Below are 217,386 nucleotides of genomic sequence, written 5' to 3' on the forward strand. Positions count from 1 at the left end.
ACCTCTTCCTTTCCTCGGGTGTTGTGGCTCAGCGTCATCGCACCGGTGCCCAGCTCCTGCTCCTCAAGCCCGATCTCAGCAGCCAGCGCCGCCAGCGGATACAGCCCCAGCGTCTGCGAAATCAGGTCAAAAGCAATAACCCCGTCCGGGCTCTCCGCCCGCTTCCATCCCAACGCCTCATAAAAGGCCGCGGCCCGATCCATATCCGGCACCCCAAGCGTGATCAGGCTTACTCTCTGCTCCATTCCCGAAATTCCTCATTCAAACATCCATATGCTTCCAGCCGGCCGCATGGCCCCGGCTATCCCCGGGCACATCCGGCGGCCGCATATTTCTACCGGCCCGGCCAATTCGGAACAATACGTGAACAGGAATAAAAGCCAACGCCCGGCGGCCTGCGGGCATTTCGTCACTGCCCGCCCACCCTCAGGCGCCGCCCAGCACCTCCAGCACCGCGTCTTCGATCATCTTCAGGCAGGCCTCGTCCGAGAACCGGTGGTCGGCATCCTTCACCAGCGTGAGCCGCATGTCCGGGCAAGTCGCATGATCCATCAGCCGCAGCGCAGTTTCCGTCGAAACCGCGGTATCCGCAGTCCCCTGCAGGCAGCGCGTCTTGAACGGCATGAACAGCGGCGAACGCAGCAGCAGATGCTTGCGCCCGTCCTCGATCATCCGCTTGGAGATATGATAGGGCTCCATGTAGTCGCTCGGCAGCTCCACATAGCCCTGCGAGTCCAGCTGCGCCTTCTGCGCATCCGAGAAATTGGCCCAATAGCCATCCTCAGTGAAATCCGGCGCCGCCGCGATGGTCACCATGCCCTTGATCCGCTCCGGCATCTCCCGCGCCAGCAACAGCGCCTGCCAGCCGCCCATGGAGGAGCCAACCGGCACGATCTCGCCGTCGGTCAAATGCGCCACCGCCTCCAGCGTGTCCTCATGCCAGTCGCCGATGCAGCCCTCCTCGAAGGTGCCGGAGCTTTCGCCGTGGCCGGAATAGTCGAACCGCAGGAACGCCAGCCCGCGCGCCTTGGCCCAGGCCTCCAGATGCACGGCCTTGGTGCCTTCCATATCGGACTTCAGCCCGCCCAGAAACACCACGCACGGCCCCTGCCCCTCGCTCTTGTGATAGGCAATCCGGCGGCCCTGGGCAGTGTCGAGGTAAGATGCGGCTGGCATGTTGTTGGTCTCCTGTCCTTTTACCAAGATGTGGCATGGCTTCGCCCGCCCCGCAAGCGGCAGCACTCCTGGCTTGCAACTCCCCCGCCGGCTTCCTTATGGTCCGCGAAAATTTTCTGAAGGACCGCGGGGCATGTTCAAACTCATCAAGGGCATTATTACCGGCGCTGCCATTTTCGCGGTGGCACTGGCGACGCTCTGGGCCGTGCTGGCGCTTTGGTACCGCCTGCCGTTCGAGACGCTGGGGCGCGGCGCGCTGGCCGGCGGCTTTGCCCTCCTTGGACTGGCAGTCACCGCCGGCCTGTTCCGCCGCCGGGCCCTGCGCGCGCTCACCACCTTCACCCTGGCGCTCGCCGCAGTGACCTTGTGGTGGTCCACCCTTACCCCGCCGGCGGACGGGAACTGGTCGCCGGAAGTGGCCCGCCAGGTCACCGGCAAGATCGAGGGCGACATCCTCACTCTGACGGATGTGCGCAATTTCGCCTGGGAAACGCCGGAAGACTTTACTGAGAACTGGGAGACCCGCAGCTACGACCTGAGCAAGCTCGAAACCACCGACCTGTTCATGTCCTACTGGGCCGGGCCGCAGATGGCGCATATGATCGTCAGCTTCGGCTTTGAAGGCGGCGAGCACATCGCCTGGTCTGTCGAGGTGCGGCGCCAGGCCGGCGGCGGCTTTTCCCCCATTGCCGATCTGTTCAAGTCCAACACCCTGGTGCTGATCGCCGCCGACGAGCGCGATCTGGTGGGCACCCGCACCAATGCCCGCGGCGAGGACGTGCAGCTGTTCCGCATCGGCGTCAGCCCGGACACCGGCCGGGCGCTGCTGCTGAAATATGTCGACACCGCCAACAGCCTTGCCGCCCGGCCCGAGTGGTACAACTCGCTGACCACCAACTGCACCACCGTGGTGATGACTCTGGTCCGCGCAATCGCGGATCAGGTGCCGCTCGACTGGCGGGTATTGGCCAACGGCTACCTGCCGGAATACGCCTGGGAACAGGGCGTGCTGGACCAGAACCGCAGCGTCGAGGATCTGCGCGCGCTTGGCAGCATCACCCCGATCGCACAGGCGCATGGCGTCAGCCCAGACTACTCCGCAATGATCCGCGAAGGCGTGCCGTCACCAGCCCGGTAGTCCGGGACCCTTTTCATCTGGCCGGAACTATCCCGGGGAGCGCGAGGGGCCGGCCCCTCGCGCTGTTGCAGCAGGATCAGGACAGGCCCGCCACCGGACCGCCGCCGGCCTTTTGCACCTGCAAGCGGCCCAGAAGGTTCTTGATCTTGCCCAGGACCTCCCCGGTCTGTACCGCCTTCTCCGCGCTCGCTCCGCCTTCGATATGCGCGCAATGCTCATAGGACAGACGGCGCTGCGACAGGATCTCCTGGGACTGGCACAGCGCTGTTTCAATCAGATCCACATCTTCAACCGTCAGGTCAAAGTTCGGGTTCGGGCGGGTCATCGGAACACTCCTGGTATGTCCTTGGGTTACTGATTTCGGCCACCCTGCCCCGGCCCGCCGCACATGGCAAGATATTTTTTTGTTATTTTTCAAATACTTACCGGTATACACATATGTGCAATCGCATGCGCAGGCACACAACCGGATTTTCCGGCGCAATTACAACCACATGCAAAGCCGCCTTGACTTGTCCCCGCATTGGCCGCAAAACGCGCGGACCAAACACATACCCGCAACCGGGCGTTCTGTGGGCGCCAAACCGACGAGGAGCAGCCAGCCAATGGCCCAAATCTCTCTCACCTTCCCCGATGGCAATGCACGATCCTACGACGCAGGCGTGACCCCTGCGCAGGTGGCATCCAGCATTTCCACCTCGCTGGCCAAAAAGGCCATCTCCGCCACCGTCAACGATCAGCACTGGGACCTGCAGTGGCCGATCGAAGGCGACGCCACCATCGCCATCCACACCATGAAGGATGAGGTCCAGGCCAACGAGCTGATCCGCCACGACCTGGCCCACGTCATGGCGCGCGCGGTGCAGGAAATCTGGCCCGACACCAAGGTCACCATCGGCCCGGTCATTGAAAACGGCTGGTACTACGACTTCGACCGCGCGGAACCCTTCACCCCGGAGGATCTCGGCGCCATCGAGAAAAAGATGAAGGAAATCATCAACAAGCGTGATGAGGTCCGGACCGAGGTGTGGGAACGCGACCGCGCGATCCAGCATTACACCGACAACAACGAGCCTTATAAAGTCGAGCTGATCGAGAGCATCCCGGGCGATGAGCCGCTCAGGATGTACTGGCACGGCGACTGGCAGGACCTCTGCCGCGGCCCGCACCTGCAGCACACCGGCCAGCTGCCGGGCGATGCGTTCAAGCTGATGAGCATCGCAGGCGCCTACTGGCGCGGCGACAGCTCACGCGCGATGCTGCAGCGGATCTACGGCGTTGCCTTCACCGGCAAGGAAAAGCTCAAGGCGCATCTCACCATGCTGGAAGAGGCCGCCAAGCGCGACCACCGCAAGCTGGGCCGCGAAATGGACCTGTTCCACATGCAGGAAGAGGCACCGGGCCAGATCTTCTGGCACCCGAACGGCTGGACCGTCTACACGCAGCTGCAGGACTACATGCGCCGCCAGCAGCGTCGCGGCGGCTATGTCGAGGTGAACACCCCGCAAGTGGTGGACCGCAAGCTGTGGGAACGCTCGGGCCACTGGGACAAATACCAGGAGAACATGTTCATCGTCGAAGTCGACGAGGAGCACGCCCGCGAAAAGGCGGTGAACGCACTGAAGCCGATGAACTGCCCCTGCCACGTGGAGATCTTCAAGCAGGGCCTGAAGTCCTACCGCGACCTGCCGCTGCGCATGGCCGAATTCGGCTCCTGCAACCGCTACGAGCCCTCGGGCGCGCTGCACGGCATCATGCGGGTGCGCGGCTTCACCCAGGACGACGCGCATATCTTCTGCTCGGAAGATCAGATCGAATCCGAGACCGCCACCTTCATCGACTTCCTGTCGACCATCTACAAGGACCTGGGCTTCGAGAAGTTCTCCGTCAAATTCTCCGACCGCCCGGACACCCGCGCCGGCTCGGATGAGGTCTGGGACAAGGCAGAGGCCGCGCTGCTTTCCGCCACCCGCGCTGCTGGCATCGAGCCGGAACTGAACCCGGGCGAAGGCGCCTTCTACGGACCCAAGCTGGAGTTCGTGCTGACCGACGCCATCGGCCGCGACTGGCAGTGCGGCACCCATCAGGTGGACTTCGTTCTGCCGGAACGCCTGGACGCCACCTACATCGGCGCTGACGGCGCCAAGCACCGCCCGGTCATGCTGCACCGCGCCACCCTCGGCAGCTTCGAGCGTTTCATCGGCATCCTGATCGAGGAACACGCGGGCAAGCTGCCGTTCTGGCTGGCGCCGCGCCAGGTGGTGGTCGCCTCGATCACCTCGGAGGCCGACGACTATGTGCAGGAGGTCGTCGCCGAGCTGAAAAAGGCCGGCGTGCGCGCCGAGGCCGACATCCGCAACGAGAAGATCAACTACAAGGTCCGCGAGCATTCGGTGGGCAAGGTGCCGGTCATTCTTGCTGTCGGCCACCGCGAGGTGGAGGAGCGCACCGTTTCCGTCCGCCGCCTAGGCGAGAAGCAGACCAAGGTGGAAAGCCTCGAAAATGTTACAAAGGCGCTGGCGGCGGAAGCCACCCCGCCGGACCTTCTGTAACATTTCCCCTGCAATACAGCATCAGCGGCCCCCAAACGGGGGCCGTTTTGTTTCAATAGTTGGTAAAACGGCTGCATTTCAGCCATTTGCGCGGTGTTCCGCTCTCACACAGCCTGACGCAGACGTGAGACACGGCCTCGTGACTTAATTTCCGGAAAACCTCAGGTTAGTGTTTTCCTGTCAACACGACACCGCATGTTAACCCGAAAGGAATTCACGAGATGTCGACCACCGCAAAATCCCTGGCCGTTGCCAGCGCTGTTGCCGCCGCTCTGACCGCAGCATCGACCATCCCCGCCGCTGCCGCCACCAAGGAAAAATGCTACGGCGTGTCGCTGGCCGGCCAGAACGATTGCGCCGCCGGCCCCGGCACCACCTGCGCAGGCACCTCGACCGTCGATTATCAGGGCAATGCCTGGACCCTGGTGGATGCAGGCACCTGCGAAGGCATGGACCTGCCCGCAATGGCCGACGGCACTGAGCGCAAGGGCTCGCTGGAGCCGCTGGAACGCGACCTGCCGGCATAAGCACGGCTAAATTCCGGGGCGGGAGCGTCAATTCCCGCCCTTTTTGCACCCGGACTTCAGGACCCGCCATGCTTGACACTGCTGCACATGACAGACTGCCCGCCGCCCCCGGCGTCGGTTACAAGCCGCAGCATTTCGCCCAGATCACTGCGGACCCGGGTTCTGTCAAATGGCTGGAAATCCACGCCGAGAACTACATGGGCGACGGCGGCCGACCGATCGCGCAACTGCGCCACCTGTCCGAACGCTTTGCCATGTCAGTGCATGGCGTCGGCCTCTCGATCGGGGGCGAAGGGCCGCTGGACGCAGACCACCTGGCCCGGCTCAAGCATCTGGTGGGCTGGCTGAACCCGGCAAGTTTCTCCGAACATCTGGCCTGGTCCACCCACGACAGCCACTTCTACAACGACCTGCTGCCGCTGCCCTACACGGACGCCAGCCTGCAGCGGATCTGCAGCCACATCAACCAATTGCAGGACACCATCGGGCGCCGGATGCTGCTGGAAAACCCCTCCAGCTACCTCGCCTTTGCCGAGAGCACCTGGTCCGAGCCCGAGTTCCTTTCCGAAATCTCCCGCCGCACCGGCTGCGGGCTGCTTCTGGACGTGAACAACGTCTTTGTCTCCGCCACCAACCTCGACTTCTCGCCGCAGGGCTATATCGACGCCTTCCCGCTGGACAAGGTCGGTGAAATCCACCTCGGCGGCCATGACGAGGATGAGGACGACCACGGCCGCCCGCTGCTGATCGACAGCCACGGGCGCGAGGTGGTGGACCCGGTCTGGGCGCTGCTGGATTATACGCTTGCCAAATCCGGCCCCAAGCCGGTGCTGATAGAATGGGACAACGACGTGCCGGACTGGCCTGTGCTGGAAGCCGAGGCCGCCCGCGCCGCAACCGCGCTGGAGCGCGTCCCGGCATGAGCGTGACCCAGGCAGAATTCACCCGCGCCATGTTGGATGCGGGCCAGCAGGTGCCGGAGGGCCTGGTGGATCACCAGGCCCAGCCTGCCGGGCGCCGTTTCAGCGTCTACCGCAACAATGTCGCCGTGTCCCTGACCGAGGCGATGCACAGCGCCTTTCCGGTGATTGCCAAGCTCTTGGGCAAGCAGAACATGGACGGGCTAGCAGGCATTTACCTGCGCCGGCACCCGCCGTCGTCACCCCTGATGATGTTCTACGGCGCGCACTTCCCGGCCTTCCTGGAGGGCATGGAGCAGCTCAGGCATCTGGGCTACCTCGGCGATGTCGCCCGGCTGGAGCTGGCGCTGCGCCGCGCCTACCACGCTGCGGATGCTGAAGCCATCGCGCCCGAGACGCTTGCCGCGCTGACGCCGGGCCAGCTGATGAACACCCGCCTGGCGCTGGCGCCCGCGGTGCAGGTGCTGCGCTCGTCCTGGCCCATTCACGCCATCTGGCGCTACAACACCGAAGACGGCGCGCCCAAGCCAGAAGCGCAGGCCCAGGACGTGCTGATCACCCGCCCCGATTTCGACCCCATTCCCCAGGTCCTGCCCCCCGCGGGCGCAATCTGGATCCGCGCTCTGATGGGGGGCGCCTCCATTGGCGAGGCCTTGGAACAGGCCGCCGCCGAAAACTCAGCCTTTGACCTGGGTGCCACGCTGGCCCTGCTCCTGCAGGGCGGCGCAATAACCGGATTGGAAAGCAAAGGGTAAACCCATGCACACACTTGTCTCCATTCACGACGTCGTTTTCCGCCAGGTGGAAAGGGCCGGCAACTGGCTGCTGCCGCTGGCGGCACGCTTTATCTTCGCCTCGACGCTGCTGCTCTATTTCTGGAACTCCGGCCTGACCAAGCTGGGCGACGGCATCCTCGGCCTTTTCAGCCCCTCGATCGGCGCCTACAGCCAGATCTTCCCGAAACAGCTGGAGGCCGCAGGCTATGACGTGTCCCAGTTCGGCCTGTTCCAGAAACTGGTGGTGCTGGCCGGGACCTACGCCGAATTCATCCTGCCGCTGATGATCGTGGTCGGGCTTCTGACCCGCCTCGCCTCGCTCGGCATGATCGGCTTTGTCATCGTGCAGTCGCTGACCGACATCTACGGCCACGGCGCCACCGATGATAAAACCCTCGGCGCGCTGTTCGACCGCTTCCCCGACGCCGTGATCCTGGACCAGCGGCTGTTCTGGATCTTCCTGCTGGCGGTTCTGGTGATCAAGGGCGCGGGCGCCCTGTCGGTGGACGCTCTGCTGCGCAACCGGATGGAGCCCGCCCTGGCCTGACGCTGCCGGCTCCCACAAAAAGAAAAGGCGCCCTGCCCCGGCAGCGGCGCCTTTTTCATGCGGGTCGGTTCGGATCAGAAATGCGCCTTCGGCTCATCCGGCTGACCCGCGGCCAGCGCCATCAGTCCGCCCACCGCGGCAAAGCTCAAGGGGAAAATGGTAAAGACGTTGAGGCCAAAGCCCGCGTACATGCCAGCCGCCGAGCCCAGCAGCAGAATGCCGCCCCACAAGGCCCTGGCCCGCGCCATGGCGCCGCCGGCTATTGCCAGAAGCGGCGACAGAACCGCCAGCAGCCGCAGCTGGTCGACATTGTCGACCTGTTCGGCCAGCCCCTCGACTTCGCCGAAATACTCCACCGCGGCGGTATAGCCATAGCCGAAGAAGCCCACCACCATGCCGAAAATGCCGGCGATGATCCCCAGAACAAGGGCTGCATTGCGCATTAACTTTCTCCCAAAATCCAGGGTACTGACATAAGCCGCGGCTTAAGCCCCGCCAAGGGCCTCCTTCGTGTTCTGATCCCAACCCAGGAATAATTCCCCGTCTCGCTCGATCAGCGGCCGCTTCATCAGCGCCGGATGCGCCCGCAGCAGTTCAAGCGGCTCGCCCCCGCGCTCCTCCTCGCTCAGACCCCGCCAGGTGGTAGAGCGGGTATTGACCAGCTTGGCGCCGAATTTTGCATGGGCCGCCTCCAGCAGCCCCTCTGGCATGCCATCCGCGCGGATATCGACCAGAACGGAATCCTGTATCTGTTTCAATGCCTTACGGCAGGTGTCGCAATTTTTTAGCCCGTAGATTTTCATCTGCCTTCTTACTCCCCGCGAAGAATTCGCACAATTTATGGTGGAATTCCCCGGTTTCTCTTGATTTTCAGTCAGCCCGTGCAAAACTCAAGGTTGTCCGGCCCTGCCTTGCGCATAACCGCCAGGGAACGGCCGGATGCCCCGGGACGCCCCGGGGCGACGTGCAAAGTAGAAGGAGACACGGGAAATGCCAAGCGGCACCGTGAAGTGGTTCAACACCACCAAAGGGTACGGGTTTATTGAACCCGATGAAGGCGGCAAGGATGTGTTTGTGCACATTTCAGCGGTTGAGCGGTCGGGCATGACCGGTCTCGCCGACAATATGAAAATCGGCTACGAGCTGACCGAAGGCCGCGACGGCCGGAAAATGGCAGCTGATCTCAAGGCGATCTGATTTTACACTTCTGCACTGCGCCCGGGCTTTGGCTGGGCGCAGGCAAACGCGCAGGGCCTTCAGCCCCGGCGCAGATACTCCACCATCACGCAGGCCGGCTCGCTGCTGCGCAGCTCGGTTTCCCCTGCCTTGATCCATTCGTCCGCCTGGAATTCAGGGAAATAGGCATCTGCATCCTCGATGGTCAGGTCCACCTCTGTCACCAGCAGCCGGTCCGCCATGCCCAGCATGCCGCGGTAGATCCCCTCGCCGCCGATGCCGTAGACGCGGCGGTATCCCTGCGCATAGGCCGCCTCAACCGCCGCTTCGATTGACGGCAGCACGGTCTCCGCGGCCTGCGGGTTGGAGGATACCACCAGGTTCAGCCGGTTCTTCAACGGCTTCACCGGCAGGCTGTCCCAGGTTTTGCGGCCCATGATGATGGCGCCGCCCAGGGTCTCGCGCTGGAAAGCCTTCAGATCTTCCGGCGCAAACCAGGGGATTTCATTGTCCTTGCCAATGGCGCCGTTGCGCGCCCGCGCAGCGATCAGGGTAATCATGCCTGCTGTCCTTGTGTCTTAAACCGCAACCGGCGCCTTGATCACCGGGTCGGGGTCATAGTTGAGGATCTCGAAATCCTCGAACTTGAAGTCAAATATCGAATTCACCTGCCGCTTGATCCGCAGCTGCGGCAGCGGCTTGGGGGTGCGCGACAGCTGCAGCTGCACCTGCTCCACATGGTTCGAATAGATATGCGCGTCGCCCATCGTGTGCACGAAATCGCCCGCCTCGTAGCCGGTCACATGCGCCAGCATCGCCAAGAGCAGCGAGTAGGATGCGATATTGAACGGCACGCCCAGGAACATGTCGGCCGAGCGCTGGTAGAGCTGCAGGTGCATCTTGCCGCCTGCCACCCGCACCTGCCACAGGGTATGGCACGGCGGCAGTGCCATGTCCGGCACATCGCCCGGGTTCCAAGCGGAAACGATCAAGCGGCGACTGTCGGGGCTCTTGCGGATCATCTCCACCAGACCGGCGATCTGATCGACGCTGCCCGCTCGGTACAGCGGCTCATCCCCCACAGTGCCCTCGGCCAGCTCCAGCTTGGGGAACCGGCGCCACTGGTGGCCGTAGACGGGACCCAGGTCACCGTTCTCATCGGCCCATTCGTCCCAGATCGAAACGCCGTTTTCCTTCAGGTAGCGGATGTTGGTGTCGCCGGACAGGAACCACAGAAGCTCATGAATGATTGAACGCAGATGCAGCTTCTTGGTGGTCACCAGCGGAAAGCCGTCCTTCAGCGGATACCGCGCCTGCATGCCGAAACACGACAGCGTGCCGGTGCCGGTCCGGTCGCCCGACTGCTCCCCGTGGTCCAGAATATACTGTAGCTGATCGTGATACTGCTGCACCGCCGCCCCCTGCCGCTGACTTGATTGCCCTGCCCGGAATACCGTCTGGCACACCGCGCGCCAAGGGCGAAAATTCCACGCCTTCCACCATGCGGTCATACCATATCTGCCCATCCAGTGAATACAGGAAACTACATGCTGGTAGCGCATCCGCCACGGTTGCGCCGAAAACCGCACTGTTCAATTGACAACTGCGCTGCCGCGGCCGAAGGTGGCGCAAAACGAAAAAACATATTGAGGTAATGGCAGATGAGGCGCTTTTGGCTAGGGCTCGCGGTGGCGTCCGCGCTGTCCGCATGCGGCGGGGGCAACCCGTTCAATACTGATAACGATGACGACACGGACACCGGTTCGGATACCAGCACGGATACCGACACCGGCAGCACTGTGCCTGCCTCGGTTGCAGGTGATGTCATCAGCGTGAATTACGTCTCCAGCGACGACACGATTTTCATCACCGGCATTGCCAACGACGACGTGCCTTATACCCGCAACGCGGCCCTGGACCGCACAGGCAGCGACGGGTCCGTCTATCAGGCCTATACCTATCAGGAACACTCCCAGGCCCCCCACTCCACCGCATATTTCCGCGAGATGGAAGGCGGCTACGCGATGGTCGTCGCAACCGGCAACGGCCCCTCGGGTTATTACATGAGCGGCACCCACTTCGGGTCTGACGGCAGTTTCACCGCCCCGACCGATGGCGATGGCGACCCGCTGGGCGCCGTCTCCTATGCCGGCACCTATATCGGCCTGCTGAATGTGGCAGGCAGCGGCGAAGACCTGCTGCCCACCGATGCAGGAACCGACCCCAGCCTGATTCCCTCTCAGGTTGCCGAAGTGACCGGCGACGTGTTCATCCTCGCCGATTTCGGAACCGATGGGGCGATCGACGGCCGGATCTACAACAGAACAGTTGTCGACGACCCGGGAACCTCGGTGGCTGATCTCGAGCTGGTTCCGACCAGCATCGGCAGCGACGGCACGTTCGAAGGCACGGTCGAAGTGGGCACTGAAAGTGTGGGCAGCTACGCAGGCGTCTTCACGGGCGACGGCGCCACTGCTGTTGCCGGAACGGTCTACGCCACCGATCACATCAGCGACTACGGCAGCGATGTCATCGAATACGGCGCGTTCGTCATCGGCCAGTGCGCCACCACCAGCAGCCATTCCGACTGCCCCTCCGACGAATAAGACCCATGCGGCGCATTCTGGCTTCAGTGTTCCTGGCCTCGGGCCTGGCCCTGTCCCCGTGCCATGCACAGGAGGCCGGAATGCGCCTGTCCCTGCATCAGGGGCGGGCGATGGCCATGCACTCGCTGCAAACCGGCAAGCCGCAACTGGCGCTTGCCCTCTCTGACGCGCTGCTGAAAGCCAATAGCAAGGATCATGTCGCCTGGTATCTGCGCGCGGCGGCCTATTCCAGGCTCAGGGACCCTGAGGCCGCGCGCAAGTCGGCCGGCCGCGCTTACCGGTTCGCCAAGGATCCTGGCGAAAAGTACCAGACGGCGCAAATGGCATCGCGGCTGGCTTTTGCCGAAGGCCGCCCGGGTCTGTCCCAGTTCTGGCTGCGCCGCACCGCCATTCACGCACCGGACGCCCAGGCGCAGGCGCTGATTGCCGAAGACTACAAGACACTGCGCCGCATCAATCCCTGGGCGATCAAGCTGCGCACCGAAGTGAAGCCTAGCTCAAACGTGAACAACGGATCGGACTCGGCGATCGAGATCATTGACGGCGTGCCCACGGCAGGCAGTGTCCTGGGCCCCCGGTCGGTTGCGCTTTCGGGGCTGATCGGCATCGCAGATGCCACCGTTTCCCGCCGCCTGCGCCAAAGCAGCCGCAGCCGCACCGCCCTGTCCGGGCGCCTCTACCTGCAGCGCGTGGCCCTGTCGGAAAGCGCCAAGAAAAAGGCACGCGAAATCGTTGACTCGCGCCCCGGCTTCACAATGCCGCGGAATTCCGAGTTTGCCTCATCTTATGGGGAAATCACACTCAGCCATGCATTCGCGGTGGGACCGGAAGCCGGAAAGGGTTCGGCGCAGGCCGCCCTCTCCGCGGCGACCTCCTGGTACGGCGGCGAAAAGAACTACGATCTGCTGCGACTGTCAGGCGGCCGCAGCTGGAAAGTCTCGCCTGCCGCCTCGATCAGGCTGAACGGCTCGGCTGAACAGCGGTTCAATCCCAGAAGCCTGTTCTACGATGCAAGCACCCTTGGCCTTGGCGCCTCGCTGAGCAGATCCCTGGAGAACGGCGGCAGGTTCGATGTGGCCCTGGGCCTGCGCGGAACTGATTCCGCCCATCCCAACACGACTTACAACACCGCCACGGTCCGTTTCGGCTATACATTCGGCGAAAAAATCGGCCCGGCCAAGCTGAGCGGCGGCCTGATCCTGGGCTACTCCGACTATCAGGATTTCTTCCGCACGGCGGACGGCTTTGCCTTGTCCGACGGCCGTCAGGATCATTCCCTCTATGCGGATGTGGGCATGTTCTTCGAAGACTACGACTACGCGGGCTTTGCCCCGATGCTGCGACTGCGGGCGGGCAAGCGCAGGTCGAATTACGCCCGGTACGAAGGCTCCGAGTTTTCTATTTCTCTGGGCATTGAATCGAAGTTCTGAACCCGTATCTGTTCAGAACGGACCCTGCGCAGCGGCCGCGCCAGGGCCGGCAAACAAGACAGGAGACCGCCATGCCCCTCAAATACCTGCACACCATGGTCCGGGTGAAGGACCTCGAGAAATCGATAGCCTTCTACCAGCTTCTCGGCCTTCAGGAGACCCGCCGCTGGGACAACGAGCAGGGCCGCTTCACCCTGGTGTTCATGGCCCCGCCCGGCCAGGAGGAGGCACCGGTCGAGCTTACCTACAACTGGGACGGCGATGACGCACTGCCCAGCGACAGCCGCCATTTCGGCCATCTCGCCTATGGCGTGGACGACATCTATGCGGTCTGCCAGCACCTGATGGACAACGGCGTCACCATCAACCGGCCGCCGCGCGACGGCCACATGGCCTTTGTGCGCTCGCCAGACAACATTTCCGTCGAACTGCTGCAGAACGGCGACTCCCTGCCGCCGGCGGAACCCTGGGCCAGTATGGGAAACACCGGCCACTGGTAACGCAGCAGCCTGCACACCCTGCCCTGCGGCGGTTTACTGCGGCTGCGGTTTGCGGTGCCAGGCTGCATCCACGCGGAAAACCGGCGCAGCCCCGTGCGGGGCTGTCCGTGCCGGAAGCTGATCTTTTGCTATCAGGAAAACCGGTAAAAGGGCGGCCGCTTCTGCAGCCATCTGCCGTGACCCCGGCCCGGAGCCCGGCGCGTTACCCTTTGATACGGTCAGAGCATGGTTTCCCCTCATGCCCCGTCTGCGGCCGGCCGGTGTTTCCCCGGCCTGTCCGGCCATCGCCTTCTGGAACGGCTTGCCCCAGCCGGCGCGTCAGTAAATGTAGCGGATCTGGTCCGACCAGTAGCGTTCCATCCGCTTCAGCGAGGCGGTGATGTCCTCGATCCCTTCTGAGGTGATCACGTTCTTGCCTTCCAGCCCTTCGGCATGGCGGGAGAACAGCGCAGCCACGATATCGCGGATTTCCCGGCCGCGCGGGGTCAGCCGCACCCGCACCGAACGGCGGTCGATCTCGCACCGCTGATGGTGCATATATCCCATCTCAACCAGCTTCTTCAGATTGTAGCTGACATTGCTGCCCTGGTAATAGCCGCGGGTCTTCAGTTCCCCGGCCGTCACCTCATTGTCGCCGATGTTGAACAGCAAGAGCGCCTGGACCGCATTGATCTCCAGCACGCCGACGCGTTCAAATTCATCCTTGATGACGTCCAGCAGCAGGCGGTGGAGGCGCTCAAGCAGCCCCAGCGCCTCCAGGTAGCCAGTCATAAAACCTTTGCGGTCCGTCTGGCCTATTGGCATTTCCATACTCATTCGCATCTCCGACTCGAATTTGCTCCTGAGACAAGATGCCAACAATTCCCGAAAAATCGGTTAAGCTGGAATTTTATTATTTTTGGTGGGTTTGTGCGATTTCCGCAACCAGGGCGCGGAACCGCTCTTGCGGTTCCGCCTGGCCGGTCACCCACTGGTACAGATCCTGGTCGTTCTCGTGCAGCAGCTGGTCATACAGGTCCAGCTGCGCATCGTTCATCTGTTCCAGGCTGGCAGCTGCATAGGCCGACAGCAGGATATCCATTTCCTTGATACCCCGGCGCATCGAGCGCATCTGCAGCCGCTTCAGGCGGGTGGCACGGTCTTCTTGCATGCGTCTGACTCAGACGGTTTCTGCGGCCGGGGCTTCGTTGACCTGCAGCAGCGCCCGCAGTTTCTTCTCCAGCCGCGCAGCGCGCTCGGCGTTCTGGCGCATTTCGCTGCGCAGCGAACGCAGCTCGTTCAGCACGCTGGTGAAATCGCCGGCTTCCAGCTCCAGCGGCGCCGGCTCAGACATGCCTTCGCCCTCGCCGGTCAGCAGCCAGGACATCGACACGTTCAGAAGGCCTGCCAGCATGGTCAGCTTGTTGGCGCGCGGCTCCGAAAGGTCCCGCTCCCAGGCGCTCAGGGTCGATTTCTTGACGCCGATCCGGCGCGCCAGCTGGCCCTGGGTCATCCCGGCGGCTTCGCGCGCGGCCGCAACGCGGTCGCCGAAGGTAGCCGCATCGGGGCCGTACCAGTCTGTGGTCTGCTCAGTCATCGTTGGTTCTCCTACTCAAAACGCCAATGCAGCTTGATCGCTGTTTGGCCGCACCCTATGACAGTTCCGCACAACATACAAACCGGGGCACAGCCAATGTCTTTCCTGTCCGAGACCTTATCGCGCGTCAAACCGTCACCGACCATAGCGATGACCGCAAAAGCCGCAGAGCTGAAGGCCGCGGGACGCGACGTCATAGGCCTCAGCGCAGGCGAGCCGGACTTCGACACCCCGCAGAACATCAAGGACGCCGCTGTCGCAGCCATTGCCGCGGGCAAGACCAAGTACACCGCCCCCGACGGCATCCCGGAGCTGAAACAGGCAGTCTGCGACAAGATGAAGCGCGACCACGGGCTGAACTACACCCCTGCGCAGGTTTCTGTCGGCACCGGCGGCAAACAGACGCTCTACAACGCGCTGATGGCCACCCTGAATCCGGGCGACGAGGTGGTGATTCCCGCCCCTTACTGGGTCAGCTATCCGGACATGGTGCTGCTGGCCGGCGGCACGCCGGTGATTGCACAGACCTCGCTGCAGACCAATTTCAAGCTGACTGCCGATCAGCTGGAGGCGGCGATCACCCCCAAGACCAAATGGTTCATCTTCAACTCGCCGTCGAACCCAACCGGCGCGGGCTACAGCAAGGCGGAGCTGAAGGCGCTGACAGACGTGCTGATGCGCCATCCGCATGTCTGGGTGATGACCGACGACATGTACGAGCACCTCGCCTATGACGGGTTTGAATTCTGCACCCCGGCGCAGGTGGAGCCTGCGCTCTATGAGCGCACCCTGACCTGCAACGGTGTCTCCAAGGCCTACGCGATGACCGGCTGGCGCATCGGCTACGCCGCGGGCCCGGAGAAGCTGATTGCCGCCATGCGCAAGGTGCAGTCGCAGTCCACCTCCAACCCCTGTTCGGTCAGCCAATGGGCCGCGGTGGAGGCGCTCAATGGCACCCAGGCCTTCCTCGCGCCCAACAACGTGACCTTCAAGCGCCGCCGCGATCTGGTGGTCTCCATGCTGTCGGAGATCGAGGGCATCTCCTGCCCCGTGCCCGAAGGCGCCTTCTACGTCTACCCGTCCATCGCCGGGCTGATCGGCAAGACCACGCCCGCCGGCAAGCTGATCGAAACGGACGAGGATTTCGCCACTGCCCTCTTGGAGGAAGCAGACGTTGCCGTCGTCTTCGGCGCCGCCTTCGGCCTGTCGCCCAACTTCCGCGTCAGCTACGCAACCTCCGACGCAGCGCTGGAGGAGGCCTGCCGCCGCATCCAGTCCTTCTGCGCATCGCTGACCTAACAGGAGAGCCCCGTATGAGCGCCGATCTGCCGGAATACTACTTCCGCGTCCGTGAGAACGGCGCTTTTGTCTTCCGCGTCGACACCGAGAACCGCAACCGGCGGATCGAGATGGACCAGATCGCCGTTGTGAACATCCGCAACGGCGAGATCAAACCGCACGGCCAGCGACAGCTGACCGGTCAGGACATCGCCGAGATCAAGTCCTGGATGGAGGCCCGCGCCGCCACCCTCGCCGCCCGCGACATCGACGACATCCACCGCACCGTCGACCACCTGAACCTCACCGCCCACTGGGTCAACAGCCGCGCAACCGACGCGCAGCTGGAGGACGTGACCGACGCGCTGCTGCTGGCGATGCACGACCTGCGCAGCGTTCTGGTGCGCAAAAAGGCCGACCGGCTGATGAAGGAGCGCAGCGGGGAATAACCGACAGCCCCGGTTTCAGCCGCAGTAAAGCGACCGTACGGAATAGCCGCGGAACCGCCTGTCCGGCTGCCGCACGGGCGGGGCGTGCTGCACTGCCGGGCGGCGGCGCAGGTTCGGATTGCCGAGCACGAACTGGCTGCGCAGCCACAGCATGTCCGGCGTCCCCGCCTCGGGCCTGGCCAGCCCCAGCCGCCACCGCAGATGCAGGCTCCACCTTGCATCCGCCGTGCCGCCCAGCTGCATCCGGCGGCCCGGCGGCACAGCCGGCTCAGGGCTGTCCAGCCCGGCAATCTGGCAAATGAACTGATCCCTGACAGCGGCCTCCCAGGCGCCTTCCGGCTGATCCCTCGTCAGGGTGATGATATGTCCGGACTTGAGCCCCGGCCCGCGCAGCGCGAACTCCAGCAGCTGCGGCAGCTCGAAATGGCGCGTCGCCGCCCCGAACAGCCGGGTTTCTCCCTGCCAGCCCCGGCCGCTGGCAAAATGCAGGCGGTAGCGGCCCGGCGGCACCAGCACCCGGAAGAACGCGCCGCCCCGGATATAGGCCGCCAGCGCCTCCTCCGCGCTGTCCTCACCGGTCAGCACCAGATAATGATCCGCGCCTTCCGGCGTTTTCACCTGCAGCGGAAAGACCGCAGGCAGGCCGGTGCGGTTCCACATAAGCCCCGGGCGCGGCGCTTCCGTGCCGCCCGCAGGCTCAGCCGCCAGCCGGACAGAAGCCAGGCACAGAAACAGCAGCATCGCCAACCCGCGGCTCACTGACCTGGCGACCCATTGACCCAATTCAGTGTCCTCCATTTGCTGATGGCAGTCCGGAACCCGCAAACCTTATCACAACCCTGCGCCCGCCCGAACACCGGCATTGCGCACGCAGGGCAGCGGCCTGCGTTTCCCAGACACGATGTTGGCGGCCTGCCCCGGAAACGGCGGCACGCCAGGCAGGCGTGGCACGAATGCTACGGACCTGAACCAGACAGTGCGGCCGGCCTTGGAAACCGCTGGCGCCCAGCGAGAACAATCGTAAAAAATACAATTTAAAGAAGATTAAGAAGGGCCGGGCACATTTCAACCGGCGCAGAAAATGCTTGAAGCACAAAGACTTTGGCCCTACCGGCCGCGGCTGTTCGCCACGGCGTTCAGATATCAGTACGTGATATCCCCCACCCATGAGGAGATCCACTCCTTCTCCCATCACACCTGCGGCCAATGGAACATTTATGCCGGCAGGGGCCTCCCTGCCAGTTCGCTGCAGGATGCACAGGGCCGGCCGGTTGGCGTGCTGCTCGGCATCGCGGTCGGGCCTGCGGGCCTGTTGACCGGGCCGCAGCAGCACTTGCCGCTGGACAGCTCTGCCGCGGATTTCTGGGACCGCCTGGAAGCCTTCATCGTTGAAACCGCCGGCCGCTTCGCATTCATTGTGGAGAGCGGCGGGCAAACGCGGCTTTACACCGACCCGGTCGGCATGATCGGGGCCGTCTATGACCCCGTGTCGCGGCGAATTGCGGCCTCACCCCTCATGGCGCTGGACCGGCCGCTGGTCCCGAACCCCAAGTTCAGCCTGGATGTCATTCAGAACCACGGCGGCAAGATTTCCCTGTTCCACACCGCCGACAAGGACGTGCGCCGCCTCAACCCGAACCATTACCTGGACCTGCGCACGTTCGGCGAGCACCGCTTTTGGCCCCGCGGCGGCGACAGCTTCGCGGCGCCGCAGGATCCGCTTGAAATATATGATCGGATCTATGCCCAGGCCAGCGCCAGCATCGGCGCCATTGCCGCAGCCTATCCGACGGCCCTGCCGGTCACCGGCGGCCAGGACAGCAGGCTGCTTCTCACCTTTGCCAAGCCCTACACGGACCGCATCAGGCACTATTATTCCCACATCAACAACTATGCCACCCGCCGCGATGCCGCCATCGGCAGCCTGCTCTGCCAGCGCCTCGGCCTGCAGCACGAAGCCTTCGACAAACGCCACCATTCGCTGGCCGAAAACGAAATCCGGAAGCGGCACAACATTTACCACCTGACCACGGGCACCCCGGCGCAGCCCCCGCAGGAGCACCTGAACGGCACCGCAGACGCGCTGCCCGAGGGCACGGTCATTTTACGCGGGCATCTGACCGACCTGCTGCGCGCCGTGTTTGTCACGCGGCCTCAGGCTTCGTGGGATACAGCGTACTGGCAGATCAAGAAGCTGCTCATCGTTCCCAAGAGCATGTTCGGCCCCCAAACTGCAGCCCGGTTCCACGATGACTTCACTGCCTGGCAGCAGACACTGAACGCGCCCGCCCGCAGCAAGGCGGTCGATTTCATGTTCATGGAAATCTACTACAGCGCCACCGTTGGCGCGGTGTTCCCCGCTCTCTGGCAGCATTTTTACGTGTCCCCTTTCAACAGCCGCAAATTGATTACCCTGTCTCTGAGCTTTGCGGAAAAGCACCGTGTGACCTCCGAACCCGTCTTCGACATCATAGAGCGATTTGCGCCGCAGCTGTCTGATGTCCCGTTTGATTTCGAAACACCCCCGAGTCTGGATTCGCTTTACGGCAGCAACGGGGGCTTCAGCACGCTGACCTGCAACCGCCGCCAGGCTGCCATGGCCCGCCTGGCACAACCGCTGCCGGCCATCCCAGGCAGCGAACTGTCGGCGGAAGACCTGTCAGCCGCAACCGCAGCGCTGGCCGCGAAATAGGGTCCGGAACGATCGCTTTGCCCTGCACGTTGTTTCTCTGCCCGGTTTCTCTGCCCGCGCAAACAACAGGAGCACCGCCATGCAAAAGGACCAAACCGGCACCGGCGGCAAACTCGTCCCCGCCAATGACGTGACCGGTACCGCGGTCAATGACGAGACCGGTGTACTGGCCCGGGCGGGCTGACCGCAGCCCCGCGCCGCGGCGGAACGCAAAAGGCCCCGCAATGCTGCGGGGCCTTCCCGGACACGCTGCCGTCACGCCGCGGAGTTGGAAGGGAGTAGTGCCGCCCCGAAGGACAGGGGGCGTTAGCATGACGGCAGAACGGCGCCTTGGCGCCGGATCAGCCCGCCTCGGCCAGCACGCCGGCCTCAATTGCCGCGCTCACCTCAGCCGCGTCGGCCTCGCCGTCCGCATTGGCATCCACGGTGGCAAAGGTTTCCGCGGTCAGATCCGGAAACGCCAGCTGAAGCTCTTCCAGCGAGTAAGTCCCGTTGCCGTCTGCATCCAGCTCTGCCGCGACGTCCTTTGCAGCCAGCGGGGACGCCATCAGGGCAGCAACAGCGGTCGCGGTCATGGCAAACTTTTTCATTTGAGACACTCCAGTTTCTTGGTTTCTATCCGGCCCGCAGGGTGTCCCGCGAACCGTGGCAAACAGCTAGGGTGTGGCCCGGCCCTGCACCATACCGGACCCGCACTTCGCCGGTGCCCCGGCGCAATGGCGCCGGATTTTCCCTTTTATGTAAGCAAGTTGCCGCCATGCTTGGCAGACCGGCCTTTGTCCGCGCAAGCCCGCCCCCCTGCCGCGCAGTTTTCCGCCCGGCCGCCGGAAGATGCGTGCGCACCGGGAACCATCCCGCGCGCCGCGGTTCGCGATGTTCGCTATGCAACCGCGGTTAAGGCCCCGCTCCGGCAGACGTGCTAGACTTAGTCCTCTGCGGCACTGCGCCCGACAACCGCCGGAGCATCACAGCCATGAAACCGAAGATCGAGAAACTGAACGCACTGGGGGCCCGCTATGCGGAGGCCATGGTGATGTGCGGCCTGGCCGATGACCTGCAGAACCCGGATCTGCTGGACGCCCGCCCCTTCCGCTTTGCCGAAGGCGAGTATCTCTGCTCCCGCGGCGACCCGGCCACCTGCCTCTGGATCGTGGTGGAGGGCTCCGTTGCGATCAAGGAAGACGGCCACACGCTGTTTGTCCGCCGCCGCAACGAGGTGATCGGGGAACAGCATCTTGCCGGCAACGGCTACCAGCGGATCTATGACCTGGTGGCGAATGAGACCAGCGTCGAGGTGCTGGTTGTCGACAAGGAGAAGATCGAACAGCATCCCGAGGCCGGAAAGATCTGGCGCAACATCGCCAAGATCATCTCGATCAAGCTGCGCGGCGCCAGCCGCCGCACCTCCTCGCTCAGCCAGCAGCTGGCGGATGACACCCGCATCCTGCATGCCTACACCAATGAATACGCGCTCAGCCGCCGGATGCAGGGCGGTGCCGGGCATCAGACCGGCTATGCGGTGGACCGGGCGGTGATCTGGTTCTCGGATGTGGTCAACTTCAGCGGCTACACCACCCGGACCCCGCCGGAGCGGATCGCCGACATCGTGCAGCGGTTCTTCAATGCCCAGACCCAGCCGATCCAGCAGCACGGCGGCCATATCGACAAGTTCATCGGCGACGGGCTGATGGCCTTCTGGGTGCTTGGCCCCGCCGCCGAAACGGCCCGCAGCACCTGCGCCGCCGCGGTGCGCGCCGCCGAAGAAGCCGTGGCCGCCGTGTCTGGCATCACCATCGGCGATCAGGCGCTTGGCCTGCGCGTCGGCCTGCACGCAGGCTATGTCCTCAGCGGCGATTTCGGTTCCGCCACCCGCCATCAGTTCACCCTGATCGGCCCCGAGGTGAATAAGGCCGCCCGGCTGGAACAGGCGCACCAGGATGATGTGACAGCGGGCAGCGGCAGGATCGGACCGATCCGCATCAGCCCGGAATTGCGCGATGAGCTTGGAGAGATCGACCAGAAGCGCTTTGCCAGCAAATTCGCGGTTCGCGCCAAGAACATCGGCACGCTGGAATTCTTCACCAGCTGACAGGCGGGTTCGCTGTTACTCGGCGATATCCTCGGACCACAGCTCCGGCTTTTCGCGGATGAACCGCTCCATCAGCGCGATGCAGTCCGGGTCTTCGGCGATCACCACCTCGACGCCCTTGGAGCGCAGGAATGCCTCGTTGCCGCCAAAGTTCTGCGTGTCGCCGATCACCACCCGCGGGATCCCGAACTGCACGATGGTGCCGCTGCACATCATGCAGGGCGACAGCGAGGTAAAAAGCACCGTGTCCCGGTAGGTCTTCTGCCGCCCGGCCTTGCGCAGCGCATCCATTTCGCCATGGGCAATCGGATCGCCCTTCTGCACCCGCTGATTGCGCCCCTGCGCCACCACCTGGCCGCCGCGCGCCAGCACTGAGCCGATCGGGCAGCCGCCCTCGTCAAATCCCGCCTTGGCTTCCTCATAGGCAATACGCAGCAGGCGCTTGTCGTCGTCGGTCATCATTCTGAAACTGCCTCTTTGTGAATGAATACATTGCACTGGAGGAACCCTGCCCGCAGGGTTCAGGGCGGTCAAGCCCGCGCCGCCGACCGCCCCCGGAGGCTGGAGCGGAACGCTCCCGCGTGGCAAACTCACTGAGGCCGGGCGCCGCCTGCGCCCAAGCCTTGGGAGGCCCTCCATGTATGTCGCCGGATTTGTGATCCCTGTCCCTGAAAAGAACTTCGAAGCCTACAAGGCCTGGGCCAAGGCCAGTGCCGCGCTGTTCCGCGAATACGGCTGCCTGGAAATCGTCGACGCCTGGGAGGACAACGTGCCCGGCGGGCAGCAGACCGACTTCCGCCGCGCCGTTGCCGCCAAACCCGGCGAGAAGATCGTGTTCAGCTGGCAGGTCTGGCCCGGCAAGGCGGAAATGGAGGCCGCCGAAGCGCAGATCGCCAAGGATCCCCGCTTTGACATCCCGGCTGACCTTCCCTTTGACCACAGGCGCCTGATCCTCGGTGCTTTCACCCCAATCCAAGTGATGGGACGGCAGACCGGGACGGGCTGACACCCGCCCGCATGTCTCAGGCCGCCGCGCCAACCGCCTTGATCGAACGGCGCCAGAACCGCAGCATCAGGAACAGCCCGGCACAGGTCAGCCCCGCCACCAGCCCGGCCCAGACGCCAACGCCGCCCCAGTCCAGCACAAAGCCAAAGAGGTATGAGGCGGGAATTCCCACCACCCAGTAGCTGAGGACGGCAATCACCATCGGCATGCCGGTGTCCTGCACTCCGCGCAACAGCCCCAGCGCGATCGCCTGCATCCCGTCCATCATCTGAAACAGCGCCGCTGCCGCCAGCAGAACGCCGCCGATCAGCAGGATCTGCTCCTTCTGCGGATCGGCACTGTCCAGAAACAGCGACATCAGCGGATCCGGGATGGTCAGGAACAGGGTGATCCCCACCGCCGACACCGCCAGCGACATCGCGGTCACCACCTTGCCGCCGCGCGCCATGTGGTCCCGGTCGCCGCGGCCAAAGGCATTGCCCGCCCGGATGGTGGCCGCATTGGACAGCCCCAGGTGCACCATGAAGGTGAGCCCCGCCAGCGATATCGCAATGCCATGCGCCGCCAGCGGCACCGTACCCAGCCAGCCCATCATCATCGCCGAAGCCGCAAACAGGCTGCTCTCGGCCAGGGTCGTCAGGCCGATCGGGGTGCCCATGCGGAACACCCGGCCCAGCATCTCCCAGTCCGGCCGCTGGAAGTTCTTCAGCAGCTCATGCTCCGGCAGCACCTTCAGCGCATAGGCCAGCACCAGCGCAAAGGACACGCCATTGGTCACCAGCGAGGCAATCGCCGCCCCGGTGATCCCCAGCTCCGGCGCGCCCCAGTTGCCGAAGATCAGCGAATAGTTCACCAGCGCATTGACCACCGCGGCAAAGACCGACAGCCACAGCACGATCTGGGTGCGCTCCAGCGCCGCCAGATAGGATTTCGCCACCATGTACAGAAGTGCCGGAAACAGCGACCAGCCGGCAATGCGCAGATATTCCGCCGCGTCATGCGCCACCTTCGCCTCCTGCCCCAGCGCCAGCAGGATCGGCTCCGACCACCAGAGCAGCGGCATCGCCGCCACACCATACCCAAGCGACAGCCACAGCCCCATGCGGGTGGAGCGGCGGATCTGCCGCTCCTCTCCCGCGCCGGCCGCAGCCGCCACCATCGGCATCACCGCAAAGGCAAAGCCGGAGCCCAGCAGGAAGATCGAGAAGAAATAGGACGAGCCCAGCGTCACCGCCGCCAGCTCCGCCACACCGTACCAGCCCAGCATGACGGTATCGGTCAGGCCGATGGCAAACTGCGCCACATGGCCGCCGATCAGCGGCAGGCCAAGAACGGCTATCGCCCGGGCGTGGCCGCGCAGGGGCATCTCGGAATGTCTGTTCGCTGACGTGCTCATCCTGCCAGCCTTAGGCACGTGCGCACGCCCCGGCAAGGGAAGAGTTTCCTTGCCTGCGCACAGGCCCATGGTGGTATTCTGCACAGGCAACCCCTTGCAGGAGCCCATTGAATGACCGATGCCTTTGCCCAGCTGATCCCCGACGCCCGCTCCTTTCTTGCGGCGCTTGCGCAGAACAACAGCCGGGACTGGTTCACCGCACACAAGGACCGGTATGAGGCACAGCTGAAATCCCCTGCGCTCCTGTTGATGGACGAGGTGGCGCAGGCGATCACCCGCCGCAGCGGCGCGCAGGTCACAGCTAAGCTATTCCGCCCGCAGCGCGACGTGCGGTTTTCCAAGGACAAGACGCCCTACAATACTCATCTGCACATGATGTGGACCCTGAACAGCGCAGGCTGCGCGCTGTTCTTCGGCATCGCGCCGGATTACTGCACCGCAGGCGGCGGCATCATGGGCTTCAGCAAAGCCCAGCTGCCGCGCTGGCGGCAGGCCGCCGACGGCGCCTTCGGCGATGAAACCGCGGCGCTGGTCGACATCCTCGCGCTCAAGGGGTTTGCCATCAAAGACCCAGAGCTGAAACGCGTCCCTGCCCCTTATGGCAAGGCCCACCCTCACGGGGCGCTGCTGCAGCGCAAGTCGCTGACCTTCTGGCACGAGATGACCGCGCGCGAACAGGCCGCGCCGATGGGCGCGCTGATGTCGGCCTACCTGACGCTGGAGCCGATGTTTGCCCTTCTGGACAGCGCCCTGGCAGAATGAGGCCTACAGCGCCCGCAGCATGATCTGGCTGGCCAGCACCGCCACCACGGCACCGGCAAGGATCTCCAGCACCGCAGCCGCCCGCAGCGCACCAGTTCCCTGCATCTGCGCCAGCGCCCCCTTGCGCATCGTCACCGCCGCAACAGCCACTGCAACCGTTACCGTGGCGGTGCCTGCGCCCATGGCAAAGGCACCGGCAATCCCGGCCCACAGCACCCCCATCCGCCAGGTCAAGAGCAGCAGGAACACCGCCCCGGTGCAGGGACGCAGCGCCACCGCGCCGATGATTGCCAGCGCAACGCGCAGCGAATGGACATTGGCGGCTTCCTCCGCCGTCGGCCCGTGCCGGTGGCCGCAGGAGGCGCAGACCTCCCCATGTGCATGGTCGTGGTGATCGCGGGACCCCTGCGCGGCAGTCTGGCTGCCCATCAGCCGCCGCACGCCCCGTGCCAGCAGCCATACTCCTACCAGCGCAATCAGCCCGTAAGACAGCGGCGCAAGCACATCCTCCGCCGCGCTGGTCAGCTGCTCGCGGCCCCAGTCCAGCAGCATCAGCCCGCCCGCCACCAGCAAGACCGCGGTGGCCGCCTGCGCCATCGAGGACGCCAGCGCCAGACCCGCCAGCCGCACCAGCGGCACCGGTTTGCCCATGCCATAGCCGCCGATGACCAGCTTGCCATGCCCCGGCCCGGCGGCGTGGAAAAACCCGTAGGCAAAGCACAAGGACAAAAGCCCCATCAGCGCCCCCGGCTCGCCCGCTCGCAAGGCGCGCAAGCCCCGCGCCATCGCATTCTGCGCCTCGCGCTGGCCTTCCGCCGCCCAGGCAGACACCGTTCCGGCGCCGCCAAAGCCCCAAAGCCATAGTGCCAGAGCCGCCACGCCCAGCGCTGCTATTGCCAGGAAAAACCGCACCTTACGCGCCGCAGTTCAACCGGACGGTATCGGCAAAGGCCTCCCCCACTTCCGGGTAGGCTTCCTCTGCCTGGTCCGCCGGCATCGCATAAAGCAGCTCCTCCACCTTGGTGTAGGCCGCATCCAGGTTGGGCGGTGTCACGCTGCCCTGGCAGCCGCCGGTGACGTCCAGCCCGCCGCTCAGCGTATAGGCAGTGTAATAGGTCGGATCATAGGCTTTGATCACCACCCCGTCCGCCGCCTGCGGCTCTGCCAGAACCCGCCGGTGCCGCGTGGTGATCCGCCCGTCCGACACCTCGGTGGACAGATGCTCCGGCGCGCCCAGCGCCAGCGCCTCGCCCCCGCGGGTCAGATAGGTGTCGCCGTGAAACCCCTCGCTCCAGGCCAGATCAAAACCCTGCAGTTTCGCCAGCTCCTCTGCCGTCAGGGTGCCGTCGAAATCGCTGTCCAGCCCTTTATCCTCGAAGATCAGCAGCGAATAGAACTCGTCATAGGCCCAGGTGATCTCCACCGCCTGCAGCTGCCCGTCTTCCGAGACAAGGACCTTCATGCCGGTATCGACAAAGATGTGCGGATGCGATCCGGCGCCATGCGGCACCAGCAGCGCAAGCACGAGCAAGGGAACAAAACGTTTCATGCCCAAAGATCTAAGCCCTGCCGCACGGCCCCGCAAGCGCAAGGCCGCACCGCAGGCAAGGATCAGCGCGCCCTGTTCTCAGGATGCAGGGCCTTGCCCAGGATGTGATCGGACTGATGGATCACATGATGCGCCTGGCCGACGATCAGCGGATCCGGCTCCTGTGCGATCTCCGGATCCTTTCCCGGATAGTCCAGCGACGCCAGGAAATGCCGCATGCAGTTGATCCGCGCCCGCTTCTTGCAGTTCGACTTGATCACCGTCCAGGGCGCATCGGCGGTGTCGGTGTAAAAGAACATCGCCTCCTTGGCCTCGGTGTAATCGTCCCATTTGCCCAAGGACGCCTTGTCGATCGGCGACAGCTTCCACTGCTTCAGCGGATCGGTCTCGCGCGAGACGAACCGCCGCTTCTGTTCCTCCTGGGTGACCGAGAACCAGTATTTGTAAAGCCGGATGCCGGAGCGCACCAGCATCCGCTCGAACTCCGGCGCCTGGCGCATGAACTCCAGGTACTCATTGGGCTCGCAGAAACTCATCACCCGTTCAACACCCGCCCGGTTGTACCAGGACCGGTCATAGAAAACGATCTCGCCGCTGGTCGGCAGGTGCTGCACGTAGCGCTGGAAATACCACTGCCCGCGCTCCTCGTCCGAGGGCTTGTTCAGCGCCACCACCCGGGCAGAGCGCGGGTTCAGGTGCTCGGTGAACCGCTTGATGGTGCCGCCCTTCCCGGCCGCATCGCGGCCCTCGAACAGCATCACGAACTTCTCGCCGGTCTCCTGCGCCCACAGCTGCACCTTCAGAAGCTCCGCCTGCAGCCGCGCCTTCTCCGCCTCATACGCCTTGCGCGCCAGCTTCTTCGGGTACGGGTACCTGCCGCTCTCAAACGCACGGCGGATATCCTCGGCACTGGGCGCGCGTGCCTCGGCGGCGGCTTTTACCGGCATGTCTCCCGAGGCGTTGTGCACAATCTTTTCTGCTGCGGCGTCCATCAAAAACTCCTTCCTTCAATCTGCGCCGCAACCTTACATTCCCCGCCGCCGCCCCGCGCTGACCTGCATCAAAAGATACGCCCCCTGCACAACAAAAAGCGGCCCCGACAGGCCGCTTGATCCCTTTCATCTGGCTGAAAATATCCTGGGGTGAGGGCCCGCCGGGGCCGAGGGGCAAAGCCCCTACTTATGCCCCCAATCGCCCGGATCATCCGAGTTGTTCGGACTCAATCCCAGCACATCGCCCTTGGTGGAGCACCCCAGCCCCAGCACCGTCCGGTTGGCATAGGCAAAATAGGCCGTGACTTGGTTGATCTCCAGGATCCCGCCGTCGTCAAACCCGGCCTCCCGCAGCGCCGCGATATCCGCCTCGGTGACACTGGAAGGCTCCTCTGTCAGCATCCGCGCATAGCCCATCGCCAGCACCTGCGCGGGCTCCAGGGGCGCGGCTTCCGGTTCGCGCGCCTCGATCGCCGCCCGGATCGCCAGCCCGCGCGCCTCATCCCCCAGCAGCCGCTGCAGGCCCGCAAAGTGGTGCTCGACGCAATAGGCGCAATCGTTCAGCGAAGAGACCCAGACCCCGAGCACCTCCAGGAACCATTTCGGGATCTTGTTGCCGGTGTGATGCAGCACGTTCTTGTACAGCGCCATATGGCCTTCCATCGAATGCGGCCGCAGGGAATGCACCATCATGATATTGTCGACGTTGTTGCCTGGCCCGGTCACCCGCTCATAGAGCTTCTTCAGCTTGCCGGTTGCCTCTTCAAACGGAACGGTCCTGATCCAGGCCATGTCTCTCTCCCTGACTGTCTGGTCCGGAGAGTAGCGAGTTCAGATCATACGGAAAGACGGAACCGAACGTCACAGATGTTCTGCCTGGCGGCACCGCCGCCCCGCGCCTGCTTTCCCCCGGCAGGCGCGTTCAACAGCTCAGATTGGTGCGATGATTGTTTCTTTACCCCGCCGGGTGCCAAGCAGCCCCGTCACGCCTGCGCCCGCCCAGGCAGGCGCGGGGCTCCCCGCTTTACTTCGCCGCCTCCCGCGCCACCGCGGCAATGGCCGCCTGCACATCCGCCTCGCGGCTGCGGTGGTTGGTGATGGCGGCGCGCAGCATCACGCGGCCGCTTGCGCGGGTTGTCGAGAACACCGCCTCGCCGCTTTCCTGCAGGGTCTGGGCAATATGCGCGTTCAGCGCCGACTGCGCCTCCGGCGCCAGATCGCTGCGCGCGGTGAACACGCAGACGTTCGACACCACCGGCGCCCCCAGCGCCATGCGCGGCTGCGCCTGCACCTCAGCGGCCATGAAGGCCGCCAGATCGCAATTGCCGGTGATCGCCCCTGAGAACGCCGCCTCGCCATAGGTTTCCAGCGCCGTCCACACCTTCAGGGCCCGGTTGCCGCGGCTCAGGTCAATGCCGTAATCGCAGAACCACGGCTCGCCGCCCGCCAGCCCGCGCTCGGCGCCCTCCAGATACGCGGGCCGCGCCGCAAAGGCCGCCCGGTGCTCGTCCTCATTGCGCAGCAGCGCCATGCCGCAGTCGTAGCCCACATACATCCACTTGTGGAAATCCAGCGCGATGCTGTCGGCCCGCCCGATCCCGTCGCTGAGCGACCTGTAAGGCTCATCCGCAATCCGCGTCCAGGCACCAAAGGCCCCGTCCACATGCAGCCACAGCCCCAGCGCCGCCGCCGCATCCGCCAATGCGTTCAGATCGTCAAACAGCCCCAGGTCCACGGTGCCCGCATTGCCGACCACCAGAAAGGGCACCGCGCCAGCGGCCTTGTCGCTTTCAACCATCTCAGCCAAGGCCGCGCAGTCCAGCTTGCCCTCCGCCAGCGGCACCTTGCGCAGGTTGTCCGAGCCGATGCCCAAAAGCTCCACCGCCTTCAGCGTCGCGTTATGCACGCCTTCACCCGCATAGGCGGTCAGCCGCACCGCGCCCTGCCCGGTCTTGCGCAGGTCCTTCAGCACCCGCAGCCGCGCCGCCTGAAAGGCGATCACCGTCGCCTGCGAGGTGCCGGTGACCAGCAGCCCGCTGGCCCCCTCCGGCATGCCCATCTTGCGGCGGGTCCAATCGACCACCGCGCGCTCCATGTAATTCGCGCCATGGTCGCGCCCGCCCATATTGGCATTGACCGCCGCCGCCGCCAAAGAGCTGATCAGGTCCGAGGCCAGCCCCGACCCCTGCACCCAGCCCCAGAACCGCGGGTGGGTATTGCCGCCGTGATAGGGCAGCACGTCGCGGATGATCCGGTCCACGGTTTCCTGCGGCCCGCGCGCTTCCGCGGTCACCGCATAGCGTGCATCGATGTCCTCCGGCACCGGCTGCCAGGGACGCTCCGCGGCCTGCTGCATCTGGTCCAGCGCCGCCTCCAGCATCCTCTGTGCTTCCGCCCGGAACGCGGCCCAGTCCTGCGTCTTGATCCCCTTCTCAGCCACCTGCGCGCCCTCCTCCTGCCGTTCGCTGGCTGAGGTCTACCCCGCAGCCCCCTGCGCCGCACGGAAAATATCGACGCACCCGGATTACTGGAACTTAGCTTCGATGGTTTGATAACTCGCTCGCGGCGGCAACCGACCAAGACGAACGTAGACGCGTTGCGGCATGTTCGGCCCGGCGGCACGCCGGAAAGCCCCTGACGCCCCCATTGGCGGGGGCTGCCCTCACCGTATTAGATTCAAGACGATAGACAGCCCTGTCCGCCTTATCCACAGCCCCTTGCGTGCCTCTTCCACCCGGCCCCAACACCTGCCATAATGGCCGCCAATCAACACCAAGGAAGAGCAGTTCCCGCACATGGCCGACGATCTCCTCAGCACGCCTGCATCCGATACCTATGACGCCTCCTCGATCGAGGTTCTGGAAGGCCTCGAACCGGTCCGCCAGCGCCCCGGCATGTATATCGGCGGCACCGATGAGCGCGCGCTGCACCACATGGTGGCAGAGATCCTCGACAACTCGATGGACGAGGCTGTCGCCGGCCACGCCAACCGGATCGAGGTGACCCTGCATTCCGATTACGCCGTCACAATCTCCGACAACGGCCGCGGCATCCCCATCGACCCGCACCCCAAGTTCCCGGACAAATCCGCGCTGGAGGTGATCCTCTGCACCCTGCACGCAGGCGGCAAGTTCTCCGGCAAGGCCTACCAGACCTCCGGCGGCCTGCACGGCGTCGGCTCCTCGGTGGTGAACGCGCTGTCGGATTCCATGGTCGTGCAAGTGGCCAAGAACAAGGAACTGTTCGAGCAGCGCTTCTCCCGCGGCCTGCCCCTGGGCCCGGTCGAGAAGATCGGCGCCGCCCCCAACAAGCGCGGCACCTTCGTGACCTTCCATGCCGATGAGCAGATCTTCGGCCACCACCGCTTCAAGCCCAAGCGCCTGTTCACCCTGGTGCGCTCCAAGGCCTACCTGTTTTCCGGCGTCGAAATCCGCTGGAAATCGGAAATCGACGATGGCGAAACCCCGACCGAAGCCACCTTCCATTTCCCCGGCGGTCTCAAGGACTACCTGACAGAGGTGCTTGGCAAATCCTCCGTCTATGCAGACCAGCCCTTCGCGGGCAAGGTCGAGTTCCGCGAGAAATTCGGCGAGCCGGGTTACGTCGAATGGGCGATCAACTGGACGCCGTCGCGCGACGGCTTCACCCAGTCCTATTGTAACACCGTCCCGACACCGGAGGGCGGCACCCATGTCACTGGCTTCTGGGCAGCGATCCTCAAGGGCATCAAGGCCTATGGCGAGCTGGTCAGCAACAAGAAAGCCGCCCAGATCACCCGCGACGACCTGATGGCGGGCGGCTGCGCTCTGGTCTCCTGCTTCATCGCCGACCCGGCCTTTGTCGGCCAGACCAAGGACCGCCTGTCGACCGAGGCCGCCAACAAGATGGTGGAAAACTCGGTCCGCGACCATTTCGACAACTGGCTGGCCGCCGACACCAAATCCGCCGGCGCCATCCTCGACTTCCTGATCCTGCGCGCCGAGGAACGCCTGCGCCGCAAGCAGGAGAAGGAGACCCAGCGCAAGTCCGCCACCAAGAAGCTGCGCCTGCCCGGCAAGCTCACCGACTGCACCTCCAAGGACCGCTCCGGCACCGAGCTGTTCATCGTCGAGGGCGACTCCGCCGGCGGCTCCGGCAAGGGCGCGCGCAACCGCGTGAACCAGGCGCTGCTGCCCTTGAAGGGCAAGATCCTGAACGTGTTGGGCGCCGCTTCCAACAAGCTCGGCTCCAACGCCGAGATCAACGACCTCTGCGAGGCGCTTGGCGTCGGCCTCGGCACCAAGTTCAACCTTGACGACCTGCGCTATGACAAGATCATCATCATGACCGACGCGGACGTCGACGGCGCCCATATCGCGTCGCTGCTGATGACCTTCTTCTTCACCCAGATGCGCCCGCTGATCGACGGCGGCCACCTCTACCTCGCCTGCCCGCCGCTGTTCCGCCTGACCCAGGGCGCCAAACGCGTCTACTGCCTAGACGAGGCCGAGCGCGACAAATGGCTGGAGAAGGGCCTGGGCGGCAAGGGCAAGATTGATGTGAGCCGCTTCAAGGGTCTTGGCGAAATGGACGCCAAGGACCTGAAGGAGACCACGATGGACCCGGCCACCCGCAAGCTGATCCGCGTCACCATCGACGAGGACGAGCCCGGCGAGACCGGCGACCTGGTCGAGCGCCTGATGGGCAAGAAACCCGAGCTTCGCTTCCAGTATATCCAGGAAAACGCGAAGTTCGTGGAGGAGCTGGATGTTTGAGGCTTTACAAATTTTATGGTGCAGAAAGCGCACTACGAAATATTCGGGATAGAAGGTTAAAGATTTCCACAATCCACGACCTCAATGACCCATTTGAATTCAACGCTATCAAGCTTCCCAACAAGGCAAGCAGAACGCTCTGGTCAACTCAAGTAAACCGAATTTTCCGCGAAATTGGGATTGTTTGCTTCTGCCGGAGTTGGGACAATCCAGTCATTTGGAGCCACTACGCAGATAGTCACAGGGGATTGGCTTTAGGATTCGACGTGCTTTCAGAAGGCGAGCTTTTGCCGGTCGAATACACAAAGAGCCGAATTGACTTTGCTCAAGAATCTGAGCGCAGCTTCAACGGTGATACTTTTGGCTTTATCAAAAAGAGCATCGCTACAAAATTCATCCACTGGGAATATGAGAATGAAGTGAGGCTGGTTGTGGACTTGGGCAAGCCGGATCAGGAGAATGGCCTATTCTTCAAAAAGTTCGATGACGAATTGATCTTGCGAGAAGTGATCATCGGAGCAAAATCAGAAGTATCATCTCTCGATATAAGAAACGCATTTGGCGCAAACACCCCATTGGAGACAACGACTGCTCGCCTTGCTTTTCAGGATTTTCGAGTTGTTCGACAACACGCCAAAAGGCTCCAAAAATAACCTCACTTTCCAGCCGCCCTTCCATAACACAAGGCCCGCGCCTGACCTTGGGGAGGCGTGAAGCGCCTTCCCGGGGGGAAGGTCAGGCCGTCTCGGAAACGCTCCGGGGGAGCGTTTCAGGCCTGAACGGGCGGAGCCCAAGGCGCGCTTTCCTGCTTCCCTCCTGCAACACAAGGCCCGTGCCTGACCTTGGGGAGGCGTGAAGCGCCTTCCCGGGGGGAAGGTCAGGCGCGGGCCGTGCCGCTGCGCGCCACGTCCCAAAGGACACCCTGCCAGCGCCGCTCCTTGATTTGCACCTTTGGCTGCGAAGGGATCCGCCCGTCCGAACCTCGCTCGCTCCCCCGGAGATTTTCCTTACCGGAGCCCGCGCAGATTGCCGCAGACCGGCAGATTTGCGGCAGGACCGGATCCTCAACCATTGCATGCAACCATTAACAGACGTTAACCGTTAACGATAAGGATTCCCTCAGGAGTATTTCCGATGGCAGATTTCACAACGTATAATGCGCTTGGAACAGGTGTGACCATCCGGTCCGGCGACTTCACCTCCCTGCCCAGCAGCGGCCTGACCCTGACCTACTCCTACAGCGAATGGTACGACTACGACACGCTGTTTGTCTTCGAAGAGTACGACTACGGCTACCTGTATTTCGGCGCCTTTGCGGACCACCAGTACGGCACCATCTACACGCTCACGGATGCGATCTTCATGGACTACTGGGAGAATGCGCTGGTCTCCGTGACCGGCATGGATCTGACCTTCGACATCATGGATGACTTCTCGGATGGCGTGCAGTTCAGCAACATGTGGAATACCGATGATACCTTCTGGCTGAACGACTATCAGGACTACGTGCAGGCCGGCCAGGGCGACGACATCGTCTGGTCCGAGGGCGGCGCCGACCGGATTTACGGCCAGGGCGGTTCTGACAGCATCTATGGCGGCGCAGGCAATGACAAACTGTTCGGCAACGCCGGCGCGGATGAACTGGCGGGCATGAGCGGCCGCGACTTGCTCAAGGGAGGCGGCGGCTCCGACTTCCTGTGGGGCGGTGCCGGCAAGGACCGGCTGAACGGCGGCGGCGGCACCGATGCGCTCATTGGCGGAAAGGGGAACGACCGCCTGACCGGCGGCAAAGGCTATGATGCCTTTGTGTTCAACTCCGGCGACGGCCACGACACGATCACCGATTTCAACAGTGCCTTTGACCTGATCGTGTTCGAAAGCGGTGCCGCCAGCCTGCAGGACCTGAATTTCAGCTCAGCCGGCGCCGACACAATCATCACCTACGGCAATTCGACGATCACGGTTCAGGACATTTCTGCCGCGGAGCTGGCTGACGCCAACAACTTCCTGTTCTGAGCATTTCTGCGGCCCCAAATGGGCACTCCGCCGGAAGGGTGAGGCACAAACCGGGCCGTAGGGTGGGCAATCTGCCCGCCGTTCCCCGGCATCTGCAAACCTGACCCCCGGCGCGGCGGGCCGAATCGCCCTCCCTAGCACCGTTGCACCGAACCCCAATCCACCGCACGCCCCGCTTGCCCGCCTTTAACCCCGCCCTGCCATACTCCAATCCGTCGCGACACCGGTGCGGACTGATACCCCGCTACCGACCAGGAGATACGGGAGCCCCCAAGACCACCTCTTCATCGGGTGCAGGGGTTCTCCGCACAACGGAAGCTTTCGAGCGGACATGGGGGCTTGCGATCCCCTGCCCGGCCCTCCGCCTCCGGCCCCTTCGGGCCCTTGGCGGCGCCGCCACCTCTACCCCGGCCAGCACGACACGGCCACAATACATAACGGCCCACCCGGCCCATCACAGCCACCGGACGGAGCCCCCCTCCCGCCCGGCCGTTCCCGCGCGCCGGTGACAGCTTCGTGAGGGCTGTTGCCTGAAACCCCTGTCCCTTCCTATGGTTAGGCCATCACCCCCAGCCAGGAGACCGGGCATGGCCTTCATCGCGGACAACCAGCTGCCCCTGCTCCTGATGTTCTTCTTTGCAGGACTGATCGGCACCGCCTTCCTGTTCCGCAAACCGGCGGGCCACCGCGCCTGGAAACTGGCGGACCTCGTCTGGGTGGTCCTCGGCGGCTTCGGCGCGCTGGTCGCGGTCATTTCCGGCATCTACGCCGCCGACTCCTCCAAGCTCGAACGCCAGATCGACATCGCCTATGCCGCCACCGCCGCCTTTGACCGCGACGCCGCCCGCTTCCGCCTGCGTTTCTGCGATCCCGCCTATGACGCCGACATCGCGGTCCTGTGCGAAAAGGTCGAATTCCTCTCCGCCTCCACCGCCGGCAACGCCGAACTTCCGCTGTTCATCGCGGTGACGGATGAGGTCGCGCCGCTGCAAGGCCTCAGCTTCCTGTTCGGCGGCACCCGCGCAAAAACGGACGACATGAAGGACATGGAAGCCCAGGCCAGCGCCTTCGACCCGGAGGCGTTTCTTGTGTTCACCGCGCTCGACGCCCCGACGCAGGCCGCCGTGGACACCATGCGCCGCAAGGTGCCCGCCATCGCCGGCGATTTCCTGATCATCGCCCGCGCCTATGACGACCTCATCGCCCATGTGTCCAAGCTCAAGGAGGAATGGGAGTACCTGCAGGACAACGCCCATATCCTGGTCTTGCAAATCATCGCCCTCTGCCTCGTCAGCTTCGCCGCCCCCTTCCGCCTCGGCAAATCCATTGTCGAGCTGCGCGCGCGCCGCTAACCTGAGGAGACGCCAACAGGACCCGCCATGCGCAGCTTCGACGAGATCTATGCCATTTCCGCAGACCGCCACGGCGGGCCGGAGGCGCTGGAGGAAAACCTCACCAGACCCGACCCGAAGGTGACCGAGCTGCCCGAGGACCGCTGGCTCGCCACCATGACCAAATGCATCTTCCAGGCGGGCTTCAACTGGAAAGTGATCGAGGCGAAATGGCAGGGTTTCGAGGAAGTCTTTCACGGCTTCGCCCCCGGCCCATGCGCCTTCATGCCGGAGGACGAATTCGACCGCATCCTCAGCGACACCCGCGTGGTCCGGAACGGGGCCAAGCTCGCCACCGTGCGCGCCAACGCCGCCTTCCTGATGGAGCTGCGCGACCAGGGCGGTGCGGGCAAGGTGCTGGGCGGCTGGCCCTCCACCGATTACATCGGGCTCTTGGAGATGCTCAAGAAACGCGGCAGCCGCCTCGGCGGCATGACCGGCCAATACGCCATGCGCTTTGCCGGCCGCGACAGTTTCATCCTGTCACAAGACGTCACCGCGCGCCTGATCGCCGAAGGGGTGATCGACAAACCCGCCACTTCAAAATCCGCGCTGAAAGCGGTGCAAGGCGCCTTCAACACCTGGATGGAGCAATCAGGCCGCTCGCTCACCGAAATCAGCCGCGTGCTGGCGATGAGCTGCTGAGGCGGGGCCGCGCATGATCCGCTGCCTGCTCCTCGCCCTGCTGTTTCTCGCCGCCTGCGGCCGCCCGCTGACGGAAACGGAGCGCGCCTATCTCTCCACCCTGCACGGAACCAGCCTCAATGCGGACAAGGTGCGCATCGTGAACGGCGCCCCCCTGGGGCCCGTCACCTTCCGCCGCAGCCCGCGCCCGCGCGTCACCTGCCGCGAGCGCATCCTGCCGCCGGTCACGGATGAGATCGTCACCTCCAAACCCGCCGCGGTGGCGCTGTTCAACCGGATCCTCTTTACCCGCGACTGGTATCTGGACAATTACCTGCCGGAATACCCGGACCGGCTGCACCTGGTGGAGGCGATGCTGCTGGCGCATGAGGCCACCCACGTCTGGCAATGGCAGAACCGCAAGCGCACCGGCTATTCGCCGCTGCGGGCGGCGGCGGAGCACGGCCCGGACCGCGACCCCTACCTGTTCGACCTGGAGGGCGAGCCGGACTTCGGCACCTACGGCTTTGAACAGCAGGGCGCCATCATCGAGGAATACGTCTGCTGCCGCGCGCTCGCCCCGCAGGCCGCGCGCACCAAGCGCCTGCACCGCATGCTGGCAGCCGCCATGCCGGTCCGCCCGCTGCCGCAATCGAGGGAAAGGGCCGTCTACCTGCCCTGGAAGGACGCGGAACTGAACGGCATCTGCGACTGACCTGCCGCCGATCCCGGCCCGGGAACCGGCAATGGAAAACCGGTTTTTCATGGCCGGTATCCGCGCCGGATTCCGGTCCTGCGCCGCAACGTACCCCTTGTCTTGCCGCAGATTTTCCGGCCACAACTCTCCCAAGCAATTTTCAGGAGCCGCACCATGACCCAATACGCCCTCATCATGCTGGCCGCGGGCCTTGGCATTCCGGTGCTGGCCGCGCTGAACGCTGCGCTCGGCAAGCTGATCGGCTCCCCCGCCTCTGCCGCCGTGGTGCTGTTCCTGATCGCGCTGGTGGCCACCATCCTCTATGCGCTGATCGCCGGTCCCCAGGCCCTGGCCAAGATCCCCTCCGCGCCCAAGCACCTGTTCCTGGCGGGCGTCCTGGTGGCCTTCTACGTCTTGTCGATCACCTATGTGGCGCCGCATTTCGGCGTCGGCAACGCGGTGTTCTTCGTGCTGATCGGCCAGCTGATCTCCGCCGCCGCCATCGACCATTTCGGGTTGTTCGGCGCCCAGGTCAGCCCGCTGACCCTGACCCGCGCGGCCGGCATTTCGGTGATGGCGCTGGGGGTCTGGATCACCCAGATGGCCTGAGGAGCAGGCTGCGCCTTACCCGGAGACCTTCTTCACGAACTGCGACTTGAGGCCAATCGGACCAACCCCCGGCACCTTGCAGTCGATGTCGTGATCGCCCTCCACCAGCCGGATGCCGCGGACCTTGGTGCCGACCTTGATGACCGAGGACGTGCCCTTCAGCTTCAGGTCCTTGATCACCGTCACCGTATCGCCGTCCTGCAGGACGTTGCCGACGCTGTCGCGCACTTCCTTGGCCTCGCCCCCGGCATCTCCCGCCGCCCATTCATGGGCGCATTCGGGGCAGATCAGCAGGGCATCCACCTGATAGGTAAAGGCAGAGGAACATTCGGGGCACGGCGGCAATGTGTCAGTCATGCCCCGCCAATAGCCGGCATACCGCACCAAGGCCAGCGCCGGATGCTCCCGCTGCGCCCAGCCTGTGCTATACTCCCGGGCGGGGTCAGCGAAAGGCCAGCATCATGACGGGCGATATCCCCGAGCACTACAGCGGCGGCGGCAATCTGGCGGACCGGATTGCGCGGGACCTGCGCGCCAGGGGACTGGAGCCCTCGGACCTCACGCCCGCCGAGTTCGAACCCCTGGATGAATTCCACTTCCGCGGCCGCGCCGCAACGCTGGAGCTGGCCGCGCAAATGCGGCTGACCCCGCAGTCCAATGTGCTCGACATCGGCTCCGGCCTCGGCGGCGTGGCGCGGACCATTGCGGACACTGCGGGCTGCCATGTCACCGGCATCGACCTGACGGCGGAATTGTGCGCGGCTGCAGCGGAAATCTCGCGCTGGCTGGGCCTCGCGGACAAAACCGAATTCCAGCAGGGAGACGCCACCAGTTTGCCCTTTTCCGACGATGCCTTTGATGCCGCCATCACCGTGCATGTGGCCATGAATATCCCCGCCAAACACCGGATGTATTCTGAAGCGCGCCGGGTGCTGCGGCCCGGCGCGCTGTTTGCGGTCTATGACATCCTGCAGGGTGAAGGCGGCGAAATGATCTTTCCGGCGCCCTGGGCGGCGGAGCCATCGATCAGCCATCTCGCCACGCCGCAAGAGATGGAAACCCTGCTGCGCGAGGCTGGTTTCAAACTGCTGGACAGCATCGACTCCACCGCCGAAAGCCTGCGCTGGCTGGAGGAGCGCACCGCCGGCACAGGCCCGCCGCCACCGGTGCCCATCACCACCCGCCTGCTGTTCGGAGAGGGCTACAAGCAGATGGTGCAAAACCAGCTGCGCGCCCTGCGCGAGCGCCGGATGCTGACCTGGAGCTTCCTCTGCGAGGCCTGAGGCCCGCGCCTACGCCCCGTTCGGCTTGCCGCTGACCTTGATATTGCCCTGCAGCTGGGCGCCGTTCTCCGTCGACATGGTCTGCGCCGACACATCCGCCTGCACCTGCGAGCTGGCCGCCAGCCGCAGGTCCTCGCACTGGATCTTGCCGCTGTAGGCGCCTTCCACCGTGACCGATTTCGCGCTCAGCGCGCCGTCCACGGTGCCGCCTTCCAGCACTGTCACCGCCTGCGCCGACACGTCGCCAATGACCCGGCCGCGGACCTCGACGCTGCCCTTGCTGGAGGTGATATTGCCTTCAACCGTCACATCTTTCTCGATTACCGAATTCACCACGTCTCAGCCCTTTCTGCGCATCCCCGGACAGCCTAACCCGCCCAGGCCAATTTGAATAGCTGATAGCAAACAGCCGCCCAAGGGCCAAAGCCGCGCCTGATCCGCCGGCAAGGTTCCGCCGCCCGGCTGCGCTTGCCGCCTACTCCACCTGCGGAAAAGGTGCCGGCAGCGGGGCGGCGCTGTATTGGAACAGCGAGCCCCAGAAACCGCCGGGGCTTGGCTGCCAGGGGGCCGTGTTCATGTCCAGCGGCGCGCAGGCAGAGGACCGCGTGGCCGGGTTCACCTTGGCGCGCTCGCAGCGCTCCGGCGTGGTGTGGCAGGCCGTCAGGTATTGCTGCGGCCCCTTCTGGCCGCTGTCCTCCTGGTAGCAGTAGCGGACCGCCTCCTCCTGCAGCTGGGCGCGGGCCTGTTCCACCAGCTGCTGGTTTCCGGCCACCGTTTTGCTCGCTGCCTCCAGCGCTGCCGCTGCGTCCTGCTGCACCAGTTCCGCATCGCGCTGCAACTCCCCGGTCCCGCCCTCCGCCGCCTGCAGCGCCTGGGTCAGCCGGGCGTTCACCTTCTGCGCTTCCGCCAGCGCGGTCTGCAGCTCTGCCACGGTGGCATCGTATTCCACCAGCTTGGACTTCCACTTGAAGCCGGCAAAGCTGCCCTCCTCGAACCCGGCGCTGACCAGAATGGCGTTCAGTTTCTGCGGAAACAGCAGGAACACCGCAAACAGCGCAATCACCGACATGTCGCGCAACAGGACCACCAGATCCTTCAGGACCGAAACCGTCTTCTGCATCTGAACCCGCCGTCACTGGAACCACACAGGGGTTAGAGTGGACCGGGAGGTTCGCACAGGTCAAATGGCCGGGTTTCCGCATGCCCGGAACAAGGCGCGCAGCGCCGCCGGGCAGAGCCCGTCCGCCCCCTCGGGCGGGCTCTTTGGCCACGGTGCGGATCTATCAGAACTTCTACGGAACAGGCGGGATAAACTGCCATACAACCCAGTCAGCGCCGCCCACCCGCGGACGGGCCCTGCCCGGCCCTTTCAAAAGCCGCCTAAACCGGCACCAGCAGCCCGTTCTCCAGCTTCACCTGCCGGTCCATCCGCGCCGCCAGATCCAGGTTGTGGGTGGCAATCAGCGCCGACAGGCCGGTGCCGCGCACCAGCTCCATCAGCGCTGCAAACACCTGGTCGGAGGTTGCGGGGTCGAGGTTCCCGGTCGGCTCATCCGCCAGCAGCACCCGCGGGCTGTTGGCCAGCGCCCGGCAGAAGGCGACCCGCTGCTGCTCGCCGCCCGACAGCGCCGCCGGGCGGTGATCGGCGCGGCCGGCCAGTCCCACGGTGCCCAAGAGTTGCGCCGCCCGCGCCACCGCCGCCTTTTGCCCCGCACCATTGGCCAGTTGCGGCAGCACGATGTTCTCCAGCGCGGTGAATTCCGGCAGCAGGTGGTGGAACTGGTAGACAAACCCAACCTCCTGACGGCGCACCCGGGTGCGGCGGCGGTCGCCCTTGCGGGTCACATCCTCACCGGCCACCCGTACCTCACCCGCGTCCGGCGTGTCCAAGAGCCCCGCAATGTGCAGCAGCGTCGACTTTCCCGCGCCCGAGGGTGCCACCAACGCCACCACTTCGCCCGCCTGCAGAGTCAGGTCGGCGCCACGCAGCACATCCACCTGCCCCGGCGTGCCGGTGAGGTAGGATTTGGTGATCCCCTTCAGCTCCAGCGTAATCTCACTCATAGCGCAGCGCCTCCACCGGGTTGAGGCGCGCCGCGCGGCGGGCCGGGAAAATGGTCACGAAGAACGACAGCCCCAGCGACAGCGCCGTGGCCGAGACCACATCCGCCAGCCGCAGCTCAGCGGGCAGCGCATAGATGCCGCGGATCGACGGGTCCCAGACGCCGCCGCCCATGACGTAGTTCACGAAGGAGAAGATCGGATCGATATAAAGCGCAAACAGGCAGCCCAGCACCACGCCGCAGATTGTGCCGATCACGCCGGTGAAGGCGCCGCAGATGAAGAACACCCGCATGACGGATCCTTCGCTGAGGCCGATGGTGCGCAGGATGCCGATGTCGCGGCCCTTGTTCTTGACCAGCATGATCAGGCCCGAGACGATGTTCATCGCCGCGATCAGCACCAGGATCGACAGGATGATGAACATCACGTTGTCCTCGACCTCCAAAGCGCGCAGGAACCCGCCAGAGGCATCGCGCCAGGTCCAGACGCCCGCAACGCCACCCGCCGCGGTAAGGATCGGCAGCGCAATTTCCTCCACGTTTTCCGGGTCTTCCACCATCACCTCAATCTCATCCGCGACACCCTCGCGGTTGAAGAAGCTCTGCGCCTCGGCAAAGGGCAGATAGACACGGGTGCGGTCGATGTCATAGCGGCCCGCAGTGAAGACATAGACCACCTCATAGGCATTCACCCGCGGGCTGGTGCCAAAGGCGGTTTTCACGCCGTTGGGAGAGATCAGCTTGATCTTGTCGCCGACGCTCACCCCCAGCTCCCGCGCCACGCCGGAGCCGATGGCGATCCCCTCCCCGAACCGCGCCAGGTCGCCCACGGCGTCCTCGCTCTGCGCCACGCCGGGGATGCCCCGGATATCCTTGGCAGAGATCCCGAACACCTCGACGCCTGCATTGCGCTGGCGCAGGTTTGCCATCACCTGCCCCTTGACCAGCGGCGCGGCGCGGGTGACGCCCGGCACCGCGGCAACGGTCTCTGCCAGCGCCTCGTAGTCCTTGAGGCTGCGGTCCAGCACCCCGGCCTCATTCACCTCGCCATAGGAATAGACGGTGACATGGGCATTGGCGCCCAGAATGGTGCCGACAAATTCGGAGCGGAATCCGGAGCGCACTGCCAGCGTGGCAATCAGCGCAAACACCGCCAGAGTGATACCGATGAGGCTGATCCAGGTCATCACGCTGACCCCGCCCTCGGCCTTGCGGGCGCGTAAGTAGCGCCAGGCGATGATCCATTCGAAACGGGAAAACGGCGGTGGTGTCGTGGCCATATGGGGTCCTGCCCGGAAATTTTGCCTGCAAACTGTGCTGCCGGGCGCCCGGGGTCAAGGTGCGGTTGCATATCTGCCCGATAATCCGCCTGCCGGGGCCGGAACCGGCTGCCGCACCGAACTCAAATCTTTTCGTCAAAAGATTTGCCAGGAGTTTTCTGAAAACTCTTGGACGAGGCCCCGCCCGGCGTCACCGCAATGTGATCTGCCGCATATGCCCGTTGCCTTGCATCTGCCCGCCGGCAAGGCTTTATCAGGCCGGTTCCGGCTTCAAACTCGGGTAAGGACGACATGGACAGGTATTTCAAACGCGCGCTGCCGCATCCGTCTTTGCGCACGGTGATCACCGCGGGCCTCGGCGCTTTTCTGGCAATTGCGGCGCTGTCGCTGCTCACAACCCACGCCAATCTCCTGCTGCTGATCGCCCCCTTCGGCGCCAGCTGCGTGCTGTTGTTCTCGGTGCCCGCCAGCCCGCTGTCGCAGCCCGCAAATGTGGTCGGCGGCCATGTTCTGGCCACCGCCGTGGCATTGGTCCTGAACGCGCTGCTGCCGGACACCTGGTGGGCGCTGGCGCTGGCGGTGGGCCTGTCGATTGCCCTGATGGCGGCGCTGCGGCTGACCCACCCGCCCGCAGGCGCCGATCCGCTGGTGGTCTTTGCCACCGATCCAGGGCTGTCCTTCCTGCTGTTCCCGGTACTGACCGGCGCCGTCGCGCTGGTGGCGATTGCCGCGCTGTTCCACCGTGTCTCCGGCCATGAATACCCGCTGAAACACGGCTGAGCGGGGGCTGGCCTCAGAGCGCCAGCATCGCCGCCACCGGTGCCCGCAGCGCCGCGCCCAGGGCCCGCGAATCCGCACCCTCCAGGTGGTAGCCGTCGGCGTCGGAAGCCCGCGCCACCTGTGCTGCGTCAAAGAAGCCGCAGCCCAGCCGGTCCGCCAGCGGCTCGATCACCTGAGCCAGCGCCTCGGACTGCGCCACCACCTGGGGCGTGATATCGGGATCCTCGCACAGGCTCATCGGCGGCGGCGAGACCAGCAGCACCTGCGGCTCCGCCGCCTCCGGCAGCCGCCAGGGGTGATGGCGGACGATCTCCACCAGCCGTTCCAGCCCGTCGCGGATCAGATAGCTGGGGTGGCCCTCGTAGATGTCATTGGTGCCCAGCATGATCACGGCCAGGTCCAGCGGCGCGTGGCTGTGCAGCAGCATCGGCAGCACCGCATCGCCGCGCATCTCGACACAGGCAGAGCGGCGCGCGTGCACCGTGGTGCGGCCGCGCAGGCCTTCGGCAAAAACAACGGCCTGCGCCAGGCCCTCGCCCAGCGCCACCGGCCAGCGGTCGCCATAGGGGTGCCGCCCGCTGGTGTGCGGGTCGCTGCCCCAGGTCAGGCTGTCGCCAAAAGCCAGAATCTGTTTCATGCCGTATCCTCCCGTTTCCGGCACCCTGCGGCGGACGGGTTGTGCGGGCAAGAAAAAAGGGAGCCGCCCGGCCCCCTTTCCATGTTCTTCAAACTGTTGCGCGGCGAAGCTCAGAAGCCGCGCCCTGTGGGATGCGCCTTGTAGACCTCGACCACCTTCTTCACCGCCTCTTCCGGGGACAGCTCCTCGCTTTCGCCGGTGCGGCGGGAGGTCAGTTCCACCACACCGTTCTTCAGGCCGCGCGGGCCGACGGTGATGCGCCAGGGCAGACCGATCAGGTCCATGGTGGCAAACTTGCCGCCCGCGCGCTCATTGCGGTCATCATAAAGCGGGTCCAGACCGGCGGCGGTCAGCGCTGCGTAGAGCTGGTTGCAGGCCGCATCGGCCTCATCGTCGCCCTGCTTGAGGTTGACGATGCCGCAGTGGAACGGGGTCACGCCCTCGGGCCAGATGATGCCCTTGTCGTCGTGGCTGGCCTCAATGATCGCACCCAGCAGGCGGCTGACGCCGATGCCGTGGGAACCCATGTGGACCGGCACGTTCTTGCCGTCGGGGCCTTGCACGGTGGCGCCCATGGCGTCCGAATACTTGGTGCCGAAATAGAAGATCTGGCCAACCTCGATGCCGCGCGCCACCCGGCGGCGCTCCTCGGGGATCTGGTTGAACAGGGCTTCGTCGTGGGTCTCGTCGGTGCGGGCGTATTTGGAGGTGAACTCCTCCAGCACCGCTTGGCACTGCTCGACGCTGTCATAGTCGATCTCGCGGTCGCCGAAGGTCAGATCGGTGACGGCGCTGTCATAGAACACCTCGGACTCGCCGGTCTCCGCCAGTACCAGGAATTCATGGGTGTCGTCGCCGCCGATCGGGCCAGAGTCGGCGCGCATCGGGATCGCCTGAAGCCCCATGCGCTCATAGGTGCGCAGGTAGCTGACCAGGTGGCGGTTGTAGGCGTGCAGCGCGTCTTCCTTGGTCAGGTCGAAGTTGTAGCCGTCCTTCATGTAGAATTCGCGGCCCCGCATCACGCCGAAACGCGGGCGGATCTCGTCGCGGAACTTCCACTGGATCTGGTACATGGTCAGCGGCAGGTCCTTGTAGCTGCTGACATGGGCGCGGAAGATGTCGGTGATCAGCTCTTCGGCGGTGGGGGTGAACAGCATGTCGCGGCCGTGCCGGTCCTGCACCCGCAGCATCTCCTGGCCATAGGCCTCATAGCGGCCCGACTCGCGCCACAGGTCGGCGGACTGCATGGTCGGCATCTGCATCGGGATGTGGCCCGCGCGGATCTGCTCGTCATGCACGATGCTTTCGATCTTCTTCAGAACCTTGAAGCCAAGCGGCAGCCAGGAATAGATCCCGGCGGCGGATTGCTTGATCATCCCGGCGCGCAGCATCAGCCGGTGGCTGACGATCTGGGCTTCCGAGGGGTTCTCTTTCAGAACCGGCAGAAAATAGCGGGACAGGCGCATCTTGGCTCCATCGGTGGTGTGGGTTCGAGTTCCCGCCCGGTTTAGTGGCTGATGGGGGTGCGGGCAAGGGGATGATCCAATTGCAGTGTCCTGGATGGCAACGGTGCCAGACTGTGCCCCTTGGGATGTGGCGCGCAGCGGCACGGCCCGCGCCTGACCTTCCCCCGGGAAGGCGCATTCGCACCTTCCCAAGGTCAGTCCCGGGCCTCGTGGTGCAGAAGGTGCGCCCCTAGACCTCCACCCCCAGCTCCTCTGCCAGCATCCGGATCTCCGCCCAGGTCGCTTCCGGCAGCAGGATCGGCTTCTCCGCATTCTCCGCCCGCGCATCCGCCTCGCGCTCGCCGGGGATCTCGACCCGGTCGAACCCGGGCGCCGGCGGGCAGTTGCGGAATTCATCCAGAATGCCCTCGGCGATCTCCTGCAGGCGGCTGGGCTCCTGGTACAAGCTGCAGTCCAGCGCCAGCATCAGCCAGTTGCATTCGGTGGTGACCGGGCCCAGCATCGCCTCGGCGATCATCTCGGCGGCAACCGACAGCGCATAGCCCTTGGCGCCGCCCGCGGTCAGGATGGCGCCGCCCTCGAAATAGGCCTCCGGGTCGGTGCTGGGGTTGCCGTCGCGGTCGATCAGCACGCCCTCAGGCAGCTTGGCGCCAGCGATCCGCGCGCCGTAAACCCAGCCCGCAGCCGCCGCCGAGGTGGCGAAATCAACGATCACCGGCCCGCGTTTGCCGCCGGGAATGCCGATGGCATAGGGGTTGGTGGACATCAGTGCCTTGCGTCCGCCGTAAGGCGCCACCAGCCGCCAGGCCTCGCGCCCGCCGCCGCCGATGATGATCGCCAGGCAGCCCTGTTCGGCGGCATATTCGGCAAAGGCCCCCAGCCGCCCGGTATGGCCGGCCTCAGTCACTGCAATCGCCGCGATGCCGGTCTCCTGCGCCCGCGCGACCACATCGCGGATTGCAATCGACATCGCCGGAATGCCGATGCCGCCGTTGCCGGTGACGCTCCAGGCGCCGCGGGCGTTCTGCTGCAGCTCCGGGCGCACCCCGGCGGCCAGGTAGCCGCTGTCGTAATACCCGGCATAAGGCAGAATCCGCCACACGCCGTGGGATTCCACCCCCGACAGATCCGAATCGACCAGATGCGCCGCCACCTCTGACGCGATATCCACGGGGCAGCCCTTGGCAATCAGGATGGCCTCGGCAATGCGGAAGGCCTCAAGCTGCGGCACCGCCGCCCGCGGCGTGTCCTTGCTGTACTTGCTGCGTGCCATGCCGAATCATCCTCTCTGGCTTGTCCTGCCGGGCCAGAGTACGCCGCGCCCCCGGCCCGCCGCACCTGTTTGCGGCATGGCCTCCGGTTTCCTCCCTCTTCCCCTTCTCATGCCGCTTTCCAGCCATCGTGGCGCAAAAGAACTTGAACCGCCGTTCAAGATTCGAAACTGTTACCGGAAACACCGCTCTCACACAGGGACAAGGGAGACGAGAGACGTGGCCAAGACCATTACTGAGCCGGCACGGGAAATCCCGGTCATTCATGAAACCGAGGTGCTGGTCGTGGGTTCCGGCCCCGGCGGGCTGGCGGCGGCGCTGGCAGCAGCGCGGGCGGGCGTGGAGGTCACGCTCATGGACCGCTTCGGCTGCTTTGGCGGCAATATCACCACCGTGGGGGTCGAGGGCTTTGCCTGGTACCGGCACGAAGAAACGGTGGAGGCCGGCGGCATCGGCTGGGAATTCGAGGAACGCGCCAAGGCGATGGGCGCGGCGGTGCCCGAAAGCCAGTCGCTCAGCTATGAGCTGGACAGCGAGGGCTTCAAGCTGGTGGCCGACAAGCTGGTCGAGGAAGCCGGCATCCACCCGATGCTGCACCGGGTGTTCGTTGCGCCAATCCGCGAGGGCAGCCGGATCACCGGCGTGATAGTAGAGAGCAAGGCGGGCCGCGAGGCCATCCTGGCAAAACGGGTGATCGACGCCACCGGCGACGCCGACATCGCGCATATGATGGGCGCGCCCACCCTCAAGACCCCGGTGGAGCAGATGCAGGCGGCCAGCGTGATGTTCCACATCGCGGGCGTCGACAAGCAGAAGTTCATGGAGGGCGTCAAGGCCGATCCGCAGACCTATGCCAACTGGTCGACCGGCGAATGGCAGGTGGAGACCTCAGGGAAAGAGGACGACATGTTCTCCCCCTTCCTGGCCAAGCCGTTCCGCCAGGCCATTCGCGACGGGGTGATCCCGGCGCATCTGAACACCATCGGCGGCACCTGGGGCGCTGTACATGACTCGGGCGAGATGACCTATATGAACCTGGTGCATCTGGCAGGCATCGACGGCACCGACCCCGACAGCATGACCAGGGGCGAGATCGAGGGGCGCAAACAGGCGATGCACGCGATTGAGGCCCTGCGCGCCTATACGCCGGGCTGCGAAGGCGCGCGCCTGCGGAACTTCGGCATGACCATCGGCATCCGCGACACCCGCAAGATCGACGCTTTTCACAACATCACCGAGGAGGAAACCCGCAATCAGGGCCGGTTCGAGGACACCATCGGGATTTACCCCGAGTTCATCGACGGCTACGGGGTGCTGATCCTGCCCACCACCGGGCGCTACATGCAGATCCCCTACCGGTCAATGCTGCCCAAGGGGGTTCAGGGCCTCTTGGTCACCGGGCGCGCCATCGGCGGCGACAAGATTGCCCATGCCGCCACCCGCAACATGGCCTGCTGTGCCGTTGCGGGACAGGGCGCGGGTATCGCCGCGGCGCTGTCGGTCAAATCGGGTTGCGAGTTCGACGCGGTGGATATCTCCGCCGTGCAGGCTGAGCTGAAGCGCCAGGGGGTGCGGATCCATTGACGCAAGCCATCCCGACCATCGACATCACGCCGCTGCGGGAGGCCGGCCATCCCAGGCGACAGGAAACCGTCGCCGCCATCCTGGCGGCGGCTGAGGACATCGGCTTTCTGTCCATCACCGGCACCGGCGTTCAGCCGGAAACAGTGGAGAGGGTGCGCAGCGTGGTGCGGGCGATCTTTGCCGTGCCCGAGAAATCCAAGTGGGATCAGGCGATTACGCGGGAGAATTACCGCGGCTATATCCCGATGGGTTTCTTCACGCCGAACGACGGCTCGGGGACGGCGGACAAATACGAGGGCTACAAGCTGCACCATGAGGTAGCGGCGGATGACCCCATCCGCGCCGCCTGCCCGCTTTACGGCCCCAACCGCTGGCCTGTTGAGGTGCCTGAGGCGCGCGAGGTGATCCTGGGCTACTGGGCAGAACTGGACGGCGTGTTTCACCTGCTCTTGGATGCGCTGGCAGAGGGGCTGGGGCTGGACCCGGCCGCGTTTCAGGCGCCGTTCGAGAAACCGCTCACCAACATGAGCCTGCTGCACTACCCGCCGCAGGCGCCGGAGGAGGACGGCTTTGGCATCCACCCGCACAAGGACACCGACGCGCTGACCATCATCGCGCCGGACCCGGTCGGGGGCCTGGAGGTGCAGACGCGGGACAGCGGCTGGATCACCCCGGACTGCCCGCCCGGCGGCTTTGTGGTCAACATCGGCGACATGCTGGAGCTGTGGTCGGGCGGGCGGCTGGTCTCCACCCCGCACCGGGTGGTGAACAAGACCGGGCAGGAGCGCTATTCCTTCCCCTATTTCGCCGTGCCGCGCCATGACGTGGTGGTGGCGCCGCTGCTGCCGCCGGTCGAAGGCTTTGACCGGCCTTCGGTGCATTGCGGCCACTGGTCCGCGGAGATCTGGCGCACCAACTGGCCGGATGAAGACGCCGGCGCGGACACGCCGGAGCTGGGGACCCTTCATAACTAGGTTCCGCACGGCCGAAAGGCCGGGCAGCGCCCGACCCTCCCCCACGGGGAGGGCGCTTTCAGCACCCGCCCCGAGGATCAGGCGCTGCCCTCGGTACTTCGCTTTCCCTTCGGTTCCTGATCTGAACCAAAAAACCAAAGCGCGCGCTTACGGGTTGGTGCAGTTCCTATCCCCCACTTGCCCCCGGCCTTTTCCGCCTTATCCCCGCCTTGCCCACAGGGGAATCGCGCGCGCCCCTTGCAAGCCACTGCCCCATCAGGGAAGACTGGCGCCAAGATCCTGATGCAAACGGACCAAGGGCGGCACGCGGACCATGGCGCTACCAGCAAAACAGCAGCTGAAATACTGGGGCCTCGCAGCCATTGTCTTTGCGGTGGTGATGTGGGCGCTTGGCAATGTGCTGACGCCCTTCGTGCTGGGCGCCGCCATCGCCTATCTGATCGACCCGGTGGCCGACCGGCTGGAAGCCTGGGGCATGAGCCGCACCGGCGCCACCGCCACCATCACCGTGGGGGCGCTCTTGATCTTCCTGCTGCTGCTTGTTGTGGTGGTGCCGACGCTGATTTCGCAGATGATCGACCTGGCCCAGGTGCTGCCGCAGCTGGTGCGCGATGCCCGCACCTTTGCGACCGAGCATTTCCCCTCTGTCTTCGAGGAAAACAGCCGCATTCACCAGGCGGTCACCTCCTTTATGCAGACGCTGCAGTCGCGTGCGATGGAGGTGCTGCAATCGGTGCTGGGCGGCGCGGCGTCTTTCCTGAACATCGTCATCCTGCTGGTCATCGTGCCGGTGGTGGCAGTCTACCTGCTGCTCGACTGGGACCGCATGGTCGCCCGCATTGATGAGCTGCTGCCGCGTGATCACCAGCCGGTGATCCGCCGCCTGGCCGGTGAAATCGACGCTGTGCTTGCTTCCTTCATCCGCGGCATGGGCACCGTCTGCCTGATCCTCGGCACCTATTACGCGGTGGCGCTGATGCTGGTGGGGCTCAACTTCGGCCTGGCGGTCGGCTTCATCGCAGGCCTCGTCACCTTCATTCCCTACCTCGGCGCCCTGATCGGCGGCGCGCTGGCCATCGGCCTGGCGCTGTTCCAGTTCTGGGGCGACTGGGTGTCGATCGGGCTGGTGGCGGTAATTTTTGCCATTGGCCAGATGGTCGAAGGCAACCTCCTGACGCCCAAGCTGGTTGGCGACTCGGTTGGCTTGCACCCGGTCTGGCTGCTGCTGGCGCTGTCGGTGTTCGGCGCGCTGTTCGGCTTTGTCGGCATGCTGGTCGCGGTGCCCGTTGCCGCGGCGCTCGGGGTGATCGCGCGCTTCGTCACCGAGCAGTACCTGGACAGCCGCCTGTATCAGGGCCAAAGCCATCCCAGTGCTGAAAAGCGGGACGCGGGGGCGGAGTAATCCCATGGCACAGCAGCTGAGCTTTGATCTCCCGGCGAAACCGGCGCTGGGGCGGGAGGATTTCTTTGTCGCGCCCTCCAACGCGATGGCGGTGGCGCTCTTGGACCCGCAGTTCGCCTGGCCCAGCGGCAAGCTGGTGCTGACCGGCCCCAAGGGCGCGGGCAAGACCCATCTGGCGCATGTCTGGGCCAGCCAGACCGGCGCCCGGATCATCGCCGCGGCCAAACTGACGGAACAGGCCGTGCCGGAGCTGGCGCAGGGCCCGGTAGCGGTTGAGGACGTGCCGCAGATCGCCGGCGACAGCGCGCGGCAGAACGCTCTCTTTCACCTGCACAACCTGGTGCTGGCAAACGGCCATCCGCTGGTGATGACCGGCCAGGGCGCGCCGAACCTCTGGGCGCTGTCGCTGCCCGACCTGCAAAGCCGGGTGCAGGCCGCGACCCATGCGGAGCTGCAGCCGCCCGACGACCAGCTCTTGGCGGTGGTGCTGGCCAAGCTGTTCAACGACCGCCAGATCACCCCCAAGCCGGATGTGATTCCCTATCTGGTGGCGCATATGGACCGCTCCTTTGCCGCCGCGGCGCAGATGGTGCGGCGGCTGGACCGCCTGTCACTGGCGGAAAAACGCAGCCTGACCCGGCCTCTGGCGGTGCGGGCACTGTCGGAAGTGCGCGAAGAGGCTGCGGAAAATGACGCATCCGCAAGCGGTTGACCCATGCCCGCCCATGCCCCATCCTGACCGCGGATCGCAAGACGGAGCCCTCATGAACCTGTCCCAGGACCCCGCCGCCGCTGCCACCGCCGCCGCAACTGATTGGGGCCCCTTCGGGCGTCCGATCTTTGATGACCCCAAGGCCCGGGCGCTGTCGCGGGTGGGGGTGGTCGATGTCGGCTCCAACTCGGTCCGGCTGGTGGTGTTCGACGGCGCCGCCCGCAGCCCGGCCTATTTCTACAACGAAAAGATCATGTGCGCGCTTGGCGCGGGCCTGTCGGAATCGGGACGGCTGAACCCCGAGGGCCGCGCCCGCGCGCTGTCGGCGCTGCGCCGGTTCCAGCATCTGGCCAAGGGCATGGGGCTGCCGCCCCTGTCCGCGGTGGCCACCGCGGCGGTGCGCGATGCCGAGGACGGGCCGGAGTTCTGCGAGGAAGTTCTGCGCGAAACCGGCCTCAGGATCCACGTCATCGACGGCCGCGAGGAGGCGCGGCTTTCGGCGCAGGGGGTGCTTTTGGGCTGGCCCGGCGCCTACGGGCTGGTCTGCGACATCGGCGGCTCTTCGATGGAGCTGGCAGAGATCCAGGAAAATTCCGTCGGCCGCCGGGTGACCTCGCCGCTGGGGCCGCTGAAGCTGCGCGACATCAAGGGCGGGCGCAAGGGCCGCAAGGATTACATCCGCACGGTGATGGAGCAGCTGAAATCCGAGATGGGCACCCAGCGCGACCGGCTGTTCCTGGTCGGCGGCAGCTGGCGCGCGATTGCCCGCATCGACATGCACCGGCGCGGCTATCCGCTGAAAGTGCTGCATGAATACCGGATGAGCGCAAGCGACGTGCGCGAAACCGCCCGCTACATCGAGAAGCGCGACCTGAACAAGCTGCGCGACGCCTGCGGCATCTCCTCCACCCGGATGGCGCTGGTGCCCTATGCCATCGATGTGCTGACGCGGCTTATTCACACCTTCAAGCCCAAGGACATCGCGGTTTCCAGCTACGGCATCCGCGAGGGCCTCCTGTATGAGCAGATGCCGCAGCGGCTGCGCGCCCGCGATCCGCTGGTCGAGGCCTCCCGCTTTGCCGAGATGAAGGACGCCCGCGTGCCCGGCTTCGGCAAGACGCTTTATGACTTCGTGCATCCGCTGTTCGCCAATGCCCGGCACAGCAAGCGGCGGCTGGTGAAGGCGGCCTGCCTGCTGCATGACGTCAGCTGGCGGGCGCATCCGGACTACCGTGCCGAGGTCTGTTTCGACAACGCAACCCGCGCCAATCTGGGCGGGCTCAAGCATTCTGAACGGGTGTTCCTGGGCCTCGCGCTCCTGCACCGCTACAGCAACAAGCGGCGCGGCAGCTCCTTCGAATACCTCTATGACCTCTTGGACGAAAAGGGCCAGCACGAGGCCGAGGTGCTGGGCAAGGCGATGCGCTTCGGCGCGATGCTGATGGTCACCAGCAACGGCGAGATCGGCTCCTTGCGCTGGCAGCCGCGCAAGCGGGTGCTGCATGTGGACCTGCCCGACGCGGCCCGGCCGCTTTATGGCGAGGTCGCGGAATCCCGGCTGAATTCTCTGGCCAAGGCGCTGGATGCGGAGATTGACCTGCGCTTCGTCAAACCCGCGCCGGAGGCAGAAGCCGAGGCAGGCTGAGCCAGACCGGCCGGCCCGGGCCGGCGGACACCGCCGGGCGGCGTCAGATTTCGGTGACGCCTTCCTCCTCACCCTTGTCTTTCTCTTCCGGCGCGTTGTCCTTGGGCTTCTTGCGGATGATGATGTCGCCGTTGGGCAGCACCTCGGGCAGCTCATAGGCGCTCCAGTCCTTCACCTCGCGGGCGATTTCGGCCAGCGCCGGGCCCATCTCAGCCAAGAAGGCGGCCATCGAAGGGCCGATTTCCTCCATCATGCCCTGCAGGTCTTCGAGCGCCGGCGCCATTTCCTGGCGCAGGCCCTCCCAGAACAGCTCCGCCCCGCGCTCCATCAGCGAGGGGCCGCTGTCCTCCTCCCCCGCTTCCTGGGCAGAAAGCGGCGCGGAAATCAGGGCAATGAGGGCGGCGGGCAGAAGGATCTGTTTCATGAGGGATAATATAGGGGCGGTTTGATTGGGGTAACAGGGGGGCTGCGAAACCTTGCCCAGCCGGCGGCACTGCGGCAAGCAGGGCTGCCCCCGCAGATGCGACATCGCTGCAGGGTTGTGGTATCCTTGCCCCTGGAGGGCAGGCATGACCGCATCTGCACGCATTCTTCTCGGCACGACAAAAGGCGCCTTTGTCCTGACCCCGGACGGCAAGGGCTGGTCCGTATCCGGCCCCCACTGCGACGGCTGGTGCATCAATCATGTGATAGGCGACCCGGACAGCGGCACGCTTTGGGCCGGCGGCGGCGGCGATTGGCCCGGTGCAGGGGTCTGGCGCTGCGAGGATGGAAAGACCTGGGAGCTGTCGAAGCTGTCAAACGGCCAGATCGACGATTGGGCCGCCGCCGACCCGGAAACGGCAGCATTTTTCAAATGGGAGCCGGCCGAGGTTCCCTTCGACGATCTCAAGGCGGTGTGGTCGCTGCACCGCGCGCATGGGGTTTTGTATGCGGGCACCAATCCGGCCGCATTGCTGTCCAGCAAAGACGGCGGCAGGACCTGGGAGAGGAATAGCGCGCTCGACAACCATCCGTCCCGCGAAAGCTGGAACCCCGGCGCCGCCGGGCTGGTTCTTCACACCATGCTGAGCGATCCGACAGACGCCGGCAAGTTCTGGCTCGGCATCTCCGCGGCGGGGGTTTTTGCAACGGAGGACGGCGGCAACAGCTGGGAGCGCCGCAACCGCCTGTCCAATGACACGGTCTGCACGGAACACCGCCACCCTGCGGCCCCGCGGGACGGTGAAACCGGCCACTGCGTCCACAATATGCAGCGCGGCCCCGGCGATCTGCTGTATCAGCAAAATCACCATGGCACCTACCGCAGCACCGATGGCGGGCGCACCTGGAGCGATATCACGGCCGGGCTGCCGTCGACCTTTGGCTTCCCGGTTGCAATACACCCCCGCAACCCGGATGTGATCTGGGTGCTGCCGCTGAACGGCGACGCGGCCGGCCGGTTTCCGCCCGACGCCTCGGCCGCCGTCTGGAAGTCCACCGATGGCGGGGAAACCTGGGCGGCCAGACGCGATGGGCTGCCGCAGGGCGCCTGTTTCTTCACCGTGCTGCGCCAGTCCATGGCCACGGACGCAGCGGCGGGCGTCTATTTCGGAACCAATTCGGGTTCGGTCTTTGCCAGTGCCGACGAAGGCGAAAGCTGGACCGAAATCGCCCGCCACCTGCCAACAATCCTGTCCGTGGAAACCCTGGCCCTTTGACACCGGCTTGGGCCGTCTGAGCAGCAAGCAAAGGCGCGGTGTTCAGGGGCAAGCGCGGTGCACTGCCCTCCCGCTCACTCCACCTCGATATCCACCGTCACCGGAAAATGGTCCGAGGCATCCAGCAGCGCCTGCCGCATGTCCTCGTCCGCGAAGCATTCGCCGTCCTCGAACGGATGCCAGATGCGCCATGCGGGGCGCATCGCCATCAGGCTTTGCGAGATCATCACATAGTCCAACAGCGCCCGGATAAACCGTTTGTCCTCGGCGTTGTAGAACCGCGAGGTGCTGGGCGGAATGTCCGGGCGCGGCTGCTGCAGGCCTTGCGCGTGAGGGTCGTTCAGCAGATCCCCCATCACGATCTCGACCGAGGACTGGCCGAACAAACGCTCATACTGGTCAAGGCCGGGGCCGTCGTTGAGGTCGCCCAGAACCATCACGTGCTCGCCTGCGGCCGCATGCTCCGCCACCCGGCGGTGCAGCCAGATCGCCTGCGCCATCTGCTTGCGGCGGTTGGCGATGGCCATGGCGGTTATCTCTGCGGCGGTTCTGGCCCCGTGCGGTGCCTTGGATTTCAGATGCGCGCCGATCATCCGCAGCGCGGTGCCGCCCCTGGTGGTCACCGCCAGCTCCAGCGGCGGCTTGGAGAATTCCACCTGGTCCAGCTGCTCATCCACGTCGAGGTCGATCTCGAACACCCCGTCGAACCGCGGCGCGGCGCCGCTGGAACGGGCATCGTGGCGGGCGTTCAGCACATCCGGGTCGTAAAGCAGCGCGATTTCCTGATGGGTGTCGTTGGGATAGCCGCTGACCGCCTCGCGGGCGCGCAGGCCTGCCTCTGCCGCAAAGGCCTCCAGCGCGCGGGTGGTGCGCTGGGTGCGGCCGGTGTTGGGCGCCTCGATCACCATCACCGCATCGGCATCGATGCGGCGCAGCACATGGGCGATAGCGCGCCCCTGGGTATAGCGGTCAACACCGTGCACCCCGGACGGCTTGCCGTCCAGCATCAGCCTGTCGTTCTTGTCGAACAGATAGGCGAACCATTCGATATTATAGGTTGCGAACCGCATTTCCGCCGCATCCGCTGATCTCGTCCCAGGCGCGGTTGATGTCGATCATCCGCTTCTCCGCCAGCCGCACCGCCTCTTCCGGCACCCCGCGGGCGATCATCGCATCCGGGTGGGTGTCGCGCACCAGCTTGCGCCAGTGCTTGCGGATCTCCTCCCGCGGCATGTCCGGGGAGACCCCGAGCACCGTATAGGGATCCTTGGGCGCATCCGGCACGAAGCGGGCGCGCAGGGCCTGGAACTGCTGCGGGGTCTGGCCGAAGATGCGGCTCACCTCCTCCAGGAACTCGTTTTCGCCGGGGTGGTAGAAACCGTCCGCCATGGCGATATGAAACAGCCCCTCCATCAGGTCGCACAGCGTGGTGGGGTCGTTGGCAAACATCCGCTGGATGCGGCGGGCGTATTCCTGGTAGCCCGCGACATCGGTGCGCGCCATGTTGAAGACGCGGGCGGCGCCGGCCTCGTCATCCTGGGCGATCTGGAACACCTCGCGGAAGGCGGTGACCTCATCGCGGGTGACCTGGCCGTCTGCCTTGGCCATCTTGGCGCCAAGGGCAATCACCGCGATGGCAAAGGCCACGGTGCGTTCGGGCGGCGCGCGCAGGCGGTCGAAAACCTCCGTCAGGCTTTCGCCTGCGGCAAGCGCGGCCAGCGCGTCGGATATGCGGGTCCAGAGAGACATGGGATCAGCCTATCCGGGATTGCCGGCACTGTCAGGGGCGGGAATACCGGGCGTCAGAATTTTCTGCATGAAAACAGTGTCGAGCCAGAGGCCGTTCTTGCAGCCAAGCTCCGGCATCCGGGCGGTTTCCACGTAGCCCAAGGCGGCGTGAAAGGCGATGGCCGCGGGATTGGCGCTGCTGACGCTGGCGATCAGGACGTGGATCTGCGCTTCCTTGGCCTTATCCTCCAATGCCTGCATCAGCCGGCGGCCTGCGCCCTGCCCTTGCGCCGCGGGCAGCAGGTGGATGGTGTGTTCTGCCGTAAAGCGGTAGCCGGGGCCGGAGCGGAACGGGAAGAAATGCGCATGGCCGAGAATCTCCCCGTCCTGATCTGCCACCAGGTACCGGCCCTTGCTGGCGGCGATCTGCCGGCGCACCTCATCCGGCGTTTTTTCAATGGTGTTGAAGGTGGCCAGCGTGTCGCGGATCACCCAGTTGGCGATGGCGCAGACGGCCTCAGAGTCGGCTTCGGTTGCCGGGCGGATGATCATCTGAGCACCCTCACCCCGTGCGGCGTGCCGAATTCCGCCATCATCGCGGGCGCGCCCTGCTCCACCTGGATGCGCGGGTCGCTGATGATCCGGTCCAGCGCGGCTTGCAGTTCCGCCGCCTCCGGGTGGCTAAGGATCAGGCGGGTCAGGCGGCAGTGTGATTGCGGCAGCCTGGCGGCAGGCGGCTCCGCCTGCCACTGCAGGACCGAGGGAAACAGGTTGTCATAGGGCAAGAGCCCGTCCGCAGGCACCGTCATCAGCCAGCGGAGATCCCCGCGCTGCATCTGCACGTGGCTCTGCGCGTGGGGTGGAAGCAGGGGTTTCTCCGCCGCGAGATCCTGGCTGCGAAGGATCCAGTTGCTGAGCCGCGCCGGGCCGGTGAAGCAGTCGAGGTTGAACCAGCGCGGCTGCTCTTCCGGCTGGGCGTCCGGGTCGACGGCAATGGCTTCCAGATAGAGCCCGTCCTCCAGCCCGATCAGCCGGTTATGGGTGCCATAGCGGGCATGGGAACCACCGGGGCCGAGGGTGATGCCAAGAGCGTCTTCGGTGTGGGCAATGGCCTCTTCCAGCGTTGCGCCAGCCACCGCGAGGTGATCAAGTATCATTTCCGCCCTCCCCTTTTGGCGCAGAGACTAGCCGGACAGCGGCGGGGCGCAAGACGGGATTTCAGGCGCGTGCAGTTGTTCACCTAGGCCCAGGCCGCCAGCGCCCAGATCCCGGAAATCACCGTCGGGTAAAACGTCCCGGCAAAACCCAGCCCCCGCAAGGGCGGCGACAGGTGGTAGCCGCCCCAGAACACCAGCCGCATCAGCGCGAAGGAAAGGCCGAGGGCGATGGCCACGGCGCCGCCCAGGGTGACGGCGGCAAACGGCCAGATGGCCAGCGCCAGCACCAGCTGCTCCACCGTGTTGGTAAGCACCCGCTGATCGGTTTCTGCCGCGGAGCCGGGCGCAAAAGGCTCTCCGTCGATGATGGCATCATCGAAGAACCGCCGCTGGGCCAGACGGCCGATCATCAGCGCCAGCACCAGCCCCGGCGTGAGGAAGGCGCCGGGCAAGGCAATGGGCGCCGGGATATAGGGCAGGCCCAGCCATTGCGGCAGGCCGATGATCAGCACGCCCCAAAGGGCGCCGAGGGCCATGCCGGTCAATATCTGGGGGCGTTTGGATCGCAGCATGGCGCCACTCAACCACCGCGCCACCGGTTTGCCAAGCCGAGCCGCGGCGGCCCCGGCGGAAAGCTGCGGCTGGCGGCATCACATTTTTGAAAAACAGGCGCTCCCGCCCGGCGCTGCCTGTGCCTGCAGCACATCCTTGCCGGTTGGGCGCGGCATCGCGCCTCCGCGCGATGCAGGCAGCCCGCCCCATCGGGGCGGGCTGCCGGACCCAAAGCCGCCAAGGGGGCGGCCCGGAGGGCGGGCACCTGCGGGTGCGGGAGAGCCTCCCCTGCCCCGCAGATGCTGTGCTTGCTTAGGTGCGGGCTTCGCGGATCAGGCGCAGGATGTCCTGGGCCGCTTCCGGGATGTTGGTGCCGGGGCCGAAGATCGCCTTGACGCCCTTGGAGTACAGGAACTCGTAGTCCTGCTGCGGGATCACCCCGCCGCAGATCACGATGATGTCGCCTGCGCCTTCCGCTTTCAGCGCCTCGACCAGCTGCGGCGCCAGCGTCTTGTGGCCCGCGGCCTGGCTGGAGATGCCGATCACGTGGACGTCGTTGTCGATGGCGTCCTGGGCGGCCTCCTCCGGGGTCTGGAACAAGGGGCCGACGTCAACGTCGAAACCGATGTCGGCAAAGGCGGTTGCGATCACCTTGGCGCCGCGGTCGTGGCCGTCCTGGCCCATCTTGACCACCAGCAAACGCGGGCGGCGGCCTTCTTCCTCGGCGAATTCCTCGATCGATTTCTGGATCGCGGCAAAGCCCTCGTCGCCCTCATAGGCGGCGCCGTAAACGCCGGCCAGGGTTTTCACCTCGGCGCGGTGGCGGCCGAATTCCTTTTCCATCGCCATGGAGATCTCTCCGACTGAGGCCCGCGCGCGGGCGGCTTCGACAGCTGCTTCCAGCAGGTTGCCGCTGCCGTCCTTGGCGCGGCGGGTCAGTTCATCGAGCGCCGCCTGGCAGGCGGCCTCGTCGCGGGTCTCGCGCATCTTCTGCAGGCGGGCGATCTGGGCGTCGCGCACCGCGTGGTTGTCGACGTCGAGGATGTCGATCGGGTCTTCCTTGTCCTTGCGGTACTTGTTGACGCCGACGACCACCTCTTCGCCGCGGTCGATCATCGCCTGGCGGCGGGCAGCCGATTCCTCGATGCGCAGCTTGGGCATGCCGCTCTCGACGGCTTTGGTCATGCCGCCCATTTCCTCGACCTCTTCCATCAGCGCCCAGGCCTTCTCCACCAGCTCAGCCGTCAGGCTTTCGATGTAGTAGGAGCCGGCCAGCGGGTCGACCACATTGGTGACGCCGGTTTCCTCCTGCAGCACCAGCTGGGTGTTGCGGGCAATGCGGGCGGAGAAGTCGGTGGGCAGCGCGATGGCCTCGTCCAGCGCGTTGGTGTGCAACGACTGGGTGCCGCCAAGCACCGCCGACATCGCCTCATAGGCGGTGCGGATCACGTTGTTGTAGGGATCCTGCTCCTGCAGCGAAACGCCAGAGGTCTGGCAGTGGGTGCGCAGCATCTTGGAGCGTTCGGACTTGGCGCCGAATTCGGTCATCACCCGGTGCCACAGGGTGCGGGCGGCGCGCAGCTTGGCGATTTCCATGAAGAAGTTCATGCCGATCGCAAAGAAGAAGCTCAGACGCCCTGCGAATTTGTCCACGTCCATGCCGGCGTCCAAAGCGGCACGCACGTATTCGCGCCCGTCCGCGATGGTATAGGCCAGCTCCTGCACCAGGTTCGCGCCGGCCTCCTGCATGTGATAGCCGGAGATCGAGATGGAGTTGAACTTGGGCATCTCGTTCGAGGTGTACTCAATAATGTCCGAGATGATCCGCATCGAGGGTTTCGGCGGATAGATGTAGGTGTTGCGGACCATGAACTCCTTGAGGATGTCGTTCTGGATGGTGCCCGCAAGGACCGACCGGTCGTGGCCCTGCTCCTCGCCCGCGACGATGAAGGAGGCCAGCACCGGGATCACCGCGCCGTTCATGGTCATCGAGACCGAGACCTTGTCGAGCGGGATGCCGTCGAACAGGATCTTCATGTCCTCGACGCTGTCGATGGCAACGCCGGCCTTGCCGACATCGCCGACCACGCGCGGGTGGTCGCTGTCATAGCCGCGGTGGGTGGCGAGGTCGAAGGCGACCGAGACGCCCTGCTGGCCCGCGGCCAGGTTGCGGCGGTAGAAGGCGTTGGATTCCTCCGCCGTGGAGAAGCCCGCATACTGGCGGATGGTCCAGGGGCGGCCTGCGTACATGGTGGCCTTCACCCCGCGGGTGAAGGGGCCGAAACCGGGCAGCGTGCCCATGTGGGGCAGATCCCGGGTGTCGTCTTCGGTATAGAGCGGCTTGACCTCGATGCCTTCCAGCGTCTGCCAGTTGAGGTCGTCGACCGCCCGTCCGCGCAGCTCTTTCTCAGCCAGAGCCCGCCATTCGTCTTTGTTTGTCATCAGGTCTTCCTCTTGTCAGTCCGATATCGGGCGGGTTCGTGTCCGCCGCCTGTTTATCCGGGTCATGCACCAGCGTTGCGAGGCCGTCCGCCCCGGCCGCCAGCCACATGATGTCGTCGGCATACGCCTCGCGCAGGGAGGCTGTTTGCGCGTCGTCGAAGGGGCGCCAGCGGCCGCTGCCCTGCGGCAGGTCTGCCGCCACAGCGGACGGCACGCTGGCGCGCAGGTCCTGCAGGCAGAGCGAGGCGTTTAGGCGCACCCGGGCATGGGTGCGCGGCGCCTCGATGCCGGTCACGGCGGCCAGCGCCGCCTCGGGCCGGGAGCCGAAGGTTTCGAACGGCAGCACGTGCAAGCGCACGCCGGGCATCGCGCAGGCGATGTCGGTGATCACGTCGCGCCAGCTGCGCGGCGCCTGCGCCAGCCGTTCGAGGCCACCCGCGGACGGCAGCTTGTGGCCGCGCGCCACCGCATAGGCCAGCGCCGAGGTCCAGTAGCTGTCGAGGCTGCGGATCGAGAGCGCCGCATCCGTGACCGCGCCGCCGAAGGCCTGGAACATCCGCGCCATCCGCTCTCCCGCGCCGCTGTAGAGATCGCCGATGCGCAGGTTGGCGCGAACCGAGCCGAGCATGTTCTCCTCGCTGACCAGCAGCTGCTGGACGCCCCGTTCGCGGCAGGATGCCATCTGGATCTGCAGCCGCCCCTGGGCGCGCTGCACCAGATCGCGGCCGTTGGCCGGCGCCGGGCCCGGCTGGATGCCGTGGAACAGCCCGCCGCGGGTGCGGTGCGGCCCCCAGAAGCCGATGCCCTGGCGGGCCAGCGGCTGCGCGTTCTGGCGCATGTATTCCTGAAACGAAGTGGTGGCGCAGCGGTGCGCGCCGGTGTGAAGGATCACTTTCATCGTGCTTCGGGACCTCTGCTGGAGGGCCGCAGGCCGCAGCCCGGTCAAGGGGAATGGCACGATCATGGCCGGTAACCCCTCATTATCCCGTTAACGATAATGTTTTTTCGCCAAGCTGCGGATTTCACAGTCGCATTTGCCGCCTGCGCACATATATTCAACACAACAGGAGAGATCATGAGAGCAATCCTAAGCGTTGTTTTGGCAGGTTTCCTGCCGCTGGCGGCTGCTGCGGCGGATGGCAGTGCCCCTGAACTGATACAGCCCGGGTATGATGTGGAGCTGGACGAATTCCAGTGGACCCACCGCCCGGTGGTGGTGTTTGCCGACAGCCCCGAGGACCCGCGGTTCCATGAGCAGATGGAGCGGCTGATGGAGGGCATCGAGGCGCTGAAGGAGCGCGATGTGGTGGTGCTGACCGATACCGATCCGGGTGCCAAATCCGCCCTGCGCAAGAAGCTGCGGCCGCGCGGGTTCATGCTGGTGCTGGTCGGCAAGGACGGCGGCGTCAAGCTGCGCAAGCCGCACCCCTGGACGGTGCGCGAGCTGTCCCGCACCATCGACAAGTTCCCGGAACGGCTGCGCGAAGTGGAAGAGCGGCGCGGCGGCTGAGCCCGCCCGGCAGCTCCGGTCAGCCGTTGCCGCGGACGTAGATCAGCGCCATCGCCTGTTTGTCCAACACCACCATCGCGCCGGTTTCCGGCACGAAGACCAGGCTGGAGGCGGGATTGCGGATCGCCTGGTAGTAGACGGATTTGACCAGATCGGTCATGCAGCTGACGCCCGCCAGCCCCGAATTCAGAACCCCCAGCCCCTGCGGCAGATCGCGGGACATGATGTCCTCTGTCACCGCATTGGGGGACTTGCCGGAGACCGCGAACATCACCGGCTGGCCGGCCTCCAGCATCTTCATGCCGGTGTTGAGCGAGCGGGCGCGGTCCACCAGCGAAGTGATGCGCGGGTTTTCCGCGGTGTGGAACACCGCTGCGGTGCAGCTCATCGAGCTTTGGAAGAAGAACGTCTCCCCCAGTTCCACCCAGGCGGAAAGCTGGGCGCGCAGGGCCTCTTCCTTGTCCAGCGCGCAGGCGGACAAAAGTGCCAGAGCGGACAAGAGACAGGCGAGAAGACGGGTCATGCGGCACCTTGGGGTCGTCAAACGGCGCCAGTGTCGCAGAAAAAACTGAAGATTTGGTGCACGGCACCATGCGGTGCGGGGCAGGCACGGCTGCGGGGGCGGGAAAACCCGCCTGCCCGCGTGCATATGCGCCTGCCCCAAGCTGCATTATTCGAATTCCATGATCACTTCATCAACCGCCAGGCTGTCGCCGGCGCTTGCGTTGATCTTGGACACCACGCCCTTCTTCTCGGCGCGCAGGATGTTTTCCATCTTCATCGCCTCGACGGTGCAGAGCGCCTGGCCCTCCTGGACCTCCTGCCCCACTTCGACATCGACCTTCACAATGAGGCCGGGCATCGGGCAGAGCAGCATCTTGGACGTGTCGGGCGCAACCTTTTCCGGCATCAGCGCGGCCAGTTCGGCCTGGCGCGGGGTGCGCACCTTGACCTGCAGGTCGGCGCCGCGGGAGCGGATGCGGAAGCCCTGGGTCACCTTGCCGGTCTTCAGCACCAGGGTCTCGCCGTTCACGTTCACGGTCGCCAGCTGGTCGCCCGGGGTCCAGTCGGAGGTGACGCGGTAGCTGCCGCCGCCCTCGAAGTTGACGGTTGCGCCTTCGCGGTCGGCGTCGATCACCACGGCGAAGGACTGGCCCTGCAGGGTGACAACCCAGTCGGTGCCGACCTTGCGCTCGTGGTTGTCCATCCGGCCCGACACGCGGGTGCGGCGGATTTCGGCAACCCGGTGCATCGCGGCGCAGGCGGCAGCGATCTTGCGCAGGTCGTCGCTGTGCAGCTCGACGCCTTCGAAGCCGTCCGGGTACTCCTCAGCGATGAAGGCAGTGGTCATGTCGCCGGAGATGAACTTCGGGTGGTCCATCACCGCCGACAGGAACGGCAGGTTGTGGCCGATGCCCTCCACCTCGAAGCTGTCGAGGGCGGTCCGCATGGCGTCGATCGCATCCTCGCGGGTCGGCGCCCAGGTGCACAGCTTGGCGATCATCGGGTCGTAGTACATCGAGATCTCGCCGCCCTCATAGACGCCGGTATCGTTGCGCACCGCGGTCTCGCCTGCGGGGGCGTCGCCCTGCCATTTGCCGTTCACCAGCATCGGGCCTGCGGCGGTTTCCGCCGGCGGGCGGTAGCGCGACAGGCGGCCGATCGAGGGCAGGAAGCCGCGGTAGGGATCTTCGGCATAGAGGCGGTTCTCGATGGCCCAGCCGGTGAGCTTCACGTCCTCCTGGCGCAGCGGCAGCTCTGCCCCGTCGGCGACGCGGATCATCTGCTCCACCAGGTCGACGCCGGTGATCAGCTCGGTGACCGGGTGCTCCACCTGCAGGCGGGTGTTCATTTCCAGGAAATAGAAGTTCTTGTCGCCGTCGACGATGAATTCCACGGTGCCGGCAGAGGAATAGCCCACCGCCTTGGCCAGCGCGACGGCCTGCTCGCCCATCGCCTTGCGGGTCTCCTCGTCGAGGAACGGCGACGGCGCCTCTTCGACAACTTTCTGGTTGCGGCGCTGGATCGAGCATTCGCGCTCGCCCAGGTAGATGCCGTTGCCGTGCTTGTCGCAGAGCACCTGGATTTCGATGTGGCGCGGCTGGGTGACGAATTTCTCGATGAAGATCCGGTCGTCGCCGAAGGAATTCGCAGCCTCGTTCTTGGAGGACTGGAAGCCTTCGCGGGCTTCTTCATCGTTCCAGGCTATCCGCATGCCCTTGCCGCCGCCGCCGGCGGAGGCCTTGATCATCACCGGGTAGCCGATCTCATTCGAGATCTTCACCGCCTCGTCCGCGTCGGCAATCAGGCCCATGTAGCCGGGCACGGTGGAGACGCCTGCCTCCTGGGCGATTTTCTTGGAGGTGATCTTGTCGCCCATCGCCTCGATCGCGCCTTTCGGGGGGCCGACGAAGGCAACGCCTTCGGCCTCCAGCGCCTCGGCGAATTTCGAGTTTTCGGACAGGAAGCCGTAACCCGGGTGCACCGCCTGCGCGCCGGTCTGGCGGATTGCCTCCATCACCTTGTCGATGACGATATAGGACTGGTTGGCGGGCGGCGGCCCGATGTGGACTGCTTCGTCAGCCATCTGCACATGCAGAGCCTGCTTGTCGGCGTCGGAGTAGATGGCAACGGTCTTGACACCCATTTTCCGCGCGGTTTTGATCACGCGGCAGGCGATCTCGCCCCGGTTGGCGATCAGGATCTTATCAAACATAGGCAGTCCCTTGTTCCTTGGTATTCCGGAATGCAAAACGCCGCACCCGGGGGAAACCCGGGCACGGCGTTTGCGCGATATGATGTGCGGCCCCTGCGGACCGGAGGGTCAGAGCTGCGGCCGGGGCCTCAGCACTTGCGGGGATTTTGCTGGCAGTAGACCAGGTTTGCGGCCACGCCGACGGCTGCGCCGGTGACCAGGTTGGCATCAAGCACAGCGGCGCCAAGAGCGCCTGCGCCTGCGCCGTAAACGACGCGCTCGCCGGTGGTGTCACCGCAAGCCGCCGCGAAGCCGCAGAGCGAGAGCGCCGCGATGAGAGTTTTTGCCCGCATGTCCAGTATCCTTCTTCCGGGGACGCTTTTGTCCGGGCCGGAATTGCAGGCTTGCAAGCCCCGCGCAACGCTGCATGGAAACCGGCTGCCGGTTCGGCGGACGCTTGCCGCATCAGGGGGGGCATACGGCAAGCTTCCGCCGGTGCCTGAAAGGGGTAAAAGACGGGCAGGCCGCGGATGGGGTCGCGGACCTGCCCGTTCAGGCGAAGGGGCCGGAACAGATGCTCGGCACAGCAGCGTGGCTGCGCTGCTTGACCCACGATGCACTCTGCGGATGCCCCTGTAAGCCCGTGAAATCCAAGGCCGCGGATTTGGGCAGATTCCTGCTGAACCGGAAAGGCCATGTGCAAGTTCACGCCGAAATTGCGGGCGGCCGCCAGCCGGGCCGCACAGCGGCGCCCCGGACGCCGGGCAAGGCCGCGCGCGGAGACCCGCGCCGCCTGGACCCTGATATGCGTCCGGGGCCGCGCCATCAGTCAAACGCTTCCGGGAAAGAGGCGCGGGCAACCGCCTCGTCAATGACCAGCAGCGCCTCGTAGCTTTCGGGATCAAACGGATCCTCGGCCGGGATCACCTCGCGGCCGAACAGCCAGCTAAGGCGGCCTGCATCCAGGTTGCCGCGCTCAAACGGCTGGTCGCCGAAATGCTCCCACAGGGACTGCATGAACATCTGGTCGACACGCTTGTCGACGTTCTTGCGGTCGCGGAAGCGCTCGCGCCGGATCAGCGGCGTCACCCCTTTAGGGTTGGGGCGGCGGATGGTGAATTGAAAATCAGTGCCGGGCATACGGCCCGGGAACCCGCGGTGTTTCAGCATTTGGGTGCCTCCGGTCCGGCACCCCACGGGGCGGCGGGGGCCGGCCGCAGGGCCGGACCCCTGAAGTGATTAGTTGTACTTGCCGGTGAATACCGGCTCTTCGGAGACCGGCTCGACAACGACGAATTCTTCTTCCTGCTGGGCGCAGGCGGTGACGGCGGCCAGCAGGCCGGCCAGGGCGAGAAGCTTGATGCTCTTGGACATTTCTGTCTCCTGATAAAATGTGTGAAACCTGCGGCGGCTGCGCCGTCCGCGTGCCTCAACCTCAATGCGAAGGCAGCCTTGTGACTGCCCGCGCCAAGGATAGCCGGGTTTGCCGCCAAGTCACATGCAAATCGCTGCAATCGGCGGCGCTGTGGCTGCAATGCCGCAAGAATCCGCCGGTCCTGCTCATGGTCCGCAAGATATTGTGGATGCATCAGAAAGCCTCCCACATGCAGGCCGCGCCCTCGGGGCGGTAGGCTTCGAAATACTGCGTCGCAGCGGGGTCCTGGGCGCCAAAGGGCACCATCCGGTCGGAGAGCGAGATCACCACCCGCGCAGGCGCCAGCCCGTGCTCGGCCAGATAAGGCAGCGCGATGGAGCCGCAGAGGTGGTCCATGTCGGGGGCCGCAGCCTCATAGCTGACAGTGCCGGTTCCGCGGGCGATCTGCGGCGCCAGGAAGCGGAACCGCGCCCAGGTTTCCCCAAGCTGGCCGGGGGCGTCGTCCAAGAGCACCTCTGCCAGCGTCACGGTCTGGCCCGAGGGCACGGCAATCGCATCCGCCGCTGCGGCGGCCAGGGCACAGAAGGCACAGGGGATGGCGGCCAGATATCCGCAGCCCCGGCCCCTGGCGAACCAGGCTCCTCCGGCCGGAGCTGCAGGCGCTGCGCAAGTGGCGCGCGCTGTCTGATATCGGCTGGCGCGGATCATGACGCTGATTCGGCCTCCATGTCAATTTTTGCCGCGAATCTATGCGAATCCTTCGCATCTGCACGGGAATCGCGCAGCGCGCGCGCCTGCCCCCGCGCGGCATGGCGGATCCAGCGGGCGCGGCAGGCGGGATTTTCCAGAACTTCAGTAATTTGTGCGGCCGCATTGGCAGGCACCCGGCCCGTCACCTGGCCGCCCGCGCGCACCCGCAGCCCCTGCGCTTCGGCGGTGATTTCCACCACCGGGGCGAAGCCGCGCAAGCGCTGCAGCTGCCGCCAGAGGTCCTGGCGGATCTGATGCGCCAGCCGCAGGGGATCAGCGGCGGGCAGCACCGTTTCCGCCGCCACGTCGAAACGCGCAGGCAGGCGGCGCGACAGCGTAAAGGCGCTGTCCGTGCGGGTGATATGCCAGGAGGTGCAGGTCATTCAGACACTTCGATCCGGATCAGATCGCCGATTTGCCAGTTTTCGTTTTCGAGACCGAACACCACCCGCCGGGTTGGCGGAATGGTCCGGTAGTCTGCCTCAGACCCATCTGCGAGCTCCACGAAATAATCGTCAGGCAGGCCAGCGTCAGTCGTAACGGCAAGCTGCGCCATGAGAGAGACGGTTTGACGTATCGACTCCGCTTCCTGCGGAAATGGCTCACGAGCATTCAAAATGCTGCCAAGATCAGAGCGGAACACGGCAAGCATAACTTCGCGTGCATCGGACCCGCTGGAAATCTCAAAGAAATCAAGATATTCCAGCGGCGCACGATCTGCACCGAAAGTCACAGCCTCAATTTCGCTCTGATCACTCATTTACCCACTCACAGCGGAATGTTGTCGTGCTTTTTCCACGGGTTTTTCAACTGCTTGCCCCGCAGAGAGGCAAAGGCGCGGCTGACCCGTTTGCGGGTGGACTGGGGCATGATCACCTCGTCGATGAAGCCGCGTTCGGCCGCCACGAAGGGGTTGGCGAAACGATCCTCGTAGTCCGCCGTGTGGGCCGCGATCTTGTCCGCATCGCCAAGGTCGGCGCGGTGGATGATCTCGGTGGCGCCCTTGGCGCCCATCACCGCGATCTCCGCGGTCGGCCAGGCATAGTTGAAATCGCCGCGCAGGTGTTTGGAGGCCATCACGTCATAGGCGCCGCCATAGGCCTTGCGGGTGATCACGGTGACCTTCGGCACGGTGGCTTCGCCGTAGGCGAACAGCAGCTTGGCGCCGTGCTTGATGACGCCGCCGTATTCCTGGGAGGTGCCCGGCAGGAAGCCCGGCACGTCGACGAAGGTCAGGATCGGGATTTCGAAACAGTCGCAGAAACGCACGAAACGGGCGGCCTTGCGGCTGGAGTCGATGTCGAGGCAGCCAGCCAGCACCATCGGCTGGTTGGCGACGACGCCGACGGTCTGGCCCTCAAGCCGGATGAAGCCGGTGATGATGTTCTTGGCGAAATCTTCCTGGATTTCGTAGAAGTCGCCCTCGTCCGCAACCTTGGTGATCAGCTCCTTCATGTCGTAGGGGCTGTTGGGGTTTTCCGGGATCAGGGTGTCCAGGCTTTCCTCGATCCGGCCCGGCTGGTCGAAGAACGGGCGCACCGGCGGTTTTTCGCGGTTGTTCAAGGGCAGGAAGTCGACCAGGCGGCGGACCTCGGCCAGCGCCTCGACGTCATTTTCAAAGGCGCCGTCGGCGACGGAGGATTTGCGGGTGTGGGTGGAGGCGCCGCCCAGTTCCTCAGCCGTGACCACTTCGTTGGTCACGGTTTTCACAACGTCGGGGCCGGTCACGAACATGTAGGACGTGTCCTTGACCATGAAGATGAAGTCGGTCATCGCGGGCGAATAGACCGCGCCGCCGGCGCACGGCCCCATGATGACGGAGATCTGCGGGATCACGCCGGAGGCCATGATGTTGCGCTGGAAAATCTCGGCGTAACCGGCCAGCGCATCGACGCCTTCCTGGATACGGGCACCGCCCGAGTCGTTGATGCCGATCACCGGCGCGCCGTTCTGCACCGCCATATCCATGATCTTGCAGATCTTCTGGGCGTGGGTGGCGGAAACCGAACCGCCCAGCACGGTGAAGTCCTGGGAGAACACATAGACCTGGCGGCCGTTGATGGTGCCCCAGCCTGTGACCACGCCGTCACCGGCCGGGCGGTTGTTTTCCATGCCGAAATCGGTGCAGCGGTGGGAGATGAACATGTCAAACTCTTCGAAGCTGCCCTCGTCCAGCAGCAGCTCGATCCGTTCGCGGGCTGTCAGCTTGCCGCGCCCATGCTGTGCGTCGATGCGGCGCTGGCCGCCGCCCAGCCGCGCGTCCTCGCGGCGGTCTTCCAGCTCGGAAAGAATGTCTTTCATGGCTCATGTCCCCTGTAGATTTCACCGGGACCATATATTGCGCGGGCGCCGAGCCAAAGGTAATTTTCGCAAATTTGCAAACCGTTTGCATATGAGGTTGGCAAAGTTGTAAATCAGCAAATTTCAGGCATGGCGTCCGGCCCCTTTTTGCGGGGCCGGAGAGACCGCGTCAGGCAGCCTTGGCGATCTCGGCCATCTGCCGCAGGGCGCTGGTCAGCGGCGCCTTCACCGGGGCGGAGATACCAAAGGGGTTGTCCTCCACCAGGGCGATCACCGGGTCGTCCTTGAGGAACTTGAGATACGCGGCAATTTGCGCCAGCAGCGCCTGGGCTGCTGCTTTGCGGGCCTCGCCGGTGGCGGATTTCATCTCAAACAGGGCCTTCATCAGCGCGGTCTGGTTGCCGTCAGTGGCGCCGGCCAGCCCGGCATCGGCGATCTGCGCCAGCACCGGGTGGTTCTGCGACCGCAGCGCCGCCTGCAATTCAGAGATGCCGCCGTCCACCTGCTCCTTGGCGGCCTGCCAGATTTCCATCACGTCCGCCTGCGGCGTCTCCGTCTCCGTCCCTGCCGGGGCGTCGAGCGCCCTGATCAGCGCCTTCAGGCCCTCTGCGGCCTGCGGCAGCGCGCCGGACTTGAGGCTGGCCGCAACGGCGCGGGCCTGCTCGGCCAGCGGCGCCGCCTGTTCCGGCGGCAGCGCCTTGATCCTTGCCGCCTGCGCCGCCAGCAGCTTGGAGAGCTTGGCGGCCTGCTCCGCATCGGCCGGGGCGGGTTTGGGCTGGCTTTGCAGCTTGGCCAGCGCTGCCTCCAGCCGGGCGATGCGCGCGGCGCAGCCGTCGTGGTCGCCCTGCCCCAGCAGCTTGGCGCTAGCCTTGATTTCCGGCGCCAGCTTGCCCGCAAGCTCCGGGTTGCCCAGCGCCTTCACAGCCTCCGCAGCGGCAGCGATGCGCTGCTTCAGAGCGGCGGCGGCGCCATCCTCCGCCTGCGCGGGCGCGCTCGTTTCAAGCTCTTCCGCGTCGTCATCCGGCAGGCTGTCCTCGTCGATGATGCTGCCGTCGGGGCCGACCAGCACCGGCTTGAACTTGACCATGCCTTCCGCCTTGAACCGCTTCTTCAGCTGCTTGACGATACCCTTCACCGGTTTCTCCGTCTGCAGAAAGACCTCGTTCTCCTCCACCCGCAAGGTGCCGAAACAGGTTTTCTTGATGCCCGGCATCTTCTTCAGATCGCCGCGCAGTACCTTGCCGGGCTTGCGCAGGTCGATCATCAGGCCGCAGTTTTCCGGCTTGCCTGCAAGCCCGAAGGCAAAGGGCAGCTCGTTGCCGGACGCCTTGGACTTCTTCAGCAGTTTCAGGACGGCGTCGGCGTCAAAAGCCTGGTCAGGCATGGCATCCTCCTAGCTGGCGCCGGTGGCGGCGGCCCATTCCTCTGCGCTCATCTCGGCAAACTCCAGATCGGCCTCCTCCCCCGGTTCGGAGAGCGGCTGATCCGGCCAGATCATGCCGTAGGCGCGGCGGAACAGCGCCGCCAGTTCCGCGTCGTCGAACGGGTACTGCTGGCCTGCAAACTGGCTGATGCGGCCGCCCGGGCTGGCGATCAGCGAATCCAGCGCCAGGCGCAGCCAGTCCAGGTTGCCCTCCTTGTGGGCGCGTCTGTGCATGGCGCGGATGTCGGCGTCGAATTGCGCCAGATCCGCCATCGGGTCGGGCGCGTTGACCGCCCGGCCCATGGTCAGGAGCCGTGTGTAGCCTTCGATCAGTTCCTTGCGTATCTTCATGGGATCATATTGTCCGGATTGCCACTGGTGTAGGTCTTGGTTTCATTGTCCCAGCCGTCGGCGACCGGGTATTGCTGCATCATCACCCAGCGCCCCGGGATCTTGGCCGGGGCGGCGCCGTGCCGGGTTTTGTATTTCTCGACGTAATCGGCGTTGTCCTGGGCTTTTTCCTCGGCATGGTGCGTGCCGGGGTTGGGATGGTCCGTCGTCTCATCCGGCAGCTTCTCCGGCTCCCAGATGAAGTTCACATAGGCGCGGGTCAGGCCCTCGACCTCTTCGAAGGTTTCATAGGTCTTGTCCGGGACCGGCTCCTCATCCATGCGGACGTGTTTCTTGTGGCCGATATAGGCCTTGTCGATCGGGCGGCCGTGCTCGACGGTGAAATCGGCGTTTTCCTCCGGCCAGGTCAGCGGATCTCCGGAAACATCCATCTCCTTTTCGCCGATGTCGATGCCCTTGGCCAGCGCCGCCTGCGCCGCCAGTTCGCGGCCCGCCAGCCAGTCCTGCGGGCTGTGGAACTTGGATGAAGCACCGGTATAGGAGCGCTCATCATCGGAGTGGGCATTGGGCGGCTTGCCGGTCTTGAGCCGGATGATCAAGTCCTCGTCGCTGACACCGGGGCCGTGGCGGTCGAGCGAGTGGCCTGCGTTGCTGTCAACTCCGTCCACCATTTCATAGGCTTCCGCCGCCTCGGCGCTGAGCTTTTCCAGCTCCTTGCGGACCTGGTCAAAGGCGGCTTTGGCCTTGGCAAAATCCGGTATCTTTGCCTCGGCCTCTGCCGCTGAAACCTTGACTTCAAAGGCGTCTAGATCATCCTGGGACGCGCCGGCCCGTTTCAGCGCCTTGAGGATGCCCTGCACCTGATAGCGGGCCGTCGCCATCGGCTTGGCCTCCGCCAGCAGCTTCTGATGCGCGTCCAGCATCAGGAAGGCGTCGCCGTATTCCCTGTCGTTGTCCGCCCGGTCCATGGCGGTTTTCAGCGAGGCATCCAGCGCGGCCTCGGCTTCCGGCAGCTTGAGGTATGCCTTGGTGCGGGCGTGCTCCTTTTCGACCCTGGCGAGCTTGGCGCGGTAGTCGGCCATCGCCAGCACCAGGTCCAGGTAATCGGTGCCGTCCAGCACCGCCTGCAGATCCGCCGCTGCCTTGGCCGGATCGCCGCCGCGCGCGGTAGCCTCCGCCGCCTTGATTGCCGCGTCCAGCGGGCCGGTCAGCCCGCCCGCACCGCCGGGCAGCGCCGCCAGCAGGTCCTGTGCAGCCTGCCGGGTGTCCAGATAGGCGGGCATCGCGCGCAGCAGCGCCAGAGCGCCCGGCACCGCGGCCACCGCCTCCGGGTATTTCTGCGCAGTCAGGGCATCCGCGACCGGGTTCTGGAAACCGTAGGCCGCGGCGGCCGGATAGCGCTGCAGGATCAGCGCCATCTCGCGGCGCTCGTCCACCACCTTCTCCAGCTTGAACAGCTGGTCGAGCTTGGCGTGGTACTGCGGCGCGCCGGCGTCCTTGTCGAAGTTGTCCGCATCCGCCAGCGCCTTGTGCCTGTCCCAGGTGTCTTTCAGGTCGCTCAGCTCCGGGTCTGCCAGCACCTTGCTCAGCGCTTCGTACTTCTTCGCAAGCGCCTTGACGATCTGCTTGGACAGGCTCTTGCGCATCAGCGCCTTGTTGGCCTTTTCCCAGGCCTTGAGATCCGCCATCGCGCCTGAGGGGTTGTTGGCGCCCTTGAACTCCTGCTTGGTATCCGCCGCCGCCAGCGCATCGCGGAACCCCTTGTCGGCCCGCAGCGAGCCGTCGAAGCTGCGCATGTAGCGGGCCAGCGCGCCGCGGTCCTTGGAGCTGTAATTCATCAGCTCCTGAACCAGCGCCTCGGCCTCGGTGAACTTCTGCTCCTTGTAGGCCTTCTTCTTGGCGTTTTTCAGATGGTTGCGGTAGCTGCCGGCATCCGGCACCGCGCTGGCGAGGATGAATTCGCAGCGGTCATGGGCGGTTGCCATGTATTCCGCCAGTTTGGCGTCGAAGCTGAGCGCCTTGTCAAGGTCGCCCCCGTCGCCGAGGTTGGCCTTCCAGCCCTCCAGCGCCGCCTTTGCCGCGCCGAAGTCCCCCGCCTTGGAATGGCCTGCGGCGGTTTTCATCCGGGCGCTGCGGTCGGCCTCGGCGGCGTCCTTGGCGCCGCCGTTCATCGCTGCAATCAGCGCCAGGGTGCCGCGGGTCCAGCTGTCGAAAAACCGGCCGTAGGTATTGGCGTCCTCCGCCTTGGCGGCGGCATCCTTGGCCGCAGCTTCCACCGCCTCGAAGTCGCTGGCGGAGACCGCCGCTGCCATCGCCTTCTGCGCCGCCTTGATCAGCCCCTCCAGATGGGTGAAGGCGCCCTGATCGAGGCTGTCGCGCACCGCCTTGAACCTGTCCTCTGCCGCGGCAAGGGCTGCCTGCGCCTTGGCCCGGGCGGCGGCGACGCCCAGCTGCGCGGCGATCCGGGTTTCCAGCTCCTTGATATCATTGTCGATCTTGTCAAAGGCTTCTGCCGCGCCGGCGCTGAGGATTTCCTTCTTCAGCGCCTTGCGCCCGCCTGCCAGGCTGCGCCGCGCGCCGGAGCTGAGCGCGGCGGGGATGGCGATCTTGCCGAGCGCCGCAAGCGCGGCCGCGCGCCGCTGCTCCGCGGCCTCATCGCCACCGCCGGGCAAGTCCGGCATGGCCCAGGCCTTGACCGCATAGAAGCGTTCGGCCCATTGCCGGACGGCCGGGTTGTTGGCAAGCGGGTCTGGGGTATTGGCCATTTGTCACCTCATCCGGGCTTGGGGCGGCCTTGAAAACGCACAATAATCTATTGCCTGACCAACCATAGGAGACGCCTTGTTTTTCACGCAAGGAACTTTTGACGCGGCGTCCCCCCTGTGCGCCGCCGCACAGAGGACTGATGGACAACGCGGGCCGACTGCTCTAACCGGATGGTATGTCCACATATGATACCCGGGCCGCCGGCCAGCGGACGCCTCCGCGCATTTTCACCCTGATCCTGCTGGCAGGCCTGTCGGCGCTTGGCATGAACCTGCACCTGCCGTCGCTGGCGGGGATGGCAGAGTACTATGCGGTCGACTACCGGGTGATGCAGCTGTCGGTGGCGCTGTATCTGGCCGGCAATGCGGTGGTGCAGATTTTTGTCGGGCCGATTTCCGACCAGATGGGGCGGCGGCCGGTGATCCTGGGCAGCATCGTGCTGTTCCTGCTGGCCACATTGGGCTGCATCTATGCGCCGACAGCGGAGCTGTTCCTGATGTTCCGGGTGGCGCAGACAGCGGTGGCCGCGACCATGGTGCTGAGCCGCGCCGCGGTGCGCGACATGTATGACACCAACGAGGCCGCCAGCATGATCGGCTATGTCACCATGGGCATGGCGGTGGTGCCGATGATCGGCCCGGCAATCGGCGGCTTCCTGGACCAGTGGATGGGCTGGACCGCCAACTTCTGGCTGCTGTTCCTGGTTGGCGCGGCGACGCTGCTGATCACCTTCACCGATTTCGGCGAGACCGCGCACAAGAGCGGCAAGACGCTGGTGGCGCAGTTCCGCGAGTACCCGGAGCTGCTGCGCTCTCCGCGGTTCTGGGGCTACTCGCTGTCCTCCGGCCTCTCATCAGGGGCGTTTTTTGCCTACCTGGGCGGCGCGCCTTTTGTCGGCACCGAGGTCTACGGCCTCAGCACCGCGGAGCTGGGCGTCTGGTTCTCGGCGCCTGCGGTGGGGTATTTCGCCGGCAATTTCGTGTCGGGGCGGTATTCCACCCGGCTGGGGGTCAACCGCATGGTGCTGTGGGGCTGCGTGATCAATGGCGGCGGCGTGCTGCTGTCGCTGCTGATCGCGGTGGCAGGCGCAGACAGCGTGTTCACCTTCTTCGGCCTCATGTGCTTTGTCGGCCTGGGCAACGGCATGGCGATCCCCAATGCCACCGCCGGCGCGATTTCGGTGCGGCCGCATCTGGCGGGCACTGCCTCGGGCCTCAGCGGCGCGATCATGATCGGCGCGGGTGCCGCGCTCAGCGCCTTTGCGGGGATGCTGCTGGTGCCGGGGTCAACCGCGGTGCCGCTGTTGGCGATCATGTTCGGAACCGCCCTGTGCGGGCTGATTGCGATCCTGCTGGTGGTGCTGCGGGAGCGTCAGATCGGCGCATAACCCCGGCCACAGGCTTGCGGGCGCGGATTTGCAATTATACCATTCGCAGAAAATGGATTTGCAAAGGCGCCCCCATGGCCACCCAGAAACTTTACGCCGGCGCCAAGCTGCGCGAGATGCGGCAGCGGCTGGACCTGACGCAGAAGGATTTCGCCGCCAAGCTGGGCGTCTCCCTGCCCTATCTGAACCAGATGGAGAACAACAACCGCCCGGTGTCGACCACGGTGGTGCTGGCGCTGGCGCAGGAATTCGGCATGGATGTGACCGAGCTGAGCGCGGGCGACAGCGAACGGCTGGTCAGCGACATGCGCGAGGCTATGGCCGATCCGGTATTTGCCGACGATGCGCCGCCGCTGGCGGATCTGCGGCTGACCGCCTCAAACGCCCCGGCGCTGGCGCGGGCCTTTCTGGCGCTGCACCGGGCCTATAGGCAGACCCATGAGCGCCTGGCCTCCTTGGATGAGGCGCTGGGGCGGGAGGATGCCCGCATTCAGGCGTCGCCTTGGGAGGAAGTGCGCGATTTCTTCCATTACTGCGACAACTACATCGACGCGGTGGACCACGCGGCGGAACGCTTTGCCGCCACCAGCGACATCCGCGCCGCCGCGATTGCCGAGCTGGAGCGCGGCGGCATCAAGGTGCGCCAGACCGAGATGGAGGGGTTGCGCCATTACGACGCCGAGGCGCAGGTGCTGCATCTGTCGAACCGCTCCGCGCCGCAGACGCAGCTGTTCCAGATGCTGCTGCAGGTGGCGCTTTTGCGGCAGAACACCCTGCTGGAGGCGACGCTGGACTTTGCAAAGTTCCAGAGCGAGGAGGCCCGCGCCATCGCCAAGATCGGCCTCGCCAACTATTTTGCGGGCGCGGCGCTGATGCCCTACGGGCGGTTCCTGGAGGCGGCGCAGGCCTGCCGCCATGACCTGGAGCTGCTGGCGATCCGCTTTGGCGCCTCGATCGAGCAGATCGCGCACCGGCTCTCGACCCTGCAGCGGCCCGGCGCCAAGGGGGTGCCGTTCTTTTTCGTGCGGGTGGATCAGGCGGGCACCATCACCAAGCGGCACTCGGCCACACGGCTGCAGTTTGCCCGGTTCGGCGGCGCCTGCCCCCTGTGGAACGTGCACCGGGCGTTCGAGACCCCGGGCCGGTTCCTGCGCCAGCTGGCGGAGACGCCGGACGGGGTGCGCTATATCTCGCTGGCCCGCGATGTGTCGAAACCGGGCGGCTCCTTCGGCGCGCCGGTGCGCCGCTATGCCATTGCGCTGGGGTGCGAGGTGCGCCATGCCGATGCGCTGGTCTATGCCGACGGGCTGGATGTGAACCAGGACAGCGCCTATGAACCGATCGGCATCTCCTGCAGGATCTGCGAGAGGAAGGACTGCCACCAGCGCTCGGTGCCGCCGCTGGAGCGGCGACTGACCATCAACACCGACCAGCGCGGCGTGTTGCCCTATGAGGTGAACTGATGCACTGCACGACTGATTGCAGGAACGAGGTCTGAGCAATGCCGCCGCGCAGCAGGAAACGTTTGATCATCCACGCCGGGATGCACAAGACCGGCAGCACCTCCATTCAAGCCGCGCTCGCCGCCGGACAGTCTGAAGGTGCCCATGCCATGCGGCTTGGCCGTCCGAACCATTCGGCACCTTGCAGAATGCTGTTTGACGATCAACCGGAGCAGTACATTGCCTTCAAACAGCAGGGACTGAGCGCAGCTGACCTGGCGGAAAAACGCAAGAAACTGGAAATGCGGGTCAGGCGCCAGCTGCGCAACCGGCCGGAGGATACCTTCATTCTGTCTGCGGAGTGGTTTTCCATAGCAGGCGAAGCGGCACTGACACGGGTGCGCGACCGGTTCAGCCCGCATTTCAAGGAGACCGCTGTCTATGCCTATGTGCGCCCGCCTGCAGACTACCTCCGGAGCTCTCTGCAGCAAGACATCAAGACAGGCGCAGTGAAATTCGCCCCCCGGTGGCCTGAATACCGGAACCGCTTTGAGACAATTGACCGCGTCTTCGGACCGGAAAACGTCCGGCTGCGCGTCTATGCGCCCAGCGGTTTCACCGGGGGAGACGTTGTTCAGGATTTCACGGACTGGGCCGGCCTAGCGCCGGTCACGGGTGCCCATGAAACCCGAAACATCAGCATGACGGCCACGGCCCTGGCTCTCATTTCCTGCTACCGCCGGAACAGCGATATCCGGCTTGGCACGCCCGCCCTTGTCCGAAGAGACCGCAGGATCGTCAATGCGCTGATGGAGCTGCCCGGCCCGCGGTTTGAATTATGCCCGGATCTGGCCGCCGGCATCATCTCTGCAAACGCTGATGATCTCGCCTGGATTGAAGCGCGGATTGGCCAGAAGCTGGATTCTCCGCCACAGCAGCCCGCAGGCGACACTTGGCGGATCGGCAGCGATGCGGATCTGAAACTAGCCGCAGCAGCCTTTGCCCCCGTGCTGGAAGGCGGAAAGCCCGAGCACCGGGCAGGTGATCCCGAGCAAGCAGACATTGCTGCATGGAAGAAACTCTCGGAATTCATTGCGAGAATTCCGGAAACCGGCGGCAGCTAGGCCAGACGAAAAGCAGGCAGAAAGTTCAACCGCGCAGACGGTCCAGCAGGCGGGCCATCAGGGCGCGTTCAGCCTTGACCGCCGCTTCCGGCGGCTGTTTGGGGTGCTCTGCCGGGGCAGGCTGCCACTGCCGCACCCGGACAGGCGCGGGTACTTCCGCCTCTGTTCGGACCGCGGTATCCGCCCTGACCACGTTCCGGATCGCCGCAAGCATTTCCGCGTCAGAAGTTTCGTCGGGCACGCCCTCGATCTCCTGCCAGCGCCCCGGCTGATAGATCTGTCCCATTTGGTTGCTCCTTCGCAAAACACTCCGCTGCGGCGGCGTAAAAGCCGGACTCCGGCTGCAGGCTACAAATAGCGCCCTTGGTCACAATTTTGACGAATTTGCCTTAAATTAACCAAAATCCCCTCATTTCCCGGATGGTTTTCTGGACATTAAAGGGGCCGCGCGGCCTTTGTTGCCGCATCGGGATCAATCCAGCCGCGAGTCGCAGTGACGTCCCGGCACAGGCAGGACCATCCGCCCGGAAGCAAATAGGGGGCGACCTTGGCGCCCCTCTCCTAAACGGGTTCCTGTCGGCCTCCCCCCTCCGACAGCCCCCGCACCCCGTCCTTCAGCGCGGCCCGCTGTTTGCCCATACCGGTCACGGCTTGGCCGCTGGAAGGCACGACGTTGTTGTTGGCCACAGCGGGCGGGACGCACCATGGCGGTAACGAACTGGAAAAACTGCTAAATGCACCTCGCGAAGTGCCATGCGCCAGGCAGCGGGGTTTCCTCCTTGACTTGACGGCCAAGCACGAACAAAACAAGAACATGTTTAATTGACACGCTGCAAAAGGATACCTCCATGGAAGAGAAGGACAGCATATCCCGGGATTTCGATTTTGAGTTCGGCCGCTGGAACGTGCGTCATCGCAGGCTGAAAGAGCGGCTGGCAGGCTGCGATGATTGGGAAGAGTTCGAAGGCACCTCGGAAACCCGGGCGGTTCTTGGCGGCAATGGAAACGTAGAAGACAACTTTCTCAATTTCCCCGACGGAGTGTACCGCGCCATTGCGCTGCGGTCTTTTGATCCTGTCAGCGGGACCTGGGCGATATGGTGGCTGTCGGCAAACGCCCCGCACCAATTGGACGTCCCTGTGGTTGGCCGGTTCGAGGACGGCACCGGATCTTTCTTTGCGGAGGACACGCTGCGCGGTGAACCCGTAACTGTCAGGTTCCTCTGGCTGAACACCGGAACTGAGACGCCCCGTTGGGAGCAAGCGATGTCCCGGGACGGCGGCAAGACCTGGGAGACAAATTGGACCATGGATTTCACGCGCGCTTAACGTGCGCGAGCGCCCCGCTGCTTGGAATGCCAGTGGGGGGGTATTAAGAAAAGAGGGGCACCATCGGTGCCCCCTGCATTTTCCTTCGGCCTGAAAAATTCACGCCTTCGACAGGATCCCCCAGATCTCGTCTTTCAGCGCGGCGCGCTGTTTGCGCATTTCGGTTTCGGCCTGGGCGCTGACGGGTTCCACGTTGGTTTCCGCCCGGTGCACGGCGCGGTTCACCGCGTGGTATTCATCCGACAGTTTGGCGAAATGCGCGTCGGACTGTTTCAGCTGGCTCATCAGCGCCGCTTTTTCCGGGAATTCCTCGGCCAGTTCATGGGGAGTGTTGGACACCTGCTCGCTCCTTCTTCCTAGGGTCGGTTGCAGGTTATTGCCTGCCCTGCCCGGCGACTTTGACGCGGATCAAAAGATGCGGGAAAGGCGCTGGTTTCCAGGCAAAAAGTAAGCCGCCCGCACAAAGGGGAGGTGGCGGGCGGCTTGCTGGCAACGCAACAGGATCAGCGTTGCGCTTCGCGCCAGTTCGGGTTGAACCACGGCTCTGCGTTGGAGGACGGCAGGCGGCGGCCCAGGATGTGGTCGGAGGCCTTCTCGCCGGTCATGATCGAGGGGCCGTTGAGGTTGCCGTTGGTGATCCGCGGGAAGATCGAGCTGTCGGCAACGCGCAGGCCGTCAACGCCGATCACCCGGCATTCCGGGTCGACAACGGCCATTGGATCCTCCGCCGCGCCCATCTTGCAGGTGCCGCAGGGGTGATAGGCGCTTTCCACGTGCTCGCGCAGGAAGCCGTCGATTTCGTCGTCGGTCTGCAGGTGGTCGCCGGGCTGGATCTCGTGCTTGAGGAAAGGCTTCATTGCGTCCTGGGCAAAGATCTCCCGCGTCAGGCGCACGCATTTGCGGAAGTCGATCCAGTCCTGCTCGGTCGACATGTAGTTGAACAGGATGTTCGGCGCGTCCTTGGGATCGCTCGACGCCAGGGTGACCTCGCCGCGCGAGGGGGAGCGCATCGGGCCGACGTGGGCCTGGAAGCCGTGCCCCTCTGCCGCCGCCTGGCCGTCGTAGCGGACCGCAATCGGCAGGAAGTGGTACTGGATGTCCGGGTAATCCACGCCCTTGTCGGAGCGGATGAAGGCGGCGCTTTCGAACTGGTTCGAGGCGCCCAGGCCGGTCTTGGTGAACATCCACTGGGCCCCGACCAGGCCTTTGCCCAGCAGGTTCCAGTATTTGAACAGGGTGATCGGCTGTTTACAGGCGAACTGGAAGTAGAATTCCAGGTGGTCCTGCAGGTTCTGGCCGACGCCGGGGCGGTCGGCGACCACGTCGATGCCGTGCTCGGCCAGGTGCTTGGCCGGGCCGATGCCGGACAGCATCAGCATCTTGGGGGAGTTCAGCGAGGAGGCCGCCAGGATCACCTCGGCATTTGCGCGGATCACCTCGACCTTGCCGCCGCGTTCGATCTCGACGCCCACGGCGCGGCCGTCCTCGATCACCACCTTGCGGGCGAAGGCGCGGATCAGGTCGCAGTTTTCACGTTTCAGGGCAGGCTTCAGATAGGCGTTGGCGGCGGACCAGCGGCGGCCCTTGTAGACCGTCATCTCCATCGGGCCGAAGCCTTCCTGCTGCTCGCCGTTGTAGTCGGAGGTGACCGGGTAGCCCGCCTGCTCGCCCGCCTTTACGAAGGCGTCATGCAGCGGGTTGTCGCGAGGACCGCGGGTCACGTGCAGCGGGCCGTCCTTGCCGCGCCAGTCCGGGTCGCCGCCGTGGCCGCGGTCGTTCCAGGTTTCCATGCGTTTGAAGTACGGGAGCACATCAGCATAGGACCAGCCGGCGGCGCCCGACTCGGCCCAGTGGTTGTAGTCGCCCGCGTGGCCGCGCACATAGACCATGCCGTTGATCGAGGAAGAGCCGCCGATCACCTTGCCGCGCGGGCAGACCAGTTCGCGGCCGCCCAGATGCGGCTCGGGCTGGGATTTGTAGCCCCAGTCGTAAAGCGGCATGTTCATCGGGTAGCTGAGCGCGCCCGGCATCTGGATAAACGGCCCGGCATCGGTGCCGCCGTGTTCGATCACCAGGACCTTCTTGCCGGCCTCGCTGAGCCGGTAGGCCATGGCACAGCCGGCAGAGCCGGCCCCGACAATCACATAATCCGCGTTCATTTCCATTCTCCATCCGGCAGCCGGAAGATCTGGACTGCTGCCGTTTTCTTCAGATTGGGCGGGCGCGCGGGGCGCCCTGCCCGGCCGTTGCTTTCAGGCAGCGCCGATCAGAACGCCGCTTCGACGTCGCCCATGCGGACGTAGACCGACTTCACCTGGCTGAAGTGCTTGATCGCCTCTTTCGAGTTCTCGCGGCCGACACCAGACGCCTTCACGCCGCCGAACGGCGCCTCGACCGGCGCGTCGTTGTAGGAGTTGATGAAGCAGCTGCCTGCCTCGAGCTGGCCGATCACCCGATGGGCGCGGCTGAAGTCGTTGGTGAAGACGCCGGCGCTGAGGCCGAATTCGGTGTCATTGGCGCGCGCGATCACCTCTTCCTCGGTGTCGAAGTCCAGAACAGACATCACCGGGCCGAAGATCTCCTCGCGGGCGATGGTCATGCCGTCGGTCACATCGGCAAAGACGGTCGGCTCAACGAAGAAGCCCGGCATGTCGGCGCGGTTGCCGCCGCAGACCAGGCGGGCGCCTTCCTCTTTGCCCTTTTCGATGTAGCCCAGCACAATGTTCATCTGGTTCTCGGAGACCATCGGGCCGAAGCTGGTGGCCTCGTCCTGCGGGTCGCCCAGCACGGCGGCGCCGGTGCGTTCTGCCAGACGGGCCAGGAATTTTTCCTTGATACCTTTCTGCACGAACACGCGGGTGCCGTTGGAGCAGACCTGGCCGGAAGAATAGAAGTTGCCGTTGATGGCACCGCCGACGGCGTTTTCCACATCGGCGTCATCAAAGATGATCAGCGGCGACTTGCCGCCCAGCTCCATGGTGACATGCTTCATGCCTTCGGCGGCGGCGGCATAAACCTTCTTGCCGGTCGGCACCGAGCCGGTGAGCGAGACCTTGTCGACGCGCGGATCGGTGACCAGCGCGCCGCCGACCTCGCCCATGCCCTGAATGACGTTGTAGATACCGGCCGGGGCGCCCGCCTCATGCAGGATCTCGGCCACTTTCAGGGCGCAGAGCGGCGTGGTCTCAGACGGTTTGAACACCATCGAGTTGCCGCAGGCCAGCGCGGGCGCGCCTTTCCAGCAGGCGATCTGGGTCGGGTAGTTCCAGGCGCCGATGCCCACACACAGGCCCAGCGCCTCGCGCACGGTGTAGACCCAGTCCTCGCCCATCGGGATGTGCTCGCCGGTCAGGGAGCCTGCCAGGCCGCCGAAATATTCCAGCGCGTCGGCGCCGGAGGTGGCGTCGGCCACCAGGGTTTCCTGCAGCGGCTTGCCGGTGTCGTAGGTTTCCAGAACGCTGAGTTCATGGTTGCGCTCGCGCATGATGTCGGCGGCGCGGCGCAGGATGCGGCCGCGCTCGGTGCCGGTCATCTTGGCCCAGGCCTTTTGCGCTTCCTTGGCGGTGGACAGCGCCTGCTCGACGATTGCCGGGGTGGCGGCGTAGACGGTGGCAATCTGCTCACCAGTGGCGGCATAGATCACAGGAATCGGCGTGCCGGACGTGTCTTCGACGTATTCGCCGTTGATGAAATGGCTGGCCTTGGGCTGTGCGGGATGTGTCATGTTGTGTGTCTCCAGCGGGGGTCTTCAGCAGGGGGAGATGCTGAACGGTTGCTATGGTTATTCGCCGCGCGGAAAGCGTTTGCTTTCCTCGAGGTTGTCGAGATTCATGTGGTTGCGCATGTAGCGCTCGGAGGCCTTTTGCAGCGGCTGGTAATCCCAGGGGTAGTAGCCGCCCTGGCGCAGCGCCTCATAGACGACCCAGCGGCGGGCCTGGCTGGCGCGCACATCTGCATCGAAGGCCTCCAGATCCCAGCGCGCCTCCGACTTGGCGCGCAAGGATTCCAGCGTGCCTGCATGGGCCGGGTCCTCTGCCAGGTTGTTGAGCTCGTGCGGGTCGGCCTCCAGGTCGAACAGCTGATCGGGGTCCAGGGCGCAACGGTTGTACTTCCACTTGCCGTAGCGCATGGAGACCAGCGGCGCGTAGGACGCCTCTGCCGCGTATTCCATCAGCACCGGCGCGCTGCGTTCTGTTCCGGTGGCCAGCGGCACCAGGTTCTGGCCGTCGGTCCAGGGCTCGATCTCACCCATGTCGACACCGGCCAGCGCCCCCAGCGTCGGGGTCACGTCGATGGTGGAAACCGGTGTGTCGATGCGGCCCGCAGGCAGGTCCGGGGCGGAGATCATCAGCGGCACCCGGGCGGAGCCCTCGTAGAAGTTCATCTTGAACCACAGGCCGCGCTCGCCCAGCATGTCGCCGTGGTCGGAGACAAACAGGATGATCGCCTCCTGCCGGGTGGTCTCCAGCACGTTCAGGATCTCGCCGATCTTGTCATCCAGATAGGAAATATTGGCGAAATAGGCGCGGCGGGAGCGTTTGATGTCTTCTTCGGTGATGTCGAAGCTGCGCCAGTCGTTGGCGTCAAAGATCCGCTGCGCGTGCGGGTCGTGGTCCTCATACGCCTTGGCCGGGACTTCGGGCAGCAGGTGCTCGCAGTCCTCATAGAGATCCCAGTATTTGCGGCGCGCCACATAGGGGTCGTGCGGATGGGTGAAGGAGACGGTGACGCACCAGGGGCGGTCATCCAGCCCGCGCGACAGCTCATAGAGCTTGGCGGTGGCGTTGTAGGCGACCTCGTCGTCGTATTCCATCTGGTTGGAAGTTTCCGCCACCCCTGCCCCGGTAACGCTCCCCATGTTGTGGTACCACCAGTCGATGCGTTCGCCCGGCTTGCGGTAGTCCGGGGTCCAGCCGAAATCGGCCGGGTAAATGTCGGTGGTCAGCCGGTCTTCGAACCCGTGCAGCTGGTCGGGGCCAACAAAGTGCATCTTGCCCGAGAGGCAGGTGTAGTAGCCCGCGCGGCGCAGGTGGTGGGCATATGTCGGGATGTCGCTGCGGAATTCGGCGGCGTTGTCATAGACGCCGGTGCGCGAGGGCAACTGGCCGGACATGAAGGAGGCGCGGCCCGGGGCGCAGAGCGGCGACGCGGTATAGGCGTTCTTGAAGCGGGTCGAGCGTTCCGCCAGCTTTTTCAGGTTCGGAGCATGCAGCCACTCGGCCGGGCCGTCCGGGAAAAGCGTCCCATTCAACTGGTCAACCATCAGGATCAGGATATTCGGGGCACTCATCGCGGACCTCCCAGTATAAGGCGATGCTTTGCAAAGGCGCCTGGCAGGCCCGAAAGCGCTGCCAGGCAGTTAAAGGCTGGTCCCTTCATTCGGGGAAACTTGGGGGCCAGCCGGGAGACCGCCCTTAATGGGCTGTCTTGATCTTTTCGAAGTCGAGCGTGTTTTCCTCGGGCGAGGCGTCGATGCTCATGACTTCGCTGCGCTTGAAGGCCACGATGTAGGCCAGGCAGGCCACGTAGATGGCGATCACGATGGTGCCGATCCACTGGATCTGCAGCCACTGGCTCTGGAAGGCCAGGGTCAGGCCGAAGAGCACAACCGCGTTGCCGAGCACGTAGGGAATGGTGCCGAAACGCTTGGCCGTCAGGTTCAGGTTGTCGGTGTAGAGGCGGATCAGCGAGTCAAAGGAGTTGACCACGAAGATGATGCCCACCGCGACCATGGAGACGTTGATCAGCAGCGTCGTTTCGATGCTGTTCAGGTGGTAGTAGTACAGGACCGAGAACCACACACCCAGCGGGATCGACGGGAAGATCAGCAGCGCTGCCAGTACCTGCCAGGTGCGCAGGCCGCCGACAAAGCGGGAAGTGAACTGGCCGATCATGATCGACCATGCGAACCACCAGAACAGGTAGAACTCATGATAGTCGGTCAGCGGCAGGATGAACTTGTGGATGTTGGCGAAATAGCCGCCGATGTTGCCTGCGGTGTCGGCAAAGGCGCCCAGGCCCATGCCTGCATAGGCCCACATGCCCAGGATCAGCGCCAGGAACAGCACGGTGGAGCCGACCGACAGGATACGCACGTATTTGATGTCGGTGGAGGAGAAGGCGGCAAACAGGATCACCAGGAAGGTGATGACATAGAAGGCCGGGATCACCGTTTCGCCGTCGCCCATGAAGGTGGCGTAATACGGCAGGTAGATCAGGAACAGCGCGCCGGTGAAGGCGCAGGTGCCGATGATCACGATGTTGTTGATCCACTTCACCAGCGGGATTTCGAAGAACTTCACCCGCGGCTCAACCACGCAGAAATAGAAGGTCGTCAGGAAGTAGAAGCCCCAGATCAGGAAGCCCCAGAAGCCGAACTCCAGCGCCAGCGGGTTGGTGAAGGCATAGGCCGGTTCCGCCGCGGTGTCCGCATAAAGCGGGAAGTCCCAGGCCAGCGGGAACATGATCAGGCCCACGTCCAGACCGGAGGTGAACAGGATTGCGATGAAGGTGAAAAGGTGAACGGGGGTCACGCCGACGTTGCGGACGTTCCACCACTTGATCACGCAGAACGCCACCAGCGCAAAGGCCAGCAGAATCCCGAACGAGATGATTGAAGTCATATGTCCCTCCCATTTCCGGGCGGTGTCCGCCCTAAGACATGGGAGGAGTACATACCACAGCAGGCTGATGCGCCAAACAGTTTTTTAAACGGTCATTCAAGATTCGGAATCGCGCGAACAACAGTTGAAACGCCGGCCCAATTGCCGCACAACTTATTCATGAGCAGGAAACGCATCCGGGACATCCGCAACGAAGAGCTGATCGAAGCCACCATCGTTGCCGTGCACAAGCGCGGCTACGGCGTTGTAACCATGGCGGAAATCGCGCGGGAGGCCGGCGCCTCGGCAGCCTCGATCAACTATTATTTCGGCTCCAAGGAAGGGCTGATGGAAGCCACCATGCTGCATCTTCTGGGCAAGCTGCGCGCCGCGATGAGCGACGGCTACGCCACCGCGCGCACCCCGCGCGAGCGGCTTTATGCCGTGATGGATGCGAATTTTGCCGACGATCTGTTCACCGTTCCCCAGTGCAGCATCTGGATGCAGTTCTGGGCCAATGCCCCCTATTCGCCGCGTCTCAGCCGCCTGCACCGAATCAACCGGGCCCGGGTGCGCAGCCATTTCCTGGCCGAGCTGCGGGCGCTTTTGCCTGCCGAGCGGGTGGAAACCGCCCGCCAGGCGCTGCAGTGCTATATGGACGGGGTCTGGCTGCAGGCGGCGCAGTCGGAAGAAGCGCTGGACCCGGAGGACGCCCGCGCCGCAGCGCACCGGGTGGTGGACCTGGTGATCCCCTGACTTTTGCCGGCCCGCAGCTGCCCAGCTACGGCACCCTGCGGTAATCCAGCCGGGTGCCGCGCGGCAGGTAGACCAGTGTCATCCGCTCAGCGCCGAGGGACTGGATCAGGTAGCACATGCTGGTGCCGCGCTGGCTGTCCCAGGCCATCAGGTAGTCGCCAGCGCCCTGAAGATCGCGGCAGCTTTCCTGGATCGTGATAAATTCCGGCGTCATCTCGACGCCGCCGTAGCGGACCCGGCGCACCGCGCCGGAAATGGAAAACCTGTCCTTCGGATTGCGTTCCGACAGCCATTCCCCCTGCATCTGCTGCAGCATCTTGTCGAACCGGTTCGGCACCCGCGGCGTGACGCTGTGCAGCTCCAGCTCCCCGAAGGAGCCGAAGCGGGTGATCATCTCCCCGTCAATGGCCAGCGGGGCGCCGCGCAGCAGCCCCAGCAGATAGGTGAAGACCGGATCGGAGATCTGCACCCTGCCCTCGGCGCCGATTTCCATGCCGTTGCCGACAAACTTGCAGGTAACCGTTTCCGTTTCCCCCTGCTGCGTGCAGCCCTGAAAGACCACATCCACCGCATAGTTCGAGCGGTCGGCATGCTGTGCCCCACCGGCCGAGGCGTAGTGGATTTCCTGCAGCGGCGCAGCCGCTGCGCCGCCGCTTGCTGGATGCGAACGGCTGCTGAGCTGAACCGTCCGCTCCCGTGCTCCGGTGAGCGCCTTGGCAAAGCCCTGCCGGGATTGGTTCGGAACCTCGCAAGCACCGTCGTCCGCGATCCGGAACCGGCCCGGGGCGGTGCAGAACCGGACGCTGTCGTCGCGGAAACGGTAGCCGGCGCCTTCGGCGCGGAAATAGAAAAACTTGCTGTGATAGCCTTCCGGCACCGGTTCCGCGCAGTCGCCCGGCCGCAGCGGCTGCCACCCCTGCGCCACCCAGCGGCCGCCAGTGTGCAGCGTCACGGCCAGCTGATGCAGAGCTTCCGTATCATTGCAGATACGGGTCCCGGCCTGCGCCGCCGTCGTTTCAAGGAGCGCTGCCAGAAGCAGGACAGGCAGCCAAAGGCATTTCTTCATTCACGGCCCCCGCGAGTTTCCATGAAGGCGGGAGTTTAACCCGGGCGTGTAACATCCATAAGACGATCAAACGCCAGTCGCATTACCGGAAGATGAAAGACTTCTCCTTTTTATCCTGGCTTCACGCCAGGAAATGAAGCTGACCGCCGCCAGAATCAGGCCGCCGCCGGAGATCACCCAGATATCGGCAGGCTCGCCAAAGGCCAGCGCCCCAAGAAGGGTGGCCCAGACCAGCTGCAGAAAGGTGACCGGCTGGGTTACCGCCACGGGCGCCGCGGCAAACGCCAGGGTCATGGTGTAATGGCCCGCGGTGGCAAAGCAGGCAACGCCGAACAGGATCGCGGTTTCTGCCAGCGTCGGCGTGACCCAGGCCGCCAGGGCAAAGGGGGCCAGGCCGATGGTGACAAAGATCGACAGCATCCCCACAACAACCGCCGGGCTGTTGCTGCCGACGGTGAATTTGGCAATCAGGTAGGAGGCGCCGAAGGACACCGCGGTGAACAGCATGGCGACATGGCCGGGCGAAACCTCGCGGAAGCCGGGGCGCAGGATGATCAGCGCGCCGATCAGGGCAACGGCAATGGCGGTGATGCGGCGGAAGGCCAGCTTCTCCCCCAGGAACAGCGCCGCGCCCAGGGTGACATAGACCGGCGACAGGTAGTTCATCGCTGTGACCTCGGCCAGCGGGATCTGGGTCATGGCGTAAAACCAGAGGATCACACCCGCCGTATGCACAACGCCGCGGCCTGCAAACAGCGCCCAGAGCCGCGGGGTGAGATGCGCCCTGCGCAGCGCACCTGCCATCGGGATCAGAAACACCAGCCCCAGAAGATACCGCAAGAAGGCGCTTTCGGCGGGCGGGATGCGGGTGCCGAGCGATTTGACCAGCGCAGTCACCGCAACGAAGCAGAGACCGGTCACAACCATCCAGAACACCCCCTTCAAAGGGTTCTGCGCATGCTGGACAGGGGCGGCGGATTGGCTCATGGGCAGACAGAACACCCGTTCGGGCGGCGGCGCAAGACTTCACATGTGAATTATTTCCGCCGTTCGGGCAGCGGGATGAATTCCTGGTCATCGCCGGGCGGCAGCTGGAAGCGGCCATGCTGCCAGTCCCCCGCCGCCCAGGATGCCTTGGCGGCCTCGATCCGGTCGCGGGAGGAGGCGACGAAGTTCCACCAGATGTAGCGCGGCCCGTTCAGCGTTTCGCCGCCCAGCGCCATCAGCCGGGCGCCCTCAGCACCCGCGGTCACGGTGATCTCGTCGCCGGGGCGGAACACCATCATGCGGCCCGCCTCAAAGGTCTCACCCGCGATCTCCACCGAGCCTTGCGTGACATAAAGCCCGCGGTCCTCGTGGTCGGAAGGCAGCGGCAGCTTGGCGCCCGGGTGCAGCACCACATCGGCATAAAAGGTTTCGGAATAAAGGGTTGCGGGGGCTTTCTCACCCCAGGCGTTGCCAAGGATCAGGCGCACGGTCTTGCCCTCGCCCTCCAGCACCGGCAGCGCCTCCTTGCCGTGGTGCTCAAAGGCGGCGGGCACATCTTCATGGCTGTCGGGCAGCGCGATCCAGGTCTGGATGCCGAACAGGCTGCTTGTGCCCTGACGGGTGGCGGCAGAGGTGCGCTCAGAGTGGGTGACGCCCTGGCCTGCCACCATCCAGTTCACCTCGCCCGGGTAGATCATCTGGTGGGTACCGAGCGAGTCCCGGTGCTCGAACTCGCCCTGATAGAGATAGGTGACTGTGCCGAGGCCGATATGGGGATGCGGGCGCACGTCGATGCCCTGGCCGGTCAGGAATTCGGCCGGCCCGGCCTGATCGAAGAAGATGAACGGCCCGACCATCTGGCGGCGCGGCGCGGGCAGCGCGCGGCGGACCTCAAAGCCGCCGATGTCGCGGGCGCGCGGAATGATCACCGTCTCGATGGCGTCGAGGCTGCCCGCATCGGGGCATTGCGGTTCCAGTGCCGGATTCCAGCTCATCCTTCCCTCCTGTCTGCTGTCATGGGGGAAAGGTAGGGCATTTCTGCGCAGGCGTTAGCCCTGCCCCCGCACAGGCGCTGTTCGTCACATCAAGAGGAGCTTGGCGGCAATCGCCCACATGGTGAGTCCGACAAGGGCGTCCAGCACCTGCCAGGCGCGCGGGCGGGCAAAGACCGGAGCCAGCAGGCTGGCGCCGTAGCCCAGCGAGAAGAAGAAGGTGAAGCTGGCAATCGCGGCCCCGGCGGCAAAGACCAGCGGCTGCGGGTACTGGGCGGAGATCGACCCCAAGAGCACCACCGTGTCCAGATAGACATGCGGGTTCAGCCAGGTGAGCGCCAGCACCGTGGCCAGCACCGGCATCAGCGCCCTGCCTGCTCCCTCCTGCGCGGCTTCCAGCGTTTCACCGCCCTGCCAGGCAGCACGCAGGGCGCGGGCGCCGTACCAGACCAGGAAGGCCGCGCCGCCCCAGCGCATCATCTGCTCGAACCAGGGCAGCGCTACCGCCAGGGAGCCAAAGCCAAAGACGCCCGCGGTGATCAGCAGCGCATCGGAGCCGGCGCAGGTGAGGCAGATCCAGAACACATGCTGGCGCCGCAGCCCCTGGCGCAGGACAAAGGCGTTCTGGGCGCCAATGGCCATGATCAGGCTGAGGCCCAGGGCAAATCCGGCAATCAGGCTGGGGGGCATGTGTGTCTCCTCGTGTGCGTCTGAGGTTTGACTACCGCCCGCCCCCGCATTAATCCAGTTAAAGAGTTTTAGGTCAGATTAGAGTTGCTAATGCAGATGGATCCCAGCCAGCTGGCAGCGCTGAGCGCGGTGCTGCGCCTCGGCACGTTCGAGGCGGCGGCGCATTCCTTGCGTGTAACGCCCTCGGCCATATCCCAGCGGATCAAGGCGCTGGAGGACCGGACCGGCACTGCGCTTGTGCTGCGCGGGTCGCCCTGCACAGGCACTGCGGCTGGCCTAAGGATTGCCAAACACGCTGAAGATATTGGCCTGCTGGAGGCACAGCTGGCGCGTGAACTGGCGCTGGAGGCGGATCACGGCCCGGTGCGGCTGCGGATTGCGGTCAATGCCGACAGCCTGGCGAGCTGGTTCATCGATGCGATGGCAGCCGTGGACGGCGTGCTGTTCGACCTGCTGGTCGATGACCAGGACCACAGCGCCGAGTGGCTGAAGCGCGGCGAGGTCTCAGCTGCGGTCACCGCCAGCTCCAAGCCGGTGACCGGGTTTGACGCCCACCCGCTGGGCACGCTGGATTATGCGGCAACCGCCAGCCCGGATTTCATGGCGCGCTGGTTTCCTGACGGGGTGACGCCCAAGGCCGCCGCCCGCGCACCCTGCCTGATCTTCAACGCCAAGGACAACCTGCAGCGGCTGTGGCTGGAGCGCAATGTGGCCTCCGGGCTGGCGCCGCCGGCGCATTACCTGCCCTCGACCCAGGCGTTCATAGATGCCGCCGCTGCGGGACTGGGCTGGGGCATGAACCCATTGGCGATGGTGGAGGCGGACATCCGCACGGGCCGCCTGGTGCCGCTGATCCCGGACACCACGCTGCCGGTGCCGCTCACCTGGCAGGTGGCGCGGGTGATGGCCCCGGCCCTTGCCGAGGTGACCCGCGCCGTGCAGAAATCGGCAAGACAGTATCTGACGCAGCCCTGACCCGCCCCGCCAGAAAGGCCCGCACCGATGTCTGACTGCACTCCGCCGCCTGCCCCGCTGCCCCTGCCCCGCAGCCTGGCGCTGCAGGTGGTGCTGCCGCGGGCGGCTGTGCTGCTGGGATGGCTGGCGCTGAACCACTGGATCCGGCTGCCGGTGCCGCTGGCCTTTGTTCTGATGGCTGCGGACGGGCTGTTCCTGTTGTGGCAGGCGCGGACCTTTCTGCGCAGCGCGGACGCCCATGTGCAGAGCACCGGCGCGATGGCGCCGGTCTGGGGCGGCTACCTGCTGCTGCTGTTTGCGGGCTTTGCCGCGCTGACGCAGTGGTGGGATGCGCTGCTGATTGCCCGGGCGGTGGAGGAGTCCGCCTATGCCGAACAGCGGCGGAAGGAGCGCGAGGCACTTTACAGCCTGTCGGTGTCCGCCGACGGCCGGGCGCTGATCTTTGACGGCGAAATCACCTTTGGCCTGACCAAGCGGATGCGGAAGCTGGCAGAGGAGAACCCCGGCGTGGATCAGGTTGCGCTGGCCGGACCCGGCGGGCTGATCGCCGAGGCGCGCGGTGCCGCGCGGCTGATCCGGCAGAACGGCTGGGACACCCGCGCCGCCGGTTTGTGCGCCTCGGCCTGCACGCTGATGTTTGCCGCCGGCGCGGAACGCAGCCTTGGGCCGGACGGGCAGCTGGGCTTTCACAGCTATGCGCTGCAGTTCGAGAGCGGCCTGCCGCAGATCGACCTGCAGCGGGAACAGGAAAAGGACCGCGCCTTCCTGCTGCAGCAAGGGGTGAGTGCCGAATTTACCGACAGGATTTTTGCGGTGCCAAGCGCGGAGCTGTGGCTGCCGGGCAGCCGCGAATTGCACGCTGCCGGGCTGATCGGGCCGGAGCCGCGCTGAACGCCGGCGCTGCGACGAAACAGGTCAGCCGGCCAAAGTCTTTGTCATCCGGTAGTTGTGCAGCGCGACCCCGCGGCGTTCGATTTCGCGCCGGGCCTCGACGGTGAATCCCTGGCGCAGGAAGAACCGCCGGGCGGCCTCGCTGGCCTCCACATAAAGCGACCTGAGGCCGAGGCTGCGGGCTTCGGCCTCAAGCCGTTCATAAAGCGCGGCACCCGTGCCGGTGCCCGCAACCTGCGGCTGGCAGTAGAAACAGTCGATATGGCCGTCCGTTTCCAGCTCAATGAAGGCCTGCGGCTGATTGCCGGCATCCGCGGCAACAAAGACACGGCGGCCGACGGCGGCGCGGCCGGCCCAGACCTCTGCCGGGGCGGGTTCCGGGCTCCAGGCCTTGAGCTGTTCGGGACTGTAGTCCCGGGCGCCGATGCCATGAACCGCGGCATGGAATATCTGCGCCAGCGCTGCGGCATCCTCCGGGCGGAACTCTCTGATCTGCATCGGCGGCCCTTGTCAGGTAATTTCCGAGAGTTTGAAAGCAAAAGGCCCGCCGGGCTGGCGGGCCTTGAAAATCGCGTCAAGCGGCAGATCAGAGCTGCGCCATGACCTCGTCGCTGGCCTCGAAGTTGGTGGTGACGCGCTGCACGTCGTCGTCGTCTTCCAGCGCATCGACCAGCTTCATCAGCTTTTGCATGCCTTCTAGGTCCAGCTCGGTGGTGGTGCTGGGTTTCCAGACCAGTTTGGTCGACTCGGATTCGCCCAGTTCGGCCTCCAGCGCATTCGACACATCGTTTAGGTCGGTATCGGCGCAATAAATGATGTGGCCGTCCTCGGAGCTTTCGACATCCTCGGCGCCGGCTTCGATCGCTGCCATCATCACGGTGTCGGCATCGCCCACGGAGGCCGGATAGGTCACCTCGCCCTTGCGGTCGAACATGAATCCGACCGAACCGGTCTCGCCCAGGTTGCCGCCGTTCTTGGAGAAAGTGGAGCGCACGTTGGAGGCGGTGCGGTTCTTGTTGTCGGTCATCGCCTCGACGATCACCGCAACACCGTTGGGGCCATAGCCCTCGTAGCGGATTTCGTCATAGTTTTCGGCGTCGCCGCCGATGGCCTTCTTGATCGCGCGTTCGATCACGTCCTTGGGGACGGACTGCGACTTGGCCTCCTTGACGGCCAGGCGCAGGCGCGGGTTTTTGTCGGGATCGGGGTCGCCCATCTTGGCGGCCACGGTGATCTCCTTGGCCAGCTTGGAAAACAGTTTCGACCGCGCCGCGTCCTGACGGCCCTTGCGGTGCTGAATGTTAGCCCATTTTGAATGGCCTGCCATGGTGCATCCTTGCTGCTGTAACTTTGAATTGGCGCCCATATAGCCCCGCAAGGCGGGGGCTTTCAAGCGCCCTGCCCCGCTTTGCCCTTGTTCCGCGGGGTTTCGGGGATAAGCTGGCGCCATGACATATGATCAAGCCGTTTTGTTTGGGTTATTTGCTGCCGTCTTTGGCCTGCTGCTGTGGGGCCGTTTCCGCTATGACCTGGTGGCCTTTGCCGCGCTGATGGCGGGCGTGGTGCTGGGGGTGGTGCCTGCAGGCGATGCCTTTGCCGGGTTCGGCCACCCGGCAACGCTGGTGGTGGCGCTGGTGCTGGTTGTCTCGGCCGGGCTGGTGCGGTCCGGTGCGGTGTTCCTGATCACCCGGACGCTGGTGGACAGCACCCGGGGCTTGGGTGGCCATATCGCGTTGATGGGCGGCGTTGGCGCGGTGCTGTCGGCCTTCATGAACAATGTGGCGGCACTGGCATTGCTGATGCCGGTGGACATTCAGACCGCACGCAAGGCCGGCCGGGCGCCGGGCCTCAGCCTGATGCCCCTGTCCTTTGCCACCATCCTGGGCGGCATGGCGACGCTGATCGGCACGCCCCCCAACATCATCATTGCTGCAATCCGCGGCGAAACTCTGGGTGAACCCTTCCGGATGTTCGATTTTGCGCCGGTTGGCGGGGTTGCCGCGCTGGCGGGGCTCACCTTTGTGGCGCTCATTGGCTGGCGGCTGATCCCGGCGCGCGAGAATGCGGCCGGCGCGTCCGAGGCGCAGCTGGCGCCTTATATTGCCGAGCTGACAGTGGGTGAAGGCTCCGAGCTGACCGGCAGGCGCCTGGGGGAACTGGATGAAGAGGCCGAGAAGGCCGATGTGGCGATCCTGGGCCTGATCCGGGACGGCAAGCGGCGTTACGGGCGGGCCACGGCGGCGCTGCTGCGCGAGGGCGACACGCTGGTGATCGAGGCCGAACCTGAAGCGCTGGACGAATTCCGCAGCGCGCTGAAGCTGGAGTTCGCCGATGCCGCCCGGGCGGAGAAGCTGACGGCGGCGGGCGAAGGGCTGGAACTGACGGAGCTGGTTGTGCCGGAGACCGCCCGCATCCGCGGCCGGACCGCGCAATCCATCGGCCTGTCCTCGCGCCAAAGTGCGGTGCTGCTGGGCATTTCCCGCCAGGGCACGCGGATCACCCGCCACATCCGGCAGACCGAGGTGCAGGCCGGCGATATCCTGCTGCTGCTGTCCCCGCGCGGGCGCAGCGCCGATGTGGCGGACTGGCTGGGCTGCCTGCCGCTGGCCGCGCGCGGGCTGGCTGTGACGGCAAATGACAAGACCTGGGCCGCCATCGGCCTGTTTGCCGCCGCGGTTCTGGCGGCGTCGCTGGGGCTGATCTACCTGCCGGTGGCGCTGGGGCTGGTGGCCATCGGCTATGTCCTGCTGAAGATCCTGCCGGTGGCAGAAATCTATGACCATGTGGAATGGCCGGTGGTGGTTCTTCTGGGGTCGATGATCCCGCTGGGGGCGGCGCTGGACAGCTCCGGCGGCACGGCCTTGATCGCCAACGCGCTGACCGGCCTGACTGCAGGGCTGCCGGCCTGGGCGGTGCTGACGGTGCTGATGGTGGTCACGATGACCCTGTCGGATGTGCTCAACAACACCGCCACGGCAATTGTTGCAGCCCCAGTCGGCATTCAGATGGCAGAGACGCTGGAGGTATCGCCCGATCCGTTCCTGATGGCGGTGGCGGTTGCCGCTTCAGCCGCGTTCCTGACCCCGATCGGGCACAAGAACAACACCCTGGTGCTGGGGCCCGGCGGCTACCATTTCGGGGATTACTGGCGGATGGGGCTGCCGCTGGAGGCGCTGATCATCGCGGTGTCGATCCCGGCAATCCTGGTATTCTGGCCCTTGTAACTGCCGCCGCCAAAAACCGCGCGGCGGCAGCGGCAGGCTGCCTGCCTATTGCGCCTGCTGTTCCTCAACCGGGAGCGCGCGCGCGGCGCCGCTGGTCTGCACTTGCGACACAAGCGCAATCGCTGTCGAGCCGGCAAGGACAACACACAAAAACACTTTCCTGAAACTCATGGCCTTTGACCTTATGAAGAACCTGCTGCTCTACATATGGGCAAGACTTTAACAGTTTCATGTAACCGGGATCACAGAAGGCAGCTTTTCGCCGCCTTTTCCCGGCCCGGGCGGGCTCAGAGCGGCCAGATGAAGGGGATGATCGCCGATGCGACCATGCCGACGGTCAGGTTCAGCGGAATGCCGACGCGCAGGAAGTCGGTGAATTTATAGCCGCCGGGGCCGTAAACCAGCGTGTTGGTCTGATAGCCGATCGGGGTGGCAAAGGACGCCGAGGCCGCCACCATCACCGCCACCACCAGGGGACGCGGATCGACGCCCATCGCCTGGGCCAGGCCGATGGCAATCGGAGTCACCACCACCGCCACCGCGTTGTTGGACACCAGTTCCGTCAGCACCGAGGTCAGCAGATAGACTGCCCAGACCAGCAGGAACGGCGGCAGCATCGACAGGGCCGGCGCAATGGCGTTGACGATCAGGGCCACCGCGCCTGAGCTTTCCAGCGCCGCGCCGATGGCCAGCATCGAAAAGATCAGGGCCAGCAGGCGCCCGTCGACAAAGGAGAACGCCTCATCCGCGTCGATGCAGCGGGTGACAAAGACCAGCGACACCATCAGCACCGACAGCATCAGGATCGGCGCCACGCCGAAGGCGGCCAGCAGAACGATGCCCAGAAGCGCGGCAACCGCGATCGGCGCGTGGCTGCGGCGGTAGGCGCGCTGGGTCGGCTGCGAGACGTCGGCCAGGTCCATGTCAGCGGCCAGCCGCTGGATGTCGGCGGGCGCGCCCTCCAGCAGCAGGGTATCGCCGATGCGCACCACCAGATCATCCAGCTGAACGCCGATGTTCTGGTTCCGCCGGTGCACCGCCAGGGTATAGACCCCGTAGCGGCGGCGCAGGCGCATGGCGCCAAGGCTGCGCCCCACCATCCGGCAGCCGGGGGTGATCAGCACTTCGACGGTCTGGGTTTCCACCGCCGACACCTGGTCCACCCGCTTCAGCTCCTTGTTGGTTTGCAGGCTCAGCAGCTCTGTCATCCGGGTCCGCAGCACCACGCGGTCGCCGACCTGCAGCTCCACCCCCTCGAGGTTGCGGCGCAGCGAGGCATCGCCGCGGATCACGTCGATGAGCCGCACGCCGGGACGCTTGAACAGCTGCACCCCGGTCACTTCGCGGCCAATGAGGTTGCTTTCCGGCGGGATCACCGCCTCGGTAAAGAATTTCATCTTTGACCGGTCGCTCAGCATTTCGGCCATGCTGTCGCGGGCGGGCAGAAGCCGCGGTGCGATGAAGCGCAGGTAGACCATGCCGTAGGCAACCAGGATCAGGCCCAGCGGCGTGACCTCGAAGATGGTGAAGGGTTTCAATCCTTGCGCCCGGGCGACACCGTCCACCAAGAGGTTGGTCGAGGTGCCGATCAGCGTCAGGGTGCCGCCCAGGATCGCCGCATAGCTGAGCGGGATCAGCATCTTGGAAGCGGAGACTTTCATGGTGCGGGCGATCTGGATGAAGACCGGGATCATCACCACCACCACCGGCGTATTGGAGACCACGGCAGAGGCGGTGACGACAAAAGCCATCAGCAGGGCCACCGCCAGCTTGGGGTTCACCTCGGCCTGTTTCTTGGCGATCTGGGTAAAGGCGTCCAGCGCACCGGTGCGCACCAGCGCCCCCATGATGATGAACATCGCCGCAATGGTCCAAGGCGCCGGGTTGGCCAGCACCGGCAGCGCCTCGCCATAGGGCAGCACGCCGGTGGCAAGCATCGCCGCGACGCCGGTCAGCGCCACCACTTCGGTCGGATAGGTTTCCCGCAGGAACGCCACGAACATGGCCAGGACAATTGCAAGCGCCAGAAACGCGCTGCCGGTGTCACCAAATTGGAAGTACTGCATAAACCGTGACTTTGCCCATGTTGTTCAAGGCGGGGTCAGCGCGCAAGGCGCTCCGCCATCGCGCAGTTTCCCCGAAACCACATGGTTGAGCAAGGACTTCCGGAACCGCAGCCGGTCTGAGGTGCGGAAAGGGCGTTTTGCCCGGAGAACCGGGGGTTCACCGGACAATCCTCCTGCCCGGCCGCCGCCCGCAAGGACGGCAGGCCCGGTTCAGACGCCGGATTCCTGCAACAGCCCGCCATTGCGCACCATGCGAATCTGCTTGGCCGCCCCGGTGCGGTCATCGGTTTCGACGAAGACGCCCGACAGGGTGGCTTCGCCGTTTGCCGGAGTGAAGCGGGTTTTGGGCATGCCGGTCAGGAACCGGCGCATCGGTTCGGCCTTATCCATGCCGATCACCGAATTGTAGTCGCCGCACATGCCGGCGTCGGTCAGATAGCCAGTGCCTTCCGAAAGGATCTGGGCATCCGCTGTCGGCACATGGGTATGGGTGCCCACCACCAAAGAGGCGCGGCCGTTGCAGAAGTGGCCCATCGCCATCTTCTCGGAGGTGGCCTCGCAGTGCATATCGACGATGACCGCCTGCGCCAGCCCGCCGCGCGGGTGCGACTTCAGCACCGCCTCCACCGCGCCAAAGGGGTCGTCGAAGGCGCGCTTCATGAACACCTGCCCGAGCGCCTGCACCACGAGCACCTTGCGCCCGCCCGGCGCATTGAACAGCCGGAAACCGCGGCCCGGCGCGCCCTTGGCAAAGTTCAGAGGCCGGATGATGCGCTGTTCCTTCTCGATGAACTGCAGCATGTCCTTCTGATCGAAGGCATGATCGCCCAGCGTCAGGCAGTCGACGCCCGCATCCAGCAGCAGCTTGGCGTGCTCGCCGCTCAGCCCCATGCCGTTGGAGGCGTTTTCGCCGTTCACCACCACAAAATCGAGCCGCCACTCCTGCCGCAGCCGCGGCAGGGTTTCGGTGATGGCGCGGCGCCCGGCGCGGCCCATCACATCGCCAAGGAAAAGAATACGCATGCCCGGCTGGTAGGCAACGCGGCGCCAAAGAGCAAGGCCCCGCGGTGCGTTTTCGCAGCGGTGTGGCGCCGGGCTCAGCTGTAGGCGCCCGCCGAATACGTCAGCTCGTAACCGTGCGAATAGATCTCGAACACGTTGCCGAACGGGTCTTCGACATAGACCATGCGATAGGGTTTCTCGCCCGGAAAATACTCTCGCACCGGCATCCGCTGCTTGCCCCCGGCCGCGACGATCTTTTGCGCCAGCCCCTCGACGTCGGGGTCCTGCACACAGAAATGGAAAACGCCGTGGCGGCGGTAGTCCAGATTGTCGGACGGGGCGTAATTTCCATCGAATTCGAACAGTTCGATGCCGACCCGGTCGGCGGTGGACAGGTGGGCGATGCGCAGCCGCGACCAGCCGGCCCCAAACACATCCGTGCACATACGGCCGATGTCACTGTCGTCCTCGACCACTTCGGTTGACTCCATGATGACGTAGAAACCCATGACTTCTGAGTAGAATTTCACCGCGGCATCCAGATCCGGAACCGACAGGCCAATGTGGGAAAAACTGCGCGGAGCGGTCAGCATCATAGTCTCCTTGGATGGTTTTTTGCTTGTTTCCACCCGGAGATAAGGTTGCAGGAGAAGAAAGAAAAATTATCATTCATTATGCGATCCATAAGGAAATGAGCCACAGATGCTGAATGCCACCTGGCTGGAAACCTTCACTGTGCTGAGCGGGCTGGGCAGTTTCACACGCACCGCAGCGCGGCTGAACATGACCCAGCCCGGGGTCACCCAGCACGTCAAGAAGCTGGAGCAGCAGGTGGGCAGGCCGCTGCTGGTCCGCCACGGCAAAAGCTTCAGCCTGACGGATGCAGGCATTGCGCTGGCCGCCCTCGGCCGCAGGCGTCAGACTGAAGAAGAAGCGCTGCGCCAGGACCTGGGACAGGATGATCCCGGCCGCGGCCATGTGCGCATCGCCTGCCCCGGCGGGCTGGCGGTTCTGATCTACGCCGAGGTGGAGGCGCATCTGGCGCGCTGGCCGGAACTGACGCTGTCGCTGCAGGCGGCACCGCAAGCCTCCATCGAAGCGCAGCTGCTGTCCGGGGAGCTGGATCTGGGCATCCTGCACCGCAAGCTGGACGCGCCGCGGCTGATGGCGGAGCGGCTGAGGCGCGACCCGCTGAAACTGATCCTGCCGTCAGGTGCGGCAGACAGGCCGGAGTTTGAAACGCTGCAGAAACTGGGGCTGGTGGACCATCCTGACGCCGCCGCCCTGGCAGACCGGCTGCTGGCGGCAAACTATCCTGGCTATCGCGGCTCCGCCGGGTTGCGCAGGCGCGCCTTCCTCAACCAGATCGGCCAAATCCTGAGCCCGGTGTCTGCCGGGGCCGGGTACACCATCCTGCCGCAAAGCGCTGTTCTGGCGCAGCAGGGCCAGGGGAACTTCCGCACCGCGGCGCTGAAGGCGCCGCTGGAGGATGACCTGTGGCTGGTCCGGCAGCGGCAGGAGGCGCCGCCGGCCCGGTTCGCGTTCTTCGAGGCTGCGATCCGGGACGTCTGCGCCCGGCTGGCGGATTAGAACTGCAGAATGCGGCTTTCGGTGACGATCATGTCGAGCGGCTGGTCGGTGGACTCCAGCGGCAGGTCCTCGGCCTCCTGCGCGTCGAAGGCAAAGCCGATGGCCAAAGTGCCCCGCTTGCCGCGCAACAGCTCCAGCGTGCGGTCGTAGAAACCGCCGCCATAGCCCAGCCGCCCGCCCTTGGTGTCGAAGGCGACCAGCGGAACCACCAGGATTTCCGGCTCAAAGAATTCATCCACCTCAGGCACCATGGCGCCGAAAGGGCCTTCGCGCAGCGCGCCTTCGGGCTGCCAGCGGCTGAATTTCAGCGGCTGCCCCGCCCCCATGATCACCGGCACGCCGACGGGGCCGTGCGCCGCGGCCTCGGCCATCGCGGGCAGCGGGTCGATTTCGGTGCGGATCGGCATGTAGCCCGACAGCGGCACGCCGCGATAGCCGGCCAGCACCTCCGACAGGTGGCCTGCAGCGCCGGGGATGTTGCGGGCATGCGCCTCCTTGCGGCGGGCAAAGGCGGCCTTGCGGGCGGCGGCCTTGATTTCGGTCAGATCCGTCATGGCGGTCTCCTAGAGCAAAAGAACGGCCGCAAGGCCCAGGAAGGCGAAAAAGCCCACCACATCGGTCACCGTGGTCACAAAGGCGCCGGAGGCCAGCGCCGGGTCAATTCCGGTTTTCTCCAATAGAACCGGGATCACCGTTCCCGCCAGCCCCGCCACGACCAGATTGACCACCATAGCGACGGCAATCACCACACCCAGCATCGGCGAGCCGAACCAGGCCAGGCCCACCAGCCCCATGACGATGGCAAAGATCACCCCGTTGACCAGCCCCACCAGAACTTCGCGGCGGATCACCCGCCAGACGTTGGAGCCGGTGAGATCGCGGGTGGCAATGGCGCGCACCGCAACCGTCAGCGACTGGGTGCCCGCGTTGCCGCCCATGGAGGCGACAATCGGCATCAGCACCGCCAGCGCCACGAACCGGGCGATGGTGTCCTCGAACTGGGCAATCACCAGCGAGGCCAGCACCGCCGTCACCAGGTTCACCGCCAGCCAGGGAAAGCGGCGCTTGGTGGTCTCGATCACCCGGTCGGCAAGCGAGCTTTCCTCGCCGACACCGGCGAGGCGGAGGATGTCCTCCTCGTGCTCCTCGTCCAGCACGATCATCGCGTCGTCGATGGTGATGACGCCGACCAGCCGCCCCTCGTCATCGACAACCGGGGCCGAAATCAGGTGGTACTGGTTGAAGGCATAGGCCACGTCTTCCTCGTCCTGATCGGCGGGAATGACCTGGAACGTGTCCTCGACCAGGCTGGTCAGCGGCACATGGCGCTTGGCGCCCATGATCCGGCCCAGGGTGACGTTGCCGATCGGATGCAGGCGCGGGTCGACCAGCACCACATGGTAGAACTGGTCCGGCAGATCGTCGGAATTGCGCATGAAATCAATGGCCTGCCCGACGTTCCAGTGCTCTGGCGCCATCACCACCTCGCGCTGCATCAGGCGGCCGGCGGAGTTCTCCGGGTAGCTGAGCGACTGTTCGACCGCGACCCGGTCAGCGTCTTCCAGCGCGTCCAGGATGGCTTCCTGCTGCGGCACCTCCAGATCTTCCAGAAGGTCGACAACGTCATCGCTCTCCAGTTCACGCACCGCGTCGGCCAGAACCAGCGGGTTCAGGATCGAGATCACCTCTTCGCGGATGCTCTCGTCCAGTTCCGACAGGATCTCGCCGTCGAATTCCCGGTCATAAAGCCGGATCAGGCTGGTCCGGTCATCGGAATCGATCTGTTCCAGAAGGTCGGCGATGTCGGCCGCGTGAAGGTCTTCCAGCAGCTCCGTCAGGGTCTGCTGATCGCCCTGCTCCACCGCCTCCAGAACCTGCGCGACCAGCTTGCGGTCGAGGTCGTAGGCGTCTTCCTGAGGCTGGTCGCCGGTGATGTTGTCGCCGCTGCTCATCTGATGCCCCCCGGATTTTCTTGGTCTTTGCGTGCAAAATAGATGACGCCGCCACCGGAAAACAATGCCAATGCCGCAATTTACCCGCGCCCTTTCGGCGGGTATCCTGCGCCGAGCAATTTTGCAAGGAAAGGGTTGGACGCATGGGCACCGGTTACATCCTGAACGGGCAGGTTCTTGCCTTCTCCGCCTCTCCCTTTGCCTCGGAGCGACCGGAAGACGCGGCCCGGCTGCAGGAGGCGGTGGCGGTGCAGGACGGGCGGATTGCCGGCGTCGGCACGCTGGCGGAAATGCAGGCGATGCTGCCGGATGCGGTGACCGTGGATCACTCCGGCAAGCTGATCCTGGCGGGGTTTGTCGATGCCCATGTGCATTACCCGCAGACCGCCATCATTGCCAGCTGGGGCAAACGGCTGATCGACTGGCTGAACAGCTACACCTTCCCGGAGGAAATGCGGTTCGGCGACCGCGGGTATGCCGATGAAATCGCAAACCGCTACTTGGACCTGACCGCGGCCCATGGCACCACCACGGTCTGCAGCTATTGCACCATCCACCCCGAAAGCGCGGATGCGTTCTTTGCCGCGGCGCAGGCGCGCGGGCAGCGGGTGGCGGCGGGCAAGACCTGCATGGACCGCAACGCACCAGACGGGCTGCGCGACACCCCGCAGTCGGCCTATGACGACAGCGAGGCGCTGATTGCGCGTTGGCACGGGGTGGACCGGCTGGAATATGCGATTACCCCGCGGTTCTCCCCCACCTCAACCCCGGAACAGCTGGAGGCAATGGGCGCGCTTTGGGCCAAGCACCCGGAATGCCTGATGCAAACGCATCTGAGCGAACAGACGGATGAGATCGAGTGGGTGAAATCGCTGTTCCCGCAGGCCCGCGATTACCTGGACACCTATGAAGAGTTTGGCCTTTTAGGGGCCAAGGGGCTTTACGGCCACGCCATCTACCTGGAGGAGCGCGAGCGGCACCGGCTGCGGGAATTCGGCGCGGCGCTGATCCATTGCCCGACGTCGAACACCTTCATCGGCTCCGGCCTTTTTGACATGGCCGGGCTGATGGCCGAAGGCCAGCGGATCGGCCTTGCCACCGACACCGGCGGCGGCTCCAGCTTTTCGATGCTGCGCACGATGGCGGCGGCCTATGAAATCGGCCAGCTGCGCGGCACCCCGCTGCACGCGGCGCAGCTGTTGTGGCTGGCGACCCAGGGCTCTGCCACGGCGCTGCGGATGGAAGGCAAGATCGGCAACATCGCGGCAGGCATGGAAGCGGATCTGGTGGTGCTGGACCTGGCCTCCACCCCGGCTATCGCCCAGCGGTCCGAGCGGGCCGGAGATGTGTGGGAGGCAGTGTTCCCGACCATCATGATGGGTGATGACCGGGCCATTGCCGAGGTCTGGATCGGCGGCCAGCCGGTCAAGCGCAGCTAGCAGCGCCGGATCAGCAGCCCGGGCGGGCTAGCACCATCACCCAGATATTGCCCGCGCCGCGGGCGACGGCGAATTCGGTCACTTCGCGGCTGAGCATGTTTCTGCGGTGGCCGCGGGAGGCCTGCCAGCTGGCCATCGCCTCGGCCAGCCCGGGCTGGCCTTTGGCAATGTTCTCGGCCGCCGCGCACCAGCCGTAGCCAGCACGCTTCAGGCGGGTGCCAAGTGTGCTGCCGCCGCTGCCGGTGTGGGAAAAGAACCCTTTGCGCGCCATGTCCCCGGCATGGGCCTGCGCAGCCTGTTCCAGCCCGGCGGAATAAGCCAGCGGCGGCAGGCCGGAGCCTGCACGCAAGCCGTTGATGCCGGCCACGGCGGCGGAGCGGTCCACATCTTCCGCCAGTGCCTCAACGGCCCACAGGAGGAGGAAGGCTGCGGCAAGCCGCCGTTTCTTCATGGCGTCACCCCTGCATCAGCTTGTGCGCCAGGCCGCGGTGGCGCTCCAGCAGCCGCGGCAGGTCCAAAGTTGCCAGCTCGCCGCCGCGGATGATCTGCCTGCCTTCGACAAACAGGTGTTTGACCTGGGTCGGGCCGGCCAGCAGCAGAGCGGCAGCGTCCCAGCTGCCGCTGGAGGCGATGCCGCTTGTGCCCCAGACTGCGATGTCGGCGCGCTTGCCCGGCTCCAGCCGCCCGCAGTCGGGGCGGCCCAGCACATCGGCGCCGCCGCGGGTGGCGATCTCCAGCGCTTCATAGGCGCTCATCGCGTCAGCCCCGTTTGCCACCCGCTGCAGCAGCATGGCCTGACGCGCCTCAGAGCTGAGGCTGGCCATGTCGTTGCTGGCGGATCCATCGACGCCCAGCCCCACTGGCACACCTGCGTCGCGCATTGCGCGCACCGGTGCAATGCCGCTGCCCAGACGGCAGTTGGAGCAGGGGCAATGGGCAACCCCGGTGCGGGTTCTGGCAAAGAGATCAATCTCTTGCCCGTCGAGTTTAACGCAGTGCGCATGCCAGACATCATCGCCGGTCCAGCCTAGTTCCTCGGCGTATTGGCCGGGGCGGCAGCCAAAATTTGCCTCAGAATAAGCGATGTCCTCGTCGTTCTCGGCCAGGTGAGTGTGCAGCATCACCCCCTTGTCGCGGGCCAGCAGCGCAGCATCGCGCATCAGCTCGCGGCTGACGGAGAACGGCGAGCACGGTGCCAGGCCTACACGGCACATGGAGCCTTCTTCAGGGTCGTGGAAAGCGTCCACCACCCGGATCATGTCGTCGAGGATTGCGCTCTCATCCTCGACCAGGCTGTCCGGCGGCAGGCCGCCGTCGCTTTCACCGATGCTCATGGCGCCGCGGGTCGGATGAAAGCGCAGCCCAGCTTCGCGGGCGGCATGGATGGTGTCCTCCAGCCGGGCGCCGTTGGGATAAAGGTACAGGTGGTCGGAGCTGAGCGTGCAGCCTGACAGCGCCAGTTCGGCAAGGCCCAGCTGGGCGGAAACAAACATCTCATCCGGGGTGAAGCGGGCCCAGATGGGGTAAAGCCGCTGCAGCCAGCCGAACAGCAGCGCATCCTGCGCGCCTGGAACCGCGCGGGTCAGGTTCTGGTACAGATGGTGATGGGTGTTGACCAGCCCGGGGGTGACCACGCAGCCGCGGCCGGAGACCACGTCGCCGCTGGTCTGCAGCCCCTGCCCCACTGCGGCAATCACGCCGCCGCGGATCAGCACATCTGCGCCGTGCAGCACACGGCGGGAATCGTCCATCGTCAGGACGGTATCGGCGTTTTGAATCAGGATCTCTGTCATATCCACACACTCCTAGAGACAGCCCGCTTCATGGGAATGTGTGATCGGCCGATGGAAAACGGGCGAAGAACCGGCCTGCGGCAAAGCTATAGGCCAAGGCTGCCGGTTTCAACCCGTCTATGGCTGGCGCAGCAGCTCCAGCGCTGCCGCGTGGATCTCTGCATTGGCCGCCGCCAGGGCACGGCCGCCGTTGTGGGCCGGGTTGCCCTGCCAGTCGGTGACGATGCCGCCTGCCGCCTGGATCACCGCAATCGGCGCCTGGATGTCATAGGCGTTGAGGCCCGCCTCGATCACCAGATCCGCCTGCCCGGCCGCAACCAGGGCATAGGCGTAGCAGTCCATGCCGTAGCGGGTCAGCTTGGCCCGGGCGGAGACCCGTTCGAAGCCCGCGCGTTCTTCGGCGGTCCCGACCTCGGGGAAGGTGGTGAACAGGATGGCGTCGGCCAGCGCTGCGGTGCCAAGCGTCTGCAGGGGCCTTTCACCCAGCGGACCGGTCATCGTGGCGGTCTCCGGCCCGCCGCAGAAGCGCTCGCCGGTATAGGGCTGGTCGATCACGCCAAGGAAAGGGCCGTTTTCATCCGCCAGCGCAATCAGCACCCCCCAGGTCGGCGTGCCGCTGATGAAGCCGCGGGTGCCGTCGATCGGGTCCAGCACCCAGGTGCGGCCGGAGCTGCCGGCCTCAGCGCCGAACTCCTCGCCCAGGATACCGTCCTGCGGGCGCAGCTCGGCCAGCACCGCCCGCATCGCCTGCTCGGCGGCGCGGTCGGCCACGGTCACCGGGTCGAACCCGCCGGCCAGCTTGTTTTCGGTGTTCAGCGAGGACGTGCGGAAATGCGGAAGGATGGCGGCGCGGGCTGCGTCTGCCATCCTGTGTGCTACGTCGAGATCGGAAAGAGCGGCCTGTGTCATACCCGAACGGGTGCCACCAGGCCGCCTTCATTGCAAGCGCAAACCCGCCCTTCGCGGTATTTTGCGCCGCAAAGCCGTGTCCGCGGCCGCCTTGTCTTCAGGCGACGTCGCTCAGCACCCGGGCCAGTTCGAACAGGCGGCGGCGCTGGTTTTCCGGAATTGCATAGTAGGAGCGCACCAGGTCCAGTGCTTCCTTGTCGCCCATCAGATCCTCCGGCACGGAGGCTTTCTCGGCGGGGGACTTGCCCTCTTCCTGCAGGCCCTCGAAGAAGAAGCTTACGGGCACTTCCAGCGCGTCGGAAATATCCCACAGGCGGGAGGCGCTGACCCGGTTGGCACCGGTTTCATACTTCTGGATCTGCTGGAATTTGATGCCGACCTGCTCAGCGAGCTGCTGCTGCGTCATGCCAATCAGCCACCGGCGATGGCGGATCCGCTTTCCCACGTGCACGTCTACGGGATGAGCCATGCGATTCTCCTAAATCTGTACATCCGGCTGCAACCCGGACCGCTGTTCCAATAACATGTTGCGGCGATTTCCAATGCTTGCCGGAAACACGTTTCCCCATCAGAGCGATCTGACCTCAACCTCTGAGCAAAAGTGTACAACCCTTGCGGTTGATTGCAAGACTGCCGTCGCGCGTTACGAGGGGTTGAAAGTCAAGCGCATGATTTCATGTATCATTTTTCTAAACGTTTTATTGCCAAGCAGCTGGGGATCGCGTACTTCCCCAGAAATAGCGAGATGCGCGGCGCGGCGGCAGGCCGACAGTGTGGCCGTGCGAATCATGCCGATTCCCGTAACAGGTGAGGAGAGGACATGCAGGCTTTCCAGGTTTCAGCTTTCGGCCAGCCGGCCGCTTTGACGCAAACGGAGTGCCCGCCCCCCGGTCCCGGGCAGGCAGCAGTCGCCCTGCGGGCCTGCGGACTGAATTTCGCCGACCTCCTGATGATGAAGGGCAGCTACCAGGACACGCCGGAGCCGCCCTTTACCCTGGGGCTGGAAGCGGCCGGGGTGGTCACTGCGCTTGGCGCGGGCACCGAGGGTTTTGCCATCGGCGACCGGGTGGCGGTGTTCGGCGGCTCCGGCGGGCTGGCAGAGGCGGGGGTGTTTGATGCCGCGCGGCTGATCCGGATCCCGAATGCGATGAGTTTCGAACATGCCGCGGCCATTCAGATCGCCTATGGCACCAGCCATATGGCGCTGGATCACTGCGCCCGGCTGCAGCCGGGGGAGACCCTGCTGGTGACCGGCGCCGCGGGCGGCGTCGGGCTGACCGCGGTGGAGATCGGCAAGCTGATGGGCGCGACGGTGATCGCCCAGGCCCGCGGCCAGGAGAAGCTGGATGTCGCCGCAGCCGCGGGCGCCGATCACCTGATCGACGCCGGCGAGGACCTGCGCAGCGCGGTCAAGGCGCTTGGCGGGGCGGATGTGGTCTATGACGCCATCGGCGGCGATGTGTGGAAGGCGGCCTTCCGCTCTGCCAATCCCGGCGCGCGGCTGCTGCCGGTCGGTTTTGCCGGCGGCGAAGTGCCGCAGATCCCGGCCAACCATCTGCTTGTGAAGAACTTGATGGTGATCGGCTTCTACCTGGGCGGCTACATGAAGTTCCGCCCCGAGGCGGTGCGCCGCTCCTTTGAGACGCTGTTTGCCTGGCACGGCGCGGGCCGCATCAAGCCCCACATCAGCCACACCCTGCCGCTGGAGCAGGCGGGCGACGGCCTGGAGCTGCTGCGCAGCCGCAAATCGACCGGCAAGGTGGTGATCACCATGGGCGGCAGCTGACAGGCCGAACGGCCGCAGTTAGGGCTCCCGCCCGCAGACAGAGCATTTCTGCGAAATGCACCGCAGCGGTTGGGCCAGGCTCAGCGCCCGCGGCGCTGAGCCTGGCCCAAGGCCGCCAAGGATGCGCTGGCCACGCCAGGGCAGCCTGCGGGCGCGGGAGTTCCGGCCTGCAGGCTTGTCAGCTGGCCGCCCGCAGCGGCGTGGCCCACAGCCCCTGGAACCCCTGCCGGATGAACTCCGCCAGTTCCTCGACATAGGGCGCGTGCACGCGCTCCGCGCCGTAGAGGTTGATGTGCTGCATCGGCAGTTCCGGCAGTCCGCTGCTTTGGGTGATCAGCTCCTGATAAGACGGCTGGGTGCCCTCCAGCAGCACGCCAACAGCCAGGTCGGCGCTGACGGTTGCCTCGACCGTGCGGTCGGAATCGCTGTCCAGCGCCATTTCCCATTCAATGCCGGCCTCATCCAGCGCCGCCGTGGCCACCGGGCGGAAGCTGCAGTTGCGGCAGAAGCCGAGCCGCAGCGGGCGCTGCCGCCAGACCGCGCCGTCGGGCGCGCCAACCCAACGCAGCGGCATGCTGTGAATGGTCTCGCCGCCCTCGCCTGCACCGGTTTCGGTGGTCAGGATAAGGTCGAAGGCGCCGCGCGCGAACTCGGCCTTGAGGTCGCGGGTGTTGGAGGTGCAGAGGTTCACATTGACCCGCGGATAGCTGAGGCTGAACCGCTTCAGCACCTGCGGGATCACCGGATGCACCACGTCATGCGGCACCCCAAGGAGCACCTCGCCCTCAAAGGCCTGGTCGGTCAGCCGGCTGATCACCTCGTCATTCAGCGCCACCATCTTGCGGGCATAGCCCAGCATCTGTTCGCCCTCGGCGGTCAGCGCGATGGTGCGGCCCGACCGGTCCAGCAGTTCCAGCCCCAAAAGCTCCTCCAGCCGTTTCATCTGCATCGAGACCGCCGACTGGGTCAGATGCAGGAAACCGGCGGCGCGGGTCACCCCGCCGTATTCCGCCACCGCAACAAAGGAGCGGAGCGTGGTGATATCGAGATTTCTTACCATCACAGAACCTGATTCATTGGATCAAAAACATTCGTTTTAAAAATATGCCACAGCACCCCATATTCATCAACACAATTGATCGCCCAAAAGGGAAGCATCACAAACATAACTGAAGGACCAAGCCCATGACCCTCGCAACCTCATCCTGCACCGCCCCCTGCCGCGCCGCCAAACCGCAGCTTTCAATAACGTCTCGCCTGCGCCTTCACATGGCCGCCTGGCGCCAGCGCCGCCAGCTGGCGCGGCTCGATGCGCGCGCGCTGGAGGATATCGGCGTGACCCGGGCGCAGGCGGACGCGGAGGCCCGCGGCGGGTTCTGGAAAGCGCCGGATCACTGGCACGGCTGAGCCGGTTCCGGCCAGTCAGGCGCCGGCCTTACGGACGGGCCGCCGCAGCGCGGCCCGTTTGGTTGTTTTTCATGTATTTCTTTGTCCGAAATACTTGAACCGAACTCCGCTTCACCCGATATTTGGCTGGAAAGCTGCCGCCTGCGGTCCTGTTCGCGTGCCGGCAGCGAGGGAGTAGATTACGGAGACCATTCAATATGGCACAATTCGATACCATCCGCTCTGCCGCAGGCGCCCGCGCCGCGCAGATTGATGAGGGCCTCCGCGCCCATATGAACAAAGTCTATGCCACCATGTCGGCAGGCACGTTCATCACCTTCCTGGCCGCCTGGGCGATTGCCGGGCTGGCGGTCACCTCCGACCCGGCCAATGCCGTGGCCCAGCTGAGCGCTGACAAATACCTGACCAACATCGGCTATGCGCTTTATGCCTCGCCGCTGAAGTGGGTGATCATGTTCGCGCCGCTGGCCTTCATCTTCGGCATCGGCGCCGCCGCCAACCGCATGTCCGCGGCCGGCGTGCAGCTGCTGTTCTATGTCTTCGCCACCGTGATGGGCCTGTCGATCAGCTCGATCTTCCTGGTCTTCACCGGCGAAAGCATCGTGCAGGTGTTCCTGATCACCTCCATCGCCTTTGCGGGCCTGTCGCTGGTGGGCTACACCACCAAGAAGGACCTCAGCGGCATGGGCTCCTTCCTGATCATGGGCCTGATCGGCCTGATCGTGGCGTCGATCGTTAACATCTTCCTGGCGTCCTCCGCCATGGCGTTTGCGATCTCGGTGATCGGCGTGCTGATCTTTGCAGGCCTCACCGCCTATGACACCCAGCGGATCAAGAACGACTACCTGCAGATGGCCCACGCGGGCGACCAGGAGTGGCTGGCGAAATCCGCGATCATGGGCGCGCTGAGCCTCTACCTGGACTTCATCAACATGTTCATGATGCTGCTCCAGCTGCTTGGCAACCGCGAATAACCGCAGGTCACATTCCAACACAGCGAGGGGCGGATCTCAGCGATCCGCCCCTTTTCATTTTCAACAACGATAACAGGGGACACACCCATGAAAATCATTGAGATCCCGGCGGCAGAGGCAGGCCGCCTGCTGCCGCTGCTGCAGGACCTGCACGCGCTGCACGCCCAGCATCAGCCGGAGCGCCACATTCCGGCGCCCGGCAGCGGCGATCTGGCTGCCTGGCTGCAACGCTGGCTGCAGGAGGAGAACGTGTTTGCGCTGGCCGCAGAGAGCCCGCAGGGGGCGCTGCTGGGCTACCTGATCTATGAGCTGCAGGACCGCCCTGCCCTGCCCGTCCGCGCCGCCGAAAAACGCGCCATGCTGCACCATATCTCGGTCACCGGAGCCTGGCGCCGGATGGGCGTCGGCAAGGCGCTGGTGGAGGCGATGAAGACGCGGGCGCTGGCAGAAGGCGCCACGGTGATTGCGGCCACCTATGCGCCGTTCAACAGCGCCTCGGCGGCGCTGATGCAGGGTATGGGGATGGAACCGGTGCTGACCGTGGCAGAGTGGCGCGCCTGAGGTCAGACGCCGGAGCAATCAAGGCCGGCGGAAATGGCAATCGCCCCCTGCCGGCCCGGCACCTTGCGGAGGCTTCCATCCACGAGGCAGCCCGAGACGCTCTGCAGCAGGCTGCGCAGCTCCGCCTCCGCAATCTCCGGCAGGACGGGCACCGCGCTGGTTTCCGGGACGCTCAGCACCGCGACACCGGCGCTGCCCGCGCGCACCAGGCTCAGCGCCAGCCTGCGCCCGTTCAGGCGCACAAACCTGTCCGATACCGCCTGCTGCGCTGCCCCGTGCTGACGGGGGGCTGCTGCCGCAACGGGTAAAGGCGCGGCACTGACGGCCGGGGGCAGCGGCACCGCGGCCTTCTCTTCAAAGAAACTGGACACCGGCGCCCCGGCCGCTGACAGCACCGCCGCTAACAAGATTACCCTCACAACACATCCACCCGCTTGCTTGTTCACCCACAAGCCACAGGCTAGGCCGGAAATGGGGCAACAAGGTGCCGGAGCCCCCGGCAATCCGCGCGGCATTTTCCGACAATTGCAGACAGCGGGCCGATGCGGATGCACGGCGCAGATGAAGGCGCAAAAGAAAACGGGCCGCGCAGCGCGCGACCCGTTTCCGGAAATCGGTCCGTAAGGAAGGCTTACTTGATTTTGCCTTCTTTGTACTCGACGTGCTTGCGCACGACCGGGTCGTATTTGCGCACGACCATTTTCTCGGTCATGGTGCGTGCGTTTTTCTTGGTCACATAGAAGTGGCCGGTGCCCGCGCTCGAGTTCAGGCGGATCTTGATGGTGGTCGGCTTCGCCATGGTGCTTCTCCTGCGTCCGAAAAGGCAGGGGCCTCTCGGTAAATTCCTATCTGAAGCCCGGCTTTTACCCGCCCTGCGCCCCAAGTCAACAGCCAAATCGCCCGGAAACCGCCCCGGAGGGCCAATTCTGCCCGCCCGCCCCGCACAACAGGGGCTTTCAGCGGCTTTCCCGCCGATTGGGGCGGTGAAACATCGCTTTCCGCCGTGATTGCCCCATTTCAATGGCTGAAGATCCGCGCCACAGACCGAAAGCCCTGCCGATGCCCGAACCCGGGGATTCCAGCCACTTAGCCCAGCAGCCGAATCTTCTGGTGCGCGCAGTGGCCGGTCTGGCGGTTTCGCTGCGGCACAAGCTGCTGGCCGCCTTTCTGACCGGAACCGGCCTGGTGATCGTACTTGCGCTGCTGGGGCTGCAGACGCTGCTGCAAGCCAATGAGCGGACCCGGCAGCTGATCCGCGATCAGCAGCAGATCGCAGCCTATAACCGCATTTATCAAAGCGCCGGCGACGCCTTGGTGTTTGCCATGGCCAGCACGTCCAAGACCCCGGGCCGCATGGGGCTGCCTTTGGCCCAGGCGCTGAATGAAGCCAATGACCTGACCGTCATCGTTGCCCGCCATGCGCGGCAAGTGGAGCTTCAGAACCTGCCCAGGGATCAGCGGCTGCCGGCACTGCAGCGGACCGCGCAGCGTCTGCCGCCTGCCGCAACGGCCCTTGCCCAGGCCCGGCGGACCGGCGGCACGGCGCGTGTTGCCGAACTGGTGGAAAAGCAGTTCACCCCGATCGCCCTGAGCCTGCAGCGCGATGCCTATACAATCGCCAAGGACATCGAACGGCGGATGAACCTGCGCGCGCAGCAGACCGCCCAGGCCTACGCGCGTGCCCGCGCTCTGGTCATCGGGGCCAGCGTGGCCGCGGTCCTGCTGTCGCTGCTGGCGGGTTATGCGATCTCCTCCTCCGTGCTCTGGCCGGTGGAGCAGATCGGCCGCACGCTGAGCGCAGTCGCCTCCGGCGATTTCACTGCCAGGGCCGCTGTTCCCAACCGCGATGAGTTCGGCGGGCTGGCCAGGAACGCAAACAGCATGAGCCGGGAGCTGGGCGCGCTGTACGAGGAGGTCAATGCGCAAAAGGAGGAGCTGAAGTCCTGGAACAGCCAGCTGGAGCGCAAGGTGGCGCATCAGGTCGCCGAGCTGGAGCGGACCAACCGGCTGCGCCGTTTCCTGCCGGAGCCGGTGGCGGCGATGATCGTGAACGCGGGCGACGGCAGCGCCCTGCTGAACAGCCAGCGCCGCACCGTGACGGTTCTGTTTGCGGACCTGCGCGGCTTCACCGCCTTTGCCAGTGCGGTTGCCCCGGAACAGGTGATTGCGGCGCTCAACGCCTTTCACCAGACCGCCGGGCCGCTGATTGATCAGGCGGGCGGCACGCTGGAGCGGTTTCTGGGCGACGGGCTCCTGGTTCTGTTCAACGCGCCGCTGCCCTGCGAGGATCCGGCCGGGCAGGCGCTGGCGCTGGCGCAGCAGATGCAGGCGGCCTTTCCCGGCGCCCTGAGACCTTTTCAAACCGGCGGCAGCCGGATCGGCCTAGGAATCGGGATTGCCACCGGCGAGGCGACGCTGGGGCAGATCGGTTTCGAAGGGCGGCTGGACTATGCGGCAATCGGCGCGGCGCCGAACCTGGCGGCCCGGCTCTGCGAGCAGGCGCAAAGCGGGCAGATCCTGCTGTGCGAGGCCACCGCCCAGGCCATTGGCGCCGGCCTGCAGAAAGCCGGCAGTTTCGAGTTGAAGGGCATACCCGGAGCAGCCGCTGCCTATGAACCGGAAAAACGCGCAGAAGGCCTGTAAGCCGGATCCTGTCCCCCCTGCCCCGTAAGGCAGGGATCGATGGCCATTCATCTAGGCGGCGCATTGCTGCGCCGCTCAAGCTGCCAACCCGGTCCCTCTCGGCTGAAGCGAACCTAGCGGCGGTATCCCGGCGGACCGGAACCAGCCCGCGCGGGGACCCTATTTGGCATTGCTCCCGGTGGGGCTTGCCGTGCCGCCCCTGTTGCCAGGGGCGCGGTGGGCTCTTACCCCACCGTTTCACCCTTACCAGCCCGGGGGCTGGCGGTCTGTTTTCTGTGGCGCTTTCCGTCGGGTTTCCCCGCCCGGGCGTTACCCGGCACCGCTGCTTCATGGAGTCCGGACTTTCCTCCCGCACGGGGCTCCCCCCGCGCCGGCGGCCATCCAGCCTTCTGCGCGAGGGGAGGCGTAGGAACAACGGCGCCCGCCGTCAAGCGGATAGTGCGGCGGCAGGGGCTTTGCCCCTCTTGGCGAAGGGCCAATTCACCCCAGGATATTTCCAGCCAGATGAATAATGGATCCGCTCTTCATCTGGCCCCCAATATCCCGGAGCGCGAGGCAGAGCCTCGCATAAGCCCCCCTTAGCGGACCAGCGGATGCAAAGGCAGAAAGTCTTCTGCCGAGAGCGGGCCGCGCGCCCAGGGCCGGAACCGCAGCCGCACAGCCGTCAGAAGCGTTTGATCATCAGCAGGTGCCGTGAAACCGGCCGCGGCGGCGGCTTGGCGGAAGTCCTCAAATTCCATGCTCTGCGGCTGCGGCGCCCCGAAGCCTCCCGCGGCCAGCCCAAGCCGGGCCAGGCGCGCCCAGTCGAAACGCGGGCCGGGGTCGCATTTGCGTCCCGGCGCCATGCAGGAATGGCCGATCACCCCCGCAGGCGGGATGTCTCGGCGCTGCATGATGCCGCGCATCAGCGCTTCCAGCGCCGCCATCTGCGGTTCGCTGAACGGATGGGTGCCGCGATTGTCGAGCTCGATGCCGATGGAGCGGGAGTTGATGTCCGCCTGCCCGGCCCATTCGCCGGCGCCTGCGTGCCAGGCGCGGCTGTCTTCCGCCACCATCTGCCACAGGCCGCCGTCCGCACCGATCAGGTAGTGGGCGGAAACCTCGGCCGCCGGATCGCAAAGCCGGTCCAGCGCCGCTGCAGCACTGTCCATCGCGGTGTAGTGCAAAACGATCAGGGACGGCGTCAGGCCATCCCTGCGGGGCCCGAAATTCGGGCTGGGGTGCCAAACGGCGCCTGGCTGATCAGCCGTCATCAGTTTTGGACGGCCAGCCGGTAAGGCGCCGGATCCCAGCCGCAGGCAAAGCCGTCGCCATCCGGGTCCAGCACCTTGCGGTCGCGCTCGGGGCCGCCGCTTTCGAGGAAGGCGACCTGGGCCTGGTCAGGCGAGGCGAACTCCGCGCAGTTGCGGGCGCTGCGGGCCTTCAGATTGATGCCCGCGCGGGTGTAGAGCCGCACACCCTTGGGGTTGGAGGTGCTGAGCGCGTATTTGACGATGTTCGGCCCGCTATCGCCAGCGCGTTCCGGCACCGCGGTGGGCTGCACCTGCTGGTACTGCGACCGCTGCCGCTCCAGCCGCGCCGCATCGCTTTCGATCGACTGGCGCGCCGACACTGCCTGGAAATCGTTCTCGTCCGAGATACCCGCGTTGCCTGCCAGCTGCGGCGCCGGGTTGGACGGGCTGGCGTCCAGCGGCGCCGTGCCGGTCCCGGAGCCGGAACTGGCGCGGGAGGCTGCCAGGGCCGCTTCGGTCTGGCGGGCGATGTCCGCGTCGCCGGCGGACGCCGCGGCGCTGCTGAACGTGCCTGCAGCGGTTGAGGTGCCGGCGCTGCGCGGCGCGGCCGCGGTCTGGTAGGTTTCCGTGGACACCCGCGCGGGCGGCACCAGCGGGTCGCCATTGATGGTGGTGCCAGCGGCGGGCGGCGGCGCAAACGGGTCGCCGTCGATGCCAACGCCTGCGGCGCTGTCGGGAACCTGGGGAGAACAGGCAGCCATAACCAGAAGGCTGCCTGCGGCGGCGTAAGATGCGAATGCGCGCATGGGGTACCTGTCAGCTCTGCTCAATTGCTTGCGCAGAGGTTTACCACCATTGCTGCGGCTTGGCTACAAAGCCGGCCGCATTCTCCAGCGCATAGGCAGTGTTCAGCAGATCGCCCTCTTCCCAGGGCTTGCCAATGAGCTGCAGGCCCAGCGGCAGGCCCTGGCTGTCCAGCCCGGCAGGCACCGCAACGCCGGGCAGGCCCGCCAGGTTCACGGTGACGGTGAACACGTCATTGAGGTACATCTGCACCGGATCCGCCTCGGTCATCTCGCCCAGGCCAAAGGCCGCGGACGGGGTGGCCGGGGTCAGGATCGCATCGACACCGGCGGCAAAGGCGTCCTCAAAGTCCTTCTTGATCAGGGTGCGGACGCGGCGGGCGCGGTTGTAATAGGCGTCGTAGAAGCCAGCCGACAGCACGTAGGTGCCGACCATTACACGCCGCTGCACCTCGTGGCCGAAGCCCTCGGCGCGGGTCTTCTCGTACATCTCGGTGATGCCGTCGCCGGCTTCCAGCGTGGCGCGGCGGCCGTAGCGGACGCCATCATAGCGCGCCAGGTTCGAGGAGGCCTCAGCCGGGGCAATCACGTAATAGGCGGGCAGCGCATATTTGGTGTGGGGCAGCGAGATATCGACGATCTCGGCACCGGCTGCTTTCAGCATCTCGGCGCCGTCGGCCCACAGCGTCTCGATCTCGCCGGGCATGCCGTCCATGCGGTATTCCTTGGGGATACCGATCTTCTTGCCGCGGATGTCGCCGGTCAGCATCGCCTCGAAATCCGGCACCGCCAGTTCGGCAGAGGTCGAATCCTTGGGGTCATGGCCGCACATGGCTTCCAGCATGATCGCCGCGTCGCGCACCGATTTGGTCATCGGGCCGGCCTGGTCCAGCGAAGAGGCGAATGCAACGATGCCCCAGCGCGAGCAGCGGCCGTAGGTCGGCTTGATGCCGACGGTGCCGGTAAAGGCGGCAGGCTGGCGGATCGAGCCGCCGGTGTCGGTGCCGGTGGCCGCCAGGCAGAGGTCGGCCGCCACAGCAGAAGCGGAGCCGCCGGAGGAGCCGCCCGGGGTCAGCTGGGCGTCGTCATTGCCGCGGCGCCAGGGGCTGACGGCATTGCCGTAGACGGAGGTCTCATTAGAGGAGCCCATGGCGAACTCATCCATGTTCAGCTTGCCCAGCATGACGGAGCCGGCATCGGCCAGCTTCTGGCTAACGGTGGATTCATACTCCGGCTTGAAGCCTTCGAGGATCTTCGAGGCCGCCTGCGAGGGAACGCCCTTGGTGCAGAACAGGTCCTTGATGCCGATCGGCAGGCCGCACATGGAGGGCGCATCGCCCGCCTTGATGCGGTCGTCCGCCGCTTTGGCGCGTTCCATCGCAATCTCGGGCGTCTTGTGCACGAAGGCGTTCAGAGCATCAGCCGCGTCGATCGCCTTGAGGCAGGCTTCGGTCAGCTCAACGGAAGTGGTGTCGCCCTTGCGCAGCGCGTCGCGGGCCTCTGCCAGGCCCAGTTTGTTCAGATCGCTCATGTCTCTTACTCCACGACTTTGGGCACTGCGAAGAAGCCTTCGCGGGCGTCCGGCGCATTGGCCAGAACCTTGTCCTGCTGGTTGCCGTCGGTGACTTCATCCGCGCGGCGCTTGAGGCGCTGCGGGGTGACGGAGGTCATCGGCTCGACGCCCTCGACGTCCACCTCGTTCAGTTGCTCGATGAAGCCCAGGATGTTGTTGAACTCGTCTGCCAGCGCCGGCAGCGCGTCGTCCTCGACCTTGATCCGGGCCAGTTTGGCCACCTTGGCGGCGGTGCTTTGGTCTATCGACATGGAAACCCTCATCTGGTGTTGGATAGGCATTTACCGCCGTGCCGCCTGCGCTGCAAGCCGGCATGGGGCGTTCGCTGCGTTGCGCCGGCTTAACCGGGCAGGCGCGGCAAATTATCCGCAGGCTTCAATTCCATTTCGCATCAGGCCTGTTAGGCTTCCGCCAAGGACAACGGGAGGAGAAATGCGATGAAGATCATTTGGCTGGGCCACGGCTCATTCCGCATCGAAACAAGCGGCCAGGTGCTGCTGGTGGACCCCTGGCTGAGCGGCAACCCGGTACTGCCGGAAGACAGCCATGAGGCCGCGATTGCAGGCGCCACCCATATCCTTCTGACCCATGTGCATTTCGACCATGTGGTGGACGTGCTGCCCTTGGCGAAACGGCTGGAGGTGCCGGTGGTGGGGCAATACGACCTGATGGGCCTGTGGGGCGAGACCGAAGGCGTGCAGACCACCGGCTTCAACAAGGGCGGCACGGTGGACCTGGGCGGGGTCAAGGTTGCGATGGTGCCGGCCTCGCACAGCTCCACCTTCAACACCCAGGACGGCCTGCGCACCGGCGGTTCGGAAGTGGGTTATATGCTGATGGCGGAGGGCAAGACGGTCTATCTGTCCGGCGACACCGCGATCATGGCCGACATGGAGTGGATGGGCGATTACTACAAACCGGACGTGGGCATCCTGTCGGCGGGCGGCCATTTCACCATGGACATGAAACAGGCGGCCTACGCGGCCAAGCGGTACTTCAACTTCAAGACGGTGATTCCCTGCCACTACAAGAGCTTCCCGGTCCTGGAGCAGGACGCCAAGGATCTGATTGAAGGGCTGCCCGGCGTCGATGTCATCAAGCCGGAAGTGATGAAGGCGATCGAAATCTGACCTGTCCGGGCGTGCGGAAAACCTCCCGCCCGCCGCCGGATCTGCAGGGCAGACCCGCTCCCGTTGGGCGGGGCGCCGGGCCTGACGGCCCGGCGCAGACAGGTTTCAGGCTGCCGGTTTCGTCTGCGGCACGGTGAACGCCGCACGCGCTGCAGCCGCCTTCTCCCGGCAGATGCAGCCGCGGGCGTGGTCATTGATCAGCCCCATCGCCTGCATGAACGCAAAAACCGTGGTCGGCCCAACGAATTTCCAGCCGCGTTTCTTGAGCGCCTTGGACAGCGCCACGGATTCGGGGCTGGTGGAGGCGGTCTGCGGCTCCGGCAGGTCTTCCGGGTTCGGCTCATAGCTCCAGAAAAACGCGGCGAGGGACCCCGCCTCCGCCACCAGCTCCTGTGCGCGGGCGGCGTTGTTGATCACCGCCTCGATCTTGCCGCGGTGGCGGATGATGCCCTTGTCCTGCAGCAGCCGCTCCACGTCCCTCGCGCCGAACTTCGCCATCTCGTTGAAATCGAACCCGGCAAAGGCGGCGCGGAAGTTTTCGCGCTTGTCGAGAATAGTCCGCCAGCTGAGGCCGGACTGGAAGCTTTCGAGGCAGACCTTCTCGAACAGTCGGATATCGTCGCCCACCGGGTAGCCCCATTCCTCGTCGTGGTAGCGCAGGAAATCCGGGGCCGAGGCGCTCCAGGCGCAGCGGGTGCCGCCGTCAGGCGCGGTGTACAAGCGGCTCATTCCCCGCCCCGCAGGAAATCAAGCCGGGGATCCATCATGGTGGGCGCAACGCCGATGATTTCCGGCTCCACCACGCCGCCGGTCACAAAGGGATCCTGCGCCACGCGGGCAAACAGGTCCTCCTCACTTTCGCCCACGGCGAGGATCGCACCGCCTTCGCCATCGGTCATGGATCCGGCGGCAAGGAACACCCCGTCCTCAAACCCCTTTTGGAGCCAGGCCTTGTGGCCGTCCAGGTATTCGGCCAGGCGGTCTTTCTGCTCGGCAAATGTCAGCAAAATGAAATACATGCTTGTCTCCTGTGATGCATATTAACGGGGGTGATCCTGTGGCAGCTGACACTCGAGCCAGTCCTGCATCAGCGCCACTTCGCGGTTGATGAATTCCACATCGCCAAATGCCTGCGCCAGCGCCGCTGCCCCCTGGCTGCGCGCCAGCAGGTGCATGGCCAGGGCATCCGAGTCCGTGCCGCAGCCCAGCTCTTCGAACTGGCGGCAAAGCCATGTCCGGAACAGAGTGAAAACCGCATTGGCCTGATCCTGCGCCGCATGGTTCAGCTTGCCAAGCTCCGCAACCAGCGTGCCGACGGGACAGCCGTACAGAATGATCTTGGCCTGGTTGGCGATCAGGATGCGAATGAAGCAGATGATCCGCTGCTCCGGGCCGGCGCCTTCCGCCTGCCAGGTGTTCAGCATGGTGCGGGTCGAAGCCAAGCGGCGCGCGATCACTGCTTCAAGGATCTCGTCCTTGGTCTTGAAATGATAATAGAAATTGCCGCGCGAGATGCCGACCGCCGCGGCGATATCCGCAAACGACGTGGCCTCGAACCCGCGCTCATAGAACAGCTGGTCCGCGGCCTCAGCGATCCGGTCTTTGGTTGCTGGCTGTGGCATCTACACCCCTAGGACGTTTGACCTAATTGCAATCTAGGACATTTGACCTACAGGCGCAACCGGCAAGCGAAGCGACGGCACGTCACATGCTCCATGATCAGCGTTTGCCGGCAAAGAACTCCTTGAGCAGCGCGCTGGCCTCGCCTTCGGCAATCCCGTCATAGACCTCAGGCGCGTGATGCGCTTGCGGATGGGAGAACACACAGGCGCCATGCGCCACGCCGCCGGACTTGGGATCAGCGGCGCCGTAGTACACCCGGCGGATGCGGGCGGCAGCGATTGCAGCGGCGCACATGGCGCAGGGCTCCAGCGTCACATAGAGGTCGTAGCCCGTGAGCCGCTCGCTACCCAAGGCGGCACAGGCCGCACGGATGGTCAGAATCTCGGCGTGGGCGGTGGGATCGTTCAGTTCGCGGGTGCGGTTGCCTGCCAGCGCCGCAACCTGCCCGTCCGGCGAGATCAGCGCAGCGCCCACAGGCACTTCACCGCGCTCTGCCGCTGCCCGCGCCTCAGCCAGCGCCTTATCCATGTGCGATTTGAATGCCATACGCTCCGCTCAGCTTGAATGCAGCAAGGCTATACACTTAGAAAAGTTTCGGCCCGGCGGCAACGCCGGGCAGCGCCCGTCCGCCCCCATGGGCGGGCGCTTCGCTTGCCGCCCGCGGCCGGGCTCTGCCCTCACCACACTTTGCCCGCCCGCGATTGCCCGCTTTCGCAAGGAGGCGGAATGCTCTATGGCACGGGCATGAGCAAAACACCCGCATCCCCCAAGGGCAAACCGGCCCCGAAATCCCAGCCCCGCAAAGCGCCTTCCAAACCCGAAGGCGCCGCGCCTGAGGGCGACCGCATCGCCAAGGTCCTGTCGCGCGCCGGCGTTGCCTCGCGCCGCGAAGCCGAGCGCATGATTGCGGAGGGCCGTGTGTCGGTGAACGGCAAGAAGATCGACAGCCCGGCGCTGAACGTGACCGCGGCAGACCGGATCAGCGTTGACGGCCAGCCGCTGCCGGAGGCCGAGGCGCCGCGGATGTGGCTGTATTACAAGCCCACCGGACTGGTGACGTCGAACAGCGACGAAAAGGGCCGCAAGACCATCTTCGACGAGCTGCCGGAGGACATGCCGCGGGTAATGACGGTGGGACGGCTCGACCTCAACTCCGAAGGGCTCTTGCTGCTGACCAATGACGGCGGCATCAAGCGCAAGCTGGAGCTGCCCGCCACCGGCTGGCTGCGCCGCTACCGGGTGCGGATCAACGGCCGCCCCAAGGACGAGGATTTTGCCCCGTTGCGCAAGGGCCTGGTGATCGAGGGCGAGAAGTTCCAGCCGATGACCGTGACGCTGGACCGCCAGCAGGGCGCCAACGCCTGGCTGACGGTCGGCCTTCGCGAGGGCAAGAACCGCGAGATCCGCCGCGCGATGGAGGATATCGGCTATAGCGTGAACCGGCTGCTGCGGGTGTCCTACGGGCCGTTCCAGCTGGGCGATCTGAAACCGGGCGAAGTCGAGGAGCTGCGCCCGCGCGTGGTGCGCGACCAGCTCGGGCTGGAGCCGGAAGAGGAAAAGCCGGCAGGCCGCCCTACCCGCTCCCGCGGCGGCAAACCCGCTGGCAGGCCGGCGGGCAAGCCGGGCGGCAAACCGGTGGCAAAGGCGCCAGGAAAACCCGGCAAACCGGGCGGCCGGACCGCGGCACCGCAGCAGGACCGCCCCGCCCCGCGCGGCGCCGGCAAGCGCCCGATCGGCAAGAATCCCCGGCGCTGAGCCGTTTCCCGCAGACTTCCCCCTAGCAACACCGCCAGCTATCCCCTAGATTTCCAATCAGTTAATCTTCGCTGGCGGTCTTGGGGGGGCCTTCGCGTGCAGAAACTTGCCTATGCTGCCCTGTTGATCCTGATGTTCGGCCTCAGCACCGGCTGGATCGTGGGGGGCTGAGCTGATGGCGCAGCGATACGGCGGCAAGTACAGCCCTGACGGCAAACCCGCAGCGCAGGACACGCCGCCGCAGCAGTCTTACCGCAACGCCCAGGTGGACCCGGTCGGAGTGCGCGCCAACGTGTTGTTCGTGCCGCCTGCGATCTTGACCCTCCTGTCCTTGAACGACGGCGCCGCGGGGCTGGCGCTGGGGCTAATCGGGGCCGGCCTGTGGACCGGCGGCGCCTTGCTGCTGCGCGAGGGGCTGAAAGCCGAAGCCGCCTATGCCGCCCGCAAGGTGGCGCGCAAACCCGCCCTGCCCCGCAAGATCCTGGCGGCGCTGCTGACGGGCGGCGGCGCGGCGCTGGCGGCGTGGAAGGCCGAACCGGGCATCCTGATTGCCGCCGTTTACGGCGCCGCTGCAGCGGGCCTGCACGTCACCGCCTTTGGCATTGACCCGCTGCGGGACAAAGGCGTGGAAGGGGTCGACGATTTCCAGCAGTCCCGGGTGGCCCGCGCGGTGGATGAGGCAGAACAAAGCCTTGCCGCGATGAAGGACGCCGCCCTGCGCGCCCGTGACCGCAAGGTCGAGGCGCGGGTGGAGCAGTTTCAGTCCGTTGCCCGCGAGCTGTTCCGCACGGTGGAGGAAGACCCGCGTGATCTGACCGCTGCCCGCAAGTACCTGACCGTCTATTTGCAGGGCGCCCGCGATGCGACGGTGAAATTCGCCGACATCTACGCCCGCAGCCAGGACGCTCAGGCCCGCGCCGATTACCTGGCGCTGCTGGACGACCTGGAACAGAATTTTGCCGCGCGCACCCGCAAGATGCTGGTGGAGGACCGCGCCGACCTGACCATTGAAATTGAAGTGCTGCGCGACCGATTGCAGCGTGAAGGAGTCCATCTGGACCGCAACTGATTAGCGAGGAAGCCGTTCATGTCCGAATCCATCCAACAGAAAGCCGCCGAGGCCGAAGCCCTGGTCACTGAAGTCACCGCCATCGAACTGCCTGAACCCGTGGCAGACGTGCAGCCGCTGGAGCAGGCCGACGAACCGACCAGCGAGGCAATCCGGCAGCGGATGGAACAGATCGACATGGGCGACACCAATTCGATCATCCATTTCGGCTCTGCCGCGCAGGAAGAGCTGCAGACGATCAGCCAGGCCATGCTCGCCGACGTGCGCAACAAGGATGTGGGGCCCGCGGGCGACAGCCTGCGCAACATCGTGGCCACGATCCGCGGGTTTTCGGTGTCCGAATTGGACGTGCGCCGCAAGGCGACCTTCTGGGAGCGGCTGCTGGGCAAGGCCACGCCTTTCGTGAAATTCACCGCGCGCTATGAAACCGTGCAGGGGCAGATCGACAGGATCACCGATGACCTCCTGGGGCATGAGCATACGCTCCTGAAGGACATCAAGTCGCTCGACCTTCTCTATGAAAAGACGCTGCAATTCTACGATGAGCTGGCGCTCTATATCGCGGCGGGCGAAGCCAAGCTGGCAGAGCTGGACAGCACCACGATCCCGGCCAAGGAGGCCGAAGTGCAGGCCGCGCCGGAAGGCGACCAGGTGATGAAGGCGCAGGAACTGCGCGACCTGCGCGCCGCCCGCGATGATCTGGAGCGGCGGGTGCATGACCTGAAGCTGACCCGCCAGGTCACCATGCAGTCGCTGCCCTCGATCCGGCTGGTGCAAGAAAACGACAAGTCGCTGGTGACCAAGATCAACTCCACCCTGGTGAACACCGTGCCGCTGTGGGAAACCCAGCTGGCGCAGGCCCTGACCATCCAGCGTTCGGCCCAGGCCGCCGCGGCGGTGCGCGATGCCAATGACCTGACCAATGAGCTGCTGACCTCCAACGCCGCCAACCTGCGCCAGTCGAACGAGATGATCCGCCAGGAGATGGAGCGCGGGGTGTTTGATATCGAAGCGGTGAAACAGGCCAACGCGGACCTGATCGGCACCATTCAGGACAGCCTGCGGATCGCGGATGAGGGCAAGGCCAAACGCGCCGCCGCCGAGGCCGAGCTGCAGAAGATGGAGGCAGAGCTGCGCGACACGCTGGCCGCCGCCAAGGCGCGCCGCGACGGCGTTGGCGACACTGCCAGCACCGCGGTTCCGAACTGAGAAAGGCGGCTTGGGTGCAGGCAATTCAGACCATCTGGAAAAGCGCAGCGGCCCTTGCCGGGCTGGCTGCGCTCTCGGCCTGCCTGCCCTTTGACCAGGCGGAGTCGCTGGTGCCCAGGGCCCGCCCGGCGGCGCCGCAGCCCGCGGTCTACAAACCCTCCGCCGACAGCGCCCAGCTGGCCTATTACTACAACGCCCTGCAGCGCGACCTGCTGACCCGCGGCCTGCTGCGCACCGATGGCGGCGGACCGGACACGCCTTATGATGCCGAGGATCTGGCCAGGAGCTTTGAACAGCTGGCGTTTTACGACGAATACGGCGGCTCGGGAATCTCCGGCGGATTGGGCCGCTGGGCCGGCCCGGTCCGGATCGCGGCGGAATTCGGCCCCTCGGTGCCTGCCGACCGGCGCAGGACCGACCGCGACACGGTCACCGAATACGCCGCGCGTCTGGCGCGGATCACCGGCCATTCCATCGGCACCGTCAGCGGCAGGGCCAATTTCCACGTGATCTTTGCCAGCCTCGACGACAGCGCCTTTGTCGCCGAGCGGGTGCGCGAGCTGCTGCCTTCGATCAGCGCGCGGGACTTGTCGCTGCTGGCCGCTCCGCCGCGCAGCTTTTACTGCCTGGTGGTGGCAGGCGGACCGCAAAGCGATCCGCTGTCCTATACCCGCGGAGTGGCGCTGATCCGGGCCGAGCACCCCGACCTGGTGCGCAAGAGCTGCGTGCATGAGGAAGTGGCGCAAGGCCTGGGCCTCAGGAACGACAGCCCGCGGGCGCGGCCCTCGATTTTCAATGACGACGACGAATTTGCGCTGCTGACCAGCTTTGACGAAAAACTGCTGCAGATGCTGTATGATCCACGAATGAAAACGGGGATGAGCCTGGAAGAGGCGCGCCCCATCATCCGCATTCTCGCCCGCGAGGCGATGGGCCAGGAACTGTAGGCCGCCAAAGGAAAAGGACTTGAAACATGGGTATTTTCGATTTTCTCAAAGGCGAATTCATTGATGTCATTCACTGGGTGGACGACACCCGCGACACCATGGTCTGGCGGTTCGAGCGCGAGGGCCATGAGATCAAATACGGCGCCAAGCTGACGGTGCGCGAGGGCCAGGCGGCGGTGTTCGTGCACGAGGGCCAGCTGGCCGATGTGTTCACCCCCGGTCTCTACATGCTGGAGACCAACAACATGCCGGTCATGACGACGCTGCAGCACTGGGACCACGGCTTCCAGTCGCCGTTCAAGTCGGAGATCTATTTCGTCGACACCACCCGGTTCAGCGACCTGAAGTGGGGCACCAAGAACCCGATCATCTGCCGCGACCCGGAGTTCGGGCCCGTTCGCCTGCGCACCTACGGCACCTATGCAATCAAGGTGGCCGACCCGGCGCGGTTCCTGTCGGAGATCGTCGGCACCGACGGCGAGTTCACCATGGACGAGATCTCCTACCAGATCCGCAACATCATCGTGCAGGAGTTCAGCCGCGTCATTGCAGGCTGCGGCATCCCTGTTCTGGACATGGCCGCCAACACCGCCGATCTGGGCAAGCTGGTGGCGGCAGAGATTTCCGGCACCCTGGCGGACTACGGCCTGATGATGCCGGAGCTTTACATCGAGAACATCTCGCTGCCCGCCGCGGTGGAGGAGGCCATGGACAAGCGCACCCAGATGGGCGTTCTGGGCGACCTGGGGCGGTACACCCAGTTCTCCGCCGCCGAAGCGATGACCGCAGCCGCGCAAACCCCGAACAGCGGCATGGGCGCAGGCCTCGGGATGGGCATGGGAATGGCGATGGCGCAGCAGATGGGCCAGGCGCTGCAGGGAGGCGCGGCCTCTCAGGCAGCGGGTCAGCCGTCCGGCCCCTGGGGCGCACGGCCCGAACCCGCTGCACCGCAAAGGTCAGCACCCGCGGCACCGCCCCCGCCGCCGGTGGAGCACGTCTGGCATATCGCCGTAGACGGGCAGACTTCCGGTCCGTTCTCCAAGGCGCGGATGGGGCGGATGGCGCAGGACGGCACGCTGACGCGCGAAACCCATGTCTGGACCCCCGGACAGGACGGCTGGAAACGCGCGGGCGAGGTGATGGAGCTGGCACAGCTGTTCACCGTCCTGCCGCCGCCGCCTCCGCCGCCGGCGCCGCCCGCCGGGTAACACCGCCGCAGGGCAGCCGGCAGCTGCCCCCGCCCTTCCCTGACTGACTCTGCCCGACAGGTTGCCTCCCCGTGACGATGCCCCCGCCGCCGCCCGTTGAAACTGTGCCCGCCGCCGCCGAGGAAACCCACCGCTTTCCCTGCGAGCAATGCGGCGCGGATTATACCTATGACCCGGCTTCAGGCACGCTGACCTGCGGCCACTGCGGCCATACCGAAAGCATCCGCAGCGGCCCCTGGAAAGGCAGCGCCCTGCAGGAGCTGGATTTCCGCGCGGCAGCGGCCGAGCAATTGCCCGAAGCGGAAATCGAGGTCACCCGCGTCTCCACCTGCCCCAACTGCGCCGCGCAGGTGGAATTCGACCCCGACACCCACGCCAGGGAATGCCCGTTCTGCGCCACGCCGGTGGTGACCGGCACCGGCGAAAACCGGCATATCAAGCCCAAGGGCGTGCTGCCCTTTGCGGTGGAGGAACGCGCGGCGCACAAGGCGATGACAGACTGGCTGGGTCAGTTGTGGTTCGCGCCGAACGGCCTCAGGGAATATGCCCGCAAGGGGCGGCGGATGCAGGGCATCTATGTGCCCTACTGGACCTATGACGCCCAGACCCGCAGCAGCTACAGCGGCCAGCGCGGCACCGTCTATTATGTCACCGAAACCTTCCAGCAGGACGGCAAGACCAGGACCCGGCAGGTCGCCAAGGTGCGCTGGACGCCGGTTTCGGGCCGGGTGCAGCGGTTCTTTGACGATGTGCTGGTGCTGGCCTCCAAAAGCCTGCCCAAGACATACACCGAGGCGCTGGAGCCCTGGGACCTGGCGCAGCTGGAACCCTATCAGCCGCAGTATCTGGCAGGGTTCCGGGCCGAGGCCTACACGGTGGATCTGGAGGCAGGCTTTGCCGAGGCCGGGCAGAAGATGGACCGGGTGATCGAGCGCGACGTGCGCTTTGACATCGGCGGCGACCGTCAGCGCATTGCCCATATCGACACCAAGGTGTCTGAGGTGACGTTCAAGCACATTCTGCTGCCGGTCTGGCTCGCCGCCTACAAATACCGCGGCAAGACCTACCGCTTTGTAGTCAACGGCCAGTCCGGCCGGGTACAGGGCGAGCGGCCATACTCAGTTTGGAAAATAGCCTTTGCCGTGCTGCTTGCCCTGGTGATCGGTGCCGGCATCGCCCTGGTCGCGAGCCAGCGGTAGCGCCCGTGAAATGCGGAAGGGGGCGCAGCCGCCCCCCTCCTGAACCGGCCGGTTCCTTTCCCCGGATTCTGAGCCGGAACCCTTGGCCGGCCTCCCTGTCAGCCTTTGCTGATTTCAATCCTGCGGGCGGTCTCCGGCTGCTCCTGCGCCTTTTTCGGCACCGCAATGTGCAGCACGCCGTCCTCCATCCGGGCCGAAGCCGCCTGCCCGTCCGCGTCCTCCGGCAACCGGAAGGACCGGCGGAACGCGCCATACTGGCGCTCGCTGAAATACCAGGTGTCGCCCTTCTTCTCTGACTGGGTCTTCTTCTCGCCGCGGATCGTCAGCACGCCGTTATCCACGGTCAGCTCCACGTCCTCCAGCGGAACACCCGGAAGCTCCATGGCAATGTCATAAGCCTCCTTGCCCGACGACGCCTCGGTTGCCGGGGTGAGCCAGTCGGCCAGCCGGGCGCCAAAGCTGCGGAAAGGATCATAAATCGACGGCCAGAAGCCGCCATGTTCGGTTTTTTCCACCATTGTTCAGCCTCCTTTCTTGTTGCGCCCGATTGTACCGCCGGCACGGCAGCCCTGCCTTGATCCCGCGCAATCGCAGCGCGTGCGCAGGAAGATTTCGTCCGATGCACTCGCCCGCGCGCGGCAAAGGGGCTAGAGCTGTCCAGGACCTGCCCCGCGAAAGGGCAGGCAGCCAGGACAGTTCTCAGAAGGAAGCAGACATGCGGGCACTCATTCAACGGGTCAGCGAGGCCTCGGTCACGGTTGACGGCGAGGTCATCGGCGGCATCGGCCCAGGGCTGTTGGTGCTGGTCTGCGCCATGGCGGGCGACAGCGAAGCGCAGGCAGACCAGCTGGCCGCCAAGATTTCCAAGATGCGGATCTTCAAGGACGAGGGCGGCAAGATGAACCGCTCTGTACTGGATACCGGCGGCAGCGTGCTGGTGGTCAGCCAGTTCACCCTGGCGGCCGACACCCGCCGCGGCAACCGGCCCGGCTTTTCCACCGCTGCCGCCCCGGCCGAGGGCGAGCGGCTGTACGAGTATTTTGCCGCCCAGCTGGCAGCGCTGGGTTTGAAAACTGCAAAGGGGCGGTTTGGTGCCGACATGAAAGTCCGGCTGCTGAACGACGGCCCGGTGACCATCTGGATGGACACCGAACAAGCCTGACAGCCGCGTATTCAGCGGCAATCAAACACGCCGCGGATGAAGCGCCCACTCGCGGCGCCCGGCGGGCCTGCCTGCGGCACGAAGGGCGTTTTTTGACAGAAAAGCATCGATTCTGTTCCGTGGCGGGCCGGCCTGCCTGACCTGCCAGGCAGATTCATAAAAAATCCGCCAATCCACCGCATCATTATTTCCTGTCGCTTTCCGGAAGTTTTTTTGTTTTCCGCAAGTCGAAAACCGCAAAAGCGGCACCTGGCCTGAAAAAGACGACATCCGCAGTTTGAGCCGCGCGCGCCCGTGCAGGGAGCTTCCCCGGCGTTGCGCTAATAACGCTTGCGAGTTAGCGGTAAATACGCAAATCTTAAATCGCCAATCAAAAAAACAGGTGCCTCAGCACCGCAACCAATCGGGAGAACTCAATGAACCGACATATGCAGTATCTGGCCGCCCAGGCCGCGGCAGGAAAACTTTCGCGCCGGGACTTCCTGGGCAAGGCCGCCGCACTGGGCTTTACCGCAGTGTCCGCCAACCTGCTGCTGTCCACCGCCGCCAAGGCGGCCGGCCCGCAGAAGGGCGGCACCATCCGCCTCGGCCTGCAGGGCGGCTCCACCACCGACAGCCTGGACCCGGCGCTGGTCACCAACACCGTTGGCCTGATGGTCACCCGCCTGTGGGGTGAAACCCTGGTCGAGCTGGCCGACGACGGCGGCATCGAGGGCAAGCTGGCGGAAAGCTATGAAGCCTCGGCCGACGCCAAGACCTGGACCTTCAAGCTGCGCTCTGGCGTGACCTATTCGAACGGCCAGAACGTGACCGCTGACGACGTGGTCAAGACCATGGAGCGCCACAGCGGCGAGGACACCAAGTCCGGCGCCCTGGGCATCATGCGCGGCATCAAGGACGTGCGCGCGGACGGCGACAGCGTTGTCTTCGAGCTGGACAGCCCGAACGCCGACCTGCCCTACCTGCTGGCCGACTATCACCTGATCATCCAGCCGAACGGCGGCAATGACGATCCGGCGGCGCCCATCGGCACCGGCCCCTACATCATCAAATCCGCCGACATGGGCGTGCGCTTCGTGGCCGAGAAGAACCCGAACTACTGGGGTGATCTGGGCAACGCGGACACCGTGGAAATCATCGTCATCAACGACGACACCGCCCGCGTCGCAGCACTGCAGTCCGGCCAGGTGGACGTGATCGACCGGGTGCCGCCCCGCACCGCGAAACTGGTGGACCGCGCGCCGAACATCACCGTGCACTCGACCTCCGCGGCCGGCCACTATGTGTTCATCATGCACTGCAACACCGCTCCGTTCGACAACAACGACGTGCGGATGGCGCTGAAGTACGGCATCAACCGCCAGGAAATGGTCGACAAGATCCTGAACGGCTACGGCACCGTCGGCAACGACACTCCGATCAACGCCTCCTACCCGATGTACACCGAGCTGGAGCAGCGCCAGTTCGATCCGGACAAGGCGATGCACCACCTGAAGAAATCGGGCCACGACGGCGCCATCCTGCTGCGCACCTCGGACAACTCCTTCCCCGGCGCGCCCGATGCCTCCGCCCTGTTCCAGCAGTCGCTGAACAGCGCCGGCATCAAACTGGACGTCAAGCGCGAGCCGAACGACGGCTACTGGTCGGAAGTCTGGAACGCCAAACCGTTCTGCACCAGCTACTGGGGCGGCCGTCCGACCCAGGACCAGATGTTCACCACCGCCTACCTGTCGACCGCGGACTGGAACGACACCCGCTTCAACAACGAGCAGTTCGACCAGATTCTGGTTGCCGCCCGCGGCGAGCTGGACGTTGCCAAGCGGACCCAGATGTACGCCGACATGTCGACCATCCTGCGGGACGAGGGCGGCCTGATCTGCCCGATGTTCAACGACTTCGTCGAAGCGACCACCGACAAGGTCGACGGCTTTGTCGAAGGCATCCCGGGCCAGGTTCTGATGAACGGCTATGCGGCCAGCAAGCTGTGGGTCAAAGCCTAATATGTCTCCGATCGTAAAACTCCTGGCTCAGCGCATTGCGCTGAGCCTCCTTCTTTTGTTGCTCATCTCAATCGTGATCTTCGCCGGCACCATCGTTCTGCCGGGCGATGTTGCCCAATCGATCCTGGGGCAGTCGGCAACGCCGGAGGCACTGGCCAACCTGCGGGCTGAGCTGGGCGTGAACGATCCTCCCGTACAACGCTATTTTGCCTGGCTCTTCGGCGCCATGCAGGGCGACCTTGGCACCGCGCTGACCAGCGGCCAGGACATCGCCCAGGCTCTCAGCAGCCGTTTCTGGAACACCCTGTTTCTCGCCTTCTGGGCTGCCGTGGTTGCGGTCCCGCTGGCAATCTTCCTGGGCCTGCTGGCCGTCCGCTTCAAGGACCGCTGGCCCGACAAGATGATTTCGGCCGTCACCCTGGCCTCGATCTCGATCCCCGAGTTCCTCATCGGCTATGTGCTGATGTACTTCATCGCAGTGAAGCTGCGCTGGTTCCCCTCGGTGGCCATGGTCAACGACAACATGAGCCTGTTTGAGAAGCTGAACGCCATCGCGCTGCCGATTGCCGTGCTGACACTGGTTGTTCTGGCCCATATGATGCGGATGACCCGCGCCGCGATCCTCAACGTAATGCAGTCGGCCTATATCGAAACCGCCGAGCTGAAGGGCCTCAACGCCTTTCAGGTAATCTACCGCCATGCGTTCCCGAACGCGATCGCGCCGATCGTCAACGTGGTGATGCTGAACCTCGCCTATCTGGTGGTCGGCGTCGTGGTGATCGAGGTGGTCTTTGTCTACCCCGGCATGGGCCAGTACCTGGTCGACCACGTGTCCAAGCGTGACGTGCCTGTGGTGCAGGCCTGCGGCCTGATCTTTGCCGCCGTCTATATCGGCCTCAACATGATCGCCGATATCGTCGCCATCCTGAGCAACCCGCGCCTGAGGCATCCGAAATGAAGAATATCCCCATTTCCGCACTCATCGGGCTGTTCTTCACGGCCCTCTACTTCCTCGGCGCCATCTTTGCGCCGCTGCTGGCCCCCTATGGCGTCGGCGAAGTGGTCGGCGATGTGTGGGAGCCCTCCAGCGCAGACTATCTGCTGGGCACCGACAACATCGGCCGCGACCTTCTCAGCCGGATGATCTATGGCGGCCGCACCACCATCTTCATCGCGACGGCTGCAACCGTGCTGTCCTTCACTCTCGGCTCCGTCCTCGGCTTCTTTGCCGCGGTGATGGGCGGCTGGATCGACCAGGCGCTGTCGCGTTTCGTCGACCTGGTGATGTCGATCCCGACGCTGATCTTCGCCCTGGTGGTGCTGTCGGTTGCGCCGGTCACCATTCCGATGCTGATCCTGGTAATGGGCCTTCTGGACGCCACCCGCGTCTACCGCCTGGCCCGTGCCGTTGCTGTCGATATCGAGGTCATGGACTACGTCGAGGCAGCCCGCCTGCGCGGCGAGAAAACCGCCTGGATCATCTTTCGCGAGATCCTGCCCAACGCACTGTCGCCGCTGATCGCGGAGATGGGCCTGCGCTTCATCTTTGCGGTTCTGTTTGTCTCCACCCTGTCCTTCCTGGGCCTGGGCGTGCAGCCGCCTGAGGCTGACTGGGGCGGCATCGTGAAGGAGAACAAGGAAGGCATCGTCTACGGCATTCCTGCGGCCCTGATCCCGGCCTTTGCCATCGCCACCCTGGCGATCTCGGTCAACCTGGTGGCTGACTGGGTGCTGAACCGGACCACATCGCTGAAAGGAGGCCGCGGATGAGCGATACCCTGTTGAAAGTCCGCGACCTGAAAATCGGCGCGACCATCTACCCGCCGGGCGAACGCCCCCGCGACATCGAGATCGTGCACGGGGTCAGCTTTGACCTCGCGCCCGGCAAGGTCCTGGGCCTGATCGGTGAATCCGGCGCCGGCAAGTCCACCATCGGCCTGGCGTCCATGGCCTATGGCCGCGGCGGCGTGAAGATCACCGGCGGCGAGGTCTGGGTCAACGGCCGCGACATCCTCAAGGGCAGCCACAAGGACATCCGCAAACTGCGCGGTGCCGAGGTAACCTATGTGTCGCAATCGGCGGCAGCCTCCTTCAACCCGGCCAAGAAGATCATGGACCAGGTGGTCGAGGCCGCGGTGGAACAGAAGAAGTTCTCCCGCAAGGAGGCTGAGGCCCGCGCCCGGGTGCTGTTTGCCAAGCTGGGCCTGCCGGATCCGGACAACATCGGCGAACGCTACCCGCACCAGGTGTCGGGCGGCCAGTTGCAGCGCTGCATGACCGCGCTAGCGCTGTGCCCGGAGCCGGATCTGGTGGTGTTCGACGAGCCGACAACCGCGCTCGACGTAACCACCCAGATCGACGTGCTGATGGCGATCAAGGAGGCGATCCGCGACACCGGCGTTGCCGCGCTCTACATCACCCACGACCTGGCGGTTGTGGCGCAGGTGAGCGACGACATCATGGTTCTGCGGATGGGCAACACGGTCGAATACGGCCATGTCGACCAGATCATCAACAACCCGCAGGAGGAGTACACCAAGGCGCTGGTCTCGGTCCGCTCCATCGAGCATGAGGAGAAACCGCCGACCGAGGAGCCGGTGCTGAGCGTGCGCAACATCACCGCGCGCTACAAGGGCACCCAGTTCGACGTGCTGCACAATGTGAACGTCGACCTGTACCCCGGCCAGACGCTGGCGGTGGTGGGCGAATCCGGTTCCGGCAAGTCCACCCTCGCCCGCGTGATCACCGGCCTGTTGCCGCCGCGCGAGGGCGAGATCGAGTTTGCCGGCCGCAAGCTCTCGCCCGACCTCAAGGGGCGCACCCGCGAGGACCTGCGCGAACTGCAGATGATCTACCAGATGGCAGACGTGGCGATGAACCCGCGCCAGACCGTCGGCACCATCATCGGCCGCCCGCTGGAGTTCTACTTCGGCATGCGCGGTGCGGAGAAGAAAAAGCGGATCATCGAACTCTTGGACGAGATCGAGCTGGGCGAGAAGTTCATCGACCGATACCCGGCGGAGCTGTCGGGCGGCCAGAAGCAGCGCGTCTGCATCGCCCGCTCGCTGGCGGCCAAGCCCAAGATGATCATCTGCGACGAGGTCACCTCGGCGCTCGACCCGCTGGTGGCAGACGGCATCCTGAAGCTGCTCTTGGATCTGCAGAAGATCGAGGATGTGGCCTATCTGTTCATCACCCACGATCTGGCAACCGTGCGCGCCATCTCCGACAACATCGCGGTGATGTATCAGGGCAAGGTGCAGCGCTACGGCGGCAAGTCCAAGGTGCTGAGCCCGCCGTTTGACGATTACACCGACCTGCTGCTCAGCTCCGTGCCGGAGATGAAGCTCGGCTGGCTGGAAGAAGTGATCGCCCATCGCAAGATGGAAAGCGCCGGCAACTGATTCCACCGTTGGATGCAAAGCCCCCGCTGTCCGGCAGCGGGGGCTTTTTCTTTTTAAATATACACGATTTTGTGATAATTTAACCGAACCGGGGAGAATGCAGCGGGACCTGCTGCAAACAATAGAAAATCACTGAGCGTAGCTGTTTTTCGTACGGGCCCAACCGGAGTTTGCCGGGCAGTGTTGCTTGCACTGGCAAAACAGGAGGGATCGTCATGAAAGACTGGGCCATTCACGGCTTTGAAATCGCCAATTGCAACTGCGTTCCAGGCTGCCCCTGCCAATTCTCTCAGCTGCCCAATGACGGCACCTGCGAAGCGATGCTGACCTTCCGCATCGACAAAGGTCACTACGGGGAGACGGTGCTGGACGGTCTGCTGGCAGCAGCAATTTACAAATGGCCGGGCCCGATCCACGAGGGCAACGGCGAGATGCAGATCATCATCGACGAGCGCGCCACAGCGGAGCAAAAGTCCGCGCTTGAGGCGATCATGACCGGCCAGGATACCGAAGAATTTGCAACCATGTTCTTCGTCTTCAACGCCATGTGCACCACCAAGCACGAAACACTCAGCGCACCGGTATCGCTGAGTTTTGACGCAGAAACCGGAATTGGCCATGGCAAGGCAGGCAGCATTGGGGAAACCAAGGTCGAACCGATTGCGCACATCGTGTCCGGAGCGCCGCATTCGGTTCAGATCAAGCTGCCGAACGGCTTTGAATACTCCGAGGCCTCCGTGTGCCGGGGCACGACCCAGACCCCCGGCTCTGCCATCAGTCTGAACAAGAACAGCGGAACCCACGCCCATGTCGCCGAGTTGCATCTGACCGGCAAAGGCGTCGAGCGCGCAGCCTGATCCGCCATGGCCCGGGCGCAGCACATAACCGGTACAGCCGAGCGCCTGGCCCGCAACGATCAGAAGGTGGTGCTGGGGGCCGTGGCCTTTGTCGTGCTGCTCAGCGGGCTGTACACCGTTCTGGGCGTCGGCATGGACATGACCGCGGTTGAGATGACCCGCATGGCCCGCCCGATCGGGGAGCCGATGGCGATGGGCGCTGGAGCGCCCTGGACCCTGGGCTACGCGGTTCTGATCTTCCTGATGTGGTGGGTGATGATGATCGCCATGATGACCCCCAGCGCGGCCCCGGTGCTGCTGCTGTTCACCGCCATCAAGAAGGCCGGTTCCGCACCCGGCAAGGCGCCGCTCCTCAGCATGCTGTTCCTCAGCGGCTACCTGTTCGCCTGGGCCTTCTTTTCTGCAATTGCCACCGCCCTTCAGTGGTGGCTGGAAACCACGGGCCTGTCAAACGGCCCAATGATGTCGCTTAGCAGCCGCGCCCTCGGTGGTGCGGTCCTGCTGGCGGCGGGCGCCTATCAGTTTACCCCCTACAAGCACGCCTGCCTGACTCACTGCCGTATGCCGGTACAATTTCTGACCGCGCATAAACGCACAGGCCTGGACGGTGCTATACTGATAGGCGCCCACCATGGAACCTACTGCCTTGGCTGCTGCTGGGCCTTGATGCTCCTGCTGTTTGCCGGCGGGATCATGAACCTCTACTGGATTGCCGGGCTGGCGCTGTTTGTGCTGGCCGAGAAGACCTTTCCCCATCCAAGGCTGTTTGCCTCTGCCGCCGGTGCTCTGCTCCTTGCGGCTGGCAGCTATGTGCTCATCACCGCGTTCTGATGCCGCGGCCGTTCACCGGCAAAACTGCAACGCCGCCCCGAAAATGCCGGTTTCCTGCCGATCCGCCGTTTTTTGAATGGCAATTCAAGATTCAGCCGCAAAGATACCCTCCCGAAGCCCCCGCAAGGCAAAAGGATTCGGCACATGGACAACAAACTCCTGCTCATCATTCTGGACGGCGTGCCCTGGCGCAATTTCCGCCGCCTGTTCGGCAACCTCGAAGGCTGGGTGGACAGCGGCGATGCCCGTGTCTGGAAGCTGCGGGCGGTGCTGCCGTCGACTTCGGCCAGCTGCTATGCCTCGATCCACACCGGCGTGGCCCCCGCCATCCACGGCTGCACCGGCAATGCCAATGTGTTCCGGCTGAAGGAAAAGGACGTGTTCAGCCAGGTGCGCGAAGCAGGCGGCGTGACCGGTGCCGTGGCGCACAGCTACTGGTCGTCCTTCTTCAACCGCCACCCCTTCGACTACGTGCGCGACATCGAATATGACGAGCCGGAAAGCAAGACCATCAACCACGGCCGCTTTCACACCATGACCGGCTACGGCAAGGACAACCAGATGACCCCGTCGGATGTCGACCTGTTCGGCACCCTGACCAACCTCTGCCTGCGCTTCGGCCTCGACTACGGCATGCTGCACACCTGCACGCTGGACAGCATGGGCCACCGCTATTTCCACGACTGCCAGGAGATGGACCACGCCTGTTTCGTGATGGATGAGATGCTGGCCCCCTTCATCACCCGCTGGCGCGATCTGGGCTATGAGGTGATCGTCACCGCCGACCACGGCCAGGACGAGCGCGGCCACCACGGCGGCCGCAGCCCGCTGCAGCAGGAAACCGCGCTCTACTATTTCGGCGAGGCCGACGGCCCCGACCATGACACGGTGATCGACCAGCGCCAGCTGGCGCCCACCATCCTCAACCGGCTGGGCGCGCCGGTTGCCGGGACCATGAAGGCAGAGCCGTTCCTGAAGTGACCGGAAACGGCGGCTGTGTGCTAGGATGGCCCTCAGCCGCCGTTTTCAGATGTCAGGAAATTTGCCATGAAATCCCTTGCTGCCCTGCTTTCGCTGCTCGCCGCCCCGGCGCTGGCCAGCGACGCCTGCCACGACCTGTGGTTCACCCGGAACGCGGTGATTGACCGCGCCGGATACTGTTTCGGCTCGCCTCTGGGGCAGGCGGTGTTCAACAACGGGGACTGCATCGGCAAATCGGTTTCCCTGCCGCCGCAGGCAGAGCGCCTGGTCGCAGAGGTCAAGCAGATGGAAGGCCGCTTTGGCTGCCGGGTCAACAACAAGCAGACTTTTCTGGATCTCGATGATCTGTTCCTGCGCTACCAGCTTTGGGACCTGCCGGTCCGGGATGAGTTCGAAAGCGCCTGCCTGGGCTGGCTTGGCCCGGTGATGGGGCTGCGGGCGGGGCACAGGCCGGATGCGCCCCTGGTCGGGCAGATCAGCCCCGGGGACTATGTGAATTACTCCCACATTCCGGTGGGCAGCTGGACCTATGTCACCACGTCCGGCCCGGACTGGCAGGTCACCAGCGGCGGTTGGCTGGACACGTCGCTGTTTCAGGAGCAGTGCCAGGATTATGCCGGCTAGGCCGGACGGCTAGTCGTCGTAGGACCAAATCCCCTGCCCCAGCGCCTCGATGGCAACCGAGATCCGCTCGAAACTGTCCCGCGCCCGGCCAACGGTGTGGCGCGCGCGCAGATAGCCGTGGATCAGGCCGGGCTCGTTAATCCAGCAGGCCTTGCCGCCGTCCGCCAGGATGCGGTCGCGGTATTCGCGCGAGTCATCGCGGACCGGATCGCAATCCGCCGTTACCAGCACAGTCGGCGGAAGATTGGTGAAATCACTGTCCGACAGCGGCGCAAACAGCGGATCTCCCATTGGCGGCGGCCCGTCGGTGCGGATGTCCATATAATAGCGCACGTCAGCGCTGGTCAGCATCGGCGCCTGCGCGTGCTCGATATAAGACCCCTGGGTCATGTCGCCGCCAAAGGCCCCGTAGATCAGAACCTGCCCCAAAATGGACTCGCTGCGGCCGCGCGCATGATGCGCCACAGCAGCGCACAGATTGGCACCGGCGCTGTCGCCCATCAGGACAATGCCCTTGCCGTAACCAGCCTCCACCCAGCCCAGCACCACCCAGACATCCTCGAAGGCGGCGGGGTGCTTGTGCTCTGGCGCCAGCCGGTAATCCACCGACACCACACGATAGCCGGTCTGGGCGCAGATCTCGGCGCAGACATCGTCATGGCTGTCCAGGCCGCCGACGACAAAGCCGCCGCCGTGGCAGAACAGCACCGTGCGGGTCGGGTCGCCTGCGGTATAGACCCGCACCGGCACACCGTTGGCCGACAACTCCTGGACCGAAACCACATCCGGCCGCGGCACCCGGAACTCGCGCGCCATGGCATCATAGATGCGGCGCTGCTCTTCGATGCTCATATCAACGGCGTCATCTGGATAAAGCTCCCCGGTCTTCTGGATGAAGTCCCAGGTCTCCTCGTCGATCAGCCGTTCGTAATCCATCTGCGAGCCTCCCTGCACGCCGCTGTCCCCGTGAGCCTAGGCACAGTTTTGCGCAAATGGAATGCCTGAAAGAAAAAGCGCCCCGAAGGGCGCCCTTTATCCCACGCCATGCGGCAGGATCACGCTGCCGTGGCAGGCTCCCAGGGCCGGGTGAAATTGTTCAGCACGCCATCGATGTCAGCCTCCGGGCTGCCATTGGCGGCGACCTGCGCCACCAGCCCGCGCTTCTTGTCGTCGACCACGCTGACAACACGTGCCGCCACCCCGGCCTGTTCCAAGGCCCCGTTGTAGACGCGGGTGATCGCGAGCTTGCGCAGATCGGGCTTGAACACCTTGCCCACCGCGGTTTTCGGCAGCTCGTCCAGCACCGTCAGGTGCTTGGGAATCGCTGCCCGCTCATGCACATGCACCTTGCAGTACTCCAGCAGCTCCGCCTCGCTGACGGCGGCACCGTCGACCAGTTCCACAAAGGCGCAGGGCAGCTCGCCGGAATGCGCGTCCGGCTGGCCGATGGCGCCGGCAAAGGCCACCGCATCATGGCCCAGCAGCGCCTCCTCGATCTCTGCCGGGTCGATATTGTGGCCGCCGCGGATGATCAGGTCCTTGGCGCGGCCGGTGATCCACAAATAGCCGTCCTCGTCGATCCGTCCCAGATCGCCGGTGCGCAGGTATTTTTCCTGGTAGTAGAGGTCCAGGTTCTTGTCGGCCTCGGTGTAGGTATTGCCGGCATAAACGCCGGGGTTCGACACGCAGATCTCGCCCACCTCGTCGCGCTCGCATTCCAGCGGGCCGCCATTGGTCTGCTTGACGATCCGCACGTCCGTATAGGGGAACGGGATGCCGACGGATCCCACCTTCTTCTCGCCGCCGGGAGGGTTGCAGCTGACCAGGCAGGTGGCCTCGGTCAGGCCGTAGCCCTCGACGATGGTGACGCCGGAGGCGCTCTCGAACCGCTTGAACAGCTCCATCGGCATCGGGGCCGAGCCGGAAAAGGCGGTTTTCACGGTCGAGATATCCGCATCCACCGGCCGCTGCATCAGCGCCGACACGGCGGTTGGAACAGTGATGATGAAGGTGATCTTCCAACGTTCGATCAGCTTCCAGAAGTTGTCGAACACGCCCTCGCCGCGATAGCCCTGCGGCGTCGGGAACACCACATGCGCACCCGAGGCCACCGCCGCCATCATGATCACATGCACCGCAAAGACATGGAACAGCGGCAGCGGGCAGATGATGTTGTCCTCTTCGGTGAACAGCAGGGTGCTGCCCAGCCAGCCGTTGTAGACCAGCCCGGAGTATTTGTGCTGCGCCACCTTGGGCATGCCGGTGGTGCCGCCGGTGTGGAAATAGCACGCCACCCGGTCGCCCGCGCTGTCGGCAAAGCTCAGCGTCTTGGGCTGCTTTGCCATTTCCTTGGAAAAACTCAGGTAATCCGCATGGCTGGGCCGGGTGTCCATCTTCGGCCGCACCAGCGGCACGATCCAGGATTTCGGCGGCGTCAGATAGCGGTTCAGGTCCACCTCCAGCACCGTGTTGACGCCCGGCGCATGGCGCACCGCTTCCGCCACCTTCTGCGCCACATCCGTCTTTGGGAATGGCCGCAGGGTCACCACCACCTTGGCCTTGGTCTCCCGCAGGATCGAAGCGATCTGCTCCGGCTCCAACAGCGGGTTGATCGGGTTCACGATCCCCGCCACTGCGCCGCCCATCATGGTCACCAGAGTCTCGGTGCAGTTGGGCAGCACATAGGCGACCACGTCCTTCTCGCCGATCCCCAGGGCGCGGAACATGTTTGCCGCCTGGCTCACCTGATCCTTCAGCATGCTCCAGGTCAGCGTCTCCGCCTTGTCCCGGGCGCCAGAGAATATCTGATAGCTGGCGGCATTGCTGTTTGGGTATTTGTCCGCAGTGCGCGACAGCATCCCGTACAATGTGGCCGGAAGATCCCGTGCCTCATACGGCATTTCATTCTGCAGCGCATCGCGGTCCGCGATTCCGGAAAAACCCATTAATCTCCTCCCCGTTCCTCCGGTGCACGGCCGGTGCATGGCCGCTGCACGGAGTGTGTCTCCGTTTTTTGCCCAGACTATTGCAAACGCGCGTTTGCGCAAGCGCCACGGCAGGGTCACGCCAAGGCAGCTTGGCCCGTGACGTCGCGCCAATTCGCGGCAACGGGCGGTTTTCAACGAAAAACGCCCCGGAACCGGTCCGGGGCGCCTGTCCTGCCACGCTGCCTGGCGCTTATTCCGCCGCCAGCCCTTCGGTGAACTGCAGCTTGGCCAGCCGCGCATACAGCCCACCCTGCCCCACCAGCTCATCATGGGTGCCGGTGGCGACGATCCGTCCCTGGTCCATCACCACGATGCGGTCAGCCTTCTTCACCGTTGCCAGCCGGTGCGCCACGATCAGCGTGGTGCGGCCCTGGCTCAGCTCATCCACCGCCGCCTGCACCAGGCGTTCGCTTTCGGCATCCAGCGCCGAGGTCGCCTCGTCCAGCAGCAGCACCGGCGCGTCGCGCAGGATGGCGCGGGCGATGGCGATCCGCTGCTTCTGCCCGCCCGACAGCATCACGCCCCGTTCGCCGACAAAACTGTCATAACCTTCCGGCAGCTTCGAGATGAAGTCATGCGCCGCAGCGGCCGCGGCGGCGGCCTCCACCTCGGCATCGGTAGCCTCGGGGCGGCCGAACCGGATGTTCTCGCGCGCCGAGGCGGCAAAGATCACCGGGTCCTGCGGCACCAGCGCGATATGGCGGCGGAACTCATCCCGCTGCAGCTGCGTCAGCGCCACGCCGTCCAGCTTCACCGCGCCCTGGTTGGGGTCATAGAACCGCTGCAGCATCTGGATGATGGTGGTCTTGCCAGCGCCGGACGGGCCGACAAAGGCGACCGTTTCGCCCGGGCTCACCGTCAGCGACACCTCCTCCAGCGCCGAAACATCCGGGCGCGAAGGGTAGCGGAAGGAAACATTTTCAAAGGTGATCTCCCCCTTGACCGGCGCGGGCAGCACCTGAGCCGCAACCGGGTCCAGCACGGTATCTTCGGCGTTCAACAGTTCCACCAGCCGTTCGGTTGCCCCGGCGGCCCGCTGCAGCTCGCTCCAGATTTCCGACAGCGCCGCAACCGAACCGGCCACCAGCACCGAGTAGATCACGAACTGGATCAGCGTGCCTTCGGTCATCAGCCCGGCCCGCACATCGTTTGCGCCCATCCACAACACGCCAACGATGCCGGAGAACACCAGGAAGATCACGATCACGGTCAGGAAGGCCCGGGTCTGAATACGGCGGCGCGAGACGTCATAGGCCGTTTCCGTCATCTCGCCGAATTTCCGGCGGCTGGCACTCTCGTGGGTGAAGGCCTGCACCGTCTGCACCGCCCCCAGCGCCTCGCCCGCATTGCCGGAGGACGCCGCGATCCAGTCCTGGTTCTCCTTGCTGATGGCGCGCAGGCGGCGGCCCAGCACCAGGATCGGCACGATCACCGCCGGCACGATCAGCAGCACCATCATTGTCAGCTTCGCCGAGGTCAGCAGCATCAGCACCATGCCGCCCAGGAAGATCAGCAGGTTACGCAGCGCAATCGACACCGACGAGCCGAGCACCGACTGGATCAGCGTGGTGTCGGTGGTGATCCGGCTCAACACCTCGCCGGTCATGATGCGCTCATAAAACTCCGGGCTCATGCCGATCACCCGGTCGAACACCGCCTTGCGGATATCGGCCACCACCCGTTCGCCCAGCCGCGTCACCAGCGCATAGCGGACACCGGTGCCCACCGCCAGCAGCGCCGCAATCACGAGGGCTGCGCTGAAATAGAGGTTCAGCAGTTCGGAATCGGAAACCCGGAAATTGTCCACCACCCGGCGCACCGCCAGCGGCAAGGTCAGCGAAAGCGCCGCCGTCAGCACCAGAGCACAGGTCGCAGCCAGCATCAGCAGGCGGTAGGGCCGCATGAACGGCCACAGGGCCGACAGCACACCGATTTTCCGGGACTTCTCCCGCTCTTGCTCCGCATTCGGGGCCGCTTGTCTCCGCGCCATTCCGGATCCTTCTGCATTTTTTGGTCTGGCGGGGCAGCCCCCCGCGCCTTCGCCAAGGTTCATGGCCCCGCAGGCCCCGCGCGTCAAGCGCTGAGCAGCTTCAAAAAGCACCTGAAAACAGCTGCGCACTGCGTCAGAGGGTATCAATCCGGCGGGCTGGGAAGGTCTGGAGCGGGTAGCGGGAATCGAACCCGCACCTTAAGCTTGGAAGGCTCTTATGATACCATTTCACCATACCCGCTCAGGACATTTGCTGATTTAGGTGAACCGCCGGGGAAGGTCAACCACCTTGTTTTCGTTTGCCTTTGCTGCGGCGGAAATTTCACTGCGCCCCTTGCGAAAGGCCTGACAAGTGCCCCAAATAACAGAACAATCCACCTGACCTGCCAGCTGTCCAGCATTCCGGGAGACCGCCTTGCCCCAAAGCCTGCGAACCGCCGTCATCACCGCGCATGGCCAGCCCTCCGCCCCCGGCCCGGCAGAGGCGGAACTGGCCGCCACGGCGGCAGCCGTTGCCGCGCATCTTCCCGGCTGGGACGTCCGCTCCGCCACTCTGGCGGCGCCCGGCCGGCTGGAGGAGGTGATGGAAGACGATGCCGTGGTCTATCCGTTTTTCATGTCGCGCGGCTATTTCACCAGCAAGGCCCTGCCTGCCCGCCTGCAGGGCAAGACCTGCCGGATGGCCGCGCCGTTCGGCCTTGACGCCGACCTGCCGGACCTGGCGGCCCGCGCTGTGCGCCAGGCGTCCGGCGCCAAGGGCTGGCCCCTGCAGGAGACCCATCTGCTGCTGGCCGCCCACGGCTCTGCCCGCGGCCCGCGGGCCGCAGAAGCGGCAGAGGCTTTTGCCGCCAGCCTCAGCCCCCTGCTGCCGGGCTGCAGCCTGACGCTGGGCTATGTCGAGCAAGACCCCCGGATTGCCGCTGCCGCCAGCCCCCTGCCCGCGCAGTCCCTTTGCCTGCCCTTCTTTGCCCAGGCCGGCGACCATGTGAAACAGGACCTTCCCGAGGCGCTGGAGGCGGCTGGCGTTGGCGGCACCGTGCTGCCTGTGGCCGGCGCCCTGCCGGGCGTCCCGGCGCTGATCGCCAAAGCCATCCAAGCCGCAAGCCTTGACGGGCGCGCCGCCGGCTGAGAATCTGACCCGGCGGATGGAAAAGCAAATTTTGGCACTGGCGGAGGCAATTGGCCTCTTGCACCGGCGCCGGGCATGTGATTAATCACGGCTTACACCACGGATGGCGAGTTGGCGGAGTGGTGACGCAGCGGATTGCAAATCCGTGTACACCGGTTCGATTCCGGTACTCGCCTCCACCTTCTCCTGCAGGTAAACTGTGTCGTTTCAGGCCCTTACTGCTGCCTCACCGGCGCCAGCGGCAGGCCCCGCCGCTCAACACCGGCTGCCTGGCGGCCGTGCAGCCGCCAGCGTGTTCCTGTTTCCGTCAGCCGGAGAGATTACCCTTTCAGCTTGAAGCGCTGGATCTTGCCGGTCTCGGTTTTCGGCAGTGCCCCGGTGAACACTACCGAGCGCGGGTACTTGTAGGGCGCGATGGTTGCCTTAACATGATCCTGCAGCAGCTTGACCAGCGCCTCCGACGGCGCCTGCCCTTCAGCCAGCACCACATGCGCCTGCACGATCTCGCCGCGCGCCTCATCCGGAACTCCGATCACCGCGCATTCCGCAACCGCCTCATGCGCCAGCAGCGCCGCCTCCACCTCGGGGCCTGCAATGTTGTAGCCGGAGGAGACGATCATGTCGTCGTTACGGGCCGCAAAATGAAGGTACCCGTCCGCGTCCCGAATGAAACTGTCGCCGGTGATGTTCCAGCCGTCCTGCACGTATTCCCCTTGCCGCTCATCGGCCAGATAACGGCAGCCGGTCGGACCTTTGACTGCCAGCCGCCCGGCCGCGCCGCGGGGCGCTTCGTTGCCATCACCGTCCAGCACCTTCACCTGGTAGCCGGTGACCGGCTTGCCGGTGCAGGCGGGCCGGTGATCGCTGAACCGGTTGGTGATGAAAATATGCAAGAGCTCCGTCGCGCCGATCCCGTCCAGCATCGGCTTGCCGGTCTTGTCCATCCACTCCTGATAGACCGGCGCGGGCAGGGTCTCCCCCGCCGAGACCGCCGCCCGGAGCGAGGACAGATCCGCCCCCTCCTCCATCGCCCGCAGCATCACCCGGTAGGCGGTGGGTGCCGTGAAGCAGACGGTGGCCTTGTATTTCTCAATAATCTCGATGAGGTTCGGCGGCGAGGCGTTTTCCAAGAGCGTCGCCGCGGCGCCAAAGCGCAGCGGGAAGATCGCCAGCCCGCCCAGGCCGAAGGTAAAGGCCAGCGGCGGTGAGCCGACAAACACGTCCTCCGGCTGCACATCCAGCACTTCGCGCGCATAGCCGTCGGCGATGATCAGCAAATCGCGGTGGAAGTGCATCGTCGCCTTGGGCGATCCGGTGGTGCCGGAGGTGAACCCCAGCAAGGCCACATCGTCGCGGCCCGTTTTCACGGCTTCGTAGGCAACAGGTTTCTCCAGCGCCAGCCGGTCCAGTTCCGCATCATGGTTGGAGGTGCCGTCGAAGCCGACAACCGTTTTCAGGAACTTCGATTCCTTGGCGCAGGCGACCAGTTCATCCTTCAGCCTTGTGTCGCACAACGCATGGGAGATCTCCGCCTTGTCGACGATCTTGGCCAGCTCGCCCTTGCGCAACAGCGGCATGGTGTTGACCACCACCGCGCCCGCTTTGGTCGCCGCCAGCCAGCAGGCCACCATCGCCGGATTGTTGGCAGAGCGGATCAGCACCCGGTTGCCGGGCTTCACCCCCAGGTCCTCGCTCAGCACATGCGCCAGCCGGTTGGTCCAGTCCGCCAGCTCCTTGTAAGTGCGGTAGCGGCCGTTGCCGATCAGCGCGGTATGGTCGCCGAACCCCTTCTCCACCATCGCATCGGTCAGTTCGACCGCCGCGTTCAGGTACTCCGGGTACTGAAACCCTTCCAGCAGGAACTCCGGCCATTGGTCCGCCGGCGGCAGGTTGTCCCGGGCGAACGTGTCCGTATGCGCGGTTGGTCCCAGCATCTCAATTCCCTCCCTGAAAGGCGCCGAGCGCCTGGCGCGCGATCACCACCCGCTGCACGTCCGAGGCGCCCTCGTAGATGCGCAAGGCCCGGATATCGCGGTAAAGCTCCTCCACCTTCTGGCCCCGGCGCACGCCGTCGCCGCCATGCAGCTGCACAGCCTTGTCAATGACGGCTTGCGCCTGGTCGGTGGAAAACAGCTTGGCCATCGCAGCCTCGCGGGTGACGCGCGCAGCCCCTGAATCCTTGGCCCAGGCGGCGCGGTAGACCAGCAGAGCCGATGCATCCACATCCAGCGCCATATCGGCGATATGGCCCTGCACCATCTGCAGATCGAACAGCGGCGCCCCTTGCACCTGCCGCGCAGTCACCCGCGCCAGCGACTCGTCCAGCGCCCGGCGGGCAAAGCCCAGGGCGGCGGCAGCCACGGTGGAGCGGAACACATCCAGCACCGACATCGCAATCTTGAAGCCCGCGCCCGGCTGCCCCAGCAGCGCCGATTTCGGGATCCGGCAATCTGTGAACCGCAGGGTCGCCAGCGGATGCGGCGCGATGGTTTCCAGCCGTTCCACGACCTCGAACCCCGGCAGGCCTGCGGGCACGACAAAGGCGCTCAGCCCCTTGGCGCCCGGTGCCTCGCCAGTGCGGGCAAACAGCGTGTAGACATCAGCAATGCCGCCGTTGGATATCCAGGTCTTTTCACCGTTCAGCACATAGGTGCCGCCGTCCAGTGTCGCGGTCATGGTGGAGTTCGCCACATCCGACCCTGATTGCGGCTCGGTCAGGGCAAAGGCTGAAACCGCCTTGCCCGCGCGGGTGAGCGGCAGCCACTCCGCCTGCTGCTCCGCGGTGCCGAACAGCGAGATCGCCCCGGTGCCCAGCCCCTGCATGGCAAAAGCAAAATCCGCCAGCCCGTCATGGCGCGCCAGCGTCTCGCGGATCAGGCACAGGCTGCGCACATCCAGCTGCTCGCCCGCCATCGCGCCGGAATGCTGCGTCCAGCCGCCCTCGCCCAGTGCTGTGACCAGCGCCCGGCAGGCGGCATCAGTGTCGGAATGATCAATACCCGCCAGCTGCGCCGCGGCCCAGGCCTCCAGTTCTTCGGCCAGCTTCCGGTGCCGGTCCTCGAAAAACGGCCAATTCAGAAACGTCCTGTCCGCCATGACGCGGCCCTCCCAGTTTCATATTTCCCAAAATACTCCCGTCCCGCTGCCCGGCAGGCGGCTTTGCCGCCGAGAGGGGGGCTCCCGCGCCCTCCTCCGGCGCGGGCTCCAGCGGTGTCACACCTCAGTCGCCTTCGAACAGCGGCTTTTCCTTGTTCACAAAGGCATGGTAAGCGCGTTCGAAATCCGCCGTCTGCATGCAGATCGCCTGCGCCTGCGCCTCGGCCTCGATCGCCTGCTCGATCGACATCGACCATTCCTGCGCCAGCATGGTCTTGGTCATCATGTGGCCGAAGTTCGGACCCGCCGCGATCCGCGCGGCCCAGTTATGCGCCTCCGCTTCCAGCTCGTCCGCCGCAACCAGCTTATTGTGAAAGCCCCAGGCGTGGCCCTCTTCGGCGCTCATCGACCGGCCCGTGTACAAAAGCTCCGCCGCCCGGCCCTGGCCGATGATCCGCGGCAGGATCGCGCAGGCGCCCATGTCGCAGCCCGCCAGCCCGACCCGGGTGAACAGAAACGCGGTCTTGGCCTCCGGCGTGGCAATGCGGATGTCGGAGGCCATGGCGATGATCGCGCCTGCGCCGACGCAAATGCCGTCAATCGCCGCAATCACCGGCTTGCCGCAATTCACCATCGCCTTGACCAGATCGCCGGTCATCCGGGTGAAGACCAGCAGCTCCTTCATGCTCATCTTCGTCAGCGGCCCGATGATGTCATGCACATCGCCGCCGGAGCAGAAATTGCCGCCGTTGGAGGCAAAGACCACCGCCTTGACCCTGTCGTCGTAGTGCAGGTCGCGGAACCAGTCGCGCAACTCCGCATAGCTGTCGAAAGTCAGCGGATTCTTCCGCTCCGGCCGGTCCAAGGAAACGGTCGCAATGCCATCCTCGATCCGGCACAGGAAATGGGTCGCACCTCTCCTCACCATTATACCTTGCCTCCCTCTTCCAGCCGCCGCGCCACCGCTTCCAGGCTCTCGGCAATTCCTTGCGCCTCATCCGCTGTCAGCCCGTCAAAGGCCGCATTGATCCAGCCCTCATGCGCCTCCGCCTGGCGGGAAAACTCGGATTTGCCCGCCTGCGTCAGCCGCACCAGATTGGCGCGGCGGTCGCCCTCGACCTTCTCGCGCTGCACATGGCCGTCCTCGACCAGCCGCTCGACGATGCCGGTTACATTGCCGTTGGAGACTTTCAGAACCCCCGACAACTCGCTCATCTTCAAGCCTTTTTCATGCTGCATCAGCGCCGCCATCACGTCAAACCTCGGCAGCGTGGTTGCAAACTCCCGCCGCAGGTTCTCGCGCACTTCGCTCTCCACCGCCTTGGTGGCCTTCAGCACCTTCAGCCACAGCCGCAGCCGGTCTTTTGATGTCGTGCTCAAATTTCCCCTCCCGAGATGGGCAATGTGCTGCCGTTGACGGAGCCTGCCCCTTCGCCTGCCAGCCACAGCGCAGCGTCCGCCACTTCACCCGGCTGGATGAAGCGGTCCTGCGGGTTGCCGCGGCGCAACGACTTTGCCGCCTGCTCCGCCGTCATGCCGGTCTTGGCCACGATGTTGTCCAGTGATCTTTGCAGGAGCGGCGTTTCGATGAAACCCGGGCAGATCGCATTCACCGTCACCCCGGTTTTCGCCAGCTCCACCGCCAGCGCCCGTGTCAGCCCCACAACACCATGTTTGGCCGCGCAGTAGCCCGACACATAGGGGTAGCCCTTCAGCCCCGCAGTCGAGGCAATGGCGATCAGCCGCCCCCAGCCCTGCTCCTTCATCCCCGGCAGACACGCCTGCCACAGGTTGAAAACACCGGTCAGGTTGACAGACAGCGCCGCCTCGAAATCGCCCGTGGTCATCCGCTCAAAGGGTTTGGAGGGCGCTGCGCCGGCATTGGCCAGCGCGATGCCCACGGGCCCGTTCGCCTCTACCGCTTCATCCAGCGCCCGGTCCAGTGCGTCCCGGTCCGTCACGTCGCACGCTGCCGCAAAGGCGCCGATGCCGCCGGCGACCTCTTGCAGGGGTTCCAGGCGGCGGCCCAGGATGGTGACCTTGGCGCCCGCCGCGGCAAACCGTGCCGCCAGCTCGGCCCCAACGCCGGAGCCGCCGCCGGAAATCACCGCATGCCTGCCCGCAACGCTCATGCCCGGATCACCTCCGCCTCGCGGTCCGCCAGGCGCCAGGCCTGATTGCGGCCCGCATGATAGGGCAGCGGCCAGTCGCCGTGCCGGTCGCCGATCCGCGCGGCCTCATGCAGCGTCCAATAGGGATCGGCCAGATGGGGCCGGGCCACGCAAACCAGATCGGCCCGCCCCGCCATCAGGATCGAATTGGCATGATCGGCTTCATAGATGTTGCCCACCGCCATGGTGGCAATCCCGGCCTCGTTGCGGATGCGGTCGGAAAACGGCGTCTGGAACATGCGCCCGTAAACCGGCTGCGCGTCCGTCGAGGTCTGCCCGGCGGAGACATCAATGATATCCGCACCGGCAGCGGTAAAGGCCTTGGCGATCTCCACCGCTTCCTCCGGCGTGACGCCTGCGTCGCCGACCCAGTCATTGGCAGAGATCCGCACCGACATCGGTTTGCCTTCCGGCCAGACCGCGCGCATCGCCTGGAACACCTCCAGCGGATAGCGCAGGCGGTTCTCCAAGGAACCGCCGTACTCGTCGGTGCGGATGTTCGATTTCGGCGAGATGAAGGACGAAATCAGATAGCCGTGCGCCGCATGAAGTTCGATCATGTCAAACCCGGCGCGCTCTGCCATCTGCGCGGCGGCCACGAATTCCGCCTTGATTGTGTCCATTTCCGCCCGCGTGATCTCGCGCGGGGCCGGGTTGTTATCCGACCACGGGATGGGTGATGCCGAAACCGTCTCCCAATTCCCCTCCGGCAGCGGCGCGTCCATCTCCTCCCAGCCCAGCTGGGTTGAGCCCTTGCGCCCCGAATGGCCGATCTGGCAGCAGATCTTGGCGCTGGTCTCCGCGTGCACGAAATCCGTCAGCCGCTTCCACACGGCCTCATGCTCCGGCGCATACAGCCCCGGACAGCCCAGCGAGATCCGGCCCTCGGCTGATACACAGGTCATCTCGGTATAGACCAGCCCCGCCCCGCCCTTGGCGCGTTCGCCGTAATGGATCAGGTGCCAGTCGGTCGGGCAGCCTTCCACCGCCTTGTATTGCGCCATGGGGGAGACCACGATGCGGTTCTTCAACTCCATCCCGCGCAACTTGTACGGGGCAAACATCGGCGGCCGCACCGGCGCATCAGCGGGCGCACCGGCCTTGTCCTGAAACCACTTCTCGGCGCTTTGCAGCCACTCCGCATCACGCAGGCGCAGATTTTCGTGGCTGATCCGCTGCGAGCGGGTCAGCAGCGAGTAATTGAACTGCACCGGATCCATATCCAGGTAGCGCTCGACCTCCTCGAACCACTCCAGCGAGTTGCGCGCCGCCGATTGCAGCCGCAGCACATCCAGCCGCCGTTCCTCCTGGTAGCGCTCAAACGCACGCTCCAGCGTCGGCTCGGTGCTGACCAGCTCCGCCAGCGCGATCGCGCTATCAAAGGCCAGCCGCGACCCCGACCCGATCGAGAAATGCGCGGTGGCAGAGGCATCGCCCAGCAGCACGACGTTCTCGTGATGCCATTTCTCGCACAGCACCCGCGGGAAATTGATCCACACTGCCGCCCCGCGCAAATGCGCCGCGTTCGACATCAGCGCGTGGCCATCCAGATGATCGGCGAAGATATCCTCGCAAGTACGGATGATCTCCTCCTTGCTCATCCCTTCAAAGCCCCAGGCCTCCCAGGTTTCAGCCGAGCATTCGACGATCACCGTCGCGGTGTCGGCGTCGAACTGGTAGGCGTGGATCCACATCCAGCCGTGCTTGGTTTTCTCGAAGATGAAGGTGAAGGCGTCGTCGAACTTCTGATGCGTTCCCAGCCAGATGAACTTGCAGGGCCGCACGTCGATTTCCGGTTTAAAATGTTCCGTGAACTCGTTGCGAACACTGGAATTCAGCCCGTCGCAGCCCACTACCAGGTCATAGTCTTTCTGATACTCAGAGGCAGGCTTGGCAACGGTTTCAAACTGCAGGTCCACCCCCAGCTCCCGCGCCCGGTCCTGCAGCAACAGCAGCATCTGCTTGCGCCCGATCCCGGCAAAACCGTGCCCGCCCGACACCGTGCGGGTGCCATTGTGCACCACGGCGATGTCATCCCAATAGGCAAAGCTCTTGCGGATTGCCTCTGCGCTCTTGGGATCGTTGGCGCTCAGGTTTTCCAGCGCGTCATCCGACAGCACCACACCCCAGCCAAAGGTGTCGTCAGGCTTGTTGCGCTCGACCACCGTGACCTCGGCCTCCGGCTGCCGCAGCTTCATCGAGATGGCAAAGTAAAGGCCGGCAGGCCCTCCTCCCAGACAGACGACTTTCATGATCATCCCTTCCCGCTCAGCGCACGTCTCTGGGGATCAGGATAAGCAGAGCCGGAAAAACTTCAAGCCTAAAGTTTTAAGCTTGAAGTAATTGGTCGCAGAAAACTCTCTGCGCCCCGTGAGGCGCAGGCCCTTTCACGCAATCCCCTTTGCGGGCCGGTGCGGGTCACAAACCCCGCAGGTACTCCATGACGGCCGGGCGCACGGCCTGGTCGCCCCGGTGGCGGGCGTCGGAGATGATCTTGCGCAGCTCGCCCAGATCCACCCGCAGCAGCAGCGACTTGACCGGGCCGATGGAGGCCGGGCGCATCGACAGCGTGCGGATGCCCATCGCCGCCAGGCAGACGGCCTCGACCGGGCGGCCCGCATCTTCGCCGCAGAAGCTCAGGGGCGTGCCGGAGATCGCGCAGCGCTCCACGATCCGCTCGATGAAGCTCAGGAAGCTGACGTTCAGCGTGTCATAACGCCGCCGCACCCGCTCGTTCTCGCGGTCGGCCGCAAAGAAGAACTGCTTGAGGTCATTGCCGCCGATCGAGATGAACGCCACCTCGTCAAAGAACTTCTGCGGCGCATAAGCCAGCGAGGGCGTCTCCAGCATCGCGCCGATTTTCAGGTCGGCCGGCAGCACATGGCCCAGGATGCGCTCGCGTTCTATGGTCTTTTCGACTTCCGCCCGCGCGGCGCGGTATTCCTCGAACTGGGCGACAAAGGGGAACATGATCGTCAGCGGCCGCCCCTCGGCAGAGCGCAGCAGCGCCTGCAGCTGCATCCGCATCACGCCCGGCTTGTCCAGCCCCACCCGGATCGCCCGCCAGCCCAGCGCCGGATTCGGCTCATCGGTGGGCTTCATGTAGGGCAGCACCTTGTCTGAGCCGATGTCCAGCGTGCGGAACACCACCGGCTTGCCGTGGGCGGCATCCAGCACCCGCTTGTAAAGGGCCACCAGCTCCGACCGTTTCGGCATCTGGTTGCGGACCAAAAACTGCAGCTCTGTGCGGAACAGCCCCACTCCCTCGGCGCCGGAGCCGTCCAGCGACGGCAGATCCGCCATCAGGCCCGCATTCATCACCATGTTGATGCGCTGCCCGTCGGTGGTGACAGCGGGCTTGTCGCGGATCGAGGCATAGCGCTCCTGCGCCTTGGTGTGCATCGCGATCTTGTCGCGGAAGGCGCCGACAACGGTGTCGTCCGGGCGCAGGTGAACCACCCCCTGGTCGCCATCCACCATGATGTGGTCGCCGTTCAGCGCCTCGGTGGTGACCCGTTTAGCATTGACCACCAGCGGGATCGCCAGCGCCCGCGCCACAATGGCGGCGTGAGAGCCGACAGAGCCCTCTTCCAGAACGATTCCACGCAAGGAGCGGCCGTATTCCAGCAGGTCGCCGGGGCCGATGTTGCGGGCGATCAGGATCGGGTTTTCCGGCAGCTCCGCCCCGGTATCAGCCCCCTGCCCGGTCAGGATCCGCAGCAGCCGGTTCGACAGGTCGTCCAGATCGCTCAGCCGTTCACGCAAATAGGCATCCTGCACCTGGCTCATGCGGGCACGGGCCTGGGACTGCTCCTTCTCCACCGCCGCCTCGGCGCTCAGGCCGCGGGCGATGTCCTCTTCCATCCGCCGCATCCAGCCCTTGGAGTTGGCAAACATCCGGTAGGCCTCAAGAACCTGCAATTGCTCCTTGTCGCCGTTGCGGGATACTTCCAGCATCTTGTCGACGCCGACCCGCAGCTCCTCCACCGCATCATTCAGCCGCTCCAGCTCGCGCTGGGGGTCATCGGCAATCGGATTGGTCACGATCACCCGCGGTTCATGCAGCCAGACATGGCCTTCCGCCGCGCCCTCCTGGGCCGAGGTGCCGTGAATCAGGACCGCCTGCTGGTGCAGGGGCGACAGCGCCGCGCCCTCGCCGACAAAGGCGCCCAGCTCGGTCATCTCGGCGATCACCATCGCCACCACTTCCAGCGCATAGACCGCGTCGGCGGAAAACTCGCGCGCATCCTTGGACTGCACCACCAGCACGCCCAGCATCTCGCCCAGCCGCTGCACCGGCACCCCGAGGAAGGAGGAAAACCGCTCCTCCCCGGTTTCCGGCATGTAGCGGAAGCCCTTGGCGTGCGGCGCGTCCGGGGTGTTGATCACCTTGCCGAACTTGGCCACCCGGCCGACCAGGCCCTCGCCGATGCGCATCCGGGTCTGGTGCACTGATTCGGTGTTCAGGCCCTGCGTCGCGCACAGCTCCAGGGTCTCGTCATCGCGGAACAGATAGACCGAGCACACCTCGGTCCCCATGCTGTCGGCGATCAGATGGGTGATCTTGTCGAGCCGCGCCTGGCCGGCAACATCACCCGCCATCGCCTCGCGCAAGCGAACCAGAAGCTTCCTGCTTTCGGATTCCGTCGTATCGGCCATTCTCACCCTCTCCCGAGGTTTCTTCCCTCTGCACCGCCGCCCCGAATGATCCCTGGGAACGGACACCGCCCAGAGTAGTGCGCCAGTGCTCTCTCCTCCACCCACTTGTCCCACCCCGGCGGGAAAAGTCCAAGAGTTTTTGCGCTGTTGCCTGCATTCGCAGCGGCACGCCAAAAGGCTGGGCAGAATACCGCTTGCGGCGGGGCATACATGACAAGGGCGCCCGAACGGCGCCCTTGCGAATTACATAAAATTGTTTCGAAATCGGCGCTTAGCCGGCTTTTTCAAGCTCGAAAGCATCATGCAGCGCCTGCACGGCCAGTTCCATGTACTTGCGGTCGATCAGCACCGAGATCTTGATTTCGGAGGTGGTGATCACCTTGATGTTGATGCCCTCATCAGACAGCACCTTGAACATCTTGGCCGCCACACCGGACTGCGAACGCATGCCGATGCCGACCACCGAGACCTTGGCCACGTCCTTGTCGGCCAGCAGCTCGGCATAGTTCAGCTCGCCCTTCTCCTTGATCGCCAGCAGCGCTTTTTCGGCGCGCGCCACCTGGTCGGTCGGGCAGGAGAAGGTCATGTCGGTGCGGCCGTCTTCGGAGACGTCCTGCACGATCATGTCGACATTCACGCCCGCATCGCTGAGCGTGGTGAAGATCGTCGCCGCGATGCCGGGACGGTCGGCCACCGACTGCACGGTCAGCTTGGCCTCGTCGCGGGAGTAGGCAACGCCGTTTACAACATTGGATTCCATGATTTCCTCCTCGTCGCAGACCAGGGTTCCGGCCTCGTCGGACTGTTCCTCAAAGCTCGACAGAACGCGCAGCTTCACATTGTAGCGCATCGCCAGTTCAACCGAGCGGGTTTGCAGCACCTTGGCCCCCAGCGAGGCCAGCTCCAGCATTTCTTCAAACGCAATCTTTTCCAGCTTGCGCGCCTTGCCGCAGATCCGCGGGTCGGTGGTATAGACGCCGTCCACATCGGTGTAGATATCGCAGCGCTCTGCCTCAAACGCCGCGGCAAAGGCCACCGCGGTGGTGTCAGAGCCGCCCCGGCCCAGGGTGGTGATGCGGCCTTCGGGGCTGATGCCCTGGAAACCGGCGACAACCGCCACCTTCATGCCCTCGTCGAACTTGGCGCGGATGTTCTCCGGCGGGATCTCCTCGATCCGGGCCTGGCTGTGCGCCGAGTTGGTCTTGAGCGGCACCTGCCAGCCCTGCCAGCTGCGCGCCGGGACATCCATCTCCTGCAGCGTCAGCGCCATCAGGCCCGCGGTCACGTTCTCGCCCGAGGACACGACGGCATCATATTCGCGCGCGTCATAAAGCGGCGAGGTCTCATCGACCCAGCCCACCAGCTCGTTGGTCTTGCCGGACATGGCAGAGACGATGACGATCACGTCATAGCCCTTGGCCACCTCAACGCCGACGCGTTTGGCGGCGCGGCGGATGCGGTCCAGATTGGCGACAGAGGTGCCGCCGAATTTCATCACAAGTACGGGCATAAGGAACTTGTCTCCCTGCGCTTGCGGGTTTCGGTCCCGTGCCTCATATGCGAGCGGCCCCCCAAGGGCAAGAGCGCGCAGGCCCGGCGGGCAACGAAGCTGCGGTCCCGGTGGAATTTTCAGCGCGGCAAAGCGCCACAAGGCTCCGCCTGCGCAACTTCTGCCAACAGCAGGCCCGCCGCATCAGCACCGGCAACAGGCCCGCCGCGTCAAGAGCGCCAGAACCGCACTGTCAGAATGGCGTAGACCGCCATCAGCTCCAGCCGCCCGATCAGCATCGCCGCGCTCAGGATCCACTTCGCCGGATCGTTGAGGGTCGAGAAATTGCCCGCAGGCCCGATGGTCGGCCCCAGGCCTGGGCCGATATTGGCCACCGCCGTGGCGGCCCCGGACACCGCGGTCACGAAATCCAGCCCGGTCAGCGCCAGCATCCAGGCGACAATGCCCAGCGTCACCACGAAAAACATGAAGAAGGAGATCACCGAGCTCAGCACATCGGCATCCACCGGGCGGCCCTCATAGCGCGTCAGGAACACGCCATGCGGCGAGCGGATGCGCTGGATCTGCACCTTGATCGAGGCAAACAGCAGCTGATAGCGGAAAATCTTCACCGAACAGGCAGTGGAGCCCGCGCAGCCGCCGATCAGCCCGGCAAAGAAGAAGATCATCACCAGGAAGCTGCCCCATTGCATGTAATCCGCGCTGGCATAGCCGGTGCCGGACATGATCGAGGTGATGTTGAACAGGGCCGAACGCAGCGCCTCTTCGCCGCCATGCGGGCGCGTGTAATAGAGAATCCCCGCCGCCAGCGCGACCAGCAGCCCCAGCGTCATCATGAAGCCGCGGATCTGGCTGTCCCGCAGCATGGGCGTGCCGTGGCCGTTGATCAGCTGCACGTAGCGGACGAACGGCAGCGCCGCCAGGATCATGAAGATGGACGCGGCGTATTCCACCGGCCCGGCAAAGGCGCCGAAGGAGGCATCGTAATTGGCAAATCCGCCGGTTGCGATGGTGGTCATCGAATGCACCAGCGCATCGAACGGCGCCATGCCCATCACCATGTAGACCAGCATGCAGGCGGCGGTCAGCGACACGTAGATCAAGGAGATCTGCTTGGCGATCGCCTGCGCCCGCGGCAGGATTTTCCCAAAGGTGTCAAAGCTTTCGGATTTGAAGATCTGCATCCCGCCGACCCGCAGCTCGGGCAGGAACACCATCGCCACCACAATGATGCCGATGCCGCCCAGCCACTGCAGGATGCCGCGCCACAGCAGCAGCCCGCGCGGCAGGCTGTCGAGCCCGGAAATCACGGTGGAGCCGGTGGTGGTCAGCCCCGACATCGCCTCGAAAAAGGCATCGACAAACCGCAGCTCGGTTGCCCCCAGCATCAGCGGCACCGCACCGAACAGCGGCAGCGCCAGCCAGACCGTCGTGGTCAGAAGGAAGGTCTGGCGGATGCTCAGCCCCTCCTTCACCCCATTGGCGCAGCTCAAGGACATCAACCCGCCCACCAGGATGGTGAAGATGGCGCTTTCCAGGAACACATGCCATTCGCCCCGGCCGTCATACAGATCGACCAGAAGCGGGAACACCATCATGGCTCCCAGAATGACGACCAGCAGGCCGATGACATACCCAACCGGGCGGAGATCCAACATGCGGCGCAGCGTTGGCCCCCCGCGCGGTGAGTGTCAAGTGCGCGGCGTTATTCGCCGCTGCCGCTGGTGCCTGCAGCGTTGCGCCGCGGCATCTGCGGCGGCGAGGACGGCTGCCGCGGGCGCTTGGACGATGCGGCCTGCGCCTCCTGCTCCCTGCGCGCGGCGGCGGCATCGGGGGCCGGGGCCTTGGCCGCGTCCTGCTTGGCCGCGGGCGCCGGTGCGGAGCCTCCGGACGCCTGCGCATAGGCGCTGCGGCGGGCGGAGGCACCGCTGAACTCTGCAGGCTTGGCCTCCGCCTTCTCCCCGGCTGTTGTTCCGTTCGGCGCTGCCGGCTTGGCAGCGGACGCAGGCTGAGCCGCTTTTGCGGGCTCCTTGGCGGCCTCCGGCTTCACGGGTTCTGCCTTGGCGGCGGCCGGCTTCACGGTTTCCGGTTTGGCTGCCGCGGGCTTCGCGGCTTCCGCCTTGGCTGCCGCCGGCTTCGCGGCTTCCGGCTTGGCTGCCGCCGGCTTCACGGCTTCCGGCTTGGCTGCCGCCGGCTTCGCGGCTTCCGGCTTGGCGGCCGCTGGCTTCACGGCTTCCGGCTTGGCTGCCGCCGGCTTCACGGCTTCCGCCTTGGCTGCCGCCGGCTTCACGGCTTCCGCCTTGGCTGCCGCCGGCTTCGCGGCTTCCGGCTTGGCGGCCGCCGGCTTCACGGCTTCCGCCTTGGCTGCCGCGGGCTTCGCAGCTTCCGCCTTTGCTGCCGCCGGCTTCACGGCTTCCGGCTTGGCTTTCACAGCCTCAGCAGCCGGCTGCGCCGGGCGTTTCTGCGCAGGCGCCTTGCGGGCCCCGGCCTTCCGGGCAGCGGTTTTGCGGCCAGCCGGTTTGCGGGCGGCGGGCTTGCGCGGCGCCAGGGTCTTGTTTGCGGCCTTGGCAGCGGCTGGCGCCTCTGCCGGGGTTTCGGCGGCGGTGTCCGCGTCCGGCGCCGCCTCCGGCGCGGCAGCGGCATCCCCCGCCATTGCCGGAACACCGGCCTGCCACAGGCGCCGCTGCGCTTCCATCATCGAATGCGCCAGCCGCATCTGTTCCAGCGGCGCCTGCATCGCAGCCTCTGCCGCCTGCCGCCACAGCTTCATCTGCAGCCCGGCCGCATAGCCCGCCCATTCATGCGTTCTGACCGTCAGGCCGGGAATCTTGTGAAAGCTCGTCATTTGTTACTCCTAAAGTCCTGCACTGCACTTGCCCCGGGACTGCGCTGCGGCATCCGGGCAAAGAAAAAAGGGAGCGGGCGCCGGGTGAGTCCCAGGCCTGATGCAGCGGAAAACGGGCCGTCAATTGCAGACACCTGCGCGCAAGCTCCCCTCGCCCCCGGCAGGACGGCCGGGGGGATTCGTTATGACGCTAGCATGACTTTCTGCGGAGCGGCGTAAAAAATGCGGCAATGCAGAAATTGCCGCGGGGCCGGGCTGTTGACCCGGCGGAAACCCGCCTGAAATTCAGGCAGGCCCGCGCCTCTTACCCCTGATGGATCAGGGTCGAAAACAGTTTCGGATCCAGGCTCATCGCCTTGAACAGCGGCCCCTGGGTCAGCACGCTGACTGCATCGTGGCTGTGCAGGCTTTCCTGGTGGCTGGCCACCACCCGGAAATCGCCGATCCTTGCATCGCCCTGCAGCGCCTCGCAGAACAGCCGCGCCGCATCCTCGACAAAGATCGGGTTGGCGGCATTGAGCTCGGCAAAGGCCTGTTCGTCCTCGCGCTTGACCATCACCTGGGTCTCGGTCGGCACCGCCTTGCGGCACAGCTCAATCAGGTCCTCGAACCACAGGCACTCGCTGCCGGGCACCGACTGCACCGAAATCCGCGCCACCGAGCGCTGCGAATGCGGCGTCGCCAGCTGGCCGCGCGCCTGCCGGGCGTGCTCCGACAACTCCAGCGAGCACGGGCAGGTCGAAGAATAGACATAGTCCAGGTGCATGATCTTCTCGCGCACCCCGTCATGGTCCACCAGTTCCAGCGCAAAGTCGTAATACTGGTAGCCGCTGAGGCCCGAGCGCAGGCTTTCAACCCTTGCAGGGAAGGAGAACCGCATCTGGATGCGCGCATCCGGGCTGTCCAGGTCGCTCAGGTAGTCATCCAGCGCATTGGCCATCACTTCAAAGCTGAAGGTGCGCTCCGCGTGCTTGTAGAAGGTGCGCATGATCCGGGACATGTTGATGCCCTTCTTGCCCGCGTCCAGGGACACGGTGCCGGTGACGCTGGTTTCCAGCGTCAGGTCGCCGTCGTCGCGGGTGTGGAAGCGGATCGGCAGCCGGAAGTTGGAGATCCCCACATGCTGGATCTGCTCCTGCGCGCCGCGGATCAGGCTGGTCGGCCCGTTCTGCAGGTCAGGCAGGGTGGCGCGGTAGGCCTCGTCCGACTTGAAATCCTCAGGATACTGCCGCGACAGCTCCGGGTAATTGCCGACCTCGCGGCCGGGCAGCAGCCGCGCCACCGCCGGGTCCAGCTCGGCAATCTCGGTCTCGGTCACGGTGCCGGCCCAGGCCCGCAGCACATCCAGCGCGGCGGCAGCTGCCTCGCGGTCCGGCGCCTCTGCAGCGTCGCGGTTGTGAATGTTCATCGGCGTTTCCCCCAGTGATACAGCCCATATAGGAGCCGGAAGGCCACCCTCATATACTGTTACGCGGCAATTTTCAAAACGGATCCGCCATTTGCGGCAGAACCGGCGCCTTAACGGACCCCAAGCACCTCTGCAAGCGTCCGCAGGCGCCGCGAGCGCGCCTTGTAGTGGGGGGTGACCAGCACATAGGGGCGCTGCATCTCCAGCGCCGGGCCGTCCAGCCGGTGCAGCCTGCCCGCCCGGATTTCGCCGCCCACCACCTGCTCCGGCAGCAGCGCGATGCCCAGCCCCGCCTGCACCAGCGACACCACCGAGGGCACCGACTGCCCGATTGCCGCCGCCAGGCCGGGGCGCGCCATCCCATGCTGCGCAAAATACTGCCGCCAGCCCGGCACAGAGGCGATGGTCTCGCCCCAGGCAACCTCCACCAGCGGCGCGCTGCCCAGCTTCGCCTGCGGATCCGCGCCGACAGGCACCAGCCGGTCGCTGAACAGCTCCCGGGTGCGGTGCTCGGGATGCTCGCCGCCATAGGTCAGCCGCGCATCAATGCCCTCCGCCACCAGGTCGATCCTGTCATCCTCGATCCTGAGCCGCACCGTCACATCGGGCCGCAGCGCCGCAAAACCCTTCAGCCGCTCCGGCAGCCACAGCTGCGCCAGCGCCGGCGTGGCAGAGATCACCAGCGGGCGCCGGGCGCCGCCTTCGGTCAGCGCCTCGGTGTAGCTGGCGATCTCCGCCAGCGATACCGCCGCCTTCTGGTAATAGTCCCGCCCGGCATCGGTCAGCCGCACCCGGTTGGCCCGGCGAGTGAACAACTTAAGCCCCAGCCAGTCCTCCAGGTTTTTCACCTGCATCGACACCGCCGCGGAACTGACCCCCAGTTCCGCCCCGGCAGCCGAAAAGCTCCCGGTCCGGGCAGAGCATTCGAAGGCGCGCAGGGCATTGAGCGGCGGCAGTTTCATACCCGCACAGTGCAAGTTTTTCTTATGCTCGCCAAGATATTTTATAGTGGTCAGATCCCCGCCCGGCGCGCAGGATTTCTGCAAAGAACCAAGGGAAAGACAAATGCGCGATATTCTCGATCTCGACCGTTACCCGCTCGACCATCCCGGCACCCCGGAATGGCAGGCGCTGGTGGACCGCTGCCGCGCCGAACTGGCCGCCGACGGCATGTTCAGCCTGGAAGGTCTGATGAAGCCGGAGGTGGCCCAGGGCGCCGCCGATGCGCTGAAGGGCAAGTTCGAAACCGAAAGCTTCCACCACAAGCGCGCCCACAACATCTATTTCAAGGACAGTGTCGAGGGGCTGGTGCCGGACCACCCGGCGCTGCAAAAGGTCGAGACCTCGAACTTCACCCTCTGCGCCGACCAGTTCCCGGATTCGCCTGTTCTGCGGCTCTATGACTGGCCGCCCTTTGCCGAGTTCCTCGCCGCCTCCATGGACAAGCCCGCGCTCTACACAATGGACGACCCGCTGGCGCGGCTGAACATCATGTCCTACGGCGCCGAGCAGGCGCTGAACTGGCATTTCGACCGTTCTGAATTCACCACCACCATGCTGCTGCAAGCGCCCGAGGCAGGCGGCGAGTTCATCTACAGCCCCGAACTGCGCAGCGATGATGACCCGAATTACGAAGGTGTCGAGCGGCTGCTGCGGGGTGAAGACCCGAACATGCGCTCGATCACCCTGGCCCCCGGCACGCTCAATATCTTCCGCGGCAAGAATTCGCCGCACCGGGTCGGCACCGTCAAAGGGGACAAGACGCGGGTGATCGCCGTTTTCACCTTCTACGAACGCCCCGGAGTCCGCTTTACCGATGCGGAGAACATCGGCTTCTACGGCCGTGCCTCCTGACCCGGCATCTGTCCAAAAAAGAGAGGGGGCTGTCGCCCCCTCTTGAGCCTGCGGCTCAATTCACCCCAGAGGATATTTTCAGCCAGATGAATAGAGGATCTTCCGGCTGAGGCGGCGTTACGCCTGCGAGGCTTCCAGAGCCGCTTTGAGGTCGTCGATCAGGTCGTCTGCATCCTCCAGCCCCACCGAGAAACGCACCAGGCCGGGGGTGATGCCCAGCTCCGCCTTCAGCTCGTCGGTCAGCCGCTGGTGGGTGGTGGTCGCCGGATGGGTGGCGATGGATTTCGCGTCGCCGAGGTTGTTGGAGATCACCGGGATGGTCATCGCGTTCAGGAACTTGAACGCGGCCTCCTTGCCGCCCTTCAGGTCCAGCGACAGCACGGTGCCGCCCTTGCCGCCCAGCTGGGTCTGCACCAGCGCGTTCTGCGCGTGGTCTTTCAGCCCCGGATAGATGGTGCGCTCCAGCGCCGGGTGGCCGTTCAGCGCTTCCGCGACTTTCAGCGCGGTCTCGGCCTGGGCATTGACCCGCAGCGACAGGGTTTCCAGACCCTTCAGCATCACCCAGGCATTGAACGGGCTCAGCGAGCCGCCGGTGTGCTTCATGTAGGGTTCCAGCGTGCCGCGGATGTAGTCCTTGGTGCCCAGCACCACCCCGCCCAGCGCCCGGCCCTGGCCGTCGATATGCTTGGTCGCGGAATAGATCACCACATCGGCGCCCTGTTCGATCGCTTTGGAGAACACCGGGGTCGAGAACACGTTGTCCACCACCACCGTGGCGCCAACCGAATGGGCGATCCCGGCTACCGCGGCAATGTCGATCACCTCCAGCGTCGGGTTCGACATGCTCTCAAAGAACACCGCCTTGGTGTCCGGGCGCACGGCTGCCTTCCAGGCCTCTAGGTCGGTGCCGTCGATGAACGTGACCTCAACCCCGAAGCGGCCCAGAACATCCGCCAGGATATAGTTGCAGGAGCCGAACAGCGCCTTGGCGGACACGATGTGGTCGCCGGCCTTCACCAGCGAGGTCAGCGCGCCGTTCACAGCCGCCATGCCGGAGGCGGTGGCAAAGGCGTCCTCGGCCCCTTCCAGCGCCGCAATGCGCTTTTCGAACATGTCGACGGTCGGGTTGCCGTAGCGGGCATAGATGAACTCGTCCGGGCCGGTTTCGATGAACCGCGCTTCGGCCTGCTCGGCGCTGTCGTAGACGAACCCTTGCGTCAGGAAGATCGCTTCGCTCACCTCGTTGTACTGGCTGCGGCGGGTGCCGCCATGCACCAGCTTGGTGCGGCTATTCCAGTTGTCGCTCATCTCTTCTGTCTCCTCGCGCCCATAGCGCACAAAAAACCCCCATTCGGCCAAGCGAAAGGGGGTCCTTCACGTCCTGACCTCTTTAGCGGGATTGTTTAACGTGGCCCGCAATCCGGTAACAAATCGCCACGATATGATGCAGGGGCTTTACGCATCTTGCGGGATTCGGTCAAGCGGCAGCATTTCCAGCGGTCACAGGGATGTGAGCGCCGCCGCCCCTTGCCCGCCCCCTGCGCCCCGTGCTCCTGTGGCCGGGCACATTGACGGAGGCACGCGATGCAGGACCCCATTCGGCTGTTCTACTGGCCCACGCCGAATGGCTGGAAAATCTCCATCGCGCTGGAGGAGATGGGCCTGCCCTACGAGGTCACGCTGATCGACATCGGCAAAGGCGATCAGTTCGCGCCGGAGTTCCTGAAGATCTCCCCCAACAACCGGATGCCCGCGATCATCGACCCGGACGGCCCCGGCGGCGCGCCGGTCTCGCTGTTCGAAAGCGGCGCCATCCTGCAATACCTCGCCCGCAAGACCGGGCAGTTTTACGGCACGGATGAGCGCACGCGGCTCATCGTGGATCAATGGCTGATGTGGCAGATGGGCGGCGTCGGTCCGATGGCGGGCCAGGCGCATCATTTCCTGAAATACGCCCCCGAGGACCTGCCCTATGCCAAGGACCGCTACCGGGGTGAGGTCGCCCGCCTCTACGGGGTGCTGGACCGGCAGCTGGCGGAGAATGAGTATGTGGCGGGAGCAGACTATACAATTGCCGACATGGCGGTGTGGCCCTGGGCCTCGCTCTGGGAGGGCCAGCAGCAGACACTCGAGGACAAGCCGCATCTTGACCGCTGGCTTGATCTGATGTGGTCCCGCCCCGGCGTGGTGGCAGGCCGGGCGCTGCATGCGGACCTGCGCGCCGACCGGTCCGACACCAAGGCGCAGCAAGTATTATTCGGCAAATAGTCACACAAAAACAAGGTTACGCCTGGCCGATAGGCCGGGCTGCGCCTGCCTGCCCGTCAAACCGAAGGTTTGCCCTCCGCAAAACGGACAGGCGCATTCGCGCCCGCCCAGGCAGCCATAGCCCTAACTGCGAAATCTCTAATGTTGCTGCTTGCCCCCTACTCGGCGGGACCGGCCTCTTCCTCGTCGCCGTATTTCTGGAACAGCTGCCCCTGGAACATGAAGAAGGCAAACATCGCCACCGGCAGCCCGAAAGTCTTGAAATAGACCCAGGTCTCGGTGCTTTGCGTGCGCCAAATCAGCTCATTTGCCACCGCAAGGCCAAAGAAGAACGCGCACAGCCGCCGGGTCAGGATCATCCAGCCCTCCTGCTTCAGCGGCATCAGCTCCTCCATCACCACCTTCAGCCAGCTCTGGCCGCGCATGAGGCCGATGCCCAGCAACCCGCCGAACAGCAGATACAGCATCGTCGGCTTCATCTTGATGAAACGGTCGTCGTTGAACCACACCGACATGCCGCCGAACAGCACCACCAGGATGAGCGTGGCAAACTGCATCCGCGACAGATGGCCGGTCAGCTTCCACAACGCCAGTGTCGACGCCACCATCAGCGGGATGAACGCCGCGGTGATGACGATGAAGCCCTTGTATTCGCTGCCGCCGATCAGAAACACCTCATCCTTCAGCTTCAGATAGCCGATGAAGAACAGGACAATCGGGCCCAGTTCCAGCACCATCTTCAGGGTCGGGTTGATCTTACTCGCGGCCATGGGGCCTCCTGTCAGTTCTGCACGCGGGCTTTAGCCGCCCATTTCCACTATCACGGCGCCCAAGGCGATCAAAGCCATCAGCGCAATCCGCCGCGGACCCACGGTTTCCTTCAGCACCAGCCAGCCGATGAGGGCGGCAAACACCGTGGAAGTCTCGCGCAGCACCGCCGCCTCCCCCACCTTGTCCAGCCGCGTCGCCAGCATGATGGCGCCAAAGGACGCAAAGGCGACCAGCCCGCCAAAGAAGCCCTTGACCATCAGCGGCCCCGGTTCGGGCGGCGCGGGCATTGTCCGCCAGCGGGCAAAGGCAATCACCGGAAACACCAGCCCGTCGATCATGAAAAACCACGCGAGGAAGGTGAACGGATCCGCCGTCGCCCGGATGCCATAAGCGTCATATGTGGTGTAGGCCGCCACAAACAACCCGGTCACCACCGCCAGCCCCAGCGCAATCCCCAGCGTTTCCCGGTTCACCGTCAGGTAGCGGTAGTTATAGCCCGCCAGGCCGAAGATCCCCGCCAGCAGCACAGCCACCCCCAGCCACTGCACCGGGGTGAACACCTCGCCGAACAGAAAGAAAGAGCCGATCACCGTGAACAGCGGCCCGGTGCCGCGCACCACCGGGTAAACCACCGTGTAGCTGCCCTTGGTATAGGCCAGCGCCTGGAACAGCTTGTAGAAGACGTGGATCACCCAGGCGACGAAGAAGATCAGCCACATATGCGGCTCCGGCCAGGGCACCACGAACAGCGCAAACGGCGCCGCCATCACGCAGTAGGAAAAGTCGATCGCCCCGCGCGACAGCCAGGGATCATGCCGCCCTTTCTGCAGCGCGCCGAACACCGCGTGCAGGAAGGCCGCCCAGATGGCCAGAAACAGCGCCGCCTGATGCCCGGCCTCGGTGCCTTCCAGGGAGATCAGCCAATCGCTCAAATCAAATGCCTTTGCGCGGGATGGGAGCGCCGGGGGCCGCCTGCCCCGCGGCCATTGGGCTTGAACCAATGGCACCTACAATGGCTGCTCCCCGGGGATATTTCTAGCCAGATGAAGGACGGATCAGGACTTCTCCAGACCGGTCAGCGCTGCCGCGAATTCTTCCGGATCGAACGGCGCCAGATCGTCAATCTGCTCGCCCACACCGATGGCGTGGATCGGCAGGCCGAACTTGTCCGCCAGCGCCACCAGCACACCGCCCTTGGCGGTGCCGTCCAGCTTGGTCATCACCAGGCCCGACACGTCCGCCAGCTGCTGGAAAGTGCCGACCTGGCTCAGCGCGTTCTGGCCGGTGGTGGCGTCCAGCACCAAGAGGGTATTGTGCGGCGCGGTCTCGTCCTTCTTGCGGATGACGCGGACGATCTTGGCCAGCTCCTCCATCAGGTCGGCGCGGTTCTGCAGCCGTCCCGCGGTGTCGATCATCAGAAGGTCAGCGCCCTCTTCCTGGGCCTTGGTCATGGCGTCAAACGCCAGCGAGGCCGGGTCGGAACCCTCGGGCGCGGTCAGCACCGGCACCCCGGCCCGGTCGCCCCAGACCTGCAGCTGTTCGACGGCGGCGGCGCGGAAGGTGTCGCCCGCGGCAATCACTACCTTTTTCCCTGCGCCCTTGAACTGGCTGGCCAGCTTGCCGATGGTGGTGGTCTTGCCGGAGCCGTTCACGCCCACCACCAGCACCACCTGCGGGCGCTTTGCATAGATCGGCAAGGGCTTCGCCACCGGTTCCATGATGCGCGCGACTTCCTGCGCCAGCAGTTCCTTGATCTCGCGGCTGGAAACCTTCTTGCCCATCCGCCCCTCGGCCAGGTTGGCGGTCACCCGCAGCGCGGTGTCCACCCCCATGTCGGCAGCGATCAGCAGCTCTTCCAACTGCTCCAGCATGTCGTCATCCAGCGCCCGGCGCGGCTCAGCCGCAGCAGAGCGGCCCATCAGGCGGCCCAGGAGGCCCGGCGATTTCTTCTCAGGCTCCGGTGCAGGCTGCGGTGCCGGTGCGGGCTTGGGAGCGGCCACCGGCTGCGGCGCCGGCGCGGGCTCCGGTTCCGGTGCAGGCTCCGGCTCGGCAACGGGTTCCGGCTGCGGAACCGGCGCAGGCGCGGGCTGCTCCGGCGTCACCGCCGGGGACGCAGCCAGAGCCTCGACATGGGCCTCTACCTGGGCCTCCACGGCCTCCGCCGCGCTGCTGTCCGCGCCTTCCTCGACAATCGCATCGAGCCCCTGCTCGAGCTTGGAGGAGGATTTGAACAGCCGCTCCTTGAGCTTTGAGAAAAACGCCATCTTGGTCTCCGCAAAAGGGTCTGCACCCCACCTAATGCGGATTGGGCCGGAGTGCAAAGCGCTAGGCGCCGCAGAAATCAGGAAAATGCCGCCAGAAACCCGGCTTGTGCCCCCCAATAGAGCGGCCAGACCGCATATGGCGTGATCCGGCGCAGCGCGTGATCCTCCGGCAGCACAAAAGTTTCCGCCGCCAGCACCATGTCCGACAGCATGAAGGCGCAGGCTGCGGCAAAGACCCAGCTGCCAAACGGCAGTGTCAGCGCCGCCGCCCCCATGCCAAGAATGATCGGGATATAGGCCAGCACCGGCCCTTTCAGCGCCCCGGCGCGCGGCGCCAGGATCTTTGCCATCGCCAGCCCCAGCACCAGTAACAGCGCCGCAATGGCGGCCCCGGGCATCTGCAGCAGCAGCGCCGGGTCGCTCGCATCCCGGGTCAGGAACAGCACCGCATAGGCCAGATGCCCGGCAGCAAAGGCGCCGACGCCTGCCATGAACGCCCCCTCGCCGCCGTGCGACAGGAACAGATCGCCCAGCGCGCACAGGCCCAGCGCCAGGGCCAGCAGCCAGGGCGCGCCCATCAGCAGTGCTGCCAGCGCCAGCAAGGCCACAGATGCCGTTTTCAGCACGCTGCGCAGCAGGCCCGGCTGCTGCGCAGCCATCAGCAGATAGATCAGCGCACAAGCCCCGGCCCCAGCCCAAAGCATCAGTTCCGCCGTCATCACCTGCCTCCCCTGTTCTTTTCCCGCACTCTGTCCTCGCAGGCCGCGCGTGGTCAAAGGTGACCCAGCGGGAGGCTGGGCAGAAACACGCAACGCTTGGTCCCGGACCCGGTCCTGAGGCACAATGGCGTCATGCGCACATTGATGATTCTCCTGCTGGCAGCCCTGCCCGCCCCGCTGGCGGCAGGTGAGCCGCTGAGCGCTGGCGAGTTTGACCGCTACACCCAGGGCCGCACGCTGTTCTACGGCTTCGGCGGCGCCATGTACGGGGTCGAACGCTACCTGCCCAACCGCCGCGTGATCTGGTCCTTCCTCGATGGCAAATGCCAGGAAGGCAGCTGGTACGAGGAGGCAGGCCGGATCTGCTTCATCTACGATAACCGCGACGATCCGCAGTGCTGGACCTTTGAGCTGACGCCGCGCGGGCTGACGGCGCGGTTTGAGGACGACCCGGCCTCGACGGAGCTCTACGAGGCCGAGGATATCGGCGAGGAGATGCTGTGCTACGGCCCCGAGGTCGGCGCTTGAGGCCGCTGCAGATGCCCCGCTAGAACAGCGAGCCCTGGCCGCCGCCCTCTGCCGGAGGTTTCGGCGCTTCCTTCTTCGGCGCCTGTGCCGCCGCGCCTTCCAGATCCAGTGTGCCATCTGCAAATTCGATCTGCAGGGCGCCTGCCTTGGCGGCGGCGGCCCTGGTGGTCAGGATCTCATCTCCAGATCGCACCACCGCATAGCCGCGCTCCAGGGTCGCCTTGTAGCTGAGAATCTCCAGCTGCCGCCCGGTGGCCGTCAGCGCCTGGCGCTGGCGGTCGATGCGCGCGGTCTGCGCGGCATCCAGCCGCTGGGCCAGCCGCCCCAGCGCATCCTTCTGCGCCGTAACTTCCCGCTGGATCGGCCGCAGGCTGAGGCGCGAGGACAGGTTCTGCAGCCGGTCGCGCCGCCCCTCAACCAACTGGCGCAGGGTGGCCGGGCGCAAGGATGCCGCGGTCTCGCTCAGATGCACCCGCCGCCGCTGCACGCCGCTGATCAGCGCACCAGGCAGCCGGTCGGAAATCCGGTCCAGCCGCTGGCGCGGGGTTTCCAAGAGCGTATCGGGCTTGGGCAGCGCCCGGGCCAGATCGTTCAGCCGCTGGCGCCGCAATTGCACCGCCTGCCCGGCAGCACGGGTCAGCCGCGCGCCCTGGTTTTCACTCCACGCCATCAGTTCCAGCCGCACCGGGACCGCCAGCTCCGCCGCCGCGGTCGGGGTCGGCGCCCGGCGGTCGGAGACAAAGTCGATGAGCGTGGTATCCGTCTCATGCCCGACGGCAGAGATCAGCGGGATCTCCGAGGCGGCAGCCGCACGGGCCACGATCTCCTCGTTGAAGCCCCACAGATCCTCGATCGAGCCGCCGCCGCGGGCGACGATGATCAGATCGGGCCGCGGCAGCGCGCCGCCCGGCGTCAGGCGGTTGAAGCCTTCGATGGCGCGAGCCACCTCAGGCGCGCAGTTCTGCCCCTGCACGGCAACCGGCCAGACCAGCACCTTGCGCGGGAAACGGTCGCGCAGCCGGTGCAGGATGTCCCGGATCACCGCACCCGAGGGCGAGGTCACCACCCCGATGATCTGCGGCAGATAGGGCAACGGCTTCTTGCGCTCCGGCGCAAACAGGCCCTCCGCCTCCAGCTGCTTCTTGCGCTTTTCCAGCAGCGCCATCAGCGCGCCCTGGCCCGCAACCGCGACCTCGTCCACGTTCATGTTGTACTTGGACTGGGCGCCAAAGGCAGTCAGGCGGCCGGTCACCACCACCTCCAGCCCTTCCTCCGGCACCACCGACAATCCGCTAATCTGCCCCTTCCATGTCGTGCATGCCAGCACAGAGCGGTCATCCTTGATGTCGTAGTAGAGATGCCCGGAGCGCGCCTTGAACACGCGGCCCACCTCGCCGCGGACCCGGATCCTGCCGAATGTGCCCTCCAGCGTGCGTTTCACCTCACCGGAAATCTCCGAAACGGTGAATTCGGGGGCGTTCTGCCCGGGCCGGTCAGATGGGGCGGGGTCGTCAAACAGGTCGGACATCGGGGGCTGCTCTCCTGCGGCTTTAGGCCGGTCTTGTTTTGAAGTCGCGCGCAGCATAGAACGCGCCGCAAGCAAGGCAAGCCCCGGGAGGCCACCCGGGAAGCCACAGGGCTCAGGCAGATCGGAGAATGCGTCAATGAACATCCTTATCCTCGGCAGCGGCGGGCGTGAACATGCACTGGCCTGGGCAGTGATGCAGAACCCCAAATGCGACAAGCTGATCGTGGCGCCGGGCAATGCCGGCATCGCCCAGATCGCCGATTGCGCGTCGTTTGACATCGAGGACGGCGGCACAGTGGCCGCCTTTGCCGAGGAAAACGCCATCGACTTCGTGATCGTCGGCCCAGAGGCGCCGCTGGCCGCGGGCGTTGCCGACCGGCTGCGCGAGGCAGGATTGCTGGTGTTCGGCCCCTCCGAGGCAGCCGCCCGGCTGGAAGCCTCCAAAAGCTTCACCAAGGAAATCTGCGACGCAGCAAACGCCCCCACCGCAGGCTACGGCCATTTCACCGATGCCGAGGCCGCCAAGGCGCATGTGCGCGAGCACGGCACCCCGACCGTGGTCAAGGCCGACGGGCTGGCCGCAGGCAAGGGCGTGATCATCGCCATGACTGAAGACGAGGCGATGGCGGCCATCGACGATATGTTCGGCGGCGTTTTCGGCGGGGCCGGCGCCGAAGTGGTGATCGAGGAATTCATGGAAGGCGAAGAGGCCTCCCTGTTTGTGCTGGTCGACGGCGAGGACGTGCTGGCGATCGGCTCCGCTCAGGACCACAAGCGCGTCGGCGAAGGCGACACCGGCCTCAACACCGGCGGCATGGGCGCCTACTCCCCTGCGCCGGTCTTGTCGGCTGAGGTCGAGGCGAAAGCGATGGAAGAGATCGTGAAGCCCACCATGCGGGTGATGGCGGAACGCGGCATGCCGTATCAGGGCGTGCTCTATGCGGGCCTGATGATCAAGGACGGTTTGCCGCGGCTGGTGGAATACAACGTCCGTTTCGGCGACCCGGAATGCCAGGTGCTGATGATGCGCCTCGGCGCCCAGGCGCTGGACCTGATGCACGCCGCCGCCGAGGGCCGCCTTGCGGAGGCGCAGGTGAACTGGGCCGACGACCATGCGATCACCGTGGTGATGGCGGCAGAGGGTTATCCCGGGTCTTACGAGAAGTTCTCCGAGATCAAGGGGCTGGACGCGCTGCCCGAGGACAGCAGCAACATGGTGTTCCATGCGGGCACCCAGGAACAGGACGGCAAGGTGCTGGCCGTTGGCGGCCGGGTGCTGAACGTGACCGCCCGCGGCGAAACTCTGCAGGAGGCCCGCGACCGCGCCTATGCGATGGTGGATGGCGTCGACTGGCCGCAGGGCTTCTTCCGCCGCGACATCGGCTGGCGCGCGTTGAAGTAACCGCCCCCCCAGTCAGGCGGATGCTCCCGCCTGCGCCTGCCCATCCCCGGATGGGCCCCGCAGTTGGGCCGGGCGCCGCGCAATGCGCGGCGCGGGGCCGCAGCCTCACCGCAGCCTGAGGCTCAGCGGCAGGCCAGCGCCTCCGTCAGCCCGGTGCCGGGCTTGAAGGCGCCGATGTCCTTGGTGGCGATCTCTCCGTCCTGCAGCCGGGAGATGATGATCCGGTGCCAGTCGCCGCTGGCGGTCACCAGTTCCGGCCCCTCACCGCAGTCGCGGATGCCGGAAGTGATGAACTCCTCGCCGATGCGGTGATTGGTCAGCCCGGGCTTGCTGGCCACTTCGCGCAGCACCCCGTCCCGGAACCGCCAGATGCGCAGGGTCTTTGCCAGATGCGGCCGGTCGATATAGGCGATTTCCACGTGCCCGTCGCCATCCAGATCCGCGGCGCCGATGGGGGCAAGCCAGCGGTTCTTCCTTCCGATGTAGGGTGTTGTGGCAACAAGCTGGAGATCAGGAGCACCCCGGTCGGTATAGATCGCGAGCTGTGCGCCTTTCGCAGCATGGCTGCGGACAGTGATGATTTCAGCGCTTTGATCCCCGTCCAGATCCACGAGCCTGGGCGCGGTGTCCTCAAACACATGGCGGATGTCCAGCGATACCGATTTTGTGCCGCACGAATCTGCGCCCGCCGCGCTCGAGTAAACCGTCAGCCGGGTGTACTCGATGGCATCCCCAAGAACGCCATGCGCGTAGCGGCTGGTTTCGCCGCTGTACCACGCTGCAGAGACGTTCTGGCCCGGGCAGATCTCGAACTGGCTTCCCTTACAGCCGGATGCAACGGTGTATGAGCCATTGGATGCTCCGGAACCGCCGGGCGGCAAACGGCACGCCTCAGCCGCGCTCAGAACCCCCGCCCAAAGGCACACCGCCCACCAGGCGCGGCGGGCGGAACCGGGCCGGGCGCGCATCCGCAGACACCGCGCTGCCGACCCGTTGATCATCAGATCTGCTTTTCGGGCATATGCACCACCAGGCCGTCCAGATCGTCGGTCACCTTGATCTGGCAGGTCAGGCGCGAGCGGGCCGGATCGGGCTCATAAGCGAAATCCAGCATGTCCTCTTCCATGTCGTCCTTGGCGGGCAGCTTCTCGACCCAGTCCGGCGCGATGTAGACGTGGCAGGTGGAACAGGCGCAGGCACCGCCGCAATCGGCCTCGATGCCCGGAATGTTGTTGTCGCGCGCGCCTTCCATCACGGTCAGCCCGCTGGCCACATCCACAACATGTTCGGTGCCGTTGTGCTCGATGTAAGTGATCTTTGCCATTGTCAGCTCTCTTCCCTTTTCCGGTACTTGCGCGACTGTGTAGCCAAGCGCCTGCGCCGGTGCCAGCCCCAATTGCGACGCCGCCCTGCCGCTGCTGGACTTTCCCCGCAAATGTTCTATGTTTGTTCGCATTCAAATATTCTCAACCACAGGGCCGTTTTCCTCATGCCAGCCGCCGCTCCGGCCTATACGCCCCCCCGCACAGCAGACCGGCACAGGCCGCAGCCCTGGCCGCACCCGCCCCATTGCCTGCCCGCCGCCCGGCTGCAGGAGCCGCCGGAGAACGCCCGCATCACCGTCGCCGGGCTGGTGATCCTGCGCCAGCGCCCCGGCACCGCCAAGGGGGTGATCTTCGTCACGCTGGAGGACGAGACCGGCATCGTCAACGTGATCGTCTGGCGCAAGATCTACGAGGCGTTCCGCCGCGCGGTGATCTCCGGGCGGATGCTGCGGGTCACCGGGTGGCTGCAGCGGGCGCATTCCGTCACCCATGTGATCGCCGAAGATGTGGAGGACATCTCGCCCATGCTCGACCTCTTGCTGGCGGATCAGGGGCGCCAGGACGATCCGGCCTTTGCGGACGGCCCCGAACTCGGCTAGGCTGCCGCCAAACAACGGCGTCCGGCCCCGGCAGGGGCATAGACAGCGGGCACCGGCAAGAGGCAACCGGGCATGACGCCACCCATTCTCCCGACCCACCGGCGCCTTGCGCCGGTCCTGCTGCTGGCAGCCCTGGCGGCGCTGGCGGCCTGCGTCCAGCCACAGCCCGGCGGCCCCGGCAGCCACGTCTCGCGCGAGGGCCGCTACGCCCCGCCCGGCGCAGCCCCCGATACCTGCTGGAGCAAGCACACCTCCCCCGCGGTGATCGAGACCGTCACCAGCCAGGTGCTGGCCTCACCGGCACAGCTGGACGAGGGCGGCCAGGTGATCCGCCCCGCAACCTTCCGGACTGAGACCCGCCAGCAGATCGTGCAGCCGCGGCAGGAACAGTGGATCGAAATCCCCTGCCCCGCCCTGATGACCCCTGACTTCATCCGCACCGTGCAGCGGGCGCTGGCGGCGCGCGGGCTCTACCGCGGCCCGGTGAGCGGCCAGATGGACGCCGCCACCCGCGCCGCGGTGCGGCGCTACCAGGCGCCGCTGGGGCTGGACAGCGGCACCCTGACGCTGGCCTCCGCCCGCAGGCTGGGGCTGATCGCGGTCGCCGGCTGAACCAGGTGGTTCAGCTGCCCGGTTCCCAGCCGCCAAACCCTCTGCTAAGGTCCGCGCACCGGGCCACAGACGCAAAAGAGACAAACACCATGCTGACCACCCGCCTGCCGGACACCGGCTTTCTCTCCGGTGCCTCCGGCCCGCTGCGCCGGATGCTGGAGAGCCAGGCCACCGAGGTGCGCCTGCGCCAGGGCGAGGTGCTGTTCGAGCAGGGCGATCCGGGCGACGCGCTTTATGCGATTGCCGAAGGCGCGCTGGAGTTTTCGGTGCTCTCCGCCTCCGGCCGCAAGCTGTCGCTCGACATGATGCGCCCCGGCGCGGTGTTCGGCGAGATCACCCTGTTTGATCCCGGCGAGCGCACCGCCACCGCCATTGCCGCCGAGCCCAGCCGGGTCTTGCGCCTGCGCAGCGGCGACGTGCTGGCGCAGATCCGCCAGCACCCCGACCTGGCTGCCGACCTGCTGCGGCTGGCGGGCCAGCGGATGCGCTGGATGAACACCCAGCTCAATGAGCAGGTGTTCCTGCCGATGCCGGTGCGGCTGGCGCGCAAGCTCTTGTATCTGGCGCCCGAGGGCAGCGACGGCCGCGTGGCCCTGTCGCAGGCGGAGCTGGCGGAATTTGTCGGCGCCACCCGCGAGGCGGTGTCCAAGACCCTGGCCGCCTGGAAGCGCAGCGGCCTGGTCGGCATCAGCCGCGGCGGCGTGCAGATCCTCGACCGCGGCGAACTGGCCGTTCTGGCCGAACCGGATTCAATCTGACCCCGGCAGCGGAAAATTCCGCACCAAAATCCGCGCTCTGTAATCCCGGTCACAGAACCCGCTGCCGCCCTGCGCCATAAGTGCCCCATAGACGGCCATGAACGTTCCATCCCAATGGCTGCCTGTCCAACAAGAGCCATGTGCCCGCCAGCGCATGGCTCTTGCCCTTTTTCCGCCCATTGCCCGAAACCGCAGACGCAGCAGCTGCGCGCAAAAGTTTGCTGAAAAGTCTTGGACCGCAGAACGCAAAAGGCCGGGCATTGCCCGGCCTTCCCCTTGATTTCAAGCAACTTCCGCCCCGGATCACTCCGACAGGTTCAGCGCCACAAAGCGCGGCTCGCCGCCGCGGCGCACCAAGAGCAGCAGCGATTTGCGCCCGGCATCCTTGGCCTCGCTGACGCGGGCCTCCAGATCGCTGATCGAAGCCACCTTCTGCTGGCCCGCCTCGGTGATCACGTCACCGGCGCGCAGGCCCTTCTCCCAGGCTTCCGAGGTCTCGTCGACGGACAGGATCGCCAGGCCGTCGGTGCCTTCCGCCACATTCAGCTCAGCGCGCAGCTGGTCGGTCAGCACACCCACCGACAGACCCAGAAGCTCTTTCTCGGTGCTGCCGGGAGCGTCGTCCGAACCGTCCTGCCGGGACGGCGCGCGCTCAGCATCCTCGCGGCGGCCCAGGGTGACCCGCAGGGTTTCGGTCTTGCCTTCACGGTAGACCACGACCCGCACGGTCTTGCCCACCTCGGCGTTGCCGACCTGGCGCACCAGGCCGCGGGTGTCCTTAACGTCGACCCCGTCAAAGCTGACAATCACGTCGCCCGCCAGCATGCCGGCCTCCTTGGCCGGGCCATTCGGCACGTCGGTGACCAGCGCGCCGCGGGCCTTTTCCAGCCCCATCGCTTCAGCCAGGTCGGAATCCACGTCCTGGATCTTGACGCCCAGCCAGCCGCGGCGGGTCTCGCCGAATTCCTTCAGCTGCTCGACCACCTTGACCACCACGTTGGAGGCCATCGAAAAGCCGATGCCGATGGAGCCGCCGTTGGGCGACAGAATTGCGGTGTTCACGCCGACCACGTCGCCGTCCATGTTGAACAGCGGCCCGCCGGAGTTGCCCCGGTTGATCGCCGCATCGGTCTGGATGTAGTCGTCATAAGAACCCGAAAGCTCGCGGTTGCGCGCCGACACGATGCCCGCGGACAGCGAGAAGCCCTGCCCCAGCGGGTTGCCCATCGCCACCACCCAGTCGCCGACGCGGGCGGTGTCGCTGTCGCCGAACTTGACGTATTTCAGCGCCGCCGACGCCTCCACCTTCAACAGCGCGATATCGGTGTTGGGGTCGGTGCCGATCACCTTGGCCGGCAGCAGTTCCTTGGGCTGGCCTTCGCCGGGGAAGAACTCGATCTCGATCTCGTCGGCGCCGTCAATCACGTGGTTGTTGGTGACGATATAGCCGTCCTCGGAAATCACGAAGCCCGAGCCCAGCGCCGACGACCGGCGCGGCCGGGTGCCATTGCCGTTGCGGTCCTGGAACTCGCGGAAGAAATCCTCGAACGGCGAGCCTTCCGGCACGATGCCCTGCGGGCCGGTGCGCCCCTCGACAACGGTGCTGGTGGTGATGTTGACGACCGCCGGGCTGACCCTGTCGGCCAGCGGCGCCAGGCTCTCGGGCCGCGCCATCGCGGTCACCGCCTGCATCAGCAGCACCGCCGTGGCCAGCACCGCAAGCCAGACCCAGCGCACCATCGCGCCGCTGCCGCCTACCCGGCTGGAAATTGCAATTGCCTGTGGCTGCACGGATCTACTCCTTGTCATTTTCAATTCTTCTCCCCTGTCCATGCGGGCGCAAACGCCCCGGGTGCCGGACAGAGTCTTACGGACCCAATGTAGGAACTCTCCCCCGTCCCGCAACAAATGTTGCACGGAATAAAGCCGCTGTGATCCGGTTTTCGCCCCCGCTTTGCGGGCCTGCGCCCGGCTGGCGCCATCCTAGCAGGGAATGCGTGAAGTTTCGCTGAATTTCTGCGCCGGGCGCGAGCCTCAGAACCCGAGGCGGAATGCCAGCCAGACCAGAATGAGGCCCAGCGCCAGCGCCGCCAGCCCGGCATTGCGGCGCTGCTCCTCGCTCAGCACCCGCAGCATCTCCAGCAGGCGCTCCACAAGCGAAGGGGCCAGTGCGTACACCAGCCCCTCTGCAATCAGTACCAGCCCGAGGGCCAACAGGACAAAGCCCATTACTGGCGCACCGCCTGCCCGCCGGAGGACTTCAGGTAGTTGAAGAACTCGTTGTCCGGCGACAGCACCAGCGAGGAATTGCCCGCCAAGAGCGAATTCGCATAGGCGTTCAGCGAGCGGTAGAACTCGAAGAACTCGGCGTCGCGGCCGTAGGCGGAGGCAAAGATCGCGTTGCGCTCGGCGTCCGCCTCACCGCGGATCACCTCGGCTTCGCGCTCGGCTTCCGACACCAGCTCGACCTCGGTCCGGTCGGCCTGGGCGCGGACGCGCTGCGCCGCCTCTTCACCGCGGGCGATCTCGTCCGCCGCTTCCCGCTCGCGCTCGGCGCGCATCCGGGCAAAGGTGGCTTCCAGGTTGGCCTGCGGCAGGTCGGTGCGCTTCAGCCGCACGTCGATCACCTCAAGGCCCAGCTGGCGGGCCTGGGTGATGGCGCCGTTGCGGATCCGCAGCATCAGCGCAAAACGGTCCGAGGACAGGATGTCGTTGGAGCTCACAGAACCCAGAACCTCACGGGTCTGCGCCCGCATGATCTTGTCCAGCCGCAGCTCGGCGCCGCCGATGCCGCCGCCGCCAACCGCCTGGCGGAAGGTTTCCACATTGGAGATCCGGTAGCGCGCAAAGGCGTCCACGATCAGGCGGCGGTCATCCAGCGGGGTGACCTCCAGCGGGCCGACTTCCAGGCTCAGGATGCGGTCGTCGTAGCGCACCACGTTGTCGATAACCGGCACCTTGAACGCCAGGCCCGGGGTTTCCTTGACATCGACCACCCGGCCAAAGCGCAGCACCAGCGCCTTTTCACGCTCATCGACGATGAAGATCGCCGACAGCACTGCAATGGCTGCAACCACCAGGATGGGCAGAAGAAGAGTAGTTTTCCGCATCAGTTGCCCTCCGACCGGCGCAGTTCATTGAGCGGCAGGTAAGGCACGACGCCCTGGCCTTCGCCGCCTGCGTTCTCATCCAGGATGATCTTGTCGACCCGGCTCAGAACCTCTTCCATGGTTTCAAGGTACAGGCGCTTGCGGGTCACTTCCGGCGCTTTCTGGTATTCCGCCAGAACCGCGCTGAAGCGGCTCGCCTCACCCTGGGCCTCGTTCACCACGCGGGCGCGGTAGGCCTCGGCCTCTTCCAGCGTCTGCGCCGCCTGGCCGCGGGCGCCCGCCAGCTTGCGGTTGGCATAGGCATCAGCCTGCTTCTCCAGCCGGTCGCGTTCCTGGCCTGCGGACTGCACTTCGCGGAAGGCGTCCTTCACCGGCTCCGGCGGGTCGGCGCCGTCAAAGTTCACCCGGACGATGTTCACGCCGCTGTCGTAGCTGTCCAGGGTGTCCTGGATCAGCTCTTCCAGACGGGCAGTGATGGCTCCGCGGTCGCGGTTCAGGATCGGCGCCAGCTCGGATTGGGCGATGATCTCGCGCATTGCCGATTCCGATACCGCGTTGATGGTCGAGCGCGGGTCGCGCAGGTTGAACAGGAACCGCGCCGGGTCGGAGATGTTCCACACCACCTGGAAATCCACGTCGATGATGTTCTCGTCGCCGGTCAGCATCAGCCCCGCGTCAGAGCCGCGGGCGCCGGAGCCGATGTTCTCGGTCTGCTCGACCCGGACCGGAATCACCTCATAGGTGACCAGAGGCCAAGGGGCAAAATTCAGGCCCGGCAGGCCGGTGTCGGAATATTCGCCCAGGAACAGTTCCACCGACTGCTCTTCCGGCTTGACGGTATAAATGCTGGCAAAGCCCCACAGCACCACGCCGGCGATCGCCGCCAGCCCCAGGGTGCCCTTGGTGAACAGCGGCGCGCCGCCGCCCGGCCCGCCGCGCCCGCCGCGGCCGCCGCCGGAGCCGCCGCGCCCGCCCATCAGCACGCGCAGCTGCTCCTGGCCTTTTTTCACCAGCTCATCGATTTCGGGGATCTGGGGATCCTCGGGCTTGCGCCCGCCGCCGTTGTTGCCCCGGTTGCCGCCTCCGCCGCCGGAGGAGCCACCGCCCCCCCATGGGCCACCGCTATTGCCCGCCATTTGTCTCCTATCCGTTTGCTGCCGCCCTTCCCCTCTTCAGAAAGGGCAGCATGTGTGTTCTATTCTTGCCGGTTTGCCCGCTCAGGTCGAGCGCACCGGAGTTTTCAAAGTTACCAACTCTTCCGACATTGTCGGGTGCACCGCAACCGTGCGGTCGAAATCTTCTTTGGTTGCACCCATTTTTACGGCGATTCCGGCGAGCTGGATCATCTCGCCCGCACCGGGTGCGACGATATGGCAGCCCAGCACCTTGCGGTTCGCCTTCGAAACGATCAGCTTCATCAGCACCCGCTGCGCCCGGCCCGCAAAGGCCTGCTGCATCGGCTTGAAGGAGGTCGCATAGACCTCGATCGGCTCCCGCTCGCTTGCCTCTTCCTCGCTCAGGCCGATGGTGCCCATCTCCGGCTGGGTGAAGATCGCGGTCGGGATCAGCTCATGGTCCGGGCTGGTTGGGTTGCCCTTGAACACGGTCTCGACAAAGGCCATCGCCTCGCGGATCGCCACCGGCGTCAGCGCCACCCGGTCGGTCACATCGCCGATCGCATAAACCGACGGCACCGAGGTCTGGCTGTATTCATCCACGATGATCTCGCCCTTGCGGCCGCGCTCCACCCCGATCTCCTCCAGCCCGAGGTTGCCGGCATTGGGGGTGCGGCCGGTGGCATACATCACCTTGTCGAACAGCCGCTCCTGGCCGTTGGTGGATTTCACCCAGATCTTGTCGCCTTCCTTGCGCATCTCCAGCACGTTGGTGCCCAGATGCACGTCGATGCCCGCCTGGCACATTTCCTCGCTGATCAGCCCGCGCGCCTCGTCGTCGAAACCGCGCAGGATCTGCGCGCCGCGGTAGAACTGCGTGGTCTTGACGCCCAAGCCGTTCATGATGCCGGCAAATTCGCTGGCGATATAGCCGCCGCCGACAATCAACAGCGTCTCCGGCAGCTTGTCCAGGTGGAACATCTCGTTCGAGGTGATCGCCAGCTCCGAGCCCGGGAACTCCGGCACCGCCGGCCAGCCGCCGGTGGCAATCAGGATATGCTTGGCGGTTTTGCGGGTGCCGTCGGCCAGCTCCACCGTATGGGCGTCAGCCAGCTTGGCGCGGCTGTCGAAGCTTTCGACCCCGTTGTTCTTCAGGATGTTGCGGTAGATGCCTTCCAGCCGGTCCAGCTCGCCGTGCAGCTTGCCCTTGAAGGCATCCCAGTCAAAGGCGCCGGGCTTGATGTCCCAGCCATAGGCGCGGGCGTCCTCGACCATGGCGGAGTATTCGCTGGCGAACACCATCAGCTTCTTCGGCACGCAGCCGCGGATCACGCAGGTGCCGCCATAGCGGTCCTCTTCGGCCAGCGCCACCTTGGCGCCTTCCTGCGCCGCAACCCGCGCCGCCCGCACCCCGCCGGAGCCGCCGCCGATGACAAACAGATCGTAATCAAAGCTCATGAAGTTCCGCCCTTTGCATTTCTTGAGGTGGTGTATCCCATAACGGACCACCAAACGCCATATGCCCAAGTGGGCGTTCCCGCGCCGCATTCAACCTTTTGCATTGAATTTGCACAGGCTTGTGAGGCGAAAGGCCTCACCTGCTAAGCGCAGGGCAGCGCCCGGCCCTCAGCGCAGGTGCTGCAAGCGCCCGCCCCGCGGGGGTTGGCCGGGCGAAACTCAATCCATCAGATCGGTGAACAGGTTGTCGTTCTCGACAAAATCCAGCTTGTCCTTCTCGACGGTGCCCTCGTTGATGTCGCGCACCTCGACCCGCCCGTCGCCGTACCCGATCACCACGGTGTCGCAGACGTCGATGAACAGCCCGTTCTCGATCACGCCCGGAATCTGGTTCAGCACCAGCGCCAGCTGGCGGGCATTGCCGATCCGCTTCAGATGCAGGTCGAGGATATGGTTCCCCTCGTCGCTCACAAACGGCACCTCGCCGTTCATCCGCAGGGTCGAGGTGCGGCCCATCACATCCATCGACACCAGCGTCTCCTCGATCAGCGCCTGGCTGCTCTGCCAGCCGAACGGCAGCACTTCCACCGGCAGCGGGAAGGCGCCCAGCGTCTCCACCATCTTGCTGGCGTCCGCAATCACCACCATCTGGTCCGAGGCCGTGGCGACGATCTTCTCCTGCAGATGCGCGCCGCCGCCGCCCTTGATCAGGTTCAGATCCGGGTCGAACTCGTCGGCGCCGTCGATGGTCATGTCCAGCCATTTGGCCTCATCCAGCGACACCACGTCGATGCCCACGTCCCGCGCCAGCGCCGCGGTGCGGCTGGAGGTCGGCACCGCGGTGATCCGCAGCCCTTCGCGGCTCACCATCTCGCCCAGGCAGCGCACCAGCCAGGCAGCGGTGGAGCCGGTGCCCAGGCCCACCCGCATCCCGTCCTCGACCATCTCCGCCGCCCGCTTGGCCGCGACAAATTTCGCCTTGTCGATGGGGGACAGCTCTCCGGTCATCACTGGTCTCCATGAATACGCTTCCTGCGCCGTTATAGGCGGTCAGCCGCCCCCGCGCGAGGGGGCATTTTCCGCGCCCCGCCGCCGCCGGGCTGGAAACCGGGCCCATTTGCACTAGTCCTCATCCTCTTAGGAGGGACATGATGCTGCAATTCGACGAGGAAACCACCCGCGTGCTGGAGGATGCCTACCAGGGCGCTGACATTTCCCGCCGCCGGCGGGCCAATTTCGACGCCCTGCAGCCACAGCCGGGCGACCGCATTCTGGACCTTGGCTGCGGCAACGGTCTGCTGACGCTGGAACTCGCCCGCACCGTCGGCCCCGCGGGCCATGTGACCGGGCTGGACGCCAGCCCCGACATGCTCGCCGCCGCCCGCCAGCGGCTGCAGGGGCGCGCTAATACCACCCTCACTGAAAGCGATGCCGCCAGCCTGCCGTTTGAGCCGGAAAGCTTCGACAAGGCGGTGTCGGTGCAGGTGTTCGAATACATCACCAGCCGCCGCCCGGTGCTGCGTGCCCTGCATCAGGTGCTGAAACCGGACGGCCGCCTGGTGATCGGCGACATCCACTTTGACACCTTCGCCTGGCACAGCGACAACGCCGCCCGGATGCAGCGGTTCCTGGACATCTGGGACAACCACCTGGCCGACCGCACCGTGCCCGCCCGGCTGCCGGAAGAACTGCGCGACAGCGGCTTCACGCTCGAAGCCATGCACCCCGTGACCATCTGCGACACCAGCCTGCGCCCGGACGGGCTGGCCGCCATGATGATCCGCCTGATCCGCGCCTATGCGGTCGAGAGCGGCGCCACCGACGCAGACGACGCCGCCGCCTGGGCGCAGGAGCAGGAGGAACTGGCGGCCGAGGGGCGGTTCTTCTTCTCCCTCACCCATTTCGTCTGCAGCGCCCGGCGGGTCTGAGCCGGTATTCCCTGCCGCGGGGCAACGGTGAGTTCCGCGCGTCAGGAACTCCTGTCTCGAACCGGCTGTTTTGTGTGGCTATTTAGAACGCACGCTGAGCGGACGGAGTTGTCACTCGCTGCAGGTTCAGCCCAAGCGACCTTGCGTGACCGCTTTGCGCAGGAGCCTGCCTTTGCAAGCTTTGCGCAGCTTCCTAAAACGGGCACTGAAGCTGATTGCAGCCACCAGCGAGTCTGAACCAGTTTTCAACCTTTGAGACACGCTCGGGAAAGCTCGGGCTGTAAAAAGAGCCCGACGCAAGGCCGGGCTAAGTCGTGGCGGGGGATCTCGCCACTCAGGAAGGGTAAGCTGTGCCACTTCACATAAGTCGCCTCTATTCAGCTTGCTGCGGTTTTCGCCGGAAAAGGCGGGAGAACAATCGTCCGTCTGTGACAGCAAAACCCAAAGCAATAATACCAAACCCTACCCAGGCTTCCGGCTCCATCCGCTCACCGAGGAACATCACGCCAAGCCCGATAGCAAAGGGCGGGATCAACAGAGTGACCAAAAGCAGATTGGCAGCCCCTGCCCGCGCCAGAATTGCGAAATATAGGACGTAGGCCAGTGCAGTTGAGAGAGCAGCCATGCCCAGAAGAGCCCCCCAAATGCTTGGGGATAGGGCAATATTCGGGGGCCCATCAACGGCGAAGACAACTGGGATCATGAGAGCTGTGCTGCCAACCAGCATGCCAAACGCGTTAACCAGCGGGGGCTGGCCGGACAGCGCTGTTCTTCCCCAAACACCCGCAAAAGCATAAGACAGAGTGGCACCAAGGATTGCGAGTTGCGCCAGATTTCCGGGATTGAATTCCGTCACCGCACTTGGCCCCATGATGAATGCCACCCCTGCGATACCCAGTGCGGCCCCCGCAATCTTCTTCGGCGTCAGAGGTTCGTCCTTCAGCAAAAGCCCTGCGACAACTGCGGCGAACATTGCCGTCGTTGCATTCAAAATTGATGCCAGCCCGCTGTCGATCTGCGTCTGCCCCCAAAAGATCAGCGAAAAAGGAATAGCATTGTTGAGAGCCCCCATGACGAGGTAAGCGCCCCAAACCTTTGGTGACAAGGGAATACGCAATCCTTTGAAGCGAACGATGATGGCAAGGAGCGGAACAGCCCAGAACACCCTGTGAAGGGTGATTGTGAACGGTGGAACTTCTGACAACGCAACTTCACCAAAAAAGAACGACCCACCCCATACTGCGGCCAGAAGCAGCAGCATGGCCGCGGCCTTCAAATCCATTGTTGTCATCGGTGATTGGTTCATGTCTTGCGTTTCCATCGGAAGGTTTCCTGAATGCCAAATTAGCTTTCAACGCGAAGTGAAAACGACCCGTTTCTTGCGCATTGGCTGTCCGGTTTCGGTTTTGCAGCCATACGGTCAGATGACCGCTTCGGGCAGTGACCGATCTGCTTCGGCAGGACAATAAGACAGGACAATAAACGGTCTGAGCAGCGGCGGCTGTGGGCTCAAAACAGACCTGCGCGGCGCCGGACCCGCACGGCGTCTTTCCGCCGCTTCGGGGCCTCTTGGCCAAACATGTATAACAAAGGCGGGTTTCCTATTGGAAACGCCGGAAACGGACACATATTCTGCCGGTCCGAGTTATAATGTTGCGTCATGAAACCCGAATACCGCCTGCACTACGCCCCCGACAACGCCTCGCTGGTCATCCGGCTGGTGCTGGAGGAGCTTGGCCAGCCCTATGAAACCCTGCTGGTCGACCGCCAGGCAGAGGCGCAGAACAGCCCCGAATACCGGGCGCTGAACCCGAACGGGCTGATCCCGGTGCTGGAAACCCCGGACGGGCCGGTTTTTGAGACCGCCGCCATCCTGCTGTGGCTCTCCGAACGCCACGGCGCGATGGCGCCGCAGCCCGGCAGCGCGGACCGCGCGGCGTTCCTGAAATGGCTGTTCTTTGCCTCCAACACGCTGCACGCCGACCTGCGGATGCTGTTCTACCCGGACAAATACATCGGCGCGGCCAAGGCCGATCAGGCCCAGCTGCAATCCGTGCTGCGCCAGCGGCTGCACCGGCATCTGACCAACCTCGACCAGGCCGCCGCAGGCCGCCCCGGCTGGCTCGGCGCGCCGCAGCCGTCGGTGCTGGATTATTACCTCGCCTGCCAGATCCGCTGGATGGCGCTCTATCCCGCGCAGGCCGACAAATCCTGGTTCACCCTGGCCCATTACCCCAGCCTGCAGCGGATCTGCGCCGGGCTGGAAGGCCGCCCCGCCGTTACTGTGGCACGCGAGGCCGAGGGCCTCGGCGCCACCCCGTTCACATCCCCGGCCTACGCCAATCCCCCAGAAGGATCAGCCACCTAATGTTCCTCTCCGTTTTCGACATGTTCAAAGTGGGCATCGGCCCGTCGTCCTCCCACACCATGGGGCCGATGGTCGCTGCTGCGCGCTTCCTCGACATGATGCGCGCCTCGCCGTTTGAATTCCACGGCCTGCGCGCCTCGCTGCACGGCTCCCTCGCCTTCACCGGCGTCGGCCACGCCACCGACCGCGCCACCATCCTCGGCCTCGGCGGCTTTGTCGCCCATGACTATGACGACGAGAAGGCAGAGGCCTTCCTGGCCGAGCTGGACAAGACCCACACCATGCACCCCGAGGGTCTGGGCGCGCTGCACTTCGACCCCAAGGCCGACATGATCTTTGACTACGATCACGCGCTGCCGGGCCACGCCAACGGCATGATCCTGATGGCAACGGACGCCCAGGGCGACGTGATCCTGAAACAGGTGTTCTACTCGATCGGCGGCGGCTTTGTCGTCACCGAGGAGGAACTCGCTGCAGGCAAGGCCACCGACGAGGGCGACCCGGTCCCCTTCCCGTTCAAGTCCGCGGCCGAAATGCTGGAGATGGCCAAGGCCAGCGGAAAGTCGATTGCCGAGATGAAGCGCGCCAACGAGATCTCCCGCGGCTGCTCCGAAAGCCTCGCCAAGGGCACCGCCCGCATCTGGCAGGTGATGAACGACTGCATCAACCGCGGGCTGGAGCGCGACGGCATCCTGCCCGGCGGATTGAAAGTGCGCCGCCGCGCCAAGGGCATCCATGATGCGCTGATGGCCGAACGCGGCATGAACCTCACTGCGCCGCACACCATCAACGACTGGATGAGCGTCTACGCGATGGCGGTGAACGAGGAAAACGCGGCCGGCGGCCAGGTTGTGACCGCGCCGACCAACGGCGCCGCAGGCACCCTGCCGGCAGTGATCCGCTACTACCTCGACCATGTGCCGGGGGCGTCGGAAAGCCATGTCGAAGACTTCCTGCTGACCGCCGCCGCAATTGCCGGCCTGGTGAAATACAACGCGTCCATTTCCGGTGCTGAGGCCGGCTGCCAGGCTGAAGTCGGCTCCGCCTCTGCCATGTCCGCCGCAGGCCTCTGCGCCGTCATGGGCGGCACCCCCGAACAGGTGGAAAACGCCGCCGAGATCGCGCTGGAGCATCACCTCGGCATGACCTGCGATCCCGTGAAGGGCCTGGTGCAGGTGCCCTGCATCGAGCGCAACGGCCTCGCGGCGATCAAGGCGGTCTCCGCTGCGTCCCTTGCGCTGCGCGGCGACGGCCAGCACTTCGTGCCGCTGGACGCCTGCATCGAGACCATGCGCCAGACCGGCGCCGACATGCACGACAAATACAAGGAAACCTCGCTCGGCGGCCTCGCGGTGAACGTGCCGAACTGCTGAGTTTTTCGCTGTCCAAAAAAGACAGCGCAACAAAAGGTCCGGGCCTGGCCTTTGGAGGGCGCGAATGCGCCTTCCCGGGGGGAAGGTCAGGCGCGGGCCGTGCCGCTGCGCGTCACGTCCCAAAGGGGACGCAACGTTCCTCCTTTCCCCGCAACTCCAGCTTGCGCCTTACACCGTGCAGGCCTAGCCTGCCGCCATGACACAGGACCGGCCCCTCCTCGGCATCGCCCTGATGCTGGGCTTCTGCATGGTGATCCCGCTGGGCGACGCCATTGCAAAACTGCTGACCAACCGGGTGCCGGTTGCCCAGATCGTTTTCATCCGCTTTGCCGCCCAGGCCGCGATCCTGCTGCCCCTGGCGCTGGCACTGCGGCTGCCGCTCAGCCTGTCGCGCCGGGTGGCGCCGCTGCTGTTCCTGCGCACGCTCTTGCAGATGGGCGGCATCGGCGCCATGTTCACCGCCTTCCGCTACCTGCCCTTGGCCGACGCGGTGGCAATTGCCTTCGTGATGCCCTTCCTGATGCTGCTGTTGGGCAAATACGTGCTCAAGGAACAGGTCGGCCTGCGCCGCCTCGGCGCCTGCATCGTCGGCTTCACTGGCACCCTGCTGGTCATCCAGCCCAGCTTTGCCGCGGTCGGCTGGAACGCGCTCTGGCCGCTGCTGGTCGCGGTGATCTTTGCCCTGTTCATGCTGATCACCCGCAAGATCGCCAAGGAAACCGACCCGGTCTCGGTTCAGGCCGTGGCGGGTGTCATGGGCACCGTGCTGCTGGCGCCGGTGTTCCTGATCGGCGATGCCGCCGGGATCACCGCCCTCTCCACCGCCCCGCCGCCGCAGGACACCTGGACCCTTCTGGCCACGGCCGGCGCGCTTGGCACCCTGGCGCATCTGCTGATGACCTGGAGCCTGCGGTTCGCCCCCACCTCCACCCTGGCCTCGATGCAATACCTGGAGATCCCGGTGGCGGTGTTCTTCGGCTGGCTGATCTTCTCCGAGCTGCCGAACACGCTGGCCGCTTTCGGCATCCTGCTGACCATCAGCGCGGGCCTCTATGCGGTGATGCGCGAGCGCAGGGCCACGGAAACCGAAGAGCGCATCAACCCCGCCTGAAGCCCGGCCCGAAAACCAGCCTGCAGCTTAGCGGTCCAGCCGGACTGCCGCCAGCACAGCCGCCAGCAGCCGCCGCGGCACGATGGCCAGCAGCCCCGGCCCCTCCACCTCCAGCCGCACCGGACCCAGCGCCCGGTTCGAGGTGCCGATCCGCCCCATCGGCGACATCCGCAGGCCCTCGATGGGCCACTCCAGCCCTTGGGAGCGCCCCTGCACCTCCTGCATCGGAAACAGCGAAATCACTTCGCCTGCGCGGGCCGGCAGCTCCACCGCCCGGGTCAGGTGAAAGATCACCTCGGTCTCCCCCACCAGCACACACGGGGTCTCATGCCCCTGCACCAGCGTGGCAAAGGCCGCCAGCTGGTGATCCACCCGCGCGCCCAGGAATCCGACCGCCAGCACTGCCGGCGCCGCTATCCCGCGCAGCGCCTTGTCGAAATCGGTGCTGTCCTGCTCCGCCACCGGATGCAGCGTCTCCGGCGAAAGCTGCGCCCGCACCGCATCGCTCAGCGAGTCGAAATCGCCGATCACCGCCCGCGGCACATGCCCCGCCGCCAGCGCCGCCGCGGCGCCGCCATCCGCCGCCACCAGCACCGGCGCCAGCGCCAGCGCCTCCGCCAGCGCGCCAGGGGCCACTTCGCCGCCGCCCACCAGGGTGATTGGTTCCGAAGTGTCTACAATCTTAGTATTCATGCGGCGCATTCCTGCCTATTTTGGAAACAGGACACATTGTGAACACAAAATGATACGATCAATTGCACGGATTCGAGCAAAATTGGTCCTTCCAGCCTTTATGGTGAACGGCAGCAGATGTGACGAAGACGAGCGAGCTGATGGTACACAACAACAAAGTCTTGACCGTATCCTATGGAACCTTTTCCTGCACATTGGAAGGGTTCGAGGATTCCTTCGGCACGATGAAGGCCATCGCCGAGTATTTCCGCGACCTTGCCGCCGATGACCGCTATTTCGGCGCCGAGCCGCCGCAGCCCGACGCCGACATGCTGGCGCGCATCGCCCAGCGCGAGATTGCCCGCCAGGTCGAGGCCCGCACCAGCGAGGGCGGCATCCACCTGCGCGCCGCCACCCCGGCGCTTGGTGCCGCCGCTGCAGAAGCCCCCGCTCCGGCACCGGCAGCCCCGGCCCCGGCACCCGCCGCGGAACCGGTTGCAGAGCAGCCCGCGCCCGCCCCGGCCCCGGTTGAGGAACCGGCCGCCGAAGCTGCCGTGAGCGAAGCCGTCACTGAAGAAGCCGCTGCCGCTGACACTCTTGCCGCCGAAGTTTCCGAAGCCGCTGCTGAGGCCGTCGCAGAGGAAGCCAAGGCCGCCGCGGCAGAAATCGCGGAAGCGGAGGCAGAGGCCGCAGTGGAAGAAACCGCTGAAGCAGCAGCCGAAGCGGCAGAGGCTGCCGAAGCCGAAGCCGAAGCCGAAGCCGAAGCCGAAGCCGAAGCCGAAGCCGAAGCCGAAGCCGAAGCCGAAGCCGAAGCCGAAGAAGCCATCGCCGCCGTGCTGGGAACCGCAAGCGAAGAAGAGCCGGAACCCGCGGTTGAACTGATTGAGATCACCGAGGCAGAAGCGGAGGCACAGGCAGAGGACCTGCAAGCCGAAGCGGAACCGGACCAGCACGAGGCGGAAGAACTGCAGGACGAAGCGGAACAGGCCGAAGCCCCGGCCGCCGCGCCCGCCGACAGCATCGCCGCCAAGCTGCAGCGCATCCGCGCCGTGGTCGCGCAGACCCCCGCCGAGGACTTCAGCGAAGACGAGCACGCCGAAGACGTGCTGGAAGGCGCCGCCGAAGACATCGCCAGCGCGCTGCTGGAGGATGACGGTACCGGCGAGCCGGATTTCGACGACGAAGGCGACGACGCAATTGCCCAGGCGCTGGACCGTCTGGACCTGAGCGCCGAAGTCAGCGAGCCCGCCGCCGAAGCGCCCGCCGCGCAGGAGCCGTTCCCCGGCGACCCCGAGGAAGCCTTCGACGACAGCCTGTTCGAGAACCTGCGCAGCGCCACCGCTGAAGAGGCCGCCGGGGCAGAGGACGAGGACGCCGGCGCTGAAAACCTCCTGTCGGAGGACAATGCCGGGGCCGCAGTTGCAGAGCAAGACGCCGCCGAGGAAATCACCGCCGAGGAAGTCGCCTCGGAGGAAGACGCCGCTGAGCAGGACACCGCGGCAGAGGACACCGCAGAGGCTCCCGCCCCGGCACCGGCCCGCGTCCGCATCATCAAGGTCAAGCGCGCCCGCCTGGAAGAGGCGGTTGCAACTGGCGAGCTGCAGGAGGAGGGCGCCGGCGGCGACCGCCTGTCCGGCGCCAGCCCCGAAGCGGCAGAGGACACCGCCGCTGCGCAGGACACCCTGTCCGACGAGGATGAAGCCGACCTGATGCGCGAACTGGCGATGGTCGAGGCAGAGTTCCTCGCCGCGTCGGAGGCGCCCGAAGAGCCCGCCGCCGATGCAGAGGAAGCAACCGAGGACGCGGGCCGGGAGCAGCCCGCCGCGGCCGGCCTGGCAGACAGCGATGTCAGCCGCCTGATGGACGCAGCCGACGCCAAGCTTGAAGACCCGGAAACCGCCTCCTCCCGCGAGGCCTACAGCCAGCTGCGCGCCGCGGTTGCGGCCACCAAGGCCGACGGCCCGGCCGGCGCCGCAACGGGCGACGAGGCCCAGCCCTACCGCGACGACCTGGCCAGCGTGGTGCGCCCGCGCCGGCCCGAGGCCCGCCAGGGCGCCGCCGAGCGCCCGGCCAGCCCCGCTGCGCGCCCGGCCCCGCTCAAGCTGGTGGCCGAACAGCGCATCGACGAGGGCGCCCCCGCCGCCGCTGCCCAGCCGGTGCGCCCGCGCCGGGTGTCAACTGCGCTTCTGGATGATGACACCGATGCCGGCGGCAGCGGCTTTGCCGCCTACGCCGAAGAGCGCGGCGCCGCCGAACTGCATGAGCTGCTGGAGGCCGCCGCGGCCTATATGAGCTTTGTCGAAGGCCGCGACCATTTCTCGCGCCCGCAGCTGATGAGCAAGGTGCGCAGCGCCGGCAGCAGCGAGTTCAACCGCGAGGACGGGCTGCGCTCCTTCGGCCAGCTGCTGCGCGACGGCAAGATCGAACGCTCCGGCAACGGCCAGTTCACCGCCTCCGGCGACATCGGCTTCAAGCCCGGCAAACGCGCCGCGGGCTGAGCAGCCTGAAAGAACAACCGAAAAAGGCGGCCTTGCGAGGCCGCCTTTCTTATTTCCAAACCGGATCCAGGTTCATCTGGCCGGAAATATCCCGGGGGGAATGGGCCGTCCGGCCAAGAGGGGCAGCGCCCCTCTTCAAGTCAAGCCCGCGGGGCAGCGCCCCTCTTTTAAACAAGCCTGCGGGGCAGCGCCCCTCCGCTTCAGTCCTTGCCGGCGTCCGGGTCTTCCTTGCCGACGCCGCGGAACACGAACTTGAACGGCAGCACCCAGGCAATGCCCAAGGCCACATAGACCAGCAGCTCCAGCCACAGCGGCGGCCGGTCGAGCCAGTTCATCACCGTGACCGCAGCCACGATATAGACCGGCATCCCGACCAGCAGGATGATCAGGGCCCAGCGCCGCCGGGCCTTGTAGCTCAGGCCTTTCTTCTCCGCCATCAGTCGGCGAACGGGTCGGTCACCAGGATGGTGTCGTCCCGCTCCGGGCTGGTGGACAGCAGCGCGACGGGGCAGTCGATCAGCTCTTCCACCCGCTTCACGTATTTGATCGCGTTGGCAGGCAGATCGTTCCAGCTGCGCGCGCCCTCGGTCGACTCGCTCCAGCCCGGCATTTCCTCATAGACCGGCACGCAGCGGGCCTGCTGGTCGGCAGCGGTCGGCAGGTAGTCCAGGCGCTCGCCGTCCAGTTCGTAGCCGATGCAGATCTTCAGGGTCTCGAACCCGTCCAGCACGTCGAGCTTGGTCAGCGAGATGCCGTTGATGCCCGAGGTGGCGCAGGTCTGGCGCACCAGGCAGGCGTCAAACCAGCCGCAGCGGCGCTGGCGGCCAGTGGTGGTGCCGAACTCATGGCCGCGGGTGCCCAGGCGCTCGCCGTCCGCATCCGGGGTGCCGTCTTCCTTCAGCAGCTCGGTCGGGAACGGACCTTCGCCGACGCGGGTGGTGTAGGCCTTGACGATGCCCAGCACGTAATCGATCGAGCCCGGGCCGATGCCGACGCCGGTGGCCGCCTGGCCCGCAATCACGTTGGAGGAGGTCACAAAAGGATAGGTGCCGAAATCGATGTCCAGCAGCGCGCCCTGGGCGCCTTCGAACAGGATCCGCTTTCCGGATTTGCGCTTCTCGTTCAGCACCTTCCAGACCGGCGCGGCAAACGGCAGGATCTGCGGCGCGATTTCCTTCAGCTGGGCGATCAGCGCGTCGCGGTCGACCGGGTCGACGCCCAGGCCCTTGCGCAGCGGGTCATGATGCTGCAGCGCACGGTCGACGCGGGCCACCAGGGTGGCTTCGTCGGCCAGGTCGGCAACGCGGATGGCGCGGCGGCCCACCTTGTCCTCATAGGCCGGGCCGATGCCGCGGCCGGTGGTGCCGATCTTGGTGCCCTTGGAGGCCGCTTCCTCGCGCGCCCGGTCCAGTTCGCCGTGCAGCGGCAGGATCAGCGGCGTGTTCTCGGCGATCATCAGGGTTTCCGGGGTGATCTCCACGCCCTGTTCCTGAACCGTCGCGATTTCTTTCATCAGGTGCCAGGGGTCCAGCACCACGCCATTGCCGATGACGCTCAGCTTGCCGCCGCGCACCACGCCCGAGGGCAGCGCGTGCAGCTTGTAGACCTTGCCGTCAATGACCAGCGTGTGGCCGGCGTTATGGCCGCCCTGGAAGCGGGCGATCACGTCTGCACGCTCGCTCAGCCAGTCCACGATCTTGCCTTTCCCTTCGTCGCCCCACTGGGCGCCGACTACGACGACATTGGCCATATCCGGTCCTTTACAGTCTGGTTCAAACCCACGCTCATATAGCGATGCTGCGCAGGCAGTGGAACCGCAAATTCGCCGCAGTCGGCGCTAATTCCTGAAGCGCTGCATCTTCCCGCCCGGAACAAGGCGCGCAGCGCCGCCGGGCGAGCGCCTGCCCGCCCTTAGCATCAGGCCATAGACGCGGCACGCAGCGGGGGTGTTGCGCACCCGGCGTACGCCCCCTTCACGCAATCCTCACTCCGCCATGCCATGCTCCCAAGTGATCGCGATCCCCCGCCATGGTTCCCGCGCGCGTGGCCATGATACGAGGCGCAGGCATCTGTGCGGCTGGCTGCGCAACACCCGGAGACCGGCCCTGATAAAAAGGGGGTCGTCCAGGATATCCTGTCCGAGCAGGCCCCCGGCGGGGTCTGTCCACCTCCACCCGGCGGCGCCGCCCCCTGAAACGGGACACAGCGCAACACGGAATTATCCAGATAGGAACAGCTTAACCACCCGAACCCCCTTGGCCCCGGCGGCCAAATGGGCGCGCGTTAGCCCTGCAGCCGCACAGGTTCCCCGTGCGGTGTGCTCAGATACGCCTCCTCCCAGCGGCTGCGCATCACCTCGGCCTCCGCGGGCGAGGCCGCCCCCTGCTCCGCCAGGAACATCTCCAGCGTTTCCAGCCAGGCGCGGAAGTAATCCTCGCCGCCGTCCAGCTCGCGGCCCAGCCCATGGCGCTTCAGCGTGGCCGAAAACCGCTCCACCCACTCGCCCCAGCTGAACCGCCCGGCCTCGTTCAGATGCACGGTCAGGGCAAAGACCTGCGCGTGCCAGGGTTCGGCAAAGACAGGCTCCGGCGCGGATACTTCGGCACACTCACTCATAACGGCTCCAGATAGCTCTGCCACAGATCCAGCACCACCTCGTCATCGGGATGCTCCGGATGCGCCCACAGCTCGCGGGCAAAGAAACGCACCGCATACAGCGGCTCCGGCGCCTCGCCCAGACCATGGGCGCTGCTGTCGGGGAAGACATGGGTGCCATGCAGCCGCAGGATATAGCCATGCGCCCCGGCGGCATAAGCAGGCAGCCGGGTGTGGCCGCCATCTGCCAAAGCGTTATCGGCAGGGATTCGCGTCCGCACCGCCTGGCCGGGGGAAAACCGCGGCGCCGGCCCGCCTTCGCGGTCCGCCGGGCCGCCCTTGGCCAGGGCGGCCGCCACATTCACCGCCTTCAAGGCCCGCTCCGCCAGCGCATGCAGCCCGGCGGCGCCCTTGCCCGCCAGATCCTCGCGGGTCAGCACGCCCTTTTCAACCAGCAGGTCCGCCAGCGCCGCGATCCACTTCTCGTAATAGGAAAAGCGCGTGTAGTCCTTGGGCGAAAGCTTCTCGCGGGCATGGCGGGAGGTGTCGATGTTCCACTGCCCCAGCGCGCCGCAGGCCAGTGTCACTGCCAGCGCCCTTGCGTGCCAGTCCTCGGCAAAGACCGGCGCGTCCTCCGCCTCAGGCTTCACCGGACCGTCGCCGAATCGCCCGCCCATGTCATGCACCCGGGTCATGACGGCGCCTCCCCCGGCGCCTTCGCCAGGCCGGTGCCGATCATGCTGTCGCGGGTGACCAGCGCCGCCAGGTCTTCCTCGCTCAGCCCCTCCGTGCCCTCGGGCCGCACCGGCAGCACAAGATAGCGGACCTCGGCGGTCGAGTCCCAGACCCGCACCGCGGTCTCCTCTGGCAGTGTCACCCCGAACTCCGCCAAGACCTTGCGCGGCTCGCGCACCGCGCGGGCGCGGTAGGCATCAGACTTGTACCAGCCCGGCGGAATACCCAGCAAAGGCCACGGGTAGCAGCTGCATAAGGTGCAGACGACCATGTTGTGCTGCAGGCCGGTGTTCTCCACCACCACCATATGCTCGCCCTGGCGCCCGTAGTAGCCCAGCTCCGCCAGCACCGGATCGGCATCCGCCAGCAAGGCCGCCTTGAAATCCGGATCGCTCCAGGCGCGGGCCACCACCCTGGCGCCGTTCTGCGGGCCGATCCTGTTTTGATAGGTGTCGATGATCTCATCCAGCGCGGCCGGGTCGATCAGGCCCTTCTCGGTGAGAATCGTCTCCAGCGCCTTCACCCGCAGAGCAGGATCGGGCGGCAGGAGGGCGTGCGGGTGGTCCGGATGGTCATGGGGCATGATCCCATGCTGCGCCGCTGCAGGCGGCCCTGTCCAGTCATGTTTGATGATGCAAACAATCACGTTGCGTGACGTCCGGTTCAATCCGCACAAACAGGTTCGCGCCCGGCCCCGGGGGCGGGCGCAGTGATGCCTGGGCGGCCGTTCGCTTTTCACTCAGGCCTTACAATATGTTGCAACCTCACAATAATTCGCGCCCGCCCTGGGGAGCGGGGCCGGACGCGAACCGGATCGCAGGGCGATCCGGTACTGCGGAGCGCGGCGCGGGCGATTGCAATGGCAGGAAACTCTCCCGAACCGGCAAACTCCGCCCTTGCCCCCCCGGGCAATCTTGCCTATTTACCGCCCGGTACTTAGCCAACCGCCGCAGGGACCCATGGAAAACGTTGTTCTGATCATCCATCTTCTTCTGGCTCTCGGCCTGATTGCCGTGGTTCTGCTGCAGCGCTCCGAAGGCGGCGGCCTGGGCATGGGCGGCGGCGGCGGCGGCGCGATCTCCGGCCGGGCGGCGGCAACCGCACTCAGCAAGCTGACCTGGCTGCTGGCCATCGCCTTCATCTGCACCTCGATCACCCTGACCATCCTGGCCGCGCAGAAATCCGCGGGCTCCTCTGTTGCCGACCGCATCGGCGTGCCGCAGAGCGACGCAGGCGAGGCACCCGAAGCCCCGGCGGCACCGCTGGGCAGCGACCTTCTGCCGCCCAGCGAGGGCGACAACGCTCCGCTGGTTCCCAGCGCAGACTGATCCACTACACCTTGAGAGGGTTTTAGGAACCGCAACAGCATCTTGCGGTTCCCTTGCGCATTTCGTGCGAATCCTTTATATATGAAGTCCCGTGATGCTGCGGTTTTTGGAATGATTCCGATCACCGCCGGGCAGCTGAAATCTGACTTCTCACGGGGGCAGCCGAACACATATGGCGCGTTTTATCTTCATCACTGGCGGTGTTGTTTCATCCCTGGGCAAAGGCCTGGCTTCGGCGGCGCTCGGCGCCCTCCTGCAGGCGCGGGGCTACTCGGTCCGGCTGCGCAAGCTGGACCCCTACCTGAACGTCGATCCGGGCACCATGAGCCCGTTTGAGCACGGCGAGGTTTTCGTCACCGACGACGGCGCCGAGACCGACCTCGACCTCGGCCACTACGAGCGCTTCACCGGCGTGCCTGCCCGCAAGACCGACTCGATCTCCTCGGGCCGCATCTACACCAACGTGCTGGAGAAGGAGCGCCGCGGCGACTACCTCGGCAAGACCATCCAGGTGATCCCGCACGTCACTAACGAAATCAAGGACTTCATCTCCATCGGCGAGGATGAGGTCGACTTCATGCTCTGCGAGATCGGCGGCACCGTCGGCGATATCGAGGGCCTGCCGTTCTTCGAGGCGATCCGCCAGTTCGCCCAGGACAAGCCGCGCGGCGAATGCATCTTCATGCACCTGACCCTGCTGCCCTATATCAAGGCCTCCGGCGAGCTGAAGACCAAGCCGACCCAGCACTCGGTGAAGGAGCTGCGTTCCATCGGCCTCGCGCCCGACATCCTGGTCTGCCGCTCCGAAGGCCCGATCCCGGTGAAGGAACGCGAGAAGCTGGCGCTGTTCTGCAACGTGCGCGCCGACTCTGTGATTGCCGCGCAGGACCTGAAATCCATCTACGAGGCGCCGCTGGCCTATCACCGCGAGGGCCTCGACCAGGCGGTGCTGGATGCCTTCGGCATCGCCCCTGCCCCGAAACCCAACTTGGAGCGCTGGGAAGATGTGGCCGACCGCATCTACAACCCCGAGGGCGAAGTGCGGGTGGCCATCGTCGGCAAGTACACCCAGCTGGAAGACGCCTATAAATCCATCGCCGAGGCGCTGACCCACGGCGGCATGTCGAACCGGGTGAAGGTCAAGATCGAATGGGTCGACGCCGAGCTCTTTGACAAGGAAGACGCCGCCCCCTACCTGCAGGGCTACCACGCGATCCTGGTGCCCGGCGGCTTTGGCGAGCGCGGCACCGAGGGCAAGATCAAGGCGGCCCAATACGCGCGCGAAAACAAAGTGCCCTACCTCGGCATCTGCCTCGGCATGCAGATGGCGGTGATCGAAGCGGCGCGCAACGTGGCGGGCATCTCCGAGGCGGGCTCCGAGGAGTTCGACCACGAAGCCGGCAAGAAACGCTTTGAGCCCGTTGTCTACCACCTGAAAGAGTGGGTGCAGGGCAACACGATGGTCGAGCGCAAGGTCGGCGACGACAAGGGCGGCACCATGCGCCTGGGCGCCTATGACGCGACCCTGGCCGAGGGCTCCAAGGTCGCCGAAGTCTATGGCAGCACCCATATCGAGGAACGCCACCGCCACCGTTACGAGGTCGACACCAAGTATCAGGAGCAGCTGGAAAAATGCGGCCTCAGCTTCTCCGGCATGTCGCCGGACGGCCGCCTGCCGGAAATCGTGGAATGGAAAGACCACCCGTGGTTCATCGGCGTGCAGTTCCACCCGGAGCTGAAATCCAAACCCTTCGCGCCGCATCCGCTGTTCGACGATTTCGTCCGCGCAGCCAAGGACGCCTCGCGTCTGGTCTAAGAACCTGGCGTTGACCGCCGGGTTGAAATTGGAAAGGCGGGCCAATGGCCCGCCTTTTTCAATTTGCAGTTGCGGCTTCCTGACCGCGTCTCTAATACCTGAAATCCGCAATCCGGATTTTTTCTCCAGCTTTAAGGAATTTACATTGAAAAAGGCAGCACTTGGCTTGAGCGCCGTTCTTCTTACCGCGGCTTGTATGGACGTTGACCCGAAGTACTCGGATCTGAATGAAAGCGCCGCGAATGGTTTTCCCGAACTTGCACTGCAACTGGGGCGGGTGAACCCGCCGAAATGCGTGCTGCAGGCCAGCGAGTGGGAACCCGTGTTCATCAAGAACAACATTACAACCGGCCACCGCGTAACCAACGCGCTGAATGGCATGGTCCAGAACGGTCAGATCCTCTATTTCCAGGACAAACGGGTCATCGCAGTCACCGCTGCCTATTGCGGGAAGTAGGCCAATTGCCCGGGACCGGGGGTGGTACAAGCAGGCCCTCCCGCCCGTCGCCTGCTCACATCGCGTGAGCGGCTCCCGGTTGGGCCCGGCGCCGCCAAGGCGGCGCGGGGAGAGAACGGAAAAAGGCGGGCCGCTGGCCCGCCTTTTGCATTTTGATTAACTGGTTTTTTCCCGGCTCAGAAGCCGTGCATCCGCTTGGCCCATTGATAGGCCACCACCAGCCCCTTCATCCGCGGCAGCATCACCAGCGAGGCCCCGACGGTGATCACCGACATGATGATCGCCAATGTCCAGGGGTCCGGGCGCAGCTGGGTGTAGACGATGTGCAGCGCAAAGCCGAGGATATGGCCGACCACCAGGATGGTCAGATAGGCCGGGCCGTCATCAGCGCGCTGGTGGTGCAGCTCCTGGCCGCATTCGGTGCAGCTGTCGTTCACCTTCAGGTAGCTGTGCAGCAGCTTGCCGCCGCCGCAGTTCGGGCAGCGCAGCCGCAGCCCCTTCAGCAAGGCGGGCTTCAGCTCCCGCTGTTCTGTCTGCAACACGTCCGCCTGGGTCATCGCGCGTCTCCTCCGGTTCCGCTGCCTGATAGCGCGATTCCCCGATTGAATGCAATCAATATGCAAACATTGATATTGCATTTATTGCCGCAGTCCGGCATTGAACCAATCATTCAGGAAACAAAGCGTCAAGCGGAGACCCGGCGATGACACAATGGACCCCTGCCCCTCTGGACGGCGCCCGGCCGCGCTACATCGAGCTGGCCGAGGCGATCGGCGCCGACATCGACGCAGGCGTGCTGGCGCCCGGCGACCGGCTGCCGCCGCAGCGGCGGGTGGCGCAGGAGCTGGGGGTGGATTTCTCCACCGTCTCGCGGGGCTATGCCGAGGCCGTGCGGCGCGGCTATATCGAGAGCTTCGTCGGCCGCGGCACCTTCGTGCGCAGCCGGGAGGCGCTGCCGGAACGGCCCGACCCGCGCCGGGCGCTGGAAGAAGACCCGATGATGAACATGCCGCCGGAACCGGATGATCCGGCGCTGCTGGCGCGGATGCAAAAGGGGCTGGAGCATGTCTCCGCCAATCTGCTGCCGCTGTTGCGCTACCAGTCGGTGACCGGCAGCCCGCAGGACCGGGCGCTGGCGGCAGAGTGGATGCAGGCCAACGGGCTGGGCTGCGCGCCGGAGCGGCTGGTGATCACGCCGGGGGCGCACGCCAGCCTCTATGCGATCCTGACGGTGCTGTGCGAGCCGGGCTCGACTGTCCTGTGCGAGGAGGTGACCTATCCCGGCCTGCGTTCCATCGCCGCCCGGCTGGGGGTACGGCTGATCGGGCTGGCCGGCGACAAGGACGGCATCCAGCCAGAGGCGCTGGAGAAGGCCATCACCGACCATTGGCCCGCGGCGCTCTACCTCAATCCGACGCTGCAGAACCCGACCACCAGGACCATACCGGCAAAGCGGCGGCAGGAGATTGCCGCGGTGCTGCAGAAACATGACCTGCCGCTGATCGAGGATGACGCCTATTGCTTTGTCGACAACGGCGCGCCTGCGGCGATCAGCAGCCTGATCCCCGATCTGGGCTGGCATATTGCGGGGCTTTCCAAATGCTTTGGCGCCGGGCTGCGGCTGGCCTATGCCACGGTGCCGAAACGCGCCCTGCTGGGGCAGTTCAGCCAGGCCCTGCGGTCGATGCATGTGATGGTGTCGCCCTTGAACCTGGCGCTTCTGGGGCGCTGGATCGAGGACGGCACCGCGGCGGACATCCAGCGCTTCATCCGCAAGGCCGCGGCTGAGCGGCAGGCGCTGGCGGCGGAGGTGCTGAAGGAGTGTTTCACCGAGAGCGATCCCCTGGCCTTCAACCTGTGGCTCAGCCTGCCGCGCGGCACCAGCCGGGCCGAGCTGATGGGCCGCATGGCCGGGCGCCAGATCGGCATCATGCCAAGCGATGCCTTCACCGTTTCCGGCCTGCCGCAGGAGGCGGTGCGGGTGTGCCTGGGCGGGCCGATTGGGCTGGAGGATCTGCGCGAGGACCTGCTGGCGCTGAACGATGCCGTCACCCGCAAGGACTGGCTGGGCTGAGCCCCGGCTGGTAAGATCGCGCCGCAATGCAATGAGGCCCCGCATGATCCGCACTTTCCGCAACCTGATTGAACGGCAGCTGACCAAGGCGCAGGCCGAGGGCCGGCTGCAGGGGCTGGAGGGCGAAGGAAAGCCCCTGCCCGACCGCAGCAGCGAGGCGCATGTGGACGCTGGACTGGCGGCGGGCATGCGGATCATGGCGCAGGCCGGCGTGGTGCCGGAAGAGTTCGGACTGAAGGAGCAGCTCGCTGAGGCGCGCAAGGAATACGCCGGATTGACGGACCCTGAGCAGCGCAAGGCGGCGATGGCGCGGATCTCGGATCTGGAAATGCGCTACAACATGGCGCGGGATGCGCGGAAATCCTTCTTCCGTTAGCGCAACACCCCGTTGTTTCCTGCCGGATTCGCGCTATAGACAGCGCCAAGACAGACCATTCCAAAGAAGAGTGACGCATTATGGCCAAAGACGCTTCTGTACATCAGGAACAACTCGACCGCATCGCCTCCGGCAAGGGCTTCATTGCCGCGCTGGACCAGTCCGGCGGCTCGACCCCGAAGGCGCTGGCGCTTTATGGCGTGAACGAAGACGCCTATTCGAACGATGACGAGATGTTCGCCGAGATCCACAAGATGCGCACCCGCATCATCACCTCGCCGAGCTTTGGCAAGGAGCGCATCCTGGGCGCGATCCTGTTCGAGAAGACCATGGACGGCGAGATCGAAGGCAAGCCGACTGCGGACTTCCTGTGGGACAACTGCGGCGTGGTGCCGTTCCTGAAGGTGGACAAGGGCCTGGCCGAAGAGGCCAACGGCGTGCAGATGATGAAGCCGATGCCGGAGCTGGACGCGCTGCTGGCGCGCGCCAACGGCAAGGGCATCTTCGGCACCAAGATGCGCTCGGTCATCAAGGACGCCAATGCTGAAGGCATCAAGGCGGTTGTCGCCCAGCAGTTCGAAGTGGGCCAGCAGATCGCCGCGGCCGGCCTGGTGCCGATCATCGAGCCGGAGGTGGACATCAACTCTGCCACCAAGGCCGAGGCCGAAGAGATCCTGAAGGCAGAGATCGCGGCGCAGCTGGACGCCCTGCCGGAAGGCACCAAAGTGGCGCTGAAGCTGACCATCCCGACCAAGGCGGGCCTGTACGATGATCTGGCCGACCACGCCAATGTGGTCCGTGTCGTGGCGCTGTCCGGCGGCTACACCACCGATGACGCCTGCGCCCGCCTGGCGCAGAACGCCAAGATGATCGCCTCCTTCAGCCGCGCGTTGACCGAGGGGCTGAACGTGTCGATGTCCGATGAGGAATACGATGCGGCCCTGGGCGCCAACATCTCCAAGATCTACGACGCCTCGCTGTAAGGTTTCGCAGAGCTGAAATCGAGAAGGCCGCGCCTGCACCCCGGGCGCGGCCTTTTCCGTTGGGCCCTAAGGCCCCGCCCCTAGTAGCCGGAGCGCCCGGCGCAGCAGACCGCCAGCACCAGCCCGGCACCGCTGAGGAAGGGCAGCCAGAAGAAGCGCAGCGCGGTCAGGGTGAACCAGCCGGGCTGGTCCTCCGGCGCCTGGCCGGCGCCGCCGAGCCAGGACCAGAACATCAATGCTGAAGCGGAAATCATCACCCCGCTGAACGCCAGCAGCCAGCGGGCAGAGCTGGGCATTGCCCCCTCACCCGCGCCAAGCCGTTCCGCCGTCCGGCTGGCGGCGAGCCACCCGCTCACGCCGCCTGGGTCAGCGACGGGCGCAGCCCGGTATAGCTGACCTTGTTCTCGTTGGCGGCGAGGTAGCGCTGCGCCTCCTCGCGGTCCCCGAAGCTCAGCGCCTCGTCGTAGAAATAGGTAATCCGGTCCCCGGTCCGGGACAGCAGGCCGCCGCTTTCAAACAGGATAAACCACTTCTTCTGCACCAGTTGCATCAGCCTCACTCCTTTCTGAAGCCCGGCTGCGGCCCGTCTCCGCCGCCGCCGGTTCTATTGCAGTTCCCCAGGGTGCAAGCGGCCATCCAGTGGCCCGCGCGGCCGCCAGTCAGCAGATTTCCAGATGCTGGATTGGCCATTCTCGCGCCCTGCTGAGGGCAGAATTCGCCCCCAGATATTGCCAAAGGGTTAACGGTGATTGGCGCTGGTTTAACGCGGCATTTTCCCGCCAACGGGCGGCGGTTTCCCGCCTGCATGAGCGGATTTGCGTAGAATTTGGCGAAAGTCCGCCGTTGCAGAATCCAAAGAGGTTACTGAAGCGTCAATGCCGGTTGCGGGTGCGGCCTCCCCGCCCGCCGCCGAAGCCGCCCGCCGGGCGGCGGGCATGAGTATTTGGGGAAAGATGACCCCCGTCAGAACACGGTTCCGATGCGCGGCGGACGCGGTTCAGGGGGCCGGACGGAGCCGCCGGGGCTGCCGTTCAGCGCCCCAGGGCGGAATGTCAGGAGAACTTCGGCGGGCGCTTTTGCAGCTGCGCCGCCACCGCCTCGATCTGGTCCGGCTTGCCGATCAGCTCCAGCTGTTCGGCGCTCTCCCGCAGCAGCACATCCGATTGGGACGCCCCGCTTTCGGCATAGCTGATCAGCCGCTTGGCGGCGCGGACGGCGGAGGGGCTTTTGCCGGCGATCTCCTTGGCCAGCTCATTGGCGCGGCTGAGCGGGCTGCCGTCCAGTTCGCTGACCAGCCCCCAGTCGAGCGCCTGCTGGGCCCCGACCTTCTCGGCCGTGTAGGTGAGGCGGCGCAGCACATCGGTGCGCAGCAGCCGCGGCAGCAGCGCCATGCCGCCCATGTCGGGGATCAGCCCCCATTTCATCTCCATCACCGACAGCTGCGTCTCCGGATGGGCGATGCGGATATCGGCGCCCAGCGCGATCTGCAGGCCGCCGCCGAAACAGGCGCCGTGCAGCGCCGCGATCACCGGAACCGGCATCCGGCGCCAGATCATCGCCACCTCCTGAAAGGCATTGGCGTCGTGGTGGGTGCGCTCCATCACCAGGGTGCCGAGGTCGCGCTGCGCAAAGCTGGCGAGCGCCGCCATGTCGAGGCCCGCGCAGAAGCTCTTGCCGGCGCCGGACAGCACCACCGCGCGGGCGTCCGATTCCGCCACCTCCTGGCCTGCGGCGATGATCGCCCCGATCATCTCTTCGTCCAGCGCGTTGTGCTTGTCCGGGCGGGCAAGCGTGACATAGGCGATGTGGTCCTTGTAGCCGGTGGTGACTCTGCTCATGGTTTCTTCCCCGCTGCTGGTCTGGCTTCAGCCTGCCCCGGAACCGGCGGACATGCCAGTCCAACGTGGGGGAAGGGTCAGGGCTGCAGCGGCATCCGGGCGAACCAGGGCGAGTCGAGGGTCATGACATAGAGCTGCCCGTCCACGGCCTTGCCGCCGGTGGTGACGCCAAGGCGCCCGTCCGGGTCCTGCAGCGTGCGCAGGATATTGCCCTGCCCGTCCAGCTGCACCAGCATGCCGCGGTGGATCGGCGCCGGGCGCACCATCGGCCCCAGCCGCCAGACCACTTTGCGCAGGAACGGGTACGGCATCAGCGCCTCTGATGGCACCCGCGGGCTGGCGAAGGCGAGCCAGTAAGTGCCGTCGCCCTGCGCCTCCAGATTGTCCGGGTAGCCGGGGAGGTTGCCGAGGAACAGCTCGCGCTGGCCTGCCTTGTCTCCCTTGAGCCAGAGCCGGTGAACGCGGGCGCGGCCGGTCTCGTTGATCAGCAGGAAATCCTCCTCCGGCGACAGCGCGATGCCATTGGTGTAGACGAAGCCGGTTGCGATCTTCCCGGCGCTGCCATCGGGGTTGATACGCGCCACGTAGCCGCTGTCCGACTGCTCCCAGATCGTCAGGATCGAGGTCGGCTTGGTGCCGCCCAAGGCTTCCGGGTCGAAGCGGTCGGAGGAGTTGGAGAAATAGACGGTGCCGTCGCGGGCCACGTCCAGCTGGTTGGCATAGACGATCGGGGCGCCATCGATGCTGTCCGCCAGAACCTCCAGCGTTCCGGGGCCGGTCCAGCGCAGGATGCCGCGGAAGCTGTCAGCGATGTAGAGCGCGCCGTCCGGGCCTGCCTTGAGACCCAGCGGGCGGCCGCCGAGTTCGTCCACCAGAACAGGTTCGTCCCCGTCGATCCGGTAGAGATTGCCGGAAAGGCTGGTGGTATAAACCGCGCCGTCCGGCGTTTGGGCAATGTCCTCCGGCCCCAGTTCGCCCGCTGGCAGATGGATCAGCTGGGCCGCGTCCAGCGCGTTGTTTTCGGCAAAAGGCCCGGTGAAGCCCGGGGCCGCGGGCGGGTCATAGGCGATGGGGTCCACCGGCACCGGCCAGAACAGGAGATAGCCGAGGGCGGCGGCCAGCAGGGGCAGGGCAATGCGCATGAAAGAATCCCTTTGAAATCTTGATGCAGACTGCGCGTCCCTCAGAAGGGACGCAAGCCTTGCCCGCCGCCCGCGCTTGCGCTTATCTGCGGCCATGACTGGTCCCCGCTACACCCCGCTTGCGCAATCCCTGCCCGCCACCGTGCCGTTTGTCGGCCCCGAGACACAGGAGCGCGCGCGCGGCCATGCCTTTGCCGCGAGGCTGGGGGCGAATGAGAACATCTTCGGCCCCTCGCCCAAGGCGGTGGAGGCAATGGCGCAGGCCGCGGCGGAGATCTGGAAATACGGCGATGCGGAGAACTTTGATCTGCGCCATGCCCTTGCGGCACATCACGGGGTGCGCCCGGAGCAAATCATCGTGGGCGAAGGCATCGACGGGCTGCTGGGCTATCTGGTGCGGCTGCTGGTCGGGGCCGGCGACGCGGTGGTGACCTCGCTGGGGGCCTATCCGACCTTCAACTATCACGTCGCGGGGTTCGGCGGGGTGATCCACACGGTGCTCTACAGGGACGACCGCGAGGATTATGCGGCGCTGTTTTCTAAGGCGGCGGAGGCGGATGCCAAGATCGTCTATCTGGCCAACCCGGACAACCCGATGGGCAGCTGGCACAAGGGCGCCGATATTGCCGCGGCGCTGGACCATTTGCCCGAAGGCTGCCTGCTTTTGCTGGACGAGGCCTATGTGGAATGCGCGCCGGAGGGCACCGCGGCACCCGTCAGCGCCGATGACGCCCGGGTGATCCGGATGCGGACCTTCTCCAAGGCCTATGCCATGGCGGGCGCGCGGGTGGGCTATGCCATCGGCCATCCGGATCTGATCGCCGCCTTCAACAAGGTGCGCAATCATTTCGGCATGAACCGGGCGGCGCAGGCCGGCGCGCTGGCGGCGCTGCAGGATCAGGACTGGCTGGCCCAGGTGCTGGCTCAGATTGATGCGGCGCGGCTGCGGATTGCCGAAATTGCGGCAGAGAACGGGCTGGCCGCCCTGCCCTCGGCCACCAATTTCGTGGCCATCGACTGCGGCCGGGACGGGGTCTTTGCCAAGATGGTGCTGGACGGGCTGGTGGATCAGGGGATCTTTGTGCGGATGCCCTTTGCCGAGCCGCAGAACCGCTGCATAAGGGTGAGCTGCGGCCCGGCGGCGGAACTGGATGCCTTTGCCGCAGCGCTGCCCAAAGCGCTGGCTGCGGCGCGCGCCGGCTGAAACCTGCCGGCGGGCGCCGGATCGCGGCAGTTTTACCGGACATTCACCCCTGCCGGGCTACCCTTTGAAGGGTAACACCGGGAGAATTGTCATGCGTGACCCTGAACTGCCGGACGCCATGCCGGACTTCTTTACCGCCGCGATCATGTTTGCGGGCATCAACCTGATGTGGATCTTTTTCGTCATCTGGGTGATGTACGGGATGGTGCCGGTTCTGGTGGTGGCCGTGCTGGTCAATCACTTCATCAACCGGCTGGAAATCCGGCTGAAGTCGCAGAAGGCCTGACGCCCGCCCGCCGCCCGCCGCTGCCAGGCCGTCAGCGGCCCGACAGAACCCGCGCGGCCGCATCCGGTGCCCCCTGCCCGTGCGGGATGCCCAGCGCGGTCAGCCCGGTCTCAATCCCCCCCAACAGGCCCATCACCATCTGCCCGTTCACATGCCCCATGTGGCCCAGCCGGAAGTAGCCGTGCCAGCCCGGGCTGCCCGCCGCCGCCATGCCGAGGCCGATGCCCAGCGTCAGCCCCAGGTTTGCCTCCAGCCAATCGCGCAGTCTTGTGCCGTCCGGCGCCCCGATGTGCAGCGCGGTCACGGCGTGGGAGCGCAGGGAGCGGTCCGCCACGTTCATCCGCAGCGGGCCGCCGGCGCCCCAGGCCTCGCAGGCGGCCCAGATGGCGCGGGCCAGATGGGCGTGGCGCGCCCACACGTTTTCGATGCCTTCGGCGTGGATCATGTCCAGCGCGGCGCGCAGGCCGTAAAGGTGGTGGGTGGGTGCGGTGCCGCCGAAATACTGGTAGAACTCCGCCGGATTGGCGCGCGGCGCCCAGTCCCAGTAGCGGCTGATGCGCGGCAGCGCCGCCCGCGCCGCGGCGGCGCGCTCGTTGAAGAACACGAAGCTGAGGCCCGGCGGCACCATCAGCCCCTTCTGGCTGGCGGTGACCATCACATCGACGCCCCAGCCGTCCATCTCGAACTGCTCGCAGCCCAAGGAGGCGATGCAATCGGCCATCAGGAGCGCCGGGTGGCCGGTCTCATCCAGCAGGCGGCGCAGGCCTGCCACGTCGTTGCGGATCGAGCTGGAGGTGTCCACATGCACGCCCAGCACCGCCTTGATGCGGTGTTCGCGGTCGGCGGCCAGCGCCTCGGCGATGCGGGCCATGTCCCAGGGCGCGCGGGTGCCGAAGTCGAGGATCTCCGTCTCGATCCCCAATCCTTCAGCCATTTCCGACCAGCCGATGGCAAAGCGGCCCGAGGCGGGCACCAGCACGCGGTCGCCGGGCTGCAGGGTGTTCTGCAGCGCCGCCTCCCAGGCGCCGTGGCCGTTGGCGATGTAGATCGCGGCGTGGTGATCCGTGCGCGCCACCCGCCGCAGGTCCGGGATCAGGCCGGCGGTCATTTCCACAAGTTCGCCTGCGTAGATGTTGGGCGACGGGCGGTGCATCGCCTGCAGCACCGGGTCCGGCACCACCGACGGGCCTGGAATGGCCAGATATTTCCGCCCTGCCGAAACGTTTACCGGTCCGCTCATGCCTGCTGTTCCTTGCTGCGCGGGCGGCGGCTTGGCGCCCCGCGGTTGATCCTTGGCGGCACAGTAGCCGCCCCGCGCGCCGGGTCAATTGCCGCAAACGCAGGGTCACGGCGAATTGCTTGCCCGCCTGCGCGCCTGCGCGCCTGCCACCGGGCGGCCCGGGCGGGCGGCCCTGCCTATTTGCTGTAGGACCTTGCCAGCCGTTCCGGCTTCACCCCCAGGAAATACCGCAAGAGCGTCCACAGGTTGCGCGCCCCGCGCCGGAGCCAGCCCGCCCGCTGGTAGCGCGCCGCGCTGGTCAGCGCCGCGCAGGGCAGGACCGTCAGCCGGTGCAGCCGGCGCACCAGCGCCACGTCCTCCATCAGCGGCTGGTCCGGGTAGCCGCCCGCGGCCTCATACTCTGCCCGGCGGATCAGCAGCCCCTGGTCGCCGTAGGGCAGCCCGAACAGGCGCGCGCGCAGGTTGGCCCAGCCTGCGACCCAGGCCGGCATCAGCCCGCGCGCCCGGAACCGCAGCCGGAAATACGCGGGGGCGCCCTGCCCCTCCTGCAGATGCTGCGCCACCGCGGCGGCCCAGCCCGGCTCCAGACGGGTGTCGGCATGCAGCACCAGAAGCCACTCCCCCTGCGCCGCCGCGCAGCCCCGGCGCAGCTGGCCGCCGCGGGACGGGGCGCCGCTGACCCATTCGGCACCGGCGGCCTGGGCTATGGCCCGCGTTGCATCACTGGAGCCGCCGTCGCTGATCACCAGCTCGCGGATCAGCCCCGCAGCCAGCCCTTCCATCAGATGCTCCAGCGCGGCGGGCAGCTCTTCGGCGGCGTTCAGGGCTGGGATCACGATGCTGACCGGCGCGGGCATGGGGGCTCCTTGAGGCGGATTTGCTGTTTTCTTCCGCCCTGCTTCCTATATCACTGGGCCAGGCAGTGAAACGCCCCCGTGAGATTTACCGGGTGGCACACGGGAGAGATGACATGAGTGACCGCCGCATTCTGCGCCTGAGCGGCAGCGACGCCAAGAGCTTCCTGCAGGGGCTTGTCACCAATAACGTGGACCGCTTGGGCGATGGGCTGGTCTATGCGGCGCTGCTGACGCCGCAGGGAAAGTACATCGCGGATTTCTTTCTGGCGGCGGACGGCGATGCGGTGCTGCTGGACGTGGAGGCCTCGCTGGCCGAAGGCCTGCTGAAACGGTTGAACATGTACCGGCTGCGCGCCGATGTGCAGGTGGAGATGACCGACCTGCAGGTGAAGCGCGGCACCGGCGATGCGCCGGAGGGCGCGCTGGCGGACCCGCGCCATGCCGATCTGGGCTGGCGGCTCTATGGGCCTGAGGGCGGCGATGACGGCAGTGACTGGGATGCGATCCGGGTGGCGCATTGCATTCCCGAAACCGGCATCGAGCTGGGGCCGGAGAGCTATATCCTGGAGGCGGGCTTTGAAGCGCTGAAGGGCGTCGACTTCCGCAAGGGCTGCTATGTCGGCCAGGAGGTGACGGCGCGGATGAAGCACAAGACCGAGCTGCGCAAGGGGTTCCGGACGGTGCAGGTCGAGGGCGCGGCGCCGGCCGGGACCGAAATCACCGCCGGCGGCAAGCCGGTGGGCACGCTGTTCACCCAGTCCGGCGGCAAGGGCATTGCCTATCTGCGGTTCGACCGCGCCAAGGGCGAGATGCAGGCAGGCGGCGCCCGCGTCACCTGGCAAGAGTGAGCAGACTGAGCGATACCGTTCTGTCCATGCTGGGCGCAGTGGTTTTGCGCGCCCGCCCGCTGCATGGCGGCGACCTGTCGGAAGTGCAACTGCTGGAGCTGTCAGATGGCCGCCACGTTGTGGCCAAGACCGGACCGCTGGCGGCGGCGGAGGCGGCGATGCTGCGCGCGATCCGGGACGCGGGCGCGCCTGCGCCGGAGGTGCTGGGCGCCGCGGGTGATTTACTGCTGATGGAGGCATTGGAGGAGACCGGCGCCAGCACGGCGGGCTGGCAAGCGCTGGGGCATGCCTTGCGGCAGCTTCATTCTGCCACCGGGCCGCACTACGGCTGGGCGGAGGATTATGCCTTTGGCCCGGTGGCGATCCCCAACGCGCCGCTGGAAAACTGGGTGGACTTCTGGGCCCGCCGCCGCTTGCTGGCAGACCCAAGCGCCCTGCCCCGCGACCTGCGGCTGCGGGTTGAGGCGCTGTGCGCGCGGCTGCCGGACCTGCTGCCCGCCGCGCCGCCCGCGTCCCTGCTGCATGGCGATCTGTGGAGCGGCAATGTGCTGTTCAGCGGCTCCCAGGCCTATCTGATCGACCCGGCCTGTTACTGGGGGCATGGCGAAGTGGATCTGGCGATGCTGCATCTGTTCGGCGCGCCGCCTGCGGCCTTTCACGACGCCTATGGACAGCTGTTGCCGGGGCATGAGGGCCGCCTTCCCATCTATCAGCTGTGGCCCGCGCTGGTGCATCTGCGCCTGTTCGGCGCCAGCTACGGCAGCATGGTCGAGGCGCGGCTGCAGGCATTGGGCTTCTGAAAAGCCTCTGTTCACCTGATTGCTTTAAGGTCGCCGCAGGAATTGCTGAAAGGGTATTTGATGCGTCTGATATTTGCAGCTTGCGCCGCCGCGCTGGCGGCCTCCCCTGCGCTGGCCGACTACTGGAATTACAAGGACTGGCATGTCGCCACCGAACCGCATGAGACGGAGCAGGACAGCCATCTGACCTGCCGCGCCTGGACCGGCGGCGACGGCGATCCGTTGCTGGCGCTGGAGGTGTTTTCCGGCGATGCCGGCCCGCCGGATGTCTACCCGATGGCCAAGGTGCAGGAATATGCGCCGCGCCATTACCCGACCCTTATGCAGCAGGGCGGCACGGTGGATTTCATCTTTGACTTCGACCGCAGTTTCTCCCTCTCTGCCGGGATCAATTCCTGGATCAACGAGGAAGGCCTGGCCGAAGCCGAAAGCGCGCTGCGGTTCCAGGACCACCTGGTGATGCTGCAGGCGATGAAACAAGGCAGCTGGGTGGAGATCTGGGCCGGCAACGACATGTTCTACGAGGCGTCGCTCAGCGGGTTTACTGCGGCCTATGGCAAGATGATGGATGAATGCGGTTTCAGCCTGGCGCTGCCTGCCGGGTGAACCGGGTGGGCGCCGGCGCAAAAGCTTTTTGAAGGCTTTTGCCCGGACTTTTCAGAAAAGTCTTGGGCGGTGCGCAGAAACAGAAAAAGCCGCCCCCGAGGGAGGGCGGCTTTTCCGTTTTTCCGAAGGCGTCCCGGATCAGGCGCGCTCGGAATATTCCATGGTCTCGGTGTTCACCACGATCATCTCGTCCTGGCCGACGAAGGGCGGCACCATCACCTTGACGCCGTTGTCGAGGATCGCGGGCTTGAAGGAGTTCGCCGCGGTCTGGCCTTTGACGACCGGCTCGGTCTCGACGATCTTGCAGGTGACTTTCTGCGGCAGGGTCGCGTTCAGCGCCTCGGATTCGTAGAATTCCACCACGATGGTCATGCCGTCCTGCAGGAACGGGCGGCGGTCGCCCAACAGGTCCGCGGGCAGTTCGATCTGCTCATAGGTTTCGGCATCCATGAACACCAGCATGCCGTCGCTCTCATAGAGGAACTGCTGGTCCTTCTGCTCAAGGCGGACGCGCTCCACCTTGTCCGCGGAGCGGAAACGCTCGTTCAGCTTGGAGCCGTTGCGCAGGTTGCGCATCTCGACCTGGGCAAAAGCGCCGCCCTTGCCGGGCTTTACGTGATCGACCTTCACCGCTGCCCAAAGGCCGCCATTATGTTCCAGCACGTTGCCGGGACGGATTTCGTTGCCGTTGATCTTGGGCATGGGAAAATGCCTTTCAGATGGTTGATGATAATTTGCAAGACCCTATATCTGGCGGGCTGATCGCTGGCAAGACAAGGATATGGTATGGAAGATCTGTGAATAAGATATGCGCAAATTGCATGAAAGCTATGCATCTGCGCTCTATCCGAATCGTCACACTTCCGTCATAAGCAGCGCTACGCCGAAAATTGCAATAGCAAGAACAACAAGGGATACGAGATGCGAGATTTCGTAGACGGCACCGCTTATAATAACGAGCAAGGCAACCGCGCCCGCAAACTGTTTGCAGCCGTTGTCCTGGCCGCACTGGATGATGCCATCGCCGACGACAAGAAATACGGCAATGGCCCGGAACAGATCGCCCGCTGGGCGCGCTCGCGCGATGGCCGCGAAGTGCTGTCCTGCGCCGGCATCGACCCGAACGAACGGGTTGTGGAAGGCCTGATGGACTTCGTGGGCCGCGGTGTGCGGACCTCGGTTGCACTGTCGCGTGAAGAAAGCGAACGCCGCAACGCTGCGCAGGCTGAAGCCGCCTAAGGCTTCCCTTGCGCATTGCTGAAAAGCGCGCCCTTAGGGGCGCGTTTTTCTTTTTGCACGCCGGGGTTTCCGCAGGGTCAGCCTGTCGCGCGGCAGCGGCCGCGGGACGCTTGCGGCACAGCACCCATGGACGGCACCGCCTAACCTGCTATGCAGGCCCCGGAACAACGGGGTGCAGGCAGGGAGCGGCTGATGGCACGCGCAATCATGATCCAGGGCACCGGCAGCAATGTCGGCAAGTCACTGCTGGTGGCAGGGCTGGCGCGCGCCTATGTGCGGCGCGGGCTGAAGGTGGCGCCGTTCAAGCCGCAGAACATGTCGAACAACGCCGCCGTAACGCCCGAGGGCGGCGAGATCGGCCGCGCCCAGGCGCTGCAGGCGCGGGCTGCCAAACGCCCGCCCCATACCGACATGAACCCGGTGCTGCTGAAGCCGGAAACCGACACCGGCGCCCAGGTGATCGTGCAGGGCAAGCGCCGCGGCACCCAAGGCGCGGGATCGTTCATGCGCGACAAATCGGGCCTGCTGGAGGCGGCGCTGGAGAGCTACCGGCGGCTGGCGGCGGATGCCGATCTGGTGCTGATCGAGGGTGCGGGCTCCCCTGCCGAGACCAACCTGCGCAAGAACGACATTGCCAACATGGGCTTTGCCTGCGCGGCACAGGTGCCGGTGGTGATTGCCGGCGACATCCACCGCGGCGGGGTGATTGCGCAGATCGTCGGCACCTATGCGGTGCTGGAGCCTCAGGACCTGGAGCGGGTCGTGGGCTTCCTGGTGAACCGCTTCCGCGGCGACCTGAGCCTGTTTGACGGCGGCCGCGACGACATTGCCGCGCGCACCGGCTGGCCCTCGCTTGGCGTGGTGCCTTGGTTCTGGGATGCCTGGAAGCTTCCCGCTGAAGACATGATGGACATCGCCTCGCACAAGGGCGGCGCCTGCAAGGTGGTGGTGCCGCAGCTGGAGCGGATGGCGAATTTCGACGATCTAGACCCGCTGGCGGCGGAGCCGGAAGTGACGGTGGAGATCGTGCCGCCGGGCCGTGCCCTGCCCGGCGATGCGGATCTGATCATTCTGCCCGGCAGCAAGTCGACCATCGGCGACCTCAATTACCTGCGCGCGCAGGGCTGGGACATCGACATCCAGGCGCATTACCGCCGCGGCGGCCATGTGCTGGGGCTCTGCGGCGGCTACCAGATGCTGGGCAAGACCATCGACGATCCCGAGGGTGTTGACGGGCGGCCCGGCAAAGTGGACGGGCTGGGCCTGCTGGATGTGCACACGGTGATGGCAGGGGAAAAGCGGGTGACGCTGACCGAGGCCGTGACCCGCGACGGCAACCTGCCCGTCAGCGGCTATGAGATCCACATGGGCCGCACCACCGGCGCCGACTGTGCCCGCGCCTGGCTGAGCATCAATGGCCGCCCGGAAGGCGCGGCCTCCGCCGACGGGCGCGTCAAAGGCTCCTACCTGCACGGGCTGTTTTCCGAAGACGCCTTCCGCGCCAGCGTGCTGGCAAGCCTCGGCCATGAAAGCCAGGCGGGATACGAGGACGGCGTCGAGGAAACGCTGGATGCGCTGGCCGATCACCTGGAGCGCTACATGGACCTCGATCAGCTGCTGGAGATGGCGCAGCCGGTGCGGTTCTGACCGCAGCCGCGGGGCTGGCTGCCGTCCCCTTTTCTCTTGAGCCGGAAGCGGCAGCTTTTACCTGTCCCGGGTCTGCCCGTTCAGACCAGATCGTGCGCCGCAAGCGCGCGGTGGATTTCCCGGCGGACCAGCTTGCGGACGTTGCGGGTGATGCGCTCGCCCAGCGGGCCTTGCAGCTCCTCGCGGACGATGCTGGCGACCAGATCGCGCAGGGCGTCTTCGTCGAGATAGCCCTCGCCGCTTTCGGCCAGGCTGTCCACCGCCGCGCCGGTCACGGCGGTTTCAACCACCGTTTCCGCATCCGGCATGCCTGCGGGCGCGGCAGCGGCGGGTTGCTGCTCCTCTGCCGGCGCGGAATCCGCGCGGCTGTCCGCGCCGCCGGCCATCCCCGGATCATTGACCTGGGCGTCGTCGCTGATGATCAGCGGCTCATCCCGCCATTCGATGGTGTCGGGGCCGGTGCCGGCAAAGGGCGCCTCGGTCTGGCTGTCCGGCTCCCATTGCTCCTGCGCGGCGGATTGCGCGGCAAAGCTGCGCGCCTCCAGTTCCGCGATCTTGCGGACAACCGAGGCGGCGCGGGCGCCTGCGGTGCTGGCGGCAAGGCTATCCTCCGCCAGCCGGACAGGCGCCGGGTCCGCTTCTGCGGCGTCTTCATCAAGATCGCCGTCTTCGCCGGCCGCGCCGGCCGCGGCAGCAAACAGGGTGGTTTCCGGATTGCCCCAGGGCGCACCGGACCCGGCCGGGCCGGTGCCGGCCTCCTGCGCCTGAGCGGCAGCTCCGGTTTGGCTGTCTTCCGGAGTGTTTTCCGGGCTGTTTTCCGAGACGTTTTCCGGGGTGTCTTCCTGACCGGCCGGCTCGCCCGCATCCTCCTTGAAACCGCGGTCCGTCTTGTCCCATGCAAGATCCCGGCGGTGGCGGAAGGCCAGCGGCGGATCCTCCGCCAGCGGATCCGGCGCGTCCTCAGAACCCGAAGTGCTGCTCAGGCCTGCGCCGGAGGCCTCCGCGCCGCCGGCATCTGCTTGGGATTCGTCATCATCCGCCAGCGGCGGCTCCTCCGCCGGTTGCAGGACCGGATCTGCTGCGGCCTCTTCCGCCGCATCGCCGGCGCCGGCCGGACCATTGCCGCCGACGGCAGGCTCCTGCACCCGCAGGGCCGGCGTCAGCACCAGGCGCGCAGCCGGTTCCGGGGCCGCGGGCTGGCCGCGGCCGTCTTCGCTCACCAGGCGGCGGATCGAGGACAATACATCTTCAATCTCAGCATGGGTAACTGGGTCGGACATGTTATTTTACCACTCTTGCCTCTGAAGCAGAGTGTAGCGGCGTTGCCGCCACCGCACAACAGATAGGATGAATTGTCAGTTCCGCCCCAAGGCCTTGAGCACGCGGTCCAGATCCTTGCCGCGCTTGCTGTAGTGCGCGGGGGCGTCCTTGACCAGGTTGTAATAGAGTGTGGGATCATAGACCTCCACCGCCAGGCCAAGGTGTTCCGCGGTCAGAAGACCCTGCGCCTGCAGCAGCTGGTAGGCCGCAATCGCCTGGTTGGCGCGGGCGTTCACCTGTTCGGTCTGGGCGTCGAGGTATTCCTGTTCCGCCTGCAGCACGTCCAGCGTGGTGCGGGCGCCCAGGGTAGCTTCCTCGCGGATACCGTCAAAGGCGACCTTGGAGGCGCGCACCCGCTCTCCGGAGGAGATCAGGCTGACCCGGGCGGTTTCAACGTTGAAATAGGCGGCGCTGACCGCCTGGCGCACCGACCGCTGGGTGCTGATCAGGGCGCCGCGCTCGGCATCCGCATTGGCGACCGCCCGGCGCCGGTTGGCCGCATTGCGCCCGCCGGCATACAGTTCCTGGGTCATCTGCACCCCGACGCTGGAGGAATAGGCGGAATCAAACCGGTCCTGGGTGTCTTCGCTGAGCCCGGCGCTTGCCTGCAGGTTCACCGTCGGCCCCAGGCCGGCGGTTGCCGCGGCGACCTGGTAATCCCTGGCCTTGACGATGTGCTGCTGGGAAAGCAGGTCCGGCTGGTTCCGGACCGCAACCGCCTGGGCGCTGTCGAGCGACGCAGCCCTGCGCGGCAGGGGCGGCTGGCTGGTAATGGCGCCGGGCGCCCGCCCGACAACCTGCTCATAGGTCGCCTTGGCGGTCAGCAGGGTGCCTTCGGCATCGGTCAGGTTGGCACGGGCGGCCGCAACACGGCTCTCGGCCAGGGCCACGTCGGTGCGGGTGACTTCGCCGACTTCGAAACGGTCCTGGGCCGCCTTCTGCTCCTCCTGCAGCAGGCGCAGGTTGTTGCGCCGCAAGGAGACGTTCTCTTGCCCCTGCAGGACGCCGACATAGGCCTGCACGGCCTGCAGCAGCACGGTCTGCTCCACGCTCAGCAGCGCCTGGCGCGTCGCCAGCACGGTTTCCTGGGCGGCCAGCTTGCCCAGCCGCGATGCGCCGCCGTCAAACAGCAGCTGGGTCAGCCGCAGCTGGGTAGACAAGTTGTTCTGCGTCGCGTTCAGCGTCTGTTCGTTGTAGGTGCTGACCGCAGACACCGTCCATTCGATCAGCGGCCGCAGCTGCGACAGCGCAATCGCCACGTCCTCGTCCGCTGCCCGCAGCAGCGCCCGGTTCTGCTCCAGCAGGCCGCTGGTCTTATACGCGCCGATCATGGCGTCGGACAGGTTGTCCGCTGCAGCCTTGAGCGGCATCACCGCCGTGGCCGCCACGCCGCCGGCAAAAACAAAAGCCTTAAACACACTCGCCGGAAATTTCATTCGCATCGGTTGCCTTATCTTTTGCCGCGCCGCCAGCCGCGGTGGGTTCTGCTTCGAGCCGGGCATCCGCAGGTGCAGCGCCCGGCCTGTCCTCTTGCTGTGCGGCGGCTGCCGCCGCGGCGCCCGGCGTCAGCTCAGAGCGCAAATTCCTGTGCCGCGGCAAAGCCCGGCAGCACCGGCGCGCCGGCGTTGAATTCGAACCGCCAGGAGATCCGGCCGCCGCTCTTGTAGCCCACCTTGACCTCGCCCAGGGCACCGTTCACCAGCAGCGCCGCGATGCGGCCGCCGTCTTTCAGCTGGTCCAGCAGCGCTGCCGGGATCTCCTCGGCCCCGCCCTGGATCAGGATCACGTCATAGGCGCCATGCTCCGCCGCGCCGTCGGCCAGCGGGCCGGTGTGCACGATGGCGTTGTCGGCGCCGGTCTCGCTGAGCAGCTCCTGCGCGTCGGCGGCCATGCTCTCGTCTTCCTCGACGCCGATCACCATCTGCGCGATCCGGGCAGCCACGGCGGTGGAATAGCCCAGCCCGCAGGCCACATCGAGCACCAACTCGTCGCTTTGCAGGTTCACCGCATCCAGCATCTTGGCCAGGGTGCGCGGCTCCATCAGGACCCGGCCGCCGCCCAGATCGACGTTCTGGTCGGCATAGGCTGCCTCGCGCTGCGCGTCCGGCACGAACTTCTCGCGCGGGATCGCAAGCATGGCCTCGATGATCGGGTATTTGGTGACATCCGACGGACGGATCTGGGTATCCACCATCATGCGGCGGCGCTCAGTGAAATCTGGCATCTGCTAAACTCATTTGTTCAGTCGGTCAGACCGGTTGTGGCACATCCCGCCGGGCACGGCAACGGGGCCTGTTGTGCGAAAATCCAAAGTAGTGCAGCGCTGCCGCGGCCGGCCTGCCGCTGCGGCCGCCCGCGCAAAAAAAGGCCAGCGGCCCGGGGGCAGCTGGCGCAAGCCTTCAGAGTGGCCGGGCAACGGCAGGCTCGCCCTGCCCGCCCCTGGCGCTACAGCGCGCAGGTCCGGCAGAACGGCGACGCCGGGCGCTGGTCGAGCCAGTCGTCGCTCATGTCGTCGCCGCAGATCTGGCAATAGCCGTAGGAGCCCTCGCGCAGGCGGGCCAGGGCAGCGTCGATGCGGCGCAGCTCATCCAGGCTGGCCTTGGGCAGCACGGCGATTGCCCCCTCGCCGCCGCGGGCGGCAACCTGCTGGCGCACAGAGGCCATCTGCGCGGGGTCCGGAATGCAGGCGGCCTGCGACAGCAGCCCGGCAAGCTCCAGCCGGCGGACTTCAAGCGATTGCTTTCTGGCGGAAAAGTTCATTGCTCATGCCCTCCAGTTCACGTTTCGCGCACCTTTGCCGCAGGGTCAGTTGCATAGCATTGATCCAGGTCAAGATAGCCGGGAAATCCGTGAATTGCACGACCTTTTAAGTTGCAATTTCTGGCAAATACCCTTTTCCGCCAAGGGCCGCGGGCCTAGCGCCCGCTCGCAGCCGCGCCCGCGCAGGTCTTGCACAGCGGCGCCGCGGGCAGCAGGTCCAGCCGGGCATCGGAGATCATCTCGCCGCAGCGGGCGCAGATGCCGTAGGTGCCCGCCCGGATCCGCGCCAGCGCCGCGTCGATCCGGCGCAGCTCGTCCAGCTCGGCGTTGCCGAGGCTTTCCAGCACCTCGTCGCCCTGCCGCTCGGAGGCGCGGTCCTCCCAATCCTTGGGCATCGGCGCGTCCAGCGTGTGCTCGACCTTGCTGAGATGCCCGGCTAGTTCGGCGCGGCGCGCCTCCAGTGCCTGTTTGCGGGTGGATAGGTCCATGGGGTCTGCCTCCTGTTCCGTTTCGCCCGAAGCCTAGCCCGGCGCGGCGCGGGCGGCCTTGACCTCGCTCAACCGCAGGCCCGCTTGCCCTCTGGCCTGCAAATCCGCTGGTCTGGACTGGGGCGGCTTGCTAGACATCTGCAAACGGGTTTTGAGCAGAGATGAGGAGCCTTCACCGATGATGCGGATTTTGACCTGCGCGCTGCTGCTGCTGGGGCTGGCGGCGTGTGAGACCGCCAAGGGCGCCGGGCGCGACATTTCCAAGGCCGGCAACGCGATCAGCGGCGTGGCGCAGGACGTGCAGAACAGCTTCTGAGCCGCCCTGCCCCGGACCGGCGGCAGACACAAGAAAACGCCCGGCCATCCGCCGGGCGTTTTTTGTTTAGCGCGCGGTGCCTCAGATCCCCAGCATCGCCTTGGCCTCGGCCAAAGTCGCAACCGAGCTGGCATGGTCGCCGCCGTCATGCAGCGCCTGGCCCTCGTCGCGCAGTTCCTGGACCGTTGCCAGGTCTTCCTCCGACAGTTCGGTTCCAGCGGCCAGCGCCGCGTCGATGGCGGCAATGTCGGCGGGGCACTGCCCGGCCAGAAGCGGCGACGCCAAGAGGGTGATCGCGGCGGCCAAAGTCAGGTGTTTCATGGTGTTATCCTCCCCAGATGAACGGGGTAGAGGATAGCATGGAACGGGTGCGTTTTCAGGCAGGAGTTGCGCCGAGGCGGCGGATGGGCGGAGAGTGGCGCATGGGGGGATCAGGTATCCGCCAGCCAGATCATCGCTTCCCCACCGGGTTCGGCGGCTGTTTCTGCTAGCACCTGTTCATAGTATCGGAAGGACGCCACCAACTCCTGCGCGCTGCAATCGCTGAACTGAAACAGGAAGGAGGCGATGGCGAACGGGGCGTCCGGGCTTCCGGCCACTGGATAGCTGACAAGGTTTCCGCTGCCATCCAGCACCTCAATTCTGGCAATCGCCATTCTCCGCTCTCTTGCAAACGCCAGGAACCCGGCGATGTCCGAAAACGGCAGGGTGAACGGTGAGGACCGGGAAACTACGGCGAAATCTGTCATATGGATTGGACCTTTGGGAAACCCTCGGTTCCATCGGCACGCGGAGGGCAGCGCCCGGCCCGGCGGGGTGGGAAGCGAAGCGCCCGCGTCGTGCTGGAAGCACGCCTCCGGCATGACGGGGGGGGGGCGGGACGGACGCTGCCCGGCTGCGATCACGTACAATGTACAGTTCGTAATGTTTGCATCCGAGTATTACTCAGACTATTCGCACCCACCTTTAAACAAGCGAAAGAATCGGCAAAACCAATAGAACGACAACAGTCAAAGGATACCGCTCAATCGCTTTGTAAAATACACCGCTTGACCTCTGAAGAAAAAGCAACGCCAGTTTGACGAGAACGAAGAATAAGAACATAGACGAAAATGAGATAGACGACAACCAAAGGGTCGTCATTGGTAAGAAATGCGGCCTTACCGCCTTATCACCGAAGTAAATCACTGCGCCCGGGTCGCGCATAAATCGACGAAAATCAGAATTATCGTAGTCCCTTGAAAAGTCCAAACTGCCTAAAGTCCGCAACATGTGCCACTTCGCCCATTGAAATCTAGCAAGGTGCAGCATAGAAATCATTTCAGCACTAGCTGGTGCATCAGGATCAGCATCATCCGGCAATTTCCCATCCATGAGGATTGAAGCGACCTTTCTTCTATCCTCTTGATTTGTTACGACTCTCCCCAAGGCGTCACTTCTAGAGAACTCTTCCACAATCGAGAAAATGCGAGCTTCCCTTAGATCATATTTACCGTACTTGTACTGTTGAAAAGAATAGTACTGGAAGTTAAAGCGAAAATGCCTCCAGATCTCATCAATTTGCTTCTTAAGCAAGAATGTAAAAGTATCCCAAGAAGAAACTTGGTAAGTTTCCACATTAAGCTTCAGGCGCAAAAAATGCGTGACGTCTTTACTTTCTTCCAAGTGTTCGCGTTCAGACTGCGCCAACTGCCCATCTTTCACTGAAACCAACTTGGCAGATGTAACGAAGTCATCCAATTCGTACAGAGCCTCAACTTCACTCAACTCTTCTGGGAACCTCATATAGAACCACAAAGATTGAAATCGCTCGCCGTCAAAGAACTTCGAACCCAAGAACTGGCAGCCATCCTCACAGTCTTCAATAATAGCGACAGAGGTTTCAAAGTTTTCGCTATTTGGGACTGCAAAATTCACCAGCGTAAAGAAACCAGACATCCCAAAGGCAAATATCAGAGTCGAAAGTGCCAGATCAGAGACGAACAAGTAAAGCATTCCGACTGGCGAAGTAAGCCGATTTGCTAACTTAATAAAAAACAAAGATTGAGAAAAAGACCACAGCGCAATAATCCCAGCAGCCACAAAAGTTGCCGTAGCTATCAGAAGA

The 217,386-nt window shown here is 65.3% G+C and carries 222 protein-coding genes, 2 tRNA genes, 1 other RNA gene, 1 pseudogene and 1 riboswitch (2 of these 227 running past the window's edge); of the genes and pseudogenes, 92 read left to right on the top strand and 134 right to left on the bottom strand.

Going from position 1 to position 217,386, the window contains the following annotated elements:
* Together LHL23_RS05485 and LHL23_RS05490 are read right to left on the bottom strand one after the other, a co-directional pair.
* A protein-coding gene (locus LHL23_RS05485; protein ID WP_222478568.1) for a VOC family protein crosses the window boundary here: on the bottom strand, positions 1 to 245 show its 5' portion. Its footprint begins 181 nt before the window's first position; the window shows 245 of its 426 coding nt (coding positions 1–245); the start codon lies at positions 243 to 245; its stop codon lies beyond the left edge, outside the window.
* Between the two features lie 181 nt (positions 246 to 426).
* Positions 427 to 1,176 (bottom strand): alpha/beta hydrolase, encoded by a 750-nt coding sequence (locus LHL23_RS05490; RefSeq protein ID WP_226429088.1) that lies wholly within the window; start codon positions 1,174 to 1,176, stop codon positions 427 to 429.
* Positions 1,177 to 1,309: 133 nt separating this feature from the next.
* On the opposite strand from LHL23_RS05490, the gene LHL23_RS05495 reads away from it, so the two are divergent.
* Entirely contained in the window at positions 1,310 to 2,314 is a 1,005-nt protein-coding gene (locus LHL23_RS05495; RefSeq protein WP_226429089.1) for an Lnb N-terminal periplasmic domain-containing protein, read from the top strand.
* Positions 2,315 to 2,390: 76 nt separating this feature from the next.
* Here LHL23_RS05495 and LHL23_RS05500 read toward each other — a convergent pair whose 3' ends face one another.
* Positions 2,391 to 2,639, bottom strand: a complete 249-nt coding sequence (locus tag LHL23_RS05500; protein ID WP_226429090.1) for a hypothetical protein — start codon at positions 2,637 to 2,639, stop codon at positions 2,391 to 2,393.
* 280 nt (positions 2,640 to 2,919) lie between these two features.
* Here LHL23_RS05500 and thrS point away from each other — a divergent pair, with 280 nt between their 5' ends.
* The 5 genes from thrS (at position 2,920) to LHL23_RS05525 (ending at position 7,636) form a co-directional block, all read left to right on the top strand.
* Positions 2,920 to 4,866: a threonine--tRNA ligase gene (thrS, locus tag LHL23_RS05505; RefSeq protein ID WP_226429091.1), complete on the top strand. Its 1,947-nt coding sequence runs from the start codon at positions 2,920 to 2,922 to the stop codon at positions 4,864 to 4,866.
* Positions 4,867 to 5,087: 221 nt separating this feature from the next.
* Entirely contained in the window at positions 5,088 to 5,393 is a 306-nt protein-coding gene (locus LHL23_RS05510) for a BufA1 family periplasmic bufferin-type metallophore (protein WP_222478558.1), read from the top strand.
* 68 nt (positions 5,394 to 5,461) lie between these two features.
* Entirely contained in the window at positions 5,462 to 6,316 is an 855-nt protein-coding gene (gene bufB / locus LHL23_RS05515) for an MNIO family bufferin maturase (RefSeq protein ID WP_226429092.1), read from the top strand.
* On the top strand, positions 6,313 to 7,068 hold the full coding sequence (locus tag LHL23_RS05520) for an HvfC/BufC N-terminal domain-containing protein (RefSeq protein ID WP_226429093.1): 756 nt from the start codon (positions 6,313 to 6,315) through the stop codon (positions 7,066 to 7,068). Before bufB ends, LHL23_RS05520 begins: the two co-directional genes overlap by 4 nt.
* 4 nt (positions 7,069 to 7,072) lie before the next feature.
* Positions 7,073 to 7,636: a DoxX family protein gene (locus LHL23_RS05525; protein WP_226429094.1), complete on the top strand. Its 564-nt coding sequence runs from the start codon at positions 7,073 to 7,075 to the stop codon at positions 7,634 to 7,636.
* A 74-nt stretch (positions 7,637 to 7,710) separates the two neighbouring features.
* On the opposite strand, the gene LHL23_RS05530 is transcribed toward LHL23_RS05525, so the two are convergent.
* Both LHL23_RS05530 and LHL23_RS05535 read right to left on the bottom strand, forming a co-directional pair.
* Positions 7,711 to 8,079, bottom strand: a complete 369-nt coding sequence (locus LHL23_RS05530) for a hypothetical protein (protein ID WP_222478550.1) — start codon at positions 8,077 to 8,079, stop codon at positions 7,711 to 7,713.
* A gap of 42 nt (positions 8,080 to 8,121) precedes the next feature.
* On the bottom strand, positions 8,122 to 8,439 hold the full coding sequence (locus tag LHL23_RS05535; protein ID WP_226429095.1) for an arsenate reductase family protein: 318 nt from the start codon (positions 8,437 to 8,439) through the stop codon (positions 8,122 to 8,124).
* A gap of 187 nt (positions 8,440 to 8,626) precedes the next feature.
* On the opposite strand from LHL23_RS05535, the gene LHL23_RS05540 reads away from it, so the two are divergent.
* Positions 8,627 to 8,833 carry a cold-shock protein gene (locus LHL23_RS05540; protein WP_039124664.1) on the top strand — a complete coding sequence of 69 codons (207 nt, stop codon included), beginning with the start codon at positions 8,627 to 8,629 and terminating at the stop codon, positions 8,831 to 8,833.
* A gap of 59 nt (positions 8,834 to 8,892) precedes the next feature.
* Here the strand turns inward: LHL23_RS05540 and LHL23_RS05545 are convergent, their stop codons facing one another.
* Both LHL23_RS05545 and LHL23_RS05550 read right to left on the bottom strand, forming a co-directional pair.
* Entirely contained in the window at positions 8,893 to 9,372 is a 480-nt protein-coding gene (locus LHL23_RS05545; protein WP_222478546.1) for a dihydrofolate reductase, read from the bottom strand.
* Positions 9,373 to 9,390: 18 nt separating this feature from the next.
* On the bottom strand, positions 9,391 to 10,224 hold the full coding sequence (locus LHL23_RS05550; RefSeq protein ID WP_222478544.1) for a thymidylate synthase: 834 nt from the start codon (positions 10,222 to 10,224) through the stop codon (positions 9,391 to 9,393).
* A 249-nt stretch (positions 10,225 to 10,473) separates the two neighbouring features.
* Between LHL23_RS05550 and LHL23_RS05555 the strand changes: the two genes are divergently transcribed.
* The 3 genes from LHL23_RS05555 to LHL23_RS05565 all read left to right on the top strand — a co-directional run bounded on the left by LHL23_RS05555 (position 10,474) and on the right by LHL23_RS05565 (position 13,348).
* Positions 10,474 to 11,418 (top strand): thymidylate synthase, encoded by a 945-nt coding sequence (locus LHL23_RS05555; RefSeq protein ID WP_222478542.1) that lies wholly within the window; start codon positions 10,474 to 10,476, stop codon positions 11,416 to 11,418.
* 80 nt (positions 11,419 to 11,498) lie between these two features.
* The gene (locus LHL23_RS05560) at positions 11,499 to 12,848 is read left to right on the top strand and encodes a hypothetical protein (protein WP_226429096.1); all 1,350 of its coding nucleotides are present in this window, start codon (positions 11,499 to 11,501) and stop codon (positions 12,846 to 12,848) included.
* Positions 12,849 to 12,919: 71 nt separating this feature from the next.
* Positions 12,920 to 13,348: a VOC family protein gene (locus LHL23_RS05565; protein ID WP_226429097.1), complete on the top strand. Its 429-nt coding sequence runs from the start codon at positions 12,920 to 12,922 to the stop codon at positions 13,346 to 13,348.
* Between the two features lie 318 nt (positions 13,349 to 13,666).
* Here the strand turns inward: LHL23_RS05565 and LHL23_RS05570 are convergent, their stop codons facing one another.
* The 3 genes from LHL23_RS05570 to LHL23_RS05580 form a co-directional block, all read right to left on the bottom strand.
* Positions 13,667 to 14,164, bottom strand: a complete 498-nt coding sequence (locus LHL23_RS05570) for a MarR family winged helix-turn-helix transcriptional regulator (RefSeq protein ID WP_222478536.1) — start codon at positions 14,162 to 14,164, stop codon at positions 13,667 to 13,669.
* Between the two features lie 76 nt (positions 14,165 to 14,240).
* Positions 14,241 to 14,498 carry a succinate dehydrogenase assembly factor 2 gene (locus LHL23_RS05575; RefSeq protein WP_226429098.1) on the bottom strand — a complete coding sequence of 86 codons (258 nt, stop codon included), beginning with the start codon at positions 14,496 to 14,498 and terminating at the stop codon, positions 14,241 to 14,243.
* Positions 14,499 to 14,507: 9 nt separating this feature from the next.
* Positions 14,508 to 14,924, bottom strand: coding sequence for a helix-turn-helix domain-containing protein (locus LHL23_RS05580; protein ID WP_222478532.1), 417 nt, complete (start codon positions 14,922 to 14,924; stop codon positions 14,508 to 14,510).
* Between the two features lie 96 nt (positions 14,925 to 15,020).
* Here LHL23_RS05580 and LHL23_RS05585 point away from each other — a divergent pair, with 96 nt between their 5' ends.
* Together LHL23_RS05585 and LHL23_RS05590 are read left to right on the top strand one after the other, a co-directional pair.
* A complete protein-coding gene (locus tag LHL23_RS05585) occupies positions 15,021 to 16,223 on the top strand; it encodes a pyridoxal phosphate-dependent aminotransferase (RefSeq protein ID WP_226429099.1) in 1,203 nt (400 codons plus the stop codon).
* Between the two features lie 14 nt (positions 16,224 to 16,237).
* Positions 16,238 to 16,651, top strand: coding sequence for a hypothetical protein (locus tag LHL23_RS05590; protein ID WP_226429100.1), 414 nt, complete (start codon positions 16,238 to 16,240; stop codon positions 16,649 to 16,651).
* Between the two features lie 15 nt (positions 16,652 to 16,666).
* Here LHL23_RS05590 and LHL23_RS05595 read toward each other — a convergent pair whose 3' ends face one another.
* Positions 16,667 to 17,449: a hypothetical protein gene (locus LHL23_RS05595; RefSeq protein WP_226429101.1), complete on the bottom strand. Its 783-nt coding sequence runs from the start codon at positions 17,447 to 17,449 to the stop codon at positions 16,667 to 16,669.
* A gap of 283 nt (positions 17,450 to 17,732) precedes the next feature.
* Between LHL23_RS05595 and LHL23_RS05600 the strand changes: the two genes are divergently transcribed.
* Complete coding sequence (locus tag LHL23_RS05600; RefSeq protein ID WP_226429102.1) at positions 17,733 to 19,343, top strand: hypothetical protein; 1,611 nt, start codon at positions 17,733 to 17,735, stop codon at positions 19,341 to 19,343.
* Between the two features lie 341 nt (positions 19,344 to 19,684).
* Here the strand turns inward: LHL23_RS05600 and LHL23_RS05605 are convergent, their stop codons facing one another.
* Positions 19,685 to 19,933 (bottom strand): EF-hand domain-containing protein, encoded by a 249-nt coding sequence (locus LHL23_RS05605; RefSeq protein WP_226429103.1) that lies wholly within the window; start codon positions 19,931 to 19,933, stop codon positions 19,685 to 19,687.
* Between the two features lie 383 nt (positions 19,934 to 20,316).
* Here LHL23_RS05605 and LHL23_RS05610 point away from each other — a divergent pair, with 383 nt between their 5' ends.
* On the top strand, positions 20,317 to 21,432 hold the full coding sequence (locus LHL23_RS05610; protein WP_226429104.1) for a cyclic nucleotide-binding domain-containing protein: 1,116 nt from the start codon (positions 20,317 to 20,319) through the stop codon (positions 21,430 to 21,432).
* Positions 21,433 to 21,447: 15 nt separating this feature from the next.
* Here the strand turns inward: LHL23_RS05610 and LHL23_RS05615 are convergent, their stop codons facing one another.
* Complete coding sequence (locus LHL23_RS05615) at positions 21,448 to 21,891, bottom strand: nucleoside deaminase (protein WP_226429105.1); 444 nt, start codon at positions 21,889 to 21,891, stop codon at positions 21,448 to 21,450.
* A gap of 178 nt (positions 21,892 to 22,069) precedes the next feature.
* Here LHL23_RS05615 and LHL23_RS05620 point away from each other — a divergent pair, with 178 nt between their 5' ends.
* Positions 22,070 to 22,438 (top strand): DUF1428 domain-containing protein, encoded by a 369-nt coding sequence (locus tag LHL23_RS05620; protein ID WP_226429106.1) that lies wholly within the window; start codon positions 22,070 to 22,072, stop codon positions 22,436 to 22,438.
* 16 nt (positions 22,439 to 22,454) lie between these two features.
* Here LHL23_RS05620 and LHL23_RS05625 read toward each other — a convergent pair whose 3' ends face one another.
* Positions 22,455 to 23,834, bottom strand: coding sequence for an MATE family efflux transporter (locus LHL23_RS05625; protein WP_226429107.1), 1,380 nt, complete (start codon positions 23,832 to 23,834; stop codon positions 22,455 to 22,457).
* A 111-nt stretch (positions 23,835 to 23,945) separates the two neighbouring features.
* Between LHL23_RS05625 and LHL23_RS05630 the strand changes: the two genes are divergently transcribed.
* A complete protein-coding gene (locus tag LHL23_RS05630; protein WP_222478513.1) occupies positions 23,946 to 24,596 on the top strand; it encodes a TIGR02453 family protein in 651 nt (216 codons plus the stop codon).
* Positions 24,597 to 24,599: 3 nt separating this feature from the next.
* Here LHL23_RS05630 and LHL23_RS05635 read toward each other — a convergent pair whose 3' ends face one another.
* From LHL23_RS05635 to LHL23_RS05655, 5 genes are all read right to left on the bottom strand, one after another.
* A complete protein-coding gene (locus LHL23_RS05635; RefSeq protein ID WP_226429108.1) occupies positions 24,600 to 25,508 on the bottom strand; it encodes a nickel/cobalt transporter in 909 nt (302 codons plus the stop codon).
* Position 25,509: 1 nt separating this feature from the next.
* The gene (locus LHL23_RS05640; protein WP_226429109.1) at positions 25,510 to 26,145 is read right to left on the bottom strand and encodes a DUF1007 family protein; all 636 of its coding nucleotides are present in this window, start codon (positions 26,143 to 26,145) and stop codon (positions 25,510 to 25,512) included.
* A gap of 62 nt (positions 26,146 to 26,207) precedes the next feature.
* Entirely contained in the window at positions 26,208 to 27,137 is a 930-nt protein-coding gene (gene ppk2, locus LHL23_RS05645) for a polyphosphate kinase 2 (RefSeq protein ID WP_413229464.1), read from the bottom strand.
* 183 nt (positions 27,138 to 27,320) lie between these two features.
* Positions 27,321 to 27,929, bottom strand: coding sequence for a carboxymuconolactone decarboxylase family protein (locus tag LHL23_RS05650; protein ID WP_226429110.1), 609 nt, complete (start codon positions 27,927 to 27,929; stop codon positions 27,321 to 27,323).
* Between the two features lie 232 nt (positions 27,930 to 28,161).
* The gene (locus LHL23_RS05655) at positions 28,162 to 29,577 is read right to left on the bottom strand and encodes a pyridoxal phosphate-dependent decarboxylase family protein (RefSeq protein WP_226429111.1); all 1,416 of its coding nucleotides are present in this window, start codon (positions 29,575 to 29,577) and stop codon (positions 28,162 to 28,164) included.
* 355 nt (positions 29,578 to 29,932) lie between these two features.
* On the opposite strand from LHL23_RS05655, the gene parE reads away from it, so the two are divergent.
* The 7 genes from parE (at position 29,933) to LHL23_RS05690 (ending at position 37,228) form a co-directional block, all read left to right on the top strand.
* A complete protein-coding gene (gene parE, locus LHL23_RS05660; protein WP_222478501.1) occupies positions 29,933 to 31,891 on the top strand; it encodes a DNA topoisomerase IV subunit B in 1,959 nt (652 codons plus the stop codon).
* Positions 31,888 to 32,544, top strand: a complete 657-nt coding sequence (locus LHL23_RS05665) for a DUF2971 domain-containing protein (RefSeq protein ID WP_226429112.1) — start codon at positions 31,888 to 31,890, stop codon at positions 32,542 to 32,544. The genes parE and LHL23_RS05665 overlap by 4 nt, the downstream gene beginning before the upstream one ends.
* A 481-nt stretch (positions 32,545 to 33,025) precedes the next feature.
* Positions 33,026 to 33,907 carry a calcium-binding protein gene (locus LHL23_RS05670; RefSeq protein ID WP_226429113.1) on the top strand — a complete coding sequence of 294 codons (882 nt, stop codon included), beginning with the start codon at positions 33,026 to 33,028 and terminating at the stop codon, positions 33,905 to 33,907.
* 587 nt (positions 33,908 to 34,494) lie between these two features.
* The gene (locus tag LHL23_RS05675) at positions 34,495 to 35,259 is read left to right on the top strand and encodes a hypothetical protein (RefSeq protein ID WP_226429114.1); all 765 of its coding nucleotides are present in this window, start codon (positions 34,495 to 34,497) and stop codon (positions 35,257 to 35,259) included.
* Positions 35,260 to 35,286: 27 nt separating this feature from the next.
* On the top strand, positions 35,287 to 35,943 hold the full coding sequence (locus tag LHL23_RS05680; RefSeq protein WP_222478495.1) for a DNA-3-methyladenine glycosylase I: 657 nt from the start codon (positions 35,287 to 35,289) through the stop codon (positions 35,941 to 35,943).
* Positions 35,944 to 35,956: 13 nt separating this feature from the next.
* Positions 35,957 to 36,637, top strand: a complete 681-nt coding sequence (locus LHL23_RS05685) for a hypothetical protein (protein ID WP_222478493.1) — start codon at positions 35,957 to 35,959, stop codon at positions 36,635 to 36,637.
* Positions 36,638 to 36,793: 156 nt separating this feature from the next.
* Positions 36,794 to 37,228: a DMT family transporter gene (locus LHL23_RS05690; protein WP_222478492.1), complete on the top strand. Its 435-nt coding sequence runs from the start codon at positions 36,794 to 36,796 to the stop codon at positions 37,226 to 37,228.
* A 15-nt stretch (positions 37,229 to 37,243) separates the two neighbouring features.
* Here LHL23_RS05690 and LHL23_RS05695 read toward each other — a convergent pair whose 3' ends face one another.
* The gene (locus tag LHL23_RS05695) at positions 37,244 to 37,585 is read right to left on the bottom strand and encodes a zinc ribbon domain-containing protein YjdM (RefSeq protein ID WP_226429115.1); all 342 of its coding nucleotides are present in this window, start codon (positions 37,583 to 37,585) and stop codon (positions 37,244 to 37,246) included.
* A gap of 104 nt (positions 37,586 to 37,689) precedes the next feature.
* Between LHL23_RS05695 and LHL23_RS05700 the strand changes: the two genes are divergently transcribed.
* Complete coding sequence (locus tag LHL23_RS05700) at positions 37,690 to 38,511, top strand: class I SAM-dependent methyltransferase (RefSeq protein ID WP_226429116.1); 822 nt, start codon at positions 37,690 to 37,692, stop codon at positions 38,509 to 38,511.
* A 9-nt stretch (positions 38,512 to 38,520) separates the two neighbouring features.
* Here LHL23_RS05700 and LHL23_RS05705 read toward each other — a convergent pair whose 3' ends face one another.
* The 4 genes from LHL23_RS05705 to LHL23_RS05720 all read right to left on the bottom strand — a co-directional run bounded on the left by LHL23_RS05705 (position 38,521) and on the right by LHL23_RS05720 (position 41,854).
* Positions 38,521 to 38,847 carry a bactofilin family protein gene (locus LHL23_RS05705; protein ID WP_222478486.1) on the bottom strand — a complete coding sequence of 109 codons (327 nt, stop codon included), beginning with the start codon at positions 38,845 to 38,847 and terminating at the stop codon, positions 38,521 to 38,523.
* Positions 38,848 to 38,986: 139 nt separating this feature from the next.
* Positions 38,987 to 39,631, bottom strand: a complete 645-nt coding sequence (locus LHL23_RS05710; protein ID WP_222478484.1) for a hypothetical protein — start codon at positions 39,629 to 39,631, stop codon at positions 38,987 to 38,989.
* A gap of 260 nt (positions 39,632 to 39,891) precedes the next feature.
* Positions 39,892 to 40,575 (bottom strand): ABC transporter ATP-binding protein, encoded by a 684-nt coding sequence (locus LHL23_RS05715; RefSeq protein WP_226429117.1) that lies wholly within the window; start codon positions 40,573 to 40,575, stop codon positions 39,892 to 39,894.
* Positions 40,568 to 41,854, bottom strand: coding sequence for a lipoprotein-releasing ABC transporter permease subunit (locus tag LHL23_RS05720; protein WP_226429118.1), 1,287 nt, complete (start codon positions 41,852 to 41,854; stop codon positions 40,568 to 40,570). The genes LHL23_RS05715 and LHL23_RS05720 overlap by 8 nt, the downstream gene beginning before the upstream one ends.
* A 291-nt stretch (positions 41,855 to 42,145) precedes the next feature.
* On the opposite strand from LHL23_RS05720, the gene LHL23_RS05725 reads away from it, so the two are divergent.
* Complete coding sequence (locus tag LHL23_RS05725) at positions 42,146 to 42,634, top strand: HPP family protein (RefSeq protein ID WP_226429119.1); 489 nt, start codon at positions 42,146 to 42,148, stop codon at positions 42,632 to 42,634.
* 13 nt (positions 42,635 to 42,647) lie between these two features.
* Here LHL23_RS05725 and LHL23_RS05730 read toward each other — a convergent pair whose 3' ends face one another.
* From LHL23_RS05730 to LHL23_RS05740, 3 genes are all read right to left on the bottom strand, one after another.
* Positions 42,648 to 43,271, bottom strand: coding sequence for a GDSL-type esterase/lipase family protein (locus LHL23_RS05730; protein ID WP_226429120.1), 624 nt, complete (start codon positions 43,269 to 43,271; stop codon positions 42,648 to 42,650).
* A 110-nt stretch (positions 43,272 to 43,381) separates the two neighbouring features.
* On the bottom strand, positions 43,382 to 44,737 hold the full coding sequence (gene proS, locus LHL23_RS05735) for a proline--tRNA ligase (RefSeq protein ID WP_222478474.1): 1,356 nt from the start codon (positions 44,735 to 44,737) through the stop codon (positions 43,382 to 43,384).
* Positions 44,738 to 44,966: 229 nt separating this feature from the next.
* A complete protein-coding gene (locus LHL23_RS05740) occupies positions 44,967 to 46,010 on the bottom strand; it encodes an Ldh family oxidoreductase (protein ID WP_226429121.1) in 1,044 nt (347 codons plus the stop codon).
* Positions 46,011 to 46,227: 217 nt separating this feature from the next.
* Between LHL23_RS05740 and LHL23_RS05745 the strand changes: the two genes are divergently transcribed.
* The 5 genes from LHL23_RS05745 to LHL23_RS05765 all read left to right on the top strand — a co-directional run bounded on the left by LHL23_RS05745 (position 46,228) and on the right by LHL23_RS05765 (position 52,325).
* Entirely contained in the window at positions 46,228 to 47,592 is a 1,365-nt protein-coding gene (locus LHL23_RS05745; protein WP_226429122.1) for an FAD-dependent oxidoreductase, read from the top strand.
* Positions 47,589 to 48,566 (top strand): isopenicillin N synthase family dioxygenase, encoded by a 978-nt coding sequence (locus LHL23_RS05750; protein WP_226429123.1) that lies wholly within the window; start codon positions 47,589 to 47,591, stop codon positions 48,564 to 48,566. The genes LHL23_RS05745 and LHL23_RS05750 overlap by 4 nt, the downstream gene beginning before the upstream one ends.
* A 313-nt stretch (positions 48,567 to 48,879) precedes the next feature.
* The gene (locus LHL23_RS05755; protein WP_226429124.1) at positions 48,880 to 49,968 is read left to right on the top strand and encodes an AI-2E family transporter; all 1,089 of its coding nucleotides are present in this window, start codon (positions 48,880 to 48,882) and stop codon (positions 49,966 to 49,968) included.
* A 4-nt stretch (positions 49,969 to 49,972) separates the two neighbouring features.
* Positions 49,973 to 50,680: an HdaA/DnaA family protein gene (locus LHL23_RS05760; RefSeq protein WP_222478464.1), complete on the top strand. Its 708-nt coding sequence runs from the start codon at positions 49,973 to 49,975 to the stop codon at positions 50,678 to 50,680.
* A gap of 52 nt (positions 50,681 to 50,732) precedes the next feature.
* Entirely contained in the window at positions 50,733 to 52,325 is a 1,593-nt protein-coding gene (locus tag LHL23_RS05765; protein WP_226429125.1) for a Ppx/GppA family phosphatase, read from the top strand.
* 43 nt (positions 52,326 to 52,368) lie between these two features.
* Here LHL23_RS05765 and LHL23_RS05770 read toward each other — a convergent pair whose 3' ends face one another.
* Positions 52,369 to 52,749 (bottom strand): hypothetical protein, encoded by a 381-nt coding sequence (locus tag LHL23_RS05770; protein ID WP_226429126.1) that lies wholly within the window; start codon positions 52,747 to 52,749, stop codon positions 52,369 to 52,371.
* A gap of 145 nt (positions 52,750 to 52,894) precedes the next feature.
* On the opposite strand from LHL23_RS05770, the gene LHL23_RS05775 reads away from it, so the two are divergent.
* Positions 52,895 to 54,025, top strand: a complete 1,131-nt coding sequence (locus tag LHL23_RS05775) for an exo-alpha-sialidase (RefSeq protein WP_226429127.1) — start codon at positions 52,895 to 52,897, stop codon at positions 54,023 to 54,025.
* A 74-nt stretch (positions 54,026 to 54,099) separates the two neighbouring features.
* Here LHL23_RS05775 and LHL23_RS05780 read toward each other — a convergent pair whose 3' ends face one another.
* From LHL23_RS05780 to LHL23_RS05810, 7 genes are all read right to left on the bottom strand, one after another.
* Entirely contained in the window at positions 54,100 to 55,095 is a 996-nt protein-coding gene (locus LHL23_RS05780; RefSeq protein ID WP_226429128.1) for an endonuclease/exonuclease/phosphatase family protein, read from the bottom strand.
* Entirely contained in the window at positions 55,076 to 55,774 is a 699-nt protein-coding gene (locus tag LHL23_RS05785) for a molecular chaperone DjiA (RefSeq protein WP_222478455.1), read from the bottom strand. Before LHL23_RS05785 ends, LHL23_RS05780 begins: the two co-directional genes overlap by 20 nt.
* A gap of 9 nt (positions 55,775 to 55,783) precedes the next feature.
* Complete coding sequence (locus LHL23_RS05790) at positions 55,784 to 56,305, bottom strand: GNAT family N-acetyltransferase (RefSeq protein ID WP_226429129.1); 522 nt, start codon at positions 56,303 to 56,305, stop codon at positions 55,784 to 55,786.
* Positions 56,302 to 56,910 carry a VOC family protein gene (locus LHL23_RS05795; RefSeq protein WP_226429130.1) on the bottom strand — a complete coding sequence of 203 codons (609 nt, stop codon included), beginning with the start codon at positions 56,908 to 56,910 and terminating at the stop codon, positions 56,302 to 56,304. Before LHL23_RS05795 ends, LHL23_RS05790 begins: the two co-directional genes overlap by 4 nt.
* Before the next feature lie 83 nt (positions 56,911 to 56,993).
* Positions 56,994 to 57,482 carry an MAPEG family protein gene (locus tag LHL23_RS05800; RefSeq protein WP_226429131.1) on the bottom strand — a complete coding sequence of 163 codons (489 nt, stop codon included), beginning with the start codon at positions 57,480 to 57,482 and terminating at the stop codon, positions 56,994 to 56,996.
* A 292-nt stretch (positions 57,483 to 57,774) separates the two neighbouring features.
* Entirely contained in the window at positions 57,775 to 59,904 is a 2,130-nt protein-coding gene (gene scpA, locus LHL23_RS05805) for a methylmalonyl-CoA mutase (RefSeq protein WP_222478447.1), read from the bottom strand.
* Entirely contained in the window at positions 59,870 to 60,802 is a 933-nt protein-coding gene (locus LHL23_RS05810; protein ID WP_226429132.1) for a hypothetical protein, read from the bottom strand. The genes scpA and LHL23_RS05810 overlap by 35 nt, the downstream gene beginning before the upstream one ends.
* 177 nt (positions 60,803 to 60,979) lie before the next feature.
* Between LHL23_RS05810 and LHL23_RS05815 the strand changes: the two genes are divergently transcribed.
* Positions 60,980 to 61,414, top strand: coding sequence for a DUF4174 domain-containing protein (locus LHL23_RS05815; protein ID WP_226429133.1), 435 nt, complete (start codon positions 60,980 to 60,982; stop codon positions 61,412 to 61,414).
* Between the two features lie 19 nt (positions 61,415 to 61,433).
* Here LHL23_RS05815 and LHL23_RS05820 read toward each other — a convergent pair whose 3' ends face one another.
* The 12 genes from LHL23_RS05820 to LHL23_RS05870 all read right to left on the bottom strand — a co-directional run bounded on the left by LHL23_RS05820 (position 61,434) and on the right by LHL23_RS05870 (position 73,074).
* Positions 61,434 to 61,937: a hypothetical protein gene (locus LHL23_RS05820; RefSeq protein ID WP_222478441.1), complete on the bottom strand. Its 504-nt coding sequence runs from the start codon at positions 61,935 to 61,937 to the stop codon at positions 61,434 to 61,436.
* Positions 61,938 to 62,084: 147 nt separating this feature from the next.
* Positions 62,085 to 64,130, bottom strand: a complete 2,046-nt coding sequence (locus LHL23_RS05825) for an acetyl-CoA carboxylase biotin carboxylase subunit (RefSeq protein ID WP_226429134.1) — start codon at positions 64,128 to 64,130, stop codon at positions 62,085 to 62,087.
* A 128-nt stretch (positions 64,131 to 64,258) separates the two neighbouring features.
* Entirely contained in the window at positions 64,259 to 64,462 is a 204-nt protein-coding gene (locus LHL23_RS05830) for a hypothetical protein (RefSeq protein ID WP_222478437.1), read from the bottom strand.
* A gap of 472 nt (positions 64,463 to 64,934) precedes the next feature.
* Entirely contained in the window at positions 64,935 to 65,279 is a 345-nt protein-coding gene (locus LHL23_RS05835; RefSeq protein ID WP_226429135.1) for a hypothetical protein, read from the bottom strand.
* 69 nt (positions 65,280 to 65,348) lie between these two features.
* Positions 65,349 to 65,483: a hypothetical protein gene (locus tag LHL23_RS23470; protein WP_260015408.1), complete on the bottom strand. Its 135-nt coding sequence runs from the start codon at positions 65,481 to 65,483 to the stop codon at positions 65,349 to 65,351.
* A 214-nt stretch (positions 65,484 to 65,697) separates the two neighbouring features.
* On the bottom strand, positions 65,698 to 66,192 hold the full coding sequence (locus LHL23_RS05840) for a DUF6497 family protein (protein WP_226429136.1): 495 nt from the start codon (positions 66,190 to 66,192) through the stop codon (positions 65,698 to 65,700).
* Positions 66,189 to 66,617, bottom strand: a complete 429-nt coding sequence (locus LHL23_RS05845; RefSeq protein WP_226429137.1) for a hypothetical protein — start codon at positions 66,615 to 66,617, stop codon at positions 66,189 to 66,191. Before LHL23_RS05845 ends, LHL23_RS05840 begins: the two co-directional genes overlap by 4 nt.
* A complete protein-coding gene (locus tag LHL23_RS05850) occupies positions 66,614 to 66,994 on the bottom strand; it encodes a hypothetical protein (protein WP_226429138.1) in 381 nt (126 codons plus the stop codon). The genes LHL23_RS05845 and LHL23_RS05850 overlap by 4 nt, the downstream gene beginning before the upstream one ends.
* 8 nt (positions 66,995 to 67,002) lie before the next feature.
* A complete protein-coding gene (locus LHL23_RS05855; RefSeq protein WP_222478429.1) occupies positions 67,003 to 68,535 on the bottom strand; it encodes an acyl-CoA carboxylase subunit beta in 1,533 nt (510 codons plus the stop codon).
* A gap of 169 nt (positions 68,536 to 68,704) precedes the next feature.
* Complete coding sequence (locus LHL23_RS05860) at positions 68,705 to 69,919, bottom strand: FUSC family protein (RefSeq protein ID WP_226429139.1); 1,215 nt, start codon at positions 69,917 to 69,919, stop codon at positions 68,705 to 68,707.
* A gap of 9 nt (positions 69,920 to 69,928) precedes the next feature.
* Positions 69,929 to 70,309 (bottom strand): hypothetical protein, encoded by a 381-nt coding sequence (locus tag LHL23_RS05865; RefSeq protein ID WP_226429140.1) that lies wholly within the window; start codon positions 70,307 to 70,309, stop codon positions 69,929 to 69,931.
* A complete protein-coding gene (locus LHL23_RS05870; protein ID WP_226429141.1) occupies positions 70,306 to 73,074 on the bottom strand; it encodes a hypothetical protein in 2,769 nt (922 codons plus the stop codon). Before LHL23_RS05870 ends, LHL23_RS05865 begins: the two co-directional genes overlap by 4 nt.
* Positions 73,075 to 73,250: 176 nt before the next feature.
* Between LHL23_RS05870 and LHL23_RS05875 the strand changes: the two genes are divergently transcribed.
* From LHL23_RS05875 to LHL23_RS05885, 3 genes are all read left to right on the top strand, one after another.
* Positions 73,251 to 74,462, top strand: a complete 1,212-nt coding sequence (locus tag LHL23_RS05875) for a multidrug effflux MFS transporter (protein ID WP_226429142.1) — start codon at positions 73,251 to 73,253, stop codon at positions 74,460 to 74,462.
* Positions 74,463 to 74,536: 74 nt separating this feature from the next.
* Positions 74,537 to 75,925, top strand: a complete 1,389-nt coding sequence (locus tag LHL23_RS05880) for a helix-turn-helix domain-containing protein (RefSeq protein ID WP_222478419.1) — start codon at positions 74,537 to 74,539, stop codon at positions 75,923 to 75,925.
* A 188-nt stretch (positions 75,926 to 76,113) separates the two neighbouring features.
* Positions 76,114 to 77,028 (top strand): hypothetical protein, encoded by a 915-nt coding sequence (locus LHL23_RS05885; protein ID WP_226429143.1) that lies wholly within the window; start codon positions 76,114 to 76,116, stop codon positions 77,026 to 77,028.
* A gap of 25 nt (positions 77,029 to 77,053) precedes the next feature.
* Here LHL23_RS05885 and LHL23_RS05890 read toward each other — a convergent pair whose 3' ends face one another.
* Positions 77,054 to 77,314 carry a hypothetical protein gene (locus LHL23_RS05890; RefSeq protein ID WP_226429144.1) on the bottom strand — a complete coding sequence of 87 codons (261 nt, stop codon included), beginning with the start codon at positions 77,312 to 77,314 and terminating at the stop codon, positions 77,054 to 77,056.
* A 562-nt stretch (positions 77,315 to 77,876) separates the two neighbouring features.
* Here LHL23_RS05890 and LHL23_RS05895 point away from each other — a divergent pair.
* A complete protein-coding gene (locus LHL23_RS05895) occupies positions 77,877 to 78,356 on the top strand; it encodes a DUF1579 domain-containing protein (RefSeq protein ID WP_226429145.1) in 480 nt (159 codons plus the stop codon).
* Between the two features lie 99 nt (positions 78,357 to 78,455).
* On the opposite strand, the gene LHL23_RS05900 is transcribed toward LHL23_RS05895, so the two are convergent.
* From LHL23_RS05900 to LHL23_RS05920, 5 genes are all read right to left on the bottom strand, one after another.
* Positions 78,456 to 78,695 carry a YdcH family protein gene (locus LHL23_RS05900; protein WP_222478411.1) on the bottom strand — a complete coding sequence of 80 codons (240 nt, stop codon included), beginning with the start codon at positions 78,693 to 78,695 and terminating at the stop codon, positions 78,456 to 78,458.
* Positions 78,696 to 78,859: 164 nt separating this feature from the next.
* Positions 78,860 to 80,515: a choline dehydrogenase gene (betA, locus tag LHL23_RS05905; RefSeq protein ID WP_226429146.1), complete on the bottom strand. Its 1,656-nt coding sequence runs from the start codon at positions 80,513 to 80,515 to the stop codon at positions 78,860 to 78,862.
* A gap of 107 nt (positions 80,516 to 80,622) precedes the next feature.
* On the bottom strand, positions 80,623 to 82,080 hold the full coding sequence (gene betB, locus LHL23_RS05910) for a betaine-aldehyde dehydrogenase (protein ID WP_226429147.1): 1,458 nt from the start codon (positions 82,078 to 82,080) through the stop codon (positions 80,623 to 80,625).
* 57 nt (positions 82,081 to 82,137) lie between these two features.
* Entirely contained in the window at positions 82,138 to 83,646 is a 1,509-nt protein-coding gene (gene betC, locus LHL23_RS05915; protein WP_226429148.1) for a choline-sulfatase, read from the bottom strand.
* Positions 83,647 to 83,770: 124 nt separating this feature from the next.
* Entirely contained in the window at positions 83,771 to 84,979 is a 1,209-nt protein-coding gene (locus LHL23_RS05920; protein WP_222478403.1) for a BCCT family transporter, read from the bottom strand.
* A 159-nt stretch (positions 84,980 to 85,138) separates the two neighbouring features.
* Between LHL23_RS05920 and betI the strand changes: the two genes are divergently transcribed.
* A complete protein-coding gene (gene betI, locus LHL23_RS05925) occupies positions 85,139 to 85,714 on the top strand; it encodes a choline-binding transcriptional repressor BetI (RefSeq protein ID WP_222478400.1) in 576 nt (191 codons plus the stop codon).
* Positions 85,715 to 85,739: 25 nt separating this feature from the next.
* Here betI and LHL23_RS05930 read toward each other — a convergent pair whose 3' ends face one another.
* From LHL23_RS05930 to LHL23_RS05945, 4 genes are all read right to left on the bottom strand, one after another.
* Positions 85,740 to 86,780 (bottom strand): DUF1036 domain-containing protein, encoded by a 1,041-nt coding sequence (locus LHL23_RS05930; protein ID WP_226429149.1) that lies wholly within the window; start codon positions 86,778 to 86,780, stop codon positions 85,740 to 85,742.
* Positions 86,781 to 86,846: 66 nt separating this feature from the next.
* Positions 86,847 to 87,767 carry a DMT family transporter gene (locus tag LHL23_RS05935; protein ID WP_226429150.1) on the bottom strand — a complete coding sequence of 307 codons (921 nt, stop codon included), beginning with the start codon at positions 87,765 to 87,767 and terminating at the stop codon, positions 86,847 to 86,849.
* A 50-nt stretch (positions 87,768 to 87,817) separates the two neighbouring features.
* Complete coding sequence (locus tag LHL23_RS05940; protein ID WP_226429151.1) at positions 87,818 to 88,762, bottom strand: pirin family protein; 945 nt, start codon at positions 88,760 to 88,762, stop codon at positions 87,818 to 87,820.
* Positions 88,763 to 88,846: 84 nt separating this feature from the next.
* Positions 88,847 to 89,449 carry a LysE/ArgO family amino acid transporter gene (locus tag LHL23_RS05945; protein WP_226429152.1) on the bottom strand — a complete coding sequence of 201 codons (603 nt, stop codon included), beginning with the start codon at positions 89,447 to 89,449 and terminating at the stop codon, positions 88,847 to 88,849.
* 90 nt (positions 89,450 to 89,539) lie between these two features.
* Here LHL23_RS05945 and LHL23_RS05950 point away from each other — a divergent pair, with 90 nt between their 5' ends.
* Positions 89,540 to 90,424, top strand: coding sequence for a LysR family transcriptional regulator ArgP (locus LHL23_RS05950; protein ID WP_226429153.1), 885 nt, complete (start codon positions 89,540 to 89,542; stop codon positions 90,422 to 90,424).
* A gap of 27 nt (positions 90,425 to 90,451) precedes the next feature.
* Positions 90,452 to 91,315, top strand: a complete 864-nt coding sequence (locus LHL23_RS05955) for a hypothetical protein (RefSeq protein ID WP_226429154.1) — start codon at positions 90,452 to 90,454, stop codon at positions 91,313 to 91,315.
* A gap of 24 nt (positions 91,316 to 91,339) precedes the next feature.
* On the opposite strand, the gene LHL23_RS05960 is transcribed toward LHL23_RS05955, so the two are convergent.
* A complete protein-coding gene (locus LHL23_RS05960; protein WP_226429155.1) occupies positions 91,340 to 91,813 on the bottom strand; it encodes a GNAT family N-acetyltransferase in 474 nt (157 codons plus the stop codon).
* A gap of 88 nt (positions 91,814 to 91,901) precedes the next feature.
* Positions 91,902 to 92,642 carry a YebC/PmpR family DNA-binding transcriptional regulator gene (locus tag LHL23_RS05965; protein WP_222478386.1) on the bottom strand — a complete coding sequence of 247 codons (741 nt, stop codon included), beginning with the start codon at positions 92,640 to 92,642 and terminating at the stop codon, positions 91,902 to 91,904.
* 121 nt (positions 92,643 to 92,763) lie between these two features.
* Here LHL23_RS05965 and LHL23_RS05970 point away from each other — a divergent pair, with 121 nt between their 5' ends.
* Positions 92,764 to 94,539 (top strand): SLC13 family permease, encoded by a 1,776-nt coding sequence (locus tag LHL23_RS05970; protein ID WP_226429156.1) that lies wholly within the window; start codon positions 92,764 to 92,766, stop codon positions 94,537 to 94,539.
* A gap of 287 nt (positions 94,540 to 94,826) precedes the next feature.
* On the opposite strand, the gene LHL23_RS05975 is transcribed toward LHL23_RS05970, so the two are convergent.
* From LHL23_RS05975 to LHL23_RS05985, 3 genes are all read right to left on the bottom strand, one after another.
* A complete protein-coding gene (locus LHL23_RS05975) occupies positions 94,827 to 96,605 on the bottom strand; it encodes an SLC13 family permease (RefSeq protein WP_222478382.1) in 1,779 nt (592 codons plus the stop codon).
* A gap of 210 nt (positions 96,606 to 96,815) precedes the next feature.
* The gene (locus LHL23_RS05980; protein WP_226429157.1) at positions 96,816 to 97,628 is read right to left on the bottom strand and encodes a TIGR00282 family metallophosphoesterase; all 813 of its coding nucleotides are present in this window, start codon (positions 97,626 to 97,628) and stop codon (positions 96,816 to 96,818) included.
* A 74-nt stretch (positions 97,629 to 97,702) separates the two neighbouring features.
* Positions 97,703 to 98,200 carry a lactoylglutathione lyase family protein gene (locus LHL23_RS05985; RefSeq protein ID WP_226429158.1) on the bottom strand — a complete coding sequence of 166 codons (498 nt, stop codon included), beginning with the start codon at positions 98,198 to 98,200 and terminating at the stop codon, positions 97,703 to 97,705.
* Positions 98,201 to 98,309: 109 nt separating this feature from the next.
* Here LHL23_RS05985 and LHL23_RS05990 point away from each other — a divergent pair, with 109 nt between their 5' ends.
* Positions 98,310 to 99,197 carry a LysR family transcriptional regulator gene (locus LHL23_RS05990; RefSeq protein ID WP_226429159.1) on the top strand — a complete coding sequence of 296 codons (888 nt, stop codon included), beginning with the start codon at positions 98,310 to 98,312 and terminating at the stop codon, positions 99,195 to 99,197.
* Here LHL23_RS05990 and LHL23_RS05995 read toward each other — a convergent pair.
* Entirely contained in the window at positions 99,194 to 99,751 is a 558-nt protein-coding gene (locus LHL23_RS05995; RefSeq protein WP_226429160.1) for a 5-formyltetrahydrofolate cyclo-ligase, read from the bottom strand. The genes LHL23_RS05990 and LHL23_RS05995 overlap by 4 nt on opposite strands.
* Positions 99,752 to 99,760: 9 nt before the next feature.
* Positions 99,761 to 101,149, bottom strand: a complete 1,389-nt coding sequence (gene mgtE / locus LHL23_RS06000; RefSeq protein ID WP_226429161.1) for a magnesium transporter — start codon at positions 101,147 to 101,149, stop codon at positions 99,761 to 99,763.
* A gap of 143 nt (positions 101,150 to 101,292) precedes the next feature.
* Here mgtE and guaD point away from each other — a divergent pair, with 143 nt between their 5' ends.
* A complete protein-coding gene (gene guaD, locus LHL23_RS06005; protein WP_226429162.1) occupies positions 101,293 to 102,588 on the top strand; it encodes a guanine deaminase in 1,296 nt (431 codons plus the stop codon).
* 10 nt (positions 102,589 to 102,598) lie between these two features.
* Here the strand turns inward: guaD and LHL23_RS06010 are convergent, their stop codons facing one another.
* From LHL23_RS06010 to LHL23_RS06025, 4 genes are all read right to left on the bottom strand, one after another.
* On the bottom strand, positions 102,599 to 103,039 hold the full coding sequence (locus LHL23_RS06010) for a CAP domain-containing protein (protein WP_226429163.1): 441 nt from the start codon (positions 103,037 to 103,039) through the stop codon (positions 102,599 to 102,601).
* A 4-nt stretch (positions 103,040 to 103,043) separates the two neighbouring features.
* Positions 103,044 to 104,381 (bottom strand): 8-oxoguanine deaminase, encoded by a 1,338-nt coding sequence (locus LHL23_RS06015; RefSeq protein WP_226429164.1) that lies wholly within the window; start codon positions 104,379 to 104,381, stop codon positions 103,044 to 103,046.
* Positions 104,382 to 104,498: 117 nt separating this feature from the next.
* Positions 104,499 to 105,290, bottom strand: coding sequence for a histidinol-phosphatase (gene hisN / locus LHL23_RS06020; protein WP_222478364.1), 792 nt, complete (start codon positions 105,288 to 105,290; stop codon positions 104,499 to 104,501).
* Between the two features lie 97 nt (positions 105,291 to 105,387).
* Positions 105,388 to 105,759: a helix-turn-helix domain-containing protein gene (locus LHL23_RS06025; RefSeq protein WP_222478362.1), complete on the bottom strand. Its 372-nt coding sequence runs from the start codon at positions 105,757 to 105,759 to the stop codon at positions 105,388 to 105,390.
* Between the two features lie 351 nt (positions 105,760 to 106,110).
* On the opposite strand from LHL23_RS06025, the gene LHL23_RS06030 reads away from it, so the two are divergent.
* On the top strand, positions 106,111 to 107,076 hold the full coding sequence (locus LHL23_RS06030) for an NADPH:quinone oxidoreductase family protein (RefSeq protein ID WP_226429165.1): 966 nt from the start codon (positions 106,111 to 106,113) through the stop codon (positions 107,074 to 107,076).
* A gap of 178 nt (positions 107,077 to 107,254) precedes the next feature.
* On the opposite strand, the gene LHL23_RS06035 is transcribed toward LHL23_RS06030, so the two are convergent.
* On the bottom strand, positions 107,255 to 108,136 hold the full coding sequence (locus tag LHL23_RS06035) for a LysR family transcriptional regulator (protein WP_222478358.1): 882 nt from the start codon (positions 108,134 to 108,136) through the stop codon (positions 107,255 to 107,257).
* 125 nt (positions 108,137 to 108,261) lie between these two features.
* Here LHL23_RS06035 and LHL23_RS06040 point away from each other — a divergent pair, with 125 nt between their 5' ends.
* The 3 genes from LHL23_RS06040 (at position 108,262) to LHL23_RS06050 (ending at position 110,018) form a co-directional block, all read left to right on the top strand.
* Positions 108,262 to 108,483 carry a DUF1127 domain-containing protein gene (locus LHL23_RS06040; RefSeq protein ID WP_222478356.1) on the top strand — a complete coding sequence of 74 codons (222 nt, stop codon included), beginning with the start codon at positions 108,262 to 108,264 and terminating at the stop codon, positions 108,481 to 108,483.
* A 197-nt stretch (positions 108,484 to 108,680) separates the two neighbouring features.
* On the top strand, positions 108,681 to 109,457 hold the full coding sequence (locus LHL23_RS06045) for a Bax inhibitor-1/YccA family protein (protein ID WP_222478355.1): 777 nt from the start codon (positions 108,681 to 108,683) through the stop codon (positions 109,455 to 109,457).
* Positions 109,458 to 109,544: 87 nt separating this feature from the next.
* Entirely contained in the window at positions 109,545 to 110,018 is a 474-nt protein-coding gene (locus tag LHL23_RS06050; protein ID WP_226429166.1) for a GNAT family N-acetyltransferase, read from the top strand.
* Positions 110,019 to 110,020: 2 nt separating this feature from the next.
* Here the strand turns inward: LHL23_RS06050 and LHL23_RS06055 are convergent, their stop codons facing one another.
* Positions 110,021 to 110,389, bottom strand: a complete 369-nt coding sequence (locus LHL23_RS06055) for a hypothetical protein (protein ID WP_226429167.1) — start codon at positions 110,387 to 110,389, stop codon at positions 110,021 to 110,023.
* A gap of 260 nt (positions 110,390 to 110,649) precedes the next feature.
* Positions 110,650 to 110,817, bottom strand: coding sequence for a 50S ribosomal protein L33 (gene rpmG, locus LHL23_RS06060; protein ID WP_008554190.1), 168 nt, complete (start codon positions 110,815 to 110,817; stop codon positions 110,650 to 110,652).
* 839 nt (positions 110,818 to 111,656) lie between these two features.
* On the opposite strand from rpmG, the pseudogene LHL23_RS23590 reads away from it, so the two are divergent.
* Positions 111,657 to 112,547: pseudogene (locus tag LHL23_RS23590) on the top strand (adenylate/guanylate cyclase domain-containing protein); the annotation flags it as partial.
* A gap of 95 nt (positions 112,548 to 112,642) precedes the next feature.
* Here LHL23_RS23590 and rnpB read toward each other — a convergent pair.
* From rnpB to gatC, 5 genes are all read right to left on the bottom strand, one after another.
* Positions 112,643 to 113,054: RNase P RNA component class A (gene rnpB / locus LHL23_RS06070), an RNA gene on the bottom strand.
* Between the two features lie 185 nt (positions 113,055 to 113,239).
* Positions 113,240 to 113,914, bottom strand: a complete 675-nt coding sequence (locus tag LHL23_RS06075; RefSeq protein ID WP_226429168.1) for an N-acetylmuramoyl-L-alanine amidase — start codon at positions 113,912 to 113,914, stop codon at positions 113,240 to 113,242.
* Positions 113,914 to 114,699: a hypothetical protein gene (locus tag LHL23_RS06080; RefSeq protein WP_226429169.1), complete on the bottom strand. Its 786-nt coding sequence runs from the start codon at positions 114,697 to 114,699 to the stop codon at positions 113,914 to 113,916. Before LHL23_RS06080 ends, LHL23_RS06075 begins: the two co-directional genes overlap by 1 nt.
* A gap of 40 nt (positions 114,700 to 114,739) precedes the next feature.
* Positions 114,740 to 116,227, bottom strand: a complete 1,488-nt coding sequence (gatA, locus tag LHL23_RS06085) for an Asp-tRNA(Asn)/Glu-tRNA(Gln) amidotransferase subunit GatA (RefSeq protein WP_226429170.1) — start codon at positions 116,225 to 116,227, stop codon at positions 114,740 to 114,742.
* 5 nt (positions 116,228 to 116,232) lie between these two features.
* Positions 116,233 to 116,520 carry an Asp-tRNA(Asn)/Glu-tRNA(Gln) amidotransferase subunit GatC gene (gene gatC / locus LHL23_RS06090; protein WP_222478346.1) on the bottom strand — a complete coding sequence of 96 codons (288 nt, stop codon included), beginning with the start codon at positions 116,518 to 116,520 and terminating at the stop codon, positions 116,233 to 116,235.
* A gap of 186 nt (positions 116,521 to 116,706) precedes the next feature.
* Between gatC and LHL23_RS06095 the strand changes: the two genes are divergently transcribed.
* Complete coding sequence (locus LHL23_RS06095) at positions 116,707 to 117,399, top strand: metal-dependent hydrolase (protein WP_226429171.1); 693 nt, start codon at positions 116,707 to 116,709, stop codon at positions 117,397 to 117,399.
* A 105-nt stretch (positions 117,400 to 117,504) separates the two neighbouring features.
* Here the strand turns inward: LHL23_RS06095 and LHL23_RS06100 are convergent, their stop codons facing one another.
* From LHL23_RS06100 to LHL23_RS06115, 4 genes are all read right to left on the bottom strand, one after another.
* Positions 117,505 to 118,128 (bottom strand): DNA-3-methyladenine glycosylase I, encoded by a 624-nt coding sequence (locus LHL23_RS06100; protein WP_226429172.1) that lies wholly within the window; start codon positions 118,126 to 118,128, stop codon positions 117,505 to 117,507.
* Positions 118,125 to 118,418 carry a YciI family protein gene (locus tag LHL23_RS06105; RefSeq protein ID WP_226429173.1) on the bottom strand — a complete coding sequence of 98 codons (294 nt, stop codon included), beginning with the start codon at positions 118,416 to 118,418 and terminating at the stop codon, positions 118,125 to 118,127. Before LHL23_RS06105 ends, LHL23_RS06100 begins: the two co-directional genes overlap by 4 nt.
* A 21-nt stretch (positions 118,419 to 118,439) precedes the next feature.
* Positions 118,440 to 119,021: a TetR/AcrR family transcriptional regulator gene (locus tag LHL23_RS06110; protein WP_226429174.1), complete on the bottom strand. Its 582-nt coding sequence runs from the start codon at positions 119,019 to 119,021 to the stop codon at positions 118,440 to 118,442.
* A gap of 97 nt (positions 119,022 to 119,118) precedes the next feature.
* On the bottom strand, positions 119,119 to 119,568 hold the full coding sequence (locus LHL23_RS06115; RefSeq protein WP_226429175.1) for a nucleoside deaminase: 450 nt from the start codon (positions 119,566 to 119,568) through the stop codon (positions 119,119 to 119,121).
* A 198-nt stretch (positions 119,569 to 119,766) separates the two neighbouring features.
* Between LHL23_RS06115 and LHL23_RS06120 the strand changes: the two genes are divergently transcribed.
* The 6 genes from LHL23_RS06120 to LHL23_RS06145 all read left to right on the top strand — a co-directional run bounded on the left by LHL23_RS06120 (position 119,767) and on the right by LHL23_RS06145 (position 126,409).
* Entirely contained in the window at positions 119,767 to 120,777 is a 1,011-nt protein-coding gene (locus LHL23_RS06120; RefSeq protein ID WP_226429176.1) for a pseudouridine synthase, read from the top strand.
* 175 nt (positions 120,778 to 120,952) lie between these two features.
* Positions 120,953 to 121,846: a 5-bromo-4-chloroindolyl phosphate hydrolysis family protein gene (locus tag LHL23_RS06125; RefSeq protein ID WP_222478331.1), complete on the top strand. Its 894-nt coding sequence runs from the start codon at positions 120,953 to 120,955 to the stop codon at positions 121,844 to 121,846.
* An 18-nt stretch (positions 121,847 to 121,864) separates the two neighbouring features.
* Positions 121,865 to 123,055, top strand: coding sequence for a toxic anion resistance protein (locus LHL23_RS06130; protein ID WP_226429177.1), 1,191 nt, complete (start codon positions 121,865 to 121,867; stop codon positions 123,053 to 123,055).
* A 23-nt stretch (positions 123,056 to 123,078) separates the two neighbouring features.
* Entirely contained in the window at positions 123,079 to 124,002 is a 924-nt protein-coding gene (locus tag LHL23_RS06135) for a DUF2927 domain-containing protein (RefSeq protein WP_413229466.1), read from the top strand.
* Positions 124,003 to 124,028: 26 nt separating this feature from the next.
* Entirely contained in the window at positions 124,029 to 125,210 is a 1,182-nt protein-coding gene (locus LHL23_RS06140; RefSeq protein WP_226429178.1) for an SPFH domain-containing protein, read from the top strand.
* A gap of 77 nt (positions 125,211 to 125,287) precedes the next feature.
* Entirely contained in the window at positions 125,288 to 126,409 is a 1,122-nt protein-coding gene (locus tag LHL23_RS06145) for a TFIIB-type zinc finger domain-containing protein (RefSeq protein WP_226429305.1), read from the top strand.
* A gap of 98 nt (positions 126,410 to 126,507) precedes the next feature.
* Here the strand turns inward: LHL23_RS06145 and LHL23_RS06150 are convergent, their stop codons facing one another.
* Positions 126,508 to 126,927: an Hsp20/alpha crystallin family protein gene (locus tag LHL23_RS06150; protein WP_222478326.1), complete on the bottom strand. Its 420-nt coding sequence runs from the start codon at positions 126,925 to 126,927 to the stop codon at positions 126,508 to 126,510.
* Between the two features lie 197 nt (positions 126,928 to 127,124).
* On the opposite strand from LHL23_RS06150, the gene dtd reads away from it, so the two are divergent.
* The 9 genes from dtd (at position 127,125) to LHL23_RS06195 (ending at position 136,268) form a co-directional block, all read left to right on the top strand.
* Positions 127,125 to 127,571, top strand: coding sequence for a D-aminoacyl-tRNA deacylase (gene dtd / locus LHL23_RS06155; protein ID WP_226429179.1), 447 nt, complete (start codon positions 127,125 to 127,127; stop codon positions 127,569 to 127,571).
* A 416-nt stretch (positions 127,572 to 127,987) separates the two neighbouring features.
* Positions 127,988 to 129,571, top strand: coding sequence for an ABC transporter substrate-binding protein (locus tag LHL23_RS06160; RefSeq protein WP_226429180.1), 1,584 nt, complete (start codon positions 127,988 to 127,990; stop codon positions 129,569 to 129,571).
* Position 129,572: 1 nt separating this feature from the next.
* Positions 129,573 to 130,529 carry an ABC transporter permease gene (locus LHL23_RS06165; protein WP_226429181.1) on the top strand — a complete coding sequence of 319 codons (957 nt, stop codon included), beginning with the start codon at positions 129,573 to 129,575 and terminating at the stop codon, positions 130,527 to 130,529.
* Positions 130,526 to 131,341: an ABC transporter permease gene (locus LHL23_RS06170; protein ID WP_019295750.1), complete on the top strand. Its 816-nt coding sequence runs from the start codon at positions 130,526 to 130,528 to the stop codon at positions 131,339 to 131,341. Before LHL23_RS06165 ends, LHL23_RS06170 begins: the two co-directional genes overlap by 4 nt.
* Positions 131,338 to 132,975: an ABC transporter ATP-binding protein gene (locus LHL23_RS06175; protein WP_226429182.1), complete on the top strand. Its 1,638-nt coding sequence runs from the start codon at positions 131,338 to 131,340 to the stop codon at positions 132,973 to 132,975. Before LHL23_RS06170 ends, LHL23_RS06175 begins: the two co-directional genes overlap by 4 nt.
* A 215-nt stretch (positions 132,976 to 133,190) precedes the next feature.
* A complete protein-coding gene (locus tag LHL23_RS06180; RefSeq protein WP_222478315.1) occupies positions 133,191 to 133,832 on the top strand; it encodes a DUF1326 domain-containing protein in 642 nt (213 codons plus the stop codon).
* 6 nt (positions 133,833 to 133,838) lie between these two features.
* On the top strand, positions 133,839 to 134,663 hold the full coding sequence (locus tag LHL23_RS06185; RefSeq protein ID WP_226429183.1) for a DUF2182 domain-containing protein: 825 nt from the start codon (positions 133,839 to 133,841) through the stop codon (positions 134,661 to 134,663).
* Between the two features lie 144 nt (positions 134,664 to 134,807).
* A complete protein-coding gene (locus tag LHL23_RS06190) occupies positions 134,808 to 135,644 on the top strand; it encodes an alkaline phosphatase family protein (RefSeq protein WP_222478311.1) in 837 nt (278 codons plus the stop codon).
* Between the two features lie 66 nt (positions 135,645 to 135,710).
* Positions 135,711 to 136,268, top strand: a complete 558-nt coding sequence (locus tag LHL23_RS06195; protein ID WP_226429184.1) for a DUF4453 domain-containing protein — start codon at positions 135,711 to 135,713, stop codon at positions 136,266 to 136,268.
* 9 nt (positions 136,269 to 136,277) lie between these two features.
* Here LHL23_RS06195 and LHL23_RS06200 read toward each other — a convergent pair whose 3' ends face one another.
* From LHL23_RS06200 to LHL23_RS06215, 4 genes are all read right to left on the bottom strand, one after another.
* Positions 136,278 to 137,204 (bottom strand): alpha/beta hydrolase, encoded by a 927-nt coding sequence (locus LHL23_RS06200; protein WP_222478307.1) that lies wholly within the window; start codon positions 137,202 to 137,204, stop codon positions 136,278 to 136,280.
* 119 nt (positions 137,205 to 137,323) lie between these two features.
* Entirely contained in the window at positions 137,324 to 139,213 is a 1,890-nt protein-coding gene (locus LHL23_RS06205; protein ID WP_226429185.1) for an acyl-CoA synthetase, read from the bottom strand.
* 232 nt (positions 139,214 to 139,445) lie between these two features.
* The gene (locus LHL23_RS06210) at positions 139,446 to 141,245 is read right to left on the bottom strand and encodes an ABC transporter transmembrane domain-containing protein (protein WP_226429186.1); all 1,800 of its coding nucleotides are present in this window, start codon (positions 141,243 to 141,245) and stop codon (positions 139,446 to 139,448) included.
* A 167-nt stretch (positions 141,246 to 141,412) separates the two neighbouring features.
* Positions 141,413 to 141,486, bottom strand: a tRNA-Gly gene (locus LHL23_RS06215).
* A 174-nt stretch (positions 141,487 to 141,660) separates the two neighbouring features.
* On the opposite strand from LHL23_RS06215, the gene LHL23_RS06220 reads away from it, so the two are divergent.
* A complete protein-coding gene (locus LHL23_RS06220; RefSeq protein ID WP_226429187.1) occupies positions 141,661 to 142,374 on the top strand; it encodes a CbiX/SirB N-terminal domain-containing protein in 714 nt (237 codons plus the stop codon).
* A 105-nt stretch (positions 142,375 to 142,479) separates the two neighbouring features.
* Positions 142,480 to 142,553, top strand: a tRNA-Cys gene (locus LHL23_RS06225).
* Between the two features lie 141 nt (positions 142,554 to 142,694).
* Here LHL23_RS06225 and LHL23_RS06230 read toward each other — a convergent pair.
* From LHL23_RS06230 to LHL23_RS23630, 10 genes are all read right to left on the bottom strand, one after another.
* Positions 142,695 to 144,308: an AMP-binding protein gene (locus tag LHL23_RS06230; protein ID WP_226429188.1), complete on the bottom strand. Its 1,614-nt coding sequence runs from the start codon at positions 144,306 to 144,308 to the stop codon at positions 142,695 to 142,697.
* 1 nt (position 144,309) lies between these two features.
* A complete protein-coding gene (locus LHL23_RS06235; protein ID WP_226429189.1) occupies positions 144,310 to 145,470 on the bottom strand; it encodes an acyl-CoA dehydrogenase family protein in 1,161 nt (386 codons plus the stop codon).
* A gap of 124 nt (positions 145,471 to 145,594) precedes the next feature.
* The gene (locus LHL23_RS06240; RefSeq protein ID WP_226429190.1) at positions 145,595 to 146,398 is read right to left on the bottom strand and encodes an enoyl-CoA hydratase family protein; all 804 of its coding nucleotides are present in this window, start codon (positions 146,396 to 146,398) and stop codon (positions 145,595 to 145,597) included.
* Positions 146,398 to 146,850 carry a MarR family winged helix-turn-helix transcriptional regulator gene (locus LHL23_RS06245; RefSeq protein WP_226429191.1) on the bottom strand — a complete coding sequence of 151 codons (453 nt, stop codon included), beginning with the start codon at positions 146,848 to 146,850 and terminating at the stop codon, positions 146,398 to 146,400. Before LHL23_RS06245 ends, LHL23_RS06240 begins: the two co-directional genes overlap by 1 nt.
* Entirely contained in the window at positions 146,847 to 147,602 is a 756-nt protein-coding gene (locus tag LHL23_RS06250) for an SDR family NAD(P)-dependent oxidoreductase (RefSeq protein WP_226429192.1), read from the bottom strand. Before LHL23_RS06250 ends, LHL23_RS06245 begins: the two co-directional genes overlap by 4 nt.
* Entirely contained in the window at positions 147,599 to 149,893 is a 2,295-nt protein-coding gene (locus tag LHL23_RS06255; protein WP_226429193.1) for a bifunctional salicylyl-CoA 5-hydroxylase/oxidoreductase, read from the bottom strand. Before LHL23_RS06255 ends, LHL23_RS06250 begins: the two co-directional genes overlap by 4 nt.
* Positions 149,894 to 150,059: 166 nt before the next feature.
* Positions 150,060 to 152,300 carry a phosphoenolpyruvate--protein phosphotransferase gene (gene ptsP, locus LHL23_RS06260; protein WP_222478286.1) on the bottom strand — a complete coding sequence of 747 codons (2,241 nt, stop codon included), beginning with the start codon at positions 152,298 to 152,300 and terminating at the stop codon, positions 150,060 to 150,062.
* Between the two features lie 271 nt (positions 152,301 to 152,571).
* Positions 152,572 to 153,810 (bottom strand): aspartate kinase, encoded by a 1,239-nt coding sequence (locus LHL23_RS06265; RefSeq protein WP_222478284.1) that lies wholly within the window; start codon positions 153,808 to 153,810, stop codon positions 152,572 to 152,574.
* Between the two features lie 209 nt (positions 153,811 to 154,019).
* Positions 154,020 to 155,468 carry a TrkH family potassium uptake protein gene (locus LHL23_RS06270; protein WP_222478282.1) on the bottom strand — a complete coding sequence of 483 codons (1,449 nt, stop codon included), beginning with the start codon at positions 155,466 to 155,468 and terminating at the stop codon, positions 154,020 to 154,022.
* A 47-nt stretch (positions 155,469 to 155,515) separates the two neighbouring features.
* The gene (locus LHL23_RS23630) at positions 155,516 to 155,890 is read right to left on the bottom strand and encodes a hypothetical protein (RefSeq protein WP_443986804.1); all 375 of its coding nucleotides are present in this window, start codon (positions 155,888 to 155,890) and stop codon (positions 155,516 to 155,518) included.
* Here LHL23_RS23630 and LHL23_RS23635 point away from each other — a divergent pair.
* The gene (locus LHL23_RS23635; RefSeq protein WP_443986805.1) at positions 155,871 to 156,599 is read left to right on the top strand and encodes a hypothetical protein; all 729 of its coding nucleotides are present in this window, start codon (positions 155,871 to 155,873) and stop codon (positions 156,597 to 156,599) included. The genes LHL23_RS23630 and LHL23_RS23635 overlap by 20 nt on opposite strands.
* A gap of 360 nt (positions 156,600 to 156,959) precedes the next feature.
* Here the strand turns inward: LHL23_RS23635 and folE2 are convergent, their stop codons facing one another.
* Together folE2 and LHL23_RS06285 are read right to left on the bottom strand one after the other, a co-directional pair.
* Positions 156,960 to 158,063, bottom strand: coding sequence for a GTP cyclohydrolase FolE2 (gene folE2, locus LHL23_RS06280; protein ID WP_222478277.1), 1,104 nt, complete (start codon positions 158,061 to 158,063; stop codon positions 156,960 to 156,962).
* Positions 158,064 to 158,173: 110 nt separating this feature from the next.
* Positions 158,174 to 159,025 (bottom strand): LysR substrate-binding domain-containing protein, encoded by an 852-nt coding sequence (locus tag LHL23_RS06285; protein ID WP_226429195.1) that lies wholly within the window; start codon positions 159,023 to 159,025, stop codon positions 158,174 to 158,176.
* Between the two features lie 103 nt (positions 159,026 to 159,128).
* Here LHL23_RS06285 and LHL23_RS06290 point away from each other — a divergent pair, with 103 nt between their 5' ends.
* A complete protein-coding gene (locus LHL23_RS06290; protein ID WP_226429196.1) occupies positions 159,129 to 159,917 on the top strand; it encodes a HalD/BesD family halogenase in 789 nt (262 codons plus the stop codon).
* 117 nt (positions 159,918 to 160,034) lie between these two features.
* Here LHL23_RS06290 and metZ read toward each other — a convergent pair whose 3' ends face one another.
* Positions 160,035 to 161,225, bottom strand: a complete 1,191-nt coding sequence (metZ, locus tag LHL23_RS06295) for an O-succinylhomoserine sulfhydrylase (RefSeq protein WP_226429197.1) — start codon at positions 161,223 to 161,225, stop codon at positions 160,035 to 160,037.
* Between the two features lie 61 nt (positions 161,226 to 161,286).
* A riboswitch (SAM riboswitch) is annotated at positions 161,287 to 161,365 on the bottom strand.
* A gap of 136 nt (positions 161,366 to 161,501) precedes the next feature.
* Between metZ and LHL23_RS06300 the strand changes: the two genes are divergently transcribed.
* Positions 161,502 to 162,185, top strand: a complete 684-nt coding sequence (locus LHL23_RS06300; RefSeq protein ID WP_226429198.1) for a glutathione S-transferase N-terminal domain-containing protein — start codon at positions 161,502 to 161,504, stop codon at positions 162,183 to 162,185.
* 158 nt (positions 162,186 to 162,343) lie between these two features.
* Here the strand turns inward: LHL23_RS06300 and LHL23_RS06305 are convergent, their stop codons facing one another.
* The 4 genes from LHL23_RS06305 to LHL23_RS06320 all read right to left on the bottom strand — a co-directional run bounded on the left by LHL23_RS06305 (position 162,344) and on the right by LHL23_RS06320 (position 165,939).
* Positions 162,344 to 162,955: an inner membrane-spanning protein YciB gene (locus tag LHL23_RS06305; protein WP_226429199.1), complete on the bottom strand. Its 612-nt coding sequence runs from the start codon at positions 162,953 to 162,955 to the stop codon at positions 162,344 to 162,346.
* A 30-nt stretch (positions 162,956 to 162,985) separates the two neighbouring features.
* A complete protein-coding gene (locus LHL23_RS06310) occupies positions 162,986 to 163,888 on the bottom strand; it encodes a DMT family transporter (protein WP_226429200.1) in 903 nt (300 codons plus the stop codon).
* A gap of 123 nt (positions 163,889 to 164,011) precedes the next feature.
* Positions 164,012 to 165,220, bottom strand: a complete 1,209-nt coding sequence (ftsY, locus tag LHL23_RS06315) for a signal recognition particle-docking protein FtsY (protein ID WP_226429201.1) — start codon at positions 165,218 to 165,220, stop codon at positions 164,012 to 164,014.
* A 77-nt stretch (positions 165,221 to 165,297) separates the two neighbouring features.
* Complete coding sequence (locus tag LHL23_RS06320) at positions 165,298 to 165,939, bottom strand: lysoplasmalogenase family protein (RefSeq protein ID WP_226429202.1); 642 nt, start codon at positions 165,937 to 165,939, stop codon at positions 165,298 to 165,300.
* A 132-nt stretch (positions 165,940 to 166,071) separates the two neighbouring features.
* Between LHL23_RS06320 and LHL23_RS06325 the strand changes: the two genes are divergently transcribed.
* A complete protein-coding gene (locus tag LHL23_RS06325; protein ID WP_222478259.1) occupies positions 166,072 to 166,467 on the top strand; it encodes a hypothetical protein in 396 nt (131 codons plus the stop codon).
* Between the two features lie 19 nt (positions 166,468 to 166,486).
* Here the strand turns inward: LHL23_RS06325 and xseA are convergent, their stop codons facing one another.
* On the bottom strand, positions 166,487 to 167,995 hold the full coding sequence (gene xseA / locus LHL23_RS06330) for an exodeoxyribonuclease VII large subunit (protein ID WP_226429203.1): 1,509 nt from the start codon (positions 167,993 to 167,995) through the stop codon (positions 166,487 to 166,489).
* A 136-nt stretch (positions 167,996 to 168,131) separates the two neighbouring features.
* Between xseA and purD the strand changes: the two genes are divergently transcribed.
* Complete coding sequence (gene purD, locus LHL23_RS06335) at positions 168,132 to 169,397, top strand: phosphoribosylamine--glycine ligase (RefSeq protein ID WP_222478255.1); 1,266 nt, start codon at positions 168,132 to 168,134, stop codon at positions 169,395 to 169,397.
* Positions 169,398 to 169,519: 122 nt separating this feature from the next.
* Here purD and LHL23_RS06340 read toward each other — a convergent pair whose 3' ends face one another.
* Positions 169,520 to 170,365, bottom strand: coding sequence for an FG-GAP repeat domain-containing protein (locus tag LHL23_RS06340; protein ID WP_226429204.1), 846 nt, complete (start codon positions 170,363 to 170,365; stop codon positions 169,520 to 169,522).
* Positions 170,366 to 170,397: 32 nt separating this feature from the next.
* Positions 170,398 to 170,721 carry a 2Fe-2S iron-sulfur cluster-binding protein gene (locus LHL23_RS06345; protein WP_058285880.1) on the bottom strand — a complete coding sequence of 108 codons (324 nt, stop codon included), beginning with the start codon at positions 170,719 to 170,721 and terminating at the stop codon, positions 170,398 to 170,400.
* 165 nt (positions 170,722 to 170,886) lie between these two features.
* Here LHL23_RS06345 and LHL23_RS06350 point away from each other — a divergent pair, with 165 nt between their 5' ends.
* From LHL23_RS06350 to LHL23_RS06360, 3 genes are all read left to right on the top strand, one after another.
* The gene (locus tag LHL23_RS06350; protein WP_226429205.1) at positions 170,887 to 171,321 is read left to right on the top strand and encodes an OB-fold nucleic acid binding domain-containing protein; all 435 of its coding nucleotides are present in this window, start codon (positions 170,887 to 170,889) and stop codon (positions 171,319 to 171,321) included.
* 72 nt (positions 171,322 to 171,393) lie between these two features.
* A complete protein-coding gene (locus tag LHL23_RS06355; RefSeq protein WP_226429206.1) occupies positions 171,394 to 171,933 on the top strand; it encodes a peptidoglycan-binding domain-containing protein in 540 nt (179 codons plus the stop codon).
* A gap of 89 nt (positions 171,934 to 172,022) precedes the next feature.
* Complete coding sequence (locus LHL23_RS06360) at positions 172,023 to 172,691, top strand: Crp/Fnr family transcriptional regulator (protein ID WP_226429207.1); 669 nt, start codon at positions 172,023 to 172,025, stop codon at positions 172,689 to 172,691.
* 303 nt (positions 172,692 to 172,994) lie between these two features.
* Here the strand turns inward: LHL23_RS06360 and LHL23_RS06365 are convergent, their stop codons facing one another.
* From LHL23_RS06365 to rpiA, 6 genes are all read right to left on the bottom strand, one after another.
* On the bottom strand, positions 172,995 to 174,482 hold the full coding sequence (locus LHL23_RS06365; RefSeq protein ID WP_413229465.1) for a Do family serine endopeptidase: 1,488 nt from the start codon (positions 174,480 to 174,482) through the stop codon (positions 172,995 to 172,997).
* Between the two features lie 243 nt (positions 174,483 to 174,725).
* Complete coding sequence (locus LHL23_RS06370) at positions 174,726 to 174,920, bottom strand: DUF2065 family protein (RefSeq protein WP_222478244.1); 195 nt, start codon at positions 174,918 to 174,920, stop codon at positions 174,726 to 174,728.
* On the bottom strand, positions 174,920 to 175,801 hold the full coding sequence (gene hflC / locus LHL23_RS06375; protein WP_226429208.1) for a protease modulator HflC: 882 nt from the start codon (positions 175,799 to 175,801) through the stop codon (positions 174,920 to 174,922). The genes LHL23_RS06370 and hflC overlap by 1 nt, the downstream gene beginning before the upstream one ends.
* Positions 175,801 to 176,937 carry an FtsH protease activity modulator HflK gene (gene hflK, locus LHL23_RS06380; protein ID WP_226429209.1) on the bottom strand — a complete coding sequence of 379 codons (1,137 nt, stop codon included), beginning with the start codon at positions 176,935 to 176,937 and terminating at the stop codon, positions 175,801 to 175,803. Before hflK ends, hflC begins: the two co-directional genes overlap by 1 nt.
* Before the next feature lie 81 nt (positions 176,938 to 177,018).
* Positions 177,019 to 178,374 (bottom strand): glutathione-disulfide reductase, encoded by a 1,356-nt coding sequence (gene gor, locus LHL23_RS06385; protein WP_226429210.1) that lies wholly within the window; start codon positions 178,372 to 178,374, stop codon positions 177,019 to 177,021.
* A 219-nt stretch (positions 178,375 to 178,593) separates the two neighbouring features.
* Positions 178,594 to 179,382 (bottom strand): ribose-5-phosphate isomerase RpiA, encoded by a 789-nt coding sequence (rpiA, locus tag LHL23_RS06390; RefSeq protein ID WP_226429211.1) that lies wholly within the window; start codon positions 179,380 to 179,382, stop codon positions 178,594 to 178,596.
* Between the two features lie 143 nt (positions 179,383 to 179,525).
* Here rpiA and LHL23_RS06395 point away from each other — a divergent pair, with 143 nt between their 5' ends.
* Positions 179,526 to 180,302, top strand: a complete 777-nt coding sequence (locus LHL23_RS06395) for a methyltransferase domain-containing protein (RefSeq protein ID WP_226429212.1) — start codon at positions 179,526 to 179,528, stop codon at positions 180,300 to 180,302.
* A gap of 373 nt (positions 180,303 to 180,675) precedes the next feature.
* On the opposite strand, the gene LHL23_RS06400 is transcribed toward LHL23_RS06395, so the two are convergent.
* Positions 180,676 to 181,623 carry a DMT family transporter gene (locus tag LHL23_RS06400; protein ID WP_226429213.1) on the bottom strand — a complete coding sequence of 316 codons (948 nt, stop codon included), beginning with the start codon at positions 181,621 to 181,623 and terminating at the stop codon, positions 180,676 to 180,678.
* Positions 181,624 to 181,962: 339 nt separating this feature from the next.
* Between LHL23_RS06400 and LHL23_RS06405 the strand changes: the two genes are divergently transcribed.
* The 3 genes from LHL23_RS06405 (at position 181,963) to LHL23_RS06415 (ending at position 185,154) form a co-directional block, all read left to right on the top strand.
* Positions 181,963 to 182,670: a glutathione S-transferase family protein gene (locus LHL23_RS06405; protein WP_226429214.1), complete on the top strand. Its 708-nt coding sequence runs from the start codon at positions 181,963 to 181,965 to the stop codon at positions 182,668 to 182,670.
* Positions 182,670 to 184,043 carry an L-serine ammonia-lyase gene (locus LHL23_RS06410; RefSeq protein WP_226429215.1) on the top strand — a complete coding sequence of 458 codons (1,374 nt, stop codon included), beginning with the start codon at positions 182,670 to 182,672 and terminating at the stop codon, positions 184,041 to 184,043. Before LHL23_RS06405 ends, LHL23_RS06410 begins: the two co-directional genes overlap by 1 nt.
* Positions 184,044 to 184,239: 196 nt before the next feature.
* Complete coding sequence (locus LHL23_RS06415) at positions 184,240 to 185,154, top strand: DMT family transporter (RefSeq protein ID WP_226429216.1); 915 nt, start codon at positions 184,240 to 184,242, stop codon at positions 185,152 to 185,154.
* Positions 185,155 to 185,181: 27 nt separating this feature from the next.
* Here the strand turns inward: LHL23_RS06415 and LHL23_RS06420 are convergent, their stop codons facing one another.
* Positions 185,182 to 185,847, bottom strand: a complete 666-nt coding sequence (locus tag LHL23_RS06420; protein WP_226429217.1) for a thiamine diphosphokinase — start codon at positions 185,845 to 185,847, stop codon at positions 185,182 to 185,184.
* 140 nt (positions 185,848 to 185,987) lie between these two features.
* Here LHL23_RS06420 and LHL23_RS06425 point away from each other — a divergent pair, with 140 nt between their 5' ends.
* A complete protein-coding gene (locus tag LHL23_RS06425) occupies positions 185,988 to 188,324 on the top strand; it encodes a chemotaxis protein CheA (protein ID WP_226429218.1) in 2,337 nt (778 codons plus the stop codon).
* Between the two features lie 200 nt (positions 188,325 to 188,524).
* Here LHL23_RS06425 and LHL23_RS06430 read toward each other — a convergent pair whose 3' ends face one another.
* The 5 genes from LHL23_RS06430 to nthA all read right to left on the bottom strand — a co-directional run bounded on the left by LHL23_RS06430 (position 188,525) and on the right by nthA (position 192,237).
* A complete protein-coding gene (locus LHL23_RS06430; protein WP_226429219.1) occupies positions 188,525 to 188,761 on the bottom strand; it encodes a DUF2842 domain-containing protein in 237 nt (78 codons plus the stop codon).
* Complete coding sequence (locus LHL23_RS06435; protein ID WP_222478218.1) at positions 188,761 to 190,074, bottom strand: adenylosuccinate synthase; 1,314 nt, start codon at positions 190,072 to 190,074, stop codon at positions 188,761 to 188,763. Before LHL23_RS06435 ends, LHL23_RS06430 begins: the two co-directional genes overlap by 1 nt.
* 533 nt (positions 190,075 to 190,607) lie before the next feature.
* Positions 190,608 to 190,940: a nitrile hydratase accessory protein gene (locus LHL23_RS06440; RefSeq protein WP_226429220.1), complete on the bottom strand. Its 333-nt coding sequence runs from the start codon at positions 190,938 to 190,940 to the stop codon at positions 190,608 to 190,610.
* Positions 190,937 to 191,614, bottom strand: coding sequence for a nitrile hydratase subunit beta (gene nthB / locus LHL23_RS06445; protein WP_226429221.1), 678 nt, complete (start codon positions 191,612 to 191,614; stop codon positions 190,937 to 190,939). Before nthB ends, LHL23_RS06440 begins: the two co-directional genes overlap by 4 nt.
* A complete protein-coding gene (gene nthA, locus LHL23_RS06450) occupies positions 191,611 to 192,237 on the bottom strand; it encodes a nitrile hydratase subunit alpha (protein ID WP_226429222.1) in 627 nt (208 codons plus the stop codon). Before nthA ends, nthB begins: the two co-directional genes overlap by 4 nt.
* A 376-nt stretch (positions 192,238 to 192,613) precedes the next feature.
* Here nthA and secG point away from each other — a divergent pair, with 376 nt between their 5' ends.
* From secG to LHL23_RS06465, 3 genes are all read left to right on the top strand, one after another.
* Positions 192,614 to 192,982 carry a preprotein translocase subunit SecG gene (secG, locus tag LHL23_RS06455; protein ID WP_222478209.1) on the top strand — a complete coding sequence of 123 codons (369 nt, stop codon included), beginning with the start codon at positions 192,614 to 192,616 and terminating at the stop codon, positions 192,980 to 192,982.
* A gap of 172 nt (positions 192,983 to 193,154) precedes the next feature.
* Complete coding sequence (locus tag LHL23_RS06460; protein WP_222478207.1) at positions 193,155 to 194,798, top strand: CTP synthase; 1,644 nt, start codon at positions 193,155 to 193,157, stop codon at positions 194,796 to 194,798.
* 10 nt (positions 194,799 to 194,808) lie between these two features.
* On the top strand, positions 194,809 to 195,255 hold the full coding sequence (locus LHL23_RS06465; RefSeq protein WP_226429223.1) for a hypothetical protein: 447 nt from the start codon (positions 194,809 to 194,811) through the stop codon (positions 195,253 to 195,255).
* Positions 195,256 to 195,431: 176 nt separating this feature from the next.
* On the opposite strand, the gene LHL23_RS06470 is transcribed toward LHL23_RS06465, so the two are convergent.
* Positions 195,432 to 195,812 (bottom strand): DUF983 domain-containing protein, encoded by a 381-nt coding sequence (locus LHL23_RS06470; RefSeq protein WP_222478202.1) that lies wholly within the window; start codon positions 195,810 to 195,812, stop codon positions 195,432 to 195,434.
* 146 nt (positions 195,813 to 195,958) lie between these two features.
* Here LHL23_RS06470 and LHL23_RS06475 point away from each other — a divergent pair, with 146 nt between their 5' ends.
* The 3 genes from LHL23_RS06475 (at position 195,959) to LHL23_RS06485 (ending at position 198,688) form a co-directional block, all read left to right on the top strand.
* The gene (locus LHL23_RS06475; RefSeq protein WP_222478200.1) at positions 195,959 to 197,329 is read left to right on the top strand and encodes an aminotransferase-like domain-containing protein; all 1,371 of its coding nucleotides are present in this window, start codon (positions 195,959 to 195,961) and stop codon (positions 197,327 to 197,329) included.
* A gap of 43 nt (positions 197,330 to 197,372) precedes the next feature.
* Positions 197,373 to 197,705, top strand: a complete 333-nt coding sequence (locus LHL23_RS06480) for a J-domain-containing protein (protein WP_226429224.1) — start codon at positions 197,373 to 197,375, stop codon at positions 197,703 to 197,705.
* Positions 197,706 to 197,785: 80 nt separating this feature from the next.
* Entirely contained in the window at positions 197,786 to 198,688 is a 903-nt protein-coding gene (locus LHL23_RS06485) for a fructose bisphosphate aldolase (protein ID WP_226429225.1), read from the top strand.
* Positions 198,689 to 198,768: 80 nt separating this feature from the next.
* Here LHL23_RS06485 and LHL23_RS06490 read toward each other — a convergent pair whose 3' ends face one another.
* The 4 genes from LHL23_RS06490 to LHL23_RS06505 all read right to left on the bottom strand — a co-directional run bounded on the left by LHL23_RS06490 (position 198,769) and on the right by LHL23_RS06505 (position 201,668).
* The gene (locus tag LHL23_RS06490) at positions 198,769 to 199,044 is read right to left on the bottom strand and encodes a hypothetical protein (RefSeq protein ID WP_226429226.1); all 276 of its coding nucleotides are present in this window, start codon (positions 199,042 to 199,044) and stop codon (positions 198,769 to 198,771) included.
* Complete coding sequence (locus LHL23_RS06495; protein WP_222478194.1) at positions 199,041 to 199,238, bottom strand: hypothetical protein; 198 nt, start codon at positions 199,236 to 199,238, stop codon at positions 199,041 to 199,043. Before LHL23_RS06495 ends, LHL23_RS06490 begins: the two co-directional genes overlap by 4 nt.
* Positions 199,239 to 199,740: 502 nt before the next feature.
* Positions 199,741 to 200,526, bottom strand: a complete 786-nt coding sequence (locus LHL23_RS06500) for a crotonase/enoyl-CoA hydratase family protein (RefSeq protein WP_226429227.1) — start codon at positions 200,524 to 200,526, stop codon at positions 199,741 to 199,743.
* Between the two features lie 77 nt (positions 200,527 to 200,603).
* Positions 200,604 to 201,668, bottom strand: a complete 1,065-nt coding sequence (locus LHL23_RS06505; protein ID WP_226429228.1) for an SMP-30/gluconolactonase/LRE family protein — start codon at positions 201,666 to 201,668, stop codon at positions 200,604 to 200,606.
* Positions 201,669 to 201,762: 94 nt separating this feature from the next.
* Between LHL23_RS06505 and LHL23_RS06510 the strand changes: the two genes are divergently transcribed.
* On the top strand, positions 201,763 to 202,872 hold the full coding sequence (locus LHL23_RS06510) for a pyridoxal phosphate-dependent aminotransferase (protein ID WP_226429229.1): 1,110 nt from the start codon (positions 201,763 to 201,765) through the stop codon (positions 202,870 to 202,872).
* A gap of 91 nt (positions 202,873 to 202,963) precedes the next feature.
* Positions 202,964 to 203,158, top strand: a complete 195-nt coding sequence (locus tag LHL23_RS06515; protein WP_222478186.1) for a histidinol phosphate aminotransferase — start codon at positions 202,964 to 202,966, stop codon at positions 203,156 to 203,158.
* 31 nt (positions 203,159 to 203,189) lie between these two features.
* Here the strand turns inward: LHL23_RS06515 and LHL23_RS06520 are convergent, their stop codons facing one another.
* Together LHL23_RS06520 and LHL23_RS06525 are read right to left on the bottom strand one after the other, a co-directional pair.
* Complete coding sequence (locus LHL23_RS06520; protein WP_226429230.1) at positions 203,190 to 204,398, bottom strand: pyridoxal-phosphate-dependent aminotransferase family protein; 1,209 nt, start codon at positions 204,396 to 204,398, stop codon at positions 203,190 to 203,192.
* Positions 204,399 to 204,574: 176 nt separating this feature from the next.
* Positions 204,575 to 205,255 (bottom strand): TIGR04283 family arsenosugar biosynthesis glycosyltransferase, encoded by a 681-nt coding sequence (locus tag LHL23_RS06525; RefSeq protein ID WP_226429231.1) that lies wholly within the window; start codon positions 205,253 to 205,255, stop codon positions 204,575 to 204,577.
* Between the two features lie 113 nt (positions 205,256 to 205,368).
* Between LHL23_RS06525 and ygfZ the strand changes: the two genes are divergently transcribed.
* Genes ygfZ through LHL23_RS06540 form a run of 3 tightly spaced genes read left to right on the top strand, consistent with a single transcriptional unit; the run spans position 205,369 to position 207,509 of the window.
* Positions 205,369 to 206,103 carry a CAF17-like 4Fe-4S cluster assembly/insertion protein YgfZ gene (ygfZ, locus tag LHL23_RS06530; RefSeq protein ID WP_226429232.1) on the top strand — a complete coding sequence of 245 codons (735 nt, stop codon included), beginning with the start codon at positions 205,369 to 205,371 and terminating at the stop codon, positions 206,101 to 206,103.
* A complete protein-coding gene (locus LHL23_RS06535) occupies positions 206,100 to 206,903 on the top strand; it encodes a fructosamine kinase family protein (RefSeq protein ID WP_226429233.1) in 804 nt (267 codons plus the stop codon). The genes ygfZ and LHL23_RS06535 overlap by 4 nt, the downstream gene beginning before the upstream one ends.
* Before the next feature lie 60 nt (positions 206,904 to 206,963).
* Complete coding sequence (locus tag LHL23_RS06540) at positions 206,964 to 207,509, top strand: hypothetical protein (protein WP_226429234.1); 546 nt, start codon at positions 206,964 to 206,966, stop codon at positions 207,507 to 207,509.
* A gap of 138 nt (positions 207,510 to 207,647) precedes the next feature.
* On the opposite strand, the gene efp is transcribed toward LHL23_RS06540, so the two are convergent.
* Positions 207,648 to 208,211, bottom strand: a complete 564-nt coding sequence (gene efp / locus LHL23_RS06545; protein WP_174146538.1) for an elongation factor P — start codon at positions 208,209 to 208,211, stop codon at positions 207,648 to 207,650.
* A 219-nt stretch (positions 208,212 to 208,430) separates the two neighbouring features.
* On the opposite strand from efp, the gene LHL23_RS06550 reads away from it, so the two are divergent.
* Positions 208,431 to 208,748 (top strand): DUF6280 family protein, encoded by a 318-nt coding sequence (locus LHL23_RS06550; RefSeq protein ID WP_008556013.1) that lies wholly within the window; start codon positions 208,431 to 208,433, stop codon positions 208,746 to 208,748.
* Between the two features lie 192 nt (positions 208,749 to 208,940).
* On the top strand, positions 208,941 to 210,395 hold the full coding sequence (locus tag LHL23_RS06555; RefSeq protein WP_226429235.1) for a cobyric acid synthase: 1,455 nt from the start codon (positions 208,941 to 208,943) through the stop codon (positions 210,393 to 210,395).
* Positions 210,396 to 210,475: 80 nt separating this feature from the next.
* Here LHL23_RS06555 and LHL23_RS06560 read toward each other — a convergent pair whose 3' ends face one another.
* From LHL23_RS06560 to LHL23_RS06580, 5 genes are all read right to left on the bottom strand, one after another.
* Positions 210,476 to 211,675 (bottom strand): hypothetical protein, encoded by a 1,200-nt coding sequence (locus LHL23_RS06560; RefSeq protein WP_226429236.1) that lies wholly within the window; start codon positions 211,673 to 211,675, stop codon positions 210,476 to 210,478.
* A 75-nt stretch (positions 211,676 to 211,750) separates the two neighbouring features.
* Entirely contained in the window at positions 211,751 to 213,157 is a 1,407-nt protein-coding gene (locus LHL23_RS06565; protein WP_226429237.1) for a TolC family outer membrane protein, read from the bottom strand.
* A 128-nt stretch (positions 213,158 to 213,285) separates the two neighbouring features.
* Positions 213,286 to 213,939 (bottom strand): protein-L-isoaspartate O-methyltransferase family protein, encoded by a 654-nt coding sequence (locus LHL23_RS06570; RefSeq protein ID WP_226429238.1) that lies wholly within the window; start codon positions 213,937 to 213,939, stop codon positions 213,286 to 213,288.
* A 221-nt stretch (positions 213,940 to 214,160) separates the two neighbouring features.
* The gene (locus LHL23_RS06575) at positions 214,161 to 214,475 is read right to left on the bottom strand and encodes a TraR/DksA family transcriptional regulator (RefSeq protein ID WP_226429239.1); all 315 of its coding nucleotides are present in this window, start codon (positions 214,473 to 214,475) and stop codon (positions 214,161 to 214,163) included.
* A 155-nt stretch (positions 214,476 to 214,630) separates the two neighbouring features.
* Entirely contained in the window at positions 214,631 to 214,963 is a 333-nt protein-coding gene (locus LHL23_RS06580; protein WP_222478163.1) for a TraR/DksA family transcriptional regulator, read from the bottom strand.
* A 178-nt stretch (positions 214,964 to 215,141) separates the two neighbouring features.
* On the opposite strand from LHL23_RS06580, the gene LHL23_RS06585 reads away from it, so the two are divergent.
* Positions 215,142 to 215,279, top strand: a complete 138-nt coding sequence (locus LHL23_RS06585; RefSeq protein WP_174146532.1) for an entericidin A/B family lipoprotein — start codon at positions 215,142 to 215,144, stop codon at positions 215,277 to 215,279.
* Between the two features lie 81 nt (positions 215,280 to 215,360).
* On the opposite strand, the gene LHL23_RS06590 is transcribed toward LHL23_RS06585, so the two are convergent.
* The 3 genes from LHL23_RS06590 to LHL23_RS06600 form a co-directional block, all read right to left on the bottom strand.
* A complete protein-coding gene (locus LHL23_RS06590; protein ID WP_222478159.1) occupies positions 215,361 to 215,600 on the bottom strand; it encodes a hypothetical protein in 240 nt (79 codons plus the stop codon).
* A 110-nt stretch (positions 215,601 to 215,710) separates the two neighbouring features.
* Positions 215,711 to 216,028 (bottom strand): hypothetical protein, encoded by a 318-nt coding sequence (locus LHL23_RS06595; RefSeq protein ID WP_226429240.1) that lies wholly within the window; start codon positions 216,026 to 216,028, stop codon positions 215,711 to 215,713.
* 217 nt (positions 216,029 to 216,245) lie between these two features.
* Positions 216,246 to 217,386: the 3' portion of a hypothetical protein gene (locus LHL23_RS06600; RefSeq protein ID WP_226429241.1), read on the bottom strand. 272 nt of this gene lie beyond the right edge of the window; 1,141 of the gene's 1,413 nt are visible here — the last part of the coding sequence; the start codon falls outside the window, past its right edge; the stop codon is at positions 216,246 to 216,248.

The organism is Leisingera sp. McT4-56 (genome assembly GCF_020514995.1).
Lineage (GTDB): Bacteria > Pseudomonadota > Alphaproteobacteria > Rhodobacterales > Rhodobacteraceae > Leisingera > Leisingera aquaemixtae_A.

What these genes read in the sequence shown, in the direction of transcription:
- LHL23_RS05985 (WP_226429158.1), bottom strand. Translation starts at nt 98,200, where the DNA reads ATGCTGACCGCTCCGCGCAGTTTTTCCCACATTGGCCTGTCGGTTCCG.
- LHL23_RS06145 (WP_226429305.1), top strand. Translation starts at nt 125,288, where the DNA reads ATGCCCCCGCCGCCGCCCGTTGAAACTGTGCCCGCCGCCGCCGAGGAA.
- LHL23_RS05940 (WP_226429151.1), bottom strand. Translation starts at nt 88,762, where the DNA reads ATGAGCTGGAATCCGGCACTGGAACCGCAATGCCCCGATGCGGGCAGC.
- LHL23_RS06360 (WP_226429207.1), top strand. Translation starts at nt 172,023, where the DNA reads ATGCTGACCACCCGCCTGCCGGACACCGGCTTTCTCTCCGGTGCCTCC.
- LHL23_RS05545 (WP_222478546.1), bottom strand. Translation starts at nt 9,372, where the DNA reads ATGATTACCCTGATCGCTGCGCGGGCGCGCAACGGCGCCATTGGCAAG.
- LHL23_RS06580 (WP_222478163.1), bottom strand. Translation starts at nt 214,963, where the DNA reads ATGGACCTATCCACCCGCAAACAGGCACTGGAGGCGCGCCGCGCCGAA.
- hflC (WP_226429208.1), bottom strand. Translation starts at nt 175,801, where the DNA reads ATGCGGAAAACTACTCTTCTTCTGCCCATCCTGGTGGTTGCAGCCATT.
- LHL23_RS06400 (WP_226429213.1), bottom strand. Translation starts at nt 181,623, where the DNA reads ATGGAAACGCAAGACATGAACCAATCACCGATGACAACAATGGATTTG.
- LHL23_RS06540 (WP_226429234.1), top strand. Translation starts at nt 206,964, where the DNA reads ATGCGTCTGATATTTGCAGCTTGCGCCGCCGCGCTGGCGGCCTCCCCT.
- LHL23_RS06505 (WP_226429228.1), bottom strand. Translation starts at nt 201,668, where the DNA reads ATGCGCATTGCCCTGCCCCTGCTGGCCGCCGCCCTCGGCTATCTCCTG.
- LHL23_RS05565 (WP_226429097.1), top strand. Translation starts at nt 12,920, where the DNA reads ATGCCCCTCAAATACCTGCACACCATGGTCCGGGTGAAGGACCTCGAG.
- LHL23_RS06175 (WP_226429182.1), top strand. Translation starts at nt 131,338, where the DNA reads ATGAGCGATACCCTGTTGAAAGTCCGCGACCTGAAAATCGGCGCGACC.
- LHL23_RS06410 (WP_226429215.1), top strand. Translation starts at nt 182,670, where the DNA reads ATGTTCCTCTCCGTTTTCGACATGTTCAAAGTGGGCATCGGCCCGTCG.
- LHL23_RS05890 (WP_226429144.1), bottom strand. Translation starts at nt 77,314, where the DNA reads ATGGGACAGATCTATCAGCCGGGGCGCTGGCAGGAGATCGAGGGCGTG.
- LHL23_RS05740 (WP_226429121.1), bottom strand. Translation starts at nt 46,010, where the DNA reads ATGGCACGCAGCAAGTACAGCAAGGACACGCCGCGGGCGGCGGTGCCG.
- LHL23_RS05675 (WP_226429114.1), top strand. Translation starts at nt 34,495, where the DNA reads ATGGCCTTCATCGCGGACAACCAGCTGCCCCTGCTCCTGATGTTCTTC.
- LHL23_RS06040 (WP_222478356.1), top strand. Translation starts at nt 108,262, where the DNA reads ATGACCCTCGCAACCTCATCCTGCACCGCCCCCTGCCGCGCCGCCAAA.
- LHL23_RS06420 (WP_226429217.1), bottom strand. Translation starts at nt 185,847, where the DNA reads ATGAATACTAAGATTGTAGACACTTCGGAACCAATCACCCTGGTGGGC.
- LHL23_RS05860 (WP_226429139.1), bottom strand. Translation starts at nt 69,919, where the DNA reads ATGCCTGACCAGGCTTTTGACGCCGACGCCGTCCTGAAACTGCTGAAG.
- rpiA (WP_226429211.1), bottom strand. Translation starts at nt 179,382, where the DNA reads ATGACCGGAGAGCTGTCCCCCATCGACAAGGCGAAATTTGTCGCGGCC.
- LHL23_RS05500 (WP_226429090.1), bottom strand. Translation starts at nt 2,639, where the DNA reads ATGACCCGCCCGAACCCGAACTTTGACCTGACGGTTGAAGATGTGGAT.
- secG (WP_222478209.1), top strand. Translation starts at nt 192,614, where the DNA reads ATGGAAAACGTTGTTCTGATCATCCATCTTCTTCTGGCTCTCGGCCTG.
- LHL23_RS06515 (WP_222478186.1), top strand. Translation starts at nt 202,964, where the DNA reads ATGCGTGACCCTGAACTGCCGGACGCCATGCCGGACTTCTTTACCGCC.
- LHL23_RS06590 (WP_222478159.1), bottom strand. Translation starts at nt 215,600, where the DNA reads ATGAAACACCTGACTTTGGCCGCCGCGATCACCCTCTTGGCGTCGCCG.
- LHL23_RS06075 (WP_226429168.1), bottom strand. Translation starts at nt 113,914, where the DNA reads ATGACGGCTGATCAGCCAGGCGCCGTTTGGCACCCCAGCCCGAATTTC.
- LHL23_RS06570 (WP_226429238.1), bottom strand. Translation starts at nt 213,939, where the DNA reads ATGCCAGATTTCACTGAGCGCCGCCGCATGATGGTGGATACCCAGATC.
- LHL23_RS05760 (WP_222478464.1), top strand. Translation starts at nt 49,973, where the DNA reads ATGGCACAGCAGCTGAGCTTTGATCTCCCGGCGAAACCGGCGCTGGGG.
- LHL23_RS05585 (WP_226429099.1), top strand. Translation starts at nt 15,021, where the DNA reads ATGTCTTTCCTGTCCGAGACCTTATCGCGCGTCAAACCGTCACCGACC.
- thrS (WP_226429091.1), top strand. Translation starts at nt 2,920, where the DNA reads ATGGCCCAAATCTCTCTCACCTTCCCCGATGGCAATGCACGATCCTAC.
- LHL23_RS05920 (WP_222478403.1), bottom strand. Translation starts at nt 84,979, where the DNA reads ATGACTTCAATCATCTCGTTCGGGATTCTGCTGGCCTTTGCGCTGGTG.
- LHL23_RS06205 (WP_226429185.1), bottom strand. Translation starts at nt 139,213, where the DNA reads ATGGGTTTTTCCGGAATCGCGGACCGCGATGCGCTGCAGAATGAAATG.
- LHL23_RS06550 (WP_008556013.1), top strand. Translation starts at nt 208,431, where the DNA reads ATGCGAGATTTCGTAGACGGCACCGCTTATAATAACGAGCAAGGCAAC.
- LHL23_RS06370 (WP_222478244.1), bottom strand. Translation starts at nt 174,920, where the DNA reads ATGGGCTTTGTCCTGTTGGCCCTCGGGCTGGTACTGATTGCAGAGGGG.
- LHL23_RS05815 (WP_226429133.1), top strand. Translation starts at nt 60,980, where the DNA reads ATGAGAGCAATCCTAAGCGTTGTTTTGGCAGGTTTCCTGCCGCTGGCG.
- LHL23_RS05530 (WP_222478550.1), bottom strand. Translation starts at nt 8,079, where the DNA reads ATGCGCAATGCAGCCCTTGTTCTGGGGATCATCGCCGGCATTTTCGGC.
- LHL23_RS06115 (WP_226429175.1), bottom strand. Translation starts at nt 119,568, where the DNA reads ATGGCATTCAAATCGCACATGGATAAGGCGCTGGCTGAGGCGCGGGCA.
- dtd (WP_226429179.1), top strand. Translation starts at nt 127,125, where the DNA reads ATGCGGGCACTCATTCAACGGGTCAGCGAGGCCTCGGTCACGGTTGAC.
- LHL23_RS06015 (WP_226429164.1), bottom strand. Translation starts at nt 104,381, where the DNA reads ATGACAGAGATCCTGATTCAAAACGCCGATACCGTCCTGACGATGGAC.
- LHL23_RS05830 (WP_222478437.1), bottom strand. Translation starts at nt 64,462, where the DNA reads ATGCGGGCAAAAACTCTCATCGCGGCGCTCTCGCTCTGCGGCTTCGCG.
- LHL23_RS06160 (WP_226429180.1), top strand. Translation starts at nt 127,988, where the DNA reads ATGAACCGACATATGCAGTATCTGGCCGCCCAGGCCGCGGCAGGAAAA.
- LHL23_RS06035 (WP_222478358.1), bottom strand. Translation starts at nt 108,136, where the DNA reads ATGGTAAGAAATCTCGATATCACCACGCTCCGCTCCTTTGTTGCGGTG.
- LHL23_RS06120 (WP_226429176.1), top strand. Translation starts at nt 119,767, where the DNA reads ATGAGCAAAACACCCGCATCCCCCAAGGGCAAACCGGCCCCGAAATCC.
- ptsP (WP_222478286.1), bottom strand. Translation starts at nt 152,300, where the DNA reads ATGGCCGATACGACGGAATCCGAAAGCAGGAAGCTTCTGGTTCGCTTG.
- LHL23_RS05695 (WP_226429115.1), bottom strand. Translation starts at nt 37,585, where the DNA reads ATGACTGACACATTGCCGCCGTGCCCCGAATGTTCCTCTGCCTTTACC.
- LHL23_RS05810 (WP_226429132.1), bottom strand. Translation starts at nt 60,802, where the DNA reads ATGAAAGTGATCCTTCACACCGGCGCGCACCGCTGCGCCACCACTTCG.
- purD (WP_222478255.1), top strand. Translation starts at nt 168,132, where the DNA reads ATGAACATCCTTATCCTCGGCAGCGGCGGGCGTGAACATGCACTGGCC.
- LHL23_RS05765 (WP_226429125.1), top strand. Translation starts at nt 50,733, where the DNA reads ATGAACCTGTCCCAGGACCCCGCCGCCGCTGCCACCGCCGCCGCAACT.
- LHL23_RS05825 (WP_226429134.1), bottom strand. Translation starts at nt 64,130, where the DNA reads ATGTTTGATAAGATCCTGATCGCCAACCGGGGCGAGATCGCCTGCCGC.
- LHL23_RS05845 (WP_226429137.1), bottom strand. Translation starts at nt 66,617, where the DNA reads ATGACCTGCACCTCCTGGCATATCACCCGCACGGACAGCGCCTTTACG.
- LHL23_RS06520 (WP_226429230.1), bottom strand. Translation starts at nt 204,398, where the DNA reads ATGAGCGGACCGGTAAACGTTTCGGCAGGGCGGAAATATCTGGCCATT.
- LHL23_RS06350 (WP_226429205.1), top strand. Translation starts at nt 170,887, where the DNA reads ATGCCAGCCGCCGCTCCGGCCTATACGCCCCCCCGCACAGCAGACCGG.
- LHL23_RS06355 (WP_226429206.1), top strand. Translation starts at nt 171,394, where the DNA reads ATGACGCCACCCATTCTCCCGACCCACCGGCGCCTTGCGCCGGTCCTG.
- hisN (WP_222478364.1), bottom strand. Translation starts at nt 105,290, where the DNA reads ATGACACAGGCCGCTCTTTCCGATCTCGACGTAGCACACAGGATGGCA.
- LHL23_RS05885 (WP_226429143.1), top strand. Translation starts at nt 76,114, where the DNA reads ATGCTGTTTGACGATCAACCGGAGCAGTACATTGCCTTCAAACAGCAG.
- LHL23_RS05870 (WP_226429141.1), bottom strand. Translation starts at nt 73,074, where the DNA reads ATGGCCAATACCCCAGACCCGCTTGCCAACAACCCGGCCGTCCGGCAA.
- scpA (WP_222478447.1), bottom strand. Translation starts at nt 59,904, where the DNA reads ATGACAAACAAAGACGAATGGCGGGCTCTGGCTGAGAAAGAGCTGCGC.
- folE2 (WP_222478277.1), bottom strand. Translation starts at nt 158,063, where the DNA reads ATGAACATTCACAACCGCGACGCTGCAGAGGCGCCGGACCGCGAGGCA.
- LHL23_RS06150 (WP_222478326.1), bottom strand. Translation starts at nt 126,927, where the DNA reads ATGGTGGAAAAAACCGAACATGGCGGCTTCTGGCCGTCGATTTATGAT.
- LHL23_RS05770 (WP_226429126.1), bottom strand. Translation starts at nt 52,749, where the DNA reads ATGAAACAGATCCTTCTGCCCGCCGCCCTCATTGCCCTGATTTCCGCG.
- LHL23_RS06565 (WP_226429237.1), bottom strand. Translation starts at nt 213,157, where the DNA reads ATGCGAATGAAATTTCCGGCGAGTGTGTTTAAGGCTTTTGTTTTTGCC.
- LHL23_RS06425 (WP_226429218.1), top strand. Translation starts at nt 185,988, where the DNA reads ATGGTACACAACAACAAAGTCTTGACCGTATCCTATGGAACCTTTTCC.
- betA (WP_226429146.1), bottom strand. Translation starts at nt 80,515, where the DNA reads ATGAACGCGGATTATGTGATTGTCGGGGCCGGCTCTGCCGGCTGTGCC.
- LHL23_RS05955 (WP_226429154.1), top strand. Translation starts at nt 90,452, where the DNA reads ATGTCTGACTGCACTCCGCCGCCTGCCCCGCTGCCCCTGCCCCGCAGC.
- LHL23_RS06555 (WP_226429235.1), top strand. Translation starts at nt 208,941, where the DNA reads ATGGCACGCGCAATCATGATCCAGGGCACCGGCAGCAATGTCGGCAAG.
- LHL23_RS06185 (WP_226429183.1), top strand. Translation starts at nt 133,839, where the DNA reads ATGGCCCGGGCGCAGCACATAACCGGTACAGCCGAGCGCCTGGCCCGC.
- gor (WP_226429210.1), bottom strand. Translation starts at nt 178,374, where the DNA reads ATGAGCTTTGATTACGATCTGTTTGTCATCGGCGGCGGCTCCGGCGGG.
- LHL23_RS06325 (WP_222478259.1), top strand. Translation starts at nt 166,072, where the DNA reads ATGCGCACATTGATGATTCTCCTGCTGGCAGCCCTGCCCGCCCCGCTG.
- LHL23_RS05800 (WP_226429131.1), bottom strand. Translation starts at nt 57,482, where the DNA reads ATGCTGCGATCCAAACGCCCCCAGATATTGACCGGCATGGCCCTCGGC.
- LHL23_RS05850 (WP_226429138.1), bottom strand. Translation starts at nt 66,994, where the DNA reads ATGAGTGATCAGAGCGAAATTGAGGCTGTGACTTTCGGTGCAGATCGT.
- LHL23_RS05725 (WP_226429119.1), top strand. Translation starts at nt 42,146, where the DNA reads ATGGACAGGTATTTCAAACGCGCGCTGCCGCATCCGTCTTTGCGCACG.
- nthB (WP_226429221.1), bottom strand. Translation starts at nt 191,614, where the DNA reads ATGACCCGGGTGCATGACATGGGCGGGCGATTCGGCGACGGTCCGGTG.
- LHL23_RS05490 (WP_226429088.1), bottom strand. Translation starts at nt 1,176, where the DNA reads ATGCCAGCCGCATCTTACCTCGACACTGCCCAGGGCCGCCGGATTGCC.
- LHL23_RS06210 (WP_226429186.1), bottom strand. Translation starts at nt 141,245, where the DNA reads ATGGCGCGGAGACAAGCGGCCCCGAATGCGGAGCAAGAGCGGGAGAAG.
- hflK (WP_226429209.1), bottom strand. Translation starts at nt 176,937, where the DNA reads ATGGCGGGCAATAGCGGTGGCCCATGGGGGGGCGGTGGCTCCTCCGGC.
- betC (WP_226429148.1), bottom strand. Translation starts at nt 83,646, where the DNA reads ATGAGTGCCCCGAATATCCTGATCCTGATGGTTGACCAGTTGAATGGG.
- LHL23_RS06285 (WP_226429195.1), bottom strand. Translation starts at nt 159,025, where the DNA reads ATGAAACTGCCGCCGCTCAATGCCCTGCGCGCCTTCGAATGCTCTGCC.
- LHL23_RS06270 (WP_222478282.1), bottom strand. Translation starts at nt 155,468, where the DNA reads ATGTTGGATCTCCGCCCGGTTGGGTATGTCATCGGCCTGCTGGTCGTC.
- LHL23_RS05855 (WP_222478429.1), bottom strand. Translation starts at nt 68,535, where the DNA reads ATGAAAGACATTCTTTCCGAGCTGGAAGACCGCCGCGAGGACGCGCGG.
- LHL23_RS06440 (WP_226429220.1), bottom strand. Translation starts at nt 190,940, where the DNA reads ATGAGTGAGTGTGCCGAAGTATCCGCGCCGGAGCCTGTCTTTGCCGAA.
- LHL23_RS05945 (WP_226429152.1), bottom strand. Translation starts at nt 89,449, where the DNA reads ATGCCCCCCAGCCTGATTGCCGGATTTGCCCTGGGCCTCAGCCTGATC.
- LHL23_RS06305 (WP_226429199.1), bottom strand. Translation starts at nt 162,955, where the DNA reads ATGGCCGCGAGTAAGATCAACCCGACCCTGAAGATGGTGCTGGAACTG.
- nthA (WP_226429222.1), bottom strand. Translation starts at nt 192,237, where the DNA reads ATGCCCCATGACCATCCGGACCACCCGCACGCCCTCCTGCCGCCCGAT.
- LHL23_RS05690 (WP_222478492.1), top strand. Translation starts at nt 36,794, where the DNA reads ATGACCCAATACGCCCTCATCATGCTGGCCGCGGGCCTTGGCATTCCG.
- LHL23_RS06300 (WP_226429198.1), top strand. Translation starts at nt 161,502, where the DNA reads ATGCAGGACCCCATTCGGCTGTTCTACTGGCCCACGCCGAATGGCTGG.
- LHL23_RS06250 (WP_226429192.1), bottom strand. Translation starts at nt 147,602, where the DNA reads ATGAGCGTTGCGGGCAGGCATGCGGTGATTTCCGGCGGCGGCTCCGGC.
- LHL23_RS05835 (WP_226429135.1), bottom strand. Translation starts at nt 65,279, where the DNA reads ATGCTGAAACACCGCGGGTTCCCGGGCCGTATGCCCGGCACTGATTTT.
- LHL23_RS05540 (WP_039124664.1), top strand. Translation starts at nt 8,627, where the DNA reads ATGCCAAGCGGCACCGTGAAGTGGTTCAACACCACCAAAGGGTACGGG.
- LHL23_RS05595 (WP_226429101.1), bottom strand. Translation starts at nt 17,449, where the DNA reads ATGGAGGACACTGAATTGGGTCAATGGGTCGCCAGGTCAGTGAGCCGC.
- LHL23_RS05865 (WP_226429140.1), bottom strand. Translation starts at nt 70,309, where the DNA reads ATGAAGATACGCAAGGAACTGATCGAAGGCTACACACGGCTCCTGACC.
- LHL23_RS05785 (WP_222478455.1), bottom strand. Translation starts at nt 55,774, where the DNA reads ATGTCTCTCTGGACCCGCATATCCGACGCGCTGGCCGCGCTTGCCGCA.
- LHL23_RS05790 (WP_226429129.1), bottom strand. Translation starts at nt 56,305, where the DNA reads ATGATCATCCGCCCGGCAACCGAAGCCGACTCTGAGGCCGTCTGCGCC.
- LHL23_RS05560 (WP_226429096.1), top strand. Translation starts at nt 11,499, where the DNA reads ATGCGCCTGTCCCTGCATCAGGGGCGGGCGATGGCCATGCACTCGCTG.
- LHL23_RS06435 (WP_222478218.1), bottom strand. Translation starts at nt 190,074, where the DNA reads ATGGCCAATGTCGTCGTAGTCGGCGCCCAGTGGGGCGACGAAGGGAAA.
- LHL23_RS05670 (WP_226429113.1), top strand. Translation starts at nt 33,026, where the DNA reads ATGGCAGATTTCACAACGTATAATGCGCTTGGAACAGGTGTGACCATC.
- efp (WP_174146538.1), bottom strand. Translation starts at nt 208,211, where the DNA reads ATGCCCAAGATCAACGGCAACGAAATCCGTCCCGGCAACGTGCTGGAA.
- LHL23_RS06190 (WP_222478311.1), top strand. Translation starts at nt 134,808, where the DNA reads ATGGACAACAAACTCCTGCTCATCATTCTGGACGGCGTGCCCTGGCGC.
- LHL23_RS05795 (WP_226429130.1), bottom strand. Translation starts at nt 56,910, where the DNA reads ATGATACTTGATCACCTCGCGGTGGCTGGCGCAACGCTGGAAGAGGCC.
- LHL23_RS05950 (WP_226429153.1), top strand. Translation starts at nt 89,540, where the DNA reads ATGCAGATGGATCCCAGCCAGCTGGCAGCGCTGAGCGCGGTGCTGCGC.
- LHL23_RS06230 (WP_226429188.1), bottom strand. Translation starts at nt 144,308, where the DNA reads ATGCTGGGACCAACCGCGCATACGGACACGTTCGCCCGGGACAACCTG.
- LHL23_RS05520 (WP_226429093.1), top strand. Translation starts at nt 6,313, where the DNA reads ATGAGCGTGACCCAGGCAGAATTCACCCGCGCCATGTTGGATGCGGGC.
- LHL23_RS05840 (WP_226429136.1), bottom strand. Translation starts at nt 66,192, where the DNA reads ATGATCCGCGCCAGCCGATATCAGACAGCGCGCGCCACTTGCGCAGCG.
- LHL23_RS06095 (WP_226429171.1), top strand. Translation starts at nt 116,707, where the DNA reads ATGAAGATCATTTGGCTGGGCCACGGCTCATTCCGCATCGAAACAAGC.
- betB (WP_226429147.1), bottom strand. Translation starts at nt 82,080, where the DNA reads ATGACACATCCCGCACAGCCCAAGGCCAGCCATTTCATCAACGGCGAA.
- LHL23_RS05650 (WP_226429110.1), bottom strand. Translation starts at nt 27,929, where the DNA reads ATGGCCTGGATCAGGACCGTTCCGTTTGAAGAGGCAACCGGCAAGCTG.
- LHL23_RS06200 (WP_222478307.1), bottom strand. Translation starts at nt 137,204, where the DNA reads ATGGATTACGAACGGCTGATCGACGAGGAGACCTGGGACTTCATCCAG.
- LHL23_RS06265 (WP_222478284.1), bottom strand. Translation starts at nt 153,810, where the DNA reads ATGCCCGTACTTGTGATGAAATTCGGCGGCACCTCTGTCGCCAATCTG.
- LHL23_RS06500 (WP_226429227.1), bottom strand. Translation starts at nt 200,526, where the DNA reads ATGAGCAGAGTCACCACCGGCTACAAGGACCACATCGCCTATGTCACG.
- LHL23_RS05680 (WP_222478495.1), top strand. Translation starts at nt 35,287, where the DNA reads ATGCGCAGCTTCGACGAGATCTATGCCATTTCCGCAGACCGCCACGGC.
- LHL23_RS06045 (WP_222478355.1), top strand. Translation starts at nt 108,681, where the DNA reads ATGGCACAATTCGATACCATCCGCTCTGCCGCAGGCGCCCGCGCCGCG.
- LHL23_RS06485 (WP_226429225.1), top strand. Translation starts at nt 197,786, where the DNA reads ATGGCCAAAGACGCTTCTGTACATCAGGAACAACTCGACCGCATCGCC.
- LHL23_RS05605 (WP_226429103.1), bottom strand. Translation starts at nt 19,933, where the DNA reads ATGAAAAAGTTTGCCATGACCGCGACCGCTGTTGCTGCCCTGATGGCG.
- LHL23_RS06395 (WP_226429212.1), top strand. Translation starts at nt 179,526, where the DNA reads ATGCTGCAATTCGACGAGGAAACCACCCGCGTGCTGGAGGATGCCTAC.
- mgtE (WP_226429161.1), bottom strand. Translation starts at nt 101,149, where the DNA reads ATGAGCAGCGGCGACAACATCACCGGCGACCAGCCTCAGGAAGACGCC.
- LHL23_RS05580 (WP_222478532.1), bottom strand. Translation starts at nt 14,924, where the DNA reads ATGACTGAGCAGACCACAGACTGGTACGGCCCCGATGCGGCTACCTTC.
- LHL23_RS05510 (WP_222478558.1), top strand. Translation starts at nt 5,088, where the DNA reads ATGTCGACCACCGCAAAATCCCTGGCCGTTGCCAGCGCTGTTGCCGCC.
- LHL23_RS06525 (WP_226429231.1), bottom strand. Translation starts at nt 205,255, where the DNA reads ATGCCCGCGCCGGTCAGCATCGTGATCCCAGCCCTGAACGCCGCCGAA.
- LHL23_RS05730 (WP_226429120.1), bottom strand. Translation starts at nt 43,271, where the DNA reads ATGAAACAGATTCTGGCTTTTGGCGACAGCCTGACCTGGGGCAGCGAC.
- LHL23_RS06470 (WP_222478202.1), bottom strand. Translation starts at nt 195,812, where the DNA reads ATGACCCAGGCGGACGTGTTGCAGACAGAACAGCGGGAGCTGAAGCCC.
- LHL23_RS05620 (WP_226429106.1), top strand. Translation starts at nt 22,070, where the DNA reads ATGTATGTCGCCGGATTTGTGATCCCTGTCCCTGAAAAGAACTTCGAA.
- guaD (WP_226429162.1), top strand. Translation starts at nt 101,293, where the DNA reads ATGGGCACCGGTTACATCCTGAACGGGCAGGTTCTTGCCTTCTCCGCC.
- LHL23_RS06595 (WP_226429240.1), bottom strand. Translation starts at nt 216,028, where the DNA reads ATGACAGATTTCGCCGTAGTTTCCCGGTCCTCACCGTTCACCCTGCCG.
- LHL23_RS06340 (WP_226429204.1), bottom strand. Translation starts at nt 170,365, where the DNA reads ATGCGCGCCCGGCCCGGTTCCGCCCGCCGCGCCTGGTGGGCGGTGTGC.
- LHL23_RS06195 (WP_226429184.1), top strand. Translation starts at nt 135,711, where the DNA reads ATGAAATCCCTTGCTGCCCTGCTTTCGCTGCTCGCCGCCCCGGCGCTG.
- LHL23_RS06430 (WP_226429219.1), bottom strand. Translation starts at nt 188,761, where the DNA reads ATGGCGGAGAAGAAAGGCCTGAGCTACAAGGCCCGGCGGCGCTGGGCC.
- LHL23_RS05980 (WP_226429157.1), bottom strand. Translation starts at nt 97,628, where the DNA reads ATGCGTATTCTTTTCCTTGGCGATGTGATGGGCCGCGCCGGGCGCCGC.
- LHL23_RS06170 (WP_019295750.1), top strand. Translation starts at nt 130,526, where the DNA reads ATGAAGAATATCCCCATTTCCGCACTCATCGGGCTGTTCTTCACGGCC.
- LHL23_RS06025 (WP_222478362.1), bottom strand. Translation starts at nt 105,759, where the DNA reads ATGGCTCATCCCGTAGACGTGCACGTGGGAAAGCGGATCCGCCATCGC.
- LHL23_RS05930 (WP_226429149.1), bottom strand. Translation starts at nt 86,780, where the DNA reads ATGAAGAAATGCCTTTGGCTGCCTGTCCTGCTTCTGGCAGCGCTCCTT.
- LHL23_RS05775 (WP_226429127.1), top strand. Translation starts at nt 52,895, where the DNA reads ATGACCGCATCTGCACGCATTCTTCTCGGCACGACAAAAGGCGCCTTT.
- LHL23_RS05525 (WP_226429094.1), top strand. Translation starts at nt 7,073, where the DNA reads ATGCACACACTTGTCTCCATTCACGACGTCGTTTTCCGCCAGGTGGAA.
- LHL23_RS05965 (WP_222478386.1), bottom strand. Translation starts at nt 92,642, where the DNA reads ATGGCAGGCCATTCAAAATGGGCTAACATTCAGCACCGCAAGGGCCGT.
- LHL23_RS05710 (WP_222478484.1), bottom strand. Translation starts at nt 39,631, where the DNA reads ATGCAGAAGACGGTTTCGGTCCTGAAGGATCTGGTGGTCCTGTTGCGC.
- LHL23_RS06130 (WP_226429177.1), top strand. Translation starts at nt 121,865, where the DNA reads ATGTCCGAATCCATCCAACAGAAAGCCGCCGAGGCCGAAGCCCTGGTC.
- LHL23_RS05615 (WP_226429105.1), bottom strand. Translation starts at nt 21,891, where the DNA reads ATGACCGACGACGACAAGCGCCTGCTGCGTATTGCCTATGAGGAAGCC.
- LHL23_RS05715 (WP_226429117.1), bottom strand. Translation starts at nt 40,575, where the DNA reads ATGAGTGAGATTACGCTGGAGCTGAAGGGGATCACCAAATCCTACCTC.
- LHL23_RS06100 (WP_226429172.1), bottom strand. Translation starts at nt 118,128, where the DNA reads ATGAGCCGCTTGTACACCGCGCCTGACGGCGGCACCCGCTGCGCCTGG.
- LHL23_RS06165 (WP_226429181.1), top strand. Translation starts at nt 129,573, where the DNA reads ATGTCTCCGATCGTAAAACTCCTGGCTCAGCGCATTGCGCTGAGCCTC.
- LHL23_RS05875 (WP_226429142.1), top strand. Translation starts at nt 73,251, where the DNA reads ATGTCCACATATGATACCCGGGCCGCCGGCCAGCGGACGCCTCCGCGC.
- proS (WP_222478474.1), bottom strand. Translation starts at nt 44,737, where the DNA reads ATGCGCCTGTCCCGCTATTTTCTGCCGGTTCTGAAAGAGAACCCCTCG.
- LHL23_RS05820 (WP_222478441.1), bottom strand. Translation starts at nt 61,937, where the DNA reads ATGACCCGTCTTCTCGCCTGTCTCTTGTCCGCTCTGGCACTTTTGTCC.
- LHL23_RS06480 (WP_226429224.1), top strand. Translation starts at nt 197,373, where the DNA reads ATGATCCGCACTTTCCGCAACCTGATTGAACGGCAGCTGACCAAGGCG.
- bufB (WP_226429092.1), top strand. Translation starts at nt 5,462, where the DNA reads ATGCTTGACACTGCTGCACATGACAGACTGCCCGCCGCCCCCGGCGTC.
- gatA (WP_226429170.1), bottom strand. Translation starts at nt 116,227, where the DNA reads ATGAGCGATCTGAACAAACTGGGCCTGGCAGAGGCCCGCGACGCGCTG.
- ygfZ (WP_226429232.1), top strand. Translation starts at nt 205,369, where the DNA reads ATGAGTGACCGCCGCATTCTGCGCCTGAGCGGCAGCGACGCCAAGAGC.
- LHL23_RS05880 (WP_222478419.1), top strand. Translation starts at nt 74,537, where the DNA reads ATGGCCACCCAGAAACTTTACGCCGGCGCCAAGCTGCGCGAGATGCGG.
- LHL23_RS05960 (WP_226429155.1), bottom strand. Translation starts at nt 91,813, where the DNA reads ATGCAGATCAGAGAGTTCCGCCCGGAGGATGCCGCAGCGCTGGCGCAG.
- LHL23_RS06510 (WP_226429229.1), top strand. Translation starts at nt 201,763, where the DNA reads ATGACTGGTCCCCGCTACACCCCGCTTGCGCAATCCCTGCCCGCCACC.
- LHL23_RS06460 (WP_222478207.1), top strand. Translation starts at nt 193,155, where the DNA reads ATGGCGCGTTTTATCTTCATCACTGGCGGTGTTGTTTCATCCCTGGGC.
- LHL23_RS06320 (WP_226429202.1), bottom strand. Translation starts at nt 165,939, where the DNA reads ATGACGGCGGAACTGATGCTTTGGGCTGGGGCCGGGGCTTGTGCGCTG.
- LHL23_RS06050 (WP_226429166.1), top strand. Translation starts at nt 109,545, where the DNA reads ATGAAAATCATTGAGATCCCGGCGGCAGAGGCAGGCCGCCTGCTGCCG.
- LHL23_RS06415 (WP_226429216.1), top strand. Translation starts at nt 184,240, where the DNA reads ATGACACAGGACCGGCCCCTCCTCGGCATCGCCCTGATGCTGGGCTTC.
- betI (WP_222478400.1), top strand. Translation starts at nt 85,139, where the DNA reads ATGAGCAGGAAACGCATCCGGGACATCCGCAACGAAGAGCTGATCGAA.
- LHL23_RS05935 (WP_226429150.1), bottom strand. Translation starts at nt 87,767, where the DNA reads ATGAGCCAATCCGCCGCCCCTGTCCAGCATGCGCAGAACCCTTTGAAG.
- LHL23_RS06405 (WP_226429214.1), top strand. Translation starts at nt 181,963, where the DNA reads ATGAAACCCGAATACCGCCTGCACTACGCCCCCGACAACGCCTCGCTG.
- LHL23_RS05780 (WP_226429128.1), bottom strand. Translation starts at nt 55,095, where the DNA reads ATGCGGTTCGCAACCTATAATATCGAATGGTTCGCCTATCTGTTCGAC.
- LHL23_RS05975 (WP_222478382.1), bottom strand. Translation starts at nt 96,605, where the DNA reads ATGCAGTACTTCCAATTTGGTGACACCGGCAGCGCGTTTCTGGCGCTT.
- LHL23_RS05555 (WP_222478542.1), top strand. Translation starts at nt 10,474, where the DNA reads ATGAGGCGCTTTTGGCTAGGGCTCGCGGTGGCGTCCGCGCTGTCCGCA.
- metZ (WP_226429197.1), bottom strand. Translation starts at nt 161,225, where the DNA reads ATGAGCGACAACTGGAATAGCCGCACCAAGCTGGTGCATGGCGGCACC.
- LHL23_RS06585 (WP_174146532.1), top strand. Translation starts at nt 215,142, where the DNA reads ATGATGCGGATTTTGACCTGCGCGCTGCTGCTGCTGGGGCTGGCGGCG.
- LHL23_RS06110 (WP_226429174.1), bottom strand. Translation starts at nt 119,021, where the DNA reads ATGCCACAGCCAGCAACCAAAGACCGGATCGCTGAGGCCGCGGACCAG.
- gatC (WP_222478346.1), bottom strand. Translation starts at nt 116,520, where the DNA reads ATGTCGATAGACCAAAGCACCGCCGCCAAGGTGGCCAAACTGGCCCGG.
- LHL23_RS05995 (WP_226429160.1), bottom strand. Translation starts at nt 99,751, where the DNA reads ATGACGGATCTGACCGAAATCAAGGCCGCCGCCCGCAAGGCCGCCTTT.
- LHL23_RS05640 (WP_226429109.1), bottom strand. Translation starts at nt 26,145, where the DNA reads ATGAAACGTTTTGTTCCCTTGCTCGTGCTTGCGCTGCTGGTGCCGCAT.
- xseA (WP_226429203.1), bottom strand. Translation starts at nt 167,995, where the DNA reads ATGTCCGACCTGTTTGACGACCCCGCCCCATCTGACCGGCCCGGGCAG.
- LHL23_RS06575 (WP_226429239.1), bottom strand. Translation starts at nt 214,475, where the DNA reads ATGAACTTTTCCGCCAGAAAGCAATCGCTTGAAGTCCGCCGGCTGGAG.
- LHL23_RS05990 (WP_226429159.1), top strand. Translation starts at nt 98,310, where the DNA reads ATGCTGAATGCCACCTGGCTGGAAACCTTCACTGTGCTGAGCGGGCTG.
- LHL23_RS06560 (WP_226429236.1), bottom strand. Translation starts at nt 211,675, where the DNA reads ATGTCCGACCCAGTTACCCATGCTGAGATTGAAGATGTATTGTCCTCG.
- LHL23_RS06180 (WP_222478315.1), top strand. Translation starts at nt 133,191, where the DNA reads ATGAAAGACTGGGCCATTCACGGCTTTGAAATCGCCAATTGCAACTGC.
- LHL23_RS06105 (WP_226429173.1), bottom strand. Translation starts at nt 118,418, where the DNA reads ATGTATTTCATTTTGCTGACATTTGCCGAGCAGAAAGACCGCCTGGCC.
- rpmG (WP_008554190.1), bottom strand. Translation starts at nt 110,817, where the DNA reads ATGGCGAAGCCGACCACCATCAAGATCCGCCTGAACTCGAGCGCGGGC.
- LHL23_RS05685 (WP_222478493.1), top strand. Translation starts at nt 35,957, where the DNA reads ATGATCCGCTGCCTGCTCCTCGCCCTGCTGTTTCTCGCCGCCTGCGGC.
- LHL23_RS06080 (WP_226429169.1), bottom strand. Translation starts at nt 114,699, where the DNA reads ATGCGCGCATTCGCATCTTACGCCGCCGCAGGCAGCCTTCTGGTTATG.
- LHL23_RS06255 (WP_226429193.1), bottom strand. Translation starts at nt 149,893, where the DNA reads ATGAAAGTCGTCTGTCTGGGAGGAGGGCCTGCCGGCCTTTACTTTGCC.
- LHL23_RS06010 (WP_226429163.1), bottom strand. Translation starts at nt 103,039, where the DNA reads ATGAAGAAACGGCGGCTTGCCGCAGCCTTCCTCCTCCTGTGGGCCGTT.
- LHL23_RS05700 (WP_226429116.1), top strand. Translation starts at nt 37,690, where the DNA reads ATGACGGGCGATATCCCCGAGCACTACAGCGGCGGCGGCAATCTGGCG.
- LHL23_RS23470 (WP_260015408.1), bottom strand. Translation starts at nt 65,483, where the DNA reads ATGTCCAAGAGCATCAAGCTTCTCGCCCTGGCCGGCCTGCTGGCCGCC.
- LHL23_RS05610 (WP_226429104.1), top strand. Translation starts at nt 20,317, where the DNA reads ATGAAACCGAAGATCGAGAAACTGAACGCACTGGGGGCCCGCTATGCG.
- LHL23_RS05970 (WP_226429156.1), top strand. Translation starts at nt 92,764, where the DNA reads ATGACATATGATCAAGCCGTTTTGTTTGGGTTATTTGCTGCCGTCTTT.
- LHL23_RS05535 (WP_226429095.1), bottom strand. Translation starts at nt 8,439, where the DNA reads ATGAAAATCTACGGGCTAAAAAATTGCGACACCTGCCGTAAGGCATTG.
- LHL23_RS06125 (WP_222478331.1), top strand. Translation starts at nt 120,953, where the DNA reads ATGGCGCAGCGATACGGCGGCAAGTACAGCCCTGACGGCAAACCCGCA.
- LHL23_RS05575 (WP_226429098.1), bottom strand. Translation starts at nt 14,498, where the DNA reads ATGCAAGAAGACCGTGCCACCCGCCTGAAGCGGCTGCAGATGCGCTCG.
- LHL23_RS05625 (WP_226429107.1), bottom strand. Translation starts at nt 23,834, where the DNA reads ATGAGCACGTCAGCGAACAGACATTCCGAGATGCCCCTGCGCGGCCAC.
- LHL23_RS06140 (WP_226429178.1), top strand. Translation starts at nt 124,029, where the DNA reads ATGGGTATTTTCGATTTTCTCAAAGGCGAATTCATTGATGTCATTCAC.
- LHL23_RS05600 (WP_226429102.1), top strand. Translation starts at nt 17,733, where the DNA reads ATGCTTGAAGCACAAAGACTTTGGCCCTACCGGCCGCGGCTGTTCGCC.
- LHL23_RS06495 (WP_222478194.1), bottom strand. Translation starts at nt 199,238, where the DNA reads ATGCAACTGGTGCAGAAGAAGTGGTTTATCCTGTTTGAAAGCGGCGGC.
- LHL23_RS05570 (WP_222478536.1), bottom strand. Translation starts at nt 14,164, where the DNA reads ATGAGTATGGAAATGCCAATAGGCCAGACGGACCGCAAAGGTTTTATG.
- LHL23_RS05720 (WP_226429118.1), bottom strand. Translation starts at nt 41,854, where the DNA reads ATGGCCACGACACCACCGCCGTTTTCCCGTTTCGAATGGATCATCGCC.
- ppk2 (WP_413229464.1), bottom strand. Translation starts at nt 27,137, where the DNA reads ATGGACGCCGCAGCAGAAAAGATTGTGCACAACGCCTCGGGAGACATG.
- LHL23_RS06240 (WP_226429190.1), bottom strand. Translation starts at nt 146,398, where the DNA reads ATGGTGAGGAGAGGTGCGACCCATTTCCTGTGCCGGATCGAGGATGGC.
- LHL23_RS05495 (WP_226429089.1), top strand. Translation starts at nt 1,310, where the DNA reads ATGTTCAAACTCATCAAGGGCATTATTACCGGCGCTGCCATTTTCGCG.
- LHL23_RS06345 (WP_058285880.1), bottom strand. Translation starts at nt 170,721, where the DNA reads ATGGCAAAGATCACTTACATCGAGCACAACGGCACCGAACATGTTGTG.
- parE (WP_222478501.1), top strand. Translation starts at nt 29,933, where the DNA reads ATGGCCGACGATCTCCTCAGCACGCCTGCATCCGATACCTATGACGCC.
- ftsY (WP_226429201.1), bottom strand. Translation starts at nt 165,220, where the DNA reads ATGGCGTTTTTCTCAAAGCTCAAGGAGCGGCTGTTCAAATCCTCCTCC.
- LHL23_RS06290 (WP_226429196.1), top strand. Translation starts at nt 159,129, where the DNA reads ATGCGCGATATTCTCGATCTCGACCGTTACCCGCTCGACCATCCCGGC.
- LHL23_RS05895 (WP_226429145.1), top strand. Translation starts at nt 77,877, where the DNA reads ATGGAAGAGAAGGACAGCATATCCCGGGATTTCGATTTTGAGTTCGGC.
- LHL23_RS06030 (WP_226429165.1), top strand. Translation starts at nt 106,111, where the DNA reads ATGCAGGCTTTCCAGGTTTCAGCTTTCGGCCAGCCGGCCGCTTTGACG.
- LHL23_RS06475 (WP_222478200.1), top strand. Translation starts at nt 195,959, where the DNA reads ATGACACAATGGACCCCTGCCCCTCTGGACGGCGCCCGGCCGCGCTAC.
- LHL23_RS05755 (WP_226429124.1), top strand. Translation starts at nt 48,880, where the DNA reads ATGGCGCTACCAGCAAAACAGCAGCTGAAATACTGGGGCCTCGCAGCC.
- LHL23_RS06235 (WP_226429189.1), bottom strand. Translation starts at nt 145,470, where the DNA reads ATGGCGGACAGGACGTTTCTGAATTGGCCGTTTTTCGAGGACCGGCAC.
- LHL23_RS05590 (WP_226429100.1), top strand. Translation starts at nt 16,238, where the DNA reads ATGAGCGCCGATCTGCCGGAATACTACTTCCGCGTCCGTGAGAACGGC.
- LHL23_RS05630 (WP_222478513.1), top strand. Translation starts at nt 23,946, where the DNA reads ATGACCGATGCCTTTGCCCAGCTGATCCCCGACGCCCGCTCCTTTCTT.